Source organism: Caballeronia sp. LZ008 (assembly GCF_031451435.1).
GTDB classification, from domain to species: Bacteria; Pseudomonadota; Gammaproteobacteria; order Burkholderiales; family Burkholderiaceae; genus Caballeronia; species Caballeronia zhejiangensis.
Genome location: NZ_JARUXK010000001.1, coordinates 2,174,369 through 2,405,054, shown reverse-complemented (window position 1 = coordinate 2,405,054; position 230,686 = coordinate 2,174,369). Strand labels below are relative to the sequence as shown.

207 protein-coding genes, 1 tRNA gene, 3 pseudogenes and 1 riboswitch (2 of these 212 cut by a window edge) are annotated in these 230,686 nt (G+C 63.3%); of the genes and pseudogenes, 130 read left to right on the top strand and 81 right to left on the bottom strand.

Annotated elements, in window-relative coordinates:
• A protein-coding gene (gene ffh / locus QCE49_RS11175) for a signal recognition particle protein (RefSeq protein WP_008342937.1) crosses the window boundary here: on the bottom strand, positions 1-1,087 show its 5' portion. The gene continues 281 nt to the left of window position 1, outside the view; 1,087 of the gene's 1,368 nt are visible here — the first part of the coding sequence; it begins with the start codon at positions 1,085-1,087; its stop codon lies beyond the left edge, outside the window.
• 110 nt (positions 1,088-1,197) lie between these two features.
• On the opposite strand from ffh, the gene QCE49_RS11170 reads away from it, so the two are divergent.
• The 4 genes from QCE49_RS11170 (at position 1,198) to QCE49_RS11155 (ending at position 6,648) form a co-directional block, all read left to right on the top strand.
• Complete coding sequence (locus tag QCE49_RS11170; protein WP_008342934.1) at positions 1,198-2,106, top strand: inner membrane protein YpjD; 909 nt, start codon at positions 1,198-1,200, stop codon at positions 2,104-2,106.
• 27 nt (positions 2,107-2,133) lie between these two features.
• Entirely contained in the window at positions 2,134-2,472 is a 339-nt protein-coding gene (locus QCE49_RS11165) for a PP0621 family protein (RefSeq protein WP_034471463.1), read from the top strand.
• Positions 2,469-3,071: a 1,6-anhydro-N-acetylmuramyl-L-alanine amidase AmpD gene (gene ampD, locus QCE49_RS11160; protein ID WP_250440204.1), complete on the top strand. Its 603-nt coding sequence runs from the start codon at positions 2,469-2,471 to the stop codon at positions 3,069-3,071. The genes QCE49_RS11165 and ampD overlap by 4 nt, the downstream gene beginning before the upstream one ends.
• Positions 3,072-3,645: 574 nt before the next feature.
• On the top strand, positions 3,646-6,648 hold the full coding sequence (locus QCE49_RS11155; RefSeq protein WP_250458966.1) for a ribonucleoside-diphosphate reductase subunit alpha: 3,003 nt from the start codon (positions 3,646-3,648) through the stop codon (positions 6,646-6,648).
• A 920-nt stretch (positions 6,649-7,568) separates the two neighbouring features.
• Here QCE49_RS11155 and QCE49_RS11150 read toward each other — a convergent pair.
• Positions 7,569-8,966 (bottom strand): MFS transporter, encoded by a 1,398-nt coding sequence (locus QCE49_RS11150; protein WP_034471465.1) that lies wholly within the window; start codon positions 8,964-8,966, stop codon positions 7,569-7,571.
• Positions 8,967-9,088: 122 nt separating this feature from the next.
• Between QCE49_RS11150 and QCE49_RS11145 the strand changes: the two genes are divergently transcribed.
• From QCE49_RS11145 to QCE49_RS11130, 4 genes are all read left to right on the top strand, one after another.
• The gene (locus QCE49_RS11145; protein WP_008342924.1) at positions 9,089-9,301 is read left to right on the top strand and encodes a DUF3820 family protein; all 213 of its coding nucleotides are present in this window, start codon (positions 9,089-9,091) and stop codon (positions 9,299-9,301) included.
• A gap of 693 nt (positions 9,302-9,994) precedes the next feature.
• Positions 9,995-11,236 (top strand): ribonucleotide-diphosphate reductase subunit beta, encoded by a 1,242-nt coding sequence (locus tag QCE49_RS11140; RefSeq protein ID WP_008342919.1) that lies wholly within the window; start codon positions 9,995-9,997, stop codon positions 11,234-11,236.
• A 103-nt stretch (positions 11,237-11,339) separates the two neighbouring features.
• Positions 11,340-11,669, top strand: a complete 330-nt coding sequence (locus QCE49_RS11135) for a hypothetical protein (RefSeq protein WP_239295166.1) — start codon at positions 11,340-11,342, stop codon at positions 11,667-11,669.
• A gap of 31 nt (positions 11,670-11,700) precedes the next feature.
• A complete protein-coding gene (locus QCE49_RS11130; RefSeq protein ID WP_250458968.1) occupies positions 11,701-12,390 on the top strand; it encodes a histone H1-like DNA-binding protein in 690 nt (229 codons plus the stop codon).
• Between the two features lie 225 nt (positions 12,391-12,615).
• On the opposite strand, the gene QCE49_RS11125 is transcribed toward QCE49_RS11130, so the two are convergent.
• The 9 genes from QCE49_RS11125 to QCE49_RS11085 form a co-directional block, all read right to left on the bottom strand.
• Positions 12,616-13,095, bottom strand: coding sequence for a glycine zipper 2TM domain-containing protein (locus QCE49_RS11125; RefSeq protein WP_008342914.1), 480 nt, complete (start codon positions 13,093-13,095; stop codon positions 12,616-12,618).
• A 17-nt stretch (positions 13,096-13,112) separates the two neighbouring features.
• Positions 13,113-14,051, bottom strand: a complete 939-nt coding sequence (locus QCE49_RS11120) for a carbohydrate kinase family protein (RefSeq protein WP_008342912.1) — start codon at positions 14,049-14,051, stop codon at positions 13,113-13,115.
• A gap of 120 nt (positions 14,052-14,171) precedes the next feature.
• Positions 14,172-14,672 (bottom strand): thiol peroxidase, encoded by a 501-nt coding sequence (tpx, locus tag QCE49_RS11115; RefSeq protein WP_008342910.1) that lies wholly within the window; start codon positions 14,670-14,672, stop codon positions 14,172-14,174.
• 118 nt (positions 14,673-14,790) lie between these two features.
• Complete coding sequence (locus QCE49_RS11110) at positions 14,791-16,104, bottom strand: zinc-ribbon and DUF3426 domain-containing protein (RefSeq protein ID WP_250458970.1); 1,314 nt, start codon at positions 16,102-16,104, stop codon at positions 14,791-14,793.
• 50 nt (positions 16,105-16,154) lie between these two features.
• Entirely contained in the window at positions 16,155-17,057 is a 903-nt protein-coding gene (gene prmA, locus QCE49_RS11105) for a 50S ribosomal protein L11 methyltransferase (protein WP_008342906.1), read from the bottom strand.
• A 25-nt stretch (positions 17,058-17,082) separates the two neighbouring features.
• The gene (gene accC, locus QCE49_RS11100; protein WP_008342904.1) at positions 17,083-18,450 is read right to left on the bottom strand and encodes an acetyl-CoA carboxylase biotin carboxylase subunit; all 1,368 of its coding nucleotides are present in this window, start codon (positions 18,448-18,450) and stop codon (positions 17,083-17,085) included.
• A gap of 154 nt (positions 18,451-18,604) precedes the next feature.
• Positions 18,605-19,078: an acetyl-CoA carboxylase biotin carboxyl carrier protein gene (gene accB, locus QCE49_RS11095; protein ID WP_008342903.1), complete on the bottom strand. Its 474-nt coding sequence runs from the start codon at positions 19,076-19,078 to the stop codon at positions 18,605-18,607.
• A 528-nt stretch (positions 19,079-19,606) separates the two neighbouring features.
• Positions 19,607-20,146 (bottom strand): TlpA disulfide reductase family protein, encoded by a 540-nt coding sequence (locus QCE49_RS11090; RefSeq protein ID WP_175982757.1) that lies wholly within the window; start codon positions 20,144-20,146, stop codon positions 19,607-19,609.
• Between the two features lie 18 nt (positions 20,147-20,164).
• Entirely contained in the window at positions 20,165-20,812 is a 648-nt protein-coding gene (locus QCE49_RS11085; RefSeq protein WP_008342899.1) for a hypothetical protein, read from the bottom strand.
• A gap of 201 nt (positions 20,813-21,013) precedes the next feature.
• On the opposite strand from QCE49_RS11085, the gene mpl reads away from it, so the two are divergent.
• From mpl to pyrF, 16 genes are all read left to right on the top strand, one after another.
• The gene (mpl, locus tag QCE49_RS11080) at positions 21,014-22,417 is read left to right on the top strand and encodes a UDP-N-acetylmuramate:L-alanyl-gamma-D-glutamyl-meso-diaminopimelate ligase (RefSeq protein WP_250435199.1); all 1,404 of its coding nucleotides are present in this window, start codon (positions 21,014-21,016) and stop codon (positions 22,415-22,417) included.
• Positions 22,414-23,013 carry a YqiA/YcfP family alpha/beta fold hydrolase gene (locus QCE49_RS11075; protein WP_008342897.1) on the top strand — a complete coding sequence of 200 codons (600 nt, stop codon included), beginning with the start codon at positions 22,414-22,416 and terminating at the stop codon, positions 23,011-23,013. Before mpl ends, QCE49_RS11075 begins: the two co-directional genes overlap by 4 nt.
• Before the next feature lie 62 nt (positions 23,014-23,075).
• Positions 23,076-25,130: a ribonuclease catalytic domain-containing protein gene (locus QCE49_RS11070; protein WP_033536347.1), complete on the top strand. Its 2,055-nt coding sequence runs from the start codon at positions 23,076-23,078 to the stop codon at positions 25,128-25,130.
• Entirely contained in the window at positions 25,127-25,969 is an 843-nt protein-coding gene (gene aroE / locus QCE49_RS11065) for a shikimate dehydrogenase (protein WP_239295161.1), read from the top strand. Before QCE49_RS11070 ends, aroE begins: the two co-directional genes overlap by 4 nt.
• 1 nt (position 25,970) lies before the next feature.
• Complete coding sequence (mtgA, locus tag QCE49_RS11060; RefSeq protein WP_250435196.1) at positions 25,971-26,729, top strand: monofunctional biosynthetic peptidoglycan transglycosylase; 759 nt, start codon at positions 25,971-25,973, stop codon at positions 26,727-26,729.
• A gap of 348 nt (positions 26,730-27,077) precedes the next feature.
• Entirely contained in the window at positions 27,078-28,007 is a 930-nt protein-coding gene (locus QCE49_RS11055; protein WP_008342893.1) for an IclR family transcriptional regulator, read from the top strand.
• Positions 28,004-28,978: a 2-dehydro-3-deoxygalactonokinase gene (locus tag QCE49_RS11050; RefSeq protein WP_250458972.1), complete on the top strand. Its 975-nt coding sequence runs from the start codon at positions 28,004-28,006 to the stop codon at positions 28,976-28,978. Before QCE49_RS11055 ends, QCE49_RS11050 begins: the two co-directional genes overlap by 4 nt.
• 15 nt (positions 28,979-28,993) lie before the next feature.
• Positions 28,994-29,671, top strand: coding sequence for a 2-dehydro-3-deoxy-6-phosphogalactonate aldolase (locus QCE49_RS11045; RefSeq protein WP_008342891.1), 678 nt, complete (start codon positions 28,994-28,996; stop codon positions 29,669-29,671).
• Positions 29,668-30,444, top strand: a complete 777-nt coding sequence (locus QCE49_RS11040; protein ID WP_008342890.1) for an SDR family oxidoreductase — start codon at positions 29,668-29,670, stop codon at positions 30,442-30,444. The genes QCE49_RS11045 and QCE49_RS11040 overlap by 4 nt, the downstream gene beginning before the upstream one ends.
• 131 nt (positions 30,445-30,575) lie before the next feature.
• On the top strand, positions 30,576-31,583 hold the full coding sequence (locus QCE49_RS11035) for an arabinose ABC transporter substrate-binding protein (RefSeq protein ID WP_008342889.1): 1,008 nt from the start codon (positions 30,576-30,578) through the stop codon (positions 31,581-31,583).
• 56 nt (positions 31,584-31,639) lie between these two features.
• Positions 31,640-33,154, top strand: a complete 1,515-nt coding sequence (gene araG / locus QCE49_RS11030) for an L-arabinose ABC transporter ATP-binding protein AraG (RefSeq protein WP_250458974.1) — start codon at positions 31,640-31,642, stop codon at positions 33,152-33,154.
• 18 nt (positions 33,155-33,172) lie between these two features.
• Positions 33,173-34,189 (top strand): L-arabinose ABC transporter permease AraH, encoded by a 1,017-nt coding sequence (gene araH, locus QCE49_RS11025; RefSeq protein WP_175982767.1) that lies wholly within the window; start codon positions 33,173-33,175, stop codon positions 34,187-34,189.
• 730 nt (positions 34,190-34,919) lie between these two features.
• Positions 34,920-35,708 carry an SDR family NAD(P)-dependent oxidoreductase gene (locus QCE49_RS11020; protein ID WP_239295154.1) on the top strand — a complete coding sequence of 263 codons (789 nt, stop codon included), beginning with the start codon at positions 34,920-34,922 and terminating at the stop codon, positions 35,706-35,708.
• Positions 35,699-36,574, top strand: coding sequence for an SMP-30/gluconolactonase/LRE family protein (locus QCE49_RS11015; protein ID WP_250458976.1), 876 nt, complete (start codon positions 35,699-35,701; stop codon positions 36,572-36,574). The genes QCE49_RS11020 and QCE49_RS11015 overlap by 10 nt, the downstream gene beginning before the upstream one ends.
• 87 nt (positions 36,575-36,661) lie before the next feature.
• The gene (locus tag QCE49_RS11010) at positions 36,662-37,765 is read left to right on the top strand and encodes an aldose 1-epimerase (protein ID WP_250458978.1); all 1,104 of its coding nucleotides are present in this window, start codon (positions 36,662-36,664) and stop codon (positions 37,763-37,765) included.
• A 90-nt stretch (positions 37,766-37,855) separates the two neighbouring features.
• A complete protein-coding gene (pyrF, locus tag QCE49_RS11005; protein ID WP_250458980.1) occupies positions 37,856-38,668 on the top strand; it encodes an orotidine-5'-phosphate decarboxylase in 813 nt (270 codons plus the stop codon).
• 265 nt (positions 38,669-38,933) lie between these two features.
• Here the strand turns inward: pyrF and QCE49_RS11000 are convergent, their stop codons facing one another.
• Genes QCE49_RS11000 through thiL form a run of 3 tightly spaced genes read right to left on the bottom strand, consistent with a single transcriptional unit; the run spans position 38,934 to position 40,973 of the window.
• On the bottom strand, positions 38,934-39,434 hold the full coding sequence (locus QCE49_RS11000; protein ID WP_008342881.1) for a CinA family protein: 501 nt from the start codon (positions 39,432-39,434) through the stop codon (positions 38,934-38,936).
• A 26-nt stretch (positions 39,435-39,460) separates the two neighbouring features.
• Positions 39,461-39,994 carry a phosphatidylglycerophosphatase A gene (locus QCE49_RS10995; RefSeq protein ID WP_239295150.1) on the bottom strand — a complete coding sequence of 178 codons (534 nt, stop codon included), beginning with the start codon at positions 39,992-39,994 and terminating at the stop codon, positions 39,461-39,463.
• The gene (gene thiL, locus QCE49_RS10990) at positions 39,984-40,973 is read right to left on the bottom strand and encodes a thiamine-phosphate kinase (protein WP_250458982.1); all 990 of its coding nucleotides are present in this window, start codon (positions 40,971-40,973) and stop codon (positions 39,984-39,986) included. The genes QCE49_RS10995 and thiL overlap by 11 nt, the downstream gene beginning before the upstream one ends.
• 242 nt (positions 40,974-41,215) lie before the next feature.
• Between thiL and QCE49_RS10985 the strand changes: the two genes are divergently transcribed.
• The 3 genes from QCE49_RS10985 to QCE49_RS10975 all read left to right on the top strand — a co-directional run bounded on the left by QCE49_RS10985 (position 41,216) and on the right by QCE49_RS10975 (position 44,983).
• Entirely contained in the window at positions 41,216-43,510 is a 2,295-nt protein-coding gene (locus QCE49_RS10985; RefSeq protein WP_008342878.1) for an NADP-dependent malic enzyme, read from the top strand.
• A 410-nt stretch (positions 43,511-43,920) separates the two neighbouring features.
• Positions 43,921-44,415: a ribonuclease domain-containing protein gene (locus QCE49_RS10980; protein WP_033537314.1), complete on the top strand. Its 495-nt coding sequence runs from the start codon at positions 43,921-43,923 to the stop codon at positions 44,413-44,415.
• Positions 44,416-44,419: 4 nt separating this feature from the next.
• Positions 44,420-44,983 (top strand): barstar family protein, encoded by a 564-nt coding sequence (locus QCE49_RS10975; RefSeq protein WP_008342876.1) that lies wholly within the window; start codon positions 44,420-44,422, stop codon positions 44,981-44,983.
• Between the two features lie 65 nt (positions 44,984-45,048).
• On the opposite strand, the gene QCE49_RS10970 is transcribed toward QCE49_RS10975, so the two are convergent.
• Both QCE49_RS10970 and QCE49_RS10965 read right to left on the bottom strand, forming a co-directional pair.
• Positions 45,049-45,786, bottom strand: a complete 738-nt coding sequence (locus QCE49_RS10970; RefSeq protein WP_250458984.1) for a 16S rRNA (uracil(1498)-N(3))-methyltransferase — start codon at positions 45,784-45,786, stop codon at positions 45,049-45,051.
• Positions 45,787-45,839: 53 nt separating this feature from the next.
• A complete protein-coding gene (locus QCE49_RS10965; protein WP_008342874.1) occupies positions 45,840-46,253 on the bottom strand; it encodes a glyoxalase/bleomycin resistance/extradiol dioxygenase family protein in 414 nt (137 codons plus the stop codon).
• 432 nt (positions 46,254-46,685) lie between these two features.
• Here QCE49_RS10965 and tkt point away from each other — a divergent pair, with 432 nt between their 5' ends.
• Together tkt and gap are read left to right on the top strand one after the other, a co-directional pair.
• The gene (gene tkt, locus QCE49_RS10960) at positions 46,686-48,740 is read left to right on the top strand and encodes a transketolase (protein WP_239295147.1); all 2,055 of its coding nucleotides are present in this window, start codon (positions 46,686-46,688) and stop codon (positions 48,738-48,740) included.
• 47 nt (positions 48,741-48,787) lie between these two features.
• Positions 48,788-49,798 carry a type I glyceraldehyde-3-phosphate dehydrogenase gene (gap, locus tag QCE49_RS10955; RefSeq protein WP_250458997.1) on the top strand — a complete coding sequence of 337 codons (1,011 nt, stop codon included), beginning with the start codon at positions 48,788-48,790 and terminating at the stop codon, positions 49,796-49,798.
• 53 nt (positions 49,799-49,851) lie between these two features.
• On the opposite strand, the gene QCE49_RS10950 is transcribed toward gap, so the two are convergent.
• Positions 49,852-50,547, bottom strand: coding sequence for a FadR/GntR family transcriptional regulator (locus tag QCE49_RS10950; protein WP_034471690.1), 696 nt, complete (start codon positions 50,545-50,547; stop codon positions 49,852-49,854).
• Positions 50,548-50,775: 228 nt separating this feature from the next.
• Between QCE49_RS10950 and QCE49_RS10945 the strand changes: the two genes are divergently transcribed.
• The gene (locus QCE49_RS10945) at positions 50,776-52,104 is read left to right on the top strand and encodes a C4-dicarboxylate transporter DctA (RefSeq protein ID WP_239295146.1); all 1,329 of its coding nucleotides are present in this window, start codon (positions 50,776-50,778) and stop codon (positions 52,102-52,104) included.
• A 79-nt stretch (positions 52,105-52,183) separates the two neighbouring features.
• Positions 52,184-52,693 carry an ureidoglycolate lyase gene (locus QCE49_RS10940; protein ID WP_250458999.1) on the top strand — a complete coding sequence of 170 codons (510 nt, stop codon included), beginning with the start codon at positions 52,184-52,186 and terminating at the stop codon, positions 52,691-52,693.
• 139 nt (positions 52,694-52,832) lie between these two features.
• Here QCE49_RS10940 and fur read toward each other — a convergent pair whose 3' ends face one another.
• The gene (gene fur / locus QCE49_RS10935; protein ID WP_008342866.1) at positions 52,833-53,261 is read right to left on the bottom strand and encodes a ferric iron uptake transcriptional regulator; all 429 of its coding nucleotides are present in this window, start codon (positions 53,259-53,261) and stop codon (positions 52,833-52,835) included.
• 193 nt (positions 53,262-53,454) lie between these two features.
• On the opposite strand from fur, the gene QCE49_RS10930 reads away from it, so the two are divergent.
• From QCE49_RS10930 to QCE49_RS10890, 9 genes are all read left to right on the top strand, one after another.
• Positions 53,455-54,255 carry an outer membrane protein assembly factor BamE gene (locus QCE49_RS10930; RefSeq protein ID WP_033537302.1) on the top strand — a complete coding sequence of 267 codons (801 nt, stop codon included), beginning with the start codon at positions 53,455-53,457 and terminating at the stop codon, positions 54,253-54,255.
• 118 nt (positions 54,256-54,373) lie between these two features.
• A complete protein-coding gene (dapB, locus tag QCE49_RS10925) occupies positions 54,374-55,171 on the top strand; it encodes a 4-hydroxy-tetrahydrodipicolinate reductase (protein ID WP_250459001.1) in 798 nt (265 codons plus the stop codon).
• A 6-nt stretch (positions 55,172-55,177) separates the two neighbouring features.
• Positions 55,178-55,843, top strand: coding sequence for a MotA/TolQ/ExbB proton channel family protein (locus QCE49_RS10920; protein WP_250459003.1), 666 nt, complete (start codon positions 55,178-55,180; stop codon positions 55,841-55,843).
• 10 nt (positions 55,844-55,853) lie between these two features.
• Positions 55,854-56,294: a biopolymer transporter ExbD gene (locus tag QCE49_RS10915; protein WP_239295142.1), complete on the top strand. Its 441-nt coding sequence runs from the start codon at positions 55,854-55,856 to the stop codon at positions 56,292-56,294.
• 193 nt (positions 56,295-56,487) lie between these two features.
• Complete coding sequence (leuS, locus tag QCE49_RS10910; RefSeq protein WP_250459013.1) at positions 56,488-59,082, top strand: leucine--tRNA ligase; 2,595 nt, start codon at positions 56,488-56,490, stop codon at positions 59,080-59,082.
• Between the two features lie 92 nt (positions 59,083-59,174).
• Positions 59,175-59,684, top strand: a complete 510-nt coding sequence (gene lptE / locus QCE49_RS10905) for an LPS assembly lipoprotein LptE (protein ID WP_409014118.1) — start codon at positions 59,175-59,177, stop codon at positions 59,682-59,684.
• 22 nt (positions 59,685-59,706) lie between these two features.
• Positions 59,707-60,798, top strand: coding sequence for a DNA polymerase III subunit delta (gene holA, locus QCE49_RS10900; RefSeq protein WP_250459015.1), 1,092 nt, complete (start codon positions 59,707-59,709; stop codon positions 60,796-60,798).
• Positions 60,799-60,886: 88 nt separating this feature from the next.
• Positions 60,887-62,158 carry a glutamate-5-semialdehyde dehydrogenase gene (locus QCE49_RS10895; RefSeq protein WP_250435180.1) on the top strand — a complete coding sequence of 424 codons (1,272 nt, stop codon included), beginning with the start codon at positions 60,887-60,889 and terminating at the stop codon, positions 62,156-62,158.
• 12 nt (positions 62,159-62,170) lie between these two features.
• Positions 62,171-62,587 carry a CopD family protein gene (locus QCE49_RS10890; protein WP_008342849.1) on the top strand — a complete coding sequence of 139 codons (417 nt, stop codon included), beginning with the start codon at positions 62,171-62,173 and terminating at the stop codon, positions 62,585-62,587.
• On the opposite strand, the gene QCE49_RS10885 is transcribed toward QCE49_RS10890, so the two are convergent.
• Positions 62,574-64,439 (bottom strand): hypothetical protein, encoded by a 1,866-nt coding sequence (locus QCE49_RS10885; protein ID WP_250460666.1) that lies wholly within the window; start codon positions 64,437-64,439, stop codon positions 62,574-62,576. The two genes, QCE49_RS10890 and QCE49_RS10885, sit on opposite strands and share 14 nt — an antisense overlap.
• An 86-nt stretch (positions 64,440-64,525) precedes the next feature.
• Positions 64,526-65,365, bottom strand: a complete 840-nt coding sequence (locus QCE49_RS10880; protein WP_241814131.1) for a MurR/RpiR family transcriptional regulator — start codon at positions 65,363-65,365, stop codon at positions 64,526-64,528.
• Between the two features lie 299 nt (positions 65,366-65,664).
• Here QCE49_RS10880 and edd point away from each other — a divergent pair, with 299 nt between their 5' ends.
• The 9 genes and pseudogenes from edd (at position 65,665) to QCE49_RS10810 (ending at position 86,391) form a co-directional block, all read left to right on the top strand.
• Positions 65,665-67,617, top strand: a complete 1,953-nt coding sequence (edd, locus tag QCE49_RS10875) for a phosphogluconate dehydratase (protein WP_239295135.1) — start codon at positions 65,665-65,667, stop codon at positions 67,615-67,617.
• A 91-nt stretch (positions 67,618-67,708) separates the two neighbouring features.
• On the top strand, positions 67,709-68,341 hold the full coding sequence (gene eda, locus QCE49_RS10870) for a bifunctional 4-hydroxy-2-oxoglutarate aldolase/2-dehydro-3-deoxy-phosphogluconate aldolase (protein WP_008342842.1): 633 nt from the start codon (positions 67,709-67,711) through the stop codon (positions 68,339-68,341).
• A gap of 527 nt (positions 68,342-68,868) precedes the next feature.
• Positions 68,869-70,029, top strand: a complete 1,161-nt coding sequence (locus tag QCE49_RS10865; RefSeq protein WP_284508459.1) for a DUF2827 domain-containing protein — start codon at positions 68,869-68,871, stop codon at positions 70,027-70,029.
• Positions 70,026-71,176, top strand: a pseudogene (locus tag QCE49_RS10860) (DUF2827 domain-containing protein). The gene QCE49_RS10865 and the pseudogene QCE49_RS10860 overlap by 4 nt, the downstream one beginning before the upstream one ends.
• A 45-nt stretch (positions 71,177-71,221) precedes the next feature.
• On the top strand, positions 71,222-72,349 hold the full coding sequence (locus QCE49_RS10855) for a DUF2827 domain-containing protein (protein WP_250435171.1): 1,128 nt from the start codon (positions 71,222-71,224) through the stop codon (positions 72,347-72,349).
• Between the two features lie 378 nt (positions 72,350-72,727).
• Positions 72,728-81,802: pseudogene (locus QCE49_RS34530) on the top strand (ESPR-type extended signal peptide-containing protein); the annotation flags it as partial.
• A gap of 879 nt (positions 81,803-82,681) precedes the next feature.
• Entirely contained in the window at positions 82,682-83,851 is a 1,170-nt protein-coding gene (locus QCE49_RS10820) for a YadA-like family protein (RefSeq protein WP_250457435.1), read from the top strand.
• Positions 83,852-84,518: 667 nt separating this feature from the next.
• Positions 84,519-85,883 (top strand): GntP family permease, encoded by a 1,365-nt coding sequence (locus QCE49_RS10815; protein ID WP_239295129.1) that lies wholly within the window; start codon positions 84,519-84,521, stop codon positions 85,881-85,883.
• Positions 85,884-85,893: 10 nt separating this feature from the next.
• On the top strand, positions 85,894-86,391 hold the full coding sequence (locus QCE49_RS10810; protein WP_008342835.1) for a gluconokinase: 498 nt from the start codon (positions 85,894-85,896) through the stop codon (positions 86,389-86,391).
• A 48-nt stretch (positions 86,392-86,439) separates the two neighbouring features.
• Here QCE49_RS10810 and purB read toward each other — a convergent pair whose 3' ends face one another.
• The 3 genes from purB to QCE49_RS10795 form a co-directional block, all read right to left on the bottom strand.
• Positions 86,440-87,828: an adenylosuccinate lyase gene (purB, locus tag QCE49_RS10805; RefSeq protein ID WP_250457436.1), complete on the bottom strand. Its 1,389-nt coding sequence runs from the start codon at positions 87,826-87,828 to the stop codon at positions 86,440-86,442.
• Between the two features lie 76 nt (positions 87,829-87,904).
• Complete coding sequence (gene murU / locus QCE49_RS10800; protein WP_250457437.1) at positions 87,905-88,606, bottom strand: N-acetylmuramate alpha-1-phosphate uridylyltransferase MurU; 702 nt, start codon at positions 88,604-88,606, stop codon at positions 87,905-87,907.
• A 6-nt stretch (positions 88,607-88,612) separates the two neighbouring features.
• A complete protein-coding gene (locus QCE49_RS10795; protein ID WP_250457438.1) occupies positions 88,613-89,638 on the bottom strand; it encodes an aminoglycoside phosphotransferase family protein in 1,026 nt (341 codons plus the stop codon).
• 227 nt (positions 89,639-89,865) lie between these two features.
• On the opposite strand from QCE49_RS10795, the gene QCE49_RS10790 reads away from it, so the two are divergent.
• The 4 genes from QCE49_RS10790 (at position 89,866) to rsmA (ending at position 95,551) form a co-directional block, all read left to right on the top strand.
• Entirely contained in the window at positions 89,866-92,256 is a 2,391-nt protein-coding gene (locus tag QCE49_RS10790; protein WP_239295125.1) for an LPS-assembly protein LptD, read from the top strand.
• Positions 92,257-92,388: 132 nt separating this feature from the next.
• Positions 92,389-93,732, top strand: a complete 1,344-nt coding sequence (locus QCE49_RS10785) for a peptidylprolyl isomerase (RefSeq protein ID WP_008342825.1) — start codon at positions 92,389-92,391, stop codon at positions 93,730-93,732.
• A 4-nt stretch (positions 93,733-93,736) separates the two neighbouring features.
• Positions 93,737-94,708: a 4-hydroxythreonine-4-phosphate dehydrogenase PdxA gene (pdxA, locus tag QCE49_RS10780; RefSeq protein WP_239295124.1), complete on the top strand. Its 972-nt coding sequence runs from the start codon at positions 93,737-93,739 to the stop codon at positions 94,706-94,708.
• Between the two features lie 27 nt (positions 94,709-94,735).
• Positions 94,736-95,551, top strand: coding sequence for a 16S rRNA (adenine(1518)-N(6)/adenine(1519)-N(6))-dimethyltransferase RsmA (rsmA, locus tag QCE49_RS10775; protein WP_008342822.1), 816 nt, complete (start codon positions 94,736-94,738; stop codon positions 95,549-95,551).
• Here rsmA and QCE49_RS10770 read toward each other — a convergent pair.
• A complete protein-coding gene (locus QCE49_RS10770) occupies positions 95,533-95,787 on the bottom strand; it encodes a hypothetical protein (protein WP_250457439.1) in 255 nt (84 codons plus the stop codon). The genes rsmA and QCE49_RS10770 overlap by 19 nt on opposite strands.
• Positions 95,788-95,936: 149 nt before the next feature.
• On the opposite strand from QCE49_RS10770, the gene QCE49_RS10765 reads away from it, so the two are divergent.
• Positions 95,937-97,193, top strand: a complete 1,257-nt coding sequence (locus tag QCE49_RS10765; RefSeq protein ID WP_034471513.1) for a DNA repair exonuclease — start codon at positions 95,937-95,939, stop codon at positions 97,191-97,193.
• A 3-nt stretch (positions 97,194-97,196) separates the two neighbouring features.
• Complete coding sequence (locus tag QCE49_RS10760) at positions 97,197-100,646, top strand: YhaN family protein (RefSeq protein WP_250457440.1); 3,450 nt, start codon at positions 97,197-97,199, stop codon at positions 100,644-100,646.
• 4 nt (positions 100,647-100,650) lie between these two features.
• On the opposite strand, the gene QCE49_RS10755 is transcribed toward QCE49_RS10760, so the two are convergent.
• Positions 100,651-101,715, bottom strand: a complete 1,065-nt coding sequence (locus QCE49_RS10755) for a YafY family protein (protein WP_008342813.1) — start codon at positions 101,713-101,715, stop codon at positions 100,651-100,653.
• Positions 101,716-101,891: 176 nt separating this feature from the next.
• Here QCE49_RS10755 and QCE49_RS10750 point away from each other — a divergent pair, with 176 nt between their 5' ends.
• Positions 101,892-102,485 (top strand): hypothetical protein, encoded by a 594-nt coding sequence (locus tag QCE49_RS10750; RefSeq protein ID WP_250457441.1) that lies wholly within the window; start codon positions 101,892-101,894, stop codon positions 102,483-102,485.
• A gap of 65 nt (positions 102,486-102,550) precedes the next feature.
• Here the strand turns inward: QCE49_RS10750 and QCE49_RS10745 are convergent.
• The 9 genes from QCE49_RS10745 to ydfG all read right to left on the bottom strand — a co-directional run bounded on the left by QCE49_RS10745 (position 102,551) and on the right by ydfG (position 109,271).
• Positions 102,551-102,626, bottom strand: a tRNA-Lys gene (locus QCE49_RS10745).
• A 149-nt stretch (positions 102,627-102,775) separates the two neighbouring features.
• A complete protein-coding gene (ybgF, locus tag QCE49_RS10740) occupies positions 102,776-103,525 on the bottom strand; it encodes a tol-pal system protein YbgF (protein WP_008342809.1) in 750 nt (249 codons plus the stop codon).
• Between the two features lie 36 nt (positions 103,526-103,561).
• A complete protein-coding gene (pal, locus tag QCE49_RS10735; protein WP_008342807.1) occupies positions 103,562-104,068 on the bottom strand; it encodes a peptidoglycan-associated lipoprotein Pal in 507 nt (168 codons plus the stop codon).
• 55 nt (positions 104,069-104,123) lie between these two features.
• On the bottom strand, positions 104,124-105,416 hold the full coding sequence (gene tolB / locus QCE49_RS10730) for a Tol-Pal system beta propeller repeat protein TolB (protein ID WP_008342805.1): 1,293 nt from the start codon (positions 105,414-105,416) through the stop codon (positions 104,124-104,126).
• A gap of 126 nt (positions 105,417-105,542) precedes the next feature.
• Entirely contained in the window at positions 105,543-106,637 is a 1,095-nt protein-coding gene (gene tolA / locus QCE49_RS10725) for a cell envelope integrity protein TolA (RefSeq protein WP_250457442.1), read from the bottom strand.
• On the bottom strand, positions 106,634-107,077 hold the full coding sequence (gene tolR, locus QCE49_RS10720; protein WP_008342802.1) for a protein TolR: 444 nt from the start codon (positions 107,075-107,077) through the stop codon (positions 106,634-106,636). Before tolR ends, tolA begins: the two co-directional genes overlap by 4 nt.
• 15 nt (positions 107,078-107,092) lie before the next feature.
• Entirely contained in the window at positions 107,093-107,770 is a 678-nt protein-coding gene (tolQ, locus tag QCE49_RS10715; RefSeq protein WP_008342801.1) for a protein TolQ, read from the bottom strand.
• Between the two features lie 165 nt (positions 107,771-107,935).
• Entirely contained in the window at positions 107,936-108,397 is a 462-nt protein-coding gene (ybgC, locus tag QCE49_RS10710; protein WP_250435153.1) for a tol-pal system-associated acyl-CoA thioesterase, read from the bottom strand.
• 127 nt (positions 108,398-108,524) lie between these two features.
• The gene (ydfG, locus tag QCE49_RS10705; protein WP_239295118.1) at positions 108,525-109,271 is read right to left on the bottom strand and encodes a bifunctional NADP-dependent 3-hydroxy acid dehydrogenase/3-hydroxypropionate dehydrogenase YdfG; all 747 of its coding nucleotides are present in this window, start codon (positions 109,269-109,271) and stop codon (positions 108,525-108,527) included.
• A gap of 206 nt (positions 109,272-109,477) precedes the next feature.
• Positions 109,478-109,576: riboswitch (ZMP/ZTP riboswitch) on the top strand.
• A gap of 166 nt (positions 109,577-109,742) precedes the next feature.
• Here ydfG and glyA point away from each other — a divergent pair.
• From glyA to QCE49_RS10670, 7 genes are all read left to right on the top strand, one after another.
• Positions 109,743-110,990, top strand: a complete 1,248-nt coding sequence (glyA, locus tag QCE49_RS10700) for a serine hydroxymethyltransferase (RefSeq protein WP_250457443.1) — start codon at positions 109,743-109,745, stop codon at positions 110,988-110,990.
• A gap of 18 nt (positions 110,991-111,008) precedes the next feature.
• Positions 111,009-111,491, top strand: a complete 483-nt coding sequence (nrdR, locus tag QCE49_RS10695) for a transcriptional regulator NrdR (protein ID WP_008342795.1) — start codon at positions 111,009-111,011, stop codon at positions 111,489-111,491.
• A gap of 159 nt (positions 111,492-111,650) precedes the next feature.
• Positions 111,651-112,199 carry a GspH/FimT family pseudopilin gene (locus QCE49_RS10690; RefSeq protein ID WP_034471533.1) on the top strand — a complete coding sequence of 183 codons (549 nt, stop codon included), beginning with the start codon at positions 111,651-111,653 and terminating at the stop codon, positions 112,197-112,199.
• Complete coding sequence (locus QCE49_RS10685; RefSeq protein ID WP_250457444.1) at positions 112,196-112,579, top strand: prepilin-type N-terminal cleavage/methylation domain-containing protein; 384 nt, start codon at positions 112,196-112,198, stop codon at positions 112,577-112,579. The genes QCE49_RS10690 and QCE49_RS10685 overlap by 4 nt, the downstream gene beginning before the upstream one ends.
• Entirely contained in the window at positions 112,576-113,364 is a 789-nt protein-coding gene (locus tag QCE49_RS10680; RefSeq protein ID WP_250457445.1) for a PilW family protein, read from the top strand. The genes QCE49_RS10685 and QCE49_RS10680 overlap by 4 nt, the downstream gene beginning before the upstream one ends.
• Entirely contained in the window at positions 113,361-113,840 is a 480-nt protein-coding gene (locus tag QCE49_RS10675; protein ID WP_034471539.1) for a pilus assembly protein, read from the top strand. The genes QCE49_RS10680 and QCE49_RS10675 overlap by 4 nt, the downstream gene beginning before the upstream one ends.
• 8 nt (positions 113,841-113,848) lie before the next feature.
• Entirely contained in the window at positions 113,849-114,301 is a 453-nt protein-coding gene (locus QCE49_RS10670) for a type IV pilin protein (RefSeq protein ID WP_239295115.1), read from the top strand.
• An 8-nt stretch (positions 114,302-114,309) separates the two neighbouring features.
• On the opposite strand, the gene QCE49_RS10665 is transcribed toward QCE49_RS10670, so the two are convergent.
• The 4 genes from QCE49_RS10665 to QCE49_RS10650 all read right to left on the bottom strand — a co-directional run bounded on the left by QCE49_RS10665 (position 114,310) and on the right by QCE49_RS10650 (position 117,190).
• The gene (locus tag QCE49_RS10665; RefSeq protein WP_008342783.1) at positions 114,310-114,816 is read right to left on the bottom strand and encodes a DUF3318 domain-containing protein; all 507 of its coding nucleotides are present in this window, start codon (positions 114,814-114,816) and stop codon (positions 114,310-114,312) included.
• A gap of 21 nt (positions 114,817-114,837) precedes the next feature.
• Positions 114,838-115,218 (bottom strand): phage holin family protein, encoded by a 381-nt coding sequence (locus tag QCE49_RS10660; RefSeq protein ID WP_034471543.1) that lies wholly within the window; start codon positions 115,216-115,218, stop codon positions 114,838-114,840.
• A 182-nt stretch (positions 115,219-115,400) separates the two neighbouring features.
• Positions 115,401-115,703 carry a YqjD family protein gene (locus QCE49_RS10655; protein ID WP_008342781.1) on the bottom strand — a complete coding sequence of 101 codons (303 nt, stop codon included), beginning with the start codon at positions 115,701-115,703 and terminating at the stop codon, positions 115,401-115,403.
• 296 nt (positions 115,704-115,999) lie between these two features.
• Positions 116,000-117,190: an acyl-CoA dehydrogenase gene (locus QCE49_RS10650; protein ID WP_250457446.1), complete on the bottom strand. Its 1,191-nt coding sequence runs from the start codon at positions 117,188-117,190 to the stop codon at positions 116,000-116,002.
• Positions 117,191-117,323: 133 nt separating this feature from the next.
• Here QCE49_RS10650 and QCE49_RS10645 point away from each other — a divergent pair, with 133 nt between their 5' ends.
• Positions 117,324-118,112, top strand: coding sequence for an IclR family transcriptional regulator (locus QCE49_RS10645; RefSeq protein ID WP_008342778.1), 789 nt, complete (start codon positions 117,324-117,326; stop codon positions 118,110-118,112).
• Positions 118,113-118,116: 4 nt separating this feature from the next.
• On the opposite strand, the gene kynA is transcribed toward QCE49_RS10645, so the two are convergent.
• From kynA to kynB, 3 genes are read right to left on the bottom strand one after another with little or no spacing between them, the layout of a single operon-like run.
• On the bottom strand, positions 118,117-118,992 hold the full coding sequence (kynA, locus tag QCE49_RS10640) for a tryptophan 2,3-dioxygenase (RefSeq protein ID WP_008342777.1): 876 nt from the start codon (positions 118,990-118,992) through the stop codon (positions 118,117-118,119).
• 13 nt (positions 118,993-119,005) lie between these two features.
• Positions 119,006-120,256: a kynureninase gene (kynU, locus tag QCE49_RS10635; protein ID WP_250457447.1), complete on the bottom strand. Its 1,251-nt coding sequence runs from the start codon at positions 120,254-120,256 to the stop codon at positions 119,006-119,008.
• Between the two features lie 26 nt (positions 120,257-120,282).
• Positions 120,283-120,909 carry an arylformamidase gene (kynB, locus tag QCE49_RS10630; protein ID WP_244807600.1) on the bottom strand — a complete coding sequence of 209 codons (627 nt, stop codon included), beginning with the start codon at positions 120,907-120,909 and terminating at the stop codon, positions 120,283-120,285.
• Positions 120,910-121,042: 133 nt separating this feature from the next.
• On the opposite strand from kynB, the gene QCE49_RS10625 reads away from it, so the two are divergent.
• Positions 121,043-121,546 carry an Lrp/AsnC family transcriptional regulator gene (locus QCE49_RS10625; RefSeq protein ID WP_008342772.1) on the top strand — a complete coding sequence of 168 codons (504 nt, stop codon included), beginning with the start codon at positions 121,043-121,045 and terminating at the stop codon, positions 121,544-121,546.
• Between the two features lies 1 nt (position 121,547).
• On the opposite strand, the gene QCE49_RS10620 is transcribed toward QCE49_RS10625, so the two are convergent.
• Positions 121,548-122,060, bottom strand: a complete 513-nt coding sequence (locus QCE49_RS10620; RefSeq protein ID WP_250457448.1) for a flavin reductase family protein — start codon at positions 122,058-122,060, stop codon at positions 121,548-121,550.
• A 323-nt stretch (positions 122,061-122,383) separates the two neighbouring features.
• Here QCE49_RS10620 and msrA point away from each other — a divergent pair, with 323 nt between their 5' ends.
• Positions 122,384-122,932 (top strand): peptide-methionine (S)-S-oxide reductase MsrA, encoded by a 549-nt coding sequence (gene msrA, locus QCE49_RS10615; protein WP_250440160.1) that lies wholly within the window; start codon positions 122,384-122,386, stop codon positions 122,930-122,932.
• A 14-nt stretch (positions 122,933-122,946) separates the two neighbouring features.
• On the opposite strand, the gene QCE49_RS10610 is transcribed toward msrA, so the two are convergent.
• Entirely contained in the window at positions 122,947-124,038 is a 1,092-nt protein-coding gene (locus QCE49_RS10610; RefSeq protein ID WP_409017214.1) for a DUF72 domain-containing protein, read from the bottom strand.
• A gap of 167 nt (positions 124,039-124,205) precedes the next feature.
• Here QCE49_RS10610 and QCE49_RS10605 point away from each other — a divergent pair.
• Positions 124,206-124,310 (top strand): annotated as a pseudogene (locus QCE49_RS10605) (DUF29 family protein); the annotation flags it as partial.
• 60 nt (positions 124,311-124,370) lie between these two features.
• Here the strand turns inward: QCE49_RS10605 and QCE49_RS10600 are convergent.
• Together QCE49_RS10600 and pdxH are read right to left on the bottom strand one after the other, a co-directional pair.
• A complete protein-coding gene (locus tag QCE49_RS10600) occupies positions 124,371-125,585 on the bottom strand; it encodes a cyclopropane-fatty-acyl-phospholipid synthase family protein (RefSeq protein WP_008342762.1) in 1,215 nt (404 codons plus the stop codon).
• 101 nt (positions 125,586-125,686) lie between these two features.
• Complete coding sequence (gene pdxH / locus QCE49_RS10595) at positions 125,687-126,328, bottom strand: pyridoxamine 5'-phosphate oxidase (RefSeq protein ID WP_250457449.1); 642 nt, start codon at positions 126,326-126,328, stop codon at positions 125,687-125,689.
• 287 nt (positions 126,329-126,615) lie between these two features.
• On the opposite strand from pdxH, the gene QCE49_RS10590 reads away from it, so the two are divergent.
• Positions 126,616-127,461: a ThiF family adenylyltransferase gene (locus tag QCE49_RS10590; protein WP_250457450.1), complete on the top strand. Its 846-nt coding sequence runs from the start codon at positions 126,616-126,618 to the stop codon at positions 127,459-127,461.
• A 64-nt stretch (positions 127,462-127,525) separates the two neighbouring features.
• On the opposite strand, the gene trxA is transcribed toward QCE49_RS10590, so the two are convergent.
• A complete protein-coding gene (trxA, locus tag QCE49_RS10585; protein WP_244807596.1) occupies positions 127,526-128,374 on the bottom strand; it encodes a thioredoxin in 849 nt (282 codons plus the stop codon).
• Positions 128,375-128,440: 66 nt separating this feature from the next.
• Positions 128,441-129,340 carry a pirin family protein gene (locus QCE49_RS10580; protein WP_250457451.1) on the bottom strand — a complete coding sequence of 300 codons (900 nt, stop codon included), beginning with the start codon at positions 129,338-129,340 and terminating at the stop codon, positions 128,441-128,443.
• A gap of 180 nt (positions 129,341-129,520) precedes the next feature.
• Between QCE49_RS10580 and QCE49_RS10575 the strand changes: the two genes are divergently transcribed.
• Complete coding sequence (locus tag QCE49_RS10575) at positions 129,521-129,787, top strand: hypothetical protein (protein ID WP_250435132.1); 267 nt, start codon at positions 129,521-129,523, stop codon at positions 129,785-129,787.
• A gap of 164 nt (positions 129,788-129,951) precedes the next feature.
• Complete coding sequence (locus QCE49_RS10570) at positions 129,952-130,830, top strand: EamA family transporter (RefSeq protein ID WP_250457452.1); 879 nt, start codon at positions 129,952-129,954, stop codon at positions 130,828-130,830.
• Positions 130,831-130,849: 19 nt separating this feature from the next.
• On the opposite strand, the gene QCE49_RS10565 is transcribed toward QCE49_RS10570, so the two are convergent.
• Both QCE49_RS10565 and tsaE read right to left on the bottom strand, forming a co-directional pair.
• Complete coding sequence (locus tag QCE49_RS10565; RefSeq protein WP_175980461.1) at positions 130,850-132,352, bottom strand: N-acetylmuramoyl-L-alanine amidase; 1,503 nt, start codon at positions 132,350-132,352, stop codon at positions 130,850-130,852.
• Positions 132,334-132,906, bottom strand: a complete 573-nt coding sequence (gene tsaE, locus QCE49_RS10560) for a tRNA (adenosine(37)-N6)-threonylcarbamoyltransferase complex ATPase subunit type 1 TsaE (RefSeq protein ID WP_250435130.1) — start codon at positions 132,904-132,906, stop codon at positions 132,334-132,336. Before tsaE ends, QCE49_RS10565 begins: the two co-directional genes overlap by 19 nt.
• 18 nt (positions 132,907-132,924) lie before the next feature.
• On the opposite strand from tsaE, the gene queG reads away from it, so the two are divergent.
• The 5 genes from queG to plsY all read left to right on the top strand — a co-directional run bounded on the left by queG (position 132,925) and on the right by plsY (position 136,817).
• Complete coding sequence (queG, locus tag QCE49_RS10555) at positions 132,925-134,166, top strand: tRNA epoxyqueuosine(34) reductase QueG (protein ID WP_250457453.1); 1,242 nt, start codon at positions 132,925-132,927, stop codon at positions 134,164-134,166.
• The gene (locus QCE49_RS10550; protein WP_034471573.1) at positions 134,163-134,639 is read left to right on the top strand and encodes a methylated-DNA--[protein]-cysteine S-methyltransferase; all 477 of its coding nucleotides are present in this window, start codon (positions 134,163-134,165) and stop codon (positions 134,637-134,639) included. Before queG ends, QCE49_RS10550 begins: the two co-directional genes overlap by 4 nt.
• On the top strand, positions 134,636-135,565 hold the full coding sequence (xerD, locus tag QCE49_RS10545; RefSeq protein ID WP_250457454.1) for a site-specific tyrosine recombinase XerD: 930 nt from the start codon (positions 134,636-134,638) through the stop codon (positions 135,563-135,565). Before QCE49_RS10550 ends, xerD begins: the two co-directional genes overlap by 4 nt.
• Before the next feature lie 97 nt (positions 135,566-135,662).
• Positions 135,663-136,154 (top strand): Cys-tRNA(Pro) deacylase, encoded by a 492-nt coding sequence (gene ybaK / locus QCE49_RS10540; protein WP_239295102.1) that lies wholly within the window; start codon positions 135,663-135,665, stop codon positions 136,152-136,154.
• 36 nt (positions 136,155-136,190) lie between these two features.
• Positions 136,191-136,817: a glycerol-3-phosphate 1-O-acyltransferase PlsY gene (gene plsY, locus QCE49_RS10535; protein ID WP_008342743.1), complete on the top strand. Its 627-nt coding sequence runs from the start codon at positions 136,191-136,193 to the stop codon at positions 136,815-136,817.
• 60 nt (positions 136,818-136,877) lie between these two features.
• Here the strand turns inward: plsY and QCE49_RS10530 are convergent, their stop codons facing one another.
• Positions 136,878-137,363 (bottom strand): YajQ family cyclic di-GMP-binding protein, encoded by a 486-nt coding sequence (locus QCE49_RS10530; protein WP_008342740.1) that lies wholly within the window; start codon positions 137,361-137,363, stop codon positions 136,878-136,880.
• 103 nt (positions 137,364-137,466) lie between these two features.
• Here QCE49_RS10530 and murB point away from each other — a divergent pair, with 103 nt between their 5' ends.
• Positions 137,467-138,483 (top strand): UDP-N-acetylmuramate dehydrogenase, encoded by a 1,017-nt coding sequence (murB, locus tag QCE49_RS10525; protein WP_250435121.1) that lies wholly within the window; start codon positions 137,467-137,469, stop codon positions 138,481-138,483.
• A 55-nt stretch (positions 138,484-138,538) separates the two neighbouring features.
• On the opposite strand, the gene QCE49_RS10520 is transcribed toward murB, so the two are convergent.
• Positions 138,539-139,768 (bottom strand): argininosuccinate synthase, encoded by a 1,230-nt coding sequence (locus QCE49_RS10520; protein WP_175980456.1) that lies wholly within the window; start codon positions 139,766-139,768, stop codon positions 138,539-138,541.
• Positions 139,769-139,931: 163 nt separating this feature from the next.
• Positions 139,932-140,861: an ornithine carbamoyltransferase gene (argF, locus tag QCE49_RS10515; protein ID WP_250457455.1), complete on the bottom strand. Its 930-nt coding sequence runs from the start codon at positions 140,859-140,861 to the stop codon at positions 139,932-139,934.
• Between the two features lie 517 nt (positions 140,862-141,378).
• On the opposite strand from argF, the gene QCE49_RS10510 reads away from it, so the two are divergent.
• On the top strand, positions 141,379-141,717 hold the full coding sequence (locus QCE49_RS10510) for a DUF3579 domain-containing protein (protein ID WP_008342735.1): 339 nt from the start codon (positions 141,379-141,381) through the stop codon (positions 141,715-141,717).
• Between the two features lie 163 nt (positions 141,718-141,880).
• Here QCE49_RS10510 and rpsT read toward each other — a convergent pair whose 3' ends face one another.
• Positions 141,881-142,159, bottom strand: a complete 279-nt coding sequence (rpsT, locus tag QCE49_RS10505; RefSeq protein ID WP_008342733.1) for a 30S ribosomal protein S20 — start codon at positions 142,157-142,159, stop codon at positions 141,881-141,883.
• A gap of 369 nt (positions 142,160-142,528) precedes the next feature.
• On the opposite strand from rpsT, the gene murJ reads away from it, so the two are divergent.
• The gene (gene murJ, locus QCE49_RS10500; protein ID WP_249798771.1) at positions 142,529-144,079 is read left to right on the top strand and encodes a murein biosynthesis integral membrane protein MurJ; all 1,551 of its coding nucleotides are present in this window, start codon (positions 142,529-142,531) and stop codon (positions 144,077-144,079) included.
• Positions 144,079-144,921 carry a SirB1 family protein gene (locus QCE49_RS10495; RefSeq protein WP_008342728.1) on the top strand — a complete coding sequence of 281 codons (843 nt, stop codon included), beginning with the start codon at positions 144,079-144,081 and terminating at the stop codon, positions 144,919-144,921. Before murJ ends, QCE49_RS10495 begins: the two co-directional genes overlap by 1 nt.
• A gap of 27 nt (positions 144,922-144,948) precedes the next feature.
• Here QCE49_RS10495 and QCE49_RS10490 read toward each other — a convergent pair whose 3' ends face one another.
• The 5 genes from QCE49_RS10490 to lpxK form a co-directional block, all read right to left on the bottom strand.
• Positions 144,949-145,707 carry a 3-hydroxyacyl-CoA dehydrogenase gene (locus tag QCE49_RS10490; RefSeq protein WP_239295099.1) on the bottom strand — a complete coding sequence of 253 codons (759 nt, stop codon included), beginning with the start codon at positions 145,705-145,707 and terminating at the stop codon, positions 144,949-144,951.
• A gap of 198 nt (positions 145,708-145,905) precedes the next feature.
• Positions 145,906-146,571, bottom strand: coding sequence for an adenylate kinase (adk, locus tag QCE49_RS10485; protein WP_008342724.1), 666 nt, complete (start codon positions 146,569-146,571; stop codon positions 145,906-145,908).
• Between the two features lie 296 nt (positions 146,572-146,867).
• On the bottom strand, positions 146,868-147,659 hold the full coding sequence (kdsB, locus tag QCE49_RS10480) for a 3-deoxy-manno-octulosonate cytidylyltransferase (protein WP_250435114.1): 792 nt from the start codon (positions 147,657-147,659) through the stop codon (positions 146,868-146,870).
• Positions 147,660-147,669: 10 nt separating this feature from the next.
• Positions 147,670-147,876: a Trm112 family protein gene (locus QCE49_RS10475; protein ID WP_008342720.1), complete on the bottom strand. Its 207-nt coding sequence runs from the start codon at positions 147,874-147,876 to the stop codon at positions 147,670-147,672.
• Entirely contained in the window at positions 147,857-148,873 is a 1,017-nt protein-coding gene (gene lpxK, locus QCE49_RS10470; protein ID WP_250435112.1) for a tetraacyldisaccharide 4'-kinase, read from the bottom strand. The genes QCE49_RS10475 and lpxK overlap by 20 nt, the downstream gene beginning before the upstream one ends.
• A gap of 494 nt (positions 148,874-149,367) precedes the next feature.
• Between lpxK and xseA the strand changes: the two genes are divergently transcribed.
• The 4 genes from xseA (at position 149,368) to QCE49_RS10450 (ending at position 153,105) form a co-directional block, all read left to right on the top strand.
• Entirely contained in the window at positions 149,368-150,735 is a 1,368-nt protein-coding gene (gene xseA / locus QCE49_RS10465) for an exodeoxyribonuclease VII large subunit (protein ID WP_250457456.1), read from the top strand.
• 209 nt (positions 150,736-150,944) lie between these two features.
• On the top strand, positions 150,945-151,526 hold the full coding sequence (sodB, locus tag QCE49_RS10460; RefSeq protein ID WP_008342714.1) for a superoxide dismutase [Fe]: 582 nt from the start codon (positions 150,945-150,947) through the stop codon (positions 151,524-151,526).
• Between the two features lie 216 nt (positions 151,527-151,742).
• Positions 151,743-152,873, top strand: coding sequence for an acyltransferase (locus QCE49_RS10455; protein WP_250457457.1), 1,131 nt, complete (start codon positions 151,743-151,745; stop codon positions 152,871-152,873).
• A gap of 79 nt (positions 152,874-152,952) precedes the next feature.
• The gene (locus QCE49_RS10450; protein WP_250435106.1) at positions 152,953-153,105 is read left to right on the top strand and encodes a hypothetical protein; all 153 of its coding nucleotides are present in this window, start codon (positions 152,953-152,955) and stop codon (positions 153,103-153,105) included.
• A 1-nt stretch (position 153,106) separates the two neighbouring features.
• On the opposite strand, the gene QCE49_RS10445 is transcribed toward QCE49_RS10450, so the two are convergent.
• From QCE49_RS10445 to QCE49_RS10435, 3 genes are all read right to left on the bottom strand, one after another.
• Positions 153,107-154,378, bottom strand: a complete 1,272-nt coding sequence (locus QCE49_RS10445; RefSeq protein ID WP_008342708.1) for an EAL domain-containing protein — start codon at positions 154,376-154,378, stop codon at positions 153,107-153,109.
• A gap of 227 nt (positions 154,379-154,605) precedes the next feature.
• Positions 154,606-156,039 (bottom strand): multidrug transporter subunit MdtD, encoded by a 1,434-nt coding sequence (mdtD, locus tag QCE49_RS10440; RefSeq protein WP_241814291.1) that lies wholly within the window; start codon positions 156,037-156,039, stop codon positions 154,606-154,608.
• Positions 156,040-156,047: 8 nt separating this feature from the next.
• Positions 156,048-156,794 carry a GntR family transcriptional regulator gene (locus tag QCE49_RS10435; RefSeq protein WP_008342704.1) on the bottom strand — a complete coding sequence of 249 codons (747 nt, stop codon included), beginning with the start codon at positions 156,792-156,794 and terminating at the stop codon, positions 156,048-156,050.
• 168 nt (positions 156,795-156,962) lie between these two features.
• Between QCE49_RS10435 and QCE49_RS10430 the strand changes: the two genes are divergently transcribed.
• Positions 156,963-157,262, top strand: a complete 300-nt coding sequence (locus tag QCE49_RS10430) for a type II toxin-antitoxin system RelE/ParE family toxin (RefSeq protein ID WP_239295092.1) — start codon at positions 156,963-156,965, stop codon at positions 157,260-157,262.
• 3 nt (positions 157,263-157,265) lie between these two features.
• Positions 157,266-157,571: an addiction module antidote protein gene (locus tag QCE49_RS10425; protein ID WP_239295091.1), complete on the top strand. Its 306-nt coding sequence runs from the start codon at positions 157,266-157,268 to the stop codon at positions 157,569-157,571.
• Positions 157,572-157,916: 345 nt separating this feature from the next.
• On the opposite strand, the gene QCE49_RS10420 is transcribed toward QCE49_RS10425, so the two are convergent.
• Positions 157,917-159,131 carry an MFS transporter gene (locus QCE49_RS10420; RefSeq protein WP_175980449.1) on the bottom strand — a complete coding sequence of 405 codons (1,215 nt, stop codon included), beginning with the start codon at positions 159,129-159,131 and terminating at the stop codon, positions 157,917-157,919.
• Between the two features lie 335 nt (positions 159,132-159,466).
• Here QCE49_RS10420 and xdhA point away from each other — a divergent pair, with 335 nt between their 5' ends.
• From xdhA to xdhC, 3 genes are read left to right on the top strand one after another with little or no spacing between them, the layout of a single operon-like run.
• Positions 159,467-160,990 carry a xanthine dehydrogenase small subunit gene (gene xdhA / locus QCE49_RS10415; RefSeq protein WP_250457458.1) on the top strand — a complete coding sequence of 508 codons (1,524 nt, stop codon included), beginning with the start codon at positions 159,467-159,469 and terminating at the stop codon, positions 160,988-160,990.
• A gap of 18 nt (positions 160,991-161,008) precedes the next feature.
• A complete protein-coding gene (gene xdhB, locus QCE49_RS10410) occupies positions 161,009-163,372 on the top strand; it encodes a xanthine dehydrogenase molybdopterin binding subunit (protein WP_239295088.1) in 2,364 nt (787 codons plus the stop codon).
• Entirely contained in the window at positions 163,369-163,875 is a 507-nt protein-coding gene (gene xdhC / locus QCE49_RS10405) for a xanthine dehydrogenase accessory protein XdhC (RefSeq protein WP_239295087.1), read from the top strand. Before xdhB ends, xdhC begins: the two co-directional genes overlap by 4 nt.
• Positions 163,876-163,889: 14 nt before the next feature.
• Here the strand turns inward: xdhC and QCE49_RS10400 are convergent, their stop codons facing one another.
• The 4 genes from QCE49_RS10400 to QCE49_RS10385 form a co-directional block, all read right to left on the bottom strand.
• A complete protein-coding gene (locus QCE49_RS10400; RefSeq protein WP_250457459.1) occupies positions 163,890-164,810 on the bottom strand; it encodes an AraC family transcriptional regulator in 921 nt (306 codons plus the stop codon).
• Positions 164,811-164,868: 58 nt separating this feature from the next.
• On the bottom strand, positions 164,869-165,855 hold the full coding sequence (locus tag QCE49_RS10395; protein ID WP_250435098.1) for a LysR family transcriptional regulator: 987 nt from the start codon (positions 165,853-165,855) through the stop codon (positions 164,869-164,871).
• 133 nt (positions 165,856-165,988) lie between these two features.
• Positions 165,989-166,648, bottom strand: coding sequence for a 2-hydroxychromene-2-carboxylate isomerase (locus QCE49_RS10390; RefSeq protein WP_008342696.1), 660 nt, complete (start codon positions 166,646-166,648; stop codon positions 165,989-165,991).
• 140 nt (positions 166,649-166,788) lie between these two features.
• Entirely contained in the window at positions 166,789-168,264 is a 1,476-nt protein-coding gene (locus tag QCE49_RS10385) for a TAXI family TRAP transporter solute-binding subunit (protein ID WP_250457460.1), read from the bottom strand.
• A 627-nt stretch (positions 168,265-168,891) separates the two neighbouring features.
• On the opposite strand from QCE49_RS10385, the gene QCE49_RS10380 reads away from it, so the two are divergent.
• Positions 168,892-169,263 (top strand): BON domain-containing protein, encoded by a 372-nt coding sequence (locus tag QCE49_RS10380; protein WP_061162774.1) that lies wholly within the window; start codon positions 168,892-168,894, stop codon positions 169,261-169,263.
• A 226-nt stretch (positions 169,264-169,489) separates the two neighbouring features.
• Positions 169,490-171,637, top strand: coding sequence for a D-(-)-3-hydroxybutyrate oligomer hydrolase (locus QCE49_RS10375; RefSeq protein ID WP_250457461.1), 2,148 nt, complete (start codon positions 169,490-169,492; stop codon positions 171,635-171,637).
• A gap of 4 nt (positions 171,638-171,641) precedes the next feature.
• On the opposite strand, the gene QCE49_RS10370 is transcribed toward QCE49_RS10375, so the two are convergent.
• Complete coding sequence (locus tag QCE49_RS10370; protein ID WP_008342688.1) at positions 171,642-172,400, bottom strand: DUF2242 domain-containing protein; 759 nt, start codon at positions 172,398-172,400, stop codon at positions 171,642-171,644.
• A 172-nt stretch (positions 172,401-172,572) separates the two neighbouring features.
• Positions 172,573-172,923, bottom strand: a complete 351-nt coding sequence (locus QCE49_RS10365; protein ID WP_250457462.1) for a DUF4148 domain-containing protein — start codon at positions 172,921-172,923, stop codon at positions 172,573-172,575.
• A 385-nt stretch (positions 172,924-173,308) separates the two neighbouring features.
• Here QCE49_RS10365 and QCE49_RS10360 point away from each other — a divergent pair, with 385 nt between their 5' ends.
• Together QCE49_RS10360 and groL are read left to right on the top strand one after the other, a co-directional pair.
• Positions 173,309-173,599: a co-chaperone GroES gene (locus QCE49_RS10360; protein WP_006999126.1), complete on the top strand. Its 291-nt coding sequence runs from the start codon at positions 173,309-173,311 to the stop codon at positions 173,597-173,599.
• A gap of 95 nt (positions 173,600-173,694) precedes the next feature.
• Positions 173,695-175,335, top strand: coding sequence for a chaperonin GroEL (groL, locus tag QCE49_RS10355; protein ID WP_008342681.1), 1,641 nt, complete (start codon positions 173,695-173,697; stop codon positions 175,333-175,335).
• A gap of 97 nt (positions 175,336-175,432) precedes the next feature.
• Here the strand turns inward: groL and QCE49_RS10350 are convergent, their stop codons facing one another.
• Genes QCE49_RS10350 through QCE49_RS10340 form a run of 3 tightly spaced genes read right to left on the bottom strand, consistent with a single transcriptional unit; the run spans position 175,433 to position 177,536 of the window.
• Entirely contained in the window at positions 175,433-175,825 is a 393-nt protein-coding gene (locus QCE49_RS10350) for a hypothetical protein (RefSeq protein ID WP_175980444.1), read from the bottom strand.
• A 24-nt stretch (positions 175,826-175,849) separates the two neighbouring features.
• A complete protein-coding gene (locus tag QCE49_RS10345) occupies positions 175,850-176,629 on the bottom strand; it encodes a DUF72 domain-containing protein (protein WP_244807560.1) in 780 nt (259 codons plus the stop codon).
• Between the two features lie 31 nt (positions 176,630-176,660).
• A complete protein-coding gene (locus QCE49_RS10340) occupies positions 176,661-177,536 on the bottom strand; it encodes a hydroxymethylpyrimidine/phosphomethylpyrimidine kinase (RefSeq protein WP_034471621.1) in 876 nt (291 codons plus the stop codon).
• A gap of 309 nt (positions 177,537-177,845) precedes the next feature.
• Between QCE49_RS10340 and QCE49_RS10335 the strand changes: the two genes are divergently transcribed.
• A complete protein-coding gene (locus QCE49_RS10335) occupies positions 177,846-178,016 on the top strand; it encodes a rubredoxin (RefSeq protein WP_008342674.1) in 171 nt (56 codons plus the stop codon).
• Between the two features lie 354 nt (positions 178,017-178,370).
• Positions 178,371-179,765 (top strand): hypothetical protein, encoded by a 1,395-nt coding sequence (locus QCE49_RS10330; protein WP_250457463.1) that lies wholly within the window; start codon positions 178,371-178,373, stop codon positions 179,763-179,765.
• Here QCE49_RS10330 and QCE49_RS10325 read toward each other — a convergent pair.
• Complete coding sequence (locus QCE49_RS10325; protein WP_250457464.1) at positions 179,762-181,258, bottom strand: deoxyribodipyrimidine photo-lyase; 1,497 nt, start codon at positions 181,256-181,258, stop codon at positions 179,762-179,764. The two genes, QCE49_RS10330 and QCE49_RS10325, sit on opposite strands and share 4 nt — an antisense overlap.
• Positions 181,259-181,288: 30 nt before the next feature.
• On the opposite strand from QCE49_RS10325, the gene QCE49_RS10320 reads away from it, so the two are divergent.
• The 6 genes from QCE49_RS10320 to QCE49_RS10295 are packed head-to-tail and all read left to right on the top strand — an operon-like array spanning position 181,289 to position 185,957.
• Positions 181,289-181,867 carry a YqgE/AlgH family protein gene (locus QCE49_RS10320; protein WP_008342667.1) on the top strand — a complete coding sequence of 193 codons (579 nt, stop codon included), beginning with the start codon at positions 181,289-181,291 and terminating at the stop codon, positions 181,865-181,867.
• Positions 181,864-182,310: a Holliday junction resolvase RuvX gene (ruvX, locus tag QCE49_RS10315; RefSeq protein ID WP_244807555.1), complete on the top strand. Its 447-nt coding sequence runs from the start codon at positions 181,864-181,866 to the stop codon at positions 182,308-182,310. The genes QCE49_RS10320 and ruvX overlap by 4 nt, the downstream gene beginning before the upstream one ends.
• Positions 182,297-182,812: a bifunctional pyr operon transcriptional regulator/uracil phosphoribosyltransferase PyrR gene (gene pyrR / locus QCE49_RS10310; protein ID WP_250457465.1), complete on the top strand. Its 516-nt coding sequence runs from the start codon at positions 182,297-182,299 to the stop codon at positions 182,810-182,812. Before ruvX ends, pyrR begins: the two co-directional genes overlap by 14 nt.
• 43 nt (positions 182,813-182,855) lie before the next feature.
• Positions 182,856-183,866 carry an aspartate carbamoyltransferase catalytic subunit gene (locus QCE49_RS10305; protein ID WP_008342662.1) on the top strand — a complete coding sequence of 337 codons (1,011 nt, stop codon included), beginning with the start codon at positions 182,856-182,858 and terminating at the stop codon, positions 183,864-183,866.
• Between the two features lie 10 nt (positions 183,867-183,876).
• Positions 183,877-185,154 (top strand): dihydroorotase, encoded by a 1,278-nt coding sequence (locus tag QCE49_RS10300; protein ID WP_250435063.1) that lies wholly within the window; start codon positions 183,877-183,879, stop codon positions 185,152-185,154.
• 2 nt (positions 185,155-185,156) lie between these two features.
• On the top strand, positions 185,157-185,957 hold the full coding sequence (locus QCE49_RS10295) for a 1-acyl-sn-glycerol-3-phosphate acyltransferase (protein WP_239295075.1): 801 nt from the start codon (positions 185,157-185,159) through the stop codon (positions 185,955-185,957).
• On the opposite strand, the gene QCE49_RS10290 is transcribed toward QCE49_RS10295, so the two are convergent.
• Complete coding sequence (locus QCE49_RS10290; RefSeq protein WP_250457466.1) at positions 185,926-186,762, bottom strand: symmetrical bis(5'-nucleosyl)-tetraphosphatase; 837 nt, start codon at positions 186,760-186,762, stop codon at positions 185,926-185,928. The two genes, QCE49_RS10295 and QCE49_RS10290, sit on opposite strands and share 32 nt — an antisense overlap.
• Before the next feature lie 342 nt (positions 186,763-187,104).
• On the opposite strand from QCE49_RS10290, the gene rfbB reads away from it, so the two are divergent.
• From rfbB to QCE49_RS10175, 23 genes are all read left to right on the top strand, one after another.
• The gene (gene rfbB, locus QCE49_RS10285; RefSeq protein WP_250440132.1) at positions 187,105-188,166 is read left to right on the top strand and encodes a dTDP-glucose 4,6-dehydratase; all 1,062 of its coding nucleotides are present in this window, start codon (positions 187,105-187,107) and stop codon (positions 188,164-188,166) included.
• An 11-nt stretch (positions 188,167-188,177) separates the two neighbouring features.
• A complete protein-coding gene (gene rfbA, locus QCE49_RS10280) occupies positions 188,178-189,071 on the top strand; it encodes a glucose-1-phosphate thymidylyltransferase RfbA (RefSeq protein WP_250435059.1) in 894 nt (297 codons plus the stop codon).
• Positions 189,056-189,607 carry a dTDP-4-dehydrorhamnose 3,5-epimerase gene (rfbC, locus tag QCE49_RS10275; RefSeq protein ID WP_250435058.1) on the top strand — a complete coding sequence of 184 codons (552 nt, stop codon included), beginning with the start codon at positions 189,056-189,058 and terminating at the stop codon, positions 189,605-189,607. The genes rfbA and rfbC overlap by 16 nt, the downstream gene beginning before the upstream one ends.
• Before the next feature lie 8 nt (positions 189,608-189,615).
• The gene (gene rfbD / locus QCE49_RS10270; protein WP_250435057.1) at positions 189,616-190,515 is read left to right on the top strand and encodes a dTDP-4-dehydrorhamnose reductase; all 900 of its coding nucleotides are present in this window, start codon (positions 189,616-189,618) and stop codon (positions 190,513-190,515) included.
• A gap of 36 nt (positions 190,516-190,551) precedes the next feature.
• The gene (locus QCE49_RS10265) at positions 190,552-191,490 is read left to right on the top strand and encodes a glycosyltransferase family 2 protein (protein WP_250435056.1); all 939 of its coding nucleotides are present in this window, start codon (positions 190,552-190,554) and stop codon (positions 191,488-191,490) included.
• A gap of 63 nt (positions 191,491-191,553) precedes the next feature.
• A complete protein-coding gene (locus QCE49_RS10260; RefSeq protein WP_250435055.1) occupies positions 191,554-192,336 on the top strand; it encodes an ABC transporter permease in 783 nt (260 codons plus the stop codon).
• A gap of 10 nt (positions 192,337-192,346) precedes the next feature.
• On the top strand, positions 192,347-193,093 hold the full coding sequence (locus QCE49_RS10255) for an ABC transporter ATP-binding protein (protein WP_284502450.1): 747 nt from the start codon (positions 192,347-192,349) through the stop codon (positions 193,091-193,093).
• A gap of 70 nt (positions 193,094-193,163) precedes the next feature.
• Entirely contained in the window at positions 193,164-194,987 is a 1,824-nt protein-coding gene (locus tag QCE49_RS10250) for a glycosyltransferase family 2 protein (RefSeq protein WP_309805934.1), read from the top strand.
• 156 nt (positions 194,988-195,143) lie between these two features.
• On the top strand, positions 195,144-198,371 hold the full coding sequence (locus QCE49_RS10245; RefSeq protein WP_250457468.1) for a methyltransferase domain-containing protein: 3,228 nt from the start codon (positions 195,144-195,146) through the stop codon (positions 198,369-198,371).
• A gap of 18 nt (positions 198,372-198,389) precedes the next feature.
• Positions 198,390-199,646 (top strand): glycosyltransferase, encoded by a 1,257-nt coding sequence (locus tag QCE49_RS10240; RefSeq protein ID WP_250457469.1) that lies wholly within the window; start codon positions 198,390-198,392, stop codon positions 199,644-199,646.
• Positions 199,630-200,244, top strand: coding sequence for an acyltransferase (locus QCE49_RS10235; RefSeq protein WP_250435050.1), 615 nt, complete (start codon positions 199,630-199,632; stop codon positions 200,242-200,244). The genes QCE49_RS10240 and QCE49_RS10235 overlap by 17 nt, the downstream gene beginning before the upstream one ends.
• A gap of 43 nt (positions 200,245-200,287) precedes the next feature.
• Positions 200,288-201,241 carry a glycosyltransferase family 2 protein gene (locus QCE49_RS10230; RefSeq protein ID WP_250457470.1) on the top strand — a complete coding sequence of 318 codons (954 nt, stop codon included), beginning with the start codon at positions 200,288-200,290 and terminating at the stop codon, positions 201,239-201,241.
• Positions 201,242-201,289: 48 nt separating this feature from the next.
• The gene (locus tag QCE49_RS10225; RefSeq protein ID WP_250435048.1) at positions 201,290-202,783 is read left to right on the top strand and encodes a mannose-1-phosphate guanylyltransferase/mannose-6-phosphate isomerase; all 1,494 of its coding nucleotides are present in this window, start codon (positions 201,290-201,292) and stop codon (positions 202,781-202,783) included.
• A 148-nt stretch (positions 202,784-202,931) separates the two neighbouring features.
• Positions 202,932-204,959 carry a hypothetical protein gene (locus tag QCE49_RS10220; protein WP_250457471.1) on the top strand — a complete coding sequence of 676 codons (2,028 nt, stop codon included), beginning with the start codon at positions 202,932-202,934 and terminating at the stop codon, positions 204,957-204,959.
• Positions 204,960-204,982: 23 nt separating this feature from the next.
• A complete protein-coding gene (locus tag QCE49_RS10215) occupies positions 204,983-205,864 on the top strand; it encodes a glycosyltransferase family 2 protein (protein ID WP_250435046.1) in 882 nt (293 codons plus the stop codon).
• A gap of 3 nt (positions 205,865-205,867) precedes the next feature.
• The gene (locus QCE49_RS10210) at positions 205,868-207,070 is read left to right on the top strand and encodes a glycosyltransferase (RefSeq protein WP_250457472.1); all 1,203 of its coding nucleotides are present in this window, start codon (positions 205,868-205,870) and stop codon (positions 207,068-207,070) included.
• Between the two features lie 268 nt (positions 207,071-207,338).
• Positions 207,339-208,619, top strand: a complete 1,281-nt coding sequence (locus QCE49_RS10205) for a hypothetical protein (RefSeq protein ID WP_250457473.1) — start codon at positions 207,339-207,341, stop codon at positions 208,617-208,619.
• A 20-nt stretch (positions 208,620-208,639) separates the two neighbouring features.
• On the top strand, positions 208,640-209,662 hold the full coding sequence (locus QCE49_RS10200) for a glycosyltransferase (protein ID WP_250435041.1): 1,023 nt from the start codon (positions 208,640-208,642) through the stop codon (positions 209,660-209,662).
• Positions 209,659-210,795, top strand: coding sequence for an FAD-dependent oxidoreductase (locus tag QCE49_RS10195; RefSeq protein ID WP_250457474.1), 1,137 nt, complete (start codon positions 209,659-209,661; stop codon positions 210,793-210,795). Before QCE49_RS10200 ends, QCE49_RS10195 begins: the two co-directional genes overlap by 4 nt.
• 27 nt (positions 210,796-210,822) lie before the next feature.
• Positions 210,823-211,608: an NAD-dependent epimerase/dehydratase family protein gene (locus QCE49_RS10190; RefSeq protein ID WP_250457475.1), complete on the top strand. Its 786-nt coding sequence runs from the start codon at positions 210,823-210,825 to the stop codon at positions 211,606-211,608.
• Complete coding sequence (locus QCE49_RS10185; protein WP_250457476.1) at positions 211,608-212,474, top strand: sugar phosphate isomerase/epimerase; 867 nt, start codon at positions 211,608-211,610, stop codon at positions 212,472-212,474. The genes QCE49_RS10190 and QCE49_RS10185 overlap by 1 nt, the downstream gene beginning before the upstream one ends.
• Positions 212,471-213,289, top strand: a complete 819-nt coding sequence (locus QCE49_RS10180; RefSeq protein WP_250457477.1) for a glycosyltransferase family 2 protein — start codon at positions 212,471-212,473, stop codon at positions 213,287-213,289. Before QCE49_RS10185 ends, QCE49_RS10180 begins: the two co-directional genes overlap by 4 nt.
• An 18-nt stretch (positions 213,290-213,307) precedes the next feature.
• A complete protein-coding gene (locus tag QCE49_RS10175; RefSeq protein ID WP_250457478.1) occupies positions 213,308-213,703 on the top strand; it encodes a GtrA family protein in 396 nt (131 codons plus the stop codon).
• 257 nt (positions 213,704-213,960) lie between these two features.
• Here the strand turns inward: QCE49_RS10175 and QCE49_RS10170 are convergent, their stop codons facing one another.
• From QCE49_RS10170 to QCE49_RS10155, 4 genes are all read right to left on the bottom strand, one after another.
• Positions 213,961-215,154 (bottom strand): acyltransferase, encoded by a 1,194-nt coding sequence (locus tag QCE49_RS10170; RefSeq protein ID WP_250435034.1) that lies wholly within the window; start codon positions 215,152-215,154, stop codon positions 213,961-213,963.
• 81 nt (positions 215,155-215,235) lie between these two features.
• Positions 215,236-215,976: an SDR family oxidoreductase gene (locus QCE49_RS10165; protein WP_250457479.1), complete on the bottom strand. Its 741-nt coding sequence runs from the start codon at positions 215,974-215,976 to the stop codon at positions 215,236-215,238.
• Complete coding sequence (locus QCE49_RS10160) at positions 215,973-217,289, bottom strand: FAD-binding oxidoreductase (RefSeq protein WP_250457480.1); 1,317 nt, start codon at positions 217,287-217,289, stop codon at positions 215,973-215,975. The genes QCE49_RS10165 and QCE49_RS10160 overlap by 4 nt, the downstream gene beginning before the upstream one ends.
• Before the next feature lie 3 nt (positions 217,290-217,292).
• Positions 217,293-218,714 (bottom strand): UbiA family prenyltransferase, encoded by a 1,422-nt coding sequence (locus QCE49_RS10155; protein WP_250435030.1) that lies wholly within the window; start codon positions 218,712-218,714, stop codon positions 217,293-217,295.
• Between the two features lie 193 nt (positions 218,715-218,907).
• Between QCE49_RS10155 and QCE49_RS10150 the strand changes: the two genes are divergently transcribed.
• From QCE49_RS10150 to QCE49_RS10125, 6 genes are all read left to right on the top strand, one after another.
• Entirely contained in the window at positions 218,908-219,306 is a 399-nt protein-coding gene (locus QCE49_RS10150; protein WP_008342550.1) for a GtrA family protein, read from the top strand.
• A gap of 117 nt (positions 219,307-219,423) precedes the next feature.
• Positions 219,424-220,248, top strand: coding sequence for a glycosyltransferase family 2 protein (locus QCE49_RS10145; protein ID WP_034474349.1), 825 nt, complete (start codon positions 219,424-219,426; stop codon positions 220,246-220,248).
• Complete coding sequence (locus QCE49_RS10140; protein ID WP_250457481.1) at positions 220,245-221,216, top strand: SDR family oxidoreductase; 972 nt, start codon at positions 220,245-220,247, stop codon at positions 221,214-221,216. The genes QCE49_RS10145 and QCE49_RS10140 overlap by 4 nt, the downstream gene beginning before the upstream one ends.
• A 191-nt stretch (positions 221,217-221,407) precedes the next feature.
• Positions 221,408-222,433, top strand: a complete 1,026-nt coding sequence (locus QCE49_RS10135) for a glycosyltransferase family 4 protein (protein ID WP_051996840.1) — start codon at positions 221,408-221,410, stop codon at positions 222,431-222,433.
• A gap of 12 nt (positions 222,434-222,445) precedes the next feature.
• Positions 222,446-224,341, top strand: a complete 1,896-nt coding sequence (locus tag QCE49_RS10130; protein WP_175980403.1) for a nucleoside-diphosphate sugar epimerase/dehydratase — start codon at positions 222,446-222,448, stop codon at positions 224,339-224,341.
• A 17-nt stretch (positions 224,342-224,358) separates the two neighbouring features.
• Positions 224,359-225,465: an ADP-heptose--LPS heptosyltransferase gene (locus QCE49_RS10125; protein WP_250457482.1), complete on the top strand. Its 1,107-nt coding sequence runs from the start codon at positions 224,359-224,361 to the stop codon at positions 225,463-225,465.
• Here the strand turns inward: QCE49_RS10125 and QCE49_RS10120 are convergent.
• From QCE49_RS10120 to QCE49_RS10105, 4 genes are all read right to left on the bottom strand, one after another.
• Positions 225,401-226,321, bottom strand: a complete 921-nt coding sequence (locus tag QCE49_RS10120) for a LysR family transcriptional regulator (protein WP_033537194.1) — start codon at positions 226,319-226,321, stop codon at positions 225,401-225,403. The two genes, QCE49_RS10125 and QCE49_RS10120, sit on opposite strands and share 65 nt — an antisense overlap.
• 111 nt (positions 226,322-226,432) lie before the next feature.
• Positions 226,433-227,020: a phosphatase PAP2 family protein gene (locus tag QCE49_RS10115; protein WP_034472792.1), complete on the bottom strand. Its 588-nt coding sequence runs from the start codon at positions 227,018-227,020 to the stop codon at positions 226,433-226,435.
• A 30-nt stretch (positions 227,021-227,050) separates the two neighbouring features.
• Complete coding sequence (locus tag QCE49_RS10110) at positions 227,051-228,109, bottom strand: GlxA family transcriptional regulator (RefSeq protein ID WP_034472789.1); 1,059 nt, start codon at positions 228,107-228,109, stop codon at positions 227,051-227,053.
• A gap of 189 nt (positions 228,110-228,298) precedes the next feature.
• Positions 228,299-228,751 carry a GDP-mannose mannosyl hydrolase gene (locus QCE49_RS10105; RefSeq protein WP_034472787.1) on the bottom strand — a complete coding sequence of 151 codons (453 nt, stop codon included), beginning with the start codon at positions 228,749-228,751 and terminating at the stop codon, positions 228,299-228,301.
• Positions 228,752-229,832: 1,081 nt separating this feature from the next.
• Here QCE49_RS10105 and QCE49_RS10100 point away from each other — a divergent pair.
• Positions 229,833-230,686, top strand: partial view of a GlxA family transcriptional regulator gene (locus QCE49_RS10100; protein WP_033537200.1) — the 5' portion only. 145 nt of this gene lie beyond the right edge of the window; only the first 854 of its 999 coding nucleotides appear in the window; its start codon is at positions 229,833-229,835; its stop codon lies beyond the right edge, outside the window.

The window sequence follows — 230,686 nt, the reverse complement described above, 5'->3', positions numbered from 1 at the left end:
GAAACTGCGCGGGCAGCTTGTCCATGAGTGACGAAAGGCCGCCCATCTTCTTCATTTGCGAGAGCTGCGCCTTGAAGTCGTTCAGATCGAAGTCGCCGCCTTTCTTGACCTTGTCGGCGAGCTTCTGCGCGGCCTGGCTGTCGACGCCGCGTTGCGCTTCCTCGACGAGCGCGAGAATGTCGCCCATGCCGAGAATCCGGTTCGCCATGCGATCCGGATGGAAGACTTCGAGGCCGTCGAGCTTTTCCGCGACGCCGACGAACTTGATCGGCTTGCCGGTGACGTTGCGCACCGAAAGCGCCGCGCCGCCGCGCGAATCGCCGTCGAGCTTGGTGAGCACGACGCCGGTGAGCGGCAGCGCGTCGTTGAACGCCTTCGCGGTGTTGACCGCGTCCTGCCCCAACATGGCGTCGACGACGAAGAGCGTTTCAGCGGGCTTGAGCAGCGCGTGCAGCTCGCTGATTTCCTTCATCATCGCTTCGTCGATACCGAGACGGCCGGCCGTATCGACGATCACCACGTCGTGATAGTGCCGCTTCGCCCAGTCGATCGCCGCGCGCGCGATATCCGCGGGCTTCTGATTCGCTTCCGACGGGAAGAAGTCGGCGCCGACCTGTTCCGTCACCGTCTGCAACTGACGGATAGCGGCGGGGCGATACACGTCGACGGAAACGGTGAGGACCTTCTTCTTGCTCTTTTCGCGCAGCAGCTTGGCGAGCTTGCCGGTCGTGGTGGTTTTGCCCGCACCCTGCAGACCGGCCATCAGGATCACGGCGGGCGGCGCGACCGCCAGATTCAGCTCGGCTGCCTTGCCTTCGTAATCGCCGCCGATCACGGCCGTCAGTTCCTTCTGGACGACGCCGACGAGCGCCTGACCCGGCGACAGGCTCGACAGCACTTCCTCGCCGAGCGCCTTTTCCTTCACCTTCGCGATGAACTCGCGCACGACCGGCAGCGCGACGTCGGCCTCGAGCAGCGCGAGACGCACTTCCCGCAACATCTCTTGCGTGTTGGCCTCGGTGAGCCGGGCTTCGCCGCGCAGCGTCTTGACGACGCGGGCCATCCGTTGAGTCAGGTTATCGAGCATGGGAAACGGTAGTGAATGCGGCCCTTTTTCAGCGCAAAACGACGTAATCGCCCCGCGTTGCCGCAAGGGAGAAAACGTCGTGATTCAAGGGCCTAGTGTAAACTTCGAACATGGATATTGTACTGTATGCCCTCACTGCGCTTCTCTATGGCGGACTCGCCGTAGCGGGCTGGCGCGCGCATCGCCACACGGCCGTGGAGCCGGCGCTGGCCGGCGTGCCTCCGGGCATCGCATCGCCGGCGGCGGCCAAAAAATCGCCGGACATGGGCGGATTGGGCCGCGCTCTATTATTAGTAGCGTTGCTCGTGCACGGCCTCCTGCTGCACACGACCATCTTTCCCCAGAACGCGATGATCTTCGGCTTCGCGTTCGCGCTCTCCGCGATGTTCTGGCTCGGCGCGGGCATCTACTGGATCGAGAGCTTCTTCTTTCCGCTCGACGGCCTGCGCCTGCTCGTATTGCCGCTCGCGTGCATCGCGTCGCTGTTGCCGCTCGTCTTCGGCGGCGTGCGCGTGCTGTCGTATTCCGCCGCGCCGATGTTCAAGCTGCATTTCCTGATCGCGAACATCGCGTACGGACTCTTCGCGATCGCCGCGCTGCACGCCGTGCTCATGCTGATGCTCGAACGCCGCCTGCAGCGCATGCGCGGCCTCGCGACGCGTCATACCGGCAATGGCTGGCTCGCGAGCTGGCTCGACACGCTGCCGCCGCTTCTGACTCTTGAAAAGCTGCTGTTCCGCCTGATCGCGGCGGGCTTCGTGCTGCTCACGCTCACGCTCGTGTCGGGCATCGCGTTCAACGAGCAACTGGTCGATCGCGCGCTGCGCTTCGATCACAAGACCGTGTTCGCGTTCGTCTCCTGGCTGATGTTCGGCGCATTGCTCACCGCGCGCCGCCTCTCGGGATGGCGCGGACGCGCCGCGTTGCGCTGGGTGCTGGCGTCGTTCGCCGCGCTGCTGCTCGCGTACGTCGGCAGCCGCTTCGTGTTCGAAGTGTTGCTGCATCGCGCGGTCGTCTGAGCGTCTGAATCTATCGGCATTGAATCGATGCGAAATTTCTTCTTTCTGATCGTCCTCTTTTTTCTGTGCCAGTGGCTTCTGAAGAAGCTGCGCCGCGCGAACGAGCGCGCGCAGCAGGGCGACGCGCCAGCCGGCGGCGCGACCGCGGGCGGAGCGCATGACGCACGCCGCGCCCGCAGCGGCAACGGTCATGGCAACGGCGCGGCCGCGAGCGCGCCGCAACTCGCCGATCCGCTCATCCGTTGCGCGCAGTGTGGCGTGCACACGCCGCGCAGCGAATCGATCATCGTCGCGGGCGAGCGCTTCTGCTGCAGCGATCACGCGCGCCATTACGCGGCCCGTCCGACCGGACGCGACGCACGATGAACGCCAACGTCGTCAGACAGCGCGATCCGCATATCGACGCGCAAGGCTGGTTCACGCACGCGACGCGCCTGCCGTCGCCGAACTTCGAGGCGCGTCCGGGCGACGCGGTGCCGACGCTCATCGTCGTGCACAACATCAGCCTGCCGCCCGACGATTTCACGACGAACGCCATCGCCGATTTCTTCCTCAACAAGCTCGATCACGACGCGCATCCGTACTTCGATCATCTGCGCGGCATGCGCGTGTCGGCGCACTTCGTGATCCGTCGCGGCGGCGCGATCGAGCAGTTCGTCTCCTGCGACGAACGCGCGTGGCACGCGGGCGTTTCGTCGTTCTGCGGGCGCGAGCGCTGTAACGACTTTTCGATCGGCATCGAGCTCGAAGGCAGCGATCGCGTGCCCTTCGAAGACGCGCAGTACGACGCGCTCGCCGCGCTCGTGCGAGTCGTGGTGAAGCGCTATCCGATCGATGCAGTCGCGGGTCACTCGGACATCGCGCCCGGCCGCAAGACCGATCCGGGCCCGCATTTCGAGTGGTCGCGTCTGCGTCACGGCAGCGCGCTGCCGCCGTCGTTCTTTCCGTTTCAATCCAACATCTGAGCGCTGCGTAAGGTCTTTCTCGTTGCGGCGCAGCAGCGTCGCGCGCGAGGCCTTGTCGCGCTTTGCGATAGCAAAAGTCAACCCCGCTACCGCAGACTCAGGGCAAATAAAACTTTTTGAGACTGCGATGTTGTCCACTATACTTGGTGCCGACAGACGTACTTTGCACTAGATCTTGTGTTGTTGACGCGGCGCCCGCTCCAGTGAGCCGGCGCCGTCGGCTTTCCGGCGTAGAAGAAGTTTGGCTGGCCCGGGGCGATGCGCGAGACGGTTTCTCTTTGCGAGGAGAGAGGCGTCGGGCGCGTCGGGCGCCAGCGAGCAGCACCGTGAAGAAGGCATGCAAGCAAGCGCGAATTGCGTCGACCGACACCGCGCGCCAACGCGGGCACCGCATGAGACGCCAATGACAATGCGGGCCGTAAGCGCCGCGATTCGTGTTTTCAGCCTGCTGCATTCACAGCCCGGCTTGATCGCCAAAACACCGCGCGACTTTCACGACGAGTTCGTCACGCGCGCGGCATAAGTGATAAATCCGCGGACCATCCGCACCAATCGAACACCAGGAGTTTTGCACATGCAAACCACCGAAAACGCCACGACTTCATTCGAAGGCGCATCCGCACAGCCGATGAGCGGTGCGCAGGGCGTGGGCGCTCAGGCGCTCGCGCCGAACACGACGTTTGCCGACTACAAGGTCATCCGTCGCAACGGAAGCGTGGTGTCGTTCGAGCCGACGAAAATCGCGATCGCCGTGACGAAGGCATTCATCGCGGTGAACGGCGGTCAGGGCGCAGCTTCGGCGCGTGTGCGCGAGCAAGTCGAGCAACTGACGCAAGCCGTCGTGCGCGCGCTCGTGCGCAGCCGTCCGCACGGCGGGACTTTCCACATCGAAGACATTCAGGATCAGGTCGAGCTCGCGCTGATGCGCGGCGGCGAGCACAACGTCGCGCGCGCGTACGTGCTGTATCGCGAGAAGCGCACGCAGCAGCGTTCGCAAGAGCGCTCGGCCGCGCAAAACGCGCAGTCGCACGAAGGCGCGATCAACGTGACGGACAACGGCGTCACGCGTCCGCTCGATCTCGAAGCGCTGAAGGCGCTGATCGTCTCCGCGTGCGCGAATCTGGGCGATGCGGTGTCCGCCGAGCCGATCGTCGCGGAGACGGTGAAGAACCTGTACGACGGCGTGCCGATGTCGCAGGTCTACGATTCGGCCATTCTCGCCGCGCGCACGATGATCGAGAAGGATCCGGCGTACAGCCAGGTCACGGCGCGCATCCTGCTGCACACGATCCGCCGCGAAATTCTCGAAGAGGAAGTGACGCAAGCCGAAATGGGCGAGCGTTACGCCGAATACTTCCCGCAGTTCATCAAGCGCGGCGTCGAAGCCGGCCTGCTGGATGACAAGCTGCAACAGTTCGACCTCAAGCGCCTCGGCGCCGCGCTCGATCAGAATCGCGATCTGCAGTTCGGCTATCTCGGCCTGCAGACGCTGTACGACCGCTACTTCCTGCACGTCGACGGCACGCGCATCGAGTTGCCGCAGGCATTCTTCATGCGCGTGGCGATGGGCCTGTCGCTGAACGAGATCGACCGTGAAGCGCGCGCGATCGAGTTCTACAACGTGCTGTCGTCGTTCGACTTCATGTCGTCGACGCCGACGCTCTTCAATTCGGGCACGCATCGCTCGCAATTGTCGTCGTGCTATCTGACGACGGTCGCCGACGATCTCGACGGCATCTACGAAGCGCTGAAGGAAAACGCGCTGCTCTCGAAGTTCGCGGGCGGCCTCGGCAACGACTGGACGCGCGTGCGTGCGCTCGGCTCGCACATCAAGGGCACGAACGGCAAGTCGCAGGGCGTCGTGCCGTTCCTGAAGGTCGTGAACGACACGGCCGTCGCGGTGAACCAGGGCGGCAAGCGCAAGGGCGCGGTGTGCGCGTACCTGGAATCGTGGCACCTCGACATCGAGGAATTCCTCGAGCTGCGCAAGAACACCGGCGATGACCGTCGCCGCACGCACGACATGAACACGGCGAACTGGATTCCCGATCTGTTCATGAAGCGCGTCGTCGAAGGCGGCGACTGGACGCTGTTCTCGCCGTCGACCTGCCCGGACCTGCACGATCTGTTCGGCGCCGACTTCGAAAAGGCGTACGTCGCTTACGAAGAAAAAGCCGCGCGCGGCGAAATCAAGCTGTTCAAGAAGCTGCCGGCGGCGCAACTGTGGCGCAAGATGCTTGGCATGCTGTTCGAGACGGGCCATCCGTGGATCACGTTCAAGGATCCGTGCAATGTGCGTTCGCCGCAGCAGCACGTCGGCGTCGTGCACTCGTCGAACCTGTGCACCGAAATCACGCTGATCACGAGCGAGACGGAAATCGCCGTCTGCAATCTGGGCTCGGTGAACCTCGTCGCGCACATGGTGAAGCAGGCCGATGGCAGCTACGCGCTGGATCACGCGAAGCTCAAGCGCACGATCAGCGTCGCGATGCGCATGCTCGACAACGTCATCGACATCAACTACTACGCGGTGCCGAAGGCGCGCAACTCGAACCTGAAGCATCGTCCGGTCGGCATGGGCATCATGGGCTTCCAGGACTGCCTGCATCTGCTGCGCACGCCTTATGCGTCGGGCGAGGCGGTCGAATTCGCGGATCGTTCGATGGAAGCCGTCTGCTACTACGCGTACTACGCGTCGACGGAACTCGCGGAAGAGCGCGGTCGTTACGCGACGTATCGCGGCTCGCTGTGGGATCGCGGCATTCTTCCGCAGGATTCGCTGAAGCTCCTGGCCGAGGCGCGCGGCGGTTATGTCGAAGTGGATACCTCGGAGACGATGGACTGGGCGCAACTGCGCTCGCGCATCTCGACGTACGGCATGCGCAACTCGAACTGCGTGGCGATCGCGCCGACGGCGACGATTTCGAACATCATCGGCGTGTCGGCGTGTATCGAGCCGACGTTCCAGAACCTGTATGTGAAGTCGAATCTGTCGGGCGAATTCACGGTGGTCAACGACTACCTCGTGCGTGATCTGAAGGCGCGCGGCCTGTGGGACGAAGTGATGGTGTCCGATCTGAAGTATTTCGACGGCACGCTTTCGCGCATCGACCGCATTCCGGCCGATCTGCGCGCGATCTACGCGACCGCGTTCGAAGTCGACCCGAAGTGGCTCGTGGAAGCGGCGTCGCGCCGTCAGAAGTGGATTGATCAGGCGCAGTCGCTGAACATCTACATGGCGGGCGCGTCGGGCAAGAAGCTCGACGAGGTCTACAAGCTCGCTTGGATTCGCGGTCTCAAGACGACGTACTACCTCCGCACGATGGCGGCGACGCACGTCGAGAAGTCGACCGTGGCGCACGGTGCGTTGAATGCGGTGCCTTCTTCTTCCGGTGACGGTGGGGCGGGTGCGGCTGGCGGGTTTGGTGGCGGTGCGGCGTCGGCTGCCGGGAATGGTGGCTTCAATGCTGCTGCCGCGAGCGCGCCGGCGGTGGAGGCGGCTCAGGAAGCCGATGGTCCCGTCTGTATGATGCGCCCCGGCGATCCGGGCTTCGATGAGTGTGAGGCTTGTCAGTAAGGTTTTGAGCTGAGAGTCGGTCTCTGCGGACCGGTGCTGGGTGCTTCCTGCTTATGGAAGCGGTCGGTGCCGGTCCGTTTTTGCTTTTTGCTTTTTGCTTTTTGCTTTGCGTTTTGGTTTCGGTTTCGCTGGATCCCGCTTTCGTGTCGGTCTATTAGCGTTGCCCCTGTGCGGGGCGGCACTCACTTTCTTTGCTGCTGCAAAGAAAGTAAGCAAAGAAAGCAGCTCGTCACGGCCCGCGGTCACACGCAATTTGGGTAGTCCTCTCGTCCCAGGCGGCACTCGCCTAAAGAGTGCCCTCAAACACCTAATCGGACTTGGATCGCGCACGGTCCGCCGCCCGAAGACGTTGAGGACATTGGTTCAGCACGAGATGGCTTCGGCACAGCGCTACGCGCTGCCGCCGGGTACGCAAGGGAAACCAACGGGCGGCAAGTGCAGCGGGACGGAGACGTTAGTAGAGAAGCGCGTGCATCCCCGATTGACCGGACGGCCGCGGAGCGGGCTGGGGCTATTTGGTGCTGAACCCGTTTGGTGTGTGGTGCGATGAGACGGACCGTGCGCGAGCCAAGCCCGATGGGGCCTATGAGGGCACTCTTTAGGCAGCCCACGAACGACGAGAGGACTACCCAAATTGCGTGTGACCGCGGACGTATCAGTAGCTGCTTTCTTTGCTTACTTTCTTTGCAGCAGCAAAGAAAGTGAGTGCCGCCCCGCACAGGGGCAGTGCTAATAGACCGACACGATCACGGGATCCGGCGAAACACTGAGCCGACACGATCACGGGATCCGGCGAAACCCCGAGCCGACACGATCACGGGATCCGGCGAAACACCGAGCCGACACGATCACGGGATCCGGCGAAACACCGAGCCGACACGATCACGGGATCCGGCGAAACAAAACGCAAAACAGCGAACTCACCCCCGCGTACCGCGAGAAATCTCCGTCCCAGCATCATGCGAAAGCCGCGCCGTAATCGGCATCGAAAGAAAAGAGAACAGCCCGACGACGACAAACGCCGGCCAGAAATCCGACCATTGCACACTCGCATGACCGTTCAGATATTGCGAGAGCTCGAGCGTGATCCCCGCGATCGTCACGCCGAGCCCGAGCGAAACCTGCTGCACGAAGCTAGCAAGGCTCGTCGCGCGGCCCACATCGCGTGTTTCGATCTCAGCGTAAGCAAGCGAGTTGAGGCTCGTGAACTGCAACGCAGGGAAGAAGCCGCCGAGCAGCACGACGGCCCAGATCACCCAGGCCGGCGTGCCGGGAAAGAACGCGCCGCACGCCGCGATCGCGATACCCGACAGCGCCGCGTTGTAGAACAGCGTCTGACGGAAGCCGAAGCGATGCAGCACGCGCGATGCGAACGAGCGCATGAACATGCCGCCGAACGCCGACGCGCACGTGATCGCGCCGGACTTGAACGCGCTCATGCCGAGACCCTCCTGCAGCGCGAGCGGCAGAAGAAACGGCACGGCGCCAAGCCCGATGCGAAACATCGAACCGCCGAGCACGCTCGCCTGAAACGTCGACACGCGGAAAAAGCGCAGATCGAGCAGCGGCTTCTCCACACGTCGCGCGTGGACGCAGTACAGCACGACCATCAGCGCGCCGGCGACGCACATCGCAAAGGCGACGCGCTGCGGAATCAGTTCGCCGCCGACGAGCGAGAGTCCGAGCAACAGCAGCACGCCCGCGCTCGCGGAGAGAAAGAAACCGAACCAGTCGAGACGGCCCGGATGTTCCTCGTGCGAGTTGGCGATGTAGCGGTTGGTCAGCCAGATGCCCGCGATGCCGATCGGGATGTTGATGAAAAAGATCAGGCGCCAGTGCAGATACGTCGTGATGAAGCCGCCGAGCAACGGCCCGACCGCTGGTCCGAGCATTGCGGGCACCGAGAGGTAATTCATCGCGCGTATGAACTCGGAGCGGCGCACCGAGCGAAAGATGATGATGCGGCCGACAGGCACCATCATCGCGCCGCCGACGCCCTGGATGAAGCGCGCGACGGTGAAGGGGCCAAGCGATGTGGAAGCCGCGCACAACAGCGAGCCGACGACGAACACGCCGATGGCCGTGCGGAACACGGCGCGTGCGCCGAAGCGGTCGGCGACCCATCCGCAGATCGGTATGAAGACGCCGAGTCCGAGCACGTAGCTCGTGACCGCAACCTTCAGCGTCACGGGATCGCGTCCAAACGCGCGCGCCATTTCAGGAATCGCGGTAACGATGACGTTGGCGTCGACGCTTTCCATGAACATCGCGCACGCGACGATGAGAGGGGCAATGAAAGCTTTGACGGCCAGCGGCATGTTGATTCGCGATCGACTCTCGGCGGCAAGAGCGGCGATTATGGCACCGATATGCAGCAATCGCTGAAGGATCGAAGCGCGCTGCGTGGTGCGATGAACATTGAACGAGGAGTGAAGAAGCGATGGACCCGCAAGACCTGCAGCGTCTCGTCACGCAGACGATGCCCTATGGCAAATACAAGGACAGGCTCATCGCCGATCTGCCCGGTCACTATCTCGCGTGGTTCGCGCGTGAGGGTTTTCCACAAGGCAAACTCGGCAGCCTGCTCGCGTTGATGCACGAGATCGATCACAACAATCTGCGCTCGCTGCTCGATCCTTTGCGCGGCCGATGAGCCTTGCGCAGCGCGGTTTCGTGTGAGACGGATCGTCGCGTAAACACGCTATAGATTGTGTTGGCGAGATTTGCAAGCACAAGATATTGTGGAAATACGAGACGTCAAATGCTAAACTTCGGCAACGAATTCGACGCGCGCAGCAGGCATCGACGCTCCATCGAAGTGCTTGCGTCAGCGTGTATCGAGCGATGCGAAGTGCGTGCGGTCACACACATCGAAGCTCATCGAAGAGGAGCGCATGAAGGTCGCGCGTTCATCGATTCGCGACGCATGTTTTGCATCGCATCGCGGGTCGACGAGAGACTTCGATCGATGATCGCAACGCGTCACGCTTCGATGCGTTCGCGCTTGGCAACACAGCATCGAGCGGATCTTCGCAATGGAGCGCGCGTGCTTTGCATCGCATAAGCAGCGTCGTCCGCAGAGCCTTGCGCGACAAGGCTTGCAGAGCAGCGATGAAGTCACGCGAAAGCACGCTGCGATGTCACGGAAGTCACTCGATCAGGACCGCTTCACACTCGATTCAAGAGATGTCGCATCGAGCTTCGCACACACGGCTTCGAGCCAAGTGTTGTATGCAGGTAGCAACGTCGAATCTAAATCGCATGAAAACGAGAATTTTCATGAGCAAACTCTTTTATCGCTCATGAAAAGATGGTACAAACCGATCTAAATTGATGGTGAGAATTTATGCTCAACTGGGATGACGAGACCACTGCCGTAGCTCCCTCGAGCGCTCCGCAACAGAACCCGTTGCGTAACGCTCAAGGCACGACTTTCGGTACGCAGGCAGCGCAAGCTGCAACTCATCAAGCTGCCCATCAGATTGCTCAGGCGAACAACATCTTTTCCGATGGCTTCGTTCCGCCCGCAGCCGCAACGCCTTCCGCCAGCGCGATCGCCGCGCAAAGCGAAGCGCGCGTCAATGTCGCCGACAAGCGCATCATCAACGGCAAGACCGACGTCAATCAGCTCGTCCCGTTCAAGTACAAGTGGGCGTGGGAGAAGTACCTCGCCGGTTGCGCGAACCACTGGATGCCGCAGGAAGTGAACATGTCGCGCGACATCGCCCTGTGGAAAGACCCGAACGGTCTCTCGGACGACGAGCGCCGCATCGTCAAGCGCAACCTCGGCTTCTTCGTCACGGCGGACTCGCTCGCCGCGAACAACATCGTGCTCGGCACGTACCGTCACATCACCGCTCCGGAGTGCCGCCAGTTCCTGCTGCGCCAGGCGTTCGAAGAGGCGATCCACACGCACGCGTACCAGTACATCGTCGAATCGCTGGGTCTCGATGAAAGCGAGATCTTCAACGCGTATCACGAGGTCAAGTCGATCCGTGACAAGGACGAGTTTCTGATTCCGTTCATCAACACGCTGACCGACCCGGCCTTCACGACCGGCACGCTCGAAGCGGACCAGAAATTGCTGAAGTCGTTGATCGTGTTCGCCTGCATCATGGAAGGCCTGTTCTTCTATGTCGGCTTCACGCAGATTCTGGCGCTGGGTCGCCAGAACAAGATGACGGGCGCGGCGGAACAGTATCAATACATCCTCCGCGATGAATCGATGCACTGCAATTTCGGCATCGACCTCATCAACCAGATCAAGCTGGAAGAGCCGCAACTGTGGACCGCCGACTTCAAGGCAGAGATCCGCGAGCTCTTCAAGCAGGCTGTCGATCTTGAATATCGCTACGCTGAAGACACCATGCCGCGCGGGGTTCTCGGCCTGAACGCGTCGATGTTCAAGAGCTACTTGCGGTTCATCTGCAACCGGCGTTGCCAGCAGATCGGACTGGACCCGCTCTTCCCGAACGAGGAAAACCCGTTCCCGTGGATGAGCGAAATGATCGACTTGAAGAAGGAACGCAACTTCTTCGAGACACGCGTGATTGAGTATCAAACCGGCGGCGCGCTCACCTGGGAATAATAAAAATCCAGGACGTGTTGCAGACGAAATCGATGGGACGGACGGGCAGCAGCGTGTCGCTCACGCGCGCCCGGCCGACAAGGTTTAGGAGAACGGTCGCCTGATGCAAAGTGCGCCTACTGACTTGGCGGGCCGTGTGGCCCGAATAGAAGACAGGCGTTTTGCGCTCCCTGAAAAGGGATGGGCAAACTTCCCCCCGGAAAATGCCAGCGGCATGCTCGCTGGCTCGATCAAGCGATGGCCGGCGCCGCGAAGAAGCGGTGCTGACTCAATTTGGCGCGCGGTGCCTCGGGGCACGGCGCGCCTTGCCGTATTCATTAGCGTAAGCAGGTGGGATCAGCGTACGCCGATGAATAATCCGCTTCGTAGCGTGCGTTATAGAGAAGGCGACACGTGGGAAGCGGGTTTTGACGAAGGGTGTTGTTTGAACTGACTCTCATCTGAAAACCTGAAGGAGAAAAACCATGGCAGTTGCCAAGAAAAAACCCGCCGCAAAGAAGGCTGCAGCGAAGAAAGTCACCGCCAAGAAGGCCGCTCCGGCGAAGAAGGTTGCGGCCAAGAAGGTCGCTGTGAAGAAGGTTGCAGCGAAGAAAGTAGCGGCGAAGAAGGTCGCAGCGAAGAAGGTCGCGGCGAAGAAGGCACCCGCGAAGAAGGCCGCAGCGAAGAAAGTCGCGACCAAGAAAGTAGCGGCGAAGAAGGTTGCTGCAAAGAAGGTCGCGGCGAAGAAGGCTCCCGCGAAGAAGGCCGCAGCGAAGAAAGTCGCGACCAAGAAAGTAGCGACGAAGAAGTCCGCAGCCAAGAAGGCGCCTGCGAAGAAGGCCGCTGCGAAGAAGACCGCGGCGAAGAAGGCGCCGGCGAAGAAGGCCGCAGCGAAGAAGGCCGCTGCGAAAAAGGCTCCCGCGAAAAAGGCTGCTGCGAAGACCGCAGCCGCTGCGCCTGCGCCTGCTGCTGCGCCCGCACCCGCTGCGAAGAAGGCCCCCGCGAAAAAGGCTCCGGCCAAGAAGGCCGCTGCTGCGAAGAAGACTACGGCTGCCGCTCCTGCCACGACGGCAACGACCGTCTCGGCGCCTGCTCCGGCCGCTCCGGCTGCTGCGGTCAAGACGGCGTTGAACCCGGCAGCGGCATGGCCGTTCCCGACGGGCAGCCGTCCGTAAGCTCTCGCAGTACGCAGCACCCAGGCACAGTGCGCTGTGCCCTTAGTCCGGGTATGCCTACCCGGCCTGAACCCGTCGTCGGGGAAACCTGGCGGCGGGTTTTTCGCTTCGGCCAACGAATTTCATCGCTTGCTCGGGGCGTCGAAAAAGAAAAAGCGCATGCATCTTTCGATACATGCGCATTCTTAGGATGACGCGGCGCTATTTGTCCGCTGAATGCCCTCGTCAGTGAGTGACGCGCGTGACGCCGCCGCTCGACAACAGACGCACTCGCTCGCCCGCCTGAAACACTTCGCCGTTCGCGGTCTGCGTGATCGCGCGCAGGTCGCCGTTATCGAGGCGCACGGTGATCTCGAGACCGTTCTTCATCGCGACGCTATTCTCGACCGCGTTGCCCGCGACGGCGCCAGCCAGCCCGCCGATGATGCCCGCGATGATCGAACCGTTGCCGCCGCCGATCGCACTCGCCGCCGCGACGCCGCCGAGCGCGCCGCCGCCGATCGTGCCGAGGCCCGTAGGCTGGCCGTTGTTCGAGCTGATCTTCACGCCGCGCACGCTTTCGACGGTCGCCATGCGCACCGTTTCCTCACGCTGCGCCTGCGACGCCGTGTAGACGTCCGACGAACTGCTGTTGTAGGCGCAGCCCGTCAGCGCCACCGAGCCGACGAGCGCCATGGCCAGCGCGATACGACTTACCGTTTTCATTCCTTCACTCCAATCATTCAGAACAGGCTGCTTCCGAAGGCCTGCTTGAAACGCTCTTCGATTTCGGCGCGCGTCGGCGCGTAGGTTTGCGGCCCCTGATGTTCGATTTTCAGCGAACCCATCAGACTCGCGAGACGACCCGTTTTCTCCCAGCCAAGCTTGTTTTCGATGCCGTACAGGAGCCCGCCGCGGAATGCGTCGCCGCAACCGGTCGGGTCGACCACCTGACGCGCCGCGACGACCGGAATCTCGGCCACGCCATCTTCATGATAGATCTGCGCGCCGTGTTCGCCACGCGTGACGACGAGGGCATCGACCCGGCTCTTGATGTCTTCGATCGACCAGCCGGTCTTGTTGCTCAGCAGCTTGGCTTCGTAATCGTTGACCGCCACGTAGGTGGCGAGTTCAATCATGCGACAAAGTTCCACGCCGTCCAGAATCGGCAATCCCTGGCCCGGGTCGAACACGAACGGCACGCCCGCGCGCGCCAGCCCTTCGGCGTGCTCGCGCATGCCTTGAGCGCCGTCCGGTGCGACGATGCCGAGCGAGATGCCCTGCGCTTCGTCGGCGCGGTTCAGATGCGATTCCATCATCGCGCCGGGGTGGAACGCGGTGATCTGGTTGTTCGCGAGATCGGTCGTGATGAAGCATTGCGCCGAGTGCTGATCGGCCAGCACGCGCACGTATTCCTTCGACAAACCGAGCGCGTCGAGCCGGTCGATGTAGAGCTGCGCATCCGCCGCGCCGAGCGTCGCCATGATCTTCGGATCGCCGCCGAGCAGCTTCAGCGCATACGCGATGTTGCCCGCGCAGCCGCCGAAGTTGCGCCGCATCGTCGGCACCAGGAAGCTGATGTTCAGCATGTGCACCTGATCCGGCAGGATGTGGTCGCCGAAGCGCCCCTGGAAAGTCATGATGTTGTCGTAGGCGAGCGAGCCGCAAATGAGCGTAGCCAAGGCGAACGTCCTTTATAGATAGGGGCCGAGGAGAGAAATCCGCATACGGCGCGCGGCGAGCGCTTCACCGTGCCTCGTATGCGCGGACCGCTCCGGTCGGAAGCGGTCCGGCGAGACGATTTACTTCAGCGCGGCGAGCGCTGCATCGTAGTTCGGCTCATTCTTGATCTCGGGCACGAGCTCCGAATGAAGCACCTTGTTGTTCTCGTCGAGCACGACCACGGCGCGCGCCGTCAGACCCTTGAGCGGGCCGCTCGTCACGTCGACGCCGTAAGCCTGCGCGAATTCGTGGCCGCGGAACGTCGATGCCGTCACGACATTGGCGATACCTTCGGTCGTGCAGAAGCGCTTCGCGGCGAACGGCAGATCGCCCGAAACCACGACCACGACCGTGTTGTTCAGGCCGGCGGCCGCTTCATTGAATTTGCGCGTCGAGGTGGCGCAGGTCGGCGTGTCGAGACTCGGCACGATGTTCAGCACCTTGCGCTTGCCCGCGAAGTTCGCGAGCTTGACGTCGCCGAGATCGGCGCCGACGAGCGTGAATTCGGACGCCTGCTGGCCCGGGCCCGGGAACGTGCCGCTGACGTCGATAGGGTTGCCGCCGAGGGTAACTTGACTCATGTTGCGCTCCAGAGAATTGTCAGATGCTGACGGGAAAATCGCGCGTGCAGGCGCCGCGAGGAGCATGACGCGCGTCGTGTGGAACCGGGGCAGGCGGCGTTCGCGCGCCTGCCCGACATCACGGGTAAAAGACCTGAACCCGGTAATTGGCGGCAACCGCGTCGCCCGTATCCAGCCGGACGATCACCGGTTGCGCGCTTTGCGGCGCGAGGCCGACGGCGAATATCGTACCCGGTCGCGCGTAATCCTGCGGCCAGAGCACGCGCCGGATCGCGACGTTGTTCTTGTCGTCGAGCAGCGTGAGTTCGAGCGCCGGATACGCCAGCGCGACGTCCATCCGGTTGCGCAGCGACAATTTCAGTTCGAGCTTGTGCGGGCCGTCCACCTGGCGCAGCCCGGAACTCTCGATCTGCAATCCGTCGATGTCGCGCGGCGGCGAGATCGTGCAGCCGATCTGATCGCAGACGTTCGAATAGAGCGCGTGCGAGCCGGGCACGTAGACCATCAACGTTTCGCGTTGCCACCATGCGAGCTGCACGAGCAACAGCAACGCCAGCAGCACGGCGACGATGACGCCCACGACACGTCCCGCCTTCCCGGCTCCGCCGCGGCCACGCACCGGCGCGCGCGTTTCCCGCGACTCGCGAATCACGGGAAACGCCTCGTTCGCGCTGACGCGCCGAGCAGGAGCGGGCGGCTTCCTGGCGCCGAAACCGGGCTCCGCGTCGTCGCGCCATGCGGGTACGGCCGGTTCCGCGGCGGCGCGCGCGGGCGGCGCGTCCGGCTGATGAACCGGACCGATGAACGGCTCGGCGCGATCGTCGACAGCATTGGCGAGCGGCGCGACGGGCGGTTCGCCGAGCGGCGTATCGTCGGCTTGCTCGGAGTTCGCGGCATCGGGATGCGGCACGCCGACGCGAATGTACTGCTTCAGGCGAGCGGGTTCCGAAGGCAACGCGGACGGCTCGTTCGCGGCATCGGCTTGATCGGGTTCGCTGCGCGGCGACGCGGCGCGTGTCTGGCTCGACGCGCTCGACGCTGCAGGAGCGTTCGCATAGACGGTGCCTTCGCTGTCGGCATCGGGATGCTTGATGGAACTCGGCGCGCCGAGATCGAGGTTGCGCGGCGCGAACGGGCGCGGCTTGAGCGGCGCATCGGGCGGCGCGTTCACATGCGCGGGTGCATCGGCGGCGGCAGCGTGGCCTGCGCCCGAGCTTGTTGCCGGACCGACGGCGGCATCATCGTCGATGATCGCGGCATGCTGAGCGACGCCTGCCGCGGCCGGCTCGTCCGGAAGCTCGAAGCGATGATGCGCGGCATCGAAAACTTCCTGACAGTGTCCGCAGCGCACGCGGCCGTCATGCGGCGCGAGCAGATGCGGGTCCAGCTTGAATACGGTTTCGCAGTGGGGGCAGCGGGTTGCCAGCGCCATATAAGAAGTGCCGTTGGCCTGACGGCCTGATCGTGGAGGATGGCGCTATTCTAAAGGCTTTCGCGCCGCGTTCCCGCGAGGCATACCCAGCCTTCGTGCTCGCGCCAAACGCCGATGTCGATCCACTTCGCATAGACCGCCGCGACCTCGTCGGCCTGGCGCGCGAGCACGCCCGACAGCGCGATTCTGCCGCCCGGCTTTACCTTCGCGGCGAGCATCGACGCCATCAGCTTGAGCGGATTCGAGAGGATGTTCGCGACGACGATATCGAACTCGCCGGCGGGGCACGCATCGGGCAGGCCGTAGATCACGTCCGCGCGATTGCGCTCGCTGTTCTGACGCGCCGACTCGACCGCTTGCGGATCGATGTCGATGCCGACGACCGGATCGGCGCCGCACTTCTTCGCGAGAATCGCGAGGATGCCGGAGCCGCAGCCGTAATCGAGCAGCGATTGTCCCGGCTTCACCGACTGCTCGAGCCATTCCATGCAAAGCCGCGTGGTCGGATGGCTGCCGGTGCCGAACGCGAGGCCCGGATCGAGTTCGAGCACGAGCGCGTTCGGATCGGGCGCGTCGTGCCACGAAGGCACGACCCAGATGCGCTCGCCGATGGCGATCGGATCGAACTGCGCCTGCGTGAGACGCACCCAGTCCTGCTCCTCGACCTCGCGCACCGTGAACTGCGGGGTTGCCGCGAGGCCGATCTCGTTCGCGGCCGCGGCGAGCAGCACGTCGGGATCTGCGTCCTCGGCGAGCAGCGCGACGACGCGCGAACGGTTCCACGCACGCTTTTCAGGCACGAGACCCGGCTCGCCGAAGAGCGGCTGTTCGTCGGGCGTGTCGGCGTCGGCGTCTTCGACGGACACCGACAGCGCGCCGACTTCAAGCAGCGCATCCGACAGCGCTTCCGCGTGCTCGCGATCCAGCTCGGCGATCAGTTCCCGGTAACTCATGCTATCTCTCTGAATAAGGCGTGCTTCAGGACTCTTCGGCGACCGCGGCCTGGCGCGCCGCCAGCTTGTTCTCGAGATAGTGAATGCTCGTGCCGCCTTCGACGAACTTCGCGTCGATCATCATTTCGCGATGCAGCGGGATGTTCGTCGAAATGCCTTCGACGACCATTTCCGACAGCGCGATACGCATGCGGTTGATCGCCTGCTCGCGCGTCGCGCCGAACGCGATCAGCTTGCCGATCATCGAATCGTAGTTCGGCGGAACGAAGTAGTTCGCATACGCGTGGGAATCGACGCGAATGCCCGGGCCGCCCGGCGTATGCCACGACGTGATGCGTCCCGGCGACGGCGTGAACTTGAACGGATCTTCCGCGTTGATGCGGCACTCGATCGCGTGGCCGCGGAACTGGATGTCCTTCTGGCGGATCGAGAGCTTTTCGCCCGCGGCGATGCGGATCTGCTCCTGCACGATATCGACGCCCGTGATGAGTTCCGTCACCGGATGCTCGACCTGCACGCGCGTGTTCATTTCGATGAAGTAGAACTCGCCGTTCTCGTACAGGAACTCGAACGTGCCCGCGCCGAGATAGCCCATCTTCTTGCACGCGTCGGCGCAACGGTCGCCGATGCGCTCGATCAGCCGCCGCGCAATGCCCGGCGCCGGCGCTTCCTCGATCACCTTCTGGTGACGGCGCTGCATCGAGCAGTCGCGCTCGCCGAGCCAGATCGCGTTACGGAACGAGTCCGACAACACCTGAATCTCGATGTGGCGCGGGTTCTCGAGAAACTTCTCCATGTACACCTGCGGGTTGCCGAAGGCGCGGCCCGCTTCTTCGCGCGTCATGTTGACGGCGTTCACGAGCGCCGCTTCGGTGTGCACCACGCGCATGCCGCGCCCGCCGCCGCCGCCCGCCGCCTTGATGATGACGGGGTAGCCGATTGCGCGCGCAATCTTCACGATCTCGCGCGGATCGTCCGGCAAAGCGCCTTCGGAGCCCGGCACGCACGGCACGCCGGTCTTGATCATCGTCTGCTTGGCGGTGACCTTGTCGCCCATCAGGCGGATGGTCTCGGGACGCGGCCCGATGAACGTGAAGCCCGATTGCTCGACGCGCTCGGCGAAGTCGGCGTTTTCGGAGAGAAAGCCGTAGCCGGGATGGATGGCTTCGGCGTCGGTGACTTCGGCCGCGCTGATGAGCGCCGGCATGTTCAGGTACGAGAGATTCGAAGGCGCCGGTCCGATGCACACGGCTTCGTCGGCCAGCTTGACGTACTTCGCTTCCTTGTCGGCTTCGGAATAGACGACGACTGTCTTGACGCCCAGCTCGCGGCACGCGCGCTGGATGCGAAGCGCGATTTCGCCGCGGTTCGCAATGAGAATTTTTTCAAACATAGTGGGTCGGCTCATCAACGGGCTCGCGCGAGCGGCCCTCGGGGATCCAATCGGCGGCGCGCTTCTCGACGAATCGATGCCGCATGAAGCGCGCCGGCGCGGCGGGGCCGGGCGGCGGCTGCGAGGCGCATCCGCGGCACGGCCCGGTGCGCCTTTAGTCGCCGATCACGAAGAGCGGCTGGCCGTACTCGACCGCCTGGCCGTTCTCGACGAGGATTTCCTTCACGACGCCGGCTTTGTCCGCTTCGATTTCGTTCAAGAGCTTCATCGCTTCGATGATGCACAGCGTCTGGCCTTCCTTCACCGTATCGCCGACCTGGATGAACGGATCCGCGCCCGGCGACGGCGCACGGTAGAACGAACCGACCATCGGCGAGGTCACGATGTGACCTTGCGGCGCGGCGGCCGCGGGCGCAGCGGCTGCCGGCGCGCCGGCTTCCCCTGCACCGCCGAATTGCGGCGCGGCCGGCGACTGCACTTGCGGTGCGTACTGCTGCGGCGCCTGCATGTAGACCGGCGCGGCGTTCTTGACGATGCGAACCTTGCCTTCGCCTTCCGTCACTTCCAGCTCCGAGATGCCGGATTCCGAGACGAGGTCGATCAGCGTTTTCAGTTTACGAAGGTCCATCGAAAAATCCCCTTTCAATACTTGGAGACCGGGACTGCCCGGCACTTGACTTGATTTGTGGGTGTTCTGACTGCTCAGCCGCGAGTCGGCGCGGCCAGCCGTCCGACACGCACGCTCGCGAAAGCGCCCGCGCAAACGACGGCTGCAGAATCGGTCGGCACGCCGGTAGCGTTCATGTCGAACGTATCGGCGTGGTCGCTTCGAAGCGCGCGCCCGAACAGCACGCGGATGACGGCTGCGGATGCTCCACGCCTTCCGACCGCCGTTTTGCGGAGGTCGGACTTGACGGCGAGGGGGCCACATGGCACCGGCAGAGTTGTCATAGTCGCTTCGGGTTGTGCGGAATTCGGCGCACTTTAGCGCCGTTTAGAGAATTTTGTCTAGTTTTACTGTGCAGTCCGGCTCGCAACCATGGGACAAATTACCGCCGCGTATTGGGAGTCGCGTCGAATTTCCAGCAAGATCGGCGTACTGCGTGCTAACTCGCAGCTTACTCGACGCAAGCCACGGCGTACACGCAGCCAATTTTTACAGGCTGTCGAGCGTATGTTTCAGCTCGGCCGGGTCGACTTCGCCCAGTTTCGTGGAGCGGATTTTCCCATTCGCGTCGATCACGACGGTAAACGGCAGGCCGCCCGCATTATTGCCGAAGCTACGCGCAAGATCCGCGCCGCCGAAGCCGGTGACGTAGACGGGATAGGCGACCGGCACTTTCTTAAGAAAATCGTTGACGTTCTTCTCGCTATCGACGCCGAGTCCGATGAACGTGATGCCTTTCTTTTCGTAATCGCGCTGCATCGCGGAGAGCGTCGGCATTTCCTTCACGCACGGTCCGCACCACGACGCCCAGAAGTTCACGACGACCGGCTTGCCCTTGAACGCCGCGAGCGGTTGCGACGTGCCGGAAGCGCCCGGCGGCGTCGCCTTCCACAGTTGATCGACGGCGTTGCCGCTCGGCTGCGTCGCGGCCACGGTATCGCCGCCGGTGAACAGATGGCCCGCGTAGAAGCCGCCGACGGTCGCGGCGACGGCGACCACGAGGGCCGCCAGAATGCGTGTGCTTTTCATGAGCGTAGAGAAGATAGATCAGCCGCTGATCTCGAGCGGCGGGACATCGGGGTGATCGAGCAGCGTGCGTACGGCCGCCGCGTTCGCGCGGGCGAGGCGTCCGCGGTTGTCCGCGCGCACCGCGCCGCGCAGATCGTCGGGACCGTAGAGCGCGATATGCACGCCGACCGGCTCCTCGTCGCGTGCGCGATGCAGAAAGCTCAGCGTCTCGACATAGCCGCGCCCCGCGAAGTGCCGCGTCTCCGACACGTCGTATTGCACGTTCGCGTTCAGCAGATAAATGGCGACTTCCTTGGGATTGTCGCAGAAGCATTGCAGATGAATATCGGAGTGCTCGCCTGCGGTGCCGTTGAGCACCGCGCCCGTCAGATATGGATCGAAGGGTGTCAGGCGCTCCATCCAGTCGAGCGCGACTTCGCGCATCCGGCGCAGCACGGCTGGCTGGCTGTCGCTCTGGAAAATCGCCTGATACTCGCGGATTTCCTCTTCGATCTGGTCGTTATCGGGCAGGAACTCGCCGCCGATCTTCGCCTCGCCGACGACCTGCCGCGCAGCCTTGCGCTTGGCGGTGGAGTAGTCGAGGCCGTCTTCGGCGATCATCCTCGCGGCAGCGATCGCGATTTCCTCGCGCACGCGCTGCGGATCGAAATGTGATTTGCGAACCATGCCGGAATGATACTAGATAAGCTCGAGCGGCCCTTTTGCGGGCCAAGGGCGGCAGGCTTGCGCCGGGGGAAAAGCGCTTAGCCTGCTCGGTTACAATATGCGCCTTCAGGCGCCTTTCTGCACGGGTTTGCCCTCAGGTTCACCGGTACGGCGCCGTTCCTGTTTTCGCATCTCAATCGCCCGCGCGGCGCGACACGGTTTATGCACATCCACATCCTCGGCATCTGCGGCACCTTCATGGGCGGACTTGCCGTTCTGGCGCGCGAGGCGGGCCACAAGGTCACCGGCTGCGACGCCGGCGTCTACCCGCCGATGAGCACGCAACTCGAAGCCCAGGGCATCGAACTGATCGAAGGTTACGGCATCGAGCAGCTCGCGCTCGAGCCGGATCTCTTCGTCATCGGCAACGTGGTGACGCGCGGCAATCCGCTGATGGAAGCCATCCTCGATCGCGGCCTGCCATACACATCCGGCCCGCAGTGGCTCGGCGAGCATGTGCTGAACGGCAAATGGGTGCTCGCGGTGGCGGGCACGCACGGCAAGACCACGACGAGCTCGATGCTCGCATGGCTGCTCGAAGACGCGGGCATGAATCCCGGCTTTCTGATCGGCGGCGTGCCGTTGAACTTCGGCATTTCCGCGCGCCTGACCGATTCGAGCTTTTTCGTGATCGAAGCCGACGAGTACGACACCGCATTTTTCGACAAGCGTTCGAAGTTCGTGCATTACCGTCCGCGCACGGCCGTGCTCAATAATCTCGAATTCGATCACGCCGATATCTTCCCCGATCTCGCGGCCATCGAAACGCAATTCCACCACCTTGTGCGCACGGTGCCGGGCGTCGGGCGCATCGTCACGAACGGGCGCGAGGCGGCGCTGGAACGGGTGCTCACGCGCGGCTGCTGGTCGGGCGTCGAACGCTTCGGCGTCGAAGGCGGATGGCAGGCGCTGCCCGTCGAACAAGGCGCCGCCGTCGACGAGCAGTTCGCCGTGTATTGGGAAGGCGAGCGCCAGGGCGTCGTCGACTGGCAGGTGCAGGGCGAGCACAATCGGATGAACGCGCTCGCTGCGATCGCGGCCGCGCGCTCGGTCGGCGTGCCGGCGGCGCAATCGGCGAAATCGCTCGCGAGTTTTCGCAACGTCAAGCGGCGCATGGAAGTGAAGGGCAGCGTCGACGGCGTCACCGTCTACGACGACTTCGCGCATCATCCGACCGCAATCGAGACGACCGTCGCGGGCCTGCGCACGCGCATCGGCAATTCGGATACGTCGCGCATCCTCGCCGTGCTGGAACCGCGCTCGAACACGATGAAACTCGGCACGATGAAAGCGCAATTGCCGGCGAGTCTCGCGGGCGCGGATCTCGTCTTCGGCTACGGCGCGCGCGAAGGCCGCGACAAGCTCGGCTGGAATCTCGCAGAAGCGCTGTCCCCGCTCGGCGACAAGGCGCGGGCATTCGACGAAATCGAACCTCTGGTGAAGGCGGTCGCGGCCGCCGCGCGCCCCGGCGACCACGTACTCGTGATGAGCAACGGCGGCTTCGGCGGCGTCCATCAGAAACTGCTCGACGCGCTTTCGGCGCGTGGCGCAGGAGGACATTCGTGATTCTCTATCTGCACGGCTTTCGCTCGTCTCCCCAATCGTTCAAGGCGCGCGTGATGCACGCGCGGCTCGCGGAACTCGGGAGGCTCGGCGAATGGCAGTGCCCGTCGCTGCCGGTATCGCCGTGCGATGCCGTCGCGCTGGCCGAATCGCTCGCGGCGGGCGAGAAAGCGGGCGATGTGACCGTCGTCGGCAGTTCGCTCGGCGGCTATTACGCGACGTATCTCGCGGAGAAACACGGCTGGCGCGCCGTGCTGCTCAATCCGGCGGTCGTGCCGGATCGCGATCTGAGCCATTTTCTCGGCGAGCAGCCGTTGTGGCACGGCGGCGGAACGATCACCGTGCTGCCGCGCCATCTCGACGAGTTGCGCGCGCTCAAGGTCGAATCGATCACGCGGCCCGAGCGCTACTATCTGATCGCGGCGACGGGCGACGAAGTGCTCGATTACCGCACGATGCTCGACCACTATCCCGGCGTGCGAACCACGCTGATTCAGGGCAGCGATCACGCGATCAGCGACTTCCCGGCTTATCTCGCCGATGTCATCGCGTTCTGCGACCAGGCGCCGCCACCCGTGCGCGCGACCGCAGCCGCCTGAGCCCATTCATTCGCCGGCGCGCGGCAAGCGCGGCCCGGTCCACCGTTTTACGAGAGTATTGAGTGAACGTTTTCTTCGAGGAATCGGGTAGTTTCAAGGCCGGATCGGTGTTGTCGAAACAGGGCGACGCGTTCCAGGTCGAATTGCCGGGCGGCCGGCGCGCGAAAGTGCGCGCGAAAGACGTGCTGATCGAGTTCGAGAAGCCCGCAGCCGGCGATCTGATGCAGGAAGCCGACGCCATCGCGCAGGAGATCGATCTCGACTTCCTGTGGGAATGCGCGCCCGACGAGGAATTTCCGTTCGCCGCGCTCGGCGCGGATTACTTCGGCGACAAGTTCGGACCCGCCGAACGCGCGGCGCTCGTCCTGCGCATGCACGGCGCGCCGGTTTACTTCCGGCGCAAAGGGCGCGGCCAGTATCAGCGCGCGCCGCAGGAACAATTGCAGATGGCGCTCGCGTCGCTCGAACGCAAGCGTCAGCAGGCGCTCGTGCAGCAGGGCTGGGAAGAGGAACTGAAGGCGGGCAAGCTGCCCGATGCGCTGAAGGGCAAGGCGATCGGCCTGCTCACGAAGCCGGACAAGAATTCGATCGAGTACAAGGCGCTCGAAGCGGCGGCGGCGGCGCGCGGTATCTCGCAGGCGCGGCTGATGCTCGAATGCGGCGGCATCGCCTCGCCCCGACAGTTGCACGAGGCGAAGTTCCTGTCGGAGTTCTTCCCGCACGGCATCGGTTTTCCGTCGGTGCAGCCGGGACCGCTGCCCGAGGATTTGCCGGAAGCGCACGTCGAAGCGTTCTCCATCGACGACGTCACCACCACCGAAATCGACGATGCCTTCTCCGTCGAGCATCTTTCGGATGGCCGCGTGCGCGTGGGCATCCACATCGCGGCGCCGGCGCTCGGCATTACGCGTGGCGACACGATCGACGCCATCGCGCGCGGGCGTCTCTCCACGGTCTACATGCCCGGCGACAAGATCACGATGCTGCCCGACAACGTCGTCGACGTGTTCACGCTCGGCGAGGGCGGGCTGCGCCCGGCGCTGTCGCTGTACATCATCGTGAATCGCGAGACGCAGGATATCGTCGCCACTGAAACGCGCGCCGAACGCGTGTTCGTGAAGAGCAACCTGCGCCACAACCATCTCGACGAGTTCGTCACCGAGGAAACGCTCGCGGCCGGCACGGGCGACTATCCGCACAAGGAAGACATCGCGGTGCTGTGGCCGCTCGCGCAGGCGCTCTTCGAAAAGCGTCAGCAGGCGCGCGCGACTTACGGCCTCAAGCGCGAAGTGCAGCGCAACAACGACTTCAACTTTTATGTCGATGGCGAGCACATCACGATCACGCCGCGCCGTCGCGGTTCGCCGCTCGATCTGATCGTCGCGGAACTGGCGATTCTCGCGAATTCGTCGTGGGGCGCGTTCCTCAACGATCACGGCGTGCCGGGCATCTATCGTTCGCAGCGCGGCTTCGGCGGTCCGGGACCGAAACGCACGCGCATGCAGACGACGCCCGCGCCGCACGAAGGCCTGGGCGTCGCGCAATATGCGTGGAGCACGTCGCCGCTGCGCCGTTATGTCGACCTCGTCAATCAATGGCAGTTGCTCGCGTGCGTGCAGCATGGCGTGACGGCCAAGCTCGCCGCGCCGTTCAAGCCGAAGGACGCGGACCTTTTCGCCGTCGTGCAGGGTTTCGACGACACGTACACCGCGTATGCCGATCACCAGCGCCGCATGGAGTATTTCTGGTGCCTGCGCTGGCTCAAGCAGGAGAACAGGAAGCACGTTCCCGCTTCGGTCATCAAGGACGATCTCGTGCGGCTCGAAGAGATTCCGCTGATCCTGCACGTGCCCGGCCTCGGCGTGCATGCGCGCGGCACGCGTGTGATGCTCGAAGTCGTATCGATCGACGAGCTGACGGTCGAAGCATCGTGCCGTCTGCTGCATGTGATCGACGCGCCGTCCGCGAGCGCGCCGGTCGAGGAAGAAGAGGCGGAAGAAGAGATCATCGAGACGAGCGATCTTTCTGCCGAAAGCGAAGCCGAAGCGCAGGCGGAAGCGTCGGTGGAGCAGCCACAACCGGAAACGCCCGACAACGCGCAGGAACCGACGCCATGAAAGACCAATACGCGGTGATCGGCAATCCGATCGAGCACAGCAAATCGCCGTGGATTCACGCGAAGTTCGCCGCGCAGACCGGCGAGCCGATCGAATACGGCCGCATTCTCGGGCCGCTCGATGGCTTCACGCGTGAAGTGAAGGCGTTCATCGCGTCGGGCGGACGCGGCATGAACGTCACCGTGCCGTTCAAGCTCGAAGCGCACGCGCTCGCCGATTCGCTGTCGCCGCGCGCGGCAGCGGCGGGCGCGGTGAACACGCTCGCCTTCGGGCCGGATGGCGTGCGCGGCGACAACACCGATGGCGTCGGCCTCGTGCGCGACATCGAAGTGAATCTCGGCGTGAGTCTGAAAGGCGCGCGCATTCTGCTGCTCGGCGCGGGCGGCGCGGCGCGCGGCGTCGTGCTGCCGATCTTCGATCGCGCGCCGGCGGCGCTCACCATCGTCAACCGCACGGCGGCGAAGGCGCATCAGCTCGTCGATCAGTTCGCGCAGAACGCGTCCGAGTGCGGCGTGCGTTTCTCGGGCGGCGGCGCCGACAGCGCGGAAGCCGGGCAGTACGACGTGATCGTCAACGCGACCGCGGGCAGCCTCGACGCCGCCTTGCCCGATTGCGACGACAGCGCGTTCGGCGCGGGCACGCTCGCCTACGACATGATGTACGGCGCGCAGCCGACCGTCTTCATGCAACACGCGTCGAAGCTCGGCGCGCGCGCATCGGACGGTCTCGGCATGCTGGTCGAGCAGGCCGCCGAATCGTTTTTCATCTGGCGCGGCGTGCGCCCGGATGGCGGCGCGGTGCTGCGCGATCTGCGCGCCGCGCTGGCCGCGAAAGCCTGACATGACCACCGCGCCCGTCGGCAGCCAGGGCAGCCGCTCGCCGCGCGTGCGCAAAGCGGTGCGGCTCGGCCCGGCGCGCTGGATCGCGTACGGCGTATCGGTGCTCGGCATCGCGTTCATCGCGACGCAAATGTGGTTCTTCGCGCAGATCGGCATCTGGACGATCGTCAATCCCGGTCCGACGGCCTTCATGCGCGCCGACGCGTGGACGCTCGCGAAGACGCATCCGGGCATTTCGCTGCAACGCACCTGGGTGCCGTACGAGCAGATTTCGCGCAATCTGAAGCGCGCGATCATCGCTTCGGAAGACGCGAATTTCGTCAATAACAACGGCTACGAAACCGACGCCATCCTTCAGGCGTGGGAGAAGAACAAGGCGCGCGGAAAAATCGTCGCGGGCGGCTCGACCATTTCGCAGCAGCTCGCGCGCAACCTGTTTCTGTCGCGCGAAAAGAGCTATGTGCGCAAGGCGCAGGAGCTCGTCATCACCTGGATGCTCGAGTTCTGGATGGACAAAGAACGCATCTTCGAGATCTACCTGAATTCGGTCGAGTGGGGCAACGGCGTGTACGGCGCGGAAGCGGCGGCGCGGTATTACTACAAGACATCGGCGGCGAAACTGACGGCCTGGCAGAGCGCGCGGCTTGCGGTGATGCTGCCGCGTCCGAAGTATTTCGACGACCATCGCAATGCGCCGTATTTGTCGCAGCGCGCGGGCGTCATCGCACGGCGGATGGGGGCAGCGGAACTGCCGCAGTGAAATTTAGCTGGCCGCGATAAACAATGCAAAGCCCTGATAATTCAGGGCTTTTTTGTTTTCCAGAAGCTTTCGGCTGCAAGCTCCTCTCCCATTATGTGAGCACGACGATCACATATTGAATAAATCGAAGAGCCGGAACTACAATCCGGCCAAAGCCTGAAACGGCACGCGCGGGCGACGACCGGAGCGACTTCCGGCGCGCACGACCAGAACAATGGAGACACGTCATGCATTCGATCGCACGCCCGCGCTCGCGGGCCTCCTTGCACGATTCGTACGCTCATTCCATCGGGGGCGCGCCCGCGTGCGTCATCCGGCGCGCATCGTGATCGACGAGGGATTCGCGCCATGACCAAATTCCAGACCCCTGAAACCGACGTCGCCGAGGCGGGCGCAGCGCGCGCCAAGTCCAACGGCGCGAGCGGGACGAAGCACACACCCGATCCCGACGCCATCGCGCTGCCGAGCGCGCTCGTCGACATCACACCGCAGCAGGCGGGCACGCAGACGCTGTTGCGCGGCCTCGCGATTCTCGAAGCCGCCGCGAACGGCGCGCGCGACCTGCGCGCGTTCGGCGCGGCGCTCGGCACGACGCGCAGCACGACGCATCGGCTCGTGAGCTCGCTCGTGCAAGCGCGCTATCTGCGTCAGGTGCAGGGCGGCTATCTGCTCGGGCCGAAGCTCATCGAACTCGGCACGATCGCGCTCGAACAGATGCCGCTCACGACCGTCGCGCGACCGCATCTGCAGGCGCTCGCCGAGCATACGCACGACACGATCCATCTCGGCGTGCGCGACGGCGACGACGTGCTCTACATCGACAAGATTCCGGGCACGCGCGGCCTGGAGATGCGTTCGCGCGTCGGGCACCGGATGCCGCTCGCGTCGACGGGCATCGGCAAGGCGATGATGCTCGACCTCGAAGCGAACGCGTGGAAGAAGCTGCTGGAAGCGTCGCATCGCGTGCTCGCGAGGATGAGCTTCAAGCCCGACAACCGCCCCGACTTCGACACCTTCCAGCAGCGCATGACGCGCTATGCGCAAGGCGGCTTCACGTTCGATCTCGAAGAGAACGAGGCGTCGATCCGCTGCGTCGCCGCGCCGGTGCGCGATGCGTCGGGCGCGATCGTCGCGGCATTGTCGGTGGCGAGCACCATTCCCTACATGCCGCACGAGCGCATGGAGGAACTGATTCCGGTCGTGCAGCGCGAAGCGCACGCGATCTCCGAGGAACTTGGCTGGCGCGCGCCGCAGGCCGCCCGCAGGATCAAGCGATGACCGCATCCGTTTCCACGCCCGCGCTCATCGCGCTCGACTGGGGCACGACTTCGCTGCGCGCCTATCTGCTTGGCGCCGACGGTCTCGCCCTCGATACGCGCGCATCGTCGGCGGGCATCATGAATCTGCCGGCGGGCGGGTTCGATCAGGCGTTCGAGCAAACCTGCGGCGCGTGGCTCGACGCGCACGCGCACTTGCCGGTGATCGCGGCGGGCATGGTCGGCAGCGCGCAGGGCTGGGTCGAAGCGCCGTACGTCGAAACGCCGGCGAACGCCGATGCGCTCGTCGCGGGCATCGTCGATGTGAAGACGGCGCGCGGCGTCGTGCTGCATGTCGTGCCGGGCGTGCTGGAGCGCGGCGTGTTGCCCAACGTGATGCGCGGCGAGGAAACGCAGATTTTCGGCGCGCTGGCGAGCGAGCCGGCGCTCGGAAACGCGGGCGGCGCGCTGATCGGACTGCCGGGCACGCACGCGAAGTGGGCGTTCGTCGCCGATGAGCGCATCGAGCGTTTCTACACCTTCATGACGGGCGAGACCTTCAGCGCGCTGCGCGATCACACGATCCTCGGCCGCACGATGCATCCCACCGCGACGCACGACGAACAGGCGTTCCTGCGCGGCGTCGAGACGGCGCGCGATGCCGGTCATCCCGGCGTGCTCGCGACGATCTTCAGCACGCGCACGCTCGGCCTCACGGGCCAACTGAGCGCGGAGCAGCAATCGGATTATTTGTCGGGCCTGTTGATCGGCCATGAATTGCGCGGACTGAACGAAGTGCTTGCGCGCGAACAATCCGCGCTCGCGGGAAAGCCCCTGCGCCTGATCGGCAACGATGCGCTTTGCAATCGCTATCGCGCCGCGCTCGCGCGTTTCGGATGCCACGATGCCGCCACGGTCGCGCACGCCACCGAGCACGGCCTTTATGGAATCGCCGCGCTGGCCGGGCTGGTCGCGGCCAGGCGCGCGGCCTGAAAAGGAGAGAACACGATGCAGCCTCCCATCAATCTGCCCGCGCCCTACGGCATGCACGCCGGTCTCGCAAAGGCGTTCGCCGCGTGCCCGCTGATCGCGATACTGCGCGGCGTCACGCCCGCCGAAGCCGCCGATCACGGCCGCGCGCTCTATGAAGCGGGCTTTCGCATCGTCGAAGTGCCGCTGAATTCGCCGCAGCCGTTCGACAGCATCGCGGCGATCCGTCAGACGCTCCCCGCCGATGCGATCGTCGGTGCGGGAACGGTGCTGCATCCGAGTTACGTCGATAGCGTGAAGGCCGCGGGCGGCGAGCTCATCGTGATGCCGCACAGCGACGCCGATGTCGTGCGTGCCGCGAAGGCGCAGGGTCTCGCGTGCGCGCCGGGCGTCGCGACGCCGAACGAGGCGTTTCTCGCGCTGAAGAACGGCGCGGACGTGCTGAAGATGTTTCCCGCCGAGCAACTCGGCCCAACGGTGACGAAGGCATGGCGCGCGGTGATCGCGAAGGACGTGCCGCTCGTGCCGGTCGGCGGTATTGCGCCGGACAACATGGAGCCGTTCTTGAGCGCAGGCGCGAACGGCTTCGGCCTCGGCTCGGCGCTCTACAAGCCGGGCCAGAGCGCGGACGTCACGGCGCGGCACGCGAAGGCGTTCATCGACGGACTGGCCGTTGCACGAGGCGCAGCCAAATGAACCGCCTCGCCGGCAAGGTCGCGATGGTCACGGGCGCGGGACGCGGCATCGGCGCGGCGATCGCGCTGGCGTTCGCGCGCGAGGGCGCACGCGTCGCGCTCGCGGAACTCGACATCGGCACGGCCCGCGAAACGGCCGAGCGCATCGGGGAAGAAACCGGCGCGAACGTCATCGCGGTCGAAACGGACGTGACGCAAAGCGCATCGGTGAAGGAAGCCGTCGCGCAGACCGAAGCCGCGCTCGGCCCGCTCGACGTGCTCGTGAACAACGCCGGCATCAACGTGTTCTGCGATCCGCTCACGATGACCGACGACGACTGGCGCCGCTGCTTCGCCGTCGATCTCGACGGCGTGTGGAACGGCTGCCGCGCGGTGTTGCCGGGGATGGTCGAGCGCGGGCGCGGCAGCATCGTGAACATCGCGTCGACGCACAGCTTCAAGATCATTCCGGGCTGCTTTCCGTATCCGGTGGCGAAGCACGGTGTGATCGGCCTCACGCGCGCGCTCGGCATCGAGTACGCGCCGAACAACGTGCGCGTGAATGCGATCGCGCCGGGTTACATCGAAACGCAATTGACGCTCGACTGGTGGAATTCGCAGGCTGATCCGAAGGCCGCGCGTCAGGCGACGCTCGATCTTCAGCCGATGAAGCGTATCGGCGAGCCGCGGGAAGTCGCGATGACGGCGGTGTTCCTCGCATCGGACGAGGCGCCGTTCATCAACGCGAGCTGTATCACCGTGGATGGCGGGCGAAGCGCGCTGTACCACGACTGAAGCAAACGAGATCACGAAGGAATGACGCACTGGCCGCTGTGCGGACATCAATCAACAAGAAAGCGGCCACACACTTCGTAGCGCCCGCGCGCGGGCATTTTTCGACATCGGAAAAAGTCGGGAGACAAAAAATGAAACGCAGACTGTTCCTCACGCTGATCGCCGCTGCCACGGCAACGAGCGCGTCCATGATCGCGGCGCCGGTCGCGCAGGCCGCCGACGAGGTCAAGATCGGCTTCCTCGTGAAGCAGCCGGAAGAGCCGTGGTTCCAGGACGAATGGAAGTTCGCCGAAATCGCCGCCAAGGAAAAGGGCTTCACGCTCGTGAAGATCGGCGCGCCGTCGGGTGAAAAGGTGATGAGCGCGATCGACAACCTCGCCGCGCAGAAGGCGCAGGGCTTCATCATCTGCACGCCGGACGTGAAGCTCGGGCCGGGCATCGTCGCGAAGGCGAAGGCCGACAAGCTCAAGATGATGACGGTCGATGACCGCCTCGTCGACGGTTCGGGCAAGCCGATCGAATCCGTGCCGCACATGGGCATTTCCGCATACAACATCGGCAAGCAGGTGGGCGACGGCATCGCCGCCGAGATCAAGAAGCGCGGCTGGGACATGAAGGATGTCGGCGCGATCGACGTGACTTACGAGCAATTGCCGACCGCGCATGACCGCACGGCCGGCGCGACCGATGCGCTCGTCGCCGCCGGTTTCCCGAAGGCGAACATCGTCGCCGCGCCGCAGGCGAAGACCGACACCGAGAACGCGTTCAACGCCGCGAACATCGCGCTGACGAAGAATCCGCAATACAAGCACTGGGTCGCCTACGGCCTGAACGACGAAGCCGTCCTCGGCGCGGTGCGCGCAGCGGAAGGCCGCGGCTTCAAGGCGGACAACATGATCGGCATTGGTATCGGCGGATCGGACTCGGCGTTGAACGAGTTCAAGAAGCCGAATCCGACGGGCTTCTACGGCACCGTCATCATCAGCCCGAAGCGCCACGGCGAAGAGACGTCCGAGCTGATGTACGCGTGGATCAAGGACGGCAAGGCGCCGCCGCCGCTCACGCTCACGACCGGCATGCTGGCTACGCGTGAAAACGTGGCATCGGTGCGCCAGCAGATGGGACTGGCATCGAACTAAGTCTTTCGTGAGGGAAGCGGGCCGCGCGTGCGGTCCGCTCGAGAATAGGAGGCGATGTGTCAGCGACGCTGCGTTTTGACAATATCGGCAAGGTGTTTCCAGGCGTGCGCGCGCTCGACGGCGTGTCGTTCGACGTCAACGCCGGCGAAGTTCACGGTTTGATGGGCGAGAACGGCGCGGGCAAATCGACCTTGCTCAAGATTCTCGGCGGCGAGTATCAGCCCGATTCGGGGCGCGTGCTCATCGACGACAAGGAAGTGCATTTCGCGAGCGCGGCGGCATCGATTGCCGCGGGCATCGCGGTGATTCATCAGGAATTGCAGTACGTGCCGGATCTGACGGTGTCCGAGAATCTGCTGCTCGGCGCATTGCCGAACCGGCTCGGCTGGGTCGACAAGCGCGCGGCCAAGGCGCACGTACGCGAGCGGCTTGCGGCGATGGGCGTCGATCTCGATCCGAATGCGAAGCTGCGCAAGCTGTCGATCGCGCAGCGGCAGATGGTCGAAATCTGCAAGGCGCTGCTGCGCAACGCGCGCGTGATCGCGCTCGACGAACCGACGAGTTCGCTGTCGCATCGCGAGACGGAAGTGCTCTTCAAGCTCGTGCGCGATCTGCAGGCGGATAACCGTGCGCTGATCTACATCTCGCATCGCATGGACGAGATTTACGAACTGTGCAACGCGTGCACGATTTTCCGCGACGGGCGCAAGATCGCCTCGCATCTTTCGCTCGCGGATGTGCCGCGCGAAACGCTCGTGCAGGAAATGGTCGGGCGCGAGATCAGCGACATCTACAACTATCGCGCGCGTCCTTTGGGCGACGTGCGCTTCTCCGTGAAGAACGTGGAGGGCGATGCATTGAGCGCGCCCGCGAGCTTCGAAGTGAAGCGCGGGGAGATCGTGGGCTTCTTCGGGCTCGTCGGCGCGGGACGCAGCGAGCTGATGCATCTCGTGTACGGCGCGGACAAGAAGAAGGGCGGCGACATAACGCTCGACGGCAAGCCGATCAAGGTTCGCAGCACCGGCGAGGCGATTCGTCACGGCATCGTGCTGTGTCCGGAGGATCGGAAGGAAGAAGGCATCGTCGCGATGGCGACGGTCGCGGAGAACATCAATATTTCGTGCCGGCGACACTATCTGCGCGGCGGGCTGTTTCTGGATCGCAAGAAGGAGGCGCAGACGGCCGAGCGCTTCATCCAGTTGCTGAAGATCAAGACGCCGAGCCGGAAGCAGCGCATCCGTTTTCTTTCGGGTGGCAATCAGCAGAAGGCGATTCTGTCGCGCTGGCTCGCGGAGCCGGACCTGAAGGTCGTGATTCTCGACGAACCGACGCGCGGCATCGACGTCGGCGCGAAGCATGAGATTTACAACGTGATCTATCAGCTTGCGGAGCGCGGCTGCGCGATCGTGATGATTTCGTCGGAATTGCCGGAAGTGCTGGGCGTGTCGGACCGGATCGTCGTGATGCGGCAGGGGCGTATCGCGGGCGAACTGGCGCGCGAGAAGGCGAGCGAACAAAAAGTGTTGAGCCTTGCGCTGCCGCAGGCGGAAACGGTCGCGCAGGCGGCGTAAAGACGAGAGGAGCGAATCATGGAAGCAAGAGAAAACATCGTGGGGCAGGCGACGGAAAGCGTCGCGAACGCGCTGATCCCGCAAAAGAACGACAAGCAGAAGTGGTGGCAGCAGATCACGGAATACAGCCTGATCGTGATCTTCATCGTGATGTTCGTGACGATGTCGCTGACCGTCGATCACTTCTTCTCGATCGAGAACATGCTCGGCCTCGCGCTGTCGATCTCGCAGATCGGCATGGTCGCGTGCACGATGATGTTCTGCCTCGCGTCGCGCGACTTCGACTTGTCGGTGGGCTCGACGATCGCCTTCGCCGGTGTTCTGTGCGCGATGGTTCTGAATGCGACGGACAACACGTTCATCGCGATCATCGCGGCGGTGGCTGCGGGTGCGGTGATCGGGTTTGTGAACGGCGCGGTGATTGCTTATCTGCGAATCAATGCGCTGATTACGACCTTGGCGACGATGGAAATCGTGCGCGGGCTCGGGTTCATCGTGTCGCACGGGCAGGCGGTGGGTGTGTCGTCGGATACGTTCATCGCGCTCGGCAGTCTGTCGATGATCGGGATTTCCCTGCCAATCTGGGTCACGCTTGCGTGCTTCATCGTTTTTGGCGTATTGCTCAATCAGACGGTGTATGGACGTAATACATTGGCTATCGGCGGTAATCCCGAGGCTTCGCGGCTCGCGGGGATCAATGTCGAGCGCACGCGTGTGTGGATCTTTTTGATTCAGGGCGCTGTGACCGCGCTGGCTGGGGTCATTCTCGCTTCGCGGATCACGTCGGGGCAGCCGAATGCCGCTCAAGGCTTCGAGCTCAATGTCATTTCTGCTTGTGTTCTTGGCGGTGTTTCTCTGCTGGGCGGTAGGGCGACGATTTCCGGTGTCGTGATTGGCGTGCTCATCATGGGTACTGTCGAGAACGTCATGAACCTTTTGAATATCGACGCGTTTTATCAGTACCTCGTGAGAGGGGCTATCCTGCTTGCTGCCGTTCTGCTCGATCAGTTGAAGAATCGCGGGTCGCGGGATTGATGTTTTGCGGTTGATGTCGTTGTTGATGTTTTGCCGTTGATGTCGCTGGATCCCGTTTTCGTGTCGGTCTATTAGCACTGCCCCTGTGCGGGGCGGCACCTACTTTCTTTGCTGCTGCAAAGAAAGTAGGCAAAGAAAGCAGCTTTTCAGGCCCGCGGTCACACGCACGTTGGGTAGTACTCTCGTCCCAGGCGGCACTCGCCTAAAGAGTGCCCTCGAAGGACTAACCGGGCTTGGCTCGCGCACGGTCCGCCGCCCGAAGGTGTTGAGAACGCTGGTTCAGCACGAAATGGCTTCGGCACAGCGCTACGCGCTGCCGCCGGGCATGCAAGGGAAACCAGCGGGCGGCAAGTGCAGTGAGATGGAGACGGCAGCAAAGAAGCACGCGCGGACCCGATTGACCGGTCGGCCGCGAAGCGGGCTGGAGCTATTTGGTGCTGAACCAGTTTGGTGTGTGGCGAGTGAAGGCAGACCGTGCGCGAGCCAAGTCGGGTTGGGACTATGAGGGCACTCGTTAGGCAGCCCACGATGGACGAGAGGACTACCCAAATTGCGTGTGACCGCGGGCGTATCGGAAGCTGCTTTCTTTGCTTACTTTCTTTGCAGCAGCAAAGAAAGTGAGTGCCGCCCCGCACAGGGGCAGTGCTAATAGACCACTAAGAAACCGGGATCCGGCGAAAAGCGCAAAGCAAACAAGCGCGACAAGCGCAGCAACGAGAGACAAAACCCAATGTCAACGATCGAAAAGAACCTCGCAAGATACCCCAGCCTGCAAGGCAAAACAGTGCTGATAACCGGAGGCGCAACCGGCATCGGCGAAGGCTTCGTCGAACACTTCTTCGATCAGGGCGCGAAAGTCGCCTTCTTCGACATCGACACCGACGCTGGCGAAGCGCTCGCCGACCGCCTCGGCGCGGCTCTGCAAGAAGGCCAAACGCGCCCGATGTTCCTCAACGTCGACCTGACCGACATCGACGCACTACGCAAAGGCATCGCCGATGTAAGAGCCGCCCTCGGCCCCATCAACGTGCTCGTCAACAACGCCGCCAACGACAAACGCCACGCAATCGAAGACGTCACGCCCGAGTCGTACGATGCAGGCATCGCGGTCAACATCCGCCATCAATTCTTCGCGGCGCAGGCCGTCATCGACGACATGAAGCGCGCGGGCGGCGGCTCGATCATCAATCTCGGCTCGATCAGCTGGATGCTCAAGCAAGGCAACTTCCCCGTCTACACGACGTCGAAATCGGCAGTGCAAGGCATGACGCGCGGCCTCGCGCGCGATCTCGGCAAATTCGGCATCCGCGTCAATACGCTCGTGCCGGGCTGGGTGATGACCGAAAAGCAAAAGCGTCTGTGGCTCGACGAGGCCGGCAAGGAAGCAATCAAGCAAGGCCAGTGCATCGACGGAGAACTGCTGCCCGCACACCTCGCGCGCGCGGCGCTCTTTCTCGCATCGGACGACAGCAAAATGATCACGGCGCAGGACATGATCGTCGACGGAGGATGGGCCTGATGAATCCGATGCGAGCGCAACTTCTCATCGACAGCCAGTGTTCGCTCGGCGAAGGCGCGACGTGGTGCGCCGCGAGCGGCCGCTTCTGGTGGACCGATATCGAAGGCAAGAAGCTGTGGCGCTACGATCCGCGCGACGGCGCGAGCGAATCGTTCGACATGCCCGAGCGGCTCGCCTGCTTCACGCCGTGCGCCGATGCGCGTTTCCTGCTGCTCGGCCTCGCATCGCGGCTCGCGTTCCATGAAATCGCGACGGGCAAGATCGAAACCATCATGGAAGTCGAAGCCGATCTGCCGACGCGCCTCAACGACGGCCGTTGCGACCGCGAAGGGCGCTTCGTGTTCGGCACGAAACACGATGTGGACGATGCGCAACCGGTCGGCGCGTTTTATCGGCTGAACGCGGATCTGTCGCTGGAAAAGCTGCCGCTCGGGAATTGCGCGATCTCGAATAGCATCGGCTTCTCGCCCGATGGCGCGACGATGTACTACTGCGACTCGCCCACGCGTCAGATTCGCGTATGCGACTATCCGACGTTCGACAACGACCGCGTGTTCGTCGAGCTGACGGATGCGACCGGCGTGCCCGACGGCTCGATCGTCGATGCGGACGGCGGCTTGTGGAACGCGCAGTGGGGCGGCGCGCGCGTCGTGCGCTACGGAAGCGACGGCCGCGAGACGGCGCGCATCGACGTGCCGAGCGCGCAGCCGAGTTGCGCCGCGTTCGGCGGCGCGGACTTGGGCACGCTGTATGTGACGACGGCGCGCATCGGCCTCGGCGAAACAGACGCGCACGCAGGCGGCGTGTTCGTCGCGACGCCCGGTGCACGCGGCATCGCGGAAGCCGTATTTGCGGGCAAGGCGTAACCAGAACACGAGGCGGCGCGCGATCGACGCGCCGCCCGACTCATCCCGGCAACGCCGGGTTCTTCGCCTCTCGATGGAGCACGAGTCATGGCTGTCGCGCGAACAGAGCAAAGACCGAATCCTGCATCGACGTCCAAGGAACAGGCGAACGCCCGCCGTGCGCGTCTCGCCGCCGCCACCGAACCGCCGATCCGTCCCGGCCCGAGCACCGCGGTCGTCGCGATGGGCGGCGCCGATGTCGACGGCTGCATCACGCTCGCCAACGCGCATTTGCGGCTCGAGCTGGCACCGTCGCTCGGCGGCGGCATCACGCGCTTCGACTGGCGGCACGAAGGCACGCTCGTGCCGATCTTCCGGCCGTGTGTCGAGCCGGGACCGGACACCGATCCGAATCAGCTCGCGTGCTATCCGCTTTTGCCGTATTCGAACCGCATCGGCAACGGAAACTTTCAGTTTTCCGGACGCTCGATCGACGTGCCGTGCAATCGCGCGGGCGAACCGCTGCCGCTGCACGGCGATGGCTGGCTCGGCGCGTGGGAAGTCGCGGAGCAGGATTCCGCGCGCGTGCGTCTCACGCTCGATCGCAGCGGCGGCACGCCTTACGCGTTTCGCGCCGCGCAGACTTACACGCTCGACGAAGCGACGCTCGCCGTGACGCTCGATGTCGAAAATACCGGCGACGAAGCGCTGCCGTTCGGCCTCGGGCTGCATCCGTTCCTGATGCGCGAGGCGGACACGGAGTTGTCGGCGGCGGCGGGCGGCGTGTGGCTGTGCGGCGACGACTGGCTGCCTGTGCGGCATGTTCCGACGCCGCCCGCGTGGCAATTCGGCGTTGCGTATCCGATGCCATCGGAAATGGTCAACAACGCGTTCACCGGATGGAGCGGGCGCACGAGCGTGCTGTGGCCGAAGCGCCGCCTGTCGCTGACGATCGCCGCCGACACCGATTACTACGTGCTCTACGCGCCGCCCGGCGAAAGCTTTTTCTGCTTCGAGCCGGTCGATCATCCGATCAACGCGGTGAATCTGCCCGGCGGTGGGGAAGCGAACGGCATGACCGTGCTCGAACCGGGCGAACGCTTGTCGCGGGAATTCCGCTTCACCGTCGAGCGCACCGGGGAAGCGACGCGGCGCGGAAGGCCGCGCACGCGGGCAGGCGCGAAGGCGCGGGCACGGGACGCGGCGCGCTGATCCGCGCCGGAAGCGCGACGGAAGCGCGACGGAAGATGACGCCACGCACGTTAAAATGCGTGGCATCGACGTTTTCAACATCTTCCCGCCATGTCCTTCATCGAATCGCTCAATGCCGCGTGGTCGCGGACTCAATCGCTTCTGTGCGTCGGCCTCGACCCGGAGCCGGCGAAGTTTCCCGGCGCACTCAACGGCCGCGCCGACGCGATCTTCGAGTTCTGCAAGACCATCGTCGATGCAACCGCGCCGTATGCATCGTCGTTCAAGCCGCAGATTGCGTACTTCGCGGCGCATCGCGCGGAAGATCAGCTCGAAGCGCTGATCGCGCATATCCACGAGAAGCACGCCGGCATTCCGGTGATTCTCGATTCGAAGCGCGGCGATATCGGCAGCACGGCCGAGCAGTACGCGAAGGAAGCGTTCGAGCGCTATCGGGCCGATGCCGTCACCGTGAATCCATACATGGGCTTCGATTCCATCGAGCCGTATCTCGCGCATGAGGGCAAGGGCGTGATCGTGCTGTGCCGCACGTCGAACGCGGGCGGCTCCGATCTGCAATTTCTCACGACCGATGGCAAGCCGCTGTATCAGGTCGTCGCCAGGCTCGCGGCGGAAAAGTGGAATGACAAGGGCCAGTTGGGCCTCGTCGTCGGTGCGACGTTTCCGAAGGAAATCGAAACGGTACGCGGGATCGTCGGCGACATGCCGCTTCTGATTCCGGGCATCGGCGCACAGGGCGGCGATGTCGAAGCAACCGTGCGCGCGGGCCGCACCGCGAACGGCACGGGCATGTTGATCAATTCGTCGCGCGCGATCATCTACGCCGGCAAGGGCGATGATTACGCGCAAGCCGCGGCCGAAGCCGCGAAGAAGACGCGCGATACGATCAATCAGTATCGGTGAGCGCGCGCTTCAACTATCGGCAATAGGCGCGAACAGCGCCTCGATGTCTTCGGCGGAGAACTTCTCCACCGCGCGCGCATCTTCGGACAGAATGCCCGCCGCGAGCGCTTAACGATGGCGATGTACAACGGCGGCTCGGTCGGCAATGTGACGTTCGATTGCGGCCGAAGGTCTTCCGACCCATCCAGCGGGCCACCTGATCCTTGCTGAACGTGACGGAATCGGCCGGATTGTCGATGCGCTTGTTCATGCGATCGACGCGCGCTCAGCGCTCGCTCTGATCCATGAACTCCAGCAGCCTGCGCAACGCATGCGCGGCGGCCTGCGTTCGCACTTGTTCGCGGTCGCCCTTGAAATGCTGGGTCTCGATCTGCGTATTCAGACGATTGCTCCATCCGAAGCACACGGTACCGACCGGCTTCGCCTCGCTGCCGCCCGCCGGTCCCGCCACGCCCGTAATCGACACCGAGACCTGCGCGCGGCTGTTGCGCAGCGCGCCTTCGGCCATGGCCTTCGCGACCGGCTCGCTGACCGCGCCGTGCTGTTCGATCAGCGTCGCGGGCACGCCGATCATCTCGATCTTCGCGAGATTCGAATACGTGACGAAGCCGCGCTCGAACCACGCGCTGCTGCCCGAAATATCGGTGATGGCGGTCGCGACCATGCCGCCCGTGCACGACTCGGCGGTGGCGAGCATCAGCCGTTCGGCGTGCAGCTTGTTGCCGACGCGAATCGCAAGTTGGTGAACGACGGTGTCGGTTGGCATGGCGGTGGTCTCGATGGATGGAAAAATCAGACGGTCATGCGCCAGAGCGCGATCACGAGCAGCGTGAAGAACGCCGCGACGAGATCATCGAACATGATGCCGAAACCGCCTTTCAACCGGCGATCGAAATATCGGATGGGCGGCGGTTTCACCATGTCGAAGAAGCGGAACACGACGAACGCCCACAATTGCCCGGTGAAGGTCGCGGGCGTGACGAGCAGCAGCACGAGCCAGAACGCGACGATCTCGTCCCACACGACCGGCGACGGATCGTCGGTGCCCATTTTCTTCGCGGTGAAGCCGGTGAACCAGCATCCGGCGATGAAGCCGGCGACGATCAGCGCGCCCCATTCCGCGACCGTCAGATGCGGATTGAACACGACGAACGACACCCATGCGAATAACGTGCCGACCGTGCCCGGCACGATGGGAGACAGTCCGCTGCCGAAGCCGAGCGAAAGAATATGAAGCGGATGGTCGAGCATGAAGCGCGCGCTCGCCCGGCGCGGCTTGCTGCGCGGCGCGGCCGGGTCGCCCGCTAGCGTGGGGTCAGTCTGCATGGAAATGATCGAAGCCTTGCAACGTCAGGGAGAGCGGGGCGCCCGACGCATCGCGCCAGGCGATTGCGGGCGCACCGGATGACTCGATTGTACCGATGCGCGTCAGCGGCACTTCCACGTCCGTCGCGATCTTGGCGAGCGCGTCGCGGGCATCGACGGGCGCGGTGAAGCAGAGCTCGTAGTCGTCGCCGCCCGCGAGCGTGCATTGTCGGCGCGCGGTTTCGGGCAGCGCGCGCACGGCATCGGAGCACGGCACGGCATCGGCATCGACGACCGCGCGCACGCCCGAACGCTTCAGGATGTGCATGAGATCGCCCGCGAGGCCATCGGAGATATCGAGCGCCGCGTGCGCCACGCCGCGCAACGCCATGCCCAACGCGACGCGCGGTTCCGGGCGCTCCAGCGCGCGCCGCCAGGCGGAAGCTTCCGGCGCGGACCACTCGCCGCGAATCGCGCCGAGGCCCGCGCGCGCGTCGCCCAAGGTGCCGGATACGTAGATGTCGTCGCCGGGACGCGCCGCATCGCGACGCAATGCCGCACCCTGCGGCACGTCGCCGAACACCGTGATGCAGATGTTGAGCGGCCCGCTCGTCGTATCGCCGCCGACGAGCGCGCAATCGTGACGTTCCGCGAGCGCGAAGAGACCGTTGCTGAACGCTTCGAGCCAGGCTTCGTCGGCGCGCGGCAACGCGAGCGCGAGCGTGAACGCGTGCGGCTTCGCGCCCATCGCGGCGAGATCGGACAGGTTCACCGCGAGCGCCTTGTGACCGAGCGCGTACGGATCGACATCGGGAAAGAAGTGGCGTCCTTCGACCAGCATGTCCGTCGAAATGGCGAGCTGATGGCCGGCGGGCGGCGCGATAAGCGCGCAGTCGTCGCCGATGCCGAGCGGCTTCGCGGCCTCCTCGTCATGACGCGGGGAAGGCGCCGTCGCGCGGCGTGCAAAGAAACGGTCGATCAGTGAAAACTCGGAGAGCATGCGTCGGCGCTTGAGGTTGATTGTTGCAATGCACGATGAAAAACACAGCGCGCCGAAACCGGCGCCGCATCTCGAAAACACTCGGCCGATGCCCGCGAAGGCTTGCCGGACGGACCGACCAGACGTTTTCCAGTCATGGCACTTGTAGCCGAAATGCATGGAGCGCGGTCCGAAACCGCGACTGATTGGCGCTACAATGCGTTCGAACTTCCATTCTAATTCCCGCACTGCTAGCCCGCCTTATGACGACTGACGCCAATACCAAGTTGCGCGAAGCTGCGCTCGACTATCACGAATTTCCGGTTCCCGGGAAGATCGCGATCGCCCCCACCAAGCAGATGATCAACCAGCGCGACCTCGCGCTGGCTTACTCGCCGGGCGTCGCGTTCGCGTGTGAAGCGATCGTCGAAGATCCGCTGAACGCCGCGCGCTTCACCGCGCGCAGCAATCTCGTCGGCGTCGTCAGCAATGGCACGGCCGTGCTGGGCCTCGGCAACATCGGGCCGCTCGCATCGAAGCCGGTGATGGAAGGCAAGGCCGTGCTCTTCAAGAAGTTCGCCGGCATCGACGTGTTCGATATCGAGCTGAACGAAAGCGATCCGCACAAGCTCGTCGACGTGATCGCCGCGCTCGAGCCGACTTTCGGCGGCATCAATCTGGAAGACATCAAGGCGCCGGACTGCTTCATCGTCGAACGCGAATGCCGCAAGCGCATGAAAATTCCCGTCTTCCACGACGATCAGCACGGCACGGCCATCGTCGTCGCGGCGGCGATCACGAACGGTCTGAAGGTGGTCGGCAAGAACATCGGCGAAGTGAAGCTGGTCGCGTCGGGCGCGGGCGCGGCGGCGCTGGCGTGCCTGAATCTGCTCGTCGATCTCGGCATGAAGCGCGAGAACATTTTCGTGACGGATCTGGCCGGCGTCGTCTACAAGGGCCGCACGGAGCTGATGGACCCGGACAAGGAGCTCTTCGCGCGCGAAACGAGCGCGCGCACGCTCGCCGAAGTGATCGAAGGCGCGGACGTGTTCCTCGGGCTTTCGGCCGGCGGCGTGCTCAAGCAGGACATGGTCAAGCAGATGGCCGCGAAGCCGCTGATTCTCGCGCTCGCGAATCCGACGCCGGAAATCCTGCCGGAACTCGCGCTCGAAGTGCGCCCGGACGCCGTGCTCGCCACCGGCCGCACGGATTATCCGAATCAGGTCAACAACGTTCTGTGCTTCCCGTTCATCTTCCGCGGCGCGCTCGATGTCGGCGCGACCGTCATCACGAAGGAAATGGAAATCGCTGCGGTGAACGCCATCGCGGAACTGGCGCGTCAGGAGCAGAGCGATATCGTCGCGACGGCTTATGGCATTCAGGATTTGTCGTTCGGCCCGGAATATCTGATTCCGAAGCCTTTCGATCCGCGTCTCATCGTGAAGATCGCGCCGGCCGTCGCGAAGGCGGCGATGGACAGCGGCGTGGCGACGCGTCCGATCGAGGACATGGAAGCGTACGAGCAGCATCTGCAGCAGTTCGTCTATCACAGCGGCACGACGATGAAGCCCGTGTTCCAGCTCGCGCGCAGCGTCGAGCCGGAGAAGAAGCGCATCGTGTTCGCGGAGGGCGAGGAAGAGCGCGTGCTGCGCGCGGTGCAGATCGCCGTCGATGAAAAGATCGCGAAGCCGATTCTCATCGGCCGTCCGGCGGTCATCCAGCAACGCATCCAGAAATTCGGCCTGCGTCTCGCGCCGGGCGTCGATTTCTCCGTGGTCGATACGGACCACGACGAGCGCTATCGCGATTTCTGGCAGACGTACGCGAAGATGATGGCGCGCAAAGGCATCAGCCAGCAGATGGCAAAGCTCGAAATGCGCCGCCGCACGACGCTGATCGGCGCGATGCTCGTGCAGAAGGGCGAAGCCGACGGCATGATCTGCGGCACGGTGAGCACGACGCATCGTCATCTGCACTTCATCGATCAGGTGATCGGAAAGAAGGAAGGCGCGAACGTGTACGCGGCAATGAACGCGCTCGTGCTGCCGGGGCGTCAGATTTTCATCGTCGATACGCACGTGAACGTCGATCCGACGCCCGAGCAGCTCGCCGAAATCACGATGCTCGCGGCGGAAGAAGTGAAGCGCTTCGGCATCGTGCCGAAGATCGCGCTCCTGTCGCATTCGAACTTCGGCACGAGCAATGCGCCGACCGCGCAGAAGATGCGCGACGTGCTCGCGATCCTCAAGGAACGCGCGCCCGATCTCGACGTCGACGGCGAAATGCACGGCGACGTGGCGCTCGATGCGCGTCTGCGCAAGGAAGTGCTGCCCGAATCGACGCTCGAAGGCGACGCGAACCTGCTGATCCTGCCGAACATCGACGCGGCGAACATCTCGTACAACCTGCTGAAGACGGCGGCGGGAAGCGGCATCGCGATCGGGCCGATCCTGCTCGGCGCGGCGAAGCCGGTTCACGTGCTCACTTCATCGGCGACGGTGCGGCGAATCGTCAACATGACGGCATTGCTGGTGGCGGATGCATCGGCGGCGCGCTGATCGCGGCTTGCTTTGACCAAGAACGCGGCGGGCTTTCCCGCCGCTTTTTTTGCGCGAAAAAAAGCGTGCCGTGGATACACGGCACGCCGCGAAAAAAAGCAAAGGAGTGTTTGCTTTACACGCAAAAAGCGGGATCGAACGGCAAGCGCGATGCCGCGAAACTGGCGACGAGTGAGGCGGCTCGTCCAACGCTTCAGATCCCACGAGCAAATTATTATCCTGACTGGGATAAAAATCTCTCAGATTTCGGCTAATTCTTCGGATGATTACGTCATCAGAATTTGCGGGATCGGTCCAAACTGCGAAAAAATTTCCGATTTTCGGGCGAACGTTGCTTCGCCCTGTCATTAGCGATACCCTTACATCTTTCATGGTCGTGAATTCTGGTGTAACGCGAGGACAACCGTTTGGTGACACGCGCGAGGGCTCTTTCGTTTTTCGTCGCCTTGAGCGTCCTGTTGGGCGCGTGCGGCAAGGATGAACCTCGAAGCGGCGTTCAGGAGATGGTTGCTTCGGCGAGTCCGGCGCCCGTCTCGCCGGCCGAACCGGTCCGTGAAGCGCAGGTGCGGCAACCGCAAGCGACCGGCGAGCAGGAGCGCGACGGGCTGGCCACCGTCTACATTGCGCAGTTGCCCAAGCAGGCGGTCGCAACCTTGCGGCTGATCGAAGCGGGCGGCCCTTTCCCTTTCGAGAAGGACGGCGTCGTGTTCGGCAATCGCGAGCGTTTGCTTCCGCGGCATCCACGCGGCTACTACCACGAATACACCGTTCCCACGCCTCGCGCGCGGGATCGCGGCGCGCGCCGGATCGTGTGTGGCGGTCCGAAGAAGAAGCTCGACGATTGCTACTACACGGACGACCACTACGCCAGTTTCAAACGCATTGCGGATCAACTACGGGATTAACGGCATGAGCGACAACATCTACGCGCACGACCACAGCGTCGCGGGTGATCTTTTCGCCACCGGCGATGGCAACCTGTTCCAGCGAGTATTGCGGCTACGCATGACAGAACACGACAACAGACCCGACGACGAGACCAGGCCCGAGGAGCTCCATCCGCAAGAGGATTCGGAATCGCTGTTCGCAACCGTGCGGCCGAACATCGTGCAGTCGATTCGCGCGTTCCGGGTGCAGGATCTCGCGGACGAAGCGAACCGCCTCGGCCAGCATTTCCTGTACGCGTATCTCGGCCATGCGCAGAGCAAACAGGAAGTGCTCGAGACTATCGCTCTTTCGTTTCTCTTTCCCAAACACTTCGGCAAGAATTACGACGCGCTTTACGATTCGCTCACCGATCTCGTTCACAAGGCGGGCTCGCAACCGGGTTTCGTGATCGTGCTGGAACAACTGCCGATCGCGCAGAAGTTCGACAAGGAAGGCCGCGAAGTGCTGCTGGACGTATTCCGCGACGCGGCGGAATTCTGGGCGGAAAGGAAAGTGGCTTTCCGCGTGTTCTATTCGTTCGTCTGAGCATTCGAACCAAGGCCGGCGCAAAGCAGGAAAATAGCCCGATGGGTTTCCATCGGGCTATTTTTTTACCAGCCGCCCCAGCGCGCGGCCAGCGCCGCCAACACCGCAATGCCCGCCGTCTCCGTGCGCAGCACGCGCGGGCCGAGCCCGAGCGTGGAAAAACCCGCATCGACGATCGCGGTTTCTTCCGCGGGCGAAAAACCCGCTTCCGGCCCGATCAGCAAAGTAACGGGACTCGCCGGCGGATCGACGGGCAACGATGCGAAGCTGACTTCGGCGCGCGGCGAGAGAAGGAGGCGCAGTTCGCCGTCGATGGCGAACTGCAGGTCGGCGAGCCAGGCGCCGAGATCGCGCGGCGGCGCAACCTCGGGCACGCGATTGCGCCCGCATTGCTCGCACGCCGCGCGCGTGAGCGCCTGCCAGTGCGCCTGGCGACGCAATGCGCGCTCGCCGGCGAGACGCACGACGCCGCGCTCGGCCGTGATCGGCGCAATGCCCGAGACGCCGAGTTCCACCGCCTTCTCGATGAGCCAGTCCATCTTGTCGCCGCCCGCCACGCCTTGCGCGAGCGTCACGCGATACGGCGGCTCGGCCTCGCGATCGCTGTGTTCGTCGATGCGCGCGGTCGCCGCGCGTTTGGCGATATCGACGAGCTCGCCGCGATATTCGCCGCCGCGGCCATCGAAGAGTGTGATTGCATCGCCCGTTTGCAGACGCAGGACGTGCACATGACGCACGACGTCATCCGGAAGGGCGAAGGTTTGGCCTGCGCAGAGCGGGCCGTCGACATGAAAACGTGGCATGAATGATTGATCGCGGACTCGGCCGTCCGCGGATAGTGAGAATGCCTGCGCGCTCAGCGCAGATGCCGCGCGATCGCCCAGCGATAGCCGTCCGGATCTTCGATCTGCGCGAAGCGGTCGCCCCAGAACTGGTCCTGCGGCTCGATGAGCGCCTTCGCGCCGACTGCGAGCGCCTGATGGAACGTGGCGTCGACGTCATCGACGTATAAATAGAAGGACTGCGGCGCCATTTGCCCCGCGCTCTTCGGCGTGCGCGCCTGCGAACCGTACGCGCCTTCGGGCGCGAACATCACGATCAACTGCCCGCGATACGTCATCTCGACATGGATGACCGTGCCGTCGTCGTTGACGCTGTCGCGCACCGCGAAGCCTAGCGCTTTTTCATAAAACGCAATGCTCACGCGTGCGTCGCGCACGGTGAGATACGGAGTCAGCCAGGGCACGTCGGCGGGGCGAGGGTCGGTCATCGAAAGCACTCCTTGAAGCCTTGCTGCTGCACATTGGGAAGCATTTTGCCATGAAGCCGTAGGATCAATGGACCGGCGAGGAACCTGCGCGATACGCCGCGCGCCGGACGGATTTCGCCAGATGAACGTCCGTTGACCGCGCGCGTTACCGTGTAAGGTCACGGATTGTCATGCCGCCGTGACAGTGCGGCGACGCGTGAAGTGCACGGAACATGCCCGCGCCCGGGACGTCCGGACGCACCGGATTTGCGCCCTTACAGACGCGTGTCAATCGGACCGGTCTGTTAGAATGATGGGCTTCCGATCCTCGTCGTTTCTCGTCGTTTCCAAGTCGTTCCGGTCCTGAAAACGTGGTGTGTGCGGGTCCGGCCCGAGTGAGAAGTACTGCAAGAGAAGCACCGCGGATCATTTCAGCACCTGCCCAGACTCGACATGACGATCCCGACCTCCAGCCAGACCGCCCTCATGGCCAACGCAATCCGCGCGCTCGCCATGGACGCCGTTCAACAAGCCAACTCCGGCCATCCCGGCATGCCGATGGGCATGGCGGAAATCGGCGTCGCGCTGTGGTCGCGCCATCTGAAGCACAATCCCGCGAATCCGCACTGGTTCGATCGCGACCGTTTCGTGTTGTCGAACGGTCACGGCTCGATGTTGCTGTATTCGCTGCTGCACCTCACCGGCTACGACCTGCCGATGAGCGAGCTCAAGAACTTCCGTCAACTGCATTCGAAGACGCCGGGCCATCCGGAATACGGCATCACGGCCGGCGTCGAGACGACCACGGGCCCGCTCGGCCAGGGCGTCGGCAATGCGGTCGGCATGGCGCTCGCCGAGGCGCTGCTCGCCGCCGAATTCAACAAGGCTGACGCGAAGATCGTCGATCACTACACGTACGTGTTCCTTGGCGACGGCTGCCTGATGGAAGGCATTTCGCACGAAGCGTGCTCGCTCGCGGGCACGCTCAAGCTCAACAAGCTGATCGCGCTGTACGACGACAACGGCATTTCCATCGACGGCCACGTCGAGCACTGGTTCCACGACGACACGCCGAAGCGCTTCGAAGCGTATGGCTGGAACGTGATCCGCGCCGTGGACGGCCACAACGTCGATGCAGTCGATGCCGCTATCGCCGCCGCGAAGAAGTCGGACAAGCCGACGCTGATCTGCTGCCGCACGGTCATCGGCAAGGGCGCGCCGACGAAGGCGGGCGGTCACGACGCGCACGGCGCGCCGCTCGGCGACAAGGAAATCGCGGCGACGCGCGCGGCGATCGGCTGGAACTACGGTCCGTTCGAAATTCCGCAGGAAGTGTATGCGGCGTGGGACGCGAAGGAACAAGGCACGCACGCCGAAGCGGAATGGAACAAGGCGTTCGACGCCTATCGCGCGAAGTACGCGTCGGAAGCGAGCGAATTCACGCGCCGCATGAGCGGCGAGCTGCCGGCGAACTGGGCCGAAGCTGCCGCGAAGATCATCGAGGACGCGAATCAGAAGGCCGAAACCATCGCGACGCGCAAGGCCTCGCAGAACGCCATCGAAGGGCTGGCCGCGGCACTGCCGGAACTGCTCGGCGGCTCGGCCGACCTGACCGGTTCGAACCTCACCAACTGGAAGGCTTCCAAAGCCGTTCGCGCCGCAGGCGACGCCGAAAACGCGAATCCGGAACACGCGGGCATCCAGTGGGGCAATCACATCAACTACGGCGTGCGCGAGTTCGGCATGTCGGCTGCGATCAACGGCATCGCGCTGCATGGCGGCTATCGTCCGTTCGGCGGCACGTTCCTGACGTTCTCGGACTACAGCCGCAACGCGCTGCGCGTCGCCGCGCTGATGAAGTCGCGCTCGATCTTCGTCTTCACGCACGATTCCATCGGTCTCGGCGAAGACGGTCCGACGCACCAGTCGATCGAACATGTGTCGAGCCTGCGCCTGATCCCGAATCTGCAGACGTGGCGTCCGGCCGATACGGTGGAAACGGCGGTCGCGTGGACGCATTCGATCGCGCACAACGGCCCGTCGACGCTGATTTTCAGCCGCCAGAATCTGCAATTCTCGCCGCGCAACGACATTCAGATCGCCAACATCGCGAAGGGCGGCTACGTGCTGCGCGACTGGAACGACGATATCCCCGCGCGCAAGATCATCCTCATCGCGACCGGCTCGGAAGTGCAGCTCGCGATGCAAGCCGTAGAGGCGCTGGCGAAGGAAGGCATCGGCGCGCGCGTCGTGTCGATGCCGTGCACGAACGTCTTCGACAAGCAGGACGCCGAGTATCGTGAGCGCGTGCTGCCGAAGGGCGTGGCGCGCGTGGCGATCGAAGCGGGCGTGACGGATTTCTGGCGCAAGTATGTGGGCCTCGAAGGCGGCGTGGTCGGCATCGACACGTTCGGCGAGTCGGCTCCGGCGGGCGCGCTGTTCAAGCATTTCGGCTTCACGGTGGAGCATGTTGTCGCGACGGCGAAGGCCGTCCTCGCCGCGCAGTAAAATTCGCGGTCAGCGAAGCAGGTTTTTTTAAGCCAAGGAGATAGACCATGACGATTCGCGTTGCAATCAACGGCTATGGCCGTATCGGCCGCAACACGCTGCGCGCCCTCTATGAAAACGGCAAGAAGCACGACATCGAGATCGTCGCCATCAACGACCTCGGCGATGCCAAGACCAACGCGCACCTGACGCAGTACGACACGGCGCACGGCAAGTTCCCGGGCGAAGTGTCGGTGGACGGCGATTACCTCGTCGTCAACGGCGACAAGATCCGCGTTCTGGCGAACCGCAACCCGGCCGAACTGCCGTGGGGCGAGCTGAAGGTCGACGTGGTGATGGAGTGCACCGGCTTCTTCACGACGAAGGAAAAGGCGAGCGCGCACATCAAGGGCGGCGCGAAGAAGGTCATCATCTCGGCGCCGGGCGGCAAGGACGTCGACGCGACCATCGTGTACGGCGTGAATCACAACGTGCTGAAGGCGTCGGACACGGTCATCTCGAACGCATCGTGCACGACGAACTGCCTCGCGCCGCTCGTAAAGCCGTTGAACGACAAGATCGGCCTGGTGAACGGTCTGATGACCACGATCCACGCGTACACGAACGACCAGGTTCTGACGGACGTCTACCACGAAGACCTGCGCCGCGCGCGCTCGGCCACGCACAGCCAGATTCCGACGAAGACGGGCGCTGCTTCGGCCGTCGGCCTCGTGCTGCCCGAGCTGAACGGCAAGCTGGATGGCTACGCGATCCGCGTCCCGACGATCAACGTGTCGGTCGTCGATCTGTCGTTCATCGCCGCGCGCGATACGACGGTCGATGAGATCAACAAGATCATGAAGGAAGCGTCGGAAGGCGAACTGAAGGGCGTGCTCGGCTACAACGATGCGCCGCTGGTCTCGATCGACTACAACCACAACCCGGCTTCGTCGACGTTCGATTCGACGCTCACGAAGGTGTCGGGCCGTCTCGTGAAGGTGTCGAGCTGGTACGACAACGAATGGGGCTTCTCTAACCGCATGCTGGATACGGCGGTCGCCCTCGCGAACGCGAAGTAAGTTTCAGCCTGCTGAAACGACAAAGCCGCTCTTCGGAGCGGCTTTTTTTCGCCTCAAGCTTTGCTCGGAACGGGAAAATGCACGCCCGCACGCTGCGCCGCGTTGACGATGTGACCTTCGATCGCGCGGCCGGCCTTCTCGCCGTCGCGCGCCTTCAGAGCCTCGATGATGACCGCGTGTTCGTGATACGTCGATAACACCAGTTCGCGCCGATAGAACGGCAGCCGCTGGCTCTCCTTCATGATGTCGGCGCTGCCGCGCAGGATCGATTCGATCGCCGCATTGCCCGCGAGACTCACGATACGCATGTGAAACGCGAAGTCGAGTTGCGCGGCTTCTTCCAGCGCCGATTCGGTCAACGCGGCGTGCAGCGAGTCGAGATTGTCGTCGAGCCAGTCGATGTCCGCGTCGCCGATCGAATGCGCCGCGAGCCGCGCGACGAATCCCTCCAGCGCGAAGCGCATCTGATAGGTGTCGGGCAACGACGCCTGATCGGCGAAGCGCCACGGATGTGCGTTGCTTGCCTGCGCACTGCTGACATACACGCCTTTTCCGGGCCGGATATGCAGCATGCCGAGCGCTTCGAGCGTCGAGAGCGCCTCGCGTAGCGACGCCCGGCTGATCGCCAATTCTTCCGATAGCTGCCGCTGCGCCGGAAGCAGACTCCCGACCGGATACATGCTCGATTCGATGCGCTCGCGAATGGTCGCGATGGCGGCGTCGGTCACGGTATGCGGGACGTTTTTCATAGGAAGAAAACTGAATTGGCCGGTCTGACCGCCATTGTATGCGCGTGCCGTGCGCGCGTGTGAACGACCGTGTCGCGGCCATTTCCGTACCCGGCCGGAACAGGGTAAACCGCTACCAAAGCTTCCTTGACGGCTCTATATCGGCTTTCTAATATTCCCCATCACAGCACTGGTCCGACCAGTCGGAACAGTCGCTCTGGTCCCGAGACATTACACGAGGAGACGGTCGTGTCGAGATTTCTGAATTCGCTGTTCGGCAGGGTGATGATCGCGCTGGTCATCGGCGTGGTGGTCGGCGCGCTGTTTCCGCATTTCGGCCAGTCGTTGCGGCCTTTGGGCGACGGTTTCCTGAAGCTCATCAAGATGGTGATCGGGCCGATCGTGTTCTGCGTCGTCGTGAGCGGCATGGCGAGCGCGGGCGATCTGAAGAAAGTGGGACGCGTCGGGCTGAAGGCGGTCGTCTACTTCGAGATCATGACGACGCTCGCACTTGTCATCGGCGCGCTGCTCGCATGGTTCACGCGGCCGGGCGTCGGCATGAATATCGATCTGCACTCGCTCAATGCCGCGTCGCTCGCGACCTACACGGAGCACGCAAAAAGCCTGAAGGACACCGCGGGCTTCCTGTTGAAGATCATCCCCGACACCGCGATCGACGCTTTCGCCAAAGGCGACATCCTGCAAGTGCTCGTGTTCGCGATCCTGTTCGGCTCGGCGCTCTCGATGCTCGGCGAAAAGGCACAGCGCGTGACGGTTTTCATCGACGAGCTGTCGCATGTGTTTTTCCGCATCATGGCGTTCATCATCAAGCTCGCGCCGCTCGGCGTGCTCGGCGCGATCGCCTTCACGACCGGCCAGTACGGCGTCGCGTCGCTCAAGCAGCTCGGCCTGCTCGTGATTGTGTTCTACGCGAGCTGCTTCCTGTTCGTGTTCGTCGTGCTGGGTATCGTGATGCGCCTCGCGGGCTTCTCGATCTTCAAGCTCGTGCGCTATCTGCGCGAGGAATTGTCGATCGTGCTCGGCACCGCGTCGTCGGATGCCGTGCTGCCGCAGATCATGCGCAAGCTCGAATGGATGGGCGTGAAGGATTCGACCGTCGGTCTCGTGATTCCGACCGGCTACTCGTTCAACCTCGACGGCTTCTCGATCTATCTCACGCTCGCGGTGATCTTCATCGCGCAGGCGACCAACACGCCGCTGTCGATGCATGACCTGATCGTCGTCGTGCTCGTGTCGCTGGTGACGTCGAAGGGCGCGCACGGCATTCCCGGCTCCGCGATCGTGATTCTTGCCGCGACGCTCTCCGCCATTCCCGCCATTCCCGTGCTCGGCCTCGTGCTGATCCTGCCGGTCGACTGGTTCGTCGGCATCGCGCGCGCGGTGACGAATCTGATCGGCAACTGCGTGGCGACGGTGGTCGTCGGCGTCTGGGAGAACGACATCGACCGGGCGCGCGCCCAACGCGTGCTCGATCAGGACGCCGAGTATCGCTTCGTGCCCGCCGCGCCGCAATCGGAGCAAGGCGCGCACGGCAACGAACACGCACACGCGATCTGACTCGACGCAACCCGGGCATTGAAATGACCGACTGTCGCGACACGCACCTCGCGGAATCGCGCATCTTCGGAGGAATCGAATGAAAACATTGACGCTCGAACCGCTCACGCGCGAAGCCTTCGCCCCGTTCGGCGATGTCATCGAACTCGAAGGCGCGCGTCATTTCCCGATCAACGCGGGCACGACGGAGCGCTTTCACGATCTCGCGAACGTGGAAGTCGGCTTCGAAAGCGGAGGGCGGCCGCTTATCAACGTGTTTCGCGGCCGGCCGCGCCCGCAGCCGGTCGTGGTTTCGATGATGGAGCGCCATCCGCTCGGCAGTCAGGCTTTCGTGCCGCTCGCGGACGTGCGCTATCTCGTGGTCGTCGCGCCTGCGGGCGAGTTCGATGCGGCTGGTCTGCGGGCCTTTTACGCGTGCGGCTGGCAGGGCGTGAACTATGCGCGCGGCGTGTGGCATCACCCGCTGATCGTGCTCGACGAGCCGGGCGATTTCATCGTCGTCGATCGCGGCGGCGACTTGCCGAATTGCGACGAAATCGACCTGCCCGAACGTTACGCGCTGATCGAAGCGGCCGCGCGCGCAGCTTGATACAACATGCGGTAATCGAAATGCAATGCGAATCGATCGCATGCGCATAACATGAAACGTACGGGCGAAACGAAACCGCCGTCCATCGCGAGATGAACGGCGGTTTTTCATCCGCGCGCCCAAGAGCGGCGCGCGAAGCTCAATGCTTGCGGTGCGGGCAGTTTTCCTTCGTGCATGCGCCGTACAGCGCGAGCGCATGCTCGTGGAGCTTGAAACCGCGTTCCTTCGCGATCGATTGCTGACGGCGTTCGATCTCCGCATCGAAAAACTCTTCGACGCGGCCGCAGTCGATGCACACGAGGTGATCGTGGTGTGATCCCTCGTTGAGCTCGAAGACGGCCTTGCCCGATTCGAAATTGCTTCGCGACAGCAGGCCGGCTTGCTCGAACTGTGTGAGCACGCGATAAACCGTCGCAAGACCGATATCGAGCTCTTCGTTGAGCAGGCTTCGATACACGTCTTCAGCGGTCAGATGGCGCACCGGACTGTGCTGGAAAATTTCGAGAATCTTGAGGCGGGGCAGGGTCGCCTTGAGCCCGATATTCTTGAGATCGGCGGGATTGGTCATGGCTAGGCATCCCTAGAGTACAATTCAAGGTTCTCATAGTAATGCGTTTTGCCAAATCCTGACATCCCAAGCGGCGTCAAGGCGTCAAGGTGAATTAGCTAATGAGGGCCGAAATGAGTGCGGCCTTGAAGCGCCTCGCGTGAAAGGTGAAATGTTTTCCAAATATTTATCGAATTGCAGGGAGAGCCGTCGCATGCGGGGAACCGTAATAGCAGCAACCTTGGCCGCATTGCTCGCCGGCTGCTCGACGTACGACAGCGTCACGCAGAAGATCGCGCAAAGCATCACGCCGTACCGGATCACGGTTGTGCAAGGCAATTTCGTTTCGGCGGAAGCCGCGGCGCAGATGCAGGTCGGCATGTCGCGTGATCAGGTGAAGCAACTCCTCGGCACGCCGCTTCTGACGGACATGTTCCACGCCGATCGCTGGGACTACGTGTTCTATTTCAAGCGTGGGTCGACATCCGTCGTTCAGCAGCGTGACTTCGTCGTCAACTTCGCGAGCGATCGCGTCGTGAGCTGGTCGGGCGGCGAGAATCTGCCGTCGAACCTCGAGCTGCTCGCCGAAATCGACGGCGACAAGGGCGTCAAGGTCGCGAAGCCCGCGACGCCGGCGGCGGCATCCGCGCCGGTGGCGTCGACCGCGGCGGTGACAGCGCCGGTCGGCGAGCCGTCGACGCAACCGAATACGGCAGCGGCATTTGCCGGCGATGCGAACCAGGAAGCCGCGCAGGCCGCGAACCGCGCAACGGCGCAAGTCGAAATGCCGACGGGGCGTCAGCGCTCCTCGGCGTTCAGCAGCGCGCCGACGAGCTCGGGCGGCGCGCCGGGTTCCACCAACAGTTCCGGCAGCAACTCGCAGATTCAGCTGCAGCGCCGCCCGCAGACGATCAACATTCCGGACAGCAGCGCGGTCGGTCCGGCGGGTTCGTCGCCGGCTCCGGCCAACGCAAGCGGCCAGGCGCAGTTCTATCTGCCGCAGCAAAGCCAGTAAGCAGTTCAGCCGCTCGAGGACGAAGCCGCGCCATGCGTCGACGCGGCGCCGCTTCATCCGCACAGCCCATTCGCATCATCCGTCGCGCGTGCCGCGCGCGATTCAACACGAGACTGCCATGAAGATCGCCATTGCCGGCGCGTCGGGCCGCATGGGCCGGATGCTGATCGAAACCGTCCTCAACGAGCCCGAAGCGCAACTCGCCGGCGCCCTCGACCGCCCCGGCGCGCCGCAGCTCGGACAGGACGCGGGCGCGTTCCTCGGCAAGACCACGGGCGTGTTGCTGACGGACGACATCGAGGGCGTGTTCGCCGACGCCGACGCCCTCATCGACTTCACGCGTCCCGAAGGCACGATGGCGCATCTGGCAGCGGCGCTGCGGCACAACGTGAAGATGATCGTCGGCACGACCGGTTTTTCGGACGAGCAAAAGGCGCAACTGAAGCAGGCGGGCGAGAAGATCGGCGTCGTGTTCGCGCCGAACATGAGCGTCGGCGTGAACGTCACGTTGAAGCTGCTCGAATTCGCCGCGAAGCATTTCGCGACCGGCTACGACATCGAGATCATCGAGGCGCACCATCGTCATAAGGTGGATGCGCCGTCGGGCACCGCGCTCGGCATGGGCGAAGTGATCGCCAAGGCGCTCGGCCGCGATCTGAAGGACTGCGCCGTGTACGCGCGCGAAGGCGTGACCGGCGAGCGCGATCCGTCGACGATCGGCTTTTCCGCGATTCGCGGCGGCGATATCGTCGGCGATCACACGGTGCTCTTCGCGGGCATCGGCGAGCGCATCGAAATCACGCACAAGTCGGCGAGCCGTCTGTCGTACGCGCAGGGCGCGCTGCGCGCCGCGCGTTTCCTCGAAGGGCACGACAAGGGCTTCTTCGACATGCAGGACGTACTCGGCCTGCGCTGATTTTTTATGGCAGCAACGGGCGTCATTCATTACCTTCAATCCGGCGATGCCGTGACGCACGCGGTCGCGGGTCTGCTGCTCGCCATGTCGCTCGCGAGCTGGTGTTTCCTGCTCGTGAAGGCGTGGATTCTGGCGCGCGCCAAGTGGCAAGGTCCGCGCGCATTGCAGCGTTTCTGGCAGGCGCCGAGTTTGAAGGATGGCATCGGCGCATTGCAGCGCGCGGATCGCGAGCGTGTGTTCCTGCCACTCGCTGAAGCCGCGTGGCGCTCATCGGAAGCTGAAATGCCCGGCGCGATGCTCGCCCGCGTCGAGCGCAGCGAGCGCGTGTTGCGCGCGCTGCGTCATGCGTTGCAGCGTTCGCAACGAAGGCTCGAATTCGGTCAGGTTCTGCTCGCATCGGTGGGGAGCACGGCGCCTTTCGTCGGCTTGCTCGGCACCGTCTGGGGCATTTATCACGCGCTGTCGAACATCGCGTCGAGCGGTCAGGCGATGATCGAAAACGTCGCCGGGCCGGTCGGCGAGGCGCTCATCATGACGGCGTTCGGTCTCGTCGTCGCGATTCCCGCCGTGCTCGCGTACAACATTCTCGGGCGCTACGTGCGGCAGATTTCCGAGGAACTCGACGGATTCGCGCACGATCTGCATGCGTTCGTGTGCGGTCCGGCCGAATAGGAACGCGGCGATGGCCTTCGGCGGACTCGACAAGAAGACGAACGGTGCGCCGATGGCGGACATCAACATGACGCCGCTCATCGACGTCATGCTCGTGCTGCTCGTCATCTTCATCATCACCGCGCCGCTTTTCACGCACGCGATCCGGCTCGATTTGCCGAAAGTCTCGTCGCAGCCCGCGCGCGAGACGCCGCAAACCGTCACGCTGTCCATCGACGACGCCGGCAAGCTCTTCTGGAACGACACGCCCGTCACTTTCGATCAGATGCGCGCGCGTTTCGCCGACGCGGGCAAGAGCGCGCAGAAGCCGGAACTGCATCTGCGGGCGTCGAGCGCGACGCGCTACGACGTCATCGCGCAGGTAATGGGCGCGGCGCAGCAGGCCGGTCTGGAGCGCATCGGCTTCGTCACGCAGCCCGCGAAACCGCAGCAGCCAGCGCGCGCGCAATAAGCGCGCGAACCGGCGCGCATCGAACGGTATAATCGCGGTTTCCCCGTTCGGCGGGCCTTGGCCCGAGCCAGCAGGCCCGAATTCCGACGCCGCGCCGTGTCAGCAATGCCGCAGCGCCCGGACTCGTTGCCCGAATCGATAGCGGCGAGTCCCAAAGTCCGTTCCCAGCATTTGCCGAAAGCCAAACCACACCATGCACGATAAATACGCACCCGCCGACGTCGAATCCGCCGCGCAGAGCAACTGGCGCGCGAACGACGTCTACCGGACGACCGAGACGTCGGCCAAGCCCAAGTTCTATTGCGTCTCGATGCTGCCGTATCCGTCGGGCAAGCTGCACATGGGTCACGTGCGCAACTACACCATCAACGACGTGATGTACCGTTACTTGCGTATGAACGGCCACAACACGCTGATGCCGATGGGCTGGGACGCGTTCGGCATGCCCGCCGAAAACGCGGCGATGGCGAACAACGTGCCGCCGGCGAAGTGGACGTACGAGAACATCGCGTACATGAAGAAGCAGATGCAGTCGATGGGCCTCGCCATCGACTGGTCGCGCGAAGTCGCCACCTGCTCGCCGGATTACTACAAGTGGAACCAGTGGCTGTTCCTGAAGATGCTGGAAAAGGGCATCGCGTACAAGAAGACGGGCACGGTCAACTGGGATCCGGTCGATCAGACCGTGCTCGCCAACGAGCAGGTCATCGACGGGCGCGGCTGGCGCTCGGGCGCGCTCGTCGAAAAGCGCGAAATCCCGATGTACTACCTGCGCATCACCGATTACGCGGATCAACTGCTCGACGATCTCGACGGCCTCGGCTGGCCCGAGCGCGTCAAGATCATGCAGCAGAACTGGATCGGCAAGAGCTTCGGCGTGAACTTCGGCTTCCCGTATGAAATCGACGGCGAAGCGAAACTGTTGCGCGTATTCACCACGCGCGCCGACACGATCATGGGCGTCACGTTCGCGGCGGTCGCGGCGGAGCATCCGCTCGCCACGCGCCTCGCGCGCGACAACGCCGATCTCCAGGCGTTCATCGACGAATGCAAGCGCGGTGGCGTGGCCGAAGCCGATGTCGCGACGATGGAAAAGAAGGGCGTGCCGACCGGCTTCTTCGTCACGCATCCGCTGACGGGCGCACAAGTCGAAGTGTGGATCGGCAATTACGTGCTGATGTCCTACGGCGAAGGCGCGGTGATGGGCGTGCCGGCGCACGACGAGCGCGATTTCGCGTTCGCGAAGAAGTACAAGCTGCCGATCAAACAGGTGATCGATGTCGAGGGCAAGACGTACTCGACCGACGCCTGGCAAGAATGGTACGGCGACAAGACCGCGGGCAGGCTCATCAACAGCGGCAAGTACGACGGCCTGACGACGGAAGAAGCCATCGACGCGATCGCCGCCGATCTGAAGGCGAAGAACCTCGGCGACAAGCAGGTCACCTGGCGTTTGCGCGACTGGGGCATCTCGCGCCAGCGCTACTGGGGCACGCCGATTCCGATCATCCATTGCCCGTCGTGCGGCGACGTGCCGGTGCCGGAGAAAGATCTGCCGGTCGTGCTGCCGGAAGACCTCGTGCCGGACGGCTCGGGCAACCCGCTCGCGAAGTCGGAAGCGTTCGTGAACTGCACGTGCCCGAAGTGCGGCGCGGCGGCGAAGCGCGAAACCGACACGATGGACACCTTCGTCGATTCGTCCTGGTACTTCTCGCGCTACACCGCGCCGGACGCGCCGACGATGGTCGACGAGCGCACCGATTACTGGATGCCGATGGATCAGTACATCGGCGGCATCGAGCACGCGATTCTGCACCTCTTGTACTCGCGCTTCTGGACCAAGGTCATGCGCGACATGGGCCTCATCAAGTTCAGCGAGCCCGCGAAGAATCTGCTCACGCAGGGCATGGTGCTGAACGAAACGTTCTATCGCGAGGACGCGAGCGGCAAGAAGACTTGGTACAACCCGCTCGAAGTCACGGTCACGCACGATGAAAAGGGCCGCCCGACGGGCGCGACGCTGAACGCGGACGGCCAGCCGGTCGTGCTCGGCGGCGTCGAGAAGATGTCGAAGTCGAAGAACAACGGCGTCGATCCGCAAACGCTGATCGATCAGTACGGCGCCGACACGGCCCGCCTTTTCGTGATGTTCGCCGCACCGCCCGAGCAGTCGCTCGAATGGTCGGGCGCGGGCGTCGAAGGCGCGAGCCGCTTCCTGCGCCGCGTGTGGCACTTCGCGCATGACAACGCCGATGCGCTGCGTCAGCACGCGAAGCTCGACGCATCGAAACTCGGCGACGCCGAGAAGACCTTGCGCCGCGAAATCTATACCGTGCTGAAGCAGGCCGATTTCGACTACGGCCGTCTGCAGTACAACACGGTCGTGTCCGCCGCCATGAAGATGCTCAACGCGGTCGAAGGCGCGAAGAACGTCGGCGCCGGCGTGCTGAACGAAACCTTCGGCGTGCTGTTGCGCGTGCTGTATCCGGTCGTGCCGCACATCACGTTCCAGTTGTGGTCGGAACTCGGCTACGAGAAGGAATTCGGCCCGCTCCTCGACGCGCCCTGGCCGAGGGTCGACGAAGCCGCGCTCGAGCAGTCGGAAATCGAGCTGGTGCTGCAGGTCAACGGCAAGGTACGCGGTGCGCTGACGGTCGCGAAGGAGGCATCGCGCGAAGACATCGAAAAGGCCGCGATCGCGCACGAAATGTTCGAGAAGTTCGCCGAAGGCCGCACACCGAAGAAGGTGATCGTGGTGCCGGGGCGTCTCGTCAACGTGGTCGTCTGATGCGCACAACCAAGGGAGTGGATGTGACCGGCAAAGTCAGCGCGAGCAGGCGCTCGTTTCTCTCGTTCGTCCCGCTCCTCGGCGGCGCGGCGATGCTGTCCGCGTGCGGCTTCCAGCTTCGCGGCCAGCAGGACTACGCGTTCAAGCGGCTCGCGATCACCGGCGGCACGCCGCAGATGGTCGCGCGCCTCGAGCGCATGGTTCAGGGCGGCAGCGACACCGTGATCGTCAAACCGTTCGAGAAGCCGGACGCGACGCTCAATCTGAACGAAGGCCAGGGCATGCGCACGCTGAGCCTGAACGCGCAGGGCGTGATCCAGGAATACGAGCTCGTCTTCTCGCTGAACTACACACTGCTCGGCGCCGACGGCACGTTACTGATTCCGCCGAGCACCATCGCGCTGAATCGCTCGATGACATACAGCGATCAATACACGCTCGCGAAATCGCAGGAAGCGACGCTGCTCTACAACGACATGCGCAACGACGCGGTCGATCAGCTGACGCGCCGTCTCGCGACGGTGCGTTCGCTGCATCCGGCGCCGGGCGAGCAGACGCCGGGCGTCTCGCCGCGCGCGCCGCTGCCGGTGCCGCCGCTTTGATCGGCCGGGTTCGCTTGGCATCATGCAACTGAAGCTCGACGCGCTCGAAGCGCATCTCGCGAAAGGCCTGAAAGGGCTGTACGTCGTCTACGGCGACGAGCATCTGCTCGCGCAGGAAGCGTGCGACCGCATTCGGGCAACGGCGCGCGCGGCGGGCTTCACGGATCGCACTGTGTTCACGGTCGAGCGTGGATTCGACTGGAGCGCGCTCATCGGCGCAACGCAGTCGATGTCGCTGTTCGGCGACCGTCAACTGATCGAACTGCGCATTCCGACCGGCAAGCCCGGCAAGGAAGGCGCGGAAGCGCTGAAGACGCTCGCCGACGCCGATAACCCGGACGTCGTGACACTCGTCACGCTGCCGCGTCTCGACGGCGCGACGCAGAAATCCGGCTGGTTCACGGCGTTGCTGGGCGCGGGCGTCGCGTTGAAGGTCGATCGGATCGAGCGCGCGCAATTGCCCATGTGGGTTGGCCAGCGCCTCGCGCAGCAAGGCCAGCGTGTCGCGCCGGGCGAGGAAGGGCGGCGCGCGCTGTCGTTCATCGCGGAACGCGTGGAAGGCAATTTGCTCGCCGCGCATCAGGAAATCCAGAAGCTCGGGCTGCTGTATCCCGAGGGCGTGCTCACGTTCGAGCAGATTCACGACGCGGTGCTGAACGTCGCGCGCTACGACGTGTTCAAACTCAACGAAGCGATGCTGACGGGCGATGTCGGCCGTCTCGCGCGCATGCTCGATGGCCTCAAAGGCGAAGGCGAGGCGGCAGTGCTCGTGCTGTGGGCGCTCGTCGAGGAAGTTCGCACGCTGCTGCGCATCAAGCGCGGCGTCGCATCGGGCAAGCCGCTCGCGACACTCATGCGCGAGAACCGCGTCTGGGGCCCGCGCGAACGGCTGATCGGCCCGGCGCTCTCGCGCGTGACGGACGAGGCGCTGGAAAAGGCGCTGTCGCTGGCGGCGCGGCTGGATCGGCAGGTGAAGGGACTGTCGGGCAGCACGGGCAAGCGCGGCAGCGAGCCGCCGCCGGATCCGTGGGCCGGCATGTTCGAACTGGCGATGGCCGTCGCGCACGGCGGCAAGACGGCGCAGCGCGCGCCAGCGCCACGACCGCGTCGCTAGAACGCTTCCGTCACGCGCTGTTGCAATCTGTGCAACAGCTTAGAATGAACTTTTCGACGCGCGCAGCGCCGACGCAACGAGACCCACGATGAACATCGATCAATACATGACCGACCTCGGCCGCCGCGCCCGCAAGGCTTCGCGCGCGATGGCGCGGGCGTCCACGGCGGCGAAGAACGCGGCGCTCATCAAGGTGGCCGACGCCATCGAGCGCGAGCGCGAAGCGCTCAAGGAAGCGAATGCGCGCGATCTCGCCCGCGCGCGCGAGAAGGGTCACGACGCGGCGTTCATCGACCGCCTGACGCTTTCGGACAAGGCGCTGAACACGATGGTCGAAGGCTTGCGTCAGGTCGCCGCGCTCGCCGATCCGATCGGCGAGATCAGCGGGCTCAAGTTCCGTCCGAGCGGCATTCAGGTCGGGCAGATGCGCGTGCCGCTCGGCGTGATCGGCATCATCTACGAATCGCGGCCCAACGTGACCATCGACGCCGCCGCGCTCTGTCTCAAATCCGGCAACGCGACCATTCTGCGTGGCGGCTCCGAGGCGCTCGAGTGCAACACGGCGCTCGCGAAGCTGATCGGCGTCGGGCTCGAAGCGGCGGGCTTGCCGCAGGACGCGGTGCAGGTCGTCGAGACGGCGGATCGCGCGGCGGTCGGCAAGCTCATCACGATGACCGAATTCGTCGACGTGATCGTGCCGCGCGGCGGCAAGAGCCTGATCGCGCGCCTGATGGAAGAAGCGCGCGTGCCGATGATCAAGCATCTCGACGGCATCTGCCACGTCTACGTCGACGATCGCGCCGATCTCGCGAAAGCAGCGGCCATTTGCGACAACGCGAAGACGCATCGTTACGGCACCTGCAACACGATGGAAACGCTGCTCGTCGCGCGCGGCATCGCGAACGAGGCGCTGCCGCAACTCGCGCGCGCGTTCCAGGCGAAGGACGTCGAGTTGCGCGTCGATGGGCAAGCGCGCGCCGTGCTCGAAGCGGCGCACGTCGGCTCGCTCGTCGATGCGACCGAAGAAGACTGGAGCACGGAATATCTGGCGCCGGTGCTGGCGATCAAGGTCGTCGGCGATCTCGACGAGGCGATCGAGCACATCAACACGTACGGCTCGCACCACACGGACGCCATCGTCACCGAAGACCACGACCGCGCGATGCGCTTCCTGCGCGAAGTCGATTCGGCGAGCGTGATGGTCAACGCATCGACGCGTTTCGCGGACGGCTTCGAATTCGGTCTCGGCGCGGAAATCGGCATCTCGAACGACAAGCTGCATGCGCGCGGACCGGTCGGTCTCGAAGGGCTCACGTCGCTCAAATATGTCGTGCTGGGGCGCGGCGAAGTCCGTCAATAAAAATCAGAACCGATGCTCTGGATCAAATCGCTGCATATCGTGCTCGTCGCTTCATGGTTCGCGGGGCTGTTCTATTTGCCGCGCATCTTCGTGAACCTTGCGATGGAGAAAGACCCCGCGGCCACCGCGCGTCTGCTCCTCATGGCGCGCAAGCTCTTTCGCTTCATGACGTTCATCGCCGTGCCCGCGCTCGCGTGCGGGCTGTGGCTGTGGCTCGTCGTGGGCATCGGCGCGGGGCAGGGCTGGCTGCACGCTAAGCTGACGATCGTCGTCTTGCTGATCGCCTATCACGCATATTGCGGGCGCTTGCTGCACACGTTTCAGCGCGGCGAAAACAAGCGTTCGGACAAGTGGTATCGGATGTATAACGAGCTGCCGGTGCTCGGGCTGCTCGGCGCGACGCTGCTCGTCGTGATCAAGCCGTTCTGACGCGTTCGTGCTTCACCAGATCGAGGACCATTTCCCCGAACACTTCGGGACGGCCTTCGAAGAAACGCTGGACCACATTCTTCTCGAGCATGTAGCGGCGCAGCGATTCGCGTTCTTCGTGATTGTTCGCGAGCCTGACCGCCGCTTCGACATATTCCTCGACCGTGTCCGCGACCAGCCAGCCGGGCATGTACGCGCGCATGAACATGGCGCCGTCGATGCGCTCGAACACTTCCCGCCCTGTCTTGCACACGCCCGGCAAACCGACGGTGAACGCGTCCACGATGCCGTTCGTGTTGCCGAACGGGAAGGGGCTCAGGAACATGTCCATGTCGTTGAGATAGCGGATGTATTTCATGTAGGGCTGCTGCGGAACGATTAGCGCGTTCCGTTTCGCAAACGTCTCCGCGGCGGATTTCGCCAGGTGCAACAGCGCGACGGCGTTTCCACCGCTAGTCAGAAAATGGAAGCGGACCGGGGCGCGGCTGCGCTCGGAAATTTTTCGGCATGCCGCCAGAAAACCGGGCGAGAGCTTCATCAGGCTGGCAGCAATGCCTATGTTGATTTCCGCCGACGGCTTCTTTGCCGGAAAGTCGATCGCCTTCATCGCGCCCGAAGGTCGATAAGGCTGGCCATCTTTCGGAAGTCTCAATAGCTTTTCGCTGAAACATGCCGGATCGCCGACGTAATCGTCTTCCACGCTGACGTAATCGATACAGTCCGAGCGAGTGGTCGCGGGATGGCCCAATGCCGCGATCTGAATCGGCGCGAGCCGCATGTTCGACACGTTGAGCGTCAACAACGACATGCCCACGCTCGGCATGTAGAGGACGTCGGGGCATTCGCGTTCGGCGAATTCGCGAATCGCCGCGAGTGTGCGACGGAAGCCTTCTTTGACTGGCAATTCGATCACGCGCGTGAAGACCTGCCGTCCGAGTTCGCCTATTGCGTCGGCATCGCACATCGCGACGATATCGAAACGAGCGCGCGCGGCCTGCAAATTGAGCGAATGAGTACGCATGATCGAATGGCCATCGCCGAATGCTTCGAGCACGACGAGCATGAGCGGTCGGGCTCGTTCGGCCCGTCGCGACGCGGTGAGCTTCGTGTCGAGATCGGTCAGGCCCGTCGCCGCGAGCGTCTTGCGCACGAGCTTGTTGATGCTGCGTTTGATTGCATGCCTGTCCTCGATTTCGGCATAGGTGCAGTGCATGTAAAGGCCCAGCAGCGGGTCCATCTCGATTTCCCAGAGATCGCTCTGCTGGTCAAGTGTCCTGTCGAGCCAGCTGAGGAGCGCCTCACGTTTGCGGTGCGCTTCGGTTGTGCCGGGAAGCATTTCGCCGGCTGTCGCAATGGCGAGATTGAGCGTCGGAATGGGGTCCGCACGCATGCAGGCGGAATAATCCAGCGTCAGGCGCGATTCGGAATTGCACAGCAGATTGAGCCGTTTCACCGCGTCAGGATAGGGCAGTTGCACGGTTCCATCCTCGTGGACCACCGGAAGAAAACCCCGTGCGAGATGGTCTGCATTGGTAAGCGGCGCCGCGCCGAGAAAGCGCTGGACAAGCGAGCGGCAGCCTGAGAATTTCAGAAACCGCGATTCCGTGAGCGTGATTTCCGTATTCCCGAGGAGTGCAACGATGGCCGCCGCCACGCGGCTGACGAAGCGTTCGAGTTGGCGCTCCCTGCTGGGTGTCGGCCATATCGCGGAAGGCGCCACAAGAGTCAGCAAATCAGGAAATGGAACATCGCGCAGGTAATGATCGAATTCGCAAAGCAGCGCGATGGCTTCGTCCGGCTTTCCGCCATAAACACAGGATTCGAAGCGCTCGACAGTGAAGGAACAGTCCATGTTGCATGGTCCTGCAAGACATCCGGTTTGTGGGAAGAATAGGCGATGCATCGCCCTTCGTTCGACGTCGAAGCGAACTTCGCCGCTTACGCACCCACCCGCCGCCCTTCGAGCACGTCCTTCGCTTCCGCAAGCTTTTCCGCCAGCGCGGGTCCCCGCGCCAGGGCGAGGCCGACCGCCAGAATGTCGCCGATCGCGAGATGCGAAACGCGCGATGTCATCGGCGAAAAAATGTCGGTGTCTTCATCGACGTTCGCGAACAATCCGACTGTCGCGAGACGCGCGAGCGGCGAGTTGCCGTGCGTGATCGCGATAACCTTCGCCCCGCCGTTCAGCGCCGATCGGCACGCATCGAGAATGTCCCGCGTGCGTCCTGTATTCGATATCGCGACGACGACATCGCCCGCACCGAGAAGCGCCGCCGAGGTGGTGTAGGTGTGCGGGTCCGAGTATGCGACAGACGGCACGCCCAACCGAAAAAATTTGTGCTGCATGTCGAGCGCGGCGATGCCCGACCCGCCCGCGCCGTAGAACTCGATGCGCCGTGCATCCGCGAGCATCGCGATTGCCGCCGCGACGCTGTCCGACGACAGGCTGTTGCGCACCGCGATCAATGCGCCGATGGTCCGGTCGAGCACCTTCGCCGCGACGCCTGCGGCCGGTTCGTCGGTGCGTACGTCGCGATACACCGTGGGAACATCCGCTGCTACGCCTTGCGCCAAGCGAATCTTGAACTCGCGAAATCCCGAAAAGCCGAGCGCCTGACAGAAACGCGCAATCGTCGGCTGGCTGACGCCCGCGCGCGCGGCGAATTCGGTCATCGACAGGTCGAGCACCTCGCGCGGCGCTTCCAGCACGTATTCAGCCAGCTTGCGCTCGGACGGACGCAGTTGCGCGCGCATCGCTTCGACTTGGGACAGCAACATCGGAATTCTCGCCTATTCTGAAAATTGCTACGGACTATAACGGATGATCGGTTTTGTACAAATACTACATACGTTGGATTCGGAATCTTAGGGAAATCCCGTAAACGTCCGTGCGATAAGCGTCTTGTTCATGTGACTGCTTGTCGCTCTGGCCAGGTTTTCGATTGTCATCGTGTAGTTTTTCTCCTAAACTCGCGAGACACGGCGCCCATCACAAGACAACGATTCAAACGCCGTCCCTCGCAATGTTCAACCCAATCTCAACGGCAGGCAGCCGGGAGTGAGACGAAGGAGCTTCGATGGTTTCCCCGCATCCGCAACTCAAGAACGTCACCGATCGCATCATCGAACGCAGCAAGCCGACGCGCGCAGCCTATCTCGCGCGCATCGACGCGGCGCACGGCCTGTTCCCGGCGCGCGGTGCGCTGTCCTGCGCCAATCTCGCGCACGGCTTCGCCGGCCTCGAGGGCCAGGAAAAGTTCGCGATCAAGGCGGTGCGCGAGCCGAACATCGGTATCGTGTCGTCCTACAACGAGATGCTTTCCGCGCACGCGCCGTACAAGAGCTTTCCGGACATCATCAAGCAGGCGGCGCGCGCGCATGGCGGCATCGCGCAATTCGCGGGCGGCGTGCCGGCTATGTGCGACGGCATCACGCAAGGCAACGCGGGCATGGAGCTGTCGCTGTTCTCGCGCGAAGTCATCGCGATGAGCACGGCCGTCGCGCTGACGCACAACATGTTCGACGCGGCGCTGTGCCTCGGCGTGTGCGACAAGATCGTGCCCGGACTCGCGATCGGCGCGCTGCAGTTCGGCCATCTGCCGACCATTTTCGTCCCAGCCGGCCCGATGACGAGCGGTCTCACTAACGACGAAAAAGCCAAGGTGCGCCAGGAATTCGCGACCGGCAAATGCGATCGCGGCGCGCTGCTCGAAGCCGAAGCGGCGGCGTATCACGGTCACGGCACCTGCACGTTCTACGGCACCGCCAACAGCAATCAGATGCTGATGGAAGTGATGGGCCTGCATCTGCCGAGCGCGGCGTTCGTGCATCCGCATACGGAACTGCGCGACGCGCTCACCGCCGAGGCCGCGCGCCGCGTGCTCGATATCACGCTCGAACGCGGCAACTACACGCCGATCGGTCATGTCGTCGATGAAAAGGCGATCGTGAACGGCATTGTTGCGCTGCTCGCGACGGGCGGTTCGACCAATCACACGCTGCATCTCGTGGCGATCGCGCGGGCGGCGGGCATCGTGATCGACTGGAACGATTTCGACGAGCTGTCGCAGGTCGTACCGCTGCTCGCGAAGATCTACCCGAATGGCAAGGCCGATGTGAATCACTTCCACGCAGCAGGCGGCGTCGCGTTCCTCGTGCGCAATCTGCTCGAAGGCGGGCTGCTGCATGAGGACGTGCAGACGGTCGTCGGCAAAGGGCTGTCGCATTACACCAAGGAGCCGAAGCTCATCGACGGCAAACTGCAATGGGTCGACGGCGCGGCAGAGAGCCACGACACGAAGGTGCTGCGCGCGATCGGCGAGCCGTTCCAGCCGGACGGCGGACTGCGGCTGATGCAGGGCAAGCTCGGGCGCGGCGTCATCAAGATTTCGGCGGTGGCGCCGGAGCATCGTGTGGTGAAGGCGCCGGCCATCGTCTTCAATTCGCAGGAAGAAGTGCAGGAAGCGTTCGACAAGGGCGAACTGAAGCGCGATTTCGTCGCCGTCGTGCGTTTCCAGGGCGCGCGCGCGAATGGCATGCCGGAGTTGCATCGATTGACGCCGCTTCTGGGCGTATTGCAGGATCAGGGCTTCCATGTCGCGTTAGTGACCGATGGACGCATGTCGGGCGCATCGGGCAAGGTGCCGGCGGTCATTCACGTATCGCCGGAAGCGCTGCTGCAAGGTCCGCTCGGCAAGGTCCGCACCGGCGACATGCTCGTGATCGACGCGCCCGCGGGCGTGCTCGACATCGAAATCGATGCGAACGAATGGGCTTCACGCGAAGTCGAGGCGCCGCTGCATCAGGCGGAGAACGAAGCGGGCTTCGGCCGCGAGTTGTTCGGCGTGTTCCGCAGCGCGGCGTTGCCGGCGGAGCAGGGCGCGTCGGTCTTCGGCGCGTTGATCGGCGCGGCAGCAAGCCACGACGGACACGCGCACGCGACGGCCGCCGCGCCCGAACGAAACGCGCTTCGCGACAATGCGCGGGCGGCTGCGTCGGCGCTGAACAAGGCGCACGCCACGAATCACTGAACGGAACAACGAAGGGCGTAACGCCCGGAACCTGAGAGAAACCCGCGGACAGACCCCAAGGGCGCCGCTCAAAAACCAGGAGTCGCATCAAATGAAAACGGTAAGCGAAATCGTGCGTCTGGGACCGGTGATCCCGGTTCTGGCTTTCGAAACGATCGAGCAAGGCGAGCACGTGTCGCGTGCGCTGCATGCGGGCGGCGTGAAGGTGCTGGAAATCACGCTGCGCACGCCGGCGGGCATCGGCGCGATCGAGCGCGCGAGCCAACTGGCGGACGATATCGTCGTCGGCGTGGGCACCATCACGAAGCCGGAGCATTGCGCGCAGGCGAAGAAGGCGGGCGCGCAATTCGGCGTGTCGCCCGGTCTCACGAAGGACATGCACAAGGCCGCGCAGGACGCCGGATTGCCGCTCCTGCCGGGCGTGATGACGCCAAGCGATATCATCACGGCGATGGAACTCGGCTATGAAATCGTCAAGTTCTTTCCGGCGCAACAGGCGGGCGGCATTCCGATGCTTCAGGCGTTCTACGGACCGTTCCCGAACCTGAAATTCTGTCCGACGGGCGGCATCACGGCGGAAACCGCATCGAGCTTCCTGGCGCAGCCGAATGTGGTGTGCGTCGGTGGGTCGTGGCTCACGCCGAAGGCCGCGCTCGCCGCGCAGAACTGGGAAGAAGTCACACGCCTCGCGCGGGCGGCGAGCGAATTGGCGCCGCATAAGTAAATTGCTGCACTAATCGAAAACGCGTCACGGCCGTGCGAGCGGCGGGGCGCGTTTTGTTTTTTCGCCTTTCGGTCAGGGCAATTCGTGCCCGACGATGCTCGTCTTCCGACATGCTTTCGCGTGCGCCGTCAGTCGAGCGCGCGAACATCAAGCTTTTTCGTCAAGCGATTCGATCAATATTTGAATCGGATAAATCCAAATTTCGAAACGCATTGTGTTTAAGACGTTTTGCGCATTTTAAGACTCGGATAAGACTAGTCTCATTAATCCCTGATTCACTGGGAATTCTAGAGATTCTTCTATATATTTAGCTTTCAGAAGTTCCCCGATATATCCAATCGCGGAAGCGAAGAGGATCAGGACGGTTCGGCGCATTCTGCACCATTCCTCCTTGCTTCCGCGCGATGCTGCTCGCACCAGCGCCGATCCCGCCGCACCAGCGTTCAACCGTGCCGGCCGAAAGATCGACTTGCCGCGGAACCTCTTCTTCAGAAAGCGAAATTTAATATCTTTAGGATGCCAATCCGATGACCATCCGAGTCGGAATATCAGTCGTCACGCATCAAGGCCAAAACATCTGGCAAAACGGCCTGGGCCAGAACGTGATCTTTCTGTCGGAAGCGCTTCAAAAGCTTCCGTTCATCGAGAGTGTTTCGCTCATCGACGTGGGCGACCAGAACGCATTGCCCCCGCAAGTGGACGCCGCGTCGAAAGGCCTACGCATCATGCGGATTCATGAGGCGACCGACGCCGTCGACGTCATCTTCGAAATGGGCGGCGCGCTCGACACCGAATGGCTCGATCTCATGCGCGCGCGTGGCAAGAAAGTCGCGTATTACTGCTGCGGCCAGCCGTACGTGGGGCTCGTCGAAGCGCCAGTGTTCGACAAGCCCGTGCACGTCATGCGCGCGGACCGTTACGACCAGGTCTGGCTGATGTCGAAGGATCGCGCGTCCGTCCCGATGATGCGTACGCTGCATCGCTGTCCCGTTCATATCATTCCGTTCATCTGGCATCCGCAGTTCATCGAGAGCCGCATCGTCGAAGTCGAGGAGCACGGTCTGCGCTACGGCTACGAGCGCCGCGCGGACAAGTCGGCTCAACCGGCCATCCAGCCGCAAGGTTTCCGGGTCGCAATGTTCGAGCCGAATATTTCGGTGGTGAAAACATCGAGCATTCCGATGCTCGTCTGCGAAGAGGCGTATCGCGCGGATCGTTCGAGCGTGTCCGCCATGCATGTGCTCAATTCCATGCACATGAAAGATCACCCGACGCTCATGTACATGGCCAACTCGCTCGACATCGTGAAAGACTCGAAGGCGACGTTCCATGGCCGTAACGATATCGCCGGCTTCATGGCGCAATTCGCCGATGCAGTCGTGTCGCATCAGTGGGGCAACGATCAGAATTACCTGTATCTGGATGTGCTCTACGGCGGCTATCCGCTCGTCCACAATTCGCCGTGGCTGAAGGATGCCGGCTACTACTATCCGGGCTTCGACGCGCAAGAGGGCGGACGTCAGCTGCTGCGCGCGTTCCGCGAGCATGACGATAATCTCAATGCATATCGCGCAAACGCACAGCGCGCCATCGACGCGGTCAGTCCTTTCAATCAAGCCAACCTGGATGCGTTCGCCGAACGGTTGATCAACCTTTGTGAGGGCAGCAAGCTCGAGGTAGGCGTATGAACATGCAAAGCAAATCCCGCATGCCGGAGCGGATCAACGTCGGCGTTTCCATTTTCATCCGCAAAGGCGAGCAGTCGCTGTGGGAAAACGGCATCTTCCAGAACTGCCTTTATCTCGTGATGTTGCTCATGCGCTCGCCGCGCGTGAAATCGACTTATCTGGTGACGGGCGGCGGCGACGGCGGCCCCGAAGACGCAAAGCGTTTCCTGTCCGATTCGCCTGTGCCGCTCATCGACATGGAAACGGCCATGTCCAAGCTCGACGTCATGATCGAAATGAGCGCGCAACTCAGCAAGGAATGGGCGATCAAGTTCCGCGAGAAGGGCGGCAAGGTCATCACGATGCGCGTCGGTAACGACTATGTCATCGATATCGAGCGCATGGTCTTCAATCTCCAGCACGCGCTGCTGATTTCGGGCGCGCCTTACGACGAAGTCTGGACGCTGCCGGAATACGAAGTCAGTTGCAAACCGTACTTCGAAACGCTCTTCCGCGCGCCGGTCAAGCTTATGCCGCACCTGTGGAGTCCGGTCGTGCTCGAACGCGAAGCGGCGAAGCTGCCGAATGGTCAGAAGTTCGGTTATCAGCCGGGGCGCCGGCGTTGGCGCGTCGGAATTTTCGAGCCGAACGTCTGCATGGTGAAACGAGCTATATCCCGATGCTCGCCTGCGACGTGGCGCATCGCGAGAATCCGGACATGCTCGAACGCGTATGGGCCTACAACACGTTCAAGCTGAAGGATCACGCGGCGTTCGTCGGTTTCGCGCACAGTCTCGATTATGTGAGACACGGGCTCGGCAACTTCGAAGGACGCTTCCCGTTCGCGCAGATCGTGCCGGCTTCCGTCGACGCGGTCGTGAGCCATCAGTGGGAAAACCCGCAGAACTACGTGTATTACGAAGCGCTCTACGGCGGCTATCCGCTGATTCACAACTCACATCTGATCGGCGAGTGCGGCTATCGCTATCACGATTTCGATTGCGAAGAAGGCGGCCGCGCGTTGCTTCGCGCCTTCGCCGAGCACGATGCCAATCTCGAAAGCTATCGCGCGACCGCGAAGAAATTCCTTCACACGCTCGATCCGGAAAACGAAGACAACGTGCGGATCTACACGCAGGCGATCGAGGCCGTCTACGCGAAGGCGTGAGTTCGGGATTCAGGCATCTGCCGCGAGGCAACGGAGTTAAATGGAATGAAGAAGTTGCGAATTGGCATCACGATCGGCCTGTTTCACGAGGCCGAAACGTTGTGGAACAACGGTATCAAGCAGAACGCGGTGTTTCTCGCGGAAGCGCTCAAGAACTGTCCGAACGTCGAGAGCGTCGTGCTCGTCAACACGACGCATGTGGCGATCACGAACCAATTGCCCTGGGATCTCGAGCGCTGGCCCACCGTCACATTCGATGACGCGAAGGACAAGGTCGATGTACTGATCGAACTCGGCGGCCAGATCGACGCGAACGCGACGGCTTATCTGAAAGAGCGGGGCGCGCGGCTCATCTCTTATTGTTGCGGTTTCGAATACGTCCACGCGATGGAGTCGATTCTGTTCAACAGACCCACTTTCGGCGACAACCTGTTCGTCAACCAGCGCTATGACGACATCTGGATGATTCCGCAAGTCGCGAACATCAGCGCGCCGTACTTCGAGGTGATGCGTCGTCAAACCGCGCGGGTCGTGCCGTTCATCTGGAGCCCGATGTTCCTGAACGCGCGTACCGTTTCGTTGCCGCATTCGGGCGAGTATCAGCCGCACGCGGGGCCGCGTCGCCTGAGCGTGATGGAGCCGAATATCAACGTCGTGAAATTCTGTCTCTATCCGGCGATGATCGCGGAATTGGCGTATCGCGAACGGCCGGACGACATTCAACTGCTTCAGGTGACCAACGCGCAGAATCTCGCCACGCAGTGCCGCGAATTCATTGTGTTGATGAACCAGCTCGACATCGTGCGGAACCACAAGGCGGTGTTTCTCGGACGCTTCGACACGCCGACATATCTTGCCGAGCATACGGATATCGTCGTGTCGCATCAGTGGGAAAATCCGCTGAATTACTTCTATCTGGAGGTTTGCTGGCAGGGTTATCCGCTTGTCCACAACGCTACGTTGTGTACCGATCTGGGTTACTACTACCGAGACAATAATGTTGCCGAAGGGGCGCGCCGCGTGGTCGAGGCAATCGATCAGCATGATGCGAACGTGGGCCGTTACCGGGACGAGCAGCGCGCGGCAATCGCGCGTTTTCTGCCAGACAACGCGGAACTGGTAAGCGGATACGCCGGTTTGCTCGATGAACTTGTGAAAAAGCCGCTGCGTTAAATCTCTACAAAACGCGGTTCGGCTCGACGCCGAGGCTGATCACTTAGATCAGCCTCGGCGTTTTACTTTGACGTGTTGATTCCCGTTCGTCTGCTTTTCTCAATGAGCGGTGCGACTTTGCGCCTCAGCTTTGCGTCGAAAATAAGAATAAATAAGACATATCCGAGCATTAGTTAATCGGACTGGCAATATGGTCCGTTTGAATCGGATTAATCCGAAAGACGGCAAAACATCTTCCTCCGCTTTTTCCACCTCACTTGCGCGAATTTAGGACATGTCCGCTTCATCGAAGTGGCGAGTCTGAATATTCTCTGCAGTGGTCAAAGTTGTTTCCTTTGTTTTTGTGAAGACGCTCGTTTTTGTGGGTCAATTCGGTTTATGAATAAGTCATACCGCAGTATTTGGAATGAGAAGGTAGGGACGTTCGTTGCAGTCGCCGAGACTGCAATGGCGCGAGGCAAGAAGAGTTCTGGCGGCGCGGTATGCGACCTAGAAGACGGTCAGAGCGCCATATTAGCGGCTTACCGGCAGGAAGATAACGATCCGCGCGACGTGTTCCGTGTGGCGGCAGGCGTCGGCGCGTCGGTGGCGATGCTATTTGGCGGTTCGACGGCTTGGGCTCAGAACTCCTCGATGTCGCTGTGCGATGGCGGCACCGGATACGTTTACAAGTCCAACTCAGCGACACCGACAGCTGATTCCGGTACCTACTGCGCCGGCGGCTTTAGCGGAGTCGTACTAAGCGCCGGCACCGGCTCCAGCGCCAATTCAATCTCCATCAGTAACACTACCGGCATCACGTTCACCGGAAATAACATCGCCTTCTCGAACGGGAACGTGAGTTTCTCAGGCAAGAACCTTGTCAACCTGAAAGACGGGAACATCGCGGTCGGAAGCATGGACGCCATCAATGGCGGGCAATTGTTCACGGTGTCCAGTTCGGCATCGACCAGCATCAGTTCCCTGTCGACGTCGACCTCCACGACGATTTCGACCATGGGGTCGACGGTCAATAGCTGGTCGACTTCGGTGACGTCGATCTCGCAAAGCATGTCGACGTCATATGCCTCGTTGTCGACCGGGTTCAACTCCATCTCGGGCAGCGTGTCCACCGGCTTCAACTCCATTTCGACGCAATGGAGCACGCTGTCGACCAGCACGTCGACCACGGTGAAGTCCTTGTCGACCTCGGTGTCGTCGATGTCCACGACCGTCAGCACGTTGTCTACGGCAGTGAGCACCGCAAACAGCAAGGTGGTCAGTCTGTCCACCGGCCTGAGTTCGCTTTCCATGTCTGCCTCCACGGGCTTGAGCACGCTGTCGGGCTCGGTTTCCACGGGCATCGTTTCGCTTTCCTCTGGCTTGAGCACGGCTTCGAGCAGGGTCAATAGTCTTTCCACCGGCGTAAGCTCCGCCACGAGCACCGTGAGCAGCCTGTCCACGGACATCAGCACGAACATCAGCACGGTGGGCAGTCTCTCCACGGTCGTCAGCACCACGAGCGACGCCGTGGTGTCGCTGTCCAGCGGCCTGAGCACGACGAACAGCTCGGTCAATAGTCTGTCGACCGGCGTGAGCACGGCAGCGACTTCGGTGATCAGCCTGTCGACAGGCCTGAGCACGACCGCCAGCACCGTTAGCTCGCTTTCGAGCGGCTTGAGCACGACCAACAGTACCGTCAGTTCGTTGTCGAGCGGTCTGAGCACGACGAACAGCAAGGTCGATTCGCTGTCGACCGGTCTGAGCACGACCAATAGCAACGTCAGCTCATTGTCCACTGGACTGAGCAGCGTCAACAGCAACGTCAGCTCGCTCTCGGCCGGAATGAGCACGACCAACGTTGCGATCAGCTCGTTGTCGAGTGGCTTGAGCACGACCAACAGTACGGTCAGCAGCCTTTCCACGGGTCTGAGCACCACGAACAGCAATGTCGGCATCCTGTCGACGGGCCTCTCGACGCTCTCGACGTCGGTCTCGACTGGCGTCAGCTCCTTGTCGTCGGGGCTCAGTACGGCTACCTCGTCAGTCAACAGCCTCTCGACTGGCCTCAGCACGGCCAGCAGCAAGGCAGACAGCCTCTCTACGGGGCTGAGCACGGTTAACACGAAGGTGGACAGCCTTTCCACGGGACTGAGCACCACCACGTCGTCGGTGACTTCGCTTTCGACGAACGTCAGCACGATCAGTAGTACGGTTTCGAACTTGTCTACGAGTCTGAGCTCGCTTTCCGTGTCTGCCTCCACGGGCGTCAGTTCGCTGTCCTCGGGCCTGAGCACGACCAATAGCGCGGTCAACAGTCTGTCGACCGGCTTGAGTTCGACGAACAGTACGGTGAGTTCGCTCTCGATCGGCTTGAGCACGACGAACAGCACAGTGAGCTTACTCTCGACCGGCTTGAGCACGGCCAACAGCATGGTGACTTCCATGTCGTCGGGCGTGAGCAGTATTTCCACGGCGCTGAGCACGACGAACAGCAACGTCGACAGTCTTTCCACCGGCCTGAGCACGGCGGGCAGCAAGGTGGACAGCCTGTCCACGGGTCTCAGCACGACCAACAGTTCCGTGACCAGCTTGTCGAGCGGCGTGAGTTCCCTGTCGACCGGCCTGAGCACGACCAATAGCACGGTAAGCAGCCTCTCGACAGGTCTGAGCACGGCCACCAGCAAGGTGGACAGCCTTTCCACCGGCCTCAGCACGACCAACAGCACGGTCAACACGCTTTCCACGAGCTTGAATTCGCTTTCTGTCTCGACGTCGACCTCGGTCAGTTCGCTGTCGACCGGCCTCAGCACGGTGAACAGCAAGGCAGACAGTCTTTCTACCGGCCTGAGTACCACCAATACTAAGGTGGACTCGCTGTCCACCGGCCTGAGTACGACGAACAGCAATGTCGATAGTCTTTCGACCGGTCTGAGCACGACGAGCAGCACCGTCACATCGTTGTCGAGCACCGTGAGCACGCTCTCGACGGGTCTGAGCACGACCAACAGCGCTGTCAGCAGCCTGTCGACGGGCTTGAGCACGGCCAGCAGCAAGGTGGATAGCCTTTCCACCGGACTGAGCACGACCAACAGCGCGGTTAGCAGTTTGTCGACTGGCTTGAGCACGCTGTCGACCTCGGCGTCGACTGGCATTAGCACGTTGTCCACGGGTCTGAGCACGACTAACAGCACGGTCAGCAGTCTGTCGACCGGCTTGAGCACGACTGCAAGCAAGGTCGATAGCGTGTCGACGGCTCTGAGCACGACGGACAGCAAAGTAACCAGCCTGTCGTCGACGGTGAGTACCTTGTCGACGGGCTTGAGCACGACGAACAGCGTGGTGAGTTCGCTGTCCACCGACGCAAGCACCACGGCAAGCAAGGTGGGCAGCCTGTCCACCGGCCAGGATCTGCTCTCGACGTCCATGTCCACTGGCGTGAGTTCATTGTCCACGGGCCTCAGCGTCGCAACGAGCGCAGTGGGCAGCTTGTCTTCGGGTCTGAGCACGGTCGCGAGCAATGTCGGCTCGCTCTCGAGCGCGGTAAGTACGCTGTCAACCGGCCTGAGCACGACCAACAGCACGGTTGCGGTGCTCTCCACGGGTCTGAGCACGACCAACTCCAACGTGGGCAGCATTTCGACTGCGCTCCAAAGCGCGGTGATGTATGACGATTCGACCCATTCGCAGATCACGCTCAACGCGGGCAAGTCGGCGGTCCGACTGACCAACGTCGCAGCCGGCTCGAGCGATCTGGATGCGGTGAACTTCGGTCAGTTGACCTCGCTGTCCGCCTCGGCTTCGACCGGCATCAGCTCGCTGTCTGTGGCTTTCTCGACCTCGGGCGCCGAGACGCTCAATTCGCTGTCCGCCTCGGTTTCGACCAGCGTGATTTCGCTCTCCACGGGCGTGAGCTCGGTGTCCGCGGGTGTGAGCTCGCTGTCGGTGTCGACCTCCACGGGTATCAGCTCGCTGTCCACGGGACTCAATTCGCTGTCGGTGTCGACTTCCACGGGCCTCAGTTCGCTGTCCACGGGCCTGAGCTCGCTCTCGGCGTCGGCCTCGACGGGTATCAGTTCGCTGTCGGTGTCGACCTCCACCGGCATCAGTTCGCTGTCGACGAACGTGAGTTCGCTCTCGACGGGCGTGAACTCGCTGTCGACAGGCATCAGCACGCTGTCGGCCTCGACCTCCACGGCGGTGAACTCGCTGTCCACGGGCCTGGCCAATGCGGTGATGTACGACGATTCGACTCATTCGAAGGTCACGCTGGGCGGCTCGGGTCATGCGCCGGTGAGTCTGACCAACGTCGCGGCTGGTTCGAGCGAACTGGATGCGGTGAACTTCGGTCAATTGAGCTCGCTGTCGAGTTCGACCTCGACGGGCTTCAATTCACTGTCGACGGCCATCTCGAACTCGAACGGTAACTTCGATTCGCTGTCCTCCAGCGTGAGCTCGCTGTCCACGGGCGTGAGCTCGCTGTCGGCGTCGAGCTCCACGGCGATCAGTTCGCTGTCCACCGGCGTGAGCTCGCTCTCCGCTGGCGTCAGCTCGCTGTCGACCAACGTGAGTTCGCTGTCCACGGGCATGAGCTCGCTGTCGGCCTCGACTTCCACGGCGATCAGCTCGCTGTCCACGGGCGTGAGCTCGCTCTCCGCAGGCGTGAGCTCCCTGTCCGCAGGCATCAGCTCGCTGTCGGCGTCGACTTCGACGGGCATCAGCTCGCTCTCGACGGGTATGAGCTCGCTGTCGGTCTCGACCTCGACGGGCATCAGCTCGCTGTCCACGGGTATCAGCTCGCTGTCGGTCTCCGCTTCGACGGGTATCAGCTCGCTCTCGGCCTCGGCTTCGACGGGCATCAGCTCGCTGTCGACGAACGTGAGTTCGCTCTCCACGGGTGTGAATTCGCTGTCGACAGGCATCAGCACGCTGTCGGCCTCGACCTCGACGGCGGTGAACTCGCTGTCCACGGGCCTGGCCAATGCCGTGATGTATGACGATTCGACTCATTCGAAGGTCACGTTGGGCGGCTCGGGCCATGCGCCGGTGAGTCTGACCAACGTCGCGGCTGGTTCGAGCGAACTAGATGCGGTGAACTTCGGTCAATTGAGCTCGCTGTCGAGTTCGACCTCGACGGGCTTCAATTCACTGTCGACGGCCATCTCGAACTCGAACGGTAACTTCGATTCGCTGTCCTCCAGCGTGAGCTCGCTGTCCACGGGCGTGAGCTCGCTGTCGGCGTCGAGCTCCACGGCGATCAGTTCGCTGTCCACCGGCGTGAGCTCGCTCTCCGCTGGCGTCAGCTCGCTGTCGACCAACGTGAGTTCGCTGTCCACGGGCATGAGCTCGCTGTCGGCCTCGACCTCCACGGCGATCAGCTCGCTGTCCACGGGCGCGAGCTCGCTCTCCGCAGGCGTGAGCTCCCTGTCCGCAGGCATCAGCTCGCTGTCGGCGTCGACTTCGACGGGCATCAGTTCGCTCTCGACGGGTATGAGCTCGCTGTCGGTCTCGACCTCGACGGGCATCAGTTCGCTGTCCACGGGTATCAGCTCGCTGTCGGCTTCGGCCTCGACGGGTATCAGCTCGCTGTCGGCTTCGACCTCGACGGGCATCAGCTCGCTGTCGACGAACGTGAGTTCGCTCTCGACGGGCGTGAGCTCGCTGTCCACGGGCGTGAGTTCGTTGTCGGCCTCGACCTCGACGGCGGTGAACTCGCTGTCCACGGGCCTGGCCAATGCGGTGATGTATGACGATTCGACTCATTCGAAGGTCACGCTGGGCGGCTCGGGCCATGCGCCTGTGAGGCTGACCAACGTCGCGGCTGGTTCGAGCGAACTGGATGCGGTGAACTTCGGTCAATTGAGCTCGCTGTCGAGTTCGACCTCGACGGGCTTCAATTCACTGTCGACGGCCATCTCGAACTCAAATGGCAAGTTCGATTCGCTGTCCTCCAGCGTGAGCTCGCTGTCCACGGGTGTGAGTTCGCTGTCCACCGGCATGAGCTCGCTGTCGGCGTCGACCTCCACGGCGATCAGCTCGCTGTCCACCGGCGTGAGCTCGCTCTCCGCTGGCGTGAGCTCGCTGTCGACGGGTCTGAGCTCGCTGTCGGCCTCGACCTCGACGGCGATCAGCTCGCTGTCGAGCGGTGTGAGTTCGCTCTCCGCAGGCGTGAGCTCGCTGTCGACCAACGTGAGTTCGCTGTCCACGGGCATGAGCTCGCTGTCGGCGTCGGCTTCCACGGGCATCAGTTCGCTGTCGAGCGGCGTGAGTTCGCTCTCCGCAGGCGTGAGTTCGCTGTCCGCAGGTGTGAGCTCGCTGTCGGCAGGCATCAGCTCGCTGTCGAGCTCGGCTTCGACGGGTATCAGCTCGCTGTCGAGCGGCGTGAGCTCGCTGTCCACGGGTATGAGCTCGCTGTCGACTTCGACCTCCACGGGCATCAGCTCGCTGTCGAGCGGTGTGAGTTCGCTCTCCGCAGGCGTGAGTTCGCTGTCCGCGGGTGTGAGCTCGCTGTCGGCTGGCATTAGCTCGCTGTCGACGTCGACCTCGACGGGCATCAGCTCGCTGTCGAGCGGTGTGAGCTCGCTCTCCGCGGGCGTGAGTTCGCTTTCGGCAGGCATCAGTTCGCTGTCGACGTCGACCTCCACGGGCATCAGCTCGCTGTCGAGCGGCGTGAGCTCACTCTCCGCAGGCGTGAGCTCGCTGTCGGCTGGCATCAGTTCGCTGTCGGCGTCGACTTCGACGGGCATCAGCTCGCTCTCGACGGGTATGAGCTCGCTGTCGGTCTCGACCTCGACGGGCATCAGCTCGCTGTCCACGGGCATCAGCTCGCTGTCGGCCTCCGCATCGACGGGCTTCAGCTCGCTGTCGGCTTCGACCTCGACGGGCATCAGCTCGCTGTCGACGAACGTGAGTTCGCTCTCGGCGGGCGTGAGCTCGCTGTCCACGGGCGTGAGTTCGTTGTCGGCCTCGACCTCGACGGCGGTGAACTCGCTGTCCACGGGCCTGGCCAATGCGGTGATGTACGACGATTCGACTCATTCGAAGGTCACGCTGGGCGGCTCGGGCCATGCGCCGGTGAGGCTGACCAACGTCGCGGCTGGTTCGAGCGAACTGGATGCGGTGAACTTCGGTCAGTTGAGCTCGCTGTCGAGTTCGACCTCGACCGGATTCAATTCACTGTCGACGGCCATCTCGAACTCAAATGGCAAGTTCGATTCGCTGTCCACGAGCGTGAGCTCGCTGTCCACGGGCGTGAACTCGTTGTCGGCGTCGACCTCCACGGGCATCAACTCGCTGTCCACGGGCGTGAATTCGCTGTCGACCAATGTGAGTTCGTTGTCCACTAACGTGAGTTCGTTGTCCACGGGCATGAGCTCGCTGTCGGCCTCGGCCTCCACGGGTATCAGCTCGCTGTCCACGGGCGTGAGCTCGCTCTCCGCAGGCGTGAGTTCACTGTCGGCAGGCGTGAGCTCGCTGTCGGCCTCCGCTTCCACGGGCATCAGCTCGCTGTCGACCAACGTCAGCTCGCTGTCCACGGGCGTGAGCTCGTTGTCGAGTTCGACCTCCACGGCGATCAGCTCGCTGTCCACGGGTGTGAGCTCGTTGTCCACAGGTATTAATTCGCTGTCGGTCTCGGCATCGACGGGCATCAGCTCGCTGTCGAGCGGCGTGAGCTCGCTCTCCGCAGGCGTGAGCTCGCTGTCGGCTGGCGTGAGTTCGTTGTCGGCCGGCGTGAGTTCGCTGTCGGCGTCGACCTCCGCGGGCATCAGCTCGCTGTCGAGCGGCGTGAGTTCGCTGTCGGCTGGCGTGAGCTCGCTGTCGACCAACGTGAGTTCGCTGTCCACGGGCCTGAACTCGCTGTCGGCCTCGACCTCGACGGGCATCAGCTCGCTGTCGAGCGGGGTGAGCTCGCTGTCCTCGGGGGTGAGCTCGCTGTCCTCGGGGGTGAGCTCGCTGTCGGCAGGCGTGAGTTCGCTGTCCGCAGGTGTGAGCTCGCTGTCGGCAGGCGTGAGCTCGCTGTCGGCGGGCGTGAGCTCGCTGTCCACGGGTCTGGACTCGCTGTCGGCGTCGACCTCCACGGGCATCAGCTCGCTGTCGAGCGGTGTGAGTTCGCTTTCCACGGGTGTCAACTCGCTGTCGACCAACGTGAGTTCGCTGTCCACGGGGCTGAACTCGCTGTCAAGCTCGACCTCCACGGGCATCAGTTCGTTGTCCACAGGCGTGAACTCACTGTCCACGAACGTCAGCTCGTTGTCCACGGGTGTGAACTCGCTGTCCACGAACGTCAGCTCGCTGTCGGCTGGTGTGAGTTCGCTCTCTGCAGGCGTGAGCTCGTTGTCGGCAGGCGTGAGTTCGCTCTCGGTCTCCACCTCGACGGGCATTAGCTCGCTGTCGACCGGTGTCGACTCGCTGTCCACGAACGTCAGTTCGCTGTCCACGGGTCTGGACTCGCTGTCGAATTCGACTTCGACGGGGATCAGCTCGCTGTCGAGCGGCGCGAGTTCGCTCTCTGCAGGCGTGAGTTCGCTGTCGGCGGGCGTGAGCTCGCTGTCTACGGGTATCAGCTCGCTGTCGGCCTCGACTTCCGCGGGCATCAGCTCGCTGTCGAGCGGCGTGAGCTCGTTGTCCGCGGGTATTAACTCGCTGTCCACGAACGTAAGCTCGCTGTCCACGGGTATTAGCTCGCTGTCGAGCTCGACTTCGACGGGCATCAAGTCGCTGTCCACGGGTGTGAGCTCGCTCTCCGCCGGCGTGAGTTCGCTGTCGACGAACGTCAGTTCGCTGTCCACGGGTCTGAACTCGCTGTCGAGCTCGACCTCCACGATGGTGAATTCGCTGTCCACGGGTGTTGAATCGCTGTCGGCTTCGACCTCGACAATGGTGGACTCGTTGTCCACGGGTGTGAGCTCGCTGTCGGCGTCCACTTCTACGGGCATCAGCTCGCTGTCTACGGGTATTAACTCGCTGTCAAGCTCGACCTCGACGATGGTGAACTCGCTGTCTACGAGCGTTGACTCGCTGTCGGCGTCGACTTCGACGGGCATCAGCTCGCTGTCCACGGGCGTGAACTCGCTGTCGGTGTCGGCTTCGACGGGCATCAGCTCGCTGTCCACGGGTGTGAACTCGCTGTCGGCGTCGGCCTCCACGGGCATCAGCTCGCTGTCGGCTTCGAGCTCCACGGGCATCAGTTCGCTCTCCACGGGTGTGAACTCGCTGTCGACCAGCATGAGCACGCTGTCGACTTCGACCTCGACGGGCATCAGCTCGCTGTCCACGGGCATCAACTCGTTGTCGGTCTCGACCTCCACGGCGATGAACTCGCTGTCCACGGGCCTGGCCAATGCGGTGATGTACGACAACACGGACCACTCGAAGGTCACGCTGGGCGGCTCCGGCCACACGCCGGTGACGCTCACGAACGTGGCTGACGGTTCGAGCCAGTACGACGCGGTGAACTTCGGCCAGTTGAGTTCGCTGTCGGCCTCGACTTCGACGGACATCAGCTCGTTGTCCACGGGCATCAGCTCGCTGTCGACCTCGACCTCCACGGGCATCAGTTCGTTGTCCACGGGCGTGAGTTCGTTGTCGGTGTCGGCCTCCACGGCGGTCAGTTCGCTGTCCACGGGCGTGAGCTCGCTGTCGGTGTCGACCTCCACGGCGATCAGCTCGCTGTCCACAGGCGTGAGTTCGCTGTCCACGGGCATTAGCTCGCTGTCGACTTCGACTTCGACGGCGATCAGCTCGCTGTCCACGGGTGTGAGTTCGCTGTCCGCGGGCGTGAGCTCGCTGTCGGTTTCGACCTCGACTGGCATCAGCTCGCTGTCCACGGGTATCAGCTCGCTGTCGGCTGGTGTGAGTTCACTGTCCACGGGCATCAGCTCGCTGTCGGTGTCGACCTCCACGGCGATCAGTTCGCTGTCCACGGGCGTGAGCTCGCTGTCGACGGGCATCAGCTCGCTGTCGACTTCGACTTCGACGGCGATCAGCTCGCTGTCCACGGGTGTGAGTTCGTTGTCGACGGGCATCAGCTCGCTGTCGACTTCGACCTCGACGGGCATCAGTTCGCTGTCGACGGGCATGAGCTCGCTGTCGGTCTCGACCTCGACGGCGATCAGCTCGCTGTCCACGGGCGTGAGCTCGCTGTCCGCAGGCATCAGCTCGCTGTCGACTTCGACCTCGACAGGCATCAGCTCGCTGTCTACGGGTATCAGCTCGCTGTCGGCTGGCATCAGCTCGCTGTCCACGGGTATCAGCTCGCTGTCCACGGGTATCAGTTCGCTGTCGACTTCAACCTCGACGTCGATCAGCTCGCTGTCCACGGGTATCAGCTCGATGTCCACGACCGTGAGTTCGATGTCCACGGCCATCAGCACCGTGATCAACGACGTCACCAGTATGTCGACCTCGTTGAGCTCGATCGTCAATGGCAAGGGCATCAAGTACTTCCACGCCAATTCGATCCTGCAAGACTCGTCGGCGACCGGTAAGAACTCGATCGCGATCGGCGGCAACGCCAGCGCGACGGCGGAAAACTCGGTGGCGCTCGCGACCAACGCTGTGGCCGATGAGGCAAATACGGTGTCCTTCGGCAATTCGACCGACAAGCTGCGCATCACGCATATCGCTGACGGTGTCAACGACGACGATGTCGCGACCGTGGGTCAGTTGAAGGAAACGAGCCTGTATAAGGACGGTACGAACGGGAAGCCGAAGGCGGCCGTCACGTTCGACACGACGTCGACCGGAGAGACGGACTACAGCAACATCACGCTGGCCGGCAAGGACGGAACGACCATTCACAATGTGAGTACCGCCATCGCCCCGACTGACCTTGTCAACAAGGCGCAGTTGGATGCGCTGTCCAGCCAGATTGCGAACATAACGACTTCCGATAACCCGTTGTTCGCAGCGGACGGCAATCGTGCAACCGAAGCGGCTGTAGCAAGCGGCACCCATGCGACGGCAAGCGGCGCGAAGGCTCAGGCAACGGGTGCGAACTCGGTCGCCAACGGCTCGAGCGCGGTTGCCAGCGGCGTCGGCGCGGTGGCTATCGGTGCGAACACGCGGGCAACGGCGGATGACTCCGTCGCGCTGGGCGCGAGCTCGGTGGCTGATCGTGCGAACACGGTGTCGGTTGGCGCAGCGGGTAGCGAGCGCCAGATCACCAACGTGGCTGCCGGTACGGAAGGCGCGGATCTGGTCAACGTCAACCAGTTGAACGATGCGGTCACGCAATCGAACAGCTACACCGACAGCGTCGTGAATGGCATGCAAGGCGCCGTCGCCGAGGTGGGTCGTAACGCCTACTCGGGCATCGCTGCGGCAACGGCGTTGGCGATGATCCCGAACATCGACCAGGACAAGATCATGTCGGTCGGTGTGGGCGGTGCGACGTATCAGGGTTACGCGGCAGCGGCTGTTGCGGTCAACCTCCGTGTCACCCAGAACCTGGTGCTGAAGGCCGGTGCTGGTTCGAGCCGCAACGGAACGGTGTACGGCGCTAACGCTTCGTACCGCTGGTAAGAGTGAGCGCCTGACCTGACGGTCAGGGAGTCTGGGCAATCGTGTTGTCACGCGATTGCCCAGATCGATCACTCGCCATTTGTCGACCATTACCTGTCAAACGCGAAATGTCTAAATTATTTTTCACGATCCTCGCTGCAGTCGGAGTGCTCTCCGCTTGCACGACGGACACGGGCTTGAGCTACTCCGCTCAAAATTTGAATGTTGCCGGTCAAAGCGGGGCGCAACGCGTCACCTGTTCGGGGCTGTTCGAATCGCAGAACAGTTGCGTGTCGAAGGCTGCCCGGATTTGCGAGGATCGCCAAGTAATCGTGGTTCAAGCCCTCGACAACCCGCAGCTCAGGCCAGGCGGAAGCCGCGCGCGCCAATTGGACTTCCAGTGCGCAGCGGCAACGAAGCCGGCGGCCTGATGCATTGCAAATCGTTCGGGCGAGAAGGCTTGAACTTCCATTCGAAACCGACGCTTACATGAGCGTCGGTTTTTTTTCGGCCGCGTTTCGCACGCGCGCGCTTCTCGCTGCCATTTCTCGGCCGACTTCCTCGCTTACAAGTAAAATTCCGTTGCCCAGCGCCGTGTTTGCGCTTGCCGGATGTTGCCGCGTGTGCAGTGCAACGACGGCAAACGCATACATAGCGCAGAAAACCTCAACAAAATCAAGGAGGCGTTATGCCAGCCGTCCACGGGAGCATGCTACTGCTCTACGCGGTGATCGCGATCGCGGTTCTGATCCTGATGATCGCCCGCTATAAGGTTTACCCGTTCCTCGTTCTCATGATCGTGTCCGTATTGCTTGCCCTCGCGGTCGGCATGCCGATGGACAAAATCGTGAAGTCGTTCGAAACCGGCAACGGAAATACGCTCGGTCACATTGCTGTCGTCGTCGGCCTTGGCACGATGCTCGGCAAGATGATGGCCGAATCGGGCGGAGCCGAGCGCATCGCCAATACGCTGATCAATCTCTTCGGTGAGAAGAACATTCACTGGGCCATGATGGTCGTCGCGATCATCGTCGGCTTGCCGGTGTTCTTCGAAGTGGGCTTCGTGCTGCTGATCCCCATTGCGTTCAACGTCGCGAAGCGCACCGGCAAGTCGCTGCTGCTGATCGGCCTGCCGATGGTCGCGGGTCTCTCGGTCGTGCACGGTCTGATTCCGCCGCACCCGGCCGCGTTGCTCGCGGTGCAGGCGTATCACGCGGATATCGGCAAGACGATCGCCTACGGTCTGCTCGTCGGCGTGCCGACTGCGATCGTCGCCGGCCCGCTGTTCGCGCTGCTGATCCACAAATACATCAAGCTGCCCGACGCCAACGCGCTCGCCGACCAGTTCACCCAGAAGCACGGCGATACGGAGAAGACGCGCGATTTGCCGAGCTTCGGCATCACGTTGTTCACCATTCTGCTGCCGGTCATTCTGATGTTGATCGGTAGCTGGGCCGATCTGGTCTTCACGCCGAAAACGCTGCCGAACGATTTGCTGCGCTTCATCGGCCAGTCGGATATGGCACTGTTGATCGCCGTGCTGGTCAGCTTCTGGACCTTCGGCGCGAAGCAGGGCTTCAACCGTGAGCAGATTCAGAAGTTCTGCGGCGAGTGCTTGGCGCCGATCGCGGGCATTACGCTGATCGTCGGCGCGGGCGGCGGCTTCGGCCAGGTTCTGCGCGATAGCGGGATCTCGCAGCAGATCGTCGCGAGCGCCTCATCAGCGAGTCTGTCGCCGCTGTTGCTTGGCTGGTTCGTCGCCGCGCTGATCCGTCTGGCGACGGGCTCGGCCACGGTCGCGATGACCACCGCCTGCGGCATCGTTGCGCCGATCGCCGCCGCGGCGGGCGGTCACACGAGCCCGGAACTGCTGGTGCTCGCCACCGGCTCCGGCTCGCTGATCTTCTCGCATGTGAACGACGGCGGCTTCTGGTTGATCAAAGAGTATTTCGGGATGACGGTCGGTCAGACGTTCAAGACGTGGTCGTTGCTCGAAACGATCATCTCTCTGATGGGCCTGGGCTTGACCTTCGTGCTCGCGATGTTCGTGTAAGGAGACTTCGATGATTTTGATCGCAATGGGCGTGTCGGGTGCCGGCAAGTCCCTCATCGGCGAGATGCTGGCGGAGCGGCTGCACTGCACTTTCACCGACGGCGACGCGTTCCACAGCGCCGCGAACAAGGAGAAGATGCACAAGGGCATCCCGCTGACCGACGAGGATCGCTGGCCGTGGCTCAAGACCATTCGTGCCGCGATCGAGGAAAAGCAGCGTGCGGGCGAGACGGCGGTATTTACGTGCTCGTCGCTGAAACGCTCGTATCGCGACATCCTGCGCGACGGCGATCGCGACGTGTGCTTCATCTATCTGCACGGTACGATGGATGTGCTTCGCGAGCGTCTCGGTTCGCGCACCGGACACTTCTTCGATCCCTCGCTGTTGCAGAGCCAACTCGACACGCTGGAAGAACCTGGCGAGGACGAGGCGATTACGGAAAGCATCGAGCTCACGCCCGAGCAGATCGTCGACAACGTGCTCGAGAAGTTGAAGACGCGCAAATGACGCGCCAATGAAAAGAGCCCCGGAATTCCGGGGCTTTTGTCTTTTTGCTTAGCTGATCCGCTTCGCCAGCTCCACCGCCTTGCCGATATACGAGCCGGGCGTCATCTCCAGCAGCAGCTTCTTCGCGTCGGCCGGAATCGCCAGCCCGCCGATGAACGTCTGCAGCGCCTCGCGCGTGATGCCCTTGCCGCGCGTCAGTTCCTTCAATTGCTCATACGGGTTCTCGATGCCGTAGCGGCGCATCACCGTCTGCACCGGCTCGGCGAGCACTTCCCACGTATTGTCGAGATCTTCGTTCAGACGCGCCGCGTTCACTTCGAGCTTGTCGAGGCCACGGATCAGCGCGTCGTAAGCGAGCAGCGAGTACCCGAAGGCGACGCCGATATTGCGCAGAACCGTCGAATCGGTGAGATCGCGCTGCCAGCGCGAGACCGGCAGCTTGTCAGCGAGATGGCGCAGCGTCGCGTTCGCGAGGCCGAGATTGCCTTCCGAGTTCTCGAAGTCGATCGGATTGACCTTGTGCGGCATCGTCGAGGAGCCGATTTCACCGGCCTTCGTCTTCTGTCTGAAATAGCCGAGCGAAATGTAGCCCCACACATCGCGATCGAGGTCGAGCAGGATCGTGTTCGCGCGCGCGACGGCGTCGAACAGTTCGGCCATATAATCGTGCGGCTCGATCTGGATCGTGTACGGATTGAACGTGAGCTTCAGCCGATTTTCGACGACATCTTTCGAGAACGCTTCCCAGTCGAAGTCCGGATACGCCGACAGATGCGCGTTGAAGTTGCCGACCGCGCCGTTCATCTTGCCGAGCAGTTCGACCTTCTCGATACGCGTGATCGCGCGCGCAAGACGCGCCGCGACATTGGCGATTTCCTTGCCGAGCGTCGTCGGGCTGGCGGGCTGACCGTGCGTGCGCGAAAGCATGGGCTGCTCTGCGTGCATGTGCGCGAGCTTCACGAGACGTTCATGCACCGAGCGCAGCGCGGGCAAAATCACGCGTTCGCGCGCGCCGGCGAGCATCAGACCGTGCGATGTGTTGTTGATGTCTTCCGACGTGCACGCGAAGTGGATGAATTCGCTTGCGCGCTCCAGTTCCGGCTGGCCCTTGACCGACTCCTTGAGCCAGTATTCGACGGCCTTCACGTCGTGATTCGTCACGCGTTCGATGTCCTTGATGCGCGCCGCATCGTGCGCGGTGAAGCGCTCGGCGAGGCCCAGCAGGAACTGTTCGGAAGCGTCGGAGAAGCGCGGCACTTCGGCGAAACCCGCGCGCGACAACGCGATCAGCCAGTGAATCTCAACCGTCACGCGATGGCGCATGAACGCGGCTTCGGAAAGCCAGTCGCGCAGGGCTTCGGTCTTGGCGGCATAGCGGCCGTCGAGCGGCGAGAGCGCGGTGAGCGCAAAGAGGGTATCGGGACGGGTATCGGACATGATTGCTTGTCGCAATGGAAGGAAAAGACGCGAGAACCGCGCATTTTACCATCGGATGCGTCCCAATCTCCGAAGCTCACCTCGCCCGCAGTTCCTCGTCGAGTGCGCGGAGCTGCGCGGGCGTGCCGACGTTTTCCCATCGGCCTTCGTAGAGCTCGCCGCTCGCGCGCCCGGCCGCGATGGTTTCGCGATAGTACGGCGTGAGTGCGCGGCGCGTGCCGGGTGCGAGATCGTCGAACATGCGCGTGTCGTACAGACCGATGTTGCCGAACGTATAGCGCGGCTCGCCTTCCAGCGCGAGCGTGCCGTCGTTCAGCGCGAAGTCGCCCTTCGGATGGAACGGCGGATTCGGCACCATCACGAGATGCATGCCGGGCGAGGGCATCGAAGTGAGCGTCGAGGCGCGCTCGCGCAAGGTCGCGTAATCGAAGTCGCAAAAGACGTCGCCGCTTACCGCGATGAACACGCCATCGCCGATCAGATGACGCGCCCGTGCGATGCCGCCCGCCGTCTCCAGCGCTTCGGTCTCGGCCGAATAGCGCAGCTCGACACCCCATTGAGAACCGTTGCCGAGCGCGCTTTCGATCTGATCGCCGAGCCACGCATGATTGATGACGATCGTTTCGACGCCCGCCGCCGCGAGACGCTCGATCTGCCACATGATCAAAGGCTTTCCGCCGACCGGCAGCAACGGCTTCGGACAGAGGTCGGTGAGCGGGCGCATGCGTTCGCCGCGTCCGGCGGCGAAGATCATCGCTGTTTTCAAAGCGTGCGTCATCGTGAATCAAAAGGTGTAGCCGACATCGACCGCGCGCCCTTCCAGCGAATCGAGCAGACGCGCGAACGGCCACAGCGGCGCGTAGCGTTCCGCGACCTTGCGCGCATAACCGATGAAGCGCGGCAGATCGGCGAGATAGCGCGGCTTGCCGTCGCGATAGTGAATCCGCGCGAAGAGGCCGAGCACCTTGATGTGGCGCTGCAGGCCCATCCATTCGAGCTGGCGATAGAACTCGCCGAAATCCTCATCGACGGGAAGTCCGGCCTTTTTTGCGCGCTCCCAGTAATACGCGACGCAATCGAGCTGAAACTCTTCTTCCCAGCTGATGAACGCGTCGCGCATGAGCGAGGCCATGTCGTACGTGATCGGGCCGTACACCGCGTCCTGAAAGTCCAGCACGCCCGGATTCGGCTCGCACACCATCAGATTGCGCGGCATGAAGTCACGCAGCATGAAAGTCTGCGGCTGCGCGAGCGCGCTTTGCACGAGCAGCGTGAACGTGGCGTCGAGCGTCTTGCGTTCGTCGGCGGTGACTTCATGGCCCAGATGGCGTCCGATGAACCACTCGGGCATCAGCTCCATCTCGCGGCGCAGGAACGCCTCGTCGAACGGCGGCAGCACGCCTTCGCGCGCGGTTTGCTGAAAGCGGATCAGCGTGTCGATCGCGGCGCGCATCATCGGCCGCGCGTTCTTTTCATCGAGCACCGACATGTAAGTCGTCGTGCCGAGATCGGTGAGCAGCATGAAACCGGCGTCGAAATCCGTTTCCAAAACTTTCGGCACATGCACGTTCGCGGCCTCGAGAAGCCCGGCGACCTGCACGAATTCGCGACATTTTTCCGGCGGCGGCGCATCGACGGCGATGAGCGTTTTGCCGAACGCCGCATCGCTCTCGAGCCTGAAATAGCGGCGAAAGCTGGCATCGGCGGAGGCGGGAGCGAGGCTCGCGACGTTCAGCCGGTAGGGTCCGGCGACGTTTTCGAGCCACGAGCGAAGCTGGTTCAGGCGGGCGTCGGAAGGAATGTGCGTCATAAATTCGAGGGGCCAAACATCTTGCCATATAATACCCCACGACTTTTTTAAGCGATCCGTTTCACGCCTGGCACCAGGCTCCCGACGACTGTGAGCGTCACCGTTCGATCGAGTGTCGTCCCCGCTTAGCAACGGACCGTCAAGTTCGTGACTGCGGAAAGGCGCGGCCGCCTGCCCGGCGGCATCGGGCGCGTGGGACGCGAACGGGATCGAACCGCCACCCATACATGCCGCCACGACAGTTTCCCGTATCGAAAATCAAAGGCGACGACAAGCCACGCAGGCGGCGGCTCGTCGCTGCGCTTCTATCCGTTCCAGGCTTGATGCCCGCTCTTGCCCACGCGCAGCTCGTGGGCGACGCCGCCTATCCGCAGCCGCTCGACGGCCCGGGCAGCCTGCGCCTCGCGCCGGAGCTCCAGGAACGCCCGCTGCAAAACGGCCAGCAGCCCTCGACCTTCCTCCTCAGTGACAAGGCGACGGGCACGACCGACGAAGACATGGCGGCGAAGGGCTCGGCGGAGATCCGGCGCACGGTCACGGTCATCAAGGGCGACGCGCTCCACTACGACCAGGACACCGACATGGCCGATGCTTTCGGCAATGTCAGGCTGATCAACAACGGCGTGTCGTTCGTCGGTCCCGAAGCGCATCTGAAGGTGGAAGCGAATGAAGGGTTCATGACGAACCCGAAGTACCGCTTCAATCTGACGGGCGGCTCGGGCAGCGCCGCGCGCGCCGACATGATCGACAACGAGCGGGCGCGCATCGACCACGGCACGTACACGGCCTGCCAGTGCGAGTCCGATCCGGCGTGGTACATCAAGGGCACGTCGTTCGATTTCGACACCGGCGCCGAAGAGGGCATCGCCCACAACGGCGTGCTGTTCTTCCAGGGCGTGCCGGTTTTCGGCAGCCCGTGGCTGTCGTTTCCGCTGACGGGCGACCGTCGCAGCGGCCTTCTGCCGCCGACCTTCACGCTCAGTTCGACGACCGGCTTCGAAGCGACGATCCCGTACTATTTCAATATCGCGCCCAATCGCGATCTGACCATCACGCCGCGCATCATGACGAAGCGCGGCGTACTGGGCGAGGCGACATATCGCTATCTGTCGCCCACGTACTCGGGCTCGCTCGACGTCAACTATCTGCCCGACGATCGCGTGACGCATTCGAACCGCTACGCGATCTTCTGGCAGCACCGTCAGAACTTCGGCAGCGGCTTCGGCGGTTACATCAATTACAACAAGGTTTCGGACGATCAATATCCGGAAGACCTGGGCAACGCGTCGAATCAGTTCCTGAACGGCACGCAACTGCTGTATCAGCAGGAAGCGGGGCTCACGTACAACAACGGCCCGTGGTCGGTGCTCGCGCGCGAACAGCGCTGGCAGACGCTGCAACCCTCGACGCCGCCGTACGCCCGCGAGCCGCAGGTCAACGTTCAGTACAACAAGTACAACGTCGGCGGCTTCGACTACGGCGCGGAACTGGACGCCACGCGCTTCACGATCACGACCGACGGCGCCACCGACGGCAACCGGCTGTACTTCAATCCGTACCTGAGCTACGGCGTCAATGCGCCCGGCTATTTCGTCACGCCGAAAGTGCAATGGCACTTCGCCTCGTACGATCTGAGCCATATCGCGACGACGCAGGTCGCGGGTTCGTCGCCGCCGGTCGCGGGGCAGCCGAAGAACTTCACCGAATCGATCCCGACGCTCAGCTTCGACACGGGCCTCGTGTTCGACCGCTCGGTGCGGCTTTTCGGGCAGGACTACATCCAGACGCTGGAGCCACGGCTCTACTACGTCTACACGCCGTATCACAATCAGGACTTCGCGCCGATTTTCGACACCGCCGAAGCCGACTTCGGTCTCGCTGAAATCTACACGCCGAACACGTTTGTCGGGAACGACCGGATCGCGGACGCAAATCGCCTGACGGCCGGCCTGACCACGCGCTTCATCAACCCGGCGACGGGCGACGAGCGTGCGCGTTTCGTCATCGCGCAGCAGTATTATTTCCAGAGCCAGCGCGTCACGATTTCGCCGGATCAGCCGCCGGGACAGGCAAAGCACTCCGACCTGATCGCCGGCGCGGCCATCAAGCTGGGTGCTGGTTTCGCTTCGGAAACTGCGTTCCAATATAATGTGGACAACAACCAGCTCGTGCGCTCGAGCATCGGTTTTGCGTTCAGTCCCGGCGCGCGCAAGGTGATCAACGTCGGCTATCGCTACACGCGTTCGAACCAGACAACGCTGGTGAACGAGCCGATCAACCAAATCCTGGTCTCGGGCGAATGGCCGCTCACGAACCGTCTCTATGCCGTCGGCCGCGTGAACTATGATCTCGCGAGCCATCGTCTCGTCGACGGGCTTCTGGGCTTCCAGTACGATGCCGACTGCTGGGCGTTCGGCTTCGGCATGCAGCGCTACGCCAACGGCGTGAACACGCTGGGCCAGCCGTCCTCGGGCACGCGCGTGCTCGCGCAGCTGACGTTCAAGGGCTTGTCGAACGTCGACAACGGGCTCGTCAGCGCGTTCCGCGCGAGCGTTCAGGGTTATCAGCCGCCGCCGGCAGCGGCGCCGCCGCTCTCCCGGTATAGCGATTACGAGTGAGGCCGGATCGGGCTCACGGCGTCCACGGACGTGCAGCGAAGAGCGCGTCGGCGGCCGCGCAGGGCAGGACACACAAGCAGGACACGAACGGTGAAGTCCGTATTTGATGGAGTATCTGTGGCAAACGTGAATATGTTTCGATCGACGGCAATCGCAGCGGGCGTGCTGGTCGGCGCGCTGATCCTGAGTTCGCCGGCCGGTGCGCAGGCGTTGTCGAATCGCAATGTGCAGGTCGCGGATTCCGTCGTCGCGGTGGTGAACGACGGCGTCATCACACAGCGCGAACTGGAAGAGCGCACCGCCCTCATCGTCAAGCGTCTCCAGCAGCAAAACGCGCCGGTGCCGCCTGCGGATCAGATGCAGCGGCAAGTGCTCGATCAGATGGTGATCGAGCGCATTCAGCTTCAGAAGGCGAAGGAAGACGGCATTGTCATCGACGACGCCACCGTGAACCGCACGCTCGCGCGTCTCGCGCAGCAAAACCAGATGACGCTCGACGTCTACCGCTCGCGCATCGAGGCGCAGGGCGTGCCTTGGTCCACCTTCATGCGCGACGCGCGCACGGAGCTCACGCTCTCGAAGCTGCGCGAAAAGGAAGTGGATAGCAAGATCACCGTGTCCGACGGCGAAGTGGCGAACTACATCGCCAGCCAGCGCGGTCCGGGCGCGCGCAACGCGAGCGATCTGCGTTTGCAGCACATCATGTTCAAGCTGCCGTCGGACGCGCCGGAAAGCGAAGTCGCGAAGGTTCAGGCGCAGGCCGAAGCCGTGCTCAAGCAGGCGCAAGCCGGCGACGATTTCGCCAAGCTCGCAAAGCAGAATTCGCAGGACACGGACGCCGGCAAGGGCGGCGATCTCGGTTTTCGCGCGCCCGGCTCGCTGCCGGCGGGCATCGTGACTGCAGTGTCGACGCTGCGTCCGGGCCAGGTCGTGCCGACGCTGCTGCGCACCGACGGCGGTTTCGAAATCATCAAGCTGGTGGATCGCCGCGCGAGCCAGGGCACCGCCGGCGATGCGCCGAAACTCGTGCAGACGCACGTGCGCCACATCCTGCTGCGCGTGTCGGACGGTATGTCGGAACAGGCCGCGCGCCAGCGGCTGCTCGACATCAAGCAGCAGGTCGCGAACGGCGGCGATTTCGCCAACTTCGCGCGCACGTATTCGCAGGACGGTTCGGCGTCGCAAGGCGGCGATCTTGGCTGGATCAGCCCGGGCGAGACCGTGCCGGAATTCGAGCGCGCGATGAACAACCTGCAGGACGGCGCGGTCAGCGATCCGGTGCGCAGCGAGTACGGCTATCACCTGATTCAGGTGCTCGCTCGCCGGGATGCGGAAGGATCGGCGTCGCAGCAACTCGACATCGCGCGTCAGGCGATCGGCCAGCGCAAGGCCGAGCAGGCGTATTCCGACTGGCTGCGCGAACTGCGCGACACCGCGTACGTGCAGTACAAGGGCGTCGCTGCCCAAGCGCAGTAACAGCATGAATGCCGATGCCCGACCGCTCGCCATCGCCATTACGACCGGCGAGCCGGCCGGCGTCGGCCCGGAACTGACGGCGGCGGCGCTACGCGAGGCGCGCGAGCGCTGGCCATCGGCGCGCTTCACGGTGCTCGGCGATCGCGATCTGCTCACGTCCCGCGCGGGCGGCGCATGGCCCGACTCGGTCGACATCGAACATCACGCGCTCGCCGTTCCCGCCGAAGCGGGCAAACTGAATGCGGCGAACGGGCGCTACGTGCTCGGTCTGCTCGATGCCGCCATCGACGGCGCGGTCTCCGGCCGGTTCGACGGCATCGTCACCGCGCCGCTGCAAAAGAGCACCATCAACGATGCCGGCGTGCCCTTCACGGGCCACACCGAATACCTCGCCGAGCGCACGCATACGCCGCGCGTCGTGATGATGCTCGCGGGTTCCAGCGAACGTCCGTTGCGCGTCGCGCTCGCGACCACGCATCTGCCGCTGAAGGACGTGTCGGCGGCGCTCAGCATCGACGGTCTCGTCGAAACGCTCACCATCATCGATCACGATCTGCGCGCGCATTTCGGCTTGCCCGCGCCGCGCATTCTCGTCACCGGGCTCAATCCGCACGCGGGCGAAAACGGCTATCTGGGCCGCGAGGAAATCGACGTCATCACGCCTGCGCTCGAACGCGCCCGTGCGCTCGGCATTGATGCGCCCGGTCCGTATCCCGCCGATACGCTGTTCCAGCCGCGCTATCTGAAAGACGCCGATTGCGTGCTCGCGATGTTCCACGACCAGGGCTTGCCGGTGCTGAAGTACGCGACCTTCGGCGAAGGCATCAACGTGACGCTCGGCTTGCCGATCATCCGCACGTCGGTGGATCACGGCACCGCGCTCGATCTCGCCGGCACGGGCCGCGCCGATCCGGGCAGCATGATCGCCGCCATCGATGCCGCCGTTACGATGGCGCGCCACAAGCGCAGCGCCTGAGCTCGCGCGCATTCAATTCGAATCAGTATGTCGACCAAACACCAAGGCCATTTCGCGCGCAAGCGCTTCGGGCAAAACTTTCTCGTCGATCAGGGCGTGATCGATTCCATCGTCGATGTGATCGCGCCGAAGCGCGGCGAGCGCATGGTCGAAATCGGGCCGGGCCTCGCGGCGCTCACCGAGCCTCTGATCGAGCGGCTTGCCACGCCCGAGTCGCCGCTGCACGCCGTCGAACTGGATCGCGATCTGATCGGCCGTCTGGAAAAGCGTTTCGGCGACAGGCTCGTCGTGCATTCCGCCGATGCGCTCGACTTCGATTTCGCTTCGCTCGCGCTCGAAAGTGAGAAGCCGACGCTGCGCATCGTCGGCAATCTGCCGTACAACATTTCGAGTCCGCTGCTGTTCCATTTGACGACGTTCGCGCACAAGGTCATCGACCAGCATTTCATGCTGCAGGACGAAGTGGTCGAGCGCATGATCGCCGAACCCGCGAGCAAGGACTACGGGCGTCTTTCGGTGATGCTGCAATACCGCTACGTGATGGACAAGCTGATCGACGTGCCGCCCGAATCGTTCAATCCGCCGCCGAAGGTGAATTCCGCGATCGTGCGGATGATTCCGCTCGCGCCGCACGAGTTGCCCGAAGTCGACGAAACCGTGCTGAGCGACGTCGTCAAAGCCGCGTTCGCGCAGCGCCGCAAGGTATTGCGCAACAACCTGAGCGCGTACCGCGACGCGATCGATTTCGACGCGCTCGGCTTCGATCTCACGCGCCGCGCCGAGGAAGTGCCGGTCGCGGAATTCGTCGCGCTGGCACAAGCCGTTCAGCGCTCGAAGGGCTGAACGCGGCCGGCATCCGACAGCAGTTTCATCAGCCGTTCCAGCCGCACGCGCTGCTCGTGAAGCAGGCCACGCGTCGCGCTCACCTGCTGCACGCGAGTGCACCAATAAGTCTGGCCGAACAGCGAATTCGCGCCTTCCGCCGACAGCACGCGTTCCAGATGCCCGATTGCGGCATCGACGTTTCCCGGCGTGTAAGGGCTCGTGATCGTGGCGTCTCGTTCGAGTGTTGCGTTCATCGTCTTGTCCTTGTTCGCGTTGAATCCGGACGAGTGATTCTGCGAGCGGGGCGGGACATATCGCGTCCCGAAGACGCATCGTCGATCGGGACACGATGTGTCTCGACCGGCTGCTATGATCGTCGGTCCCATTGAAAGGAGCGAGCGCCATGCGCTTCATACACGCGGCGGACATCCATCTCGACAGCCCGTTGCACGGCCTCTCCGCCTACGCGGACGCGCCCGCGGACATGCTGCGCAACGCCACGCGCGAGGCCTTCTCGAAGCTCGTGTCGGTGGCGGTCGACGAACAAGTCGACTTCATGGTGATCGCCGGCGATCTCTACGACGGCACCTGGCGCGATCACAACACGGGCATCTTCTTTTGCCGTGAAATGGGGCGGCTGCGTCGCGCGGGCATTCCGGTGTACGTGCTCTTCGGCAATCACGACGCCGAAAGCGAAATGACGAGCCAGCTTCAGTTGCCCGACAACGTCCACACGTTCTCGACGCGAAAGCCGCAGACCTTTCTCATCGAGGATCTGAAGGTCGCGCTTCACGGCCACAGCTTCAAGGAAAAAGCGGTCACGACGAATCTCGTCACCGCGTATCCGGCGCCGGTCGCGGGATATTTCAATATCGGCGTGCTGCATACCGCGCTCGAAGGCGGATCGATGCACGCGAGCTACGCGCCGTGCTCCGTCGCCGAACTGCACGCGAAGGAATATCACTACTGGGCGCTCGGCCATGTGCACGATTACGCGATCTGGCAGGACGCGTCGACCATCGTGTTTCCGGGCAATCTGCAAGGACGCAATATCCGCGAGACGGGACGGCGCGGCGCGGTCATCGTCAATGTTTCGGACGCGGAAGAGGTGAGCGTCGAGCGGCTTTTCATCGACGTGCTGCGTTGGGAAGCCGTGACGGTCGACGCATCGCAGGCGGGTACGCTCGATGAAGTCGCGCTCGCGGTCGGACGTGCGCTCGAAGCGCTCGTCGAATCGTCCGCGGCGCCCGTGCCGCACGCCGTGCGCGTGACGATCGCCGGCGCGACCGCGGCGCACGGCGAACTCTTCGGGCTGGAAGCGCAACTGCGCGCGGAAGTCCTCGCGCAGATCGCCGCGATCAGCCACGACCGGCTCTGGCTCGAAAAAGTGAGGATCGCGACCGAGCCGCTCGCGCACAGCGAGCCCGCCACCGGCCGCACCGATGCGCTCGCCGATCTTCACGGTCTTCTCATCGAAGCGGAATCCGACCCGGAGTTTCTGAGCATGTTGAAGGAAAGGCTGATCGCACTGGCGTCGCAGGCGCCGAGCGAGTTGCAGAAGTCCGTGCCGGAGCTCGAGCGCGTGCGCAATGGCGAAATCGCTAAGCTCGTCGCCGAAGTGCGCTCGGGGCTGATCGCGCAATTATCGGACGCGGAGTAAGGCATGCGTATCGGCAAGCTCGAACTCATCCGCTACGGCAAATTCACCGATCACACGGTGGAGTTTCCGGCGGCGGAACACGATTTTCACTTTGTCGTCGGTCCGAACGAGGCGGGCAAATCCACCATCAAGAACGCGATTTCCGAGCTGCTCTTCGGCATGCCGCATAGCTCGCCGCTTGCGTTCGTGCATCCGCAAAGCGATCTGCGGCTCGGGGCGTCGATCGAAACGGGCGGCGACGCGTTCGCGTTCCATCGTACGAAGAGCCGCAAGTCGTCGCTCTGCACGCCGAACGGCGATGCGCTGCCCGCCGACGCGCTGGCGACGTTTCTGGGCGCATCCGATAAAGGCTTCTTCGAGCAGATGTACTGCCTGAATCACGAGGCGCTGCGGCGCGGCGGCGAAGCCATTCTCGATGCATCGAGCGATGTCGGGCAGGTGCTGTTTCAATCGGCGGCGGGCATCGCGAGTCTCGGCGACGTGCGCCAACGTCTCGCTGACGAGGCCGATCGACTGTGGGCGAAGCGCAAGTCGGGCGATCGCGCGTATTACATCGGCCTGAAGCAATACGACGAAGCCACCGCCGAGCTGAAGACGGCGAGCGTGAGAACGGCGCAGTGGCGTCGCGCGCACGGCGCCGTGGAAGAGGCGGAGGAGAAGCGTCGCGACGAAGACGCGCGCCGCACGGAGCTCGAAACGCAGCGCGCCAAGCTGGAGCGCGTGAGGCGCGTGGCGCCGTATTTGAACGTGTGGCGTGAGAAGGCCGCGGAATTGCGCGAACTGGGAGATGCCGTCGATCTGCCCGCGAACGCCGAGGCGACGCTGCAAAACGCGCTGAAGCGGCTCGCGGCGGCGCAAAGCGCGCTCGACGTCCACACAAGAGCCGCCGCGCAGTTGCAAGCCGATCTCGACGCGATCGTGATCGACGACGCGGTCCTCGCCGCGCAAGCGCGCATTCGTGCGCTCGACGCCACGCGACAGCGCTGTGCCGATCACGCGAACGAAATCGCGCGGCTCGAACAGGAAGTCGCGCTGCGGCTGCGCCAGATTGCGCAGGACGGCGCGCAGCTCGGCTGGCCGCTCGACGAAGCGGGCGTGCGCGGCGCGATGCCCGGCGCGCTCGCGCTTCAGACCGTCACGAGCCTGATGCTCGAACGCGGCGAACTCGAACTCGCCGCGCGCAATGCGGAGCAAGCCGCCGACGCATGCGCCGCGCAGATCGTCACGCTGCAAACGAAGCTCGCGCCGATCGCGAACGGCGATGTGTCGCCGGGTCTGCGCGCTGCATTGCGTGCCGCGCAGAAGTATCGCGATGCGAGCGCGACGCAGCAGCGCCTCGAAGATGCGAAGCGCGACGCGCAACAGTTGCTCGAAGCGGGCATGGCGTCGCTCGGGCGATGGTCGCGTCCGATCGGCGAACTCAAGTCGATGACGCTGCCGGCGGCGGAGCGCATCGCCGCATTGCGCGCGCAGCGGCAGGATCTGTCGTCGCGGCTGACGCTCGCGGCCGATCGCGCGAAGGAAGCGCAGGACGCGCTGCACGCCGTGCGATCGGAACTCGACAGTCTGGTCGAGACGCACGATGTCGTGACGGGCGATCAGGTTCGGGACGCGCGTACGTCGCGCGATGCAGCGTGGCGCGCGATCCGGTCCGGCGACGTCGCGCTCGATCGAGGCGCTTCCGGTTTCGAAACGGCGATGCACGCGGCGGATGGTCTCGCCGATCGTCAGTTGGGTTCCGTGAATCACGCGACGCAACTCGCGGCCTTGAAGCGGCGCGTCGCGAACGAAGAATCGACGCTCGCGCGACGCGAGCAAAGCGTGCGCGAAGCAGAGTCGGCGCTGACATCGTTCGACGAATCGTGGCGCGCGCTCGCCGCGCAGTCGCAGATCGCGGACATGTCGCTCGACGATGCGCCGTCGTGGATCGCATCGCGTGACAAGGCGCTGGCCGCGTCGCAGACGCTCGATGCGCGCGCCGAAGAACTCGCGCGCGAAGCCGCCGATTCCCGCGCGCGCCGCGACGAACTCGCGCGGCATCTGGACGACGCGGACGCACGCGCCGATCTCGACGCGCTCTGCGATCTGGCCGAGGCGAAGATCGCAGCCGTCGACGAAGCCGCGGTCACGCGCCGCAACGTATCCGCGCAACTCGACGAAGCGCAAGCCGAGCGCATCGCGCGGCAAGGCGCGGCGAAAGCGGCGCGCGAAGCGTTCGAACGCTGGCAATGCGAGTGGTCGGCGGCGATCGCGAAAGCGGGACTCGCGAACGCAGCGGATTCGCAGGCGGCGGCGGAAGCGGCCATCGACATGGTGAAGAAGATCGGCGCGCAACTGACGCACATCGAAACCGTACGCAACGGCCAAATCGACGCGATGCGCGCGGCGCTCACAGCGCTCGACGCCGAGGCATCGCACCTTGCGCGCGAACTCGACGAATCGCTCGCGGCGCTCGGCGCGAACGCGACTGCGACGGCGTTGTCGGCGCGTCTCGATCTCGCTTGCGCCGCGCATGGCGAGCGTGAGCGTTTGAAGAAGGAGCACGCGTCGGCGAGCGAGCACGTGCGTCGCGCTCACGCCGATGTCGAGGAAGCGAAGGCGACGCTGCGTCCGCTCTACGATCTGGCGGGTGTCGATACGCCGGACGTGCTTCAGGCACGCATCGCGCAATCGCAGAAGAAGCGCGAACTGGCCGCCGCCGTCGACGACGCGCGCGCCGCGCTCATCAAGGGCGGCGATGGCCTGACGCTCGACGAACTCATCGCGGAAGTGGAGGGCGCGGACATGTCGAACGTGCAGGCGGAGCTCTCGCGCATCGGCGCGGCGCTGTCGGAATCGGTGAGAATCGCGAGCGAAACGGCGACGGCACTCGACGCCGCGCGCCGCGAACTCAATGCCATTTCAGGCGAAGCGAACGCCGCGCGCGCCGAAGCGAAGCGCCAGGAAGCGCTCGCCACGATGTCCGATGCCGCCGAGCGCTTCGTCAAGGTCGAAACGGCGTCGACGCTGCTCAAGTGGGCGATCGACCGTTATCGCGAGCGCCGTCAGGGACCGATGCTGTCGCGCGCAAGCACGATCTTTTCGGCGCTCACGCTCGACACGTTCTCGCGGCTCGTCGTCGATTACGATCGTCAGCCGATGGCGCTGTCCGCGATTCGCGCGAGCGGCGAGCATGTGGATATCGCCGGCATGAGCGAGGGCACGCGCGATCAGCTGTATCTCGCGCTGCGGCTCGCGGCGCTGGAAGAGCATGGCGAGAAGGCGTCGGCGTTGCCGTTCGTCGCCGACGATCTCTTCATCAACTTCGACGATGGCCGCGCGCGCGCCGGCTTGCGCGTGCTCGCGCAGATCGCGAAACGCACGCAGGTGATCTTTCTGAGCCACCACGATCATCTCGTCGATATCGTGCGCGAGGTGTTCGGGCCGCAGGTGAACGTGCGTTATATGGGTTGATGCGTCAGCTCGTCCGATAGCGCTTCGCCAGCTTGGCGAAATCCTCGGCGAACTCGTCACGCAACGCTTGCGGCGCGAGAATCTCGACCCCCGCGCCGAGCGCGCGCAGCCACCAGCGCAGCTTGAGACTTGGCGTGACGGTGCCGGTGACTTTCATGCGGCCGTCGGGCAACGTGTCGATTTTCTGATCCTTCGACATCGGCGATTCGCGCAACTGATTGCCCGCGTTGCCTTCGAACGCAAGTTCGAGCAGCACCGGCGGCTCGGGCAGAAAGTCGAAGACCTGCTGCGTTTCGATGTATTTGCGCAGCTTGAAATCGTCCGGATACGTGAAAGATTCGCCCGACTCGGAAACCGAGCGAATCCGGTCCAGCCGATACAGCGCGCGCGTCCATTCCGTTTCGCCTTTCTCCGGACGCGGCGCGCGACTCGGATCTTGCGCGACCATATACATCACGCCCGCGGATTCGACCAGCGCGAGCGGCCACAGCTTTTTCGTGCGGGGTTCGTCGCTGCGTTCGCCCCGATATGCCGCGCGATACTGCACGAGCAGTTCGCGCTCGAAGAACGTAGCGGTCGCGACCGTCTGAAAGATTTCCGGACGCAGCTTCGGCCGAATCAGCGTGAAAGCGCCATCGACGGAATCGATCTTGTCCGCCCACGCGCGATAGATGCGGCTGTCCGCCGTTTCCTGCGACAGCCGCGATTCGGCGGCCTTGAACAGCGGATCGATGTCGCGCGTGACGGCATTCGGCAGCTTGTTGCCCGCAAAGCGCTGGAGGATGTGAAACGCCACCGCCTCCGATGCGCTCATCAAACCGCTCATGCCTTCCTGCAAGCCGTGCAGCCACGGCTTGCGCTGCCAGAGCAGCTCGCGGCCGTTGAGCATGGATACGACGCGCGCATCGGCTTCGAGCGCCGTCAGATGACGCTGCACCTTCTTCGTATAGCCGACGCGATGACCGCGCTCTTCGAGACGTCTGCGGACTTCGGGCGTCGATAGCCACGCGGTCGCGTCGCGCTCGGTAGGGAGCACGCGGAGGATGGCTTCGTCGAGGCTGGAGGTCATGATGCGCAGGCGAGGAAAGGTTGCTCTTGATTATAGAAATTATCGAGACAAATCGTGTCTTGATCGGACGGGGCGGCCATCAGGCTTTCGGATTTTTCGGGTGACGGTCTTCGACATAAGCGGAAAGAATAGCGGCGCCGGGGGATGAGGCCCCAGCATGTCGAGGAGCGAAAACAATGAGTAGAAGGGAACAGGCCAACGAGGAATTTCTCGCGGGTCTCAAGAACCGGACATCGCGCGCGATCCAGCAATATTTCTTTTCGCACGGGGTCTGCGTGGGGCGTTCGGACGTCCGCAAAGCGATGGCGCTTCCCGAGCATGAACAGACCTTCGCGTCGTTGGCGCCATCCTTCGCGCAAGTCAACGAATCGATCAGCTTGCTGACGGACATCGGTTCCTTGTCGCTTCCGTCGAAAGAGAAGACGATGCGCGCGGTGTATGAAATCGAAGGGCGGTTGCGGGAGCGCGGCGGTTGCGTCGAAGGACTGGAACGGGCGCTCGCGCGAATCGAGATGGCGCGCAATTCGATACCCGCCGAGCCGAAGCTCTGGCCCTACACGTTCTGGGGCGTGTTGTGCCTGCTCGCGGCGTACTTCGTCTGGCCGAGTGCGTTGGTCGGCGTGATGCTGCTGGGCGCCGGGTTCAACAGACATTCGAGCTACAAGAAGCGCAAGGCCGAAGCGGACCGTGCGTTGAGTGAAGCGAACGATATGTTCGAGGCCGTCGCCGCGCTCGAGCTCACGCCGCGGCTAAGGCTGCTGGAACAGTGATGCGAAGGACCGAACGGCCAAAGCAAAAAGCCCAGTCGCAATGACTGGGCTTTTTACCTGATACTTGGTAGGCCGTACGGGATTCGAACCTGTGACCAACGGATTAAAAGTCCGCTGCTCTACCAGCTGAGCTAACGACCCGAAAGAGGCAAAATTATAAACTTCGATTCGCGAATCTGTCAACCCGCTCGGTTGAAGAATCATCAAATCATCGAAAGAAAAACGCCCGCGGCTCCATTGCCCGCGGGCATTCTCCTCGAGAGGCGCGAAACTCCGAACTTCGGCTTCGCTTACTTCACTTGCGACATCTTGCTCTGCGCGGTCTGCGCGACTTCCGTGCCGGCGTACTGCGAGATGATCTGCTGAAGCGTCTGCTTCGCAGCCGCTTTCTGACCTTGCTCGATCTGGTTGTTCGCGATTGCGAGCAACGCCTCGGGCGCTCGCGGATGCGTCGGATAACTCTTCACCAGGTCCTGCCAGATCGCAGTCGATCCCTTGTAGTCGCGCTGCGCATAGAGCGCATTGCCGAGCCAATACCGCGCCGTCGGCTGATACGGGCTCTGCGGGTACTTCGCCACGAACGCCTTGAACGACGCCGCGGCATTCTTGTAGTCACCGTTACGGAACTGAGTCGACGCTGCGTTGAACGCTTCCGTCTCGCCCGGCTGCACCGAACCCGTCACGCCATCGATCGTCTCTTGCTGCGGCTCGAATTTCTTCAAGCGCGAATCGAGATCGGCGTAATAGTCCTTCTGCTGCTTCTGCAGCGTGGCGACCTGGTTGGCCAGATCCTCGTTCTGGCCACGAACCGTCGCGACCTGCTGATTGAGCTGGTCGATACGATTCTGCTGATCGAGGATCGTGCGCTGCGCGGCCTGCAACTGACTGGACAGGCTGTCAGTCTTCGTGCGCAGATCGAGCACGGCTTTACGCGCTTCGTTGTCGTCGAAGACGCCGGCGTGCGCGGGCGCACTCAACATCGTCGAACCGACTACACACGCGGCTGCGGCCGCGCGCAGCAAGGGAAAGCGATACAACATAGGGCGACTCACCCGTGACTGGTTACGTTAAGTAAATTACTGCTGGTACACGAGGTCCGCACGGCGGTTCTGTGCCCACGACGATTCGTCGTGACCCGTTGCAGTCGGCTTTTCCTTGCCGAGCGACACGGCTTCCATCTGCGAATCGGCGACGCCCATCAGCGACATTGCACGACGCACGGCTTCCGCACGCTTCTGGCCGAGCGCGAGGTTGTACTCGCTCGTGCCGCGTTCGTCGGTGTTGCCTTGAATCAGGACGTGACGCTCCGGATGGCTCTTCAGGTACGACGAGTGTTGTTGCAGCAGCGGCTGATAGTCGTCCTTCACGGCATAGCTGTCGAAGTCGAAATAGATGCTGCGCTTGGCGAGCGGGCTGTTCGGATCGTTCAGTGGGTCGATGTTGACCTGCTTCACGTCCGTCGGGTTCGGCTGCGTGCCGACTGCACCCTTGTTCTGGCCTTCGTCGAGCTTCACGCCCGAGTGACACGCCGCCAATGCGCCGACCATCGCAACTGCCAGGCCGATACGAAGTTTCGACATCATGGTACCTCTCCTTGTGTTGTAGCTGAACGTTGTATGTGAAACGTTATTGCTGGACTTATTGCATGAACGGACCCCAGGACGGCTCGCGCACCACACCGCCCTGAACTGACAAGACTTGCCGCGTGCGACCGTCGGTCGAAACGGCTGCCAACACGCCACGTCCGTTCACTTGGGTGGCGTAGAGGATGTACTGACCATTCGCCGCGAAGCTCGGCGATTCGTCATGCGTCGTGTCGGTCAGCCCCGTCGCCGTGCCGGACGCGAGGTCCTGCAGATACAGCTTGAAGCCGCCGCCAGTGCGCGAAATGTACGCGAGTTGCTTGCCGTCCGGACTCACGCGCGGGCTGGTGTTGTACGCACCCGCAAACGTGACCCGCTGGGCCGCGCCGGCGCTTTCACCCGCCGCCGGCATCTTGTAGATCTGCGGTTGGCCGCCGCGATCGCTCGTGAAATAAATCCAGTTGCCATCAGGAGAGTAGAACGGCTCGGTGTCGATGGAACTGCCTTGTGTCAGACGGCGCAGGCCGGAGCCGTCTGCGTTGACTTCGAAAATCTGCGTGTTGCCCGTGCGCGAGAGCGCGACCGCGAGCTTGCGGCCATCAGGCGACCACGACGGGGCACTGTTGTTGCCCTTCTGATTCGACACGACTACGCGACGTCCCGTCGGCAGGTCGTGGATGTACACCACCGGCTTCTTTTTCTCGAACGACACGTATGCGACCTTCGTGCCGTCCGGCGACCACGCCGGCGAAATGATCGGTTCCGGGCTGGAGAGGGCGATCTTCGCGTCCTGACCGTCCGAATCCGAAATCTGCAATTGATAACGGCCGCCCGTCTGAATGACGTAGGACAGACGCGTTGCGAACACGCCGCGGCCGCCGAGCAGCTTCGCGTAGATGTAGTCGGCGATCTTGTGCGCGCTCATGCGCAGGCCGCTTTCGGCGCTGACGAGCGACAGGCCGCCCAGGTTCTGCTGCTTGACGGTGTCGTAGAGCCGGAAGCGCACTTCGTATTGGCCGTTCGGCAGCTTGTTCACGCTACCCGACACGAACGCGTCCGCGCCTTTTGCCTTCCACGCGCCGAGATCGACCGTATCGGATTCCGCGACCGGCGCGCTGCCGGCGTCGATATTCGTGAACTTGCCGCTGCGCTGCAGATCCTGGCGAATGATCGCGCTGACTTGCTGCGGCGAACTCGCTTCATTGGCGAAATTGGCCGTCGCGATCGGAAACTGGGTCGAACCGACGCCGGTCACGAGTACGTTCAACTGGGCGTGTGCAGCGGTGCCGGCTGCGATCAGGCAGGACGCGACCAGCGTTTTCAGGCCAAGCTTCGTCATCAAACTCATGCTGTATAGGTTCCAGATAAATGCGTTTTCAAGTGTCCGCGGACTGCAGAACAGACCCGCGGTCGCACATTTCGTTCCCGCTGCTTAATGCGAGCTTTCAAGCGCGCTTCACTGCTGACTAGCGCGTTAACCGCCCGCCGGACGCAGCGTGATCGTGAAGCTCGAAGGCGCCTTGCCGTCGATATCCACTGGCATCGGATCCGAGCGCTGTACCGCGCGCAGTGCCGCCTGATCCCACTGCTCGTTGCCGCTCGAGCGCGTGATATTCGCCGACAGCAGCGTGCCCGACGGCGAGCAGCGTACCGACACGACCGTCTCGAGCCCGGCCGTTTCGCCGGCCCACACGATGTTCGGCCGCACGCGACGCTGCACCTTCTCGGCGTAGCCAGGCGAGGTCGCATTGCCGCCCGCGCCCTTGCCGGTGCCGCTCTTGGCCAGGCCTTCGCCGCTGCCCGCCGTGCCGCCGCCCAACTGCCCTTGCAGTTGCGAGAGACGCGCCTTGCGCTCGGCATCGAGCTTGGCTTTCGCTTCCGCGTCGGCCTTGGCTTTCGCTTGCGCCGCGGCCTTCGCTTTCGCGTCGGACTCAGCCTTGGCCTTGGCTTGCGCGTCGGCCTTCGCCTTGGCTTCCTGCTGTTCCTTCTCCTTCTCCTTCTGCTCCTTGAGCTGTTCCTGCTTCTGCGCTTCGGCTTGCTGCTGCTTGTCCTGCTGCGCCTTCTGTTGCTGCTTCTGCAGGTCGGCCTGACGCTGCTGCTCGATCTGCTTCTGCTTGTCCTGCATCGCCTTCTGCTGGGCGGCTTGCGCGGCAAGCTGCTGCTGACGCTTCGCTTCCGCTTCCTGCTTCGCCTCTTCCTGCTGACGGCGCTGCTCGGCGAGTTGCGCTTCGCGCGCGGCGGCTTCCTGCTGCTTGCGCTTCTTCTCCTGCAACGCGATGTCCGCGTCTTCGTCCTTCGCCGGCGGCGGCGCGGGCTGCAGCTTCACCGGCGCGGGCGGCGGCGGGGCAGGGCGCGGCGTCGGCGCGGGCGTGTCCGGAATCTCGGTCCAGATTTCCGCTTCCGCGCCCGCCGGCGTGTTGTTCTGCCAGTTGATGCCGTGATACAGGAACCAGCCGAGCAGCAGATGCATCAACGCCGCGAGCGCGAACGCCTTACCCGTGCCGCGTTCACGCGGCGGGCGATTCGGTCGCGCGGACGATGCGCGTGTCGGCCTGTGCGAAAGGGTCATTGCGATTTGACGAGCAATCCGACGCGCTTCACGCCGCGCGCCTTCATATCGGACATCACGTTCATCACGACTTCGTACTTCACGGTCTTGTCCGCCGCGATCACGACGGGCTGATCCGGATGTGATTCCTGACGGTTGAGCACGAAGCTGTTGAGATCGTTCATCGTCATCTTCTGCTCTTGCGTCGCGCCGCCTTCTTCCTTGTAGCGCACGTTCATGCTGCCGTCCGCCTTGATGTTGATGACGAGCGGCGGCTGCTGCTCCTGCGGCTGCGCATTGCCGACGGTCGGCAGATTGATGATCGAGGGCGAAACGAGCGGCGCCGTCACCATGAAGATGACGAGCAGCACGAGCATCACGTCGATGTATGGCACGACGTTGATGTCGGCCATCGCGCGGCGCGAGCCGCCGCGCATGCTGGAACGAATGGGGCCTGCCATCGCGGACTCCTTCTGTTAGTGCGCCTGACGCTGCAGGATGTTCGAGAACTCTTCGATGAAGGTCTCGAAGCGGATCGCCAGACGGTCGATGTCGTGCGCGTAGCGGTTGTACGCGACCACTGCGGGAATCGCGGCGAAGAGGCCGATCGCGGTCGCGACGAGCGCTTCGGCGATGCCGGGCGCCACGTTCGCGAGCGTCGCCTGCTGCACATTGGCGAGACCGCGGAACGAATTCATGATCCCCCACACCGTGCCGAAGAGACCGATATAAGGACTCACGGAACCGACCGACGCGAGGAACGCAAGGTTCGCTTCGAGCACGTCCATTTCCCGCTGGAAGGCGGCGCGCATCGCGCGGCGGGAACCGTCGAGAATCGCGCCCGGATCGGTGATCCGGCGCTCCTTGCCCTTCAGGAATTCACGCATGCCGGATTCGAAGATACGCTCGAGCGCGCCGATCGTGTGACGGTTGTTCGCCGCGCTTTGATACAGCGCCTGCAGGTCGCCGCCCGACCAGAAATCGCGCTCGAAGCGCTCGGTCTGCGCGCGCGCGCGGCGAATGGCAAACCACTTGCGGAAAATGAAGGTCCACGACAGGAGCGACAGCAGCAACAGCAGCGCCATCACGGCCTGCGCGAGCAGGCTCGCGTGAACGACGAGGGAAATGATCGACAGGTCTTGTGTATTGTTCATAAAGGTCTGCTGTTACGTCCCGGAAGGGGCGTCCGGTCAAAGCGTCATGCTTTCGTGAAATGGATGTGAATCAAACGAAAGCCGTGCCGTGGCCGGCTCATGCTCGTTAATGCTTCCTCTGTTCCCGATGCCCGGTTTCGCTTCGGTGTGCGATGAGTTCATCGTTCAGGCTCGGTCTTGATCTGCGCCGCGCGATGCCGCGGCGAGCGTCGCGTGCGGGCCGCGCTTCAATCCTTCGATCACCGCATCCGGAATGGCGGCCGGGCGAATCGACGCGCGATCCACCGAGGCAACGCGAATGTCGCCGCTCGCGAGCAGCACGCCGTCGCGCCACGCTTCCTGATGAAAATCCACCGATGCACGGCCGAGGCGCTCGATGCGACTTACAACGCGAATGACGTCATCCAGGCGCGCCGGCGACGAATATTCGACGGCCGTGCGTCTCACGACGAACAGGATGTCGCTCGAATCGGCGAGACGCTGCTGATCGATTCCGCACGCGCGCAGCCATTCGGTGCGCGCCCGTTCGAAGAACTTCAGGTAGTTCGCGTAGAAGACGATGCCGCCGGCGTCGGTGTCCTCGTAATACACCCGAATCGGCCACTCGAAAGTCAACGGATCACTCACCTTTGCGCCGCTCCGCTCGCGCAGAGGCTCATAAACACGATCTGGCTCGCATTTTGACAAATATTCATCGGCGGCATTTTACCGGAACCGGAAGCACCCCCGCCAAATCCTTAGGCAGATATCGGAATCAGCCGCGGTGAATTTGCAACGGTGCGAACGTCTGGGCGACCGGCATCATCTCGATCGCGTTGATGTTCACGTGTGCCGGGCGCGTGGCGATCCAGTAGATCGCGTCGGCGATGTCCTCGGGCGTGAGCGCCTGCACATCCTTATATACAGTCGCGGCTTTGCTGTCGTCGCCCTTGAAGCGCACGTTCGAAAACTCGGTGCCGCCGACGAGCCCCGGCTCGATGTCCGTCACGCGAAGGGCGGTGCCGGCGACGTCCGCGCGCAGGTTCAGACTGAACTGCCGCACGAACGCCTTCGTCGCGCCGTACACGTTGCCTCCGGCGTACGGATACGTGCCCGCCACCGATCCCATGTTGAACACATGTCCGCGATTGCGCTCGATCATGCCCGGCAAGATCGCGTGCGTGACCGTCACGAGACCCGTGCAGTTCGTGTCGATCATGTTCTTCCAGTCGTCGAGATTCGCGCGTTGCGCGGGTTCGAGGCCGAGCGCGAGTCCGGCGTTGTTCACCAGCACGTCGATCTGCGCGAACGCGTCGGGCAGGGCCGCGACGGCGTCGCGGACGGCGTTTTCGTCCCGTACGTCGAGTTCGACTGGCAGAAGCGCGTCGCCGAGTTCGTTCGACAGCGCGACCAGGCGCTCCTTGCGACGCGCGGCGGCGATCACACGATGGCCGCCTTTGACGAACGTGCGGGCGATGGCGGCGCCGAATCCGGCCGACGCGCCGGTGACAAAAACGATCATGAGCGGACTCCGAATGGACTGAGACGGGCAAAGCCGACGCGCGCAGGGCGACGCGTCCGGCAACGGCGCAAAGCGTACTTCCATTGATGCGGCGCGGCAAGCAACCGTGGGCGCGAACGATCGTGCTTTAAGCGTGGCTGCGCGCCCGTCCGATTGCCCTGTAAGCCGGTTGCCTAAAGCATGGCCGGCCATTACACTACAACGCTCAAACCCCGCGTGACTGGCGATAGAATCTTCGGATTCAAGGTGGAGCGACCCACCAGGAAGCGCGGAGCGTCGTTTTGCCGTTCGCCTGGGCAGCTGAGATCCGCACGCCGTCGCTGCGTTGCTGGTGGCTGTCCGTTCCGCGAAACCGGATTCTTCCTCTATCCGCCGCGCCTGGACTCCATCGGTTTCCAGCGTCTTTTGCGTCTGCTTCGAACGTGGCGCACGCGCGATCCGGTCAACCTGTTTTGATCTCACGGAAAACGTATGTTTGACAGAGCCGAAAGTACCCTCGCCAATGTCGATCCCGAATTGCTCAAGGCGATCGAGCAGGAAAACCGCCGCCAGGAAGATCACATCGAGCTGATCGCGTCGGAAAACTACACGAGCCCGGCCGTAATGGCCGCGCAGGGCTCGCAACTCACGAACAAATACGCCGAAGGCTATCCCGGCAAGCGCTATTACGGCGGTTGCGAATATGTGGACATCGTCGAGCAGCTCGCGATCGACCGCGTGAAGCAGCTCTTCGGCGCCGACGCCGCGAACGTGCAGCCGAACTCCGGCTCGCAGGCGAATCAGGGCGTGTTTTTCGCCGTGCTCAAGCCGGGCGACACGATCATGGGCATGAGCCTTGCCGAAGGCGGTCACCTCACGCACGGCTCGCCGGTCAACATGTCGGGCAAGTGGTTCAACGTCGTGAGCTACGGCCTGAACGAAGCCGAGGACATCGACTACGACAAGACCGAAGCGCTCGCCAAGGAACACAAGCCGAAGCTGATCGTCGCGGGCGCGTCGGCGTTTGCGCTGAAGATCGATTTCGAGCGCCTTTCGAAGATCGCGAAGAGCGTCGGCGCGTACTTCATGGTCGACATGGCGCACTACGCCGGTCTCGTCGCGGCTGGCGTGTACCCGAATCCGGTGCCGCACGCGGACTTCGTCACGACGACCACGCACAAGAGCCTGCGCGGCCCGCGCGGCGGCGTCATTCTGATGAAGGCCGAGTTCGAGAAGCAGATCAACTCGGCCATTTTCCCGGGCATTCAGGGCGGTCCGCTGATGCACGTGATCGCCGCGAAGGCCGTCGCGTTCAAGGAAGCGCTGTCGCCGGAATTCAAGGCGTATCAGCAAGCCGTGGTCGATAACGCGCGCGTCCTGGCCGAAACGCTCGTGAAGCGCGGTCTGCGTATCGTCTCGGGCCACACCGAAAGCCATGTGATGCTCGTCGATCTGCGCGCGAAGAAGATCACCGGCAAGGCAGCGGAAGCCGCGCTCGGCGCCGCGCACATCACGGTCAACAAGAACGCCATTCCGAACGATCCGGAAAAGCCGTTCGTCACGAGCGGCGTGCGCCTCGGCTCGCCCGCGATGACCACGCGCGGCTTCGGCACGAAGGAAGCGGAGATCGTCGGCAACCTGATCGCCGACGTGCTCGACAATCCGGAAGACCAGGCGAACCTCGAGCGCGTGCGCGCGCAAGTGGCCGATCTGACCAAGCGTTTCCCGGTCTACCGTTAATTCGCGAGCACACCGCCGATGCGCTGCCCATTTTGCCGACACGAAGATACCCAGGTCGTGGATTCTCGCGTGTCGGAGGATGGCGCGGCCATTCGGCGGCGGCGGCGCTGTCCCGCGTGCGACAAGCGTTTCACCACGTATGAACGCGTCGAACTGGCGCTGCCGAGCGTCGTCAAGAAAGACGGCAGCCGCACCGAGTTCGATCGACGCAAGATCGTCGCGAGCATGCAGCTTGCGCTGCGAAAGCGCCCGGTCGCCGCCGATGCGATCGATGCCGCCGCGTCGCGCATCGAGTATCAGTTGCTCGGCAGCGGCGAGCGCGAAGTGCAGAGCGAGCGTCTCGGCGAGCTCGTCATGAACGAGCTGCGACAGCTCGATACCATCGCTTACGTGCGTTTCGCCTCCGTCTACAAGCGTTTCGAAGACGTCTCGGAATTCGAAGACGTGCTCGATGAATTCCGGCGCACCGCTCCGAAGAAGTCGAGTTCGCGCAAGCGCTGATCTTTTCCGCATCGTTTCCTTCCCAAGCCTCGTTTCCTGACATTCGCTCGCGCAGTCTGCCCGGTATCGGAGAACGCGAACACTCGGCCATTCGGCTAATGGCGGCGCGCCTGACTTATCGCTAGATTGAGCTTTTCGGCTCGATTCGATCGATAAGGCATGCAGACGATTCCCGCATCAAATCAAGGTTTCACGCTCGTCGAACTATGCGTGGTGCTCGCCGTCATGGCGATCCTCGCGACGTTCGCCGCGCCTTCGTTCGTCGCGTGGCAGGCGCGCGATCAAGTCGATGCACGGGCGCGCGCGCTCTTTTCCACGCTGTCGCTTGCGCGCGCCGAAGCCGTGCGGCGCGGTGCACGCGTCACGCTTTGCAGGATCGATGCGTCTCGTCATTGCCTCGCATCGGGCCGAAGCTGCGAAAGCGGTGTCACCGACTGGTCGTGCGGATGGGGCTTGTTCGCCGAGCGCGACGGTGTTTCGACGCTTTTGCGCATGCAGCCGGCGATGACATCGGTTTCCATCGCCGGGACATCGACCGAGCTTTCGTTCACGCCGCCTTCGGGGCAGGTGATCGGCGGATTCCGCAGCTTCGAATTCGGTCCGCGCGGCGCCGATTCCGCCGCGAATCCGTCGTCACGTCGATGCATACGGCTCGCGGCAGGCGGCCGGGCGCGCATGACTTCAGGCGGCTGCGGAGCATCGGCATGAAAGACGTTCAACGTGGAGATTCGCTGATCGAAGTGATGATCGCGCTTACGCTGATGGCCGTGACCGCGCTCGGACTCATCGCGACGCAAAGCGCGCTCGCGCGCGGCGAACGCGCGGCGTTGCTGCACGAACGGGCCGCGATGATCGCAGATTCCGTCGCGGAAGGCATTCGCAGCGAAGCGGACCGCGCGGCGATCGTGTCGCAATGGCAGGGGAGAGCGGCGTCGATGCTGCCTGCGGGCGACGTGGCAATATCCGATCGCGCCGATGGCGTGCGCATCGCGACCGTGAGCTGGCGCGCGCAAGACCGCTCCGAGCCGTGCCCCGAACCGCAGGCTAAGCCGCTCACGTCGTGCATCGCCGTGGCGTTTGCGCGATGACTCCGCGCTTGCTCTCATCGCGCGGCCATACGCTGCTGGAAATGACGATTGCGCTCGCGCTCGGCATGCTGATCGTGACCGCTTCGCTGTCGCTCTATCGCGGGCAGCGCGCCGCTTTCGACCGCGCCGCCGATGCCGCGCGCATTCACGACGCCGCGTCCAGCGCTTTGGAAATGCTCGCCCAGCAGATCCAGATGGCCGGATTCGCATCGAGCGTGGAATCGCCGGTCGATGCGTCGATGTTCGGTTGCGCGCAAGGCCGCGTGATTGGAGCGGATACAACCGCATCGTGCGAATCGCTCGCAAGCCATTCGGACGGCCTGCAGGTTCGCTATTCAGCCGACGCCCTCTCGACCTGGCCGTCGACCGCGGGCGCGCCGACCGATTGCCTCGGCCAGGCGGTCTCCGACGCCATCGTCACGAACCGGTTCTACGCAAAGCCGAGCAGTTCCACCGGAGAGCCCGAGTTGTACTGCGAAGGCGGCGGCAGACAGGCGCAGCCGATCGTCGAAGGCATCGAGCGAATGCGGGTGATGTATTGGCTCGCGGGGGCGCCGTCCGCATCGGATGCTTCGGCTATCGCGCGCGAACGCTGGCGCGATGTCCATGCTGCGGACGTATGCATCGTCGTGCGCGGTTTCATCGCACAGGCCAAGCGGAAAGCGAACTATGTGGATTGCAACGGCTTGCCCGTAACCGTCGAGGACGGCCACGTTCGCCAGGTCTTCTGGCGGCGCGTCGCGATACGGAATTCGGTGGCGTCGCCGTCCGGAGGCGCGCAATGAAGCGACGTTCGCTGACACGCGCAAGCACGTTGCCGATCGTGCTGATCCTCGCCGCGATGATGTTGATCACGGCTGCCGCATGGCTGCAAACGTCGCTCGTAGCGGCGCGCGCGACTGTCGCGACGCGCGAGCGCGTCCACGCGTTTCATGCCGCGGACAGCGCGTTGATCCGATGCAGCCGAATGCTTTCCCTCGCGTTGCCAACGCCGAGTTCGAAGGACGAGCCGTCGCGATGGCGCGCGAAATCCTCGTTCGACGGACCGTCCGCTGCCGCGATCGCGCCGTTCGCTTCGTGGCCGTACGCGCGCCGCGCGCCGCAATGCCTGATCGAATCGCGGGCCAACGCGTCGTATTTGATTACCGCGCGGGGCTTCGGCGCGAATGCCGATTCCGAGGCTTGGCTGCAACTTAGGATCGATATCGCCGATGGCGTGAGCACCCAATATTGGCGGCGCGTCGTCGCCAGGCCGTTTTGAGGATCGATATGAACGAAAAGGGCTTCAGTCTGCTTGAACTGATGATCGCGCTGGGCGTTGCCGCGATCATCGCGACTTTCTCGATCCCGGCGTATCGGGCGCACGTGGTGAAGGCGCATCGGCTCGACGCCGCGTCGGCCTTGCTGCGCGCGGTTCAGTTCGTGGAAACCGCGCGTCTTGCGCAAACATCGGAAAGCGGCGAGGTGATCGCGCTCGCTTCCGGGCTCGATCGCGCGCCGTCGAGCGGGGCGGCCGTGTACAGCGTGGCCGTGCTGCCGGAAACGCCGACGAACGGCGGTTATGCGATCGAAGCCGTGCCGGTCGCGGCGGGCGCGATGCAGGACGATGTCTGCGGCGTGTTCGTCATCGATGCCACCGGGCTGCGCTGGAATCGCCCGCCTGACGCGACCACGCCGCTCGATGCGGCACAGTCGGCGTCATGCTGGGCGGGGAAGAGTTGATGCGGGCGTCAGAAAACGGTCGGATCGACGGCGTCGTTGGAGGTTTCGGGCGCGGCGTTCTTCATCTGCGTGTAGATGCGCCAGCCTTCCCATCCGGCGAGCGCGAGACCGCCCCATTTGAGCACCGGCTTCGCGCTGTGCAACAGCTTCGTCCGCACCGGCTTGGTGAGTACGAGCGAGGCGAGCGATCCGATGACCGGATACTGCTTGAACAGCAAGCCGACATTGCCCGAGCCGAGCAGCGAAGCGAGCATGCCGCCAATGCCGCCCGCCGAGCCGCCGCGGCCGCGCTTGCCCCAGCGGCGCGAGCCGCCGCTGCCAGGCATCAGGAAGCGCAGCACGCTGAAATGCGTGACCGACGTGCGCAGATCATAGGTGGCTTGCCGCAGCTCCATGCGCTCGACATCCGCGCGGGCGATCAGCAGTTCCTTGCGCAGCGCGCGCATGTGCGGCGTGCGCAGCTTCTGCATCTTGCCGCGCTTGGGAGGCTTGAAGGTGTCGTCGTGTTGGCTCATGGCTTGATTTGGGCGCGGGAATCAACGGAAGGTATCGCGGTCCTTGCGGAATTCGGCGAGCGTGTCGTCGAACATGTTCGGCGCATCGCGCAGATTGCTGCGCGCACGCAGGCCGCATCCGACCGCGATCAGCGCGTACAGAAGGGTGATGCCGCCGAGCGCCTGCCAGCGATACGTGTCCCAGAAGAAGATGGCGATGAGCACCGTCAGGGAGATGAGCGCCATCATCGCGAGCATCATGGCGGCGAGCCCGAGGAAAAGCACGCCGATGAGCCGCTCCTTTTCTTCCTGAAGCTCGATGCCGATGAGTTCAAGGCGCGTCTCGAAGATGGCGAAGGCGGAGCTCAGAATTCGTCGCAACGGTCCGGGAGACGATTGCTGCGTTGGCCGTTCTGTCGTCATGGCTTGAATGCGAGAGGCGCGTTTGGTGCCGCTGTTGGTGGGTCCGGTCGGCGCTCGAGGCAGCCGGCCGGTGCGAGTGTCGAACCGCGCGCCCGGGCGAGGCGCTCGCGGTTCAGTCCAGCGGGGACCGCGACAGAAAGCTGATTAGCAATCTGCGGGCCATTGAATCGAAGACGGGTGCTTTACTTCCGGTTGATCAGAAGTCCGATCACCATGCCGATGCCAGCCGCGATCCCAATGGACGCCCACGGATGCTCGTGCACGTAATCGTCGGTGGCGCGGGCGGCCTTCTTGCCTCGCTCGATCACGACGACTTGCGCGTCGGCGGCTTTTTCCTTGGCTTGCTTGAGACGGGTGAGTGCGGTCTCGCGCAGTTCGGAGGCGCGTTCGCCAGTGGCGGTAGCTGCTTGCTTCAAGAGATCTTCGGCGTCAGCGAGTACTGATTTGATATCCGACATGAATCGCTCCTTGTTGATTTCTGACATTAAAGGCTCCAATCGGTGAGGTTACGCGAATCGTAACCAAAGATGGGATCGCTGACGAGGAGACGTGCGCCCTGCCGCGCTGAATGTCGCAGTTTCCGTTCCAGTCGCATCGGGCCGTGCGCGACAGCCGACGCCTCGTGATTTCATCGACATCGTTTCGAATTGATACGATCTGGCCCGTAAAAGTTTCAGGTGTAGATCGAAAGTTACACACGCCGATGCGCAAATGCACGCGTGAAAACAAAAAGGGCTGGCGCAACATGCGCCAGCCCTTTTCAATTGTGAATGAAGCTTGTTTAGAAAAACGCCTGAATTCCGGTTTGGGCGCGTCCGAGAATCAACGCGTGAATATCGTGCGTGCCTTCGTACGTGTTCACCACTTCGAGGTTCACGAGATGACGCGCGACACCGAATTCATCGGAGATGCCGTTGCCGCCGAGCATGTCGCGCGCGAGCCGGGCGATGTCGAGCGCCTTGCCGCACGAATTGCGCTTCATGATCGACGTGATCTCGACGGCCGCCGTGCCTTCGTCCTTCATGCGGCCGAGGCGCAGCACGCCTTGCAGGCCGAGCGTGATTTCGGTCTGCATGTCGGCGAGCTTTTTCTGAATCAGTTGATTCGCGGCAAGCGGCCGACCGAATTGCTTGCGATCGAGCGTGTACTGTCGCGCCGTGTGCCAGCACGCTTCGGCCGCGCCGAGCGCGCCCCAGGAAATGCCGTAGCGCGCCGAGTTGAGGCAAGTGAACGGACCTTTGAGGCCGCGCACGTTCGGCAGCATGTTCTCTTCGGGGACGAACACTTCGTCCATCACGATCTCGCCGGTGATCGACGCGCGCAAGCCGACCTTGCCGTGAATCGCCGGCGCCGACAGACCCTTCCAGCCTTTCTCGAGGATAAAGCCGCGGATCTCGTCGCGCCCGTCTTCCTCCAGCTTCGCCCAGACGACGAACACGTCCGCGATCGGCGAGTTCGAGATCCACATCTTCGTGCCCGACAGCGAGAAACCGTTCTGCACTTTCTTCGCGCGCGTCGTCATGCCGGCCGGATCGGAACCCGCGTTCGGCTCGGTGAGACCGAAGCAGCCGATCCACTCGCCGCGCGCGAGCTTCGGCAGATACTTTTCCTTTTGCGCGTCGCTGCCGAACGTGTTGATCGGCACCATCACGAGCGATGACTGCACCGACATCATCGAGCGATAACCCGAATCCACGCGCTCCACTTCACGCGCGATCAGCCCGTAGCACACATAGTTCAGGCCCGGGCCGCCGTACTGTTCGGGAATCGTCGGTCCGAGCAGGCCCAGTTCGCCCATTTCGCGGAAGATCGCCGGATCGGTCTTCTCCTCGCGAAACGCCTGCATGACGCGCGGCTGCAGCTTGTCCTGCGCGTACGCGCGCGCGGCGTCGCGCACCATGCGTTCGTCTTCGGTCAGTTGCTGATCCAGCAAGAGCGGATCTTCCCAGTTGAAACGGGCGGCGTCGGCCATGTGCATCTCCTGATTTCATCGTGAAGCGCCGTGCGCCGACCGGCTCGCGCGATCGGCCGAAGCGCGTGGCGCTTGACGTGAGTTCCGCTAAGCGGAACAATGTTTTGCAAATCAGCTTCGAGTTTATCACCCGATGTCGACAGATTCCAACCGAAATTCCGGGCGCCTCATCTCGTCGGAGGATGTCGACGAGCGCAAGTTCGTCGTCGCGCTCGCTCGCGGGCTCGACCTGCTGCGTGCGTTTCGTCCCGGCGAGACGCTGCTCGGCAATCGCGATTTCGTCGACCGCACGGGATTGCCGAAGGCGACGGTCAATCGTCTCGCCTACACGCTGACGACGCTCGGCTATCTGCGTTTCGACGAACCCGCGGGCAAATACGCGCTCGATACCGGCGTGCTGTCGCTTGGCTTCACGCTGCTCGCGGGCGCGGACACGCTCGAACTCGCGCGTCCGCACATGCGCGCGCTGGCGCGGGAGATCGGCGCGGCGGTGTCGCTCGGCTGCCGCGACGGGCTCGACATGATCTATCTGGAAACCATCCGCAGCGAGACGGCGCTGACGCTCGGCCTCGCGCCCGGTTCGCGTCTGTCGATGCTCACGAGTTCGATGGGCCGCGCCTATCTCGCCGTGCAGGACGACGCGGCGCGCGAAGCTCTGTTTGAGGAACTCGGCAGGAACGAAGGCGAAGAGAAGGTCGAAGCGGCCCGCCGCTCGATCGAGGATTTCGCGCGCGACGGCTGCTGCTACTCGTTTCGCGAGTGGCACGACGATGTGAACGCCATCGCCGCGCCGGTCCGCGATCTGCGCAACGGACGCTGGCTCGTGCTGTCGAGCAGCGGGCCGGCGTCATCGATGGGCGAAGCGTATTTCCGCGAGACGATCGGCCCGAAGCTGAAGGCGCTTGCCGCGCGTCTCGCGTAACGACTCAGAGCACCGTTCGGACGTGCCAAAGCTCCGGGAACAGCACGACATCGAGCATCTTGCGCAGATACGACGCGCCTGCCGTGCCGCCCGTGCCGCCCTTGAAACCGATGATGCGCTCCACCGTCGTCACATGCCGGAAGCGCCATTGCCGGAACGCGTCTTCGAGATCGACGAGTTCCTCGGCCATCTCGTACAAATCCCAGTGTTGCGACGGATCGCGATACACCGCGAGCCACGCCGCTTCGACAGACGGATCGTGCGTCGTCGGCTGCGTCCAGTCGCGGTTCAGGCGCGCCGGATCGATCGCGAAGCCGCGTCGCGCGAGCAGGCGGATCACTTCGTCATAGAAAGAGGGCGCCTCGAGCGTTTCGCGGACCTGCGCGAGAATCTCCGGCCGATGCGCGTGCGGCTTCAGCATCTGCTCGTTCTTGTTGCCGAGCATGAACTCGATCTGCCGATATTGATGCGACTGAAAGCCCGACGACTGTCCGAGATACGGGCGCATCGCGGTGTATTCGGAGGGCGTCATCGTCGCGAGGACGTTCCACGCCTGCACCAGCTGCTCGAAGATGCGCGACACGCGCGCGAGCATTTTGAACGCGGGCGGCAATTCATCGCGATGCACCGCCGCGAGCGCCGCGCGCAGTTCGTATAGCGCGAGCTTCATCCACAGCTCGCTCGTCTGATGCTGCACGATGAACAGCATCTCGTTGTGATCCGGCGAGAGCGGACGCTGCGCGTTGAGGATCGAATCGAGGCCGAGGTAATCGCCGTAGCTCATCGAATCGGAGAAATCGAGCTTGGCGTCGTGCCAGCCTTTTTCTTGCGTCGCGTTCTGCGCGCCGTGGCCGAAAGGGCAGCCTTGTGTAGTGCTCATCTCGACGTTCCTCTCACGTCACCGATGCGCGCTCGGCGAACTCGGGCGCGCGCCAGCTTTCGGTCGCGAGCACGTCGCGCAGGATTTCGACGGCGTCCCATACATCGACGAAACGTGTATAGAGCGGCGTGAAGCCGAAGCGCAAGATGCGCGGTTCGCGATAATCGCCGATCACGCCGCGCGCGATCAGCGCCTGCATCACTTCATAGCCGTTCGGATGCTCGAAGCTCGCCTGCGAGCCGCGTTGCGCGTGATCGCGCGGCGTCGCGAGCGACAGCGGAAAGTCGCCGCAACGTTCCTCGACGAGCTTGATAAACAAGTCCGAAAGCGCCAGCGATTTGCGACGCAGAGCCTGCATGTCGGTTTGAAGGAAAACATCGAGCCCGCATTCGACGAGCGACATCGACACGATCGGCTGCGTGCCGCAAAGAAAACGGCCGATGCCGTCGTCCGGCCGATACACCGGGTTCATTTCGAACGGCTTCTTGTGCCCCCACCAGCCGGAAAGCGGCTGCGAAAACGCGTTCTGATGGCGCTTCGGCACCCAGACGAACGCGGGCGAACCCGGCCCGCCGTTCAAATACTTGTACGTGCAGCCAACGGCGTAATCCGCGCCCACACCGTTCAGATCGACCGGCACCGCGCCCGCCGAATGCGCGAGATCCCAGACCGCGAGCGCGCCCGCGCGATGAATCGTCTGCGTGAGCGCGGCCATGTCGTGCATGTAGCCGGTGCGATAGTTGACGTGCGTAATCATCGCGATGGCGGTGTTTTCGTCGATCGCCGTCGGCAATTCGGAAGGGTCATCGACGAGACGCAGCTCGTAGCCGCGATCCAGTTGCTCGATCAAGCCCTGCGCGATGTACAGATCGGTCGGAAAGTTCGAACGTTCGGAGACGATCACGCGCCGCTTCGGATCGCGCTCGTTCGCGAGCTTGAGCGCGGCCGACAGGATCTTGAAAAGATTCGCCGAAATCGTATCGGTGACGACGACTTCGTCCTCGCCCGCGCCGATCAGCGGCGCCAGCTTGTTGCCGAGGCGCTTGGGCAGCGCGAACCAGCCGGCCGTGTTCCAGCTGCGGATCAGGCCTTCGCCCCATTCGGCGGCGATCACATCGGCGGCGCGCGCGGCGGCGGCCTTGGGCGGCACGCCGAGCGAGTTGCCGTCGAGATAGATCACGCCGTCGGCGAGCGCGAACTGGTCGCGCAGCGCGCCGAGCGGATCGTCGCGGTCGAGCGCCGCGGCTTCGTCACGATGTTTCATCGAAAAGTCCATAAATTTGAAGATCATCAAGAAAGCGGACGCAGGACGGCGCGAACGGGACTCGCGTCGAGCGTCGAGAATTTGAGCGGCAGGGCGATCAGTTCAAAATCGCCGGGCGCGGCGGCATCGAGCACGAGGCCTTCGAGAATCGCCATGCCGTGCGCGCGGATGCGCTTGTGGGCATCCATCGTCTTCGAGTCTTGCGGATCGAGCGACGGCGTATCGATGCCGATGAGTTTCACGCCTTTTTCTGCCAGCAAGTCGATGGTTTCGGGCGCGACGGCGGCGAACGCGCTGTCCCACGCGTCGAGCGGCGCGTTCGTGTAGGTGCGCAACAAAACGCGCGGCGGACAGTCGGCGAGATGCGCGGCGACGTGCGCGGGCGTCACGAGCGGCGACGCGCCGATGCAGTGCACGACGCGGCACGCACCGATGTACGTGTCGAGCGCGACTTCGCCGATCGGCGCGCCGTGTTCGTCGTAGTGAAGCGGGGCATCGGCATGAGAGCCGGTGTGCGGCGAAAGCGTAAGCCGCGCGACGTTGACGGGCGAGCCCGCCTCCATGCGCCACACGCGCTCGATGCCGACCGGCGTATCGCCCGGCCAGACGGGCGTGGCGGGATTGATCGGTGGAGAAATGTCCAGAAGCGTCATGACGCGCCCTAGCAGAAAGCGTGGAGATGCGTCAAATCATAGTCGTGTCATCTCGAAAAGTGCTTGCGAAATAACCACCCAAAACTGTCGCGCTTAGAACATAATTCGATGAAACGGGCTAGGGGACTCAAAAATGACCGGATTCACGCTCGATGCAACGGATTGCCGAATTCTGGCGGTACTGCAGGAAGATGGACGGATCAGTAACCTGGACCTGGCGGAGCGCATCTCGCTCTCGCCGTCGGCGTGTCTGCGCCGAATGCGGCTGCTGGAAGAGGAAGGGGTGATCGCGAGCTATCGCGCGTGCCTCGACCGCGAGCGGCTTGGCATCGAACTGGAGGCGTTCGTCCACGTTTCGATGCGCAATGACCAGGAAAATTGGCACGAGAAGTTCGCCGCGGCCGTGCGCGAATGGCCCGAAGTGGTCGGCGCGTTCGTCGTCACGGGCGACACGCATTACGTGCTGCGCGTGCTTGCGCATAACCTCAAACACTACTCCGACTTCATTCTCTCGAAGCTCTACAAGGCGCCTGGCGTGATCGACATTCGCTCGAACATCGTGTTGCAGACGATGAAGGACGACGCGGGCGTGCCGGTCGCGCTGATCGAGCAGCCGGGGCGCGGCCACACGGCGTAAGTTATTCGAGCGGTCCGAGCGTGTGAAAAGCGCCCGCCTGGAAGACGAGCGGCGCGACGTCGCTTGCGTCTTCGCGCACGCCGCATCGCTCCACTTCGCCGACGAAGATCACGTGATCGCCTTCGTCGTAGCGGCTGCGATTGTGGCATTCGAACCACGCGAGCGCGCCGTCGAGCACGGGCATGCCGGTATCGCCGGCGGCGTGCGAGACGCCCGCGAAGCGGTCGCCCTTGACGGTCGCGAAGCGCTTGCACAGGTCGATCTGCGACGCCGCGAGCACATTCACCACGTAGTGGCTATTGGCGCGGAACACCGGCATCGACGCCGATTTCGTCGCGAGACTCCACAGCACGAGCGGCGGTTTCAGCGACACCGAGTTGAACGAACTCGCGGTGATACCGATCAACTGGCCGGATTCGGTGCGCGTCGTGATGACCGTGACGCCGGTCGCAAACTGGCCGAGCGCGGCGCGAAACGCGGTCGGATCGAAATTCGGGGTTTTGGCGCGTGTCATTCGGCAGATCGGCAGGCAAATGGGCGGTCGAGTGTGTCGTGTGCTACCGAGCCGGCCGCGCGTCGCGCTTCAGTCGGAAGAACCTTTTCAGAAGCCATGTAAAAGCTGGAGATTTGTGTCGATTCTATCGGAATCGGCTGCCGCCGGCCGTCGAATGACCGTACTGCGGCAGCAAGTTCTCTGCCGCACGAGGGCTTTCTGCGCGGCGTGCGCAAACCCAGTAAGCTCGATTCATCGCGCCCGGGCGATTGAATAACCGGACGGACGCATCCATATGCATGATCCGCGGCGTGGCCGCATGCACTTGATGAGGAGCTTGCCTTATGACTCAACCCGGACTTGAGACCGCGACACTCGGCGGCGGATGTTTCTGGTGCACCGAAGCCGTGTTTCTCGCGGTGCAGGGCGTGGAGTCGGTCGAATCGGGCTATGCGGGCGGCAAGGTGGTGAATCCGTCGTACGAGCAGGTTTGCAGCGGCGACACCGGTCACGCGGAAGTGGTGAAGGTCGTGTTCGATCCGTCGGTCATCACGTATCGCGAAGTGCTCGAGATCTTCTTCGCGACGCACGATCCGACGCAGCTCAACCGACAAGGCAACGATGTGGGCACGCAGTATCGCTCGGCCGTTTTCACGCATTCGGACGAACAGCGCAAGACGGCGCTCGAAGTCATCGAGGAACTCGGTCGCGAGGACGTGTACGACAAGACCATCGTCACGCAAGTCGTGCCGCTCGACGACGATTACTATCCGGCCGAGGCGTATCACCAAAACTACTTCGCGCAGCATCCGAATCAGGGATATTGCGCGGCGGTCGTCGGGCCGAAGGTCGCGAAGTTTCGCAAGAAGTTCGTGCATCGCCTGAAGGCGTGATGCGCGTCTAGCCGCTAGTCGATCCGCGCGCGCTCGCATGCCTGCGCGATGCCGCGCGCGAGTTCGAAGCAGGTCAGCGGCGCGGAGCCTTCCGCCTTGTTGTTCGCCGCGATCACGACCGGCTGGCCCGCGATCGCATATCGCGCGGCCAGTTCGGCGAGCGCTTGGCGCGTGTCGAGGTCTTCGTCGACGATCTTGTCGAACGGCTCGTACTTCGCTTTCGCCTGCTCGTATTTGAAGCCGCTGTGCAGACTCCAGCGCACGATGAGCGGTCCCATTTTTTCTTCATCGAGCAGCGCGAGCGCTTTCGCCTGACGGCGCACGTCCGGCATGCGCGCATGAACGCCGATGCAATACCGCACGTTCGCGTCACGCAATGCGCGGATAAAGCGCGGCGTGAGCATCGCGGCGTCGCGGATCTCGACGGCGTAGCACGCGTCGCCTTCGAGCGGCGGCAGCGTTTGCAGAAACGCCGACAGCCGCTCGATGAAGCGCGCCGGCTCGACGATCATCGCGTCGGGCAGCGGCGAGAACTGGAACACGAGCGCGCCCGCTTTTTCGCCGAGACCGCCGATGCACGGCGTCACGAACTCGTCGATGGCGATCTGCGCATTCAGGAACGCGGGATTTTCCGCGTCCGGCGTGCCGCGCTCGCCGCGGATGAAGGCATCGGTGACGGATGCGGGCGCTTTCACGATGAAGCGGAAATGCGCGGGCACTTGCGAGGCGTGACGCGCGTAATCGGCGAGCGACAGCGGCGCGTAAAACGACCGGTCGATGGAGACGCTCTTCAGGAGCGGATGCGCGCCATAAGCGGTGAGGCCGTCGCGGGAGAGTTTGGTGTTCGAGTAGTCATCGCCATAAACGATGCCGCGCCAGCCGGGAAACGACCACGTCGATGTGCCGAGATGGATCGCGTCCGGAAGACGCTTCGCGAGGGCTTCGAGTTCGGGTTGCAAGGGCGCGGGAAGGACGCCGCGCGGTTTGGGTTGTCTCGGCGGTTTGGCTGGTTCGATAGAAGCTGGCGCGGACTCGCCGAAAAGATCCAACGCTTGATCCGTCGTGATGGTGACTTCGTGCTTTCGAGGTTCGGCTTCGTTGTTCACACGGTTGTGAGTGTTCATGAGTGGCAAGCCGAAATTCAGAAGAATCGATGCGACTTGAGCGACGATGCGCGAAAGAAGTCGCAGTGTAGCGGATAGAATATCCGAGTGTCCGGGCAGGGGATCCGGGATGAGACAGGAGTATGAGATAGGAACGCGCCGTATGGGAAAAAGCGGTCGTGGCAGCCTCGAACGAAACCGGTCTGGAAGATTTTCCGGAAAGCTGTCTCTGGTCGATCGAGCAGATCATGGACGGCGAATTCTTGCCCGGATAGTCGAAAAAACAGGCGCGGCACCGGAAAGCGCTGCGCCTGCTTGAATCATCAGCACCTGTCTCAGAGCGCCTTCTCATAGATATACCGCCGCGACCACGGCAGCGTCGTCGCGCTGCGTCCCGCCTTGCGGCAGATCACCTGATAGATCGACACGTCGTCGTTCTCGAACGCATACGCACAGCCCGCGAGATACACGCGCCAGATGCGGAAATGCTCATCGTCGACGAGCTTCTTCGCTTGCTCCGCGTTGGCCTCGAACCGCTCGGCCCAGATGTCGAGCGTGCGCGCGTAATGCCGCCGCAGGCTTTCGACGTCGATCGCCTCCAGCCCGCCGCGCTGCATGCATTCTAGCGCGAGGCTGATGTGCGGCAGTTCGCCGTCCGGAAACACATACTTGTCGATGAACTCGCCGCCGCCGAGCGATGTCTCGCCGCTGTCGGCATCGGAAGACGTGATGCCGTGGTTCATCGCGACGCCGTCATCGACAAGCAGATCGCGAATCCTCGAGAAGTATTCCGGCAGATTCTTGCGTCCGACGTGCTCGAACATCCCGACGCTCGTGATCCGGTCGAACTGCCCCGGAATATCGCGATAGTCTTGAAGGCGAATTTCGATCCGGTCGGCGAGGCCCGCGGCTTTCACGCGCTCGGTCGCGAGCTTGAACTGATTCTCCGAAAGCGTGACGCCGACGCAATTCGCGCCGAACTTCTGCGCCGCGCGGATCACGAGCGCGCCCCAGCCGCAGCCGATATCGAGCAGGCGCTGGCCCGGCTGCAACTGGATCTTCGTGAGAATGTGGTCGATCTTCTTCAACTGCGCGGTGTCGATGTCTTCGTCGCCATTCTCGAAGTAGGCGCAGGAATACACCATGTTCTTGTCGAGCCAGAGCTGATAAAACTCGTTCGACACATCGTAGTGGTACTGAATGGCTTTCTTGTCCGACGTCTTCGAGTGATTGAAGTAGCGTCGCACGCGGGCGAGCTTGCTCGCGCTCGTCACCGTGCTTTTCGCGAGCGAGTAGCCGATGTTGATGATGTCGGACAGCTTGCCTTCGATGTCGATCTTGCCCTTCACGTAGGCTTCGCCGAGATTGTCGAGACTCGGTTCGAGCAGATAGGGCAGCGCGGTCGCGCTCTTTACGTGCAACGTCACCTGAGGCGCGGCGAACTGGCCGAAATCGTGCTGCTGGCCATCCCACAGCACGAGACGCGCGGGCAAATTGGCCCGCGCGCGCACTTCCTCAACCCACTGCGTCAGCTTCTTCTCCCAGAACATGCTTGTTTCTCCGCGCTAAAGAAAATCAAGGTGAAGGCTCGCGCCTTCATGTTCGTTGCCGTTGCGATCTCGGTTGCTGCCAATGCCCGCGTTTTATTGACTTACGGCGCGAGTCTCATGATTTGCCACGGATCGCCCGCGCCGTCCCGCGTGTACACGATGCGGTCGTGCAGGCGCGACGGGCGTCCCTGCCAGAATTCGACGGTGTCCGGCACGAGGCGATATCCGCCCCAGTGCGGCGGGCGCGGCGGCGCGTCGCCGTACTTCGCGATCATCTCGCGCTCGCGCGCTTCCAGCGCCTCGCGGCTTTCGAGCGGCTTACTCTGATCCGATGCCCACGCGCCGATGCGCGAGCCGAGCGGACGCGACGCGTAATACACATCGCTCTCCTCATCGCTCGTCTTTTCGACGCGGCCCTCGATGCGCACCTGACGCTCGAGCTCGATCCAGTGGAACAGCAGGCTCGCGGCCGGATTCGCGGCGAGTTCGCGGCCCTTGCGGCTATCGTAATTGGTAAAAAAAACAAATCCGCGTTCGTCGACGCCCTTGATGAGCACGATGCGCGCGGACGGACGGCCTTGGCCATCGACGGTCGCAAGCGTCATCGCATTCGGTTCGGGCAGCTTCGCATCGAGCGCCTGGGCGAACCAGGTTTGAAACTGGCTTATCGGATTCGGGTCGACGTCGGACACATCGAGCGCGCCGCGCGAATAGTTTTTGCGAAGGTCTGCGAGGGTCGTCATTTTTTATGCAAGCGCTACAGTCGCGTCAGTATAGCCAAGGTGAAACGATCTTGCCCTGATTACCCATGGCCCGCACCGCGTGCCGGGAGCGCGGCAGTCGCGGCTATCACGTTCATGGTTTCGATAAGGCAGAATACGCAATTCGACCGCATTTTGCATGATCGAACTACCACGTTCGCGAACTCGATAGCCGTCTGTAAGCGTTGCTTGACGCCGCACAACGTGCGGTGCTTTTCGGCAGCTTTTAGTTTGCTTTCAATGCATCCGATTTCATCCATCCGCACGACATGAACGCTTCATCCGAAACCACTGCGACGCCCAGCGTCCACGAACTCGCCGATCGCGACCGGCGCTTCGGCGGCATCGCGCGCCTCTACAGCGCGCCTGCGCTCGCCGCGTTCGAGCGGGCGCATGTCGCGGTGATCGGCATCGGCGGCGTGGGTTCGTGGGTTGCCGAGGCGCTTGCGCGCAGTGCTGTCGGCCGGCTTACGCTGATCGATCTCGATAACGTCGCCGAAAGCAATACGAATCGTCAGGTTCACGCGCTCGACGGCAACTACGGCAAGGCGAAAGTCACGGCGATGGCCGAGCGCATCAAACTGATCGATCCGGCGTGCGACGTGCGGCAGATCGAAGACTTCGTGGAGCCGGGCAATTTCGATGAAACGCTCGGCGGCGGTTTCGACTATGTGATCGACGCGATCGACAGCGTGCGTACGAAAACGGCGCTCATCGCGTGGTGCGTGGCGCGCAAGCAGGCGCTCATCACGGTCGGCGGCGCGGGCGGGCAGCTCGATCCGACGCGCATTCGCATCGACGATCTCGCGCTCACGATTCAGGATCCGCTGCTCTCGAAAGTGCGCGGCCAGTTGCGCAGGCTGCACGGTTTTCCGCGCGGACCGAAGGCGCGATTCAAGGTCAGCGCGGTGTATTCGGACGAGCCGCTGATCTATCCCGAAGCGCCCGCGTGCGACATCAGCGAAGGCGCCGAACATCTCGAAACCGGCGCGAATTACGCGGGGCCCGTCGGGCTGAATTGCGCGGGCTTCGGTTCGAGCGTGTGCGTGACGGCGAGCTTCGGCTTCGCGGCGGCCGCGCATGTCTTGCGGGAATTGGCGAAGCGCGCCGCGTGAAAGGAAAATGGCCAGCTTCGATAGCTGGCCATTTTTTCATCCAAAGCCGGCGATCGATCGACGATCAGTTGATCGCCGCGCTTAACTTGCGCCGCCACTGCGAAACGAGATCCGGCTGATTCGCGGCGAGTTCGAACACCGACAGCATCGTCTTGCGGCCGACGTCGTCCATGAAGGCGCGGTCGCGCACGACGATCGCAAGCAGATGTTCGAGCGCGCCAGCGTAATCGCGGCCCGCGATCAGCCGATTGGCCAGGGCGAAGCGCGCATCGAGATCGTCGGGGTTCGCGTTCACGGCGTCGATGAGCGCGTCGGCGGGCGGCAGATCGGCTGCTGCATCGGCGGCGTCGAGCTCGGTCTTCAACGCGTTGTAGCGCGCGTCGATGCCTTGCGTCGTCTTCGGCGACAACAGCTTGACCTCTTCCTTCGCTTCGTCGATGCGGCGTTCCGCGATCAGCCATTCGATCAGATCGAGACGCGCGTCCTCGTAACCCGGATCGAGCGCGAGCGCGGCCTTGATGGTGTCGATCGCGAGCTGGCGATCGCCCGCGGCCCACGCGCTCTGCGCGGCGCGGCGCTCGGCATCGGCGCCGGCGGGCACGAGACGGTCGATGAACTCGCGCAACTGGCCTTCCGGCAGCACGCCGATGAACTGATCGACCGGCCGTCCTTCCGCGAACGCAATGACGTGCGGAATGCTGCGCACCTGGAAATGCGCGGCGAGTTCCTGATTCTCGTCGACGTTCACCTTGACGAGATTCCAGGCGCCCGCCGCTTCGACTTCGAGCTTCTCGAGCATCGGGCCGAGCGTCTTGCACGGGCCGCACCAGGGCGCCCAGAAATCGACGAGCACGGGCGCGAGCATCGACGCGTTGATGACATCTTTCTCGAATGTGGCGAGGGTCGTATCCATGCGTTTTCTCCTAATGCTTTCGGTCGATCCCGATTACGTGGGGACGACACAGCCGGTTCTCAAGCGTCAGGCTTCGGGCGCGCGATTCTCGCGGCGCTGCGGCGGCAGCGGAATGAACTCGGTCTCGCCGGGCACGTGGCCCATGCGCTGCTCGCTCCAGGCGATCTTGGCCGCGTCGATCTTCTCGCGCGAACTCGACACGAAATTCCATTCGATGAAGCGCGGGCCGTCGAGCGGCGCGCCGCCGAGCAGCATCGTGACCGCGCCGTTCGCGCTCGTCAGCTTCGCGTCGGCGCCGGGCGCGAGCACGGCCATCTGCTGTTCGGGCAGCGGTTCGCCGTCGATCGACAAATCGCCGCTCACGAGATACACGCCGCGCTCCTCGTGCTCCGTATCGAGCGTGATCGCGCTGCCGGGCGTGAACTGCGCGGCGACATAAAGCGTCGGCGAAAACGTGCGCGTGGGCGCTTTCGCGCCGAACGCCGTGCCCGCGATGATGCGCAGCGTGACGCCGTCGCGCTCGATCTGCGGCAACGCCGCCGCTGCGTGATGCTCGAATGCCGGCTCGATGTCCTCGCTCGCGGCGGGCATCGCGACCCACGTCTGGATGCCGTGCATCGTCTGGCCGGATGCGCGTTCCTCGTCGGGCGTGCGCTCGGAATGGACGATGCCGCGGCCCGCGGTCATCCAGTTGACGTCGCCGGGAACGATCTTCTGCACGGAGCCGACGCTATCGCGATGCATGATCGCGCCGTCGAACAGATACGTGACCGTCGCGAGCCCGATATGCGGATGCGGACGCACGTCGAGGCCGTTTCCGGGCACGAGCGTTGCGGGACCGATATGGTCGAAAAAGATGAAGGGTCCGACGGTGCGCGCCGCGAGGGCGGGCAGCACGCGCCGCACCATGAGGCCGCCGACGTCATGTTGGTGTGGCTTCAGCAATGCGCGGATCGTCGAAGGCATGGCGGGTTCCGGAAGGAAGATCGCGCGCCGGAATGGCGCGTGGATCAGCCGATTCTACCGGCCGATGCCGCGCGGCGCAGGCGTTGCCGCCGAGACTTTCGTTTTTTTGGTGCCGCGTGGGTTCCAGGCACGCGGCTTCGCGCAACTTTCGCAACGTGACAATTTGGATAGGGAGTCGAAATGAGCAAGAACAAGCTTTTGATCGCCATCACCGCTGGCCTTTTCACCGCCACCGCCGCAACGAGCGCGTTCGCGCAGACCTCGTCGGGCAATTCGTCTGCGGCGATGGGCAACGACACCGCCGGCGCCACCACCGATAATTCGGCCGCGACCACGCCGAAGAAGCACAAGACGCACAAGCACACGACGAAATCGACGGCGACCAAGAAGACGCCGGCCGTCGAAACCGGCAACGATGCGGGCACGGAATCCGGCCAGACGAAGTAAGCGCCGTTTCGCATCACCGCAGCGAAAGCGCTCGCGCCTTTCACGAGGCGCGGGCGCTTTTTGCGTGCATCGTCATGCCGCGCAGGATTTGACAAGCCTGCCGCCGCGCCCTCGGCTACACTTTACGGCTCGCCAACGACGCACATGACACAAGGAAGAGGGCGATGTCGCCAAAGGATTTGCTGATCGCATCGGTGGTCATTCTCGCGTGGGGCGTGAATTTCGTCGTCATCAAGCTGGGACTGCACGGTGTTCCGCCGATGCTGCTCGGCGCGCTGCGCTTCGCGCTCGCCGCCGTGCCCGCGATCTTCGTCAAGCGCCCGCAGATACCGCTGCGCTGGCTCTTTGCCTACGGCCTCACCATTTCTCTCGGGCAGTTCGCGCTGCTTTTCTACGGCATGTACGTGGGCATGCCCGCCGGTCTCGCGTCGCTCGTGCTGCAGGCGCAAGCATTCTTCACGCTCATCTTCGCGTCGATGTTCCTCGGCGAGCGCATCCGCGCGGCGAACGTCGCCGGCCTGCTGATCGCGGCGGCGGGGCTTGCGCTCATCGGCATGCGCGGCGGTCACGCGATGACCGTCACCGGCTTTCTCTTCACGCTCGCCGCCGCCGCGATGTGGGCGCTCGGCAATATCGTGACGAAGCGCATGGGCAAGGTCGATCTGCTCTCGCTCGTGGTGTGGGGCAGCCTGATTCCGCCGCTGCCGTTCCTCGCGCTCTCGCTCATCTTCGAAGGCCCGGCGCGCATCGAATACAGTCTCGCGACGATTCCGCTCATCTCGATCTTCGCGATTCTCTATCTTTCGTTCATCGCGACGATCGTCGGCTATAGCTTGTGGGGAAAGTTGCTCGCGCGCTATCCGGCGGGAAGCGTCGCGCCGTTCTCGCTGCTCGTCCCGGTGATCGGGCTGGCGTCGGCGGCGCTGTTTCTCGGCGAGGGTTTGAATTCGGCGCAGGTGGCGGGCGCGGCGCTCGTGATGGCGGGACTCGTGGTGAACGTATTCGGCGCGCGGCTCGTTCAGCGCATTCTGCCGGCGCGCTGAACGAAACCCGGCCGGATTTTCACGTCATGCGGCTCTTCGCGAGCGGCGGATTCGCCGCGAAGTAGCGCTTGATGCCCTTCATGATCGCGTTGGCCATCTTGTCGCGATAGGCGTCGTCGTTCAGGCGCGTTTCCTCGTCCGGATTGCTGATGAACGCGGTCTCCACGAGAATCGACGGAATGTCCGGCGCCTTCAGCACGGCGAAACCCGCCTGTTCGACCGAACCTTTGTGCAGCTTGTTGATGCCGCCGATTTCGTTCAGCACGAAGCTGCCGTAGCGCATCGAATCGCGGATCTGCGCGGTCGTCGACATGTCGAAGAGCGCGCGGTTCACGCTCGCGTCCTGCGACTTCACGTTGATGCCGCCGACCTGATCCGACGAGTTTTCCTTGTTCGCCATCCAGCGCGCAGCCGCGCTCGACGCGCCATGCTCCGACAGCGCGAACACCGACGATCCACGCGCTTCGGGCGACGTGAAGGCATCGGCGTGAATCGACACGAAAAGATCGGCGGAGACGCGCTGCGCCTTTTGCACGCGCACGTTGAGCGGCACGAAGAAGTCGGCGTCGCGGGTCATCATCGCGCGCATGTTGGGCTGGGCGTCGATCTTCGCGCGCAGCTTCTTCGCGATGTCGAGCGCGATGTGCTTCTCGTACGTGCCCTGGCCGCCGATCGCGCCCGGATCTTCGCCGCCGTGACCGGGATCGATCGCGACGGTGAGCAGGCGCGTCGTGCCGGCGCCTTGCTTGGGCGTGGAGAACGCGTAGGCGTCGTTGTCGTCGTCCTTCTTCGCGATGACGGGCGGCGGCGCCGGCACGCGCGGCTTGACCGCCGGTTTCGGCGGCGTTTCGGCGGGCGTTTCGTTCTGCGCGTACTTTTGGAAGAACTCGTCGGTGGAATCGGGCGTCGTCGGTTTCTGCGCGGTCGCCGGCCCGGAAAGCGTCGCGGGCGGCGGCGCGGACGGATTCGGATTGGCGCGGTCGAGCGCTTCCTGCTTGCGCTCGGTCTGCGCGAGCAGTTCCATCAGCGGGTCGGGTGCGACGGCCGGATACAGATCGAACACGAGCCGATATTTGTAGCTGCCGATCGGCCCGAGCGTGAACACCTGCGGCTTCACCGATCCTTTCAGATCGAACACCATGCGCACGACATGCGGCTGATATTGCCCGATGCGCACCGCCTGAATCTGCGGATCGTTCGGCGTGATCTTCGAGACGAGATCGCGCAGCGCCTGATCGAGATCGATGCCGGAGAGATCGACCACGAGCCGGTCCGGCCCCTGCAATAGCTGATTGGCGTTCTGAAGCGGCTGGTCCGATTCGATCGTCACGCGGGTGTAGTCGCGCGCGGGCCACACGCGCACGCCGAGCACGCTGCTCGCATGCGCGAGCTTCGGTCCGACGAGCGCGAGCACGAGCGTCGAAGCGCCTGCGCGCAACACCTGACGGCGACGCCAGTTGTGCGGCGCTTGGGCAGCCGATTCGATCGAATGAAATGGCTTGATCAACATCTTTCGAGACATGACTTTCCTGTTTCGCTAAATGCCCGCGCGGTCAGCACGCGGCCTTCATCGTTCGACGTTCCTTCGTCCGGCAGAGACAGCGCAAACACGAGATCCGGCACGCCGAGCAGGCCACCCGCCTGTTGCGGCCATTCGACGAGGCACACCGCGCCCGCATCGAAATATTCGCGAAAGCCGGCATCGGCCCATTCGGCCGGATCGGCGAAGCGATAGAGATCGAAGTGATAAACGTCGAGCGGACCGCTTTCGGTGACGAGCGAATACGGCTCGACGAGCGTGTAAGTCGGGCTCTTCACGCGGCCGACGTGGCCGAGCGCGCGCAAGGTCGCGCGCACGAGCGTGGTCTTGCCCGCGCCGAGATCACCGATCAACTGGACTTGCAGACCGTGAAAACGTTCAGACGAAGCGTGCGATATGGACAGACGCGTAGCGTCGATGGCGCGCGCGAAGCGTTCTCCGAAAGCGAGCGTCGCGGCTTCGTCGCGCAGGTCGAAGCGGCGTTCGAGAAGCGCGGCGGATAAGTCTTGCGTCGTTCGTGCGGGGCTTTCGGGCATTGCTCGTAAAATGTCGTGATGAACCGATTGCCGGAACATTCCGTTGAAATCACGACAGCGTCCAGCGACGCCGCCGCTGAATCCGATTCAGAGTCTCGCGTCTTCGATCTCGATGAAAACGCGCTGGCAGAACTCGCGCAGCGCATCGAGACATGGGGGCGCGAGTTGGGGTTCGGTGCGGTCGGCATCAGCGATATCGACCTGACGGATGCCGAGAAGGGCCTGACTGATTGGCTCGAAGCAGGCTATCACGGCGAAATGGATTATATGGCCAAACATGGGATGAAACGCGCAAGACCGGCCGAGCTTGTGGCCGGCACGCGACGTGTCATCACCGCGCGCATGGCCTATCTTCCTGCGGAAACGCTCGCGAAAAAGGGCGATGAAAGTGTCGCGACAGCCGACGGTCAGAAGAACGACTGGCGCGCGATCGAATGGTCGCGGCTCGCGAAGCCGTCGCAGGCGATGGTCTCCATCTACGCACGCGGGCGCGATTATCACAAGGTCATGCGCAATCGCCTGCAGCAGCTGGCGGAGCGCATCGAGCGCGAGATCGGGCCGTTCGGGCATCGCGCGTTCACGGATTCAGCGCCGGTGCTCGAAGTCGCGCTCGCGCAGAAAGCGGGCGCCGGCTGGCGTGGCAAGCATACGTTGCTGCTCGATCGCGACGCCGGATCGCTGTTCTTTCTCGGCGAAATTTTCGTCGATGTCCCGTTGCCCGTCGATCCGCATCCCGAGCACGAAGGCGCGCATTGCGGGCAGTGCACGCGCTGCATCGGCGCGTGTCCGACGGGCGCGATCGTGGCGCCGTATCGAGTCGACGCGCGGCGCTGCATCTCGTATCTGACGATCGAACTGCACGGCAGCATTCCCGAGGAGATGCGTCCGCTGATCGGCAATCGCGTGTATGGATGCGACGATTGTCAGCTCGTCTGTCCGTGGAACAAGTTCGCGCAGGCCGCGCCGGTCGCGGATTTCGACGTGCGCCACGGACTCGATCGCGCGACGCTCGTCGAGCTGTTCGCATGGAGCGCGGCGGATTTCGACACGCGCATGCAGGGCAGCGCGATCCGGCGCATTGGGCATGAGCGCTGGCTGCGCAATATCGCGGTCGCGATGGGCAATGCGTTGCGCGATCCGTCGCTCGATGCGGAAGAACGCGAAGCGATCGCCGATGCATTGCGCGCGCGTGCGGACGATTCCTCGGCGTTGGTGCGCGAGCATGTGCTGTGGGCGCTCGATCAAGGGACAAGAACGTGAAGCCATTCGATGCCGTGATCGACGCGCCGTTCGGCAAGGTCGGCATTCGCGCCGATGCGCAATGCGTGCGCGAGATCGTCTATCTGCCGGACGATGTCGGCAGCATTGAGCCTGAAACGCCGCTCGCCAAGGAAGCCGCCGCGCAGATCCGCGCGTATTTTCAGACGCCTTCGATGCGCTTCGACCTGCCGCTCGCGCTTCGCGGCACCGCGTTTCAGCAGCGCGTATGGCGCGGCATCTCGGGCATCGCGGCGGGCCAAGTCTGGACCTATGGCCAGCTCGCGCGCGAGATCGGCAGCGTGCCGCGCGCGGTCGGGCAGGCGTGCGGCTCCAATCCGCTGCCGATCGTGATACCGTGCCACCGGGTAGTGGCCTCGGGCGGGATCGGCGGTTTCGCGCATCATCCCGGCGAAGGTTTTTATCGCAACGTGAAGCGCTGGCTGCTGGCGCATGAAGGTGTATCGATCGCATGACGAGCGCAACGACTGAAGCAATACAAGCACCGGGACTCGTCGCGAGTCAGGACGCGATCGATCTCTTTTGCGATGCGCTCTGGCTCGAACACGGCCTCGCCAAGAACTCGCTCGAAGCGTACCGGCGCGACCTCAAACTCTTCGCGGAATGGCTCGGCAAGACCCGCGGCGCGTCGATCGATGCCGCCGTCGAAGCCGACATGAACGGCTACATGGCCGCGCGCCGCGGCGACAAGGCGACGTCCGCGAACCGGCGTCTGTCGGTCTTTCGGCGCTATTACGCGTGGGCGTTGCGCGAGCATCGCGTGTCCGCCGATCCGACGCTCAAACTGCGCTCGGCCAAGCAGCCGCCGCGCTTTCCGTCGACGCTCAACGAGTCGCAAGTCGAAGCGCTGCTCGGCGCACCCGACATCGAGACGCCGCTCGGCTTGCGCGACCGCACGATGCTCGAACTGATGTATGCGAGCGGCCTGCGCGTGACCGAGCTCGTCACGCTGAAGACGGTCGAAGTCGGCCTGAACGAAGGCGTCGTGCGCGTGATGGGCAAAGGCTCGAAAGAACGCCTGATTCCGTTCGGCGAAACGGCGCACGACTGGCTCGAACGCTATCTGCACGATGCGCGTCAGGTGCTGCTCGGCGCGCGCTCCGCCGATGCGCTCTTCGTCACCGCGCGCGGCGAAGGCATGACGCGCCAGCAGTTCTGGAACATCATCAAGCGTCATGCGCTGAACGGCGGCGTGCACGCGCCGCTCTCGCCGCACACGCTGCGGCACGCGTTCGCGACGCATCTGCTCAATCACGGCGCGGACCTGCGCGTCGTGCAATTGCTGCTCGGCCACTCGGACATTTCCACGACGCAGATCTACACGCACGTCGCGCGCGAGCGGCTGCAGAAGCTGCATCGGGAGCATCATCCGCGCGGATAGCGTCATCTGCGAACGATCGTGCCACGGCCGCGTTGCGCTGCATACTCGGCCGAATGGCCGATGGTGAGCGCCACGGCGCGCCGCTACAATGCGTGGCATGTCGAAAGCCAAACACGTGTCCGAAACGCCCGCGACGCAATTCCTGCGTCGTCACAAGGTTGAATTCGGCGAGCATCCTTACGATTACGTCGAGCACGGCGGCACGGAGGAATCCGCGCGTCAGCTCGGCGTGGACGAACATATCGTCGTCAAGACGCTCGTCATGGAAGACGAGCACGCGAAGCCGCTGATCGTCCTCATGCACGGCGATCGCACGGTATCCACGAAGAATCTCGCGCGTCAGATTGGCGCGAAGCGCGTCGAACCCTGCAAGCCCGAAGTGGCGAACCGGCATTCGGGGTTTCTCGTGGGCGGCACGTCGCCGTTCGGCACGAAAAAAGCGATGCCGGTGTACGTCGAATCGAGCATTCTCGAACTCGATCGCATCTATCTGAACGGCGGGCGGCGAGGGTATCTCGTGAGCATCGATCCGAGCGTGCTGACCGAGTTGCTGGGCGCGAAACCCGTGCAGTGCGCGAGCGTCGATTAGAATGCGTTCCGCTCTCGCCATAACCGAAAAGACACCATGATTTTTCTGCTCGTCGCCGTCGCGTCCTATCTGATCGGATCGATTTCGTTTGCCGTCGTCGTGAGTCACGCGATGGGACTGGCCGATCCGCGCTCGTACGGCTCGGGCAATCCCGGCGCGACGAACGTGCTGCGCACCGGCAACAAGAAGGCTGCGATCCTGACGCTGATCGGCGATGCGTTCAAGGGCTGGCTGCCCGTGTGGATCGTCGCGCACTTCGGCGCGAGCTTCGGCTGGGATCAAACGGGCATCAACACGGCGACGGCGCTCGCGGCCATCGCCGTGTTCCTCGGGCATCTGTACCCGGTTTTCTTCAAGTTCCAGGGCGGCAAGGGCGTCGCGACGGCGGCGGGCGTGCTGCTCGCGATTCATCCGGCGCTCGGTATCGCGACGCTGCTCACGTGGCTCATCATCGCGTTCTTCTTCCGCTATTCGTCGCTCGCGGCGCTCGTCGCGGCCGTGTTCGCGCCGTTCTTTCAGGTGTTTCTGTTCGGGCCGAGCCGCATCTCGCTCGCCGTGCTGGCGATGAGCCTGCTGCTCATCTGGCGGCATCGCGCGAACATTTCGAAGCTGCTGGCGGGCAAGGAAAGTCGCATCGGCGAGAAAAAGAAGGTCGCCGAATAATGCAAAAAGCCGTTCCGGCGCAAACCGGAACGGCTTTTTCGTTTCTGAAGCAATCAGGAATCAGTCGCGGAAGTTGTTGAAGTCGAGCGGCGTGTCCGTGACTTCCTTCTTGAGCAGCGCGATGGCGCTTTGCAGGTCGTCACGCTTCGCGCCTTGCACGCGCACCGCGTCGCCCTGAATGCTCGCCTGAACCTTGATCTTGCTGTCCTTCACGATCTTGACGATCTTCTTCGCCAGATCGCCCGAGACGCCTTTTTTCACCGTGACGACTTGCTTCAATTTGTCGCCGCCGATTTTCTCCTGCTTGCCGTAGTCGAGGAAACGCACGTCGACGCCGCGCTTGGCCATCTTGTTCAGCAGAACGTCCTTCACCTGGCCGAGCTTGAAGTCGTCGTCGGCGTAGAGCGTGAGTTCGCGCTCCTTCTGCTCGACGCGTGAATCCGAACCCTTGAAGTCGAAGCGCGTCGAGATTTCCTTGTTCGATTGCTCGATCGCGTTCTTCACTTCGATCATGTTTGCTTCGCTGACGACGTCAAACGATGGCATCTGTCTTTCTCCTTCATTGAGGCGACGAGCGCGCCGGGCAGGCGTGGCTCGCGCAATCGCTATAATCACGGACCTGTCGTCATTCTACCGACGCGCTTCGTTCATGTCGCTCCAGCTCCTCTCCGATTTCTCTCTGCTCGCCCACAACACGTTCGGCTTCGACGCGCGCGCGCGTCACGCGATGCGTATCGATTCCGTCGATGCGGCCGCCGCGCTCGCCACCGATGCGCGCATCGCAAACATGCCGCAACTCGTGCTCGGCGGCGGCAGCAATATCGTGCTGACGCGCGATTTCGACGGCGTCGCGCTGATCGTCGGCATTCGCGGCAAACGCGTGATCGGCGAAGACGACGATGCGTGGCTCGTCGAAGCCGGCGCGGGCGAGAACTGGCACGATTTCGTCGCGTGGACGCTCGCGCAGGGCATGCCGGGGCTCGAAAACCTCGCGCTGATTCCCGGCACGGTCGGCGCGGCGCCGATTCAGAACATCGGCGCGTACGGGCTGGAAATGGGCGAGCGCTTCGAGCGGCTGACGGCGGTAGAACTCGCGACCGGCGCACGCGCGGAATTCGATCGCGCCGCGTGCGCCTTCGGTTATCGCGACAGCTTCTTCAAGCGGGCAGGGCGCGGGCGCTTCATGATTACGTCGGTCACGTTCCGGCTGCCGAAAGCGTGGACGCCGCGCGCGGATTACGCCGACGTCGCCCGCGCGCTCGACGGCGCCGCGACGCCGGATGCGCAAGCCATTTTCGATGCGGTCGTCGCCGTGCGCCGCGCCAAGCTGCCCGACTGGACCGCGCTCGGCAACGCGGGCAGCTTCTTCAAGAATCCGGTCGTGAGTGCGCAGGCGTTCGAGGCGCTCAAGCAGCGCGAACCGGGCGTCGTTTCGTACCCGCAAGCCGACGGGCAAGTGAAGCTCGCGGCGGGCTGGCTGATCGACCAGTGCGGATGGAAAGGGCGCGGCATCGGCGGCGCGGCGGTGCACGATCGTCAGGCGCTCGTGCTCGTGAATCGCGGCGGCGCGACGGGCGCGCAGGTGCTCGAACTCGCCGAAGCCATCAGGCGCGACGTGCTGGCACGTTTCAATGTCGAACTGGAGATGGAGCCGGTGCGCGTCTGAAAACGAAAAAACCCGCCGCGGCGGGTTTTTTCTCGAGCCTGATTCCAACGAAAGATCAGTCCCCGCGCTGACGGCGCGCGTTCTCCGCGATACGCATGCGCAGTGCGTTCAGCTTGATGAAGCCGCCGGCATCGGCCTGGTTGTAGGCGCCGCCGTCGTCATCGAACGTCGCGATGGTCTTGTCGAACAGCGTTTCCTTCGAATCGCGCGCGACGACCGACACGCTGCCCTTGTAGAGCTTCACGCGCACCCAGCCGTTGACCTTCTCCTGCGTGTGGTCGATCAGCACCTGCAGCGCGCGGCGCTCCGGGCTCCACCAGTAGCCGTTGTAGATCAGCGATGCGTAACGCGGCATCAGATCGTCCTTGAGGTGCGCCACTTCGCGGTCGAGGGTGATCGACTCGATACCCCGATGCGCCTTCAGCATGATCGTGCCGCCCGGCGTTTCATAGCAGCCGCGCGACTTCATGCCGACGTAACGGTTCTCGACCAGATCCAGACGGCCGATGCCATGCTTGCCGCCGAGACGGTTCAGCTCGGTCAGCATCTCGGCGGGCGACAGGCGCTTGCCGTTCAGCGCGACCGGATCGCCCTTCTCGAATTCGATATCGACATATTCCGCCTGATCCGGCGCCTCTTCCGGCGACACGGTCCAGCGCCACATTTCGGCTTCGGCCTCGGCCTTCGGGTCTTCCAGATGGCGGCCTTCGAACGAGATGTGCAGCAGGTTCGCGTCCATCGAGTAGGGCGCGCCGCCTTGCTTGTGCTTCATTTCGATCGGAATGCCGGCCTTTTCCGCATACGCGAGCAGCTTTTCGCGCGAGAGCAGGTCCCATTCGCGCCACGGCGCGATCACCTTGATGCCGGGTTCGAGCGAGTAGTAACCGAGCTCGAAGCGCACCTGATCGTTGCCCTTGCCGGTCGCGCCGTGCGAGACGGCCTGCGCGCCGGTCGCGCGCGCGATCTCGATCTGACGCTTCGCGATCAGCGGACGCGCGATCGACGTGCCGAGCAGATACTCGCCTTCGTAGATGGTGTTCGCGCGGAACATCGGGAACACGAAATCGCGGACGAACTCTTCACGCAGGTCTTCGATGAAGATGTTTTCCTGCTTGATGCCGAGCTGGAGCGCCTTCTTGCGCGCGGGCTCCAGCTCCTCGCCCTGACCGATGTCGGCGGTGAAGGTCACGACTTCGGCGTCGTAGTTGTCCTGCAACCATTTCAGGATGACGGAGGTGTCGAGACCGCCCGAATAGGCGAGCACGACTTTCTTGATATCGCTCATGGTGAACTCGTGTGCGGAAAAGCCGGTGCGGCGGTTGTGCGCCGCTTCGCGTCCGCCGGGCGCGCGACGGGCATGAAGTGCGCGGAAAAACTACTATTCTGACATTAAAAAGCCGCGCCTCCGCAAATTTGGGATGCGCGGCGAATCGGCAGCGCAGATTCGCTCAGTGATTCAGCTTGCCGAGCAGGAGATACTCCATCAGCGCCTTCTGCACGTGCAGACGGTTCTCCGCCTCGTCCCATACGACGCTTTGCGGACCGTCGATGACTTCCGCGCTCACTTCCTCGCCGCGATGCGCGGGCAGGCAGTGCATGAAGAGCGCATCGGGATGGGCGCGCGCCATCATCTCGGCATCGACGCAGTAGTCGGCGAACGCCTTCATGCGCGCTTCGTTCTCGGCTTCGTAGCCCATGCTGGTCCAGACGTCGGTCGTGACGAGATCGGCGCCGGCGCAGGCTTCGTTCGGATCGTCGAATTCTTGAAAAAACGGCTTGCTTTCCTCCGCAACCAGCGCGGGATCGAGCTTGTAGCCGAGCGGCGTGGAGAGGCGCAGTTTGAAGCCGAGAATCTGCGCCGCTTCGATCCACGTGTACAGCATGTTGTTGGCGTCCCCGACCCACGCGACGGTCTTGCCGGAAATCGGACCGCGATGCTCGTAGAACGTGAAGATGTCCGCGAGCACCTGACACGGGTGATATTCGTTGGTCAGCCCGTTGATGACCGGTACGCGCGAGCTTTCCGCGAAGCGCCGGATGATGTCCTGGCCGAACGTGCGGATCATGATGATGTCCACCATGCGCGAGATGACCTGCGCCGAATCCTCGATCGGCTCACCGCGGCCGAGTTGCGTATCACGCGTGTTCATGAACACCGCATGGCCGCCGAGCTGGAAAATGCCCGCTTCGAACGAAAGGCGCGTGCGCGTCGAGCTCTTCTCGAAGATCATCGCGAGCGTGCGATCGTGCAGCGGATGATAAGTCTCGTAGTTCTTGAACTTGCGCTTCAGGATGCACGCGCGTTCGAGCACGTACTCATAGTCGTCGAGGGAAAAATCCTTGAACTGAAGATAGTGGCGAATTTTCTTGGCGGTCATGAAACGCAAGCGGCGGCTTCGAACCGGCCGCCGCGCGTGAGCGTCGAGGCCGGACGGCGCCGCCGTCGGGAGTGGGTATCGCTTTTGAGCATAAAGGATTTTGCGATGTTTGACGAGGCTGGCCAAAAGGACGAGGATGCGCGCGCAGACCCGTCTCACGGCCTCGGGCTGTCCCTGATGGACGCATCCCATGTCTGTGTGCGCTGCGGAAAACAGGCCGCTGCGGTATAATCACGCTCGCTCGTTTCAACAGTTCTGCAACATTCAGCACCGTTTCACGCGCTTCTGCGGCGAAGGGTTCGCAAGAATCCGGTCGGCGTGACTTTGCGCGTTCCGATTTCGCGGTGGATTGCCCAGTGCTGTCGAGTCCGCCATTTCCTGTCGCGGGCGCGGACGATTCCGCCAGAATCGACCCGCGCAAGACCGCCCGGCGCTTTTCGCTAGCCGGCTCCTGCGGTTCCTGCGTCAGGCATGTGCGTTCCGGTGCGCGTCACCGGCCGTCAAAAGGTATTGCTACATGGCTGAATCATCCCCTACCGAGTACTTCATTCAAGGCATCACCAAGAGCGGGAGGAAATTTCGGCCGAGCGACTGGTCCGAGCGTCTCGCCGGCGTGATGTCGGGCTTCGGCCCAAAGGCGAAAGGGCCCAACGCCCGCCTGCAATATTCCATCTACGTGCGTCCGACGATGATCGGCGACATCAAGGTCGTGATTGTCGATTCCCGCCTGCGCGACATCGAACCGATGGCGTTCGACTTCGTTCTGAACTTCGCAAAAGACAATGATCTGGTCGTGACCGAGGCGTGCGAATTGCCGCCGCATCACGGCACGCAGACGCAGCAGCCTCAGTCCTGACCTCCGCGCGACGAAAGCCACAGACGAAAAGCGACAGACGCAAAAAAGCCCGCCGAAGCGGGCTTTTTCGTTACTGCGCAGCGGAAACAGGAAGCTGCTTCGGCGAACGCCCCGAACGCGAAACTCGCGAAACCGGAATGCGCCCGCCGGAAGCGAGCCGGAATTACTGGGCAGCGGGGGCTTGCAGGCCCTTGATGGCTGCAGCCAGGCGGCTCTTGTGACGAGCTGCCTTGTTCTTGTGGACGATCTTCTTGTCCGCGATGATGTCGAGCGTCTTGACCGACGTCTTGAACACTTCGGCGGCCTTGGCCTGATCGCCGGCTTCGATAGCCTTGCGAACTGCCTTGATGGCCGTGCGGAACTTCGAGCGCAGCGCCGAGTTGTGCGAGTTGGCTTTGGCGGCCTGACGGGCGCGCTTGCGAGCTTGTGCGGAATTTGCCATGACGGTTTCCCTTTTCCTGTTTCGCTGTTACTTGTCCGGAGCGCGCGGGGCCGGCGAAGGCCATGAAAGCCCTGACGCGGGCGATCGAGCGCGCTGCCTTTGATCTGAAATCCCGGGAACGATTGCCCGAGAACCTCTAAAACATCGCCGGCCGGGGCCGGAAAAGACGCGAAGCCGCAAAATCGGAGCGATTTTTGGAGCTTCGAAACCCGCGATTATAGCAAGGGAATATGAGACATGACAAGCGCGGCGTGGATCGCGCCGGCACTGGGCGGCTGCCTAGTCAAGGGTCAAACGAGCGGCATAGGCCGCCAGCATTGCCCCGAGTCTCGTGGGCGCGCCGCTCGCGGCCCGTATAATAAGCGCCCCATGAATCTATTCCGAGCCCTGCTGACGGTCAGCGGCTTCACGCTGCTGTCGCGCGTGACCGGCCTGATCCGCGAAACGCTGATCGCCCGAGCCTTCGGCGCCAGTATCTATACCGACGCGTTCTACGTCGCGTTCCGAATCCCCAACTTGCTGCGGCGTCTCTCCGCGGAAGGCGCGTTCGCGCAGGCGTTCGTGCCGATCCTCGCCGAGTTCAAGAACAGCAAGGGCCACGATCCGACCAAGGCGCTCGTCGACGCGATGTCGACGGTCCTCACCTGGTTCCTCGTCGTGCTGTCGCTTCTCGGCATGCTGGGCGCGAGCTGGGTCGTGTACGCGGTCGCGTCGGGGTTGTCGCACGAGGGCGCGGCGTACGGCCTCGCCGTCTCGATGACGCGCATCATGTTCCCGTACATCGTCCTCATTTCGATGACGACGCTCGCCTCGGGCGTGCTCAACACGTACAAGCAGTTTTCGCTGCCCGCGTTCGCGCCCGTGCTGCTGAACGTGTCGTTCATTGCCGCGGCGGTGTTCGTCGCGCCGCATCTGAAGATTCCGGTTTATGCGCTCGCGTATGCGGTGATCGTCGGCGGCGTGCTGCAATTGCTCGTGCAACTGCCCGGCCTGAAGAAGATCGACATGACGCCGCGCATCGGGCTGAACTTCCGCGCCGCGCTCGCGCATCCCGGCGTCAAGCGCGTGCTGCTGAAAATGGTCCCGGCGATGTTCGCAGTGTCGGTCGGGCAACTGAGCCTCATCATCAACACGAATATCGCGTCGAACATCGGGGCGGGCGCGGTGTCGTGGATCAACTACGCCGACCGGCTGATGGAATTCCCGACCGCGCTGCTCGGCGCGGCGCTCGGCACGATCCTGCTGCCGAGCCTCTCGAAAGCGCACGTCGACGCCAATCACGACGAATACTCCGCGCTGCTCGACTGGGGCCTGCGCATCACGTTCCTGCTGGCCGCGCCGAGCGCGATCGCGCTGTTTTTCTTCGCCGAGCCGCTCACCGCGACGCTCTTTCACTACGGCAAGTTCGACAATCATTCGGTCGTGATGGTCGGCCGCGCGCTGTCGGCATACGGGATCGGGCTGATCGGCCTCATCCTCATCAAGATTCTCGCGCCGGGCTTCTACGCGAAGCAGGACATCAAGACGCCGGTGAAGATCGCGATCTTCGTGCTCGTCATGACGCAGGTGAGCAACTACATCTTCGTGCCGATTTTTTCTCACGCGGGCCTGACGCTCTCGATCGGCCTCGGCGCGCTCGCCAACGCGCTGCTGCTGTTCGCGGGGCTGCGCCGCCGCAAGATCTATGAGCCTTCGGCGGGCTGGCTGCGCTTTTTCGTGCAACTGATCGGCGCGTGCCTGATTCTTGCGGGGACGATGCATTGGGTGGCGATCAATTTCGACTGGATCGGCATGCGCGCGACGCCGGTCCTGCGCATCGCGCTTCTCGGTGCAAGTCTCGTCGTGTTTGCCGCGTTATATTTCGGTATTCTTGCCGCAATGGGCTTCAAGTACGCCTATTTCAAGAGACGCACGCTTTGATGACGACAACGCGTATCCTCGACTACTTCTCCTCGCTGATGGCGGACGACGACAGCCTTCCGCTCACGGAAGCCGCCTTGTCGCTCGCGCAGGACGCGTATCCCGATCTCGACATGCAGGCCGCGCTCGCGGAGATCGACGAACTCGTCGTGCGCGCCCGTCGCCGCATGCCCGATGACGCCGACGCGAAGCAGAAAGTCGATGCGCTGAATCGCTACTTTTTCCGCGAGCTGGGCTTCTCCAGCAATCTCAACGATTACTACGATCCGGATAACAGCCATCTGAATGTGGTGCTGCGTCGCCGGCGCGGCATTCCGATCTCGCTTGCCGTCATCTATCTGGAAATGGCCGAGCAACTCGGCCTGCCGGTGCGCGGCGTATCGTTTCCGGGGCATTTCCTTTTGCGTGTCGCGACGCCGGGCCACGATCTGATGCTCGATCCGACGACTGGCCAGACGCTCTCCGAAGCGCAGATGGTCGAGATGCTGGAGCCGTATGTGCAGCGTGTGGGCGAGTCGATCGGCAGCGCGTTGCGCGTGCTGTTGCAACCCGCGACGCGGCGCGAGATCGTCGCGCGCATGCTGCGCAATCTGAAGGGTATCTATCTGCAAACGGAGCGGTGGCAGCGTCTGCTCGCCGTTCAGCAGCGGCTGGTGATCGCGTTGCCGAACAGCATCGAGGAAGTGCGCGATCGCGGTTTCGCGTATGCGCGGCTCGATTATCTGCGACCGGCGCTGGAAGATTTGCAGCGATACATCGAGATTCGTCCGGATGCCGAGGACGCGACCGTCGTCGAAACCGAGCTGCACGAGTTGCGGCAGCGCACGCAGCAAGGCGACTGAACCAAGCCGCGCGCGCCGTGCAGAGCGTTACTTAGGCTGCATGCGGATCGCGCCGTCGAGGCGGATCACTTCGCCGTTGAGCATCGGGTTATCGAAAATCGACTTGACGAGCAGAGCGTACTCGTCGGGCTTGCCGAGGCGCGGCGGGAACGGCACCATCGCGCCGAGCGCGTCCTGCACGTCCTTCGGCATGCCGAGCAGCATCGGCGTTTCGAAGAGGCCCGGCGCGATCGTCATCACACGGATGCCGCTCTTGCTCAGATCGCGCGCGATCGGCAGCGTCATGCCCGCGACGCCGCTCTTCGATGCCGCATAGGCCGCCTGGCCGATCTGCCCGTCATAAGCCGCCACCGACGCCGTGTTCACGATCACGCCACGTTCGCCCGCCGCGTTCGCTTCGTTCTTCGACATCGCGTGCGCCGCGAGCCGGATCATGTTGAACGTGCCGATGAGATTCACCGACACCACCTTCGAGAAGAGATCGAGCGCGTGCGGACCGTCGCGGCCGACCGTCTTCGCCGCCGGCGCGATGCCCGCGCAGTTCACGAGGCCGCGCAATGTGCCGAGACTCAACGCGGCATCGACGGCGCGTTGGCCATCGCTTTCCTGGCTCACGTCGCATTTGACGAACGCGCCCGACAGCTCTTTCGCGAGCGCTTCGCCTGCCGCGTCGTTCATGTCGGCGAGCACGACCTTGCCGCCTTGCGCCGCGATGAGCCGCGCGGTCGCCGCGCCGAGGCCCGACGCACCGCCCGTGATCAGAAAGGTGTTGCCTTGCATCTCCATGTCTCTTCTCCTTTTGTGCGATTCGTGCGCGCGAGAGCAGGGTTGAGCCGCTCGCGCCGATGTCATTCCTTTTGGGAAACGCGTCGATTGTAGCGAAGCCGCATGCTGCAAATTCGCACGACGGTCATGCGATTTCACGGACACAAAAAACCCGCTCACAGGGAGCGGGTTTTCGTCGAACGCGAATCAGGCAGCGCGTTACTTGAGCGCGTCGAACACGCGCGTGCGGATTTCATCGACGGCGCCGAGGCCCGAAATCTTGCGATATTCCGGCGCCTTCAGGCCGTTCGGCGCTGCGCCGCTCTTCGCCCAGTCGTTGTAATACGCGATCAGCGGCTTGGTCTGCGCGACGTACACGTCGAGACGCTTCTTCACGGTCTCTTCCTTGTCGTCGTCGCGCTGGATCAACGGCTCGCCGGTGACGTCGTCGGTCATGTCGACCTTCGGCGGATTGAACTTGACGTGATACGTGCGGCCCGATGCCGCATGCACGCGACGACCGCTCATGCGCGTGATGATTTCGTCGAAGGGCACATCGATTTCGAGCACGTAGTCGATCGCCACGCCGGCGTCTTTCATGGCTTCGGCTTGCGGCAGCGTGCGGGGGAAGCCGTCGAAGAGATAGCCGTTCTTGCAGTCGTCGGCCTGCAGGCGTTCCTTCACGAGATTGATGATGAGCGAATCCGGCACCAGCTCGCCCGCATCCATGAAGCGCTTCGCCTCGACGCCGAGCGGCGAGCCTGCCTTGACGGCCGCGCGCAGCATGTCGCCGGTCGAAATCTGCGGAATGCCGAATTTCTCCTTGATGAAGTTTGCCTGGGTGCCCTTGCCCGCACCGGGTGCGCCCAACAGGATCAAACGCATGGTGATCTCTCCGAATCGTCTATAAACCGCTTCAAGCCGCGAGGCTGATTTGACATCCGGTGGCCAGGCTCGTGCGGCGTCGACGACAGGGCGCGCAGCCGAAAAGGAGACGGCGGGCACCTGCGGACAGCGGCGCAACGTTGAGCGTGGCGCTGACCGGAAGGCTCGCGCAATCGCTTGATTATGCCACGCCGCTTTACGATTGCGACCGTAATAACGCGGATAGAAAACGCCAGAAACCCCGCCGAATGGGCCATCCGGCGGGGTTTACACGGGTTGTCGAACAGAGATAGAGATCAGTCCGCTTCCGGGAAGAGCGCCTGAACGCGCGCGAGATCGGCGGGCGTGTCGACGCCGGGCGGCGGTGCGTCTTGCGTCACGCGCACCGCGATGCGCTCGCCGTGCCACAGCGCGCGCAGTTGTTCGAGCGCTTCGGCTTCTTCGATCGGCGCTTGCGCGAGGTTCGGGAAGTCGCGCAGGAATTTCGCGCGATAGGCGTAGAGGCCGATATGCCGCAGCACGTTCTTCGGCACGGACGGCAGTGCCCCAAGCGCGGCGACGTCCGGCCAGTGCGGTTGCCAGAGATCGCGCGTCCACGGAATCGGCGCGCGCGAGAAGTAGAGCGCGCGGCTCTGCGCATCGAGCACGGCCTTCACGACGTTCGGATTGAACACGTCGGCGGGATCGTGAATCGGATGCGCGGCCGTCGCGATCGCGCATTCGGGATGCGCCGCGAGGTGATCGGCGACATCGCGCACGAGCTGCGGATCGATGAGCGGCTCGTCGCCCTGAACGTTGACGACGATGGCTTCGTCGGCCCAATTCAGACGCGTCGCGACCTCGGCGAGCCGATCCGTGCCTGTGGGATGATCCGAGCGCGTCAACATGACTTCGACGCCGTGATCGCGCGCGGCCTCGACCACGCGGTCGGAGTCGGTCGCGACGAGCACTTGGGAAGCGCCCGATTCGCGCGCGCGCTCGGCGACGCGCACGACCATCGGCTTGCCGCCGATATCGGCGAGCGGCTTGTTCGGCAGCCGCGTGGAAGCGAGGCGCGCGGGAATGACCGCGATGAACGGAACGGACATTTCAGCGTGCTCAGGCGTCGCCGACGGGTTTGAGCGGCTCGACGGGCGTGCCCTCGACGGTCTGACGCGCTTCGTCGACGAGCATCACGGGAATGCCGTCGCGGATCGGATAGGCGAGTTTGTCCGCGCTGCAGACGAGTTCCTGCGCGGCGCGATCGTAACTGAGCGGGCCTTTGCAAATCGGGCAAACGAGGATTTCAAGCAGACGTGCGTCCACGGAGTTTCTCCACAACAAGAGCGATGAGGCGCGGCCGCAGCACGGCTTGCACCGGAACGACCCAGATGCGTGCATCGCGCCAGGCGCCCAATTTTACTGCATCCTTTTCGGTGATCAGGATGGCATCGGCGTCGACGCCGGCGAACGGATTCTCGCGATACGCGTAGTGATCGGGAAACGCGCGCGTCGCCGGCGCGATGCCCGCCGCGCGCAGCGTCGCGAAGAAGCGTTCCGGCGAGCCGATGCCCGCCGCCGCGACCACTTTCTCGCCGGCGAACTGATTGAGCGGGCGGCGCTGATGCGGATCGTCGAGCAGCCACGCGTCGCCGGATTCGAGTTCGAGCGCGAACGTGTTCGGCCACGGCGGCAGCGTGCGCTCGTAGGGACTGTTGATGAGCGTCGCGTCGCGGCGGCGCGACATCGGCTCGCGCAACGGACCCGCGGGGAGCAGAAAGCCGTTGCCGCCGAGACGGTCGTCGAACACGACGAGCTCGAACGCGCGCGCGAGGCGATAGTGCTGCAGGCCGTCGTCGGAAACGAGGACATCGACGTTCGGATGCGCTTCGAGCAGCGCCTTCGCCGCCGCGACGCGGTCCGGGCAGACGAACACCGGCGCGTGCGTGCGCCGCGCGATCAACAGCGGTTCGTCGCCGACCTGCTCGGCGGCGGAGCTTGCCGTGACGCTCGTCGGCTTGGCGATCTTCGCGCCGTAACCGCGCGAGATCACGCCGGGCTGGAATCCGGCGGCGCGCAACGCCTCGACGAGCGCGATGACGGTCGGCGTCTTGCCCGTTCCGCCGACGGTCACGTTGCCCACGACGACCACCGGCGCGCCCACTTCGACGCGCTTCATCCAGCCGAGGTCGTAGAAGGCGCGCCGCGTGGCAGCGATCGCGCCGAAGATGCACGCGAAAGGCGTCAGCGCCCACGCGACGGGGCCGCGCCGGCGCCATTCGCGGGCGAGGAAGTTTTCGAGCGGCGGTTTGAAATCAGACATGGACCGCCTTCGCGATGAACGCTGGCGGGCGGCAAGTCGGGTACGGCATGGCGTGCAACGGCAGCTCCTTGGATGACGGTCGGCGTTGGACGATGCCCGGCTTCTCGCGGCCCGGGACGAGCAGGTTTCGGCCGCGCCAGCCGGTGCTGGAACCCGGCACTCTAGCGCGCGCGGGGCGTGGGCGCCAGTCAGGAGCGCGGGAGAAAGGGCGACGCCATCCGCTCCGCACGCCTGTGGATAACTCTGTGAAGAACTTCCAGCCGACACACCGCGATCGCGCGTCAGGAAAGAGTTGCTCCGGGGCTGACAGTATCCATAAAAATTTATCGTTGAAAAATCAACGGCTTGAAACGAACTCACCAGCCTCTGGCGATGCCGCTCCGCACGCGGCGGTAAGTCTTTCTGTGTGGACACTTGTTACACTTGCGTACCTCGTTCAGCGGCGTTTGTCCATCGCGCACAGCGCCGCGCCTGAAGATTTTTCTCGTCCAGCCATGACTCCCGATTCACTGCAGTCGCAAAGCGGCGATGCCGTCATCCCCGTTTCCGCGCTCAATCGCGCGATCAGTTCGATGCTCGAACGGTCATTTCCGCTCGTGTGGGTATCGGGCGAGGTGTCGAATTTCACGCGCGCGGCGAGCGGCCATTGGTACTTCTCGATCAAGGACGCGAACGCGCAAATGCGCTGCGTGATGTTCCGCGGCCGCGCGCAATACGCCGAATTCACGCCGCGCGAGGGCGACAAGATCGAAGTGCGCGCGCTCGTCACGATGTACGAGCCGCGCGGCGAACTGCAGCTCAACGTGGAAGCGGTGCGGCGCACGGGGCAGGGCCGGCTCTACGAAGCGTTTCTGCGGCTGAAGGCGCAGCTCGAAAGCGAAGGGCTCTTCGCGACCGAGCGAAAGCGCGCGTTGCCTTCGCATCCGCGCGGCATCGGCATCGTCACGTCGTTGCAGGCGGCCGCATTGCGCGATGTCCTCACGACGCTCGCGCGCCGCGCGCCGCATGTGCCGATCGTCGTGTATCCGGCGCCGGTGCAGGGCGCGGGCGTCGGCGCGAGGCTGGCGGCGATGGTCGAAGCCGCGAACGCGCGCCGCGAGGTCGATGTGCTGATCGTGTGCCGCGGCGGCGGCTCGATCGAGGATCTTTGGGCGTTCAACGAGGAAGTGCTCGCACGCGCGATCGCGGCGAGCGCGGTGCCGGTGGTGAGCGGCGTCGGGCATGAGACGGATTTCACCATCGCCGATTTCGCCGCCGACGTGCGCGCGCCGACGCCGACCGCCGCCGCCGAGCTCGTCAGTCCGCAGCGCGTGCTGCTGTTGCGCGAGCTCGATCATCGACATGCGGCGCTCGCGCGCGGCTTCGGCCGGATGATGGAGCGCCGCGCGCAGCAACTCGACTGGCTCGCGCGCCGGCTCGTGAGCCCCGCGGAACGGCTGGCGCGGCAGCGCGCGCATCTGCGGCAACTGGCAAGCCGGCTCGCCGCGGCGGGCGCGCGGCCCGTGCGCGATGCGCGCGCGCACTTCGCGCTGGTGCACTACCGCTGGCAGCGCAGACGTCCGAATGTCGCCGCCGAGCGCGAGCATCTGCTGCGGCTCGCGCAGCGTATCGGCAGCGCGCATGAGCGGCGCGCCGACCGTGAGAAAGCGTGCGTTTCGGAACTGGCGGCGCGCTTGCAGGTGCTGAGCCCGCAGCGCACACTCGAACGCGGTTATGCCGCATTGATCGACGCGCAGACGGGCCGCGCCGTGCGTGCACCGAACGCATTGAAACCCAAGCGGCCGCTCACGGTGCATCTCGCGGAAGGATCGGCGGATGTGCTGCTCGCCGATGTCCAGGCGCGTCTGTCCGACGAATTCTGAGCCCGGCGCGGCGCGCGGAATCGGCGTACATTTGACGTGCCTGACGAGGCTCCCCAGAGCACTTTTTACGCCGCGTGAGGCGATTGGAAAGCAATCTTGCTCATAAAGAGCACACGGTTTGCTGGGTTATCCCAACTCGCCTACAATCCAGTGCTCCACTGCTGGACGCCACACAATCCCACAATCCACATAGAAAGGAAGCTCGCATCATGGAACATACGCTCCCGCCGCTGCCGTTCGACAAGAACGCGCTCGCTCCGCACATGTCGGAAGAAACGCTCGAGTATCACTATGGCAAGCACCACCAGACCTATGTGACGAACCTGAACAAGCTGATCCCCGGCACCGAGTTCGAAAACCTGCCGCTGGAAGAAATCGTCAAGAAGTCGTCGGGCGGCGTGTTCAACAACTCGGCGCAAGTATGGAATCACACGTTCTTCTGGAACAGCCTGTCGCCGAACGGCGGCGGCGCTCCGACCGGCGCGCTGGCTGACGCGATCAACGCAAAGTACGGTTCCTACGACAAGTTCAAGGAAGAATTCGCCAAGGTCGCGACCGGCACGTTCGGCTCGGGCTGGACGTGGCTCGTGAAGAAGACCGACGGCACCGTCGATATCGTGTCGACGAGCAACGCCGCCACGCCGCTCACGACGGACGCGAAGGCGCTCCTGACCATCGACGTGTGGGAGCATGCGTATTACATCGACTATCGCAATGCGCGTCCGAAGTTCATCGAGGCTTACTGGAATATCGTGAACTGGGATTTCGCGTCAAAGAATTTCGGTGCGTAAGTAAGCGCGCGTGAAACTGGATTGCCGCATTCCGAAATGAATTCCGAATGCCGCAATCAAAATGAAAGCCCTCGCGAGAGGGCTTTTTTGTTGAAGCGTCCGGCGTGAGCTATTTTTGGGGAACGTCGAAGTCTCACTTGGTCTAACGGGATTCTGGTCGCCCAATCGGCTTCCGATTTCCATGTTGGCTTTGCCAACACAGACGCGAGCTGAACAATGACGACACGCTATCATCAACTGGATTCGCTGCGCGGCATTGCCGCTTTGACAGTCGTATTCAGTCACTATTCACAGATCACGCTCACGCATTGGCTGCAGCACGTTCCATGGCGCGCAATCGCCGAAGGGCATTCCGCCGTGATCCTTTTCTTTGCGCTGAGCGGTTTCGCCTTGGCCATGCAGATTACCGGCGACAGCGGACCGGGCTTCGCCGAGTTCATCGTGAAGCGCGTGTGCCGCATTTACATCCCCTATCTGATCGCGGTTCTGGCCGCTTATACCGCGTATTGCTTGCTCTACCGCGAGAATCTCTCCTGGACCGGCGAATGGGTCAATCAGGCATGGCACGCGGGCATTGATCGGCATGATTTGCTGGATCACCTCTACTTTGTGATTCCGTTCAGCAACAGCACGCTCGATCCGGTGCTCTGGTCGCTCGTCTACGAGATGCGTATCTCGCTGATCTTCCCGATTCTCGTCGTCGTGGTATTTGCCACGCCCGTCTGGTTTTCCATAGCACTAAGCATGTGTTTCTCTCTCGCTGCATTCGGCTATTACCATCATTTGCAGCTGACCCTCCTGGACGCGAGCATTCAGGGCGAATGGATGCCGACCATTCATTACATGTCGATGTTCGTTCTCGGCGCGTTGATTGCGCGATATCGCGAAGCCATTTCGTCGAAACTCGGCGCCTATTCCGCGCGGACGCTTTTCGGCGCATTGCTGATTTGTCTCGCCCTTTACGTCCTCGTCGGTTCGATCACTCGCCATTCGATATCCAACGACGTGCTGCGCAGTTTCGCCGACGACTGGATCATTCTTCCAGCCGTGACCGGCATTCTCGTTCTGGCGATTGCGCTCAGGCCGTTCGCCGCGTTTCTGACCGCGCGGCCATTGATTTTCCTCGGCGAGATTTCATTCAGCCTGTATCTGCTGCATTGCATCGTGTTGCTGGGCGTGCTGCATTATTTTGGCGAAACCTATCAAGGCATGTCGCTGATCATTGCCGCCGTGCTGATTCTTCCCGTCAGCATCGCGGGATATTACGCGGTCGAAAAGCCGTCGATTCGACTGGGACGATATCTGACGCGCGGAAAGCAGCGGAGCAGAGTGACGCAGCGTGCGTGACGATAAGCCGTCGCTGCGCGCATCGGAGCGCGGGCCTAAAATATCGGCTCGCCGCAACGATCGAAATCGCATCGCCATCATGAAACGCTTCGCAGGCTTGTGCCTCGCGGCCTGGTCGGCCGCCGCATTGCTCTATTTCGGCCGCCATTCTGCCGCGCTCATCGTGCTCTCCGGCGTGCTGGTGCTTGCCGGCTTCGATCTGGTCCGTCCGGAATCCGAAAACAGCGCGTAGCCTACCGCTGCTTCGCGCCTTCCCAGTTGATATCGACGCACAGCACCTGTAAGCCATAAGGCGTCTGCGCGGCGATCGACGCCGTCACGCAAAGGTGCGCCTCGTTGATCGACAGATACGGCGCCGTCAGATGCATGCGCCCCGGCGCGCGCAGCGCCTCGATGAAGTACGGCCGGCGCTCCCAGCTTGCGCCCTCCGAATGCAGCAGCGGACTGAAGCGCTTCGCGCGCTGCGATGTACGCACGATCGGCACGACGTTGTCGCCGATCTGCCGCCCGGCCTGATCGAGCAGGAAGCAGCGCGCGGTGTCGGCGAGTTGTAGCAGTTCGCTCGTCGCGGCCGTGAGCGTCTCGCCTTCCATCAGCTTGACCGACGCGCGCTCCAGCCCGCTTACATACGGCTCGAGGCGCGCGACTTGCGCCCGTTCGCGGCCAGCGACGCGTTCGCGCGATGCCGCCGACAACGCATCCATCACGCCAGCGGCGACTTCGCTGTGCACCGCCTCGACGCTCGGCTGCGCGAAGTACGCGCCCTGCACGAAATCGACATTGCACTCCAGCGCGATGAGCGCGTCGCGTTCGGTCGCGAGGCCGCCCATCAAGACGAGCTGGCCTGACTCATGGAGCAGCGAGACGAGGCGCGGCAGCACACGCTCGATATGCGAATGCTCGGTCGCCTGCTGAAGGATGCAGCGGTCGAGCGTCACGATATCCGGCCGCAGATGCCACACGCGATCGATGTTTGAATGCTTCACGCCGAAGCCGTCGAGCGCGATCAGAAAGCCCGACTTGCGCAGCGAATCGATGATTTCAGCGAAACGCGTCGTCTCGCCGCCCGCCTGCTCGGGCACTTCGAGCACGACGCGCTGCGGCGACAGACCGATGTCCTTCAGCGACGCGAGCAGCGCATCGCCGTAGCTCGTGTCCATCAGCGCGGCGGGGTGCAGGCTCAGGAAGAGCCATTCGTCGTGGCTGTCGAACGCATTGAAGTTGCCCAGATGCAGCGATTCCGCGAGCCGGCCGAGTTCGAGCAGATCGCCGCGCCGCGCGGCCTGCGTGAAGACCTCGTGCGACGGCACGTGACGATGTGAGTCATCGCGCGCGCGCAAGGACGCGTGATAGCCGATCGCGCGCCGGTGCGACACCGAAAACACGGGCTGGAACACGCTGAAAACGGTGTACTCGCCGTACAACACGGTGCGACGCGATCCATCGTCACCGGCGACGGGGCGCGGCGGCTGGAAGCGGGGAGGGTCGAGATCAACCATGCTCATGGTGTCGGGGCGCAGGGCAAGTAACTTTATCGAGATAGTTTACCGGATCGGCACCCGACCGTTCGAGCAAAAAGCGTGCAAATTCAATATCCAAGCGGCGCTCGCCGGGTATCGCGCGCTTCGTTGCGCCTATTCGTGTGCGGATTGAAGCTCGCATGCCGCAGACGCGGGAGCGCGCGCCGTCCAAACGTGCGTGCGGGCACCGGCGCGGTGCGTCGTCCGGGTTCTTAGTTCGATTCGGACGGGTCGGGCTTTCTCGCGGCCGCGCGCACTTCCGGCGCGAGCTGTCCGAAGATCCACGCCGTCGCGGCCGTGATGATGCCGACGCACAGGAACGTCGCGTGGAAGGCGGGCAGCGAGTTCGTCTCCGTGACCTGCGGCAGCAGTCCTGTAAACGTCGACAGGATCGCGCCCGCGACGGTCACGCCGAGGCTCATCGACAGCATTTGCACGAGCGAGAACAGGCTGTTGCCGCTGCTCGCGCCGCCGGTGCCGAGGTCCTTCAGCGTGAGCGTGTTCATCGCGGTGAACTGCATCGAATTGAAGGCGCCGAAGATCGCGAGCTGCACGAGCCGCAGCCAGAGCGGCTGATGCGCGCTCACGAGCGCGAAGCTCGCCATCATCAGCCCGACGAGCACCGTGTTCACGACCAGCACGCGCCGATAACCGTGCTTTTCGATGAGCCGCGTGACGACGCGCTTGGACGCCATGCCCGCGGCCGCGACGGGCAGCATCATCATGCCGGCCTGAAACGGCGTGTAGCCGAGGCTCACTTGCAGCAGGAGCGGGATCAGATAAGGCATGGCGCCGCTGCCGATACGCGCGAAGAGATTGCCCAGCAAGCCGACGCTGAAGGTGTGGATCTTGAAGAGATCGAGGGAAAAGATCGGCTGGGCGGCGCGCGTCGCGTGCAGACCGTAAGCGACGAAGCAGCCGAACGAGAGCACGAGCAGCACGATCACGATCGCGTGCGCGAGGCCGAGATCGGCGAGTCCGTCGAGCGAAATCGTGAGCGCGACCATGCCGATCGCGAGCAGCAGGTAGCCCGCCAGATCGAAGCGCGCGGTCGCCGGATTGCGGCTGTCGGGCATGTACAGGTTCGTCGCGATGCAGCCGATCACGCCGACCGGCACGTTGATCAGAAAAATCCAGTGCCATGACGCGATCTGCACGAGCCAGCCGCCGAGCGTCGGGCCGATGAGCGGGCCGATCAGCCCCGGAATCGCGACGAACGCGAGCGCGGAAAGATAGCGCTCCGCCGGGAACACGCGCAGCACGGCGAGGCGTCCGACCGGCAGGAGCATCGCGCCGCCGACGCCCTGCACGACGCGATACGCGACGAGCGCCGTCAGCGATTGCGCGTTCGCGCAGAGCAGCGAGCCGATCGTGAACACGAGGATCGCGCTGAAGAACACGCGCTTCGTGCCGAGCTTGTCGGCGAGCCAGCCGGAGACGGGGATCATCATCGCCATCGTCAGCGAGTAGGCGATCACGACGCCCTGCATGCGCAGCGGCGCCTCGCCCAGACTTCGCGCCATCGCGGGGAGCGCGGTGTTGACGATCGTCGAGTCGAGCGTCTGCATGAAGAAGCCCGTGGCGACGAGCCACAGCATGATGGAGAGCGATCGGTCGGACGTCTGGGCTGTGGGCGTGTCGGTCATTGGGCGGGTTACTTTCGCAGCTCGGCGACGAAGTCGTAGTAGTCGTTGCGGCAGTAGGTATCGGTGAGCTCGATGGCGCGCTGATCGGCCGTGTAGCCGACGCGCGTGATGAGCAGCAGCGCGTCGTGTGGCGCGATGCCCATCTGCTCGGCAATCTCCGGGCTCGCGTTCACGGCGCGGAAATGCTGAAGCGCGCGCACGATCGAAAGCCCGCGGGCATCGAGATAGCTGTAGAGCGAATCGCCGATGGTCTGCGGATCGGGAATGCACGACGCCGGAAAGGTGGAATTCTCGACGGCCATGACGATGTCATCGGCGAGACGCAGGCGTTTCAGGCGCGTGACGGTCGCGGCGGGCGAGAGGCCGAGCTGGATGACTTCCTCGCGATTGGCCGGCTCGATGCTGCGCGAGAGCCATTTGGAACTCGGTTTGAAGCCGCGGCGCCGGAGCATTTCGGAGAAGCTCGACAGACGCGAGAGCGGGTCTTCGTAGCGCGGCGTGATGAAGCTGCCCGCGCCTTGTTCGCGGCGGATGAGCCCTTGTTCGACGAGCAGCGCGATCGCTTTTCGCGAGGTGATCCGCGAGACGCCGAGTGCTTCCGACAGCACGCGCTCGGAGGGCAGCGCTTCGCCTGCGTTCCAGCGATTGTCGTGGATAGCGTTGGCGAGCTTGCGGGCGAGTTGAAGGTAGAGCGGAGTGTCGCTGTCCGGGTCCGGGCGCAAATCGCGCCAGCGGTCTTCCGAGGTCGGGTTCATAAAGCGGACGCTAATGGGCCAAGCGGGGATTTTAAGACAAACGCTGAAGACGAAGGGGCGTTCTGTTTCTTATCTTGGTGAGACTCGCAAGGCCGGAAGGCGCGCCTGCTTCAATTTAGTCGTGTGAACTGTGGTTTACACGCTGTGAACCATGGACTACGATCAACGATGTTGAACATCCGCACGACCGAGGTTTTCGACGACTGGTTCGCCTCGCTGAAGGACCGGATTGCGAAGCGCCGCATTCAGGTCCGAATCGACCGGCTCGCGTTGGGAAATCCCGGCGATACGAATTCTGCCGGGCATCCCATTATCGAGTTGCGTATCGATCACGGGCCGGGGTATCGCGTGTATTACGTGCAGCGCGGCGATGTCCTCGTGATTCTTCTGTGTGGCGGCGATAAGTCGACGCAGGAACGAGACATCAAATCGGCTCACGCGATGCTTCGACATCTGAACATGGAGTGAATGATGACGTCAGCCAGAATCAAGACGCGGCCGTGGGATTCGGCCGAACATCTGCAAACGGAAGACGATATCGCTGAATACTTCGATGCGTGTCTGCAGGAAGGCGGCGACGATCCGGCGTTTATCGCGCATGCGTTGGGCGTGATCGCACGCGCGCGGGGTATGGCGCAAGTGGCGCGCGATAGCGGCATCAGCCGGGAAGGACTCTATAAAGCGTTATCGGAGGATGGCAACCCGAGCTTCGGCACGATCCTGAAAGTGGTCAAGGCGCTGGGGCTGCAACTACACGGATCGAAAGCCGGCACGTAAAGGGCGACGCCGTAGCCGGCGCAGCGGGCCGGAGCCAACTCGTGCTGATCCAGTGGCTCGGCGCGATGAGACAGACCGTGCGCGATTCAAGCCCGGTTGGTCCTTTGAGGGCGACACTTAGGCGAGTGCCGCCTGGGACGAGAGTACTACCCAACGTGCGTGTGACCGCGGGCCTGAGAAGCTACTTTCTTTGCACAGGACCAGAGTAAGCGCTAAAGCGCTAGCTCTGGTCGACGGCAAAGAAATCAGGTGCGCCCCGCACAGGGGCAGTGCCGATCGACCGACCCGAAAACGGGACCCGGTAAAACGCGCCCGACGCAACGCGACGCTACGAAAGCACTGAGCTCAAGCCGTAGCCGCCCCACCCACCCCACGCCCACCGCGCATATAAAGCGCCACCGACAACGCCACCGCCGCCGCCGCCGCCAGCGCGGCAAACAGAAACACCGACCCGTACCCCAACTCACCCGCGACATACCCAGCGAGCGGCCCGGTCAACCCGAGCGACAGATCGAGAAACACCGAATACGCCGACAAAGCCGCGCCCCGGCTGGCCGGCGGCACGAGCCCGACCGCCTCGACGCCGAGCGCCGGAAACACGAGCGCGAATCCGAAGCCGGTCAGCGCCGCGCCCGCGAGCGCGAAAGTCGGCTCGGCGGCGAGCCACAGCATCAGCAGACCCGCGCATTCGAACGCAAACGACACGATCGCCACGCGAAACCCGCCATACGCCTTGATCGTGTTGGCGAACAGAAGCCGCGCGCCGATGAACATCGTGCCGAACACCGTAAGCGAAAGCGCCGCATTCGGCCAGTTGTGCGCGGCATAGTAAAGCGTGATGAACGTCGCGATGGAGCCGAATCCCGCCGATCCGAGCGCGAGTCCCAGTCCATGCGGCAACACGCGGAAGAACACGCTCCGATACGACATGCGCTCGCCGTGCACGATCGGCACGCTCGCCATGCGCGTCGCGAGCCAGTAGCCGAAGCCGCCGAGCGCGATCACGATCAGCCCGAGCGACGCGAATCCCAGCGAATGATCGATCGCGACGCCGAGCGGCGCGCCGATCGCGAGCGCGCCGTAAGTGGCGATGCCGTTCCACGAAATCACCTTCGCGTTGTTGTTCACGCCGACGCGCCCGATGCCCCATGTGATCGATCCCGTCCCGACCCAGCTCTCGCCGAAGCCGAGCACGAGCCGCGCGATCACCAGCAGCACGAGACTCACCGCGTGCCACTGCGCGGCGAGCGCCGAGGCGAGCAGCAGCACGCCGCTTGCCGCGCACGCCGCGAGACCGTAGAGCACGGTTTTCTTGGGGCCGAGCGTATCGGCGGTGCGGCCCGCCAGCGGCCGCGACAGCAGCGTCGCGAAGTACTGGACGCTGATCGCCGCGCCCGCCATCACCGAGCCGTAGCCGAGATCGGTGTGCACGAAGCCCGGCAGCACCGCGAGCGGAATGCCGATCGTCAGGTAGCAAAGGAACGTGTACAGCACGACGGGCAGAATCCGCAGCGTGACGGCGAAGTCGCTTTGCGGCTTGATGCGGGACTCGGTGGACATAGGGAAATTGCGGGGTTGAATTCGGCGCGAAGGCGTGATTGTCCCATATGTTGCGGCGCAACGTCGCAGTCGTTTTGTAACCAGCTAGGACAAATCGCCTGTCCGAGTCATCGGGCGCCGCCGACGCAGGCCTTGCTGGATAAGGCTCGCAGCACATATCGGACGAAGAATATGTCGTTCATGCAATGCCGCCTATGGGTTATCGATTTTGGCGGTGATAGCTTTTGAACCATCGAAGCGACAGGACTAATCTGAAAAGGTCCGAAATCGCGAATGCCACCGGCTGCGCATCCCGCGCAACCAGCGAAAAAGCATCGAAGAGCCCCGAGACATCCATGACTGAGCCGATCCGCTTCTATCACCGCAACGCGATCCAGGAAGTGAGCGGCGCGTCGACGACGCGCACCGTCCTGCAATATCTGCGCGAAGACGCGCGCTGCACCGGCACCAAGGAAGGCTGCGCGGAAGGCGACTGCGGCGCGTGCACGGTCGTCATCGGCGAGCCGGACGGCGCGGGCGGCGTCGCGTTCAAGGCCGTCAACGCGTGCGTGCAGTTTCTGCCGACGCTCGACGGCCGCGCGCTCTTCACCGTCGAAGACCTGCGCCAGCCGGACGGCACGCTGCATCCGGTGCAGCAGGCGCTCGTCGATTGTCACGGCTCGCAATGCGGCTTCTGCACGCCCGGCTTCGCGATGTCGATGTTCGCGCTCTACGAAAAGCACGGTCATGCGACGACCGGCTGCCCGGGAACGTGCGAGAAGACGAAGCCCTCGCGCCAGGAGATCAGCGATGCGCTGACGGGCAATCTGTGCCGCTGCACGGGTTATCGGCCGATCATCGACGCTGCCGAGCAGATGTTCGACCGCGCGCCGCTCGCGCCCGTCAACGTGCCGGCGCTCGCGCGCACGCTCGAAAGCCTGAAGCGCGACGACACGTTCCACTACGAGCACGCCGGCCGCCAGTTCGACGCGCCGCGCACGACCGAAGCGCTCGCCGCGATCAAGGACAAAAACCCGAACGTGCGGATTCTCGCGGGCAGCACGGACGTCGGTTTGTGGGTGACGAAGCAGTTGCGCGATCTGGGCGATATCGTCTATGTCGGGCAGATCGACTCGTTCAAGCGCGTCGAGACGACGGACGAATGGATCGAGATCGGCGCGGGCGTGTCGGTCGAGCGCGCGTACGACGAACTCGTGAAGCTCTATCCCGAACTCGAAGAGACGCGTCTGCGTTTCGCGTCGCTGCCCATCCGCAACGCCGGCACGCTCGGCGGCAACGTCGCGAACGGCTCGCCGATCGGCGATTCGATGCCCGGCCTCATCGCGCTGAATGCGCGCGTCGTCCTGCAAAGCGTCGATGGTCTGCGCGAGATGCCGCTCGAGGATCTGTACATCGCGTATCAGAAGAAGGACATGCGCGAGAACGAGTTCGTCGCCGCGATCCGCGTGCCGACGCGCACGGGCAAGCGCGCGAACCTTAAGTTCCGCGCGTACAAGCTGTCGAAGCGTTTCGACTCCGATATTTCCGCCGTCTACGCCGCGTTCAGTTTCATCGCCGATGGCGACACGATCCGCGAGCCGCGCCTCGCCTACGGCGGCATGGCCGCGACGCCGAAGCGCGCGGAACACGCCGAAGCCATTCTCAACGATGCGCTTTGGCACGAAGCCACCGCGCAGGCCGCGATGATCGCGCTTTCCAAGGATTACCAGCCGCTCACCGACATGCGCGCGAGCAGCGACTATCGCCTCGACACCGCAAAGAGCCTTTTGTATCGCTTCTGGCTGGAGACGCGCCCGCACGATCCGCTGGACAAATCGAAGCTCGATGTGCGCGCAATCGAACTCGTCGAAGCGAAGTAAGCGAAGGAGCAAAAAAACATGAATCAGCAAGCAGAAGCATTCATCGCCGACGCTCAGTCGCTCGCGAACGAAATCGACGCTTTCAAGCAGGTCCACGTATCGCGTCCGCATGAGTCGGCGCATCTGCACGTGAGCGGGCGCGCGAGCTATACCGACGACATTCCGCTCGTCGCGGGCACGCTGCACGCCGCGCTCGGCACGAGCCCGAAGGCGCACGCGAAGATCGTGTCGATGAACTTCGACGCCGTGCGCGCGACGCCGGGCGTGGTCGCCGTATTCACCGCCGAGGACATTCCCGGCGTGAACGATTGCGGCCCGATCATCCACGACGATCCGGTGCTGGCTCAGGGCATCGTGCAGTTCGTCGGCCAGCCGATGTTCATCGTCGTCGCGACGTCGCACGATACCGCGCGCTTGGCGGCGCGTCGCGCGACCATCGAATTCGAAGACCTCGTGCCGATTCTCACGCCCGAAGACGCGCGCAAAGCGGAATCGTATGTGCTCAATCCGCTGAAGCTCGCGCGCGGCGACGCCGAAAGCCGCATGTCGAAAGCCGCGCATCACGAGCGCGGCGCGATGAAGCTCGGCGGCCAGGAACAGTTCTATCTCGAAGGCCAGATCGCCTATGCCGTGCCGAAGGAGGATGACGGCATGCACGTCTACTGCTCGACGCAGCATCCGACGGAAATGCAGCATCTCGTCGCGCACGTGCTGAATGTGCATTCGCATAACGTGCTGGTCGAATGCCGTCGCATGGGCGGCGGATTCGGCGGCAAGGAATCGCAGTCGGGCATTTTCGCGTGCTGCGCGGCGCTCGCCGCATGGAAGTTGCTGTGCCCGGTCAAGCTGCGTCCGGACCGCGACGACGACATGATGATCACCGGCAAGCGTCACGACTTCGTGTACGACTTCGAAGTCGGCTACGACGATGACGGCAAGATCGAAGGCGTGTCCGTCGACATGACGTCGCGCTGCGGTTTCTCCGCGGATTTGTCGGGCCCGGTGATGACGCGCGCCGTCTGCCATTTCGACAACGCGTACTGGCTCTCGGACGTGAAGATCGCAGGCTATTGCGGCAAGACCAACACGCAGTCGAACACCGCGTTTCGCGGCTTCGGCGGGCCGCAGGGCGCGTTCGCGATCGAATACATTCTGGATAACGTCGCGCGTGCGGTCGGGAAGGATTCGCTCGACGTGCGCCGCGCGAATCTCTACGGCAAGACGGAAAACAACAAGACGCCTTACGGCCAGACGGTCGAGGACAACGTCATCCACGAACTGATCGCCGAACTCGAAGAGACGAGCGAGTATCGCAAGCGCCGCGCGGCCATCGACGAATTCAACGCGAACAACGCAATCCTGAAGAAGGGCCTCGCGCTGACGCCGGTGAAGTTCGGCATCGCGTTCAACGTGACGCACTTCAACCAGGCGGGCGCGCTGGTTCACATCTACACCGACGGCTCGATGCTCGTGAATCACGGCGGCACCGAAATGGGCCAGGGCCTGAACACGAAGGTCGCGCAAGTGGTTGCGCACGAACTCGGCGTGAACTTCGAGCGCGTGCGCGTGACGGCGACGGATACGAGCAAGGTCGCGAATACATCGGCGACGGCGGCATCGACCGGCACCGATCTCAACGGCAAGGCCGCGCAGGACGCCGCGCGCCAGTTGCGCGAGCGGCTCGCGAAGTTCGCGGCGGAGAAGTTCGGCGGCGGCACCGTCGCGCCGGCGCAAGTGCGCTTCGCGAACGACCGCGTGATCGTCGGCGACGATGCCATTCCGTTCGGCGAAGTCGTCCAGAAGGCATATCTCGCGCGCGTGCAGTTGTGGTCCGACGGCTTCTACGCGACGCCCAAGCTCCACTGGGATGCAGCGACGATGCAAGGCCGTCCGTTCTACTACTACTCGTATGGCGCGGCAGTGTCGGAAGTCGTGATCGACACGCTCACCGGCGAAATGCGCGTGCTGCGCGCGGATGCGTTGCATGACGTGGGCGCGTCGCTGAATCCGGCGCTCGACAAGGGCCAGGTGGAAGGCGCGTTCGTGCAGGGCATGGGCTGGCTGACGACGGAAGAGCTTTGGTGGGACGACAACGGCAAGCTGATGACGCACGCGCCGTCGACCTACAAGATTCCGACGACCAACGACATGCCCGCCGATTTCCGCGTCGATCTCTTCAAGAATCGCAACGTGGAGGACAGCATCCATCGTTCGAAGGCCGTCGGCGAGCCGCCGTTGCTGCTGCCGTTCTCGGTGTTCTTCGCGATCCGCGACGCCGTTTCCGCTGTCGGCGATCACAAGATCAATCCGCCGCTCAACGCGCCCGCGACGGCCGAAGAAATCCTGAAGGCGGTGAATGCGGTGAGGAGCGCGCGCTCATGATGCACGTCGTCCTGTTCGGCGCGGGCCACGTCGGCCACGCGCTCGTGAAGGTGCTCGGCACGTTGCCGTGCGTCGTGCAATGGGTCGATGCGCGCGACGAACTTTTCCCCGACGAAGTGCCGGCGAACGTGCAGATCGAAGCGACCGATCTGCCCGACGCGATCGTCGACGAAGCGCCGCCGGGCGCGTACTTCATCGTGATGACGCACGATCATTCGCTCGACTTTTCGCTGACGCAACGCATCATGCGGCGCGACGACTTCGCTTACTTCGGGCTGATCGGCTCGAAGACGAAGCGCGTCAAGTTCGAGCGGCGATTGATGGAGCGTGGTGTGGCGGCGGACCGGCTGCCGGAGATCACGTGTCCGATCGGCGTGGAAGGGATCGTCGACAAGGCGCCGTGGTCGATCGGGCTCGCCGTTGCCGCGCAACTGCTGCGCGTGCGGGAGATGACGGCGAGGCTCGGAACGCCGGCGGTGAACGCAGCGCATCTTTCCGCCTGAGCCACGATGACGCTTCAAGCGATGCCGTTGGTCTGTCTGAAGCGTCCCGGCGCGACGCCATAAAGCTCCTTGAACCGCTTCGAAAACGCCGCTTCCGACTGATACCCCACATCGGCCGCGACATCCGCGATGCTCTTTTTCGTATGCGTGAGCATCGTGCTGGCGAGCTGCATCCGCACGTGACTCAGCAACGCGAGCGGCGAGCTGTCCGAATGCGCCGAGAACGCGCGCATGAACGTGGCGCGCGACATCGCCGCTTCCTTGGCGAGCATCTCCAGCGTCCAGGGTTCGGCAGGGCGCTCCAGCATCGCGATGATCGATGCGCCCAGCCGCCGGTTCGCCAGCAAGCCGAGCACGCCCGCCAATGACGGCTGTCCGTCGAGCCACGCGCGCAGCACCATCGTGAAGAGCGCGGTCGATAGCGCCGTGACGATCGACGGCGCGCCCAGTTCCGCATCTTCCGCTTCGCGGCGCATCGTCTGGACGAGCGGCGCGAGATAGGAAGCCGACGCGTTCGAGAACGATACGTGCACGACATCCGGCAGGACGTCGATCAGAAGCGCGCGCGGCGCGTAGAGAAAGCGCCCGCACAGCAAGTCCACGCCCGGCGGCTGCCCGCCGCAATTGCTTCTTACCGTGACCGCGCCGTTGTCGCGCGCTTCCATCTCGGCTTTGGACGAGCCGCCTTCGCGCGCCTTGATGCTCAGCACATGCGCGTCTCCGCGCGGCAGAAAGAAGATGTCGCCCGCCGTCAGTTCGAGCGGCGCGTGACCTTTGCGCACGACGGTGCACGCGCCGTCGAGCACGACGTGATACACCGCTTCGCCGGCGGGCGCGGGCGCGTGATCCAGTTCCAGCGGGCCGCGCAGCAGGCAGCGCAGATCGAGCGCGCCGGCAAGGCTCGCAAGCTGAATCAGTTTGTCGAGAGCATCCATGTGAGCGGGCGGGCAGAAGGTGTCGTTCGGATAGTACCGAAGTCCCGCCGCGCGTGCGTTACTTCGCCGCTTCGCCCAGTTCGGCGGTTTCATCGCCCGATGCCGCCGCCGCAACTTGCTTCCGGCCCGTGAGCGAGTCGGAAACGGTCGACATCAGCGTGCGCAGCCAGGCGATGTCCGTCGGCTGATCGGGCTGCGGCACCGAAAGCTGGTAGCACTTGATGCGCGGAAACGGCACCGGCGAATCGAGCACGGCGAGCGGCAGCATCGCCGCATAGTGCTGCGCGAAGCGGCGCGGCGCGGTGAAGATGAGGTCCGACTGCAACAGCACCTGCGGCACGAGGCCGAAGTACGGAATCGTCGTGACGATGCGCCTTTCGATGCCCGCGCGCGCGAGCCCGATGTCGATCGGATGACGCCGGCCGCCGCTATACGGCGTCGGCGCGAGGTGCGCGGCGAGCGCGTAGCGTTCCGCCGTCAGCGGTTCGCGCGCGAGCGGATGATTCGCACGCATCAGGCAGACGAATACGTCGCTGAAAAGATCCTGGCGTTCGAAGCGCGGCTCGGGCTTCGTCCAGTTCGCGACCATCAGATCGATTTCGCCTTCGTCGAGCATGCGCTCGTGATCGCGCATCGGATTCAGCGACTCGATCTCCAGACGCGCATTGGGCGCGGCGTCGCGAAAAGCGGCGACGAGCGTCGGCATGAAGAAATCGTTCAGATAATCAGGCGCGGCCACGCGGAACGTGCGGCGCGAGCTTCGCGGGTCGAAATCCCCGTGCGGCGTCGCGACGAATTCCACTTCGCGCAATGCGCGTTGCGCGGGCGCGAGCAGCGATTCGCCGTATTCGGTCGGCACCATGCCCTGTTTGCCGCGCACGAGAATCGGGTCGTTCAGGATCTCGCGCAGACGGCGCAGCGCGGTGCTGATCGCCGGTTGCGTCTGGTTCAGCCGCTGCGCGGTCTGCGTCACGCTGCGCTCCAGCAGCAAGGTGCGCAGCACGCGGATGAGCCAGATGTCGAGTGAGTCGGCGGGATCGTTCATGGCAAGCAAGTGAATTCAGGACGCGCGGGCGCGAACTCGCGAGCCCTAAAGCCGAAGTAAACCGCTTATCCAATTTTGACGCCATAGCAGGCGCGCTATGCACGGCATAGGCGCGTCCGCCATCCGGCCGCCGTCAGCTGAAATCGGCGTCTTTCGGCGCGATCGGCAGCGCGCTGATGCGCTTCACTTCCGCGCCGTCGAGCCAGTTCGGCGAGCGCGCGACGTAGAGCACCATCGGCAGCGTGTCTTCGCCCCAGAAGATCTGGTCGTTGACGAGGAAAGTCGGCACGCCGAACACGCCCATCGCTACGGCGCGGTCGTTGTTGTCGCGCAGCTTCGCCTTGACGTCCTCATCCTCGATGCGCGTCACGGCCTCCGGCATGCCGACGTGCTCGCACAACGCCTTGAAGCCTTCCGGCGTCGCGGGATCGCGCCCTTCGCGCCAGATGTAGCGGAAGATTTCGCGCACGCGGGCGATGTCGCCGTCGGCGAGCACGGCAAGACGCAGCGCCTTGCTCGTATCGAACGGATGGGCGGGCGGCATCTTGAACGGAATGCCGAGCTGCTCCGCGCGAAACAGCGCGTGCCGGTAGGTGAAGACGCGCTTGGACGGAATCGTCGCGGCGTGCGGCTGGCCCCAGCGGTCGAGCAGCTTCATCAACTGGACGGGCACGAGCTCGAACGGCATGTCGGGCCACTTCTCATGCTGCTCCAGCAGCAAGTACGAAAACGGCGATATGAAGTCGAAGAAAAAGTACGGATGACCGGTGCTGGTCGAATGCGGGGCACTCATGTTCCCTTCTCCCTGAGATTCCGTGGCTTTGCTCGCGCGGCGGCGCGCTCTGAGCCGCATCTGTTCGTTTTTTGTCGTGTCCTGCATGACGGATGCAGCGCGCGGCGTCGCATCCTTTTTTAACGTTTCTCCAACAGATATTACGTGCTGCCTTGCTCCGTGTCTGCTTGGCGAACGCCACCGGCCGCATGCTGTTGCGCCATGTCGCGCGCGCGGGTTTGGTCGGCCGGGGCGACCGGCGCGTGCGCGAGACGCTCCCGCACGAAACCGATGTGCTCGCGCAGCACGTAGAACTGATCGGCGAACGCGAGCGGCATCTTCATGCGATTGACGGCCGTTTCGATCGCGTCGATGCGGTCGAGCAGCGCGTCGCGCTGCGCGGTGTCGGGGCCGCTGATCGCTTCCCGCTCTATCGCAATCAGCGCGCCATACCAGCGGTAGATGCGCGATTTCACGCGCCATCGATACAGTCCCGGCACGAGCCGCAAGCCCGGAATCAGCACGACGATCAGCGGCACCAGCACGACCAGCACGCGATCCGCGAGACTCGCGACCCAGAACGGCAGCGAACGGTACAGAAAGCTCTTGCCGGATTTGTAATAGCGCTCGGCGTTGTCGCTGATGCGGAATTCGTGCACGAGCGGCGCGGGGAATTCGTTCGCCCGCTGCAGCAGATTCGCGCGCCCGTGCACCTCGCGCGCGGCTTCGATCAGCAGATCGGAGAGCGCCGGATGCAGGCTGTCGCGCGCGACCAGTTCGGCGGTCGGCGCGATCATGTGGACCGCGCGCGGCGGCAGGTTGCGGGCGAAATCGAAGGCGCCCATCGGCAAGTCGATTTCCGTCAGATACGGAAAGCGGCGCGCGTAGGCGTCGGCCTGGGCGAAATCCATGAAGCGGATGCCGGACGTGCGCAGGAGCTTCGCCATCGTCGGCGGCTGCGCGGAGTCGCCGGTCAGAAAGGCTGCGTCGATCTGGCCGTCTTCGAGCGCTTTCGCGGCTTCGTCGCCGGCGAGCGGCAGCAGTTCCGTGTCGCCGCCCGGCTCGATGCCGTTCGCCTTCAGCAGATTCAGCGCGAGCACGCGCGTGCCGCTGCCTTCCGCGCCGATCGCGAGCCGCTTGCCCTTCAGCTCCGACAATCGGCTGACGACCGTCGCGCCGCGATAGAACACCGCGAGCGGCACGTAGGACACGCTGCCGAGCGATTCCAGATTGTCGTGCGTCGCGCCCGGCTTGGTCAGGCCGCCCTGCACGAAGCCGACGTCGACGTTCGATTTCGGGTCTTCGAGGCGCGTCAGGTTATCGAGCGAGCCTTGCGTCTCGAGGATGTTCAGCGTCACGCGGTTGCGCGCGAGGATCGTCTTGTATTTCTGCGCGCTCGTCCAGAACGAGCTGCCTTTCGGGCCGGCGGCGATGGTCAGCGTGCTCGGCGGCGCGGGCTGGATCAGCCGCACGGCGGCATAGAGCGCGGCCGCGCACACGAGCAGGATCGGGCCGAAGGTGAGCGCGAGATCGCGCCATGAGATCGCGACGAAGCGCGCGCCGATTCTCGGCAAGGGCTTGCGTTTGGGCGGGACGTCCGGATCGTGGCCCGGATTGTTTCCTGAAGGGTGGGTCATCTCGTCGGTAATCTTGAAACTTCGTGCCTGCGAGCTTACCCGATCGCGATGCGCCCACGTCTGCCCGAACGTGTTCGGCGAGGCGCGCGAGCGGCGCGTCCGGACGGCCAGCATGGCGTCGATGGTACATGAGATCGCGCGTCGCCCGGATGACCGCGGGCCCGGCGCGCCGTGTGACAGGCGTGTGTAGAAAGCGCGCGCGCTGTTGCTTGCGAACGGCGTCGCATATGGCCGCATTGTTAAATGCTTTGCGCTAATGGCCGCGCTGGGCTAAATTGACGTTCGCCGCCGCACGACAAGGCTCCTCTCGCGCCGCAGCCCGGAATGTGGGTTCGCGGACCGCCAAGCAGGCGCCATGCGGCAGGTCATATTCGAGCCGGCGGGCGTCATCGCCCGAAAAAACCGGCCGTGATTTGTTTCGATCGCCAGTCTCTCGCAGCACCGTGAGCCGCATCCGCCGGCTTGCCGCCGCTATTCCCGCGTCAGTTTCAGGCGCCGGGCGCGCGCGGTCACGGTCAGCCGCTCGATGTCGTTGCCCAGCCGCTGGGAATGCGGCCCGCTTTTGAAGTGCAAAACGAGCGAAGTAGCAACTGTGCGAAGTCAACAAGCGAAACAAAAGGAGAAATCATGAAAGCAGTCGATCTGTTGAAGGCGCTGGGCGTGGTGGTGTGCGTGGCCGTGGCATCGAGCGCCTATGCGCAATCGAGCGACGCGGCGGCCACGAGCACCGACTCGGCAGCGGCGGCCAAGGCTCAGAAATCCGCGACCAAGAAAACCGACCGCAAGCTCGGCTACGACGTGCGCCGCGCGCTGTCGAAGGCACAGGGCTTCGACGTGTCGAACGTGTTCGTGCGCGCGCGCAGCGGCGCGGTCACGCTGACCGGCACGGTGCCGGAAGGCGGCCAGATCGCTCAGGCCGAAGAAGTCGCGAAGGGCGTGCCGGGCGTGAAGTCGGTCTCCAACAAGATTACGCTCGGCGTTCAAGGCGGCGGGCAATAACACGCATCACAGGCAGTGGGCGGCATCTCGCGATGCCGCAAGCTTCGCTCGTCTGGCGGGCGTTTGAACGGGCTCCGGCGTCGCCGCCGGGGCCCGTTGTCGTTTGGAGCTTTTGCAGCCGGCGCGCGTGAAATCGGCTGTGACTGGCGTTCGATCGGCGCGATACTCGCATTGTCGATCGCTTGAAAATCGCATCACTCAATCGGAACCGATGGCGGAGATTCAAATGAAAAGACTCGCGCGTTTCCCGAGGTTGCAGGCTTTGCAGGATGTGCCGCGAACGGCCGCGCTCGGCGCGCTGGCGTTGCTGGCGGCGGCGACACTAGCCGCATGCCACGGCGGCGATGACGACAACGGCGGCGGCGGCCAGCCGGCCAACAGCTTGCCGAGCTTCATCTCGGGCTCGGTGAACACCCAGACTTACGACGGCGTCTCCGACGATTTGCTCACGGCCGGTCTCGGCAAGACGGGCCTCGCGTCGGCGACCGCGCCGACGTTCGCGAAGCCCGCCGCGCCAACGGCAGCCGAATTGCGCCGTCTCGCGATCTATTCGAACTACCGCGCGCTCGTTGACATGTCGGCGAACGGCGGCTACGGCCGCTTCTGGGGGCCGAATGTCGATCTGAACGGCAACGACTCGCTCGGCGAAGGCAAGATCGCGGGCAAGGAGTACATCGCCTACGCGGACGATGGCAGCGGCAGGCAGAACGTGAGCCTGCTCGTGCAGATCCCGACGAGCTTCAATCCGGACCAGCCGTGCATCGTCACGGCGACGTCATCGGGATCGCGCGGCGTCTACGGTGCGATTTCGGCGGCGGGCGAGTGGGGCCTCAAGCGCGGCTGCGCGGTCGCCTACACGGACAAGGGCAGCGGCAACGGCGCGCAGGAAATTTCGACGACGCTCGTGACGCTCATCGACGGCACGCTCGCCAGTGCGGACATCGCCGGGACCAAGGCGATCTTCAAGGCGAACGTGAGCGCGTCGGCGCTGTCGTCGTTCAATTCGGCGTTCCCGAATCGCTACGCGTACAAGCACGCGCATTCGCAGCAAAACCCGGAGCAGGACTGGGGCAAGAACACGCTGCAGGCGATCCAGTTCGCGTACTGGGCGCTCAACGACATGTTCGGGCCGGTCAGCGGATCGACGCATCAGGTGCGCTACAGCAAGGGCAGCATCACGACGATCGCGGCATCGGTGAGCAACGGCGGCGGCGCATCGCTGGCGGCGGCGGAACAGGACACCGATGGCTGGATCACGGCGGTCGTCGTCGGCGAGCCGCAGATCAATCTGAATTTGCCGTCGCAGGTTTCGGTGCGGCAGGGCGGCGTGCCGGTCGGCTCGTTCGGCAGGCCGCTCGCGGATTACATGACGCTCGCGAACCTGCTGCAGCCGTGCGCGGCGCTCGCGCCCGCTGCGGCAGGCGCGCCATATCTGACGACGCTTCTGCCCGCCACGACCAACGCGATCCGCACGGCGCGCTGTGCGACGCTTGCCGCCAACGGCTTCGTCTCGGGCGGCACGACGACGGAGCAGGCGACCGATGCGCTGAACCGTCTGCATCAGGCAGGCTACGAGAGCGATTCCGACACGCTGCACGCGCCGATGTGGGATTCGCAGGCGGTCCCGGCCGTCGCCGTCACTTACGCCGATGCGTACATGAAAGCGAGCGTGCTCGACAATCTCTGCGAGTTCAGCTTCGGCACGACCAGCGCGGCGACCGGCGCGGCCGGCGTCACGCCGCTCGTCTCGCCGATGCCGACGATCTTCGGCAACGGCAACGGCGTGCCGCCGACCAACGGCATCAACCTGGTCTACAACGCGGGAACGACGGGCGCGGCGGATCATCGGCTGGCGACGCCCGATGCGAGCTACGCGGGCGCCGCCTGCCTGCGCGCGTTATGGACGAACGGCAACGCGACGATGGCGGGCAGCGTCAATGCGATCCGCGTGAACGCGAATCTTCGCGGCAAGCCCGCGATCATCGTGCAGGGCCGGGCGGATGCGCTCGTGCCGATCAATCATGCGTCGCGGCCGTATCTGGGTGCGAATCGCGTGGCGGAGGGAAGCAAGAGCCAGCTTTCGCTGTATGAGATCACGAACGGTCAGCACTTCGACGCGTTCCTGAGCGTGGCAGGCTTCGACACGCGCTTCATTCCGCTCCACTACTACGACATTCAGGCGCTCAACCTGATGTGGAACCACCTGAAGAACAACGCGCCGCTGCCGCCGTCGCAGGTGGTGCGGACGGTCGCGCGCGGCGGCAAGGCGGGTTCGGCGCCCGCCCTCACGACGTCGAATCTGCCACCCATCGCGACCGATCCCGGCGCGAACGCGATCTCGGTGGCGGGCGGCATCGTGAACGTGCCGAACTGACGGTTCAGTGCGTCACGGTGGCCGCGGGCACTGCGGCCGCCGACGCCGCCGGGACTTCCGATGCGCCAGCCGCAGCCGCATCGGCATTCGGCCTCTGGATCGCGGTCGCGGCGGCGGGCGCCTGCACGACGATCGGTGTCGGCGTCAGCTCGGGCGAGCTCACGATGATCGACGGCGCGAGCGGCTTGCTTTTCACTTCGTCGCCGGCGACGGGCGCGCTGCGCGGCACCGTGTTCAGATAGTGGCCCATCAGACCGAAGAAGCGGTCATAGAACTTGCCGGCGGGCACGGTCTCGCTGGAAATCTTGACCATCGCGTCGCTGTTCGAGCGGATCGGCAGCGACAGCGAGCCGAGCACGCTCAAGCCCACGCTCGCGGACGTGTCGCTCTTCTTGAGCGCATAGCCGTCCTGCACGGCGTTCACGTACGCGATGCTTTGGTTCGTCGCGTTTTCGCCGGGCGTGCAAACGACGTGGAACGAGACGACGACGTGCGTTTCGGCGCTCGGCTGGAAATTCTTGGTCGCGTCGACGGTGTCGGGCTGGCCCATCGTCGTGAGAAACCCTTGCGACAGCAGCGCGCGGCGCGCGGCCTCGCAGGTTTCGTTGACGGTGGCGTCGAAATTGTGCGCGAACGGGCTCACGCCGGTGCTGAACAGCTCCTGCTGATAGCTCGGCGTGGTGGCGGCGCGGCCGCCGCACCCGACAAGGGCGGTCAGCGCGAGCGACACGAACACGAGACGCGACGATGCGAGAGATGACATGAGCGGCTTAAGACGGAGAGCGAGAGGAACGAAGGGAGGCAGGTGAAGATTGTAGTGCCAGCGGTATCACCGACGAAAAAGCATAGGTCTTAGTTCCTTCAGCAAGCGAAAAGCCCGGCATGCGAGGCCGGGCTTCGTCGGATGCGGCGTCGCGCGCCGCTTTGCATTTCGCTTACGGGCGATTGAAGTCGACCGGATTGGCATCGGCGGCGGGACGGACGATACGGCTCAAAAAGCCGACGCGCGCCGGTTTCCCCGATGCCGACGCGCCATCGCTCACGCCGCCAAACGACGCGTTCGATGCGCTTTGTTGCGCGGCCACGCGCCCTTCGGCAGCCTGAATCTCGGCGGGATACGTGGCTTGATCGGCCATCGGCTTGTAGCCGGCGCGTTCGAGTTGAACGAGTTCGGCGCGCACTTGCGCACGGGTGGCAGGGCCGTCTTCGCGCGCTTGCACGAAAGCCGGCGCGGCGAGTACGGCTGCAATGGCGATGGCGGGAACGATTGATTTGAACTTGAACATGATGACCTCCGGATGCTGTTTTAAGGAACGTCGCGGCGGAGTGTGTGTCTTTCCGTTGCTTCGGCGTTGAGATGCAGTCTAGGCTCCGGACGACCTAGGAAAAACCCTAATCCGACGAAATCACTTTTGTCGAAACGGCATTAATTCTGTCAATCGGTTTTTGGTTTCCATTGATCCGATTTTCCGCTTATGGACGCAGTGCCGTTTTTCAAGAGTCAAGCTGCTTAAGCGTTTTCCCGGCCTTTGCGTCCTTGAAATTGTCAAAGTCGCTCCATATAATTGGCACTCACTGCACGAGAGTGCTAACAAGATTGCCGTCCGGCGAGATCCTTCTCAAAGGACGGGTTTTCCCGCGTTTTCAGTCTCAATCAAGAGAGGAGTGTGTATGAACCTTCGTCCTTTGCACGATCGCGTCATCGTCAAACGTCTGGACCAGGAAACCAAGACCGCATCGGGCATCGTGATCCCTGAAGCAGCCGCTGAGAAGCCGGATCAAGGCGAAGTCCTGGCCATCGGCCCGGGCAAGCGCGATGACAAGGGCGCGCAAATCGCCCTCGACGTGAAGGTCGGCGACCGTGTTCTGTTCGGCAAGTACGCTGGCCAGACCGTCAAGGTCGACGGGCAGGAACTGCTCGTCATGCGCGAAGAAGACATCATGGCCGTTCTGGTCAAGTAAGCATCCTTCCTGCACGTTCGGCTTCGTCTGCCTGAGCCGCTCCTCCGAGCGCCGCAGCGAAGCCAGCAAACCGAATCGAATCAAGGAGTTTGGATATGGCAGCTAAAGAAGTCACTTTTGGCGATTCCGCACGCGCCAAGATGGTCGAAGGCGTGAACATTCTGGCCAACGCGGTCAAGGTCACGCTGGGTCCGAAGGGCCGCAACGTCGTGCTCGAGCGCTCTTTCGGCGGCCCGACGGTCACGAAGGACGGTGTGTCGGTCGCGAAGGAAATCGAACTGAAGGACAAGCTCCAGAACATGGGCGCGCAAATGGTCAAGGAAGTTGCTTCCAAGACCAGCGACAACGCAGGTGACGGCACCACGACCGCTACCGTGCTCGCGCAATCCATCGTTCGCGAAGGCATGAAGTACGTCGCATCGGGCATGAACCCGATGGACCTGAAGCGCGGCATCGACAAGGCCGTGGCTGCAGCAATCGAAGAACTGCGCAAGATCAGCAAGCCCTGCACGACGAACAAGGAAATCGCGCAAGTCGGCTCGATCTCGGCGAACAGCGACACGTCGATCGGCGAGCGCATCGCTGAAGCGATGGACAAGGTCGGCAAGGAAGGCGTCATCACCGTCGAAGACGGCAAGTCGCTGCAAGACGAGCTGGACGTCGTCGAAGGTATGCAATTCGACCGCGGCTACCTGTCGCCCTACTTCATCAACAACCCGGACAAGCAAGTCGCCGTCCTCGAAAACCCGTTCGTGCTGCTGCACGACAAGAAGGTTTCGAACATCCGCGATCTGCTGCCGGTTCTGGAACAAGTCGCGAAGGCTGGCCGTCCGCTGCTGATCATCGCTGAAGACGTCGAAGGCGAAGCGCTGGCTACGCTGGTCGTCAACAACATCCGCGGCATCCTGAAGACGGTTGCTGTCAAGGCTCCGGGCTTCGGCGACCGCCGTAAGGCCATGCTGGAAGACATCGCGATCCTGACCGGCGGTCAAGTCGTCGCGGAAGAAACCGGCCTGACGCTCGAGAAGGCAACGCTGGCTGAACTGGGCCAGGCGAAGCGCATCGAAGTGGGCAAGGAAAACACGACGATCATCGACGGCGCTGGCGAAGCCGTGAACATCGAAGCGCGCGTGAAGCAAGTGCGCAAGCAGATCGAAGAAGCGACGTCGGACTACGACCGTGAAAAGCTGCAAGAGCGCGTGGCCAAGCTGGCCGGCGGCGTTGCGGTGATCAAGGTCGGCGCTGCGACCGAAGTCGAAATGAAGGAAAAGAAGGCACGTGTCGAAGACGCACTGCACGCAACGCGCGCAGCTGTGGAAGAAGGCATCGTGGCAGGCGGCGGCGTTGCGCTGATCCGCGCACGCAAGGCGATCGACGGGCTGAAGGGCGCGAACGCAGACCAGGACGCTGGTATCAAGATCGTCCTGCGCGCCATGGAAGAGCCGCTGCGCCAGATCGTCACGAACGGCGGCGAAGAAGCTTCGGTCGTGGTGGCAGCAGTTGCTCAAGGTACGGGCAACTACGGCTATAACGCGGCAACCGGCGAGTACGGTGACCTGGTGGAAGCCGGTGTCGTCGACCCGACGAAGGTGACGCGCACGGCGCTGCAAAACGCGGCATCGGTGGCTGGCCTGCTGCTGACGACCGACGCAGCTGTCGCCGAACTGCCGAAGGAAGATGCTCCGATGCCTGGCGGCATGCCCGGCGGCATGGGCGGCATGGGCATGGACATGTAATCTGGCGAAAGCCGATTACATCGGCGCGGGCTTCGAAAGAGGCTCGCGTCATGCCGAAAGAAGAAACCCGCAGCGATGCGGGTTTTTTTCGTCCGGACTATTTGTTCATTTCCTCGCGCAACTTCTGCGCGGCGGCCTTGTAGTCGTACGTCGGATAGAACTCCGTCCGATATCCACCCCATGCGGTGCTTTCGATCGCGCGGTTGACTTCGCGCAACCGGTCGGCGGGTACGCGCAACGTGACGACCTGACCGATTCCCATCATCACGTACCACGACACCACTTCGACGCCCGGCGGCGGAAACTGCTTGAAGTAGCCTTGCTCCTTCAACTGCTGATTGATCTGGGGCAGCGTCTTCGATTCGTCGTGCTTGAGGAAGATCGTCAGCAGGAACGTGCCATCGCCGGCGGGCGTGGCGTTCTGAGCGTGTGCCGGCGTGGCCGTGAAAATGCAAGACGCGGCGAGCGTGGCCGCAAGCAGCTTGAGCATCCGAGGAAGCCTCCAAAAAGAACTTCAGACCTTGTGATGAATCCGCAGCCGCTCCATCAGATGCAGCGCGTTGGGCTGCGCGTGGCCCTCGGCGGTGTTGTCGAAGATGCACCAGACTTCGGCCGTCTTCTTCGCGCGGTTGTGCAGCGTGCGCGCGAGTTCGTCGAGATACGTGTAGTCGTACGAAGACCTGTATAACTCGGGCGAGCCGTGCAGCCGCACATAGACGAGCGATGCGTCCGCGCGATGCTTGATCTCGCATTCGTCGGGAATCGGATCGGCGTCGACGTATGCAATGTGATGCGACTTCAGCAACGCTGCCGCGTGCGTCGTGAACCAGCTATGTTCGCGCGCCTCGCACGCGACCGGCAACGTCGTGCGCTCGCGCAGCGCCTTGAAAAACGCGTCGGCGATGTCGTGATCGAACGGCAGGCTCGGCGGCAATTGCACGAGCCAGCATCCGAGCTTGTCGCCGAGTTGGCCGGCCGCGCGGAGAAAGTCGTCGAGCAGCGATTCGATATCGACGAGACGCGCGTCGTGCGTGATCGCCTTCGGCAGCTTGACCGAGAACCGGAATGACTCGGGCACGCTGTGCGCCCAGTTCGCGTAGGTCTGCTCGCGATGCGGCTTGTAGAAACTGGAGTTGATCTCGACGCACGTCAGAACGTGCGAGTAGCGTTCGAGATGAGTGCCTTCATGCGGAAAGCTCGCGGAGACACCGCTCGACAGGCCCCAGCCCGCGCAGCCGATGCGGATCGCGCCTTGCGGGCCGGGCTTGTGCAGATGGGGCAGTCGGTATGGCATGCGCTCGCGTCGCCTCCCTTCTTGTTGTGTGTCAGTGTCGGGCTTCTCCGGGCAATCCCGTTGGATCGTCGGGCAGCGCGGATGCGTCGCCTTCTTCGTCTGCATCGTTCGAGCGCGCCCAGAAAAAGCGATCCGGCAGATACGCGCCCATGCCGGGCCGGAACGCGGCGCGCGCGGCCTGAAACACATACTCTTGCGCCTCACGCGCGGCCTCGGCAGGTTCCTGACCGTTGGCGAGCAGGGCGGCGACTGCCGAGCCGAGCGTATCGGTCAGGCCCATGATGCGTTGCACGCTGCGCTCCCACGTGTCCTGTCGCACGAGCCCTTCTTCGCTGTAGAGCGTGTTGACGTGACGATGCGTGCCGGTTTCCATCGCGAGCACGTACTCGCAGCCCTGCGCCAGAATGTGGGAAATCGCGGAATCGAGCGTCGGCGATTCCGCGTCGCTGTCGGGCTGCGCGAGTTGCAGTAGCGTGGCGTGATCGGCAATCAGCATGGTGGTCTGCGGCACGAGCAGATCGGCGAGCGATTCGCGCAGTTCATCGGCGGACAGGACGTGTTCGTCGTCGAGCGTGAAATCGGGCGCGAGGATCAGCGGCACGTCGTCGTAATCGGAGACGACTTCGGCGATGGCGGACACGAGCTCCGCGCGCGTCGCCGCACCGATCTTGAAGGCGGCGATCGGCATGTCCTCTAGCAACATGCGCGCCTGGGTCGCGACGGTGTCCGGATCGAGGCCCGTCACTTCATCGCAGGTCGCGGAATCGCGCACCGCGTAGCCCGTCAGCACGGTCGCGCCGTGACAGCCCATGCTGGCGAGCGTCAGCAAGTCGGCCTGCAGGCCGGAGCCGCCCGTGGGATCGGAAAGGCCGAAGGTGAGTACGATCGGTGGGGAATCGCCGGTCATGGCAAAAACGGACATTATGGTATTGGATTGCTTGGATGGACGATCGGCTCTAAGCGAACTCGTGCGCGCCTCGGCGCGTGAGCGAATGCCCGCTCGGTCATGTCTGATTATGCGGCCTAACGCCGCCAGGAATGTTTCTTTGCGCACTTTTTTCCGGTGCGCTAGCCTTCTTCACCGGACCCGGCGTGACGGCCGTTTCGACCGATGTCACGATGCGCGCACCGCAGGCGGGCGCCTTGCTAGGCATCGGCACGGCAACACGGTACCATCATGTCCTATTTTTAAACGACCAATCGACTCGGCATAAGTATGGAATACAGAAGCTGGATGTGCCTGATCTGCGGCTGGATCTACGACGAGGAGGCGGGATTGCCTGACGAGGGCATCGCGCCGGGCACGCGCTGGGAGGACGTTCCGATCAACTGGACCTGTCCCGAATGCGGAGCCCGCAAGGAAGATTTCGAGATGGTCCAGATCTGATCTTGTCGTTCTGCCGCGCCGCATGACTCGCGTCATGCGGCGCGCGTTTTTTGCGGACCGCGTACGTCGCTGAAGGCGCGTGCCGCGCATGGGCCGCTTCGTCGGGCGGCCCGTCCGATTTTTCGGATTTCGCAGCGTCAGATGAGTTCGTTGCGGCGATTCCGGCGTCGACCGACGTTGGCGAACAAAGATGCGAAAAGCCTTTGCAGGTTCGGTTCCCGCACCGGCCCGTTAAGGCATACGCTTGAAGCAGGCGCGGCGACGCCGTCTCCCGCCTGTCGATGACGCATTTAAACGGCGGGTGACGGCGGCCTTCCATCGCCGCGCCCGCGAACCGGCTTGTGAGCGCTTGTTATGACATCTCGTCCCGATCTGCCCGTTCCGTACGAAGCCTTGCCCAATCCGCGCGGCGGATCGGTGCGACTCGCAGAAATGGCGCTGACCGACGCGCTGCACGCGTTCCAGCGTCAGGGCGAAACCGGGGCGGCGCTCAAGCGCGCGATCGCCGCGCTGCATTCGGCGGGGTGGCTTCCCGCGCAGCGCTTCGCCGAGGCGCTGACGCTCGTCGCGCCGCTCGGCGAGGAATCGGAAGGTAGCCACGCACGCATCGCCGATGCGATCGCGGTTTTTCGCGGCGCGGTCGAGCGGCGCAATCTGCGCGAACTCTCGTGCTCGACGGCGCTCTTCGATCACTATCGCGGCCTGCATGCGTTGCTTGCATCGCATACGCGCATCGCGCCGGTTTCCTACGATGACCTCGCCCTCGCGGGCCGCGCGATCGCGCCGGCGACGCTGCGCGGCATCGCGCCCGGGCGGCTCGCGCATACGCGGGCGCGCTATGAGGAAACGTTGCTGAAACTCTTGCGCGGACCGGCCGAAGGCTCCGCCGACACCTTCGCGCGCCTCGACGCCTGCCTCGACGAACTGCGCGGCCCGGATCCCTACGATTTCTGGCGGCTCGCGTCGTCGGCGGTCGTGGCGCTACGCGAGCGCGCGCAGCGCACCGGCGGCGAGCTGGACTACATCGCCGACGTCAAGCGTCTCTACGCGCGCTTCAACCTCGTGCTGGCGGATCAGGCGCACGCGCTGTCGTACGCGCCGCGCTCGCTCGTGCGCGCGACGCTCGCGCTGCTGTGGCGCGATTTCGCGCTGTACGGCGCGCGGCCGGAAGATGCCGACCACGTCGATGTTTTGCGCGATTACGGCCTGACGGTCGCGTGGCACGTCGCCGCGACGCCCGAATCGGAAGCGGCGTGGGAAGAGAGCGCCGCGCAGGCGGGCGAGGAAGCCTCGCGCGACGCCGCGACGCGCGATCTCGGCGTGCTGCGCGTGAACGCGAGTGCTTACGAGGACTTCCTGCAGAGCGCGGAAACGTCGATCGACGCGCTCGTCGAGCGCGGCACGCAGGCGAACGAAACCGGCATGGTCGACGAAGCGGCGGCGCTGTCGGCGGCGGACGCGTCGCATCGGCTGGGCGCGGCGGCTTGCGCGCTGGGCCTCGGGCATGTCGCGCTCTTGGCGGATACGCTCGGCCTCGCGTGGCGGCGCGTCGCGCATCACGGCGAAACGCACGCCGATGGCGCCGAAGGCGCGACACGCGGCATCGACGCGACCGTGCCCGAGCGCGCCGCGCAAATGCTGCGTTCGATGCTGCATCAGGCGGCGGCCGGCATTGCGCCTTCAGAAGGGCGCGGATCGATCGTCGCGCTGACTGCGATGATCGAAAAACCTGCGCCGTTTGCGCGCTAGTCTTCGCCGTCGTCGTCGGGCGGAAGCTGCTTCGGGCCCGGCGCGCGCACGACGTCATAACGCATGAGCGTGCGTTTTCTGGCGGCTTCGTGATCGACGATCGGCTGCGGATAATCCGCGCCGAGCGAGATCTTCGCCGCTTTCAGCGCATCCGGTTTTGCAAGCCACGGCGCGTGGATATCGCGATCGGAAAGAGCCGCGATCTCTGGCACGTAATGACGGATGAACTTGCCCGCCGAATCGAATTTCCGTGACTGCGTGACCGGATTGAAGATGCGAAAGTACGGTTGCGCATCGCAGCCGCTCGACGCGGCCCATTGCCATCCGCCGTTGTTGTTCGAGAGCTCGAAGTCGTTCAGATGCGCTTCGAAGTACGCCTCGCCGCGTCGCCAGTCGATGCCGAGATCCTTTGTCAGAAAGCTCGCCACGACCATGCGCAGACGGTTATGCATGTATCCCGACGCGTTGATCTGCCGCATCGCCGCATCGACGAGCGGATAGCCCGTCTGACCCGCGCACCACGCGGCGAAATTCGCGTCGGCGGCATCGCCCGTTTCCCAGCCGATGCGGTCGTACTCCGGCTTGAACGCGCGATGATCGCCAGCCACGCCGACGTGCGGAAAATGGTGCAGCACGGAGAAATAGAACTCGCGCCAGATCAGCTCGCCTAGCCACGTTTCGGCGCCCTTGTCGCCGTGACGCTGCGCATCGTGGGCGCTGCGGGCGAGCGCGCGGATCGACATCGTGCCGTGCCGCAGATGAACGCCGAGATAGCTCGGCCCTTTTAGCGCGGGGAAATCGCGCGTGCGGCCGTAGTCGATCATGCGGTCCCGGAAATCGTCGAAGAGCTCATAGGCGCCGCGCGTGCCGGCGGGAAAGGCAGGCGCGGGTGCATCGCCGAAACCGAGCGCATCGAGCGATGGAATCGCATGCTTCACGTTCGACGGCGGCTTGGCGAGCGCGTCCAGATGTTCTTCGGATGCGTAGGGCGCAAGCGCATCGGGCGTGAGCGTCGCGAGCCACTTGCGCTTGTACGGCGTGAAGACGGTGTAGGGCTTTGCGGCGCCTGTCATCACATCGTCGTGATCGAAGACGGCCTGATCCTTGAAAGAGAAGAACGCGATGTCCTGACTCGCGAGCTTCTGCGCGACGGCTTCGTCGCGCGCCTTCGCCGCCGGCTCGTAATCGCGATTGACGAACACGGCGTTCGCGCCGCATTCGCGTGCGAGCGAAGGAATATCGTGCACGGGGTGCCCGTGCCGCACGATCAACGCGCCGCCCGCCTCGCGCAGCGTGCGATCCAGCTCGACGACGCTCGCGTGAATGAACGGCACGCGCCGGTCTTTCTTGTCGAGCGGCGCGAGAATATCGCGATCGAAAACGAAGGCGCACAGCACCCGACGGCACCTTGTAAGCGCGTGATAGAGTGCAGCATTGTCTGCCGCGCGCAGATCCCGCCGAAACCAGACCAGACCCACATCAAAGTCGGCCATCTCGCAGCGCCTTTGTTAAAATTCTGAATTATGTCCAAGACTTCCGATCGCATCAATTTGACGAATCAGTTCCTGATCGCCATGCCCAACATGGCCGATCCGACGTTTTCAGGAACGGTGGTCTACCTTTGCGATCACACGGAGAAGGGCGCGCTCGGTCTCGTCATCAACCGGCCGACCGACATCGACCTTCAATCGCTCTTCAATCGCATCGATCTCAAGCTCGAAATCGAGCCGCTAGTCCATTTGCCCGTTTATTTCGGCGGTCCCGTGCAGACGGAGCGTGGCTTCGTGCTGCACGAAGCGGGCGAGGGCGAACCCTATAGCTCGTCGATGAGCGTGCCCGGCGGCCTTGCCATGACCACGTCGAAGGACGTGCTCGAAGCAGTCGCGAGCGGCAAGGGCCCCGAGCGCTTCCTGCTCACGCTCGGTCATGCCGGCTGGGGCGCGGGCCAGCTCGAAGAGGAAATCTCGAAGAACGGCTGGCTGACCGTCGAAGCCGATCCGCGCATCATCTTCGACGTACCAGCCGAAGACCGCCTCGAAGCGGCGCTCTCGCTGCTCGGCGTGTCGCGCTCGATGTTGTCCGGCGAAGCAGGGCACGCATGAGCCGCGAAGCCACGCTGCTGGCATTCGATTACGGCGAGAAACGCATTGGTGTCGCCGTCGGCAATACGCTCACCCGCCACGCGCGCGCGCTCGTCACGCTGGAAAACCGCAATCGCGAATATCGCTTCGTCGAAGTGGGCAAACTGCTCGACGAGTGGAAGCCCGACGCCATCGTCGTCGGCATGCCAATGCATCCCGACGGCACGCCGCACGAAATGAGCGCGCTCGCCAAGCGCTTCGGCAATCAGGTGAACGGACGTTTCAACGTGCCGGTGCAATGGGTGGACGAGCGCTACTCGTCCGTCGACGCCAAAGCCGATTTGCGCGAGCGCGGCGTGCGCGCCAATGCGCGGGGCCGCTTCGACGAAATCGACGCCGAAGCCGCGCGCGTCATCCTTCAACAATATCTCGACGGACTTGCCGACGATCATGAGTTCCATTGACGCCGAGGCGCTGTATCGCGCGCTCGTCGACCAGATTCGCGCTGCCTACGGACAATTGCTCGCCGCGCCCGACGGCGCCGTTCTCGCGGGCATTTTCAGCGGCGGCGTGTGGCTTGCCGAGCGGCTCGCGAAGGATCTGAACGCGCCGCGCTTCGGCGTGGTGAACGTGGCGCTGCATCGCGACGACTACGCGAAGAAAGGCCTGCACAGCCAGGCGAGCCCGACCTCGCTCCCCTTCGATGTGAACGGCCGCCGCATCATCCTGGTCGACGACGTGCTGTCCACGGGGCGCACCGTGCGCGCGGCGATCAACGAGCTGTACGACTATGGCCGTCCGGCATCGATCGATCTCGCGGTGCTCGCCGATCGCGGCGGGCGCGAAATGCCGATCGGCGCGCGTTTCACCGGCGCGACGCTCGATGTGCCCGTGAATCAGAATCTCGTGCTCGCGCGTCGCGAAGACGGCGCATTCGACTTCAGGACGGAAGCGCGCGCCAGCTGAAGCGAGCGCTTCGACGTCTTTTCAAAGTACATCCGGGATCGACATGAATACCGCCACCGAAGGCGCCGCCGCGCCCGACACCTTTCGCTACGGCTTTCTCAAGGGCAATCCGCAGCTGACGAAGAACGGCGAGCTGAAGCACCTGTTGAGCATCGAAGGATTGCCGCGCTCGATCGTCACGCACATCCTCGATACCGCCGAGCAGTTCGTCAGCGTGACCGATCGCGAAGTGAAGAAGGTGCCGCTTTTGCGCGGCAAGTCGGTGTTCAATCTCTTCTTCGAGAACTCGACACGCACGCGCACCACGTTCGAGATCGCGGCGAAGCGTCTTTCGGCCGACGTGCTGAATCTGAACATCAACGCATCGTCGACGAGCAAAGGTGAATCGCTGCTCGACACGATCAACAATCTCTCCGCGATGCACGCCGACATGTTCGTCGTGCGTCACGCATCGAGCGGCGCGCCGTATCTGATCGCCGAGCATTGCGCGCCGCACGTGCACGTCATCAATGCGGGCGATGGCCGTCACGCGCATCCGACGCAGGGCCTGCTCGACATGTACACGATCCGCCATTACAAGCGCGACTTCACGAAGCTGCGCGTGGCGATCGTCGGCGACATCCTGCATTCGCGCGTCGCGCGCTCCGACATTCACGCGCTGACGACGCTCGGCGTGCCCGAAGTGCGCGCGATCGGACCGCGCACGCTGTTGCCGGGCAATCTCGATCAGATGGGCGTGCACGTCTATCACAATCTCGACGAAGGGCTGAAGGGCGTCGACGTCATCATCATGCTGCGCCTGCAGAACGAGCGCATGAGCGGCGCGCTCTTGCCGTCCGCGCAGGAGTACTTCAAGAGCTGGGGATTGACGCCCGAGCGTCTCGCGCTCGCCGCGCCCGATGCGATCGTCATGCATCCGGGTCCGATGAATCGCGGCGTGGAAATCGACTCGCAAGTGGCCGACGGCCCGCAGTCGGTCATCCTGAATCAGGTGACTTTCGGCATCGCCGTGCGCATGGCGGTGATGGGCATCGTGGCCGGCAACACTGACTGACAAAGACGACATGAAGATCCAGATTCAGAACGGCACGATCATCGATCCGGCGGCCGGCACGGAAGAGCGCAAGGACGTGTTCATCGCGGCGGGCAGGATCGTCGGCATCGGCGAGGCGCCCGCGGATTTCAACGCGGCGAAGATCATCGACGCTTCCGGGCTTTACGTCGCGCCGGGTTTCGTCGATTTGTCGGCGCGTCTGCGCGAACCGGGCTTCGAACACAAGGCGACGCTCGAATCCGAGATGGCGGCCGCGATGGCGGGCGGCGTGACAAGTCTCGTGTGCCCGCCCGACACCGATCCGACGCTCGACGAACCCGGTCTCGTCGAAATGCTCAAGTTTCGCGCGCAGAAACTGCATCTCGCGCACGTGTATCCGCTCGGCGCGCTGACGGTCGGGCTCAAGGGCGAGACCATCACCGAGATGGTCGAGCTGACCGAAGCGGGCTGCGTCGGCTTTTCGCAGGCGGATAACCCGATCGTCGATACGCGCACGCTGCAGCGCGCGCTGCAATACGCGACCACGTACGGCTATACCGCGTGGCTGCGCCCGCAGGATGCGTACATGTCGAAGGGCGGCGTGGCGGCGAGCGGCGCGGTGGCGTCGCGGCTGGGGCTGTCGGGCGTGCCGGTGTCGGCGGAAACGATCGCGCTGCATACCATCTTCGAACTGATGCGCGTGACGGGCGCGCGCGTGCATTTGTCGCATCTGTCGTCGGCGGCGGGCGTCGCGCTCGTGCGCGCGGCGAAGGCCGAAGGAATCGCCGTGTCGTGCGACGTGACCATCAATCACGTGCATCTGACGGACATCGACATCGGCTATTTCGATTCGCAATTCCGGCTCGATCCGCCGCTGCGTCAGCAACGCGACCGCGATGCGATCCGCGCGGGTCTCGCCGACGGCACCATCGACGCGATCTGCTCCGATCACACGCCGCTCGACGACGACGAAAAGCTGCTGCCCTTCGCCGAAGCGACGCCCGGCGCGACCGGCCTCGAATTGCTGCTGTCGCTGACGGTGAAGTGGGCGCGCGAAGCGAACGTGCCGCTTGCGAAGGCGCTGTCGCGCATCACGTCCGCGCCCGCCGACGTGCTGAAGCTCCCCGCCGGCCGCATTGCGACGGGCGCGCTCGCCGATCTGTGCGTGTTCGATGCGGCGAGCGAATGGCGCGTCGATCCGCTGAAGCTGAAGAGCCAGGGCCGCAACACGCCGTTTCGTGGCTACGAATTGCCGGCGCGCGTGCGTGCGACGGTGGTCGGCGGTCACGTCGCTTACGAGAGCCGCTGAACATGCGCTTCGCATGGCGCAAGCTTCGGCTCGTCGCGCATCTGTTGTACGGCATGTGGATCGTCGCGACGCGCTTTGCCCGCGCGTCGGCGGCCGAACGCGCCGAGATGAACCGACTGTGGTCGCTCGAAATGCTGCGGCTTTCGGGGATGAAGCTCGTCGTGCATAACGACGAGGCGCGGCTCGATAGCGGCGTGCTCGTCGTCGGCAATCACATCTCGTGGATCGATATCTACGTCATCAACGCGTGGCGTCCGACGCCGTTCGTGTCGAAGGCGGAGATCCGCAAATGGCCGGTGGTCGGCTGGCTTGCGCATCAACTGGATACGGTGTTCGTGCAGCGCGAGAAGCGCAGCGACGCGAAGCGCATCATGCACGAGCTCGCGGATCGTCTGCTTGCTGGCGAAAAGATGTGCGTCTTTCCGGAAGGCACGACCTCGGACGGGCAAGCGCTGCTGCCCTTTCACGCGAACATGTTTCAGGCGGCGGTGTCGGCGTCGTGCCCGGTGCAGCCGATCTGCCTGATGTACGAGGATGCGCAAGGAAGGCAATCGACCGCGCCGGCGTATATCGGCGATATGTCGCTCAACGATTCGCTCGATGCGCTCTTGCGCGCGCGGCCGCTCACCGCGCATCTTTACGTGTGCGATCCGCTCGCACCGGGCGCGGACCGGCGGTTGCTCGCGAGCGAGGCGCAGGCTTCCGTCGACGCCGCACTTCAGCGGATGCGTGGCCTGCCCGCCGTCGCCGATGCGATGACGGAAGTGCCGCTCACTTCTTCATCGAGCAGCTCACCTGCGTGACGACGCGCTCTGCGGGATCGGCCGTCAGGCGCACCGCCGACAGCTTGTTGCCCCACACGCAGCCCGAATCGAGGCAGAGAACGTCGTCGCGGATCATGAGACCGAGCGCGGCCCAGTGGCCGAAGACGATCGTCACGTCCTGCGTGCGGCGGTCCGGCACGTCGAACCACGGCATGTAGCCGGGCGGCGCCGCGTCGGGGCCGCCGTTGTTGGCGAACTCCATCGCGCCTTCGGGTGTGCAGAAGCGGATGCGCGACAACGCGTTATAGATCACGCGCAGCCGGTCGGCGCCTTTCAGTGAATCGTCCCAGCGATGCGGCTCGTTGCCGTAGAGCGACGCGAGCGTTTCCTTCCAGTTCGGTGCGCGCAGCGCTTGCTCGAGCTCGTGCGCGAGTTCCATCGTCATCGTCGCGTCCCATTGCGGCAACACGCCCGCGTGAACCATCAGCACATTGTTTTCGAAGTGCGCGACCGGCTTGTGACGCACCCACTCGATGAGATCGGCGGCGTCGGGCGCTTCGAGGATTTCATCGAGCGTGTCGCCTTTTTTCGGTTTGCGCAGGCCAGCGGCGACGGACAGCAGGTTCAGATCGTGATTGCCGAGCACGACGGTTGCGCGCGAGCCGAGCGCGATGATCTCGCGCAAGGTCTGCAAGGACTTCGGACCACGGTTGATGAGATCGCCCGCGAACCAGAGCGGTGTGTCGGGTGATGGCGCGGCTTTTTTGAGGAGGCGCTGGAAGGGATCGCAGCAGCCCTGGAGATCGCCGAAGACGAGGGGAGCGGGAGAGGTGGCGATGGTCATCTGGGAGACTTGTTGTCAGGCTTCTAAGAGGAAATCCGGGTGAGCGAAGATTATGGAACAGCGGGCAAACACTGTGTCTTCATCCGACGGATGCACAGGCTGGCATTACCTGCTGCCACCTGTGCAACCATAAATCGCGAGCTGTATCAAGTTGTTATCCGTCTAGTTTTCGAATGGCGGAGCCTTATAATTCAGGGTTGACCAAACTGGGGCGGGAATGCACGAAAATCGGTCATATCTTCCGATTCTGCTTTCATCCGCCGCAACTGTCGCAATTTTTTCGCATATTCAAGCTTTCGCGCGGCGTAATCACCTGACGGAAAGCTATAAAGAGGGCCACGTATGATTCTCGTGACGGGCGGCGCCGGTTTCATCGGCGCCAATTTTGTGCTGGATTGGCTCAATGGTTCGGACGAACCCGTGCTCAACGTCGACAAGCTGACTTATGCGGGCAATCTGGGAACGCTCAAGTCTCTGAAGGACGATCCCCGCCACATCTTCGAGCGCGCCGATATTTGCGACCGCGCCGCGATCGATGCGCTGCTGGCCAAGCACAAGCCGCGCGCCATTCTGCACTTCGCCGCCGAGAGCCACGTCGATCGCTCGATCCACGGCCCGGCCGATTTCGTGCAGACGAACGTCGTCGGCACGTTCACGCTGCTCGAAGCCGCGCGGATGTACTGGAGCAAGCTGCCCGAAGACGAGAAGCAGGCGTTCCGCTTCCTGCACGTATCGACCGACGAAGTGTACGGCTCGCTTTCGGCCACCGATCCGCAGTTCTCCGAGACCACGCCGTACGCGCCGAACAGCCCGTATTCCGCGACCAAGGCCGGCTCCGACCATCTCGTTCGCGCGTATCACCACACGTACGGACTGCCGGTCCTGACCACGAATTGCTCGAACAATTATGGTCCGTATCAATTCCCTGAAAAGCTGATTCCGCTGATGATCGCCAACGCGCTCGGCGGCAAGCCGCTGCCGGTCTACGGCGATGGCCAGAACGTGCGCGATTGGCTGTACGTGGGCGATCACTGCTCCGCGATCCGTGAGGTGCTCGCACGCGGCGTGCCCGGCGAGACGTATAACGTCGGCGGCTGGAACGAGAAAAAGAATCTCGAAGTCGTGCACACGCTGTGTGACTTGCTCGACCGCGCGAAGCCGAAGTCGAGCGGTTCGTATCGCGATCAGATCACATATGTAAAGGACCGTCCGGGCCACGACCGCCGCTATGCCATCGACGCGCGCAAGCTCGAGCGCGAACTCGGCTGGAAGCCTGCGGAGACCTTCGAGACGGGTCTTGCGAAGACGGTTCAGTGGTATCTGGACAACCAGGCGTGGGCCGACGAAGTGGCTTCCGGCGACTACCGGAAATGGGTCGAGACGAACTACGCGCAGCGCGCGTGAGGGGCTGAATCATGGCGCGCAAGGGCATTATTCTGGCCGGCGGGTCCGGCACGCGGCTCTACCCGATCACGCACGCGGTGTCGAAGCAGCTTCTGCCGGTCTACGACAAGCCGATGATCTACTACCCGCTGTCGACGCTGATGATCGCCGGCATCCGCGATGTGCTTATCATCTCGACGCCGCAAGACACGCCGCGCTTCGAGTCGATGCTCGGCGACGGCAGCCAGTGGGGCATGAACATTCAGTACGCGGTGCAGCCGTCGCCGGACGGGCTTGCGCAGGCGTTCATCATCGGGCGGGAATTCGTTGGCAATGATCCGTCGGCGCTGATTCTCGGCGACAACATCTTCTACGGACACGATCTCGTCAAGCAGTTGGACGCGGCCAGTGCCCGTACCGATGGCGCAACGGTGTTCGCCTATCACGTGCAGGATCCCGAGCGTTATGGCGTGGTCGAGTTCGATCAGCAATTCAGAGCGCTGTCGATCGAAGAAAAGCCCGCGAAGCCCCGCTCGAACTACGCGGTGACGGGTCTTTACTTCTACGACAATCAGGTGTGCGACATCGCGGCGGATATCAAACCGTCCCCGCGCGGCGAACTCGAAATTACGGATGTGAACTCTCGCTATCTGGCGGAGAAGCGGCTCAATGTCGAAATCATGGGGCGTGGCTATGCGTGGCTCGACACCGGTACGCACGATTCGCTGATCGACGCGGCCACGTTCATCGCGACGTTGCAGAAGCGTCAGGGGCTGGTGGTGGCGTGTCCCGAGGAAATCGCGTATCGCAAGAAGTGGATCGGCGACGAGCAACTGCTCGAACTCGCGAAGCCGCTTTCGAAGAACGCCTACGGTCAATATCTGCTCAATCTTCCGAAGGACCAAGTCGCATGGCCATCCAAGTAACCGCTACAGCGTTGCCCGAAGTCAAGATCATCGAGCCGAAGGTGTTCGGCGATGCGCGCGGGTATTTCTATGAAAGCTTCAACGCTCGCGAGTTTGCCGAGCACGTCGAGGCGGGCGTCGAATTCGTGCAGGACAACCACTCGCGCTCGGCGAAGGGCGTGCTGCGCGGTCTGCATTATCAGATTCAGCACGCGCAGGGCAAACTCGTGCGCGTGGTGGAAGGCGAAGTGTTCGATGTCGCCGTCGACGTCCGCAAGAGTTCGCCGAACTTTGGCAAGTGGGTGGGCGTGAATCTGTCGGCGGAGAATCATCGGCAATTGTGGGTGCCGCCGGGGTTTGCGCACGGTTTCGTCGTGCTGTCGGATGCGGCGCAGTTCCTCTACAAGACGACGGACTACTGGTTTCCCGAGTTCGAACGCAGCATCGTGTGGAACGACAAGGAGATCGGCATCGAATGGCCGATCGATTTCGAGCCGATGCTCGCGGCGAAGGACGCGGCGGGGAAGCGTCTGGGCGAAGCCGAGTGTTTCGAGTGAGCGACGCGATGACTCAAGATTCTCAGCGAACGATCCTGCTGACTGGCGTGAATGGTCAGGTTGGCTTCGAGCTCGCGCGCACTTTGCAGGGACTCGGCAGGGTCGTCGCGCTCGACCGCAACAAGCTCGACCTCGGCGATCTCGACGCAATCCGGAAGGTGGTTCGCGAAGTGAAGCCGTCGTTGATCGTAAATCCGGCCGCTTACACCGCGGTCGACAAGGCGGAAAGCGATGCGGAAGCGGCGATGCGCGCGAATGGCGAAGCGCCCGGCGTCCTCGCCGAAGAGGCGAAGCGTCTGTCGGCCGCGCTGGTTCACTATTCGACCGATTACGTGTTCGACGGCACGAAGGACGGCGTCTATGTCGAAGACGACGCGGTGAACCCGCAGAACGTCTACGGCAAGAGCAAGCTGGCGGGCGAGCGGGCGATCGCGGCTTCGGGTTGCGACCATCTGATCTTCCGCACGAGTTGGGTGTACGGCACGCGCGGGAAGAATTTTCTCCTGACGATGCTGCGGCTCGGCGCCGAGCGCGATCAACTGAGCGTGGTCGCGGATCAAATCGGCGCGCCGACCTGGTCCAACACGATCGCGGCAGCCACGGCTCACGTGCTCGCGCAAAGCATCGCCGCCGATACCGCCGACTGGTGGTCGAAGCATTCGGGCATTTATCACCTCACGGCCTCCGGGGCGACCTCGTGGCACGGGTTCGCGCAGGCGATCTTCGCGGTCGCAATGGGCGAGGGGGCGCCGAAGGTGCTGCCCATCCCCGCCGCGGATTATCCGGTGCCCGCGAAGCGTCCCGCAAACTCACGCATGTCGCATGACAAGCTCGCCGAGCGCTTCGGTCTGATCTTGCCCGCGTGGGACGAAGCGCTGCGCTTGTGCATGGCGGGCGGCGCGTCATGAGTGTGAGCGGTCGAGCGGCAGAGGGTTGCGCGCGCAATGGCGTCGCAGCGTTCCGAATCCGAATCGTGGATCGACGTGAATAACGGCGAACGGCGTACGGGTATCGTCGTCGTCTTCTATCGGCCCGACGGCGACTGCGTGAAGCGTGCGAATCGATTCGCCCGATTCGCGCCGTGCGTCGTGGTCGACAACACGGAAAACGCGACCCCGGCGGAGGCACTCGGTCTGGATTCCCGGATCGTGCATGTCGCGAATGGCGCGAATCTGGGCATCGCGACAGCGCTCAATCAGGGCGTCGACGTGCTGATCGGCATGGGATGCTCGAGCGCGCTCCTGTTCGACCAGGACAGCGAGCCTTCGGAACACCTGCTCGCGGCGCTGCCTCGCGCGCTCGACGAAGAACTGGAGCGGGGCGGGCGCGTCGCGCTGATCGGCCCCGCGTATGAGGACGCGCGGCTCGGAGGAGTCGCACCGTTTGTGCGCTTCGGGTACTGGAAGCTGCAACGCGTCGCGCCCGTCGGCACGCAGCCGATCGACGTGGATTTTCTGATCACATCGGGCTCGTGCATCAACCTGGCGGCGTGGGGCGATATCGGCCCGATGGAGGACGAGCTGTTCATCGACTTCGTCGATCTTGAGTGGTGCATTCGCGCTCGAGCCAAGGGATACGCCGTGCTCGGCGCACCGGCGTTGCGTCTGCAGCATTCGCTGGGTGGCGAGCCGGTCGTCATCTTCGGACGGGCCTACCCGAGTCACAGTCCGTTGCGGCACTACTATTTGTTTCGTAATGCCGTAGCGCTGATCCGGCGAAGCTATATTCCGTGGAGCTGGAAGTCCACGGAACTCGTGAAGTTTCCCGTGCGTCTGGCAATTTATGGGCTGTTCATGCGCCCGCGCGCTCACCATCTGCGCATGGCCGTGCTGGGCATCTGGCACGGGCTGACCGGCCGGATGGGCGCATTGCGCGAGCGCTGAAGGTTCTTTGCAAGCTCTTCGAGCCGTCGAAAACGGCAACTACTGTCATTCTTTCAATACTCAATGCTTAATCTCGCACTTGTCGATTTGAAACGAAGCATCGCTTCATGGCGGCTCTGGACTCTGCTGGGCTGGCTCGAGGTCAGGCAGCGCTACGCCCGCTCGCGACTGGGCCCGTTCTGGCTGACCATCAGCATGGGCGTGATGATCGGTTCCATCGGCGTCGTCTACGGCGCGCTGTTCGGTCAGAAGATGAGCGACTATCTGCCGTTTCTGTCGATCAGCCTCGTCATGTGGACGATGCTTTCCAGCACGGTGTCCGAGGGCAGCAATGCCTACATCGTAAGCGGAACGTACATCAGACAGGCCTCGACGCCGAAGCTCATCTTCATCTTGCAGGTCGTGTGGCGAAACCTGGTGATCCTCACGCACAATTTCGTGATCGTCGTGGTCCTGCTCGCGGTGTACGGCGTGAAGAGCTGGGAAACGCTCCCGATCTTCATTCCCGCGCTCGCGATCTACGTGCTGAACGCAATGTGGATCGCCATGGTGGCGTCGCTCCTGTCGGCGCGCTTCCGTGATTTGCCGCAGATCATTCAGGCGCTGATCCAGATCGCCTTCTATGTCACACCCGTGCTGTATCGCCCGAATTCGCTGACGCGCTTTTCGTTCATCGTCGACTGGAATCCGCTCGCCCATCTTCTCAGCCTGGTGCGCGAGCCGCTCATCGGAGAGGTGCCGAGCCTGCTGACCTGGGGCGTGTGCGTCGGCATGGCTGTGGTCGGCTGGCTGATCGCACTGACATTGACGAGCCGCTATCTGAAGCGCATCCCGTACTGGATTTGAGAGAAACATCATGGCGTTCATAGAACTCAAGGGCGCAACGCTCGATTTGCCCATTTACGATGTACAAGGGCGCTCCCTGAAGAAGAAGGTGATGCGCATGGGCCGACGCAACGCCATCGCCGAGGACAACGACGGCGTGATCGTGGTGCGCGCGCTCGACAACATCGACCTGCGGCTCGAAAGCGGCGACCGTATCGGCCTGATCGGCCACAACGGCGCGGGCAAGTCCACGCTGCTTCGCATCATGGCGGGCATCTATGCGCCGACCAGCGGGACGATGTCGTGCGAGGGCAAGATCGTTCCGCTGCTGGACATCAGCCTCGGCATGGACGACAACTCGACCGGTCTTCAGAACATTCGTTTGCGCGGGCTGCTGCTCGGCATGAGCGATAGCGAGATTCAGGCCAAACAGCAGGAGATCGCGGATTTCTGCGAACTTGGCGACTATCTCGATCTTCCGCTACGCACGTATTCCAGCGGCATGCGCGTGCGTCTCGCGTTCGCGGTCTCGACTGCCGTCGATGCCGACATCCTCTTGCTCGACGAAGTCATGGGCGTCGGCGATGCGTCGTTCATGAACAAGGCCAAGGCGCGTCTGCAGGACCTGCATCACCGCTCGGAGATCGTGGTGCTGGCGATGCACGCGAACGCCGAGATCCGCCGCATGTGCAACAAGGTGCTGTGGATGGACCACGGGCGCGTGCGCGCCTTCGGTCCGACCGAAGAAGTGGTTTCGGCGTACGAAGCGCAGGTCTGAACCCATGCGGACTACCGCCCTCGTGCAAATACCGCAAAGATCGCTGCGCGCGTTGCAGCATGCCATCACGTTGCGTGGCGGCGTGATACCGGCGCTGCGCGCCGGCTGGGCGGTGTGGCGCCGGGAAGGTCTCGCGGGATTGCGCAATCGGGCGGCGCGCGACGACACCACCGACTATCGCGCATGGGTCGAACGCTACGACACACTCGACGATGCCAAGCGCGAGGCCCTCGGCGAAGCGGTTCGCGCATTGCACCGGCGGCCCGTCATTTCGGTTCTCGTGCCGGTATTCAATACGCCTGAAACATACCTCCGGCAAATGATCGAGTCGGTGCGTGCGCAGATCTATCCGCACTGGGAACTCTGCATCGCCGACGATGCCTCGACCGCGCCGCACGTGAGCGCCGTTCTGCGCGAGTACGCAAGTGGCGACGCGCGCATCAAGGTGATGCGCCGCGCGTCCAACGGCCATATCTGCGCCGCGAGCAATGACGCCCTCAGCATGGCGACGGGGGAGTTCGTCGCGCTGCTCGATCACGACGATGTTTTGCCGGAGCATGCGCTCTGCATGGTCGCCATGTACCTGGAGCGAAATCCGACGGCCCGGATGCTGTACAGCGACGAGGACAAGCTGGCGCCGAACGGCCTGCGTGTCGAGCCATATTTCAAGTCGGACTGGAATCCGGCGCTGATGCTCGGTCAGAACATGTTCTCGCATCTCGGTGTGTTCGAGACGAACCTGGTGCGGGAAGTGGGCGGATTCCGGCCGGGGTTCGAAGGCAGCCAGGATCACGATCTCGTGTTGCGGTGCGTCGAGCGCGCGGGCGACGGCGCTGTAATCCATGTGCCCCACGTTCTGTACCACTGGCGGATGACGGCCGAGAGCACGTCGGCGCGCGTTGACGTCAAACCGTATGCGAGGGAGGCGTCCGTGCGGTCGGTCGCGGAACATCTGGTCCGCACCGGGTTCGAGGCCGACGTCCGGCAGTTGTCCCCCGACTCTACGATGTTGCGCGTGACTTTCGCGGTCCCGCAGCCGGCGCCGTTGGTCTCCATCATCATTCCGACGCGGGATCGCGCCGAGTTGCTCGAGCGCTGCATCGAGAGCATAACGACGCGTACCCGCTACGACGCGTACGAAATCATCATCGTGGACAACGGCTCTCGCGAGAAGCGAGCGCTCGACTTGCTCGCGCGTTATGAGCGGCGTCCCGAGATCAACGTCTTGCGCATCGACGCGCCGTTCAACTATTCGGCGTTGAACAATCAGGCCGTCGCGCGTGCGCGGGGCTCGATCCTGTGCCTGCTCAATAACGACATCGAAGTGATTTCGCCGGACTGGCTCCAAACGCTCGTGGGCTACGCGGCGCTGCCGCAGTCGGGCGCGGTCGGGGCCGCCCTCTGGTATCCGAACGACCGTCTGCAGCACGGTGGCGTGTTACTGGGCATCGGCGACGTGGCCGGACACCTGCACCATATGCTGCCGCGTGGCGCGCGCGGCTATTTCGGCCGCGCGGTCCTGGCGCAGCAGCTATCGGCCGTGTCGGCAGCGTGTCTCGTCGTCAGGAAAGCGTTGTACGAGGAAGTCGGCGGACTCGATGAAGAGCATCTGGCCGTTGCATTCAACGATGTGGATTTTTGCTTGAAGCTTGGCGCGGCGGGGTATCGGAACCTCTATGTTCCGTTCGCCGAACTGTACCATCACGAATCGGCATCGCGCGGCAGCGACATGACATCGTCGAACGCTGCCCGCTTCGGAAAGGAAGCGGCATGGATGCATGAGCGATGGAAGTCGAAGGTCCGGGAAGACCCGTTCTACAATCCGAATCTCGCGCTGGGAGGCGGGGCGGTCTTCTCACTGGCATTTCCGCCGAGGGTCGCGCAATGCGGCTAGTGCCCGCATGGGCATAGCGAGCAATCGCTTTTATTTCAACATTGGCGGCGGAAGAGCCGCGCCAGGGCATTATTTATGACGAGTCCAGTCAAGCGTGTTCGTTTCGGAAGTCAGCACGCAGACGATCTGTTTTCGGGAGAACGCTACGTTCCTCAGGTGCAGGGTCCGATCCAGTACGAGCACTATCACCGCTACCTTTTCGCACTGAAGCTCTGCGAAGGCAAGGATGTCCTCGATATCGCGTCGGGCGAAGGCTACGGCTCGGCGATGCTCGCGCAGGGGGCAAAGAGCGTCGTTGGCGTGGACATCGACGATCGCGCTGTCGGGACCGCCCAAGCGCGCTACGTCAGCGACAACCTTCGCTTCGAAGCCGGCAGTGCGACGCGCATCCCGCTGCCCGACGCGTCGGTAGATGTCGTGACGTCGTTCGAAACGCTGGAGCACTTCGCCGAGCAGGAGGCGTTCATCCGCGAAGTCGTGCGCGTGTTGCGCCCCGGGGGGCTTCTGATCGTCTCGACGCCGAATCGCCCGGTCTATTCGCCGCCCGGATCATCGCCCAATGCGTATCACGTCCGCGAACTGGATCGCGCCGAGTTCATGCGCCTGCTCGAGACGGGCTTCGGCAAGGTCGCGTTGTTCGGCCAGAAAGCCGGGGCGGGGTCCGTAATCGTTCGCGAAGGTTCCACCTCGCTGGGCGAGCCGTCATGCTGGACGCTGAAGGAAGACGGTGTTTGCGAGTTGTCCGATCTGTCGAGCGATCCGGTTTATTTCATCGCACTTGCAAGCAACGGCGCGCTTCCCGAGATCGAGGGAAGTCAGCTTGACGCTAGCAAGCCGTTTCACGATTACGACCAGTCGCGCAGCGATCTGATGACGCGGCAAGCCGCGGAGATCGCGCATCTCACGAACGAGACGATGCAGCGCGCCAACGAAATTGGCCATCTGACAGCGGAAACCGTGCGTCTCACCGATGCGGTCGTGACGCGGGATGCCGACATCGGCCGCCTGACGAGCGAGACGGTGCGTCTCAACGAAGTGATCGTCCAGCGCAACCAGGATCTGGAGCGCGCGACCGCAGACCGTCAGAAGCGCGACTCGGAATTCGCACAACAGCAACAGGCGCTGGTCGCGCTTTCCGATGCATTCGGGAAGATCGCATCGCACGGCGACCGCGCCTCGGATATCTCTGCCGCCGCGTCGCCCGGCGGTGCGCTCCCGACCGACACCGAAAACGCGTTGCGCACGCAAAACCGCGCGCTGCATGCCGAGATCGACGCGCTGCGCGCCTCCTTTTCATGGCGGATCACGAAACCGGTGCGTACCGTGAGCACGCGCATTCTGCGTCCGGCCAAGGCCCGCGCCGCCGTGCTGCTCGGCCGTCGTCCGGCGCCGCCTTCGGTCGGCGCCCAAGTCACGCGTGCTTCGGCTGCGCCGACGACGAACTGGCGCGACGTTCCGTTTGTGCCGTTCCGGCAGGCAGCGCGTCCGCGCGTCACCATCGCGGTGATCGCCTCGAAGGATTCGACGACGCTCGACGCGAGCCTGCGCGCGCTGAGCGCGACGCTCGCCAATGTGGCGACGGAGGTCGTCGTGATCGCCGATGACAATGTGCCGGCCGCCGCGCAGCGAGGCGTGCCGGTACGCGACGCCACCGATGCCACCGCTTACATTTCAAACGTTCGCGACGCCATCGGCGCGGTGCAAGGCGAGTATCTGGTTCTCATGTCGGACCGGCTCGCTGCTCATCCCGGTTGGCTGGATGACATGCTCGAGCTGTTCGAGCGGTTCCCGGACGCGGGCGCGGTCACAGGTACGCTTCTCGGCACGAGCGGCAATGTGATCGCCGCAGGTTCCGGTATCTCATCGGACGGACGCCTGATTGCGAACGCGAACGACGATTCCCGCATGTCCTCGGTTGCGCGCGTGACCGCGGCATCACCGGGCATCCTGATGCTCGACGCCGACCTCTGGCGCAAACTGTCGGCGCAGCTGATCGAGGGCGCGCCATTCGAGGCGGGCATCGCATCACTCGCGCTGTTGCTGGCGGGCGAGGGCGTCCACACGTATTGCCAGCCGTTCGCGCGGTTCTCCTTCGTAAGCGAATCCGCAACCATTCCCGCACCGGCTCGCGACAGCTGGGACGACGCGTATCAGCGCTGGCGCCTGCGCGAGCGATTCGATACGGTTTTCGCCAACTATGCGGGAACGAACGATATTCTGCCGCTGGCGGCGAGGCCGAAGATCGTGATCGTCGACGCATTCGTGCCGAAGCCCGATCAGGATTCCGGATCGGCAGACCTTTTCTGGTACATGCGGATCTTCCAGGCGTTCGGTTATCAGGTGAGCTTCGTTGCCGCGTTCGAGCAATCGGAGCCGCGCGAGTACGCCGACGCATTGCGCCGTTGGGGTTTCCGCGTGCTGGTCGCGAACGGCATGGTGTCATTGCAGGAAATCGTCACGCGCGAGGCCGCGACCGCCCGCGTCGTGATGCTTCAGCGAATCAGCGTTGCTAGCCATCTCGTCGATACCGTACGTCGCGTGGCGCCGGAGGCGAAGCTCGTTTTCAGCACCGTCGATCTGCACTTCCTGCGCGAAGAGCGGTCGGCGATACTCGAGCGTTCCGCTTCCGCGCTCGCCCATGCGCTCGAGGTGCGCCGGGCGGAGCTGCACGCGATCGGTGTCGCCGATGCGACGACCGTGGTGAGCCACGTCGAGCTGGACATCGTCAAGCGGCTCATGCCGGCAGCCAACGTCCATCGAATTCCGATTCCGCGTTTGCCCACGCGCGCGCCGACCGCTTTCGAGCAGCGGCGAGGCGTGGTTTTCGTGGGAGGTTTCGCTCATCGGCCGAACATCGACGCAGTCAAATGGCTCGTCGAGGAGATCTGGCCGCTCGTGCGCCGGCGTCTGCCCGATGCGCAACTGCAAGTGGTCGGCAGCAATGTCACACCGGACATCGCCGCACTCGACGCGCCGCAAGACGGCGTGCGCATCGTCGGATTCGTCGAGGACCTTTCGACGGTTCTGGATCACGTGCGTTTGTCGGTGGCGCCGCTGCGTTTCGGCGCCGGCGTGAAAGGAAAAGTCGTGTCCAGTCTTCTTCACGGCGTTCCATGCGTGCTCAGCAAGGTGGCGAGCGAAGGCATGGGGCTCGTTGCGGGCGAGCACGTTCTCGAGGGCGATTCGGCGCAGGAGATGGCCGATCAGATCGTGCGCCTGCATGAGGACAGCGAACTCTGGAGACGTATCGCCGATGCGGGATTCGATGCCGCGCTCGCGGAGTTCTCGGTCCGCACCGTGGCGGAGTGTTTCAGGACACTGCTCGAATCGATTGGCCTCGGCAGTACGGTCGACGAACGCGGACTGCGTTTTCTTCCCCACTAAGTCTCTTTGCCTCAAGTCATGACCGTACTCAATCTTGTAAAGCGACTGTTCGCGCCGAAGCCGCAACCGATCAGTTACGAGCGGCCCGACATCGATCCGGGCAAGCTCAGGCTTTTGATCGAACTCGCGTCGTTCGATAAGGGCGGGCTCGAGAAAGTCGTGCTCGATTCGGCGATCGCGTTCAATCGCGACCGCTACGACGTGACGATCGTTACGCCGGGCAAGGTCGGACATCTCGGCGCCGTCGCGCGGGAGGCCGGTCTGCGCGTGATCGGCTTGCCGGAGCGCGGCACGCTCGAGGCCTATGGCCAACTGCTCTCGCAGATTCGGCCGGATCTCGCGATGTCGCATTTCTCGTACGTCGGATATCCGTTGTTCGCGAAGTTCGGCATCAGGAACATCACCTTCATCCATAACGTGTACGCGTTCTTTTCGGCGGAGCAGGCCCGCGCCTTCGCCGACAACGACAAGTACGTCGATCTTTATATCTCCGTGTCGAGGAACGCGACGCGCTATGCGGCCGCCCGGCTCGGCGTGAAGCCCGAAAAGGTGATCACCGTGCCGAACGGCCTCATCATCGGCGAGCACGAGGCGCGTGAGAAGAAGCCTGGCGCATTGCGCCGGGCGGACCTGGGTATCGCGGATACGGACTACGTCTTCGCGAACGTCGCTTCGTACAACCTGCACAAGGGCCATTACGTGATGGTCGACGCGATGAAGCGCATCGTGGCCAAGCGCAAGGACATCAAGATCCTGTGCGTCGGCAACCCGGTGTTCGCGCCGCACGTCGACGCGCTCAAGGATCTCATCAGGCGCGAAGGGCTGGAACAGCACATGCTGATGCCCGGCTACATCGCCGACGTCGCCGACGTGCATCGCATCGCCGACGCGTTTCTGCTGCCGTCCTTCATCGAAGGCTGGAGCATCGCGATGAACGAGGCGATGTTCTACGGCAAGCCGATGATCCTCACCGACACGGGCGCGTCCGCCGAGGTCATCGAAGATGACGACATCGGCATCCTGATTCCCAACGAGTACGGCGATACCGCCGATCTCGACTCGGTTAAACTCGATCTATTGGCCTATACGCCGCACGCCTACGGCATCACGCCACGCCTCGTCGAGGCAATGGAAACCATGGCGGATCACCGCGACGAGTGGGCTTCGCGTGGCAAGCGCGGACGCGAAAAGATCTACTCGTCCTATGATTTCGCGGACATCGTGCGGCGCTACGAAGAAGTCATCGAGGAGGTGGTCCGTGAGCAACGTCGCTAATCCTTCGCTGGCAGCAAGAGCCGTGGAACGCGTTCGACGCATATGGCGCTTCTTGCGCTGGCGCTTCAAGCCGGCCGTGTGTTTCTATCTCGGCAATCATCTCTTCATGAACTGGATGCCGTACGGCATCAGGCACTGGTTCCTGCGCAGGTTCTGCATGGTTCGCATGGGCGCCGATTCCAGTATCGCGATGGGCTGCTTCGTGACCGGGTATCACATCGAGATCGGCTCGAACACGGTGATCAACCGTTACACGTATCTCGACGGGCGGGTCCCGCTCAAGATCGGCAATAACGTGAACATCTCGCACTACACGCTGATTCAGACGCTGACGCACGATCCGCAGAACCCGGACTTCGTCTGTCTGTGCAAGCCCGTGGTCATCGGCGATCATGCGTGGATCGGTGCGCGCGCGATCATCTGTCCGGGCGTCACCGTCGGCGAGGGCGCGGTGGTTGGCGCCGGCGCGGTCGTGACGCGCGATGTTGCGCCATACACGATCGTCGGCGGCAATCCGGCGCGCTATATCAAGGACAGATCCCGCGATCTGCGTTACCGGTCGAGGTACTTCCCGTTCTTCGATACCGACATCCAATAGTTTTTCGACGCGAACGGGTGGCGTCGCCCGTTCCGATATCTCTATGTTCAAGTTCCTCAAGAAGAATGAAGGGCCATCCATCTCGGTCGTGGTGCCGCTGTACAACCACGGCCGGTACATCAAGTCGACGCTCGAAAGCGTGCTCGAGCAGACTTCGCCCGCGGATGAAATCGTTCTGATCGACGACGGCTCGTCCGACAACGGCTTCGAGATCGCCGAGCGCGTGCTGGCGAAGACGCCGCGCGCGCGCACGTTCAGGCAGGAAAACGCCGGCGCGCACAACACGATCAACCGGGCCATCGGCGTGAGCCGTTCGCAGTACGTCGCGGTGCTCAATTCCGACGATCTCTTCACGCCGAAGAAGCTCGAGCGCTGCCGCGAACTGATCGCGCAGCGCGGTGCGGCGGATCTGATCGCGGGCGGCGTCGGCATCATGGACGACGATGGCGCCCGTCAGCGCGGCGGCGTCGCCGTGGACTGGCTCGCGCGCTCGAAATCGTTCCTCGACAAATACAGTCTGCCGCAATTGTCGCTGGTGAACGAAAACTATGTCGCCACCACGTCCAACATGGTGTTTTCGCGGCGCTTGTGGGAGGCGTCCGGCGGCTTCCAGCCGCTGCGCTACTGTCACGATCTCGACTTCCTGATGTTCGCATTCGAGTTCGGCTCCGTGATTCTCGATCTCGATGAAGAGCACATCGTGTATCGCGTGCATCAGGGCAATACGATCAAGGAAGATCTGTCTCGCGTGCGGGTCGAAATCGCGGCCGTGATCGCCGATGCGCTGCATCAGTCGGGACCGCGTCTGCTATCGCCCGAATTCGGCGAACGCGATTTCGAAGCGTTTACGGCGGTGCTGCGCAACAAGCAGATGAGCGACATGCTCTGCTTTTTCCAGACTGTTCGTCCTGCCTTTGCGACACGCACCGCATTCTACGAATACGCAAACGATGCGAAGCGCGCCGCGGTTTTCCGCCAGTCCGTTTCGCCGGCTTGATTGGCTGCGTCGGCCATGGCCGACGCGCCTCCATCTCGAGTAACAAGCATGAGCATTTCCTCTTCCGTCTCCGGCAAAGCAGACGCACACGCCGATCGTCTTCCGGTACAGGCAGTCATTCTGGCGGGCGGCGCGGGCACGCGTCTGTGGCCGCTGTCGCGCGAACAGTATCCGAAGCAGCTCATCGGCCTGCTCGGCGACGATTCCCTCCTCCAGTCGACCGCGCGGCGTCTCGATGGCCTGAGCGCGAGCCATCCCGTGGCGTCGCACGGCATCGTCGTCTGCGGTGAAGATCACCGGTTCAACGTGGCCGAGCAACTTCGGCAGAGCGGCGCGCCCGCGCAGATCATTCTCGAGCCTGCCGGACGAAACACCGCGCCCGCGTTGACGCTCGCGGCGCTGTCGCTCGTGCGGAACGGCGACGACGCGATCATGGTCGTCATGCCCGCGGATCACGCCGTGACCGACGAAGCCGCGTTTCGGGCGCGCGTCGCGGATGCCGTCCGGTTCGCGGGCGAAGGGCATGTGGTCACGCTCGGGATCGTGCCCACGCGCGCGGAGACCGGATATGGCTATCTGCGCGTGGGTCCGCAACTGGACGAGCGCAACGTGCATCAGCTCGACAAGTTCGTCGAAAAGCCATCGCGCGAACTGGCGCAACAATATGTCGACTCGAAACAATACCTCTGGAACAGCGGCTTGTTCGTGCTGCGCGCGTCGGTGTGGCTGCGGGCCATCGAGCAATTCGAACCGCTGATTCACGCTGCCTGTGTCGATGCGTTCAACGCTAGAACGAACGACGTCGACTTCCTTCGTGTCGGCGTGGAGGCGTTCAAGGCGTGCCCGTCGCAGTCCATCGATTACGCGGTCATGGAACGCATCACCGAGCCGGGCTCCGGGTTCCTCGCGGCCGTGGTGCCGCTCGAAGCGGGCTGGTCCGATGTAGGTGCGTGGGACGCCGTCTGGGAGGCCCTGCCGAAGGACGCCGCCGGCAACGTCACACGCGGGCGCGTCATGCTGGAAGGGGCATCGAATACGCTGGCGCATTCGGAGGGACGCCTCATCGCGTGCGTCGGAACGGACGATCTGATCGTGGTCGAGACGCCCGATGCGATTCTCGTGGCCAAACATTCGGCCGTGCAGAACGTCAAGGCGATCGTGGCGCGCATCAAAAGCGAGCAGGGCACCGAGGCTAATTTTCACCGCAAGGTTTATCGGCCGTGGGGCTACTATGATTCGATCGATGAAGGGAAGGGCTTTCACGTCAAGCGCATCGTCGTGAATCCAGGGGCGCGGCTTTCGTTGCAGATGCATCACCATCGTTCCGAGCACTGGATCGTCGTGCGCGGGACGGCGCGCGTCACGCGCGGCGAAGAGAGCTTCCTGCTGGCGGAAAACGAGTCGACGTATATCGCGCTCGGACAGAAGCATCGGCTCGAAAATCCCGGCAAGTTGCCGCTGGAAATGATCGAAGTGCAATCAGGCGCTTATCTCGGCGAGGACGATATCGTCAGATTCGAGGATCACTACGGGCGGGCATGATTTCCCGCCGGCTGTTCGCTCGCAGAAAATCCGCCGCCGGCTCCTGAGCCGGCGGCGTTGCGCGAATCGAGTTTATTGAGACGAGGTCGTGTACGGTTGGATACAATACTTTCTTCAGAAAAGATCCGTATTCGCACGTCGCACGCCAATGAACGAACAATATTCTCCGTGGGTGGAGGTCGAGGTTCCCTCGGCCTGGTGCGAGCATCCGCTCGTGGGAGAGCCCCACCGGCTCTTTGTCGCAAACCTGTTCGGCATACTTGCGGATCTCGATGCGGTCGTGCACACGAAGTACGTCCGCTCTGGCGACGACTTCGTTCCACGCACGACGAATTCCGTGCTGTTCTCCTACCATTCCGTCGGCGATGCGCCCAATGTCTGGCGCATCAAGGAAGGCCCGCTGCCGTATTACTTCTCTTTCGATCGGCGCGGCTACTCCGGCTGGTCGGAAATCGCGCATTCGGGGGACATGTACGCGCAGGCGCAGCAGATGGACCTCGAAGAGGCTCGGCGGATCGTGCGCAAGGCGCGTGAAGAAAGTGTCGGGCGCAACGTATCGAAGTATCCACAGCCCAGCATTTCGGTCTCGAATCTGCCTTCCGGGTTTGTCTTTTTTCCGCTTCAGATCACGTCTGACACGGTGCTGAAGCTGTCGCGGCTGGATTATTTCGATGTGCTGGACGCGGCAGTACGCACGGCTCAGGAGCGCCGTCAGGCGCTCGTCATCAAGCGTCATCCGTTGTGTACCGACGAGAAAATGGAGAGCGCGCTCGAGAAGCTGCGAGATGCGCCGTTCGTCACGATCACGGAAGCGTCCGTGCATCAGTGTCTGGCCGGCGCCAGGTCGGTGCTCTGCTGCAATTCGGGTGTCGGCTTCGAAGCGCTTCTACACGGCAAGCCCGTCTTCTCTTTTGGCGAAAGCGACTACAACGCGGCGGCCGAGCGTATCGCCCGAATCGAGGACGTCTCCTCGGTGTTCGACGGGAAAACGGCCGTTACTGCTGAGACACGTGACCGGTTCATCGCCTACTTCCTGACGCGATATTGCTTCGATGCCCGAAGCAGCGAGCAGATCGCCGCCAAGGTGCGGCACGCGTTCGTCGCGGCGGGATGGCCGCAAGTCGTGTCGACGTTCCGAGGCGCATCGGAGGACGGCTCGTCGAAGGTGATGGAATTCGCCGTGGATCGGCCGCCGCATCTTCCACAGGTAGCGCTTCTGGACGAACGGGTGCAGCAGATCGCGAGCGAGCTCGCGGAGTTGAGACGGCAGACGGCGGCGAATCGCTTTGCCTCGAGCGACGACCTGACGCGCGCGTCGACCGAAATCTCGGGGCAATTCGAAAAGATGCTGGCCGAGCGCAACAAGTTCGACGAGGATCGCCGTCACCTCGAGAATGATCGCCGCCGTCTCGAGGACGATCGTCGCCGTCTCGATGAGATCATCGATTCGCTGCGCGCCGACGTGGCGCGCGCCGAGGCGGAATTGACGGCCAGCAGAAACGAAACGCGGGCATGGCAAGCGCGTTTCGACCAGATCCGCTACTCACGAAGCTGGCGTGTGCTGGCACCGGCGAGATACCTGGCGCGCAGGCTGCGCGGCGCGCATATGCCTGCCGAAGCGGAACAGGCCGCAGTCGTTGAGCAGCCCGCCGAGCCGGAACAGGTCGCAGTCGTTGAGCAACCCGTGCCGGTCGAGGCACCCTTCGGCTCGCCGGGCAGCCGCGAGTACGAAATCATCGTCAAAAGCGGGCTTTTCGATCGCGACTGGTATCTGTCGCAATACGAGGACATCGCTGTAGCCGGTACGGACCCGATCGAGCACTTCCTCAAAGCGGGCGCGCAAGAGCGACGCAATCCCTGCGCGTTCTTCGATGCCGGCTTCTATCTCTGGGTTTATCCGGATCTGGCCGAGAGCCAGGTGAATCCGCTGCTGCACTACATCGAATACGGATCCCGGGAGAACAGAACGCCGCATCCGCTGTTCGACGTCGAATGGTTCAAGGCGACGACGGGATTCGATCCGGAATCCGACGAAACCGCGCTGGCCGCGTACCTTCGCATGGCCGGCACGACAGACGTCTGGCCAACCAATCTTCTGTCCCGCTGCCGGACGATGCTGAATCTGGACAGCTTCGACGAACTGGACGGCTATATCAAGCGAGTCGTTGCGGCATGAGTGACAATCTGGAGCAACGAAACATGAAGGAGCAGACGACTCAGCCTTTGGTCAGCGTGGTCGTTCCTTGTTACAACCAGGGCCAGTACCTGGCCGACCTTGTCGAATCGGTCAATGCGTCGTGTTCTTCGCATCACGAGGTGCTCATCATCGACGATGGATCTACCGATTCGCTGACGCGTCGTTGCCTGGCCCGGATTCGATCCGAAGGGCCGCGTCAGGAAGTCAGGGTGATCTCGCGCGCGAACGGCGGTTTGCCCGCCGCCCGCAACACCGGGCTCGATGCGGCGAGAGGGCGGTACATCCAGTTCCTGGACTCCGACGACCTCGTCACACAGAACAAGCTCGATTTGCAGATCGAGGCGATGGAGGCCGATCCGTCGATCGACGTCCATCTCACGGAATTCGTGATGTGCGACGCGAGCCGATCCCGCTTCTGGCGCCTGGGTGTCTCGACGATTGCCGGTTTCGAATACGATCCGTCTTCGTTCGTCAAGTATTGGGAACGCGGCCTCACGATTCCGATTCATTGCGGTCTGTTCCGCGCGTCCGCCATTGGCGCGATTCGCTTCAACGAGCAACTGCGAGCCAAGGAGGACTGGATTTTCTGGGTCACGCTTGCAACGACCGGCGCTCGATTTGCATATTCCGACTTTGTCGGCGCCGTGTATCGGCAGCACGATTCGAATATGTGCAAGGACGGACGTTCGATGGCGCTGTCATATCTACGGGCGATACAGCATCTTCGGAATATGGGCGCACCGCTCGACGATGAATCGCAAAAGAGCCTGCTCGAGCATTACAACCGTTTTTACGTGCGTTTTTTTGGCACGGTAGACGCGGTGAATCCGTCGCCGGCTTTGGCGCACGATGAAGTCAATTATCTGTTGTCGTTTGCAAAGTAGATTATGGCCGGCCCACAAATCGATATTATTATCCCCGTCTATAATCACGCGGATCATCTGGAAAGATGCATAAGGAGCGCAGCGGCTCAGACTTTTGCCGCGCAAAGAATCATTTGCGTGGACGATGCGTCGCCCGATCCGCGTGTGAAGGAAATCCTTTCGAAACTCGCCGCGCAGCTTCCGACCGTCGAAGTCATCACGCTGGAAAAGAATGGCGGAATCTGTCACGCGCAAAACGTTGCCGTGGCTGCGGCCACTGCGGAGTACATCGCGTTTCTGGATTGCGACGACTGGCTCGTGCCTGACGCATTGATGTCCGTGGCCGATGCGCTGAAACAAACGCCTGCCGGATATGTGTTCACCGACCGCATCGATATCAATGAAGAGGCTGGCGAAGAGCGCGCGCGTCCGTACGGCGGGCAGCCTCAATTGCGTGAAACGCGGACGCACGCGGAAAATCTGCTCGACCATATGGTCGCGTCGCATTTAAAGGTCATCAGGAAGGAACTGATCGATCGCGTGGGAGGATTTGCGGAAGGCACCGACGGCGTTCAGGATTGGGACGTCGCGCTTAAAGTGTCGGAGATCGCGCCGCTGCTGCACGTGCCGAAGGCGGTTTATTACCATCGCGTGCATTCCGGACAAAACTCGTCTTACGACAATGTCGTCAATATGCGAAAGACGAACGAAGTCCGCCGTGCAGCGCAATTGAGGCGTTTTAACGCGTCGCTGCATGCCGGAAGGGATTTTCGCCTTCCTGCGATGATTGAGAAACTGCGACAGGGCGCGAGCGACTTTTTCTCGACGTTATCGTCGACGCATGTCATTCTTGCGCTCGATTCGAAGGGAAAAATTCAGTTCGTTCCGCAACACCGCGATTGCGTTCGACAACTGATCAATGCACACGCGCCGTCCGAATTGCTTTTGTTCGGCACGGACAATCTTTATTTGCCGATGCTCCAGGATATATGGGCATCGCAGTCGCGTCCGGCCATCGGCGTTTATCTTGGCGAATTCGAGGGAATTCCACGTGGCATTCATTCGCTGCGCTGGAGCAACAGTTATCTCGACTATGTTGTATGCGGTTCGTCCGAAGGACATATTTCGTTGCTCGGCTATACGCACCGCGCGCTGAAGATCTATGTACCGTCGCCGCCGCGCATCGCCGAGGAAACCGCAAACGACGCACGTGCGGTCGGTATCTGATCGTACGCATTTCTGTTCCGGTTGAACTCATACACGAGAGGGCACCCGTGTCGCTATAACTGCTTAGCGACGAAATGATGGGTGCTCTTTCGAATTTACCCGCTTATCCTGGGCTCCTTAAGTATTTATTACCTCTGGAGTCGAGTCGCTTCAGCCGCAGACTAGAGCTTGTTTTTTAGATGATCCGGGCGTCGCTGATATAATCCCCAGATTCGGGCACGCTTCGAGGCGTCGGGACGGCCGAATTCAGAGATCTATAGGGGCTTTCATGCAGCGGCTGGCTTGGTTGGTGCTCTTCCCGATCATTATTGCGACGATCTTTATTTTTAATCCGGCCGGATTGCGCCACGATGTAGGCGATGGCAATGGAAAATATATCGACATTGTCGACTCCTTCTCTGAGTATCTAATTAGAGATAAAGTAAAAAACGAGATTCTCGGCACGGAGAACAAGGGTGTATTGCTGATCGTTCCGCGCGGTTATGCAGATAAAGACTTCGCGTATTATCCGGACGGAACGAGGACTTATCTCGCCAATCTCGCCTTGCAAGGCTACGCTGCCTCGCTGGTTGCGCGTGGCCTCGGTTTGAAAACGGAAAAGCAAATCGACATTTTCCTGGGCGCATTCCGTATGTTGAATGCGTTTTTGCTCGCGTTGATTCTCTGTGTCTTTTTCCGGCGAATTTCAAGAGAGTACCATTTGAATTGCGCGCCGCTCGTGCCGATCTTGTTGTCATCGATGGCCGGATTGGTGTTTTTCTCACAGAACCTGTATTTCATAACGGCCGTATTTTATGCGCCGTTCGCGTGGAGCGCTTTCGCCGCCGGCAGATGGTCGAATCGCGTGCTTTATGCGGGCTTCGTGGCGCTCTCATTCCTGAATTTCTCGCGCGGCTATGAGTTCGCGACGGTCTATACGATCAACTCCGTATTCGCGGCCTTATGTTTTCTGCGCGGTTCGCCGCGACAGGTCATCCGTGTGGCAGTTTTCGTGTTCGCATCCGTCTGCCTGGGCTTTCTCATCGCCGCCTTCGATCACGTGCTGATCGTCTGCCATGCGATCGGCCGAAGCTCTTTGCGCGTTGGCGCAGAACTCGCGTTTTCGACGCTGACTCACCGGACCGCAAGCTTCGACAGCGTTCCGTTGCCGTTCACCACGAAGTTCTTTGACACGATACGCGGCCGAATGGGCGACACCGCGTTCGTGTTTCCCTGGTTTTTCCAATGGAAGCTCACGGAAGGCAACGTCTTCGCAATCGCAACCATCGCCTTGTTAGTGCGTTTGCAGCGTCTTTCAAGACTGGAAAAGCTGGTGTTCGTATGGGCGCCGATATCCTATGTATCGTGGTACGTGTTCGCTTATCAACACATCATGTGGCACTTCATGTATGAGTGGGACATTTTCTCGGCCACCATCGGCATCGGTTTCTGCATTCTCGCGTTGCAGTACTGCTCGGCGATCGCGCCATCCCTGCGCCGGTTGCGCAAGCGTATTGGCCAGGCGCCTGACGCCGCAAAGCGTGCTTATGCCGATGAATTGCAGAACTGACAACGAATACTGAAACGACGATGGAACAGTTGCCCGTTTTTCTCTCGGTTGTCGTCCTGACGAGAAATTGCGACAGTCGCCTGGACAGTATGATTCGTGCAATATCCGCGTCGGTTGCGTCTCTCGCGCGCGATCATGAATTGATCATTGTCGATAATGCGTCCACCGACGAATCCGTCGCCCGCCTGAAAAAGCTGACGAGCGTCGGCGGTATTCCGAATCTCCAGGTTTTCACTCTGACGAAGGAAGTCGATTCGGACACGGCGGCGTCCGTTGGCGTGGAGCATTCGCTTGGGGATTACGTTGCCATCATCGATCCGCTTCTGGATCAGATCGATTTCATCGGTGAGATGCTGCGCACGGCGAGCGAGGGCGCTGACGTGGTCCTTGCCGTCAATGAGACCAAGCCGCGCCGCACGTTCGCCTATCGCGTCTGCTCCTCGGTGTTCAACGTGCTTTACCGACGCCTGTCCGGTATCGACCTGGAGCGCGACGCGCCGCCGTTCCGGCTGCTGAGCCGCAAGGTCGTGCATCATTTGTTGCGGCATCAGCATCCCGCGGTGAGTTACCGGCATCTGCCTGTGACAGCGGGATTCGCACGCAAGAGCCTGCGGTACAGAAGCGCGCCGACCGACGCGACGGTCAAGCGCCTGGAAGATGGCTTCGATCGCGGCATGCGGCTGCTGGTCTCGACGACGCGCGTGCCGATGCGGCTCGTGACGGCGCTGACGCTTTTCGGCGCCGGCGCGAACGTCATATATTCCGCGTACGTTCTGCTCATCGCGATGTTCAAGTCAGATGTCGCGCCGGGGTGGGTCACGTTGTCCCTGCAGCAATCGGGCATGTTCTTTCTTCTGTCGCTCGTCATGCTCGTGCTGGGCGAATATCTGCTCAATGTCGCGCGTGCCAGCAGCGACGGCCCCGCGTACCACATTGCGCAGGAGTTCACGAGCGCGGAGATGTCGGGTCGCCGGAGGCTGAACATCGAGACTCATGGCGACTTGTCGGACGCGAAGGAAAGTCCCACGGAGAATGCTCCATGAGCGAGGTGCGTCGCGCCGTCGAGGAACAGGCGCTGATCATAGGCGGCGGGTTCTATGGCGCGGCGCTCGCATGCTATCTCCGCGAGCAGCGCGGTTTTTCGCGGGTGCTCGTGCTCGAGCAGGAAGAACAGCTGATGACGCGGGCGTCGTTCACCAATCAGGCACGCGTGCACAACGGCTATCACTATCCGCGCAGCGTGACGACCGGCATTCGTAGCCGGGTGAATTTTCCTCGCTTCGTCGAGCAGTTCGGGCCGGCGGTCAGGTCCGATTTCGTCAAGCTGTATGCGATCGCCAGCAATTCCAACGTCGCGCCCGGACAGTTCGAGCGCTTCTGCCGCAGCATCGGCGCGCAACTCGAACTCGCGTCGCCGGCTCATGCCGCGTTGTTCGAGAAACGCCTGATTCGCAGCGTCTACGCGGTGCAGGAATACGCGTTCGATTCTCTCGTTCTGCGCGAGCTCATGGCGCAGCGCATGAAGGAACTGAACGTGGATGTCCGCTTCAACTCCAGAGTTCGTTCGCTGAGCAACCGGGCCGACGCGCTCGGCGCGATCGTGGAGAACGTGAGGACGGGTGAGCACTGGCCGATCGATGCGCAATGGGTGTTCAATTGCACTTACAGTAGAATCAATCGTCTGTCGGGCGATTTTCCCAAGGCAAGCACGGGGCTCAAGCATCAGGTCACCGAAATGGCCCTGATGAAGCCGCCACGAGCGCTGGAGGACATCGGCGTTACGGTCATGGACGGCCCGTTCTTCTCGTTCATGCCGTTTCCTTCGAAAGGGCTGCACAGCCTCTCCCACGTGCGATACACGCCTCATGTCGAATGGATCGAAGACGACGCATTCGACACGGAAGAGATGCTCGAGCGTTATTCGAGGGTAAGCAGGGTGGACCGCATGGTGCGCGATAGCGCGCGCTATCTGCCGATCCTCGAGGATGCGCAGTACGCGGACTCGCTGTTCGAAATCAAGAGCGTGCTCTTGAACAACGAACGCGACGACGGACGTCCAATCCTGCTCGAACGGCATGCGCAAATGCCGCGCTGCTTCTCGATACTCGGCGGGAAAATCGACAACGTGTTCGACGTTCTCGAAAGACTCGATGCCGTGTCTCTTCCCGTCCGTTGATCCTTACTCAACACATCGGATTTCGCCATGCCAGATGCTTTGATCGGCTATTCAGGATTTGTGGGAACGACCTTGCTGCGTCAGCGGTCATTCGAGAACACGTACCGTTCCACCAACATCGCCGATATTCGGGGGCAGACGTTCGACACCGTCGTCTGCGCCGGTGCGCCCGCACAGAAGTGGATCGCCAATCGCGAACCGCAGGCAGACCGCGAGCGCATCGAATCGCTCATCGACCATTTGCGGGCGATGCGTTGCAAGACGTTCATCCTCATCAGCACGGTCGATGTGTTCGGGAACCCGCTGAATGTCGACGAAGATTCGAGCGTCGATGTGCGAAACCTCCATGCGTATGGCGCGAATCGGCGCATGCTGGAGGAATTTTGCGCATCGGCGGGTTTCGAGCGCCATTTGATCGTTCGCCTGCCGGGTCTCGTCGGGCCCGGCCTGCGCAAGAACGTGATCTTCGATCTGCTGAACGACAACAATCTCGCGGCGGTCGACAGTCGCGCGGCGTTCCAGTTTTATCCCATGGTCAATCTTTGGTCCGACATCGACCTCGCGCTGAAAGCCGGCCTCGATCTCGTGCACCTGACGGCGGAACCCGTGACGGTCGGAGAGCTCGCGCGCGAAGGGTTCGGTATCGAATTCGGCAACCAGACGCAGAATCAGCCGGCGCGATACGACATGCAGTCCCGCTTCGCCGAAGCGCTGGGCGGAAGCGGCCGCTATCAATACAGCAAGCGCGAATCGTTGATGGCAATCCGGGCGTATGCGCAATCCGAGCCCCGCCGCGCAAAGGAGTCGTCGTGATGAGAGTCTCCATCTCCAATCTCGCGTGGGAGCCGGACGAGGACGAGCAGGTCGTCGCCCTGCTGAACAAACATGGCGTCGACGCGATCGACATCGCGCCCAGCAAGTATTTCCCCGATATCGACGGCGCGACGGCCGAGGAGACGTCCGCCGTTCGCACGATGTGGGCCGATCGCGGCATTAAGATCGTCGGCATGCAGTCGCTGCTGTTCGGCACCGCGGGGCTGAACCTTTTCGGCGACGTCGACACGCAAAACCGCATGCTCGATCGTCTGCGGGCGGTCTGCCGCATCGGCGAGGGACTCGCCAGCAAAGAGGGCGTGCGTCTCACGTTCGGCTCGCCGAAGAACCGCGACATCGGTGATTTGACTCCGGATGCCGCGAAGGAAAGCGCCGTGAAATTTTTCGGCCGGCTCGCTCGCGTGGCGGACGATCACGGCGTGATCGTCTGCCTCGAACCCAACCCGCCGAAATACGGCTGCAACTTCATGACCGATACGGCCAGCGCCGCCGATATCGTCCGCGCGGTGGACCATCGGGCCATTCGCCTCCAGTTCGACAGCGGTGCGTCCGCGATCAACGGCGAAGATGTCGGGCACGCGATTCGGGCATTCGAGGACGTCATCGGTCATGTTCACGTGAGCGAGCCCGATCTCGTACCCGTGGGATCGGCGCCTGCTTCGGCGGCGTCTTATCACGGCGCGCTCGCGCGTGCGTTGTCCGGATCCGCGATCCATCCGCTCGTCACGATCGAAATGCTGACGCGCCGTGCCGAGACGCGACTTGCCGACATCGATGCTGCGCTGGCATTCGTTTGTGGCACATATCGATCCGCGGCCGCATCCTTCAGGAAGAACACGCAGTGAACTCCATCCATAGCGCAGCCGGGCGCCTGCAGGACAGCACGGCCGAGATTCCCGCCTTCGATGCGCCGATCTGGCGCGGCAAGACGCGCGACTACTGCGTCGTCATCCCGGTCATCAATGAGGGCGAACGCATTCAGCGGCTTCTTTCGCGCATGCACGCGATCGATGTCGACGGAATCGCCGATGTGATCGTCGTCGACGGCGGCAGCACCGACGGCTCACTCGCGCCCGCCTTTCTGGACAGCGTCGGCGTGCGCGGTTTGCTGGTCAAACGCGGACCCGGCAAACTCAGCGCGCAACTGCGCTGCGCCTATGCGTTTGCGCTCGAGCAGGGCTACGAGGGCATCGTCACGATCGACGGCAACGACAAGGACGATCCGGATCCGATCGCGCGGTTCATCGACGCCTTGAAGGAAGGCTACGATTTCGTGCAGGCGTCGCGCTTCCTTCCTGGCGGCGTGGCGGAAAACACGCCCGTGTCGCGCGACCTCGCGATCCGTCTGATTCACGCACCCGCGCTCTCGCTCGCGTCGGGCTTCCGCTGGACCGACACGACGCAGGGCTTTCGCGCCTACAGCAGCCGCATGTTGAGGGATGCCCGCATTGCGCCGTTTCGCTCGGTGTTTTCCGGGTACGAACTTCTGGCCTATCTGTCTTACCGCGTGCCGAAGCTCGGCTTTCGATGCATCGAGTTGCCGACCGTGAGACGTTATCCCGCCACGGGCGACACACCCACCAAGATCAGCGGCATTCGGGGAAACTGGGCGGTGCTCAAGGTCTTGTTCAAAGCCTGCCTCGGGCATTACAACCCCTGACTGGCCCATTTCGCCACGATGAAACAATTCATTCTGTTCGCTGTCGCCGGAACCGTCGGCTTTCTCGTCGATATCGCAGTGCTCTACCTGATGCTCGCGTGCGGCCTTGGCTACTTCGCGGGCCGGGCGATCTCGTTCATTGCGGCGGTCGTGGTCACATGGCAGATCAACCGGCGTTTTACCTTCGACGCAGAGGCGCCGGGCGGACTATGGCGCGAGTGGTGGCGCTATCTGGTGGCGATGTCGGCGGGCGGCGTGGTGAACTATTGCGCGTATACGGCCGTGGTGGTGCTGCTGCCGAAGACGCACTATCTGCCCGTCATCGCGGTCGCGGCCGGTTCGATCTGCGGCCTGGGCGTCAATTTCCTCTCTTCGAAGTTCTGGGTTTTCAAGCAGGCGTCCGCGTCGGAGTGAGTGTGTCCGGCGCGCAGCGTTTGCCTACCAGTTCAGCCGCGCGATGTTCCCGTCGAACGGATCGGTATGGAAGCGATTCTCCCGAGGAAAAGGCCGATGTTGCTCTGATGCTCCGGAACGTGCGAAGCCCATACGCAATCGCAGTCGGCGGGGAAGTCGATGTCTTCCCGTGCTTCAAGAAGATCTTCGAATGAAGCCGCGCGCCCCCCATGCACCGTCCGATCCCAGGCGCTGAAGGCGCGCCGATTCAGCGGACTTCAGTTCGCCGAAAGCGCCATGCGCCGTTGCGCGAGTCTCGTTCTGACGGCGTCGGCTATTCGAATGCCTCTTCGACGCAGTGGATCTTCGATGATCCGGTGTGTGAATTCGGTAAAGGCGGCCGTCAGCACGATGAAGATCAGAATGGGCGGCAGAATATTGGCCGCATCCAGCATGGCGAAACGATGCGACAACGCGCGCCATATCGCGCTCGCGCAAAAGAGCGCCGGATAGTGGGTGAGATACATCACGTAAGACCGCGCGCCGATGGCGACCAGGATTCGTTTGAGAAGACCCGGGAGCTTGATGTAGTTCGCGTCATACGAGGCGATCCAGACGATCGCAGCGGATACGAACGCGATCAGCCCCGTGGACACCGATCCAATCAATACCTTTGACCCGAGCGTGGCGAGCGCCGCAAACAGGATGGTCAGCACGGGTATCGCGAATAGGCGATGCCGGAGGATGCGCGGGTTCATCGTCGCGTAACCGGGCGTCCTGCTCCACAGCGCGATGAGCACACCCAGCGCGATCGCGTCAGTGCGAAACGCCCACAGCGGAGACGTGACGGGGCGCGGAATGAAGAACTGGGCGGCGACGACCACAAGCATGATCATCGCGAGCAGACGCCGGGAGCAGAAAGCAATGAGAAAAGGAAAGATCAGATAGAACTGCTCTTCGAGCGCCAGAGACCAGTAAATCGCAAGGCTGCCGCATTCGTTCTTTGGCCGGCACATCGCCACTTCGAAATTGGCGACCTGAAGAAGCGCCGTCAAACCTTCCTTGAAGTTGACGTTGAACGGCGCATAGAAACCCGTCTTGTCGAGTGGAAAGCTCAACGCCATGCCAACGACGATCCACAACCACGCCGACGGCGCGAGCCTGAAAAATCGCTTTATCCAGAAGGGAAATGCGAATTCGCCGAACGGCCCGCTATCCGGCCTGCGCGACCGGCTTTGGAGAATGGACCGCGTAATGATGAAACCGGAAATGCAGAAGAAGAGATCGACGCCGCTGCCGAAATTGAAATAGCGGTTGTTGGTCGGAAACTCGGATGCATACCAGAGCAGCGCGGGGAAATGAGCAAGAATCGTGAAGCCGATCGCGACCGCTCTGAGCACTTCGAGGTCTTCGTTCTTGGCATGCTTCGATGCAACGGCGGCGGGCAGGGCGCGATCGTTCTGGGGTCTCATCAGGGGAGGGCGCAACTTTGTAAAAAAAGATGATGCCACAACTCCCACCGTGCCATGCCTGATGTCGATGCACGCCTTCCCCTAAAGCGACGCCCGCTTGAACACGAACCGCGGCACATTGCGGATGATCAGCATGATCCCCCACCAGAACCACGGCGTATAAACCACGTCCTTCTTCCTGTCGATTCCGCGCACGATATCCTTCGCGACCTTCTCTGGCGTGGCGACGAGCGGGCCGGGCAACGGCAGCCCCGCAGTCATCGGCGTGGCGACGAAGCCGGGTTTGATATCGACGACATGCACGCCGACCTTGAACAACCGCGCGCGCAAGCCTTCGAGAAACGCCTGCAACGCGGCCTTCGCGCTGCCATAAAGATAATTCGACGGACGCCCGCGATCGCCCGCCACCGACGAGATCACCGCGAGCGCCCCGTGCCGCTGCGCCTCGAGCCGATTGGCGATCGGCGTGATGAGCGCAATCAGCGAAAGCGCATTGGTATGAAACTCGCGCACCGCGACGGCGGGATCGCTCTGGCAGGCCGCCTGGTCCGGCAGCGTGCCCGACGCAATCAGCACGATATCGATCGAATCCATGTGCGCGGCGCAGTCAGCGAGCATCGCGGCGTGATCGTCGAGCTTGTCGATATCGAGCCGATACGTGGCAACCGAAGCCGCCCCCCGCGCCGTCAAATCGGCGGCGACCTGCTCCATGCGTTCCTGGTTGCGCGCGACGAGAAAGAAGCGCGCGCCTCTCGCGGCCCATTCTCGCGCGCAGGCGATGGCGATAGCGGACGTGGCGCCCACGATGACGATGTTCTTCATAGGCCGGTCATTCGTTTCCAGAAATGCGACAGCATGGCCGGATCGCGAAGCGATTCGAGCGCCTGCCATCGGGGATAAGCGGCGCGGAAATCGGCGCCCGACATGTGCGCGTCCTTGGCCGGATAGATGCGTCCGCCGGCATCGCGCACGATCGCGTCGAGCGCGTCGAAGAGCTGCGAATTACGCAATTCATGCTGCGGAAAGTCGAGCGCGAGCGAGGTGCCTTCCATCGGAAACGACAGCAGCCCCGGCGACGGAATGTTCCCGCAGCGCTTGAGCACCGCGAGAAACGAACCCGTGCCGCTCGATGAAATGCGATCGAGCATCGCGCGCACCGCATCGCGCGCGCTCGCTGCCGGCACGACGCACTGATACTGCTGAAACCCCTGCGGCCCGTAGATGCGGTTCCATTCGAGCAGACTGTCGAGCGGATAGAAATAGCCGTCGTAACCGACGCGCGAAAGCTCGATCGCGCGTCGCTGCTTCCGGTAGTACAGCTCGTTGAACGCGCGCAGCGTGAGGCCGTTGATGAGCGAAACGGGCGGCGTGAACGGCACGCGGCGCGTGTTGCGCTGTTCGACATCGAGGGAGCCGTGGATCGCGTGATCGCCCGCCATGAAGATGCCGCGCCCGAGCGCCGGTCCGCGGCTCGCGCAATCGACCCACGCGACGCAATACTCGTGCTTCGCGTCGTACTCTTCCGAGAGATCGAAGAACTCGTCGAGCTTGCCGAAGCGGATGCTCGTCACGTCGATGAGACTCGTGCGGATCGGCATCAGCGAGAACTCGGCCCACAGGATGAGTCCCGTCAGCCCGAGCCCGCCGATCGTCGCATTGAACATCTCCGTGTTCGATTCCGGCGAGCATTCGATGAACGTGCCGTCGCTGCGCGCGAGGCCGAACGCGCGCACATGCCGCCCGAACGTGCCGCGCACGTGATGGTTCTTGCCGTGCACGTCGTTGGCGATCGCGCCGCCCAGCGTCACGTACTTCGTGCCCGGCGTGACCGGCAGCATCCAGCCGCGCGGCACCGCGAGCGCGAGAATCTGCTCGAACGTGATGCCGGGCTCGGCGCGCACGATGCCGCGCGTCCAGTCGGCGGCGATGATCCGGTCGAGCGCGAGCGTCTGAAAGACGTGATTCGAACTCGCGAGGCAGACGTCGCCGTAGCTTCGGCCATTGCCGAACGCGAGCGTCGTGCCATGTTCGCGCTGCACGTCGCGCCATCGCGCCTGCGCTTCGTCGCGCCAGTGCGCGGCGTGCGCGGTCTGCGGCAGGCGCGGGTAGCGGCCCCAGGAGAGCAGTTCGCTCATCGGTCAGATCGCGAGCCAGAACGCGAAGCCGCACAGCGCGACGACGACGAGGCTCATGCGATCGCGCGCCGCGAACACGATGGGATCGTCGTTCATGCGTCCGCGATGCGTGATGACCCATGTCCGGCTGAACCAGTAGAGCATCAGCGGACACACCATCCAGATGTATTGCGGATGCCGGTAAAGCACGGTGGTGCGTTCGTCCTGGATATAGAGCGCGAGCACGAGCACCGAGATATAACCCGACGACGTTCCCAGCGACGACACGATGGCCAGATCGCTCGCCAGATAACCTCGCCCGCGCGCGCCTTCGCGCCCGGACTTCATCATCGCGTGAAGCTCGGTGTAGCGCTTGACGAGCGCGAGGCTCAGGAACGCGAACATCGAGAAAGCTAGCAGCCAGAAAGTGAGCGGGACATGGATCGCCGCGGCGCCCGCGACGATGCGCGTGGTGTACAGCGCGGCAAGCACGACGACGTCGATCATCACCTGACGCTTGAGCGCGAGCGAATAGGCGAGCGTCAGCACGTAGTAGCCGAGCAGGACCGCGTTGAATTTCCACGACAAGAACGTGAGCGCGATCGAGAACGCGGCGGCGAGCAGGACAGGGCAGAGCGCCATGCCCCATGCGAGCGGCATCGTGCCGGCGGCGAGCGGGCGCCGGCGCTTCACCGGATGCTGCCGGTCGTCCTGCAAGTCGAGCAGATCGTTCAGCAGATACACGCTCGATGCACACAGCCCGAACGCGAAGAACGCAATCACGGCGGACTCGATGGCCGCCGGCGACTTCAGCTGATGCCCCGCGAGCAGCGGCACGAAGATCAGCACGTTTTTCAGCCACTGATGCAGCCGCAGCGACTTGGCCCAGACCTTGAGCGTCGGCGGGCGATTCTCGAAGACCTGTTCGACGTTGTCGTGCTTCGAGGCGGCGCGCACGACGCCCGCGTGCGGATTGACCACATACGCGCGATCGGCGGCGGCCCAGACGGACATGTCATCGTGCGAATTGCCGACGTAATCGAAGCCCTTCTCGCCGTACTCGGCGACGAGCCGGTCGCGCTTGCGATGCGCGGAAAGGTTGACGCGCTCGTCGGTGGCGAACACGCGATCGAAGATGCCGAGATGCTCCGCGATGCGATGCGCGAACGATTCATGGCTCGCGGTGGCGAGCGCGATCGTGCGGCCCGCGGCGCGCATGTCCTTCAGCCAGTTCACGACCTGCGTGTTGTAGGGCAGCGTCGCGACATCGATGCTCACGTGCTCGGCGAGCCGCGACTTGAGCACGGACTTGCCGCCGCTGGAAAGCCACAGCAGCGGCTTGAAGAATTTCTGCGGTGAGGATCTCAGGAAGGCGAATCCGCTCTCGACGAGAATGTCGGAGTGAATCAACGTGCCATCGAGATCGACGACGATGGGCTTGCTCATTCAATTCACGTTGAGATGATTGCTTAAGCCCACGACCGGGCGGAACCGGGCCTGGCCGTCTTCTCAGCGACGGCTTCGGCACCGGCTTTGTCGAGTTTTCCAGGCACATCGTATATGGTGTCGATTTTTCCGCCAAGCAACGTGTGACGTAGCGCCGGAAAAACGCCGAACCACCGAACCATGTTCTGAACACATGCAACTCGCGCTGCTCTACACCTTTTTCGCCGCCATCGCGACGCTTGCCAACATCGGCGCGCAGGATCTGACTACGCGCGTCTATAGCGGCCCCTGGCATGTTTTGCTGTCGGTGTTCGTCGGCACGGGCGTTGGTCTCGTCGTGAAATATCTGCTCGACAAGAAATGGATCTTCCGCTTCAAGGCGGAGAATGCGCGTCACGACGCGACCATGTTCACGCTCTACGTCACGATGGGCCTCGTCACCACAGCGATTTTCTGGGGCGTCGAATTCGGCTTCAATCACGTCTTCGGAACGGCCGAAATGCGCTACGTCGGCGGCTGCATCGGTCTCGCGATCGGTTATGTGATCAAGTACCGCCTCGACAAGCGCTACGTGTTTCGCACGTTCGCCTGACGCGACGCCCCGCCGCCCGCGGTTGCCGAAACCTCCGACATTAAGGACAATCTTGGCGTCTTCCACCCGTCGATGCGGTCCGTTTTCCTTTCGTGGCGCGGACGCCCCATTTGTCCGATGAACGCGAACGCCCCGCCGATCACTCTCAGCATTTCCATCGTCGTCTACCGGCCCGATGCCGCGTTGCTCGCGCGCACCGTCGAAACGCTGGAATCCGCGCTCGCCCAACTGCACGATGTCGCCGGGCGCCCGTGCCTGTATCTGATCGACAACGGCAATCCGGGCGAGCTCGCCGACCTGCCGGCGCCCTCGGATGCCGAATTCGACACCGTGGTGCTCAAAGGGCACGGCAATGTCGGTTATGGACGCGGCCACAATCTCGCCATCGAGCGCGCGAACAGCCGCTTCCATCTGATTCTCAATCCCGACGTCGAACTCAATGCCGATGGCCTGCGCCGCGCGCTCGCCTTTCTGCACGGCTCGCCGGAAACCGGTCTGCTCGCGCCGTGGATCGGCGGCGACGACGGCCGTCAGCAGTTTCTTTGCCGCCGCTATCCGACCGTGCTCGACCTTTTCGTGCGCGGCTTTCTGCCGTCGGCGCTGCGCAAGCCGTTCGCGGGGCGCCTCGCGCGCTACGAAATGCGCGATGTCATCGGCGACAGCAATATCGTGTGGGATCCGCCGATCGTGAGCGGCTGCTTCATGCTCTTCAGAACCGATGTGCTCAAGTCGCTCGGCGGCTTCGATCCGCGCTATTTCCTCTATTTCGAGGACTACGACCTGAGCCTGCGCACGCGCCGCGTCGCGCGCATCGCCTATGTGCCGTCGGTGCGAATCCTGCATCACGGCGGCGGCGCGGCGAAGAAAGGCTCGGTGCACATCAAGCTGTTCGTCACGTCGGCGTACCGGTTCTTCAACCGTTTCGGCTGGAAATGGCTATGAGCGAATCCGGCCGACGCATCGCGATAACCGGCGCCAACGGCTTCGTCGGCCGCGCGGTGAGCCGTGCGCTCGCGGCGCGCGGGATCGGCGCGACAGGGCTCGTGCGGCGCGACGCGCAGTGCGAACCGGGCGTCGACGTGCGCCATATCGACGGCCTCGATTCGATCGCGCCCGAAGCCTTTGCCGGTTGCGACGCAGTGATCCATCTTGCGGCGCGCGTCCACGTAATGGCCGACGCCGCCGCCCAATCGCAGGCCGTGTTGAAGGCGTATCGGGCGGTCAACGTCGACGGCACGCTCGCCGCCGCCGAATCCGCGCGGCGAGCGGGTGTCACGCGCTTTGTCATGATGAGCAGCGTCAAGGCGCTCGGCGAAAGCGATCCGGGCCGCCCGTTCACCGAAGACGACGCGCGCAATCCGCCCGATGCCTACGGCGTGTCGAAAGCCGAAGCCGAAGTGAAACTGCTCGAATTCGGCAGCCGCACCGGGCTGGAAATCGCCATCGTGCGGCCGCCGCTCGTCTACGGCCCCGGCGTGCGCGCCAATTTCCTGGCGATGATGAACGCGATCGCGCGCGGCATCCCGTTGCCGCTCGGCGCGATCGATGCGCGCCGCAGCCTCGTCTCCGTCGACAATCTCGCGAGCGCGACGATCGAATGCGCGCTCCATCCGGCCGCGGCGGGCCGCCTGTTCCATGTCACGGACGGCGACGACCCGAGCGTCGCCGAACTCGCGCGCAAGCTCGGCCAACATCTCGGCAAACCGGCGCGGCTCGTGCCGGTGCCGGTGGGACTCTTGCGCGGCGTCGGGCGTCTGACGGGCAAGACCGCGCAGATCGATCGGCTGACCGGCAGCCTGCGCCTCGATTCGAGCCGCATCCGCGAGACGCTCGGCTGGCAAGCGCCGCAATCGCTCGACGAAGGCCTCGCCGCCACGGCCGCGTGGTTTCGCTCGACGCGCGCGCAATAAACGGTTCTCGCGACCGGAAACGTCCGTCGCGAACGTTAAAATATGCGCGGCTTCGATATCGGCGCGATTTTCGTTATCCGTCAGTTATTTACGACTCATTCCGGCGACCGTTCGCGTATCCTTGCGGGTTTGCCCGGGATAAAAGTCGCCGGGACGATCGGGGCTTCGTTTTCGACAACTCATAACAACGCATGCTGCATTCGTATTTCCAAGCTTCGCCGCCGTTGGCCGCGATGTCGGTCGCGGTATTGGCGTTCGCCGCCTGCGCGCTGATTCTGCGGACGCTCATCCGCACGGGCCTCGCGTGGCGCCTCGCCACCGATATCCCCAACGAGCGTTCGCTGCACGAACGGCCCACGCCGCGCGTCGGCGGCTGGGGCATCGTGCCGGTCGCCGTCGTCGCGCTTCTCGTCGCGGCCCCGTCGATGTGGCTCGTCGCGGCATGCGCGGTCTTCCTCGCGGCCGTCTCGCAGATCGACGACCGCCGCGGCTTGCCCGCGCGCGTGCGCTTCGCGGCGCATATCGTCGCGGTGACGCTCGTGATCGTCGCGCATCCGGCGAACGCGCCGTGGTGGGCGCTCGCATTCGTCGGCTTTCTGATGCTGTGGCTCGTCAATCTCTACAACTTCATGGACGGCTCCGACGGGCTCGCCGGCGGCATGGCGCTGTTCGGATTCGGCGGCTACGCGCTCGCGGCGCTCGCCGGACCCGCGCCGCAAGCCGATCTCGGCCTGGCGAGCGCGGCGATCGCCGGAGCGGCGGCCGGTTTCCTGACCCTCAATTTCCATCCGGCTCGGATTTTTCTCGGCGATGCCGGGTCTATTCCGTTGGGATTTCTCGCAGGCGCGCTCGGGTTCTGGGGCTGGCAACGGGGCGCATGGCCCGTCTGGTTTCCGGCGCTCGTGTTTTCTCCGTTCATCGCGGATGCCACGGTCACGTTGCTGCGACGCCTCGCGCGCGGTGAAAAATTTTGGCAGGCGCATCGAGAGCATTACTATCAGCGCATGGTGCGCCTCGGAATGGGGCACGCGCGCACCGCGCTCACGTGGTATCTGCTCATGCTGGCGGGCATGATCCTCGCGAACTGGGCGCTGTGGTTTTCCGTCACGGGGCAGTGGGCGGCGGTTGCGGGCTGGGCAGTCGTGGTTGTGGCAGCGGGCGCGGTCGTCGACGCGCAGTGGCGTCGTCATGAAACGCGCCATACCGGACAATCTTGAGGGTCCATGCTGATGAATCGAATAAAAGCTACATGGCTATCGGCGGGGGCGTTCGGCTTCGATCTCGTGGCCGTCGTCGGAGCCTGGGTCGTCGCTTACCTGCTGCGCTTCAACGGCAGCGTGCCGCATGATTTCCGCGATGGCGCGCTGCACGCGCTCTTGTGGGTCGTGCCGGTCTATGCCATCGTCTTTCGCGTCTTCGGGCTGTATCGCGGCATGTGGGTGTTCGCGAGCCTGCCGGACCTGATGCGTATCTCCAAATCGATCGTCGTGGGCGCGCTCGTCGTGATGGTGGGCGCGGTGATGTCGCAGCCGACGCCGATCATCCCGCGCTCGGTGCTCATCGTCTCGCCGCTTCTGCTGTTTCTCGCGATGGGCGGCGCGCGCGCGCTTTATCGCGCGGGCAAGGAGTTCTATCTGTACGGCGGTCTGGTCGGCCAGGGCAAGCCCGTGATCGTGCTCGGCGCGGGCACGGCGGGCGCGATGCTCGCCCGCGAGCTTGCGCGCTCCAGCGAATGGCGTCTCGTCGGCCTGCTCGACGACGATCCCGCCAAGCAGGGCCGCGAAGTGCTCGGCCACAAGGTCCTCGGCGGGTTCAGCGACCTCTCCCGATTCGCGGAGCAGTACAAGACCGACTACGTGATCATCGCGATTCCTTCGGCGTCGGTCGAGGAGCAGCGGCGCGTCGCCACGTTGTGCGTGCGCGCCGGCGTCAAGGTGATGGTGCTGCCCGCGCTCACGCCGCTCACCGAAGGCGGCAACTTCCTGTCGCGCGTGCGGCAGATCGACCTCGAAGACTTGCTCGGCCGCGAGCCGGTGAAGATCGACATGCCGCACGTCGAGCAACTGCTCCACGGGCGCGTCGTGATGGTGACGGGCGGCGGCGGCTCCATCGGCTCGGAACTGTGCCGTCAGATTCTGCGTTTCTCGCCCGCGCAGCTCATCGCCTACGACCTCTCCGAATATGCGATGTATCGCCTCATCGAGGAACTGCACGAGAAGTTTCCGGAGTGCTCGGTGATTCCGGTCGTCGGCGACGCGAAGGATTCGCTGCTGCTCGATCAGACGATGGCGCGCTTCACGCCGCACATCGTTTTCCATGCGGCGGCCTACAAGCACGTCCCGCTGATGGAAGAGCAGAACGCGTGGCAGGCCGTGCGCAACAACGTGCTCGGCACGCTGCGCGTCGCGCGCGCGGCGATTCGCCACAACGTGCGCCATTTCGTGCTGATCTCCACCGACAAGGCCGTCAACCCGACCAACGTGATGGGCGCCTCCAAGCGTCTCGCCGAGATGGCCTGTCAGGCGCTGCAGCAATCCGCGCCGCGCACGCAGTTCGAGACGGTGCGCTTCGGCAACGTGCTCGGCAGCGCGGGCAGCGTGATCCCGAAATTTCAGCAGCAGATTGCGAAGGGCGGTCCTGTCACGGTCACGCATCCGGAAATCACGCGCTTTTTCATGACGATTCCGGAAGCCGCGCAACTCGTGCTGCAGGCGTCGAGCATGGGGCGCGGCGGCGAGATCTTCATTCTCGACATGGGCCAGCCCGTGAGAATCGTCGATCTCGCGCGCGACCTCATCCGTCTCTATGGCTTCACGGAAGAGCAGATCCGCATCACGTTTACTGGGCTGCGTCCGGGCGAAAAGCTCTACGAAGAACTGCTCGCCGACGACGAAACCACCACGCGCACGCCGCATCCGAAGCTGCGCATCGCGCAGGCGCGCGGCGTGCCGGACGATTTCATCGACGAATTGCTGCCCTGGCTGATGCAGCATCGCGTGCTCTCCGACGAAGAAGTGCGCCGCGATCTGCGCCGCTGGGTGCCCGAGTATCAGACGGCGACGATGCCCGTGCTGCAAAGCGTGCCCGTCGCGAAGGCGGCGAACGAACGCGGCGCGGCCGGCTGACCGCAACGGGGTCACGCATGACGACGCTCGACGAAGTCCATGCGCTGACCCACGCGGGATCGCTGCTATCGCTAAGCGGCGAGATCGTCGCGCCTTACGATCTCGAAGTCGCGCACGCCGATGCATCCGCGTTCTCCGCGCTACCCGCCACCATCCTGAACGCGGGCCGCGAACCCTTCGACGCCGACTATGCGCGCGAGCGCCGCGTGCATCTCGTCAACGCGTTCGGCGTCACGCTCGGCGATTCGATCATCGGGCTTACGGCGCTCTCCGCCGTCAAGCGCCTTCATCCGCATCTTCGGTTCACGATCTATCGGCCGGCGCGCGCGCCGCGCTACGTGCAGCGTCTTTACGAGCTTGCCGCGCCGCGTCTCGCCGATATCGTCGGTCTGCCCGTGCCGCTCGCGAGCCTGCCTGCCGATGAACCGAAGATCGACGTCGGCAATCAGCTTTTCTGGCCGCGCTTCGCCTCGATGCCGATGATCGACTTCTTCCTTTGGGCGATGGGCGTCGCGCCTTCGACCATCGCCGCCGCCGACAAGCGCAATCGCTGGCTCGCCGATGTGCCGCTCAAGCCGATCGCAAACGAGCCATACGCGCTGTTTTGCCCGAACGCGAGCACGCCGGTGCGCAGCATTCCGGCGTCGATGCGCGCGCGTATCGTCGCGCGTCTCGCGGATGAAACGGGCCTGCCGGTGATGGGTTTCGGGCCCGTCGACGATCCGCGTTATCGCGATATCGCGCCGTTTTGCATCGACACGGACGATTTCCTCGCGTGGATCGGGCGCGCGCGCTATCTCGTCACGGCGGATACGGCGGCGCTACACGCCGGCGCGGGATTCGACGTGCCGACGACCGCGTTCTTCACGACGATCCCCGCCAACATGCGCGCGCGCGATTATGCGAACTGCGTCAAGGTGGAATTCAGCTTGCCGCATCTGGAGGGCGTGCACGCGAGCGCGCGGCCCGCCGATCTGCGCGCGCTCGAGCGCGCCTATCGCGATTACGACTGGCGCGCGATGCCGTTCGCGGATGCATCGCCGCAAACGACGCCCGCGTTCAGTTTCCCTTGCTCACCTGAAACGACGGCAGGCGCGCATACAACTCCGCAACCCAGTCGATGAACACGCGCACGCGCCTCGGCTGATGCCGGTTGGCCGCATACAGCACCGACACCACGCGCGGATACGACGGATATTCCCGTAGCACTTCCTTCAACGCGCCGCTTCTGACGAGCGGGTCGAGCGTATAGCTCGAGCTTTGAATCAGCCCGAGCCCGTTGGCGCCCGCCGCGATATACGAATCGCCGTCGTTCACGGCGATCTTGTGCTTCATCGCGATGGTGCGCGTTTCGCCATCGACGACGAATTCCCAGTTGCGCACGCGTCCCGAGTTGTTCAGCACATAGCCGACGGCGAGATGCTGCTCGAGGTCATCGAGCGACGTCGGCTCGCCGTGCTTTTCGATGTATCCCGGCGACGCGCAAGTGATCTGCGTATACGCGCCGATGCGTTTCGCGACCAGCCCGACATCGCCGACCGCGCCCACGCGCACGACACAATCGACCGCTTCCTCGACGAGATCGACTTGCCGGTCCGTCAGCACCAGCTCGACGCCGATATCCGGATACGCGGCGAAGAATTCCGGCAGCGCGGGAATGATCGTGTTCTTCGCCATCACTTGCGGCAGGCTGACTTTCACATTGCCCTTGGGACTCAGCTTGGAATGCGACAGCGACGCTTCCATGTCGTCCACTTCGCCGAGCACGCGCACGCAGCGCTCGTAATAGGCTTCGCCGTCTTCGGTGATGCTGATGCTGCGCGTCGTGCGATTGATGAGGCGCGCACCGAGATGCGCTTCGAGCGCCTGAAGCGTGCGCGAGACGCTCGCGGGCGGCAGGCGCAGGGCATCGGCTGCCTTGGAGAAACTGCCCGCCTCGACGACTCGCGCGAAGACTTTCATTGCAAGGAAGCGGTCCATGCTCGATCCCGGAAACGTGATCGCGCGCCTCGATGGGCGCGCGAGAGAAAAGAGCCTGCGATCATACTGAAGTTCGTCAGCCCATGCGCTGCGAGTGAACTGACGCGAAGCTCAGAGCCCGAGTCCCTGACAGAGCCGCCACGAATAGTGCTCGATCATCCGCTGGAACGGCGCGTGATGGCCGTAGGCGATCGACGAAACCGCCAGCAGCGCGCAACCCGCGACGAGTGCGCGCGGCATCTTGCGCGGCGTTTCGAAGACGCGCATGAGGAAGAGGGCGGCGATGACCGCGCCGAGCACCCAGCCCGCGACGACTTCGGCGGGCGTGTGCGCGTCCTGCATGATGCGGCTCGCGCCGATGGCCGCCGCGAGCGCGAGTCCGCCCGCCGCGCCCAGCCGATGCCAGCTTCCGCCGAATGCGCCGAACAGCAAGCCGCCCGCGACGGTGTAGATCGACGCGGCGAGCATCGTGTGTCCGCTGATCATGCGCAACTGGATCGCGGCGATCTCGACGCCGCAGCCGGCATAGAGAATCTTCGACAGACCGACGAGCCCCATGCCGATCGCGAGCATCACGGCCCAGCGCACCGCGAGGCGCACGTCGACCGTGCGCAGCCACAGCGCGCAGACGAGCGCGAGTGGCAGCAGAAAGGCCGCGTCGCCGAGATTCGAAAGCGTCCAGAGTACCTTTGATTCCATGCGTATTTGTTCTAGGCCGGCTCCGGACGTTTACGAACCGTCGCCCTGTTTTCGGCGGCCTGCCATCCGGTATTCGGTCGGCGAGATCGAGAGCCGCTTGCGGAAGATTTTCGCGAGGCCGTCGCCGCTGCCCGCGCCGCAGCGCCGCGCGATCTTGTCGACCGGCAGATCGGTCGCGGCCAGCAACATGCAGCTCGCATCGAGCCGCGCGCGCAACAGATATTCCGACGGCGTCAGCCCGATCTGCGCCTTGAAGCGGCGCAGGAAATTGCGCTCGCTCATCGCGGCGACGCGCGCCGCATCGGTGATCGAGATCGGCCGCACGTAGTTCTCGCGGATCCAGCGCGCGGCGGCGTCGATCTTCTGGCGCACGCTGCCGGCTTCGGTATCGTCGAGCACGGTGGCGAGCTTCTGCCACGCGCCCGGAATGGAGCGCTCCGATACTTCACGCGCGAGCGCCGCGCCGTGATCGCGCTTGATGATCGACAGCGCCGCCGCGATCGGCCCTTTGGGATCGTCGAGCGTGAGCGTTTGTTCCGCGATGAAAAGCGGATTCGACAACGCCGGCGCAAGCGCGCGGCCTTGCGGCTCGCCGGCGAAATCGAGCGTGCGGTTCTGCACGTCGAGATTGGCCGCGGCGAGAATCTGCGCGCCTTCGCCGATCGCCTTGATGAACGGAATCTTCGGCGCCACGCGCGCGAGGCGCTTGCGCAGCGCGGCATCGTTACGCGCATGACGCGCGCCCACGCCGCCCGCGATGAACAGCGCGTCGCATTCGTTCATCCAGCGCGTTTCGAGACTCTCGGTCCAGATCCGCATCGAGCAACTGCTCGCCACGCTGCCGCCATCGCTCGACAGAAACATCAGCGAATAATTCGGCGCCTGCGCGCGTGCGTTGGCGTCGGCGGGCAGATGCACCTGATTCGCGACCGAGAAGACCTCGGAGATCGAGCTGACTTCGACGAGCGAAAAGTCCTCGAAGATCAGAATGCCGATTCGCTTCGCCGCGCTGGTCATATCGGCGGACGGCACGTCGGGCGCGACCGCGCGCACGACCTGAAGCCGGCCCGTACCATTGGCGTACACCATCGACTTCTCCCTGTGCGAACCGCGGCAGGCGTCGTGTCCGGCCGGGGTCCGATCGATGCAGGAACGTAAGTAGCGGGAAAGTGAGCTTACATGGGCGCACTATACGCGGCGCCCGGCAGCCGCCGCGCGCCGAGTCCGAAATTGACGAAGTGTTGGCAGATGATCTCGGTACGCGCCTTTTCGCGCGGATCAGCGGAAGTAGGCCTTGGTGTTTTCGTGCACGTCGTCGCGCGCGAGCAGTTCGTCGGGCATAAGCCATCGATAGTCGCTGTGCTGATCGAAGCGGCCGATCGGAACCTTGCTCGAGAGCGTCAGCGCGTAGGCGAGCACGATGTAATGCGTGCCGATGCCATCGGCGCCCGCGAAGTTGTCGTCGTAGAGATGCTCGTAGACGCCGAAGAAGCGTGCGGCCGAACGCTGCGCGCTCGCGACGCCCAACTCGTTGCTGACGATGCGCCTGTAGGCGGCATCGAGCGATTCGTCTTTTCTGATGCGGCCGCCCGGAACGAACCATGTGCCCTGCGCGGGCCGGTTGCGCCGATGCCCCACGAGGATGCGCCGGTTGCCATCGGTGACGATCAGATCGATTGCCACGAGCGGCGCGAGCCGCACGACCGTCAGGAAATCAGCGTTGCTCAGCATCGTTGCTCCGGGTTGGCTTCGGTGAGTCGTGCGTCGCGCAAACGATGCCCGCTGCGACGCCGCATGACCGTGCGTGCGCGCACGCGCGAGGGAATTTCACGACTGAAACGAGCAAGGCTGACGAGCAACGGTCAGCACATTGTCAGCGCGGGCGGCAAACCTGACCGATTTGCGTGTCCGCGCGCCGTACGAAAATTTGCGTGAAGACGATTGCGAACGTACGCGCGATTCGAGCCGCATTCAGCCGATCATTGCAAAACAAGAATTGGGCGATTCGGCAAATAGTGTCAAAGCGTGCGCCGCCGCAAAAATACTAGCCGATGGCGGACGGTGACAGCGCCCGAGTCCCGCGCGCATGCAGGTTCGACGCGATCTCGCGTCCGCTGCAATGCAGCATCTAAGTTCATATGAAAATACCGCATTATGCCTTTGAATAAAAATAAAACGGGTTAATCAAAAATCACGTTGGGGACCTCGATTGCGTTATTAGAAAATCATTGAGTATTAATGCCGAAGCCGTTCGCGGATTTTAATCGGCGTCTGAAATGCGCATTACATATCGTTCCTAAATGTAACGGCGAAACCAAAATTTTCCGATTGCAGCGGTACGAACGTCCGCTTTCGCACACATCGATGTTTCATAAATGAATCAATTCGAATGATCGGACTTGGCGGCGATCGCATCCGGCGGACCGCGCAGGGCCGTCCTGCGGAGCTTAGTGAGCAACGCTGTGTCCGATCTGGCGGCACGGGAATCAGATTGAGCTAAACCGCCGAATCAACCCTTGTATGACAAATCCGTATTTGTTTTCCATGCATTGAATGCAGGCTTTCCGGAATTTGGGGAAGGATTTCAATGTGCGCTCACCCTCATAGCGGAACAGATTCTGTGGTTTAAGCGCGAAAATCCAGAGCACAAAAAACATTGTCTGCTTATTATTCAAGCCAGCGGATCGATTCCGCCAACACTTCGTTCCAATCGGTCACGGCAACCCGGCGAAGTTCGGGAAGTCCATTGATGCGCCGCAATGACCGAACAACTCTTCCGCGCCTTCCAGGAAACAAGCTGCAGAGGATGACCATGCCTTACGCCACTCTTGAACCCGCAGTCATGGGTTGGACGCCTCCCGCGTCGAACGCCTCGCAGACCGAGGTGCGCCAGGTCGCGATCCTGCTGTTCGACGGCTTTTCGCTGCTCGGCGCGGGAATCGTCGCGGAGGTCTTCCACATGGCGAACGAGCTGTCGTCGGCGAAGTCGCGGCCGGATTGCACGTACGACGTGCGGTTCCTGTCGGTCGAAGGCGGCAACGTGGCGTGCTCGTCGTCGGTGCGCGTCTGGACGGACGGTCTCGATGCGCGCCACTACGGCGGCTTCGACGCGCTTTTCGTCGCGGGCGGCCGTGGCGCGGAAGAAGCGGCGAAGGACGATCGCATCATCGAATGGCTGCGTCGCGTGCAGACCAAGACCACGGTCGTGCGCGCGATTTCCGAGGGCCGCAAGGTGCTCGACGCCGCGGGCATCGGTCAGGCGCAGGACGCGCAGGCGCGCTACGGCAACGCGATGCAACTCGTGCGCGACGAGCAGCAGGGCGACGCCGGCGACCGCTACGAGTCGATGAAGGGCGCGCTTCTGATCGTGAAGCGCGATCTCGGCATCGACGTGTCGCGCAGCGTCGCCGAACGTCTGATGCCCGGTTCGGCCGCGAAGCTCGTGTCGATCCTCGGCGACAGCGGCGTGGCGTCGGCGGGCGACAAGATCCGCGCGGCGGCGCGCTGGCTGCAGGACAACTGCGAACGGCCGATTTCGGTCGTCGATGCGGCGCAGGTGGCCGCGATGAGCGAGCGCAACTTCTTGCGCCGCTTCAAGATCGAGATGGGCATCACGCCATCCGATTATTTGCTGCAGGCGCGCCTCGCCGTGACCTGTGCGCTTCT

Coding starts and splice junctions, on each gene's coding strand:
- QCE49_RS11170 (WP_008342934.1), top strand. CDS start 1,198: ATGGATATTGTACTGTATGCCCTCACTGCGCTTCTCTATGGCGGACTC.
- QCE49_RS11165 (WP_034471463.1), top strand. CDS start 2,134: ATGCGAAATTTCTTCTTTCTGATCGTCCTCTTTTTTCTGTGCCAGTGG.
- ampD (WP_250440204.1), top strand. CDS start 2,469: ATGAACGCCAACGTCGTCAGACAGCGCGATCCGCATATCGACGCGCAA.
- QCE49_RS11155 (WP_250458966.1), top strand. CDS start 3,646: ATGCAAACCACCGAAAACGCCACGACTTCATTCGAAGGCGCATCCGCA.
- QCE49_RS11150 (WP_034471465.1), bottom strand. CDS start 8,966: ATGCCGCTGGCCGTCAAAGCTTTCATTGCCCCTCTCATCGTCGCGTGC.
- QCE49_RS11145 (WP_008342924.1), top strand. CDS start 9,089: ATGGACCCGCAAGACCTGCAGCGTCTCGTCACGCAGACGATGCCCTAT.
- QCE49_RS11140 (WP_008342919.1), top strand. CDS start 9,995: ATGCTCAACTGGGATGACGAGACCACTGCCGTAGCTCCCTCGAGCGCT.
- QCE49_RS11135 (WP_239295166.1), top strand. CDS start 11,340: ATGCAAAGTGCGCCTACTGACTTGGCGGGCCGTGTGGCCCGAATAGAA.
- QCE49_RS11130 (WP_250458968.1), top strand. CDS start 11,701: ATGGCAGTTGCCAAGAAAAAACCCGCCGCAAAGAAGGCTGCAGCGAAG.
- QCE49_RS11125 (WP_008342914.1), bottom strand. CDS start 13,095: ATGAAAACGGTAAGTCGTATCGCGCTGGCCATGGCGCTCGTCGGCTCG.
- tpx (WP_008342910.1), bottom strand. CDS start 14,672: ATGAGTCAAGTTACCCTCGGCGGCAACCCTATCGACGTCAGCGGCACG.
- QCE49_RS11110 (WP_250458970.1), bottom strand. CDS start 16,104: ATGGCGCTGGCAACCCGCTGCCCCCACTGCGAAACCGTATTCAAGCTG.
- prmA (WP_008342906.1), bottom strand. CDS start 17,057: ATGAGTTACCGGGAACTGATCGCCGAGCTGGATCGCGAGCACGCGGAA.
- accC (WP_008342904.1), bottom strand. CDS start 18,450: ATGTTTGAAAAAATTCTCATTGCGAACCGCGGCGAAATCGCGCTTCGC.
- accB (WP_008342903.1), bottom strand. CDS start 19,078: ATGGACCTTCGTAAACTGAAAACGCTGATCGACCTCGTCTCGGAATCC.
- QCE49_RS11090 (WP_175982757.1), bottom strand. CDS start 20,146: ATGAAAAGCACACGCATTCTGGCGGCCCTCGTGGTCGCCGTCGCCGCG.
- QCE49_RS11085 (WP_008342899.1), bottom strand. CDS start 20,812: ATGGTTCGCAAATCACATTTCGATCCGCAGCGCGTGCGCGAGGAAATC.
- mpl (WP_250435199.1), top strand. CDS start 21,014: ATGCACATCCACATCCTCGGCATCTGCGGCACCTTCATGGGCGGACTT.
- aroE (WP_239295161.1), top strand. CDS start 25,127: ATGAAAGACCAATACGCGGTGATCGGCAATCCGATCGAGCACAGCAAA.
- mtgA (WP_250435196.1), top strand. CDS start 25,971: ATGACCACCGCGCCCGTCGGCAGCCAGGGCAGCCGCTCGCCGCGCGTG.
- QCE49_RS11055 (WP_008342893.1), top strand. CDS start 27,078: ATGACCAAATTCCAGACCCCTGAAACCGACGTCGCCGAGGCGGGCGCA.
- QCE49_RS11050 (WP_250458972.1), top strand. CDS start 28,004: ATGACCGCATCCGTTTCCACGCCCGCGCTCATCGCGCTCGACTGGGGC.
- QCE49_RS11045 (WP_008342891.1), top strand. CDS start 28,994: ATGCAGCCTCCCATCAATCTGCCCGCGCCCTACGGCATGCACGCCGGT.
- QCE49_RS11040 (WP_008342890.1), top strand. CDS start 29,668: ATGAACCGCCTCGCCGGCAAGGTCGCGATGGTCACGGGCGCGGGACGC.
- QCE49_RS11035 (WP_008342889.1), top strand. CDS start 30,576: ATGAAACGCAGACTGTTCCTCACGCTGATCGCCGCTGCCACGGCAACG.
- araH (WP_175982767.1), top strand. CDS start 33,173: ATGGAAGCAAGAGAAAACATCGTGGGGCAGGCGACGGAAAGCGTCGCG.
- QCE49_RS11020 (WP_239295154.1), top strand. CDS start 34,920: ATGTCAACGATCGAAAAGAACCTCGCAAGATACCCCAGCCTGCAAGGC.
- QCE49_RS11015 (WP_250458976.1), top strand. CDS start 35,699: ATGGGCCTGATGAATCCGATGCGAGCGCAACTTCTCATCGACAGCCAG.
- QCE49_RS11010 (WP_250458978.1), top strand. CDS start 36,662: ATGGCTGTCGCGCGAACAGAGCAAAGACCGAATCCTGCATCGACGTCC.
- pyrF (WP_250458980.1), top strand. CDS start 37,856: ATGTCCTTCATCGAATCGCTCAATGCCGCGTGGTCGCGGACTCAATCG.
- QCE49_RS11000 (WP_008342881.1), bottom strand. CDS start 39,434: ATGCCAACCGACACCGTCGTTCACCAACTTGCGATTCGCGTCGGCAAC.
- QCE49_RS10995 (WP_239295150.1), bottom strand. CDS start 39,994: ATGCAGACTGACCCCACGCTAGCGGGCGACCCGGCCGCGCCGCGCAGC.
- thiL (WP_250458982.1), bottom strand. CDS start 40,973: ATGCTCTCCGAGTTTTCACTGATCGACCGTTTCTTTGCACGCCGCGCG.
- QCE49_RS10985 (WP_008342878.1), top strand. CDS start 41,216: ATGACGACTGACGCCAATACCAAGTTGCGCGAAGCTGCGCTCGACTAT.
- QCE49_RS10975 (WP_008342876.1), top strand. CDS start 44,420: ATGAGCGACAACATCTACGCGCACGACCACAGCGTCGCGGGTGATCTT.
- QCE49_RS10970 (WP_250458984.1), bottom strand. CDS start 45,786: ATGCCACGTTTTCATGTCGACGGCCCGCTCTGCGCAGGCCAAACCTTC.
- QCE49_RS10965 (WP_008342874.1), bottom strand. CDS start 46,253: ATGACCGACCCTCGCCCCGCCGACGTGCCCTGGCTGACTCCGTATCTC.
- tkt (WP_239295147.1), top strand. CDS start 46,686: ATGACGATCCCGACCTCCAGCCAGACCGCCCTCATGGCCAACGCAATC.
- gap (WP_250458997.1), top strand. CDS start 48,788: ATGACGATTCGCGTTGCAATCAACGGCTATGGCCGTATCGGCCGCAAC.
- QCE49_RS10950 (WP_034471690.1), bottom strand. CDS start 50,547: ATGAAAAACGTCCCGCATACCGTGACCGACGCCGCCATCGCGACCATT.
- QCE49_RS10940 (WP_250458999.1), top strand. CDS start 52,184: ATGAAAACATTGACGCTCGAACCGCTCACGCGCGAAGCCTTCGCCCCG.
- fur (WP_008342866.1), bottom strand. CDS start 53,261: ATGACCAATCCCGCCGATCTCAAGAATATCGGGCTCAAGGCGACCCTG.
- QCE49_RS10930 (WP_033537302.1), top strand. CDS start 53,455: ATGCGGGGAACCGTAATAGCAGCAACCTTGGCCGCATTGCTCGCCGGC.
- dapB (WP_250459001.1), top strand. CDS start 54,374: ATGAAGATCGCCATTGCCGGCGCGTCGGGCCGCATGGGCCGGATGCTG.
- QCE49_RS10920 (WP_250459003.1), top strand. CDS start 55,178: ATGGCAGCAACGGGCGTCATTCATTACCTTCAATCCGGCGATGCCGTG.
- QCE49_RS10915 (WP_239295142.1), top strand. CDS start 55,854: ATGGCCTTCGGCGGACTCGACAAGAAGACGAACGGTGCGCCGATGGCG.
- leuS (WP_250459013.1), top strand. CDS start 56,488: ATGCACGATAAATACGCACCCGCCGACGTCGAATCCGCCGCGCAGAGC.
- lptE (WP_409014118.1), top strand. CDS start 59,175: ATGCTGTCCGCGTGCGGCTTCCAGCTTCGCGGCCAGCAGGACTACGCG.
- holA (WP_250459015.1), top strand. CDS start 59,707: ATGCAACTGAAGCTCGACGCGCTCGAAGCGCATCTCGCGAAAGGCCTG.
- QCE49_RS10895 (WP_250435180.1), top strand. CDS start 60,887: ATGAACATCGATCAATACATGACCGACCTCGGCCGCCGCGCCCGCAAG.
- QCE49_RS10890 (WP_008342849.1), top strand. CDS start 62,171: ATGCTCTGGATCAAATCGCTGCATATCGTGCTCGTCGCTTCATGGTTC.
- QCE49_RS10885 (WP_250460666.1), bottom strand. CDS start 64,439: ATGGACTGTTCCTTCACTGTCGAGCGCTTCGAATCCTGTGTTTATGGC.
- QCE49_RS10880 (WP_241814131.1), bottom strand. CDS start 65,365: ATGTTGCTGTCCCAAGTCGAAGCGATGCGCGCGCAACTGCGTCCGTCC.
- edd (WP_239295135.1), top strand. CDS start 65,665: ATGGTTTCCCCGCATCCGCAACTCAAGAACGTCACCGATCGCATCATC.
- eda (WP_008342842.1), top strand. CDS start 67,709: ATGAAAACGGTAAGCGAAATCGTGCGTCTGGGACCGGTGATCCCGGTT.
- QCE49_RS10865 (WP_284508459.1), top strand. CDS start 68,869: ATGACCATCCGAGTCGGAATATCAGTCGTCACGCATCAAGGCCAAAAC.
- QCE49_RS10855 (WP_250435171.1), top strand. CDS start 71,222: ATGAAGAAGTTGCGAATTGGCATCACGATCGGCCTGTTTCACGAGGCC.
- QCE49_RS10820 (WP_250457435.1), top strand. CDS start 82,682: ATGTCCACGGCCATCAGCACCGTGATCAACGACGTCACCAGTATGTCG.
- QCE49_RS10815 (WP_239295129.1), top strand. CDS start 84,519: ATGCCAGCCGTCCACGGGAGCATGCTACTGCTCTACGCGGTGATCGCG.
- QCE49_RS10810 (WP_008342835.1), top strand. CDS start 85,894: ATGATTTTGATCGCAATGGGCGTGTCGGGTGCCGGCAAGTCCCTCATC.
- purB (WP_250457436.1), bottom strand. CDS start 87,828: ATGTCCGATACCCGTCCCGATACCCTCTTTGCGCTCACCGCGCTCTCG.
- murU (WP_250457437.1), bottom strand. CDS start 88,606: ATGACGCACGCTTTGAAAACAGCGATGATCTTCGCCGCCGGACGCGGC.
- QCE49_RS10795 (WP_250457438.1), bottom strand. CDS start 89,638: ATGACGCACATTCCTTCCGACGCCCGCCTGAACCAGCTTCGCTCGTGG.
- QCE49_RS10790 (WP_239295125.1), top strand. CDS start 89,866: ATGCCGCCACGACAGTTTCCCGTATCGAAAATCAAAGGCGACGACAAG.
- QCE49_RS10785 (WP_008342825.1), top strand. CDS start 92,389: ATGTTTCGATCGACGGCAATCGCAGCGGGCGTGCTGGTCGGCGCGCTG.
- pdxA (WP_239295124.1), top strand. CDS start 93,737: ATGAATGCCGATGCCCGACCGCTCGCCATCGCCATTACGACCGGCGAG.
- rsmA (WP_008342822.1), top strand. CDS start 94,736: ATGTCGACCAAACACCAAGGCCATTTCGCGCGCAAGCGCTTCGGGCAA.
- QCE49_RS10770 (WP_250457439.1), bottom strand. CDS start 95,787: ATGAACGCAACACTCGAACGAGACGCCACGATCACGAGCCCTTACACG.
- QCE49_RS10765 (WP_034471513.1), top strand. CDS start 95,937: ATGCGCTTCATACACGCGGCGGACATCCATCTCGACAGCCCGTTGCAC.
- QCE49_RS10760 (WP_250457440.1), top strand. CDS start 97,197: ATGCGTATCGGCAAGCTCGAACTCATCCGCTACGGCAAATTCACCGAT.
- QCE49_RS10755 (WP_008342813.1), bottom strand. CDS start 101,715: ATGACCTCCAGCCTCGACGAAGCCATCCTCCGCGTGCTCCCTACCGAG.
- QCE49_RS10750 (WP_250457441.1), top strand. CDS start 101,892: ATGAGTAGAAGGGAACAGGCCAACGAGGAATTTCTCGCGGGTCTCAAG.
- ybgF (WP_008342809.1), bottom strand. CDS start 103,525: ATGTTGTATCGCTTTCCCTTGCTGCGCGCGGCCGCAGCCGCGTGTGTA.
- pal (WP_008342807.1), bottom strand. CDS start 104,068: ATGATGTCGAAACTTCGTATCGGCCTGGCAGTTGCGATGGTCGGCGCA.
- tolB (WP_008342805.1), bottom strand. CDS start 105,416: ATGAGTTTGATGACGAAGCTTGGCCTGAAAACGCTGGTCGCGTCCTGC.
- tolA (WP_250457442.1), bottom strand. CDS start 106,637: ATGACCCTTTCGCACAGGCCGACACGCGCATCGTCCGCGCGACCGAAT.
- tolR (WP_008342802.1), bottom strand. CDS start 107,077: ATGGCAGGCCCCATTCGTTCCAGCATGCGCGGCGGCTCGCGCCGCGCG.
- tolQ (WP_008342801.1), bottom strand. CDS start 107,770: ATGAACAATACACAAGACCTGTCGATCATTTCCCTCGTCGTTCACGCG.
- ydfG (WP_239295118.1), bottom strand. CDS start 109,271: ATGATCGTTTTTGTCACCGGCGCGTCGGCCGGATTCGGCGCCGCCATC.
- glyA (WP_250457443.1), top strand. CDS start 109,743: ATGTTTGACAGAGCCGAAAGTACCCTCGCCAATGTCGATCCCGAATTG.
- nrdR (WP_008342795.1), top strand. CDS start 111,009: ATGCGCTGCCCATTTTGCCGACACGAAGATACCCAGGTCGTGGATTCT.
- QCE49_RS10690 (WP_034471533.1), top strand. CDS start 111,651: ATGCAGACGATTCCCGCATCAAATCAAGGTTTCACGCTCGTCGAACTA.
- QCE49_RS10685 (WP_250457444.1), top strand. CDS start 112,196: ATGAAAGACGTTCAACGTGGAGATTCGCTGATCGAAGTGATGATCGCG.
- QCE49_RS10680 (WP_250457445.1), top strand. CDS start 112,576: ATGACTCCGCGCTTGCTCTCATCGCGCGGCCATACGCTGCTGGAAATG.
- QCE49_RS10675 (WP_034471539.1), top strand. CDS start 113,361: ATGAAGCGACGTTCGCTGACACGCGCAAGCACGTTGCCGATCGTGCTG.
- QCE49_RS10670 (WP_239295115.1), top strand. CDS start 113,849: ATGAACGAAAAGGGCTTCAGTCTGCTTGAACTGATGATCGCGCTGGGC.
- QCE49_RS10665 (WP_008342783.1), bottom strand. CDS start 114,816: ATGAGCCAACACGACGACACCTTCAAGCCTCCCAAGCGCGGCAAGATG.
- QCE49_RS10660 (WP_034471543.1), bottom strand. CDS start 115,218: ATGACGACAGAACGGCCAACGCAGCAATCGTCTCCCGGACCGTTGCGA.
- QCE49_RS10655 (WP_008342781.1), bottom strand. CDS start 115,703: ATGTCAGAAATCAACAAGGAGCGATTCATGTCGGATATCAAATCAGTA.
- QCE49_RS10650 (WP_250457446.1), bottom strand. CDS start 117,190: ATGGCCGACGCCGCCCGTTTCAACTGGGAAGATCCGCTCTTGCTGGAT.
- QCE49_RS10645 (WP_008342778.1), top strand. CDS start 117,324: ATGTCGACAGATTCCAACCGAAATTCCGGGCGCCTCATCTCGTCGGAG.
- kynA (WP_008342777.1), bottom strand. CDS start 118,992: ATGAGCACTACACAAGGCTGCCCTTTCGGCCACGGCGCGCAGAACGCG.
- kynU (WP_250457447.1), bottom strand. CDS start 120,256: ATGAAACATCGTGACGAAGCCGCGGCGCTCGACCGCGACGATCCGCTC.
- kynB (WP_244807600.1), bottom strand. CDS start 120,909: ATGACGCTTCTGGACATTTCTCCACCGATCAATCCCGCCACGCCCGTC.
- QCE49_RS10625 (WP_008342772.1), top strand. CDS start 121,043: ATGACCGGATTCACGCTCGATGCAACGGATTGCCGAATTCTGGCGGTA.
- QCE49_RS10620 (WP_250457448.1), bottom strand. CDS start 122,060: ATGACACGCGCCAAAACCCCGAATTTCGATCCGACCGCGTTTCGCGCC.
- msrA (WP_250440160.1), top strand. CDS start 122,384: ATGACTCAACCCGGACTTGAGACCGCGACACTCGGCGGCGGATGTTTC.
- QCE49_RS10600 (WP_008342762.1), bottom strand. CDS start 125,585: ATGTTCTGGGAGAAGAAGCTGACGCAGTGGGTTGAGGAAGTGCGCGCG.
- pdxH (WP_250457449.1), bottom strand. CDS start 126,328: ATGACGACCCTCGCAGACCTTCGCAAAAACTATTCGCGCGGCGCGCTC.
- QCE49_RS10590 (WP_250457450.1), top strand. CDS start 126,616: ATGAACGCTTCATCCGAAACCACTGCGACGCCCAGCGTCCACGAACTC.
- trxA (WP_244807596.1), bottom strand. CDS start 128,374: ATGGATACGACCCTCGCCACATTCGAGAAAGATGTCATCAACGCGTCG.
- QCE49_RS10580 (WP_250457451.1), bottom strand. CDS start 129,340: ATGCCTTCGACGATCCGCGCATTGCTGAAGCCACACCAACATGACGTC.
- QCE49_RS10575 (WP_250435132.1), top strand. CDS start 129,521: ATGAGCAAGAACAAGCTTTTGATCGCCATCACCGCTGGCCTTTTCACC.
- QCE49_RS10570 (WP_250457452.1), top strand. CDS start 129,952: ATGTCGCCAAAGGATTTGCTGATCGCATCGGTGGTCATTCTCGCGTGG.
- QCE49_RS10565 (WP_175980461.1), bottom strand. CDS start 132,352: ATGTCTCGAAAGATGTTGATCAAGCCATTTCATTCGATCGAATCGGCT.
- tsaE (WP_250435130.1), bottom strand. CDS start 132,906: ATGCCCGAAAGCCCCGCACGAACGACGCAAGACTTATCCGCCGCGCTT.
- queG (WP_250457453.1), top strand. CDS start 132,925: ATGAACCGATTGCCGGAACATTCCGTTGAAATCACGACAGCGTCCAGC.
- xerD (WP_250457454.1), top strand. CDS start 134,636: ATGACGAGCGCAACGACTGAAGCAATACAAGCACCGGGACTCGTCGCG.
- ybaK (WP_239295102.1), top strand. CDS start 135,663: ATGTCGAAAGCCAAACACGTGTCCGAAACGCCCGCGACGCAATTCCTG.
- plsY (WP_008342743.1), top strand. CDS start 136,191: ATGATTTTTCTGCTCGTCGCCGTCGCGTCCTATCTGATCGGATCGATT.
- QCE49_RS10530 (WP_008342740.1), bottom strand. CDS start 137,363: ATGCCATCGTTTGACGTCGTCAGCGAAGCAAACATGATCGAAGTGAAG.
- murB (WP_250435121.1), top strand. CDS start 137,467: ATGTCGCTCCAGCTCCTCTCCGATTTCTCTCTGCTCGCCCACAACACG.
- QCE49_RS10520 (WP_175980456.1), bottom strand. CDS start 139,768: ATGAGCGATATCAAGAAAGTCGTGCTCGCCTATTCGGGCGGTCTCGAC.
- argF (WP_250457455.1), bottom strand. CDS start 140,861: ATGACCGCCAAGAAAATTCGCCACTATCTTCAGTTCAAGGATTTTTCC.
- QCE49_RS10510 (WP_008342735.1), top strand. CDS start 141,379: ATGGCTGAATCATCCCCTACCGAGTACTTCATTCAAGGCATCACCAAG.
- rpsT (WP_008342733.1), bottom strand. CDS start 142,159: ATGGCAAATTCCGCACAAGCTCGCAAGCGCGCCCGTCAGGCCGCCAAA.
- murJ (WP_249798771.1), top strand. CDS start 142,529: ATGAATCTATTCCGAGCCCTGCTGACGGTCAGCGGCTTCACGCTGCTG.
- QCE49_RS10495 (WP_008342728.1), top strand. CDS start 144,079: ATGACGACAACGCGTATCCTCGACTACTTCTCCTCGCTGATGGCGGAC.
- QCE49_RS10490 (WP_239295099.1), bottom strand. CDS start 145,707: ATGGAGATGCAAGGCAACACCTTTCTGATCACGGGCGGTGCGTCGGGC.
- adk (WP_008342724.1), bottom strand. CDS start 146,571: ATGCGTTTGATCCTGTTGGGCGCACCCGGTGCGGGCAAGGGCACCCAG.
- kdsB (WP_250435114.1), bottom strand. CDS start 147,659: ATGTCCGTTCCGTTCATCGCGGTCATTCCCGCGCGCCTCGCTTCCACG.
- lpxK (WP_250435112.1), bottom strand. CDS start 148,873: ATGTCTGATTTCAAACCGCCGCTCGAAAACTTCCTCGCCCGCGAATGG.
- xseA (WP_250457456.1), top strand. CDS start 149,368: ATGACTCCCGATTCACTGCAGTCGCAAAGCGGCGATGCCGTCATCCCC.
- sodB (WP_008342714.1), top strand. CDS start 150,945: ATGGAACATACGCTCCCGCCGCTGCCGTTCGACAAGAACGCGCTCGCT.
- QCE49_RS10455 (WP_250457457.1), top strand. CDS start 151,743: ATGACGACACGCTATCATCAACTGGATTCGCTGCGCGGCATTGCCGCT.
- QCE49_RS10450 (WP_250435106.1), top strand. CDS start 152,953: ATGAAACGCTTCGCAGGCTTGTGCCTCGCGGCCTGGTCGGCCGCCGCA.
- QCE49_RS10445 (WP_008342708.1), bottom strand. CDS start 154,378: ATGAGCATGGTTGATCTCGACCCTCCCCGCTTCCAGCCGCCGCGCCCC.
- mdtD (WP_241814291.1), bottom strand. CDS start 156,039: ATGACCGACACGCCCACAGCCCAGACGTCCGACCGATCGCTCTCCATC.
- QCE49_RS10435 (WP_008342704.1), bottom strand. CDS start 156,794: ATGAACCCGACCTCGGAAGACCGCTGGCGCGATTTGCGCCCGGACCCG.
- QCE49_RS10430 (WP_239295092.1), top strand. CDS start 156,963: ATGTTGAACATCCGCACGACCGAGGTTTTCGACGACTGGTTCGCCTCG.
- QCE49_RS10425 (WP_239295091.1), top strand. CDS start 157,266: ATGACGTCAGCCAGAATCAAGACGCGGCCGTGGGATTCGGCCGAACAT.
- QCE49_RS10420 (WP_175980449.1), bottom strand. CDS start 159,131: ATGTCCACCGAGTCCCGCATCAAGCCGCAAAGCGACTTCGCCGTCACG.
- xdhA (WP_250457458.1), top strand. CDS start 159,467: ATGACTGAGCCGATCCGCTTCTATCACCGCAACGCGATCCAGGAAGTG.
- xdhB (WP_239295088.1), top strand. CDS start 161,009: ATGAATCAGCAAGCAGAAGCATTCATCGCCGACGCTCAGTCGCTCGCG.
- xdhC (WP_239295087.1), top strand. CDS start 163,369: ATGATGCACGTCGTCCTGTTCGGCGCGGGCCACGTCGGCCACGCGCTC.
- QCE49_RS10400 (WP_250457459.1), bottom strand. CDS start 164,810: ATGGATGCTCTCGACAAACTGATTCAGCTTGCGAGCCTTGCCGGCGCG.
- QCE49_RS10395 (WP_250435098.1), bottom strand. CDS start 165,855: ATGAACGATCCCGCCGACTCACTCGACATCTGGCTCATCCGCGTGCTG.
- QCE49_RS10390 (WP_008342696.1), bottom strand. CDS start 166,648: ATGAGTGCCCCGCATTCGACCAGCACCGGTCATCCGTACTTTTTCTTC.
- QCE49_RS10385 (WP_250457460.1), bottom strand. CDS start 168,264: ATGACCCACCCTTCAGGAAACAATCCGGGCCACGATCCGGACGTCCCG.
- QCE49_RS10380 (WP_061162774.1), top strand. CDS start 168,892: ATGAAAGCAGTCGATCTGTTGAAGGCGCTGGGCGTGGTGGTGTGCGTG.
- QCE49_RS10375 (WP_250457461.1), top strand. CDS start 169,490: ATGAAAAGACTCGCGCGTTTCCCGAGGTTGCAGGCTTTGCAGGATGTG.
- QCE49_RS10370 (WP_008342688.1), bottom strand. CDS start 172,400: ATGTCATCTCTCGCATCGTCGCGTCTCGTGTTCGTGTCGCTCGCGCTG.
- QCE49_RS10365 (WP_250457462.1), bottom strand. CDS start 172,923: ATGTTCAAGTTCAAATCAATCGTTCCCGCCATCGCCATTGCAGCCGTA.
- QCE49_RS10360 (WP_006999126.1), top strand. CDS start 173,309: ATGAACCTTCGTCCTTTGCACGATCGCGTCATCGTCAAACGTCTGGAC.
- groL (WP_008342681.1), top strand. CDS start 173,695: ATGGCAGCTAAAGAAGTCACTTTTGGCGATTCCGCACGCGCCAAGATG.
- QCE49_RS10350 (WP_175980444.1), bottom strand. CDS start 175,825: ATGCTCAAGCTGCTTGCGGCCACGCTCGCCGCGTCTTGCATTTTCACG.
- QCE49_RS10345 (WP_244807560.1), bottom strand. CDS start 176,629: ATGCCATACCGACTGCCCCATCTGCACAAGCCCGGCCCGCAAGGCGCG.
- QCE49_RS10340 (WP_034471621.1), bottom strand. CDS start 177,536: ATGACCGGCGATTCCCCACCGATCGTACTCACCTTCGGCCTTTCCGAT.
- QCE49_RS10335 (WP_008342674.1), top strand. CDS start 177,846: ATGGAATACAGAAGCTGGATGTGCCTGATCTGCGGCTGGATCTACGAC.
- QCE49_RS10330 (WP_250457463.1), top strand. CDS start 178,371: ATGACATCTCGTCCCGATCTGCCCGTTCCGTACGAAGCCTTGCCCAAT.
- QCE49_RS10325 (WP_250457464.1), bottom strand. CDS start 181,258: ATGGCCGACTTTGATGTGGGTCTGGTCTGGTTTCGGCGGGATCTGCGC.
- QCE49_RS10320 (WP_008342667.1), top strand. CDS start 181,289: ATGTCCAAGACTTCCGATCGCATCAATTTGACGAATCAGTTCCTGATC.
- ruvX (WP_244807555.1), top strand. CDS start 181,864: ATGAGCCGCGAAGCCACGCTGCTGGCATTCGATTACGGCGAGAAACGC.
- pyrR (WP_250457465.1), top strand. CDS start 182,297: ATGAGTTCCATTGACGCCGAGGCGCTGTATCGCGCGCTCGTCGACCAG.
- QCE49_RS10305 (WP_008342662.1), top strand. CDS start 182,856: ATGAATACCGCCACCGAAGGCGCCGCCGCGCCCGACACCTTTCGCTAC.
- QCE49_RS10300 (WP_250435063.1), top strand. CDS start 183,877: ATGAAGATCCAGATTCAGAACGGCACGATCATCGATCCGGCGGCCGGC.
- QCE49_RS10295 (WP_239295075.1), top strand. CDS start 185,157: ATGCGCTTCGCATGGCGCAAGCTTCGGCTCGTCGCGCATCTGTTGTAC.
- QCE49_RS10290 (WP_250457466.1), bottom strand. CDS start 186,762: ATGACCATCGCCACCTCTCCCGCTCCCCTCGTCTTCGGCGATCTCCAG.
- rfbB (WP_250440132.1), top strand. CDS start 187,105: ATGATTCTCGTGACGGGCGGCGCCGGTTTCATCGGCGCCAATTTTGTG.
- rfbA (WP_250435059.1), top strand. CDS start 188,178: ATGGCGCGCAAGGGCATTATTCTGGCCGGCGGGTCCGGCACGCGGCTC.
- rfbC (WP_250435058.1), top strand. CDS start 189,056: ATGGCCATCCAAGTAACCGCTACAGCGTTGCCCGAAGTCAAGATCATC.
- rfbD (WP_250435057.1), top strand. CDS start 189,616: ATGACTCAAGATTCTCAGCGAACGATCCTGCTGACTGGCGTGAATGGT.
- QCE49_RS10265 (WP_250435056.1), top strand. CDS start 190,552: ATGGCGTCGCAGCGTTCCGAATCCGAATCGTGGATCGACGTGAATAAC.
- QCE49_RS10260 (WP_250435055.1), top strand. CDS start 191,554: ATGCTTAATCTCGCACTTGTCGATTTGAAACGAAGCATCGCTTCATGG.
- QCE49_RS10255 (WP_284502450.1), top strand. CDS start 192,347: ATGGCGTTCATAGAACTCAAGGGCGCAACGCTCGATTTGCCCATTTAC.
- QCE49_RS10240 (WP_250457469.1), top strand. CDS start 198,390: ATGACCGTACTCAATCTTGTAAAGCGACTGTTCGCGCCGAAGCCGCAA.
- QCE49_RS10230 (WP_250457470.1), top strand. CDS start 200,288: ATGTTCAAGTTCCTCAAGAAGAATGAAGGGCCATCCATCTCGGTCGTG.
- QCE49_RS10225 (WP_250435048.1), top strand. CDS start 201,290: ATGAGCATTTCCTCTTCCGTCTCCGGCAAAGCAGACGCACACGCCGAT.
- QCE49_RS10220 (WP_250457471.1), top strand. CDS start 202,932: ATGAACGAACAATATTCTCCGTGGGTGGAGGTCGAGGTTCCCTCGGCC.
- QCE49_RS10215 (WP_250435046.1), top strand. CDS start 204,983: ATGAAGGAGCAGACGACTCAGCCTTTGGTCAGCGTGGTCGTTCCTTGT.
- QCE49_RS10210 (WP_250457472.1), top strand. CDS start 205,868: ATGGCCGGCCCACAAATCGATATTATTATCCCCGTCTATAATCACGCG.
- QCE49_RS10205 (WP_250457473.1), top strand. CDS start 207,339: ATGCAGCGGCTGGCTTGGTTGGTGCTCTTCCCGATCATTATTGCGACG.
- QCE49_RS10200 (WP_250435041.1), top strand. CDS start 208,640: ATGGAACAGTTGCCCGTTTTTCTCTCGGTTGTCGTCCTGACGAGAAAT.
- QCE49_RS10195 (WP_250457474.1), top strand. CDS start 209,659: ATGAGCGAGGTGCGTCGCGCCGTCGAGGAACAGGCGCTGATCATAGGC.
- QCE49_RS10190 (WP_250457475.1), top strand. CDS start 210,823: ATGCCAGATGCTTTGATCGGCTATTCAGGATTTGTGGGAACGACCTTG.
- QCE49_RS10185 (WP_250457476.1), top strand. CDS start 211,608: ATGAGAGTCTCCATCTCCAATCTCGCGTGGGAGCCGGACGAGGACGAG.
- QCE49_RS10175 (WP_250457478.1), top strand. CDS start 213,308: ATGAAACAATTCATTCTGTTCGCTGTCGCCGGAACCGTCGGCTTTCTC.
- QCE49_RS10170 (WP_250435034.1), bottom strand. CDS start 215,154: ATGAGACCCCAGAACGATCGCGCCCTGCCCGCCGCCGTTGCATCGAAG.
- QCE49_RS10165 (WP_250457479.1), bottom strand. CDS start 215,976: ATGAAGAACATCGTCATCGTGGGCGCCACGTCCGCTATCGCCATCGCC.
- QCE49_RS10160 (WP_250457480.1), bottom strand. CDS start 217,289: ATGAGCGAACTGCTCTCCTGGGGCCGCTACCCGCGCCTGCCGCAGACC.
- QCE49_RS10155 (WP_250435030.1), bottom strand. CDS start 218,714: ATGAGCAAGCCCATCGTCGTCGATCTCGATGGCACGTTGATTCACTCC.
- QCE49_RS10150 (WP_008342550.1), top strand. CDS start 218,908: ATGCAACTCGCGCTGCTCTACACCTTTTTCGCCGCCATCGCGACGCTT.
- QCE49_RS10145 (WP_034474349.1), top strand. CDS start 219,424: ATGAACGCGAACGCCCCGCCGATCACTCTCAGCATTTCCATCGTCGTC.
- QCE49_RS10140 (WP_250457481.1), top strand. CDS start 220,245: ATGAGCGAATCCGGCCGACGCATCGCGATAACCGGCGCCAACGGCTTC.
- QCE49_RS10135 (WP_051996840.1), top strand. CDS start 221,408: ATGCTGCATTCGTATTTCCAAGCTTCGCCGCCGTTGGCCGCGATGTCG.
- QCE49_RS10130 (WP_175980403.1), top strand. CDS start 222,446: ATGAATCGAATAAAAGCTACATGGCTATCGGCGGGGGCGTTCGGCTTC.
- QCE49_RS10125 (WP_250457482.1), top strand. CDS start 224,359: ATGACGACGCTCGACGAAGTCCATGCGCTGACCCACGCGGGATCGCTG.
- QCE49_RS10120 (WP_033537194.1), bottom strand. CDS start 226,321: ATGGACCGCTTCCTTGCAATGAAAGTCTTCGCGCGAGTCGTCGAGGCG.
- QCE49_RS10115 (WP_034472792.1), bottom strand. CDS start 227,020: ATGGAATCAAAGGTACTCTGGACGCTTTCGAATCTCGGCGACGCGGCC.
- QCE49_RS10110 (WP_034472789.1), bottom strand. CDS start 228,109: ATGGTGTACGCCAATGGTACGGGCCGGCTTCAGGTCGTGCGCGCGGTC.
- QCE49_RS10105 (WP_034472787.1), bottom strand. CDS start 228,751: ATGCTGAGCAACGCTGATTTCCTGACGGTCGTGCGGCTCGCGCCGCTC.